Origin of the sequence: Methylotenera mobilis 13, assembly GCF_000384255.1 — a bacterium.
Lineage (GTDB): Bacteria > Pseudomonadota > Gammaproteobacteria > Burkholderiales > Methylophilaceae > Methylotenera > Methylotenera mobilis_B.
The window spans coordinates 1,569,975-1,800,660 of sequence record NZ_KB913035.1; the positions used below are offsets into that span (position 1 = coordinate 1,569,975).

The 230,686-nt window shown below is 43.2% G+C and carries 219 protein-coding genes, 4 tRNA genes and 2 pseudogenes (2 of these 225 only partly in view); 112 read left to right on the top strand and 113 right to left on the bottom strand.

Translation table 11 applies throughout. The features are described 5' to 3' along the window. The 9 genes from mltG to A391_RS0107480 form a co-directional block, all read left to right on the top strand. A protein-coding gene (gene mltG, locus A391_RS0107440) for an endolytic transglycosylase MltG (RefSeq protein ID WP_019898438.1) crosses the window boundary here: on the top strand, positions 1-333 show its 3' portion. The gene continues 663 nt to the left of window position 1, outside the view; 333 of the gene's 996 nt are visible here — the last part of the coding sequence; the start codon falls outside the window, past its left edge; it ends in the stop codon at positions 331-333. 4 nt (positions 334-337) lie between these two features. Next, entirely contained in the window at positions 338-943 is a 606-nt protein-coding gene (gene tmk / locus A391_RS0107445) for a dTMP kinase (protein ID WP_019898439.1), read from the top strand. After that, positions 940-1,938, top strand: a complete 999-nt coding sequence (gene holB, locus A391_RS0107450; RefSeq protein WP_019898440.1) for a DNA polymerase III subunit delta' — start codon at positions 940-942, stop codon at positions 1,936-1,938. Before tmk ends, holB begins: the two co-directional genes overlap by 4 nt. A gap of 66 nt (positions 1,939-2,004) precedes the next feature. After that, positions 2,005-2,388 carry a PilZ domain-containing protein gene (locus A391_RS0107455; protein ID WP_019898441.1) on the top strand — a complete coding sequence of 128 codons (384 nt, stop codon included), beginning with the start codon at positions 2,005-2,007 and terminating at the stop codon, positions 2,386-2,388. 9 nt (positions 2,389-2,397) lie between these two features. Then, positions 2,398-3,168 carry a TatD family hydrolase gene (locus tag A391_RS0107460; RefSeq protein ID WP_019898442.1) on the top strand — a complete coding sequence of 257 codons (771 nt, stop codon included), beginning with the start codon at positions 2,398-2,400 and terminating at the stop codon, positions 3,166-3,168. A 62-nt stretch (positions 3,169-3,230) separates the two neighbouring features. Beyond that, entirely contained in the window at positions 3,231-3,992 is a 762-nt protein-coding gene (locus tag A391_RS0107465; protein WP_019898444.1) for an MBL fold metallo-hydrolase, read from the top strand. A gap of 79 nt (positions 3,993-4,071) precedes the next feature. Then, positions 4,072-4,452, top strand: a complete 381-nt coding sequence (locus tag A391_RS0107470; RefSeq protein ID WP_029144059.1) for a hypothetical protein — start codon at positions 4,072-4,074, stop codon at positions 4,450-4,452. Between the two features lie 319 nt (positions 4,453-4,771). Continuing rightward, positions 4,772-5,551 (top strand): TIGR01458 family HAD-type hydrolase, encoded by a 780-nt coding sequence (locus tag A391_RS0107475; RefSeq protein WP_019898448.1) that lies wholly within the window; start codon positions 4,772-4,774, stop codon positions 5,549-5,551. Between the two features lie 69 nt (positions 5,552-5,620). Continuing rightward, on the top strand, positions 5,621-5,827 hold the full coding sequence (locus A391_RS0107480; RefSeq protein ID WP_029144060.1) for a DUF6494 family protein: 207 nt from the start codon (positions 5,621-5,623) through the stop codon (positions 5,825-5,827). A gap of 77 nt (positions 5,828-5,904) precedes the next feature. On the opposite strand, the gene A391_RS0107485 is transcribed toward A391_RS0107480, so the two are convergent. After that, a complete protein-coding gene (locus A391_RS0107485) occupies positions 5,905-6,258 on the bottom strand; it encodes a 4a-hydroxytetrahydrobiopterin dehydratase (protein ID WP_019898450.1) in 354 nt (117 codons plus the stop codon). A gap of 226 nt (positions 6,259-6,484) precedes the next feature. Here A391_RS0107485 and sufB point away from each other — a divergent pair, with 226 nt between their 5' ends. The 10 genes from sufB to A391_RS0107540 all read left to right on the top strand — a co-directional run bounded on the left by sufB (position 6,485) and on the right by A391_RS0107540 (position 15,281). After that, a complete protein-coding gene (gene sufB / locus A391_RS0107490) occupies positions 6,485-7,930 on the top strand; it encodes a Fe-S cluster assembly protein SufB (RefSeq protein ID WP_019898452.1) in 1,446 nt (481 codons plus the stop codon). 10 nt (positions 7,931-7,940) lie between these two features. Then, the gene (sufC, locus tag A391_RS0107495) at positions 7,941-8,705 is read left to right on the top strand and encodes a Fe-S cluster assembly ATPase SufC (protein ID WP_019898453.1); all 765 of its coding nucleotides are present in this window, start codon (positions 7,941-7,943) and stop codon (positions 8,703-8,705) included. A gap of 9 nt (positions 8,706-8,714) precedes the next feature. Then, positions 8,715-10,043 carry a Fe-S cluster assembly protein SufD gene (gene sufD / locus A391_RS0107500; protein ID WP_019898455.1) on the top strand — a complete coding sequence of 443 codons (1,329 nt, stop codon included), beginning with the start codon at positions 8,715-8,717 and terminating at the stop codon, positions 10,041-10,043. 17 nt (positions 10,044-10,060) lie between these two features. Beyond that, positions 10,061-11,323: an aminotransferase class V-fold PLP-dependent enzyme gene (locus tag A391_RS0107505; protein ID WP_019898456.1), complete on the top strand. Its 1,263-nt coding sequence runs from the start codon at positions 10,061-10,063 to the stop codon at positions 11,321-11,323. Beyond that, complete coding sequence (gene sufU, locus A391_RS0107510; protein ID WP_019898457.1) at positions 11,323-11,763, top strand: Fe-S cluster assembly sulfur transfer protein SufU; 441 nt, start codon at positions 11,323-11,325, stop codon at positions 11,761-11,763. Before A391_RS0107505 ends, sufU begins: the two co-directional genes overlap by 1 nt. A gap of 19 nt (positions 11,764-11,782) precedes the next feature. Then, on the top strand, positions 11,783-12,145 hold the full coding sequence (locus A391_RS0107515) for a DUF59 domain-containing protein (RefSeq protein WP_019898458.1): 363 nt from the start codon (positions 11,783-11,785) through the stop codon (positions 12,143-12,145). 10 nt (positions 12,146-12,155) lie between these two features. Further along, positions 12,156-12,485: a Rieske (2Fe-2S) protein gene (locus A391_RS0107520; RefSeq protein ID WP_019898459.1), complete on the top strand. Its 330-nt coding sequence runs from the start codon at positions 12,156-12,158 to the stop codon at positions 12,483-12,485. Positions 12,486-12,635: 150 nt separating this feature from the next. Further along, positions 12,636-13,217 (top strand): Yip1 family protein, encoded by a 582-nt coding sequence (locus A391_RS0107525; RefSeq protein WP_019898460.1) that lies wholly within the window; start codon positions 12,636-12,638, stop codon positions 13,215-13,217. A gap of 634 nt (positions 13,218-13,851) precedes the next feature. Next, positions 13,852-14,292 (top strand): DUF4398 domain-containing protein, encoded by a 441-nt coding sequence (locus A391_RS0107535; protein ID WP_198291927.1) that lies wholly within the window; start codon positions 13,852-13,854, stop codon positions 14,290-14,292. Next, entirely contained in the window at positions 14,292-15,281 is a 990-nt protein-coding gene (locus tag A391_RS0107540) for an OmpA family protein (protein ID WP_019898466.1), read from the top strand. Before A391_RS0107535 ends, A391_RS0107540 begins: the two co-directional genes overlap by 1 nt. A 475-nt stretch (positions 15,282-15,756) precedes the next feature. Here the strand turns inward: A391_RS0107540 and A391_RS0107545 are convergent, their stop codons facing one another. The 5 genes from A391_RS0107545 to A391_RS0107560 form a co-directional block, all read right to left on the bottom strand. Further along, positions 15,757-15,999 carry a hypothetical protein gene (locus A391_RS0107545; RefSeq protein WP_019898467.1) on the bottom strand — a complete coding sequence of 81 codons (243 nt, stop codon included), beginning with the start codon at positions 15,997-15,999 and terminating at the stop codon, positions 15,757-15,759. Then, the gene (locus A391_RS0107550; RefSeq protein WP_198291928.1) at positions 15,992-16,306 is read right to left on the bottom strand and encodes a hypothetical protein; all 315 of its coding nucleotides are present in this window, start codon (positions 16,304-16,306) and stop codon (positions 15,992-15,994) included. The genes A391_RS0107545 and A391_RS0107550 overlap by 8 nt, the downstream gene beginning before the upstream one ends. 121 nt (positions 16,307-16,427) lie before the next feature. Further along, positions 16,428-16,676, bottom strand: a complete 249-nt coding sequence (locus tag A391_RS14435; RefSeq protein ID WP_157261336.1) for a hypothetical protein — start codon at positions 16,674-16,676, stop codon at positions 16,428-16,430. Next, the gene (locus A391_RS13795; protein ID WP_336884722.1) at positions 16,669-17,103 is read right to left on the bottom strand and encodes a VC1465 family Xer recombination activation factor; all 435 of its coding nucleotides are present in this window, start codon (positions 17,101-17,103) and stop codon (positions 16,669-16,671) included. The genes A391_RS14435 and A391_RS13795 overlap by 8 nt, the downstream gene beginning before the upstream one ends. Then, positions 17,090-17,392 (bottom strand): hypothetical protein, encoded by a 303-nt coding sequence (locus A391_RS0107560; RefSeq protein WP_019898470.1) that lies wholly within the window; start codon positions 17,390-17,392, stop codon positions 17,090-17,092. Before A391_RS0107560 ends, A391_RS13795 begins: the two co-directional genes overlap by 14 nt. Positions 17,393-17,580: 188 nt before the next feature. Between A391_RS0107560 and A391_RS0107565 the strand changes: the two genes are divergently transcribed. The 4 genes from A391_RS0107565 (at position 17,581) to A391_RS0107580 (ending at position 22,945) form a co-directional block, all read left to right on the top strand. Continuing rightward, on the top strand, positions 17,581-18,285 hold the full coding sequence (locus A391_RS0107565) for a hypothetical protein (RefSeq protein WP_019898471.1): 705 nt from the start codon (positions 17,581-17,583) through the stop codon (positions 18,283-18,285). Next, complete coding sequence (locus A391_RS0107570) at positions 18,266-20,194, top strand: hypothetical protein (RefSeq protein ID WP_019898472.1); 1,929 nt, start codon at positions 18,266-18,268, stop codon at positions 20,192-20,194. The genes A391_RS0107565 and A391_RS0107570 overlap by 20 nt, the downstream gene beginning before the upstream one ends. Beyond that, positions 20,194-21,189, top strand: coding sequence for an ATP-binding protein (locus A391_RS14160; RefSeq protein ID WP_019898474.1), 996 nt, complete (start codon positions 20,194-20,196; stop codon positions 21,187-21,189). Before A391_RS0107570 ends, A391_RS14160 begins: the two co-directional genes overlap by 1 nt. An 88-nt stretch (positions 21,190-21,277) precedes the next feature. Continuing rightward, the gene (locus A391_RS0107580; protein WP_019898475.1) at positions 21,278-22,945 is read left to right on the top strand and encodes a hypothetical protein; all 1,668 of its coding nucleotides are present in this window, start codon (positions 21,278-21,280) and stop codon (positions 22,943-22,945) included. Between the two features lie 171 nt (positions 22,946-23,116). On the opposite strand, the gene A391_RS0107585 is transcribed toward A391_RS0107580, so the two are convergent. Both A391_RS0107585 and A391_RS0107590 read right to left on the bottom strand, forming a co-directional pair. Next, entirely contained in the window at positions 23,117-24,511 is a 1,395-nt protein-coding gene (locus A391_RS0107585; protein WP_019898477.1) for a heavy metal sensor histidine kinase, read from the bottom strand. After that, complete coding sequence (locus A391_RS0107590) at positions 24,511-25,188, bottom strand: heavy metal response regulator transcription factor (RefSeq protein WP_019898478.1); 678 nt, start codon at positions 25,186-25,188, stop codon at positions 24,511-24,513. Before A391_RS0107590 ends, A391_RS0107585 begins: the two co-directional genes overlap by 1 nt. Positions 25,189-25,622: 434 nt before the next feature. Between A391_RS0107590 and A391_RS14440 the strand changes: the two genes are divergently transcribed. The 20 genes and pseudogenes from A391_RS14440 to A391_RS0107690 all read left to right on the top strand — a co-directional run bounded on the left by A391_RS14440 (position 25,623) and on the right by A391_RS0107690 (position 46,212). Next, positions 25,623-26,087, top strand: coding sequence for a flagellar basal body rod protein FlgB (locus tag A391_RS14440; protein WP_232416155.1), 465 nt, complete (start codon positions 25,623-25,625; stop codon positions 26,085-26,087). A 221-nt stretch (positions 26,088-26,308) separates the two neighbouring features. Further along, positions 26,309-26,704 (top strand): hypothetical protein, encoded by a 396-nt coding sequence (locus A391_RS0107605; protein WP_019898481.1) that lies wholly within the window; start codon positions 26,309-26,311, stop codon positions 26,702-26,704. Between the two features lie 32 nt (positions 26,705-26,736). Continuing rightward, on the top strand, positions 26,737-27,129 hold the full coding sequence (locus A391_RS0107610) for a hypothetical protein (RefSeq protein WP_019898482.1): 393 nt from the start codon (positions 26,737-26,739) through the stop codon (positions 27,127-27,129). Between the two features lie 63 nt (positions 27,130-27,192). Next, positions 27,193-27,525, top strand: coding sequence for a copper-binding protein (locus A391_RS0107615; RefSeq protein WP_029144062.1), 333 nt, complete (start codon positions 27,193-27,195; stop codon positions 27,523-27,525). Between the two features lie 6 nt (positions 27,526-27,531). Continuing rightward, complete coding sequence (locus tag A391_RS0107620) at positions 27,532-28,884, top strand: TolC family protein (RefSeq protein WP_232416156.1); 1,353 nt, start codon at positions 27,532-27,534, stop codon at positions 28,882-28,884. Then, positions 28,881-30,377, top strand: a complete 1,497-nt coding sequence (locus A391_RS0107625; RefSeq protein WP_019898485.1) for an efflux RND transporter periplasmic adaptor subunit — start codon at positions 28,881-28,883, stop codon at positions 30,375-30,377. Before A391_RS0107620 ends, A391_RS0107625 begins: the two co-directional genes overlap by 4 nt. A 1-nt stretch (position 30,378) precedes the next feature. Then, the gene (locus A391_RS0107630) at positions 30,379-33,504 is read left to right on the top strand and encodes an efflux RND transporter permease subunit (RefSeq protein WP_019898487.1); all 3,126 of its coding nucleotides are present in this window, start codon (positions 30,379-30,381) and stop codon (positions 33,502-33,504) included. A 345-nt stretch (positions 33,505-33,849) separates the two neighbouring features. Further along, positions 33,850-34,335, top strand: coding sequence for a hypothetical protein (locus A391_RS0107635; protein WP_019898489.1), 486 nt, complete (start codon positions 33,850-33,852; stop codon positions 34,333-34,335). Between the two features lie 111 nt (positions 34,336-34,446). Then, positions 34,447-34,989 (top strand): DUF2231 domain-containing protein, encoded by a 543-nt coding sequence (locus A391_RS13805; RefSeq protein WP_336884728.1) that lies wholly within the window; start codon positions 34,447-34,449, stop codon positions 34,987-34,989. A gap of 125 nt (positions 34,990-35,114) precedes the next feature. Further along, entirely contained in the window at positions 35,115-36,473 is a 1,359-nt protein-coding gene (locus A391_RS0107645; RefSeq protein WP_019898491.1) for an MBL fold metallo-hydrolase, read from the top strand. Between the two features lie 58 nt (positions 36,474-36,531). Next, positions 36,532-36,963, top strand: a complete 432-nt coding sequence (locus tag A391_RS0107650; RefSeq protein WP_019898492.1) for a DUF411 domain-containing protein — start codon at positions 36,532-36,534, stop codon at positions 36,961-36,963. A gap of 25 nt (positions 36,964-36,988) precedes the next feature. Continuing rightward, complete coding sequence (locus A391_RS0107655) at positions 36,989-38,323, top strand: HD-GYP domain-containing protein (protein WP_423793886.1); 1,335 nt, start codon at positions 36,989-36,991, stop codon at positions 38,321-38,323. Then, positions 38,292-40,997 (top strand): cation-translocating P-type ATPase, encoded by a 2,706-nt coding sequence (locus tag A391_RS0107660; protein ID WP_019898494.1) that lies wholly within the window; start codon positions 38,292-38,294, stop codon positions 40,995-40,997. Before A391_RS0107655 ends, A391_RS0107660 begins: the two co-directional genes overlap by 32 nt. Before the next feature lie 73 nt (positions 40,998-41,070). Continuing rightward, a pseudogene (locus tag A391_RS14755) lies at positions 41,071-41,214 on the top strand (YHS domain-containing protein); the annotation flags it as partial. Between the two features lie 30 nt (positions 41,215-41,244). After that, on the top strand, positions 41,245-41,832 hold the full coding sequence (locus A391_RS13810; protein ID WP_232416157.1) for a protein containing YHS domain protein: 588 nt from the start codon (positions 41,245-41,247) through the stop codon (positions 41,830-41,832). A 60-nt stretch (positions 41,833-41,892) separates the two neighbouring features. Further along, positions 41,893-42,177 (top strand): DUF5676 family membrane protein, encoded by a 285-nt coding sequence (locus A391_RS0107670; RefSeq protein ID WP_019898496.1) that lies wholly within the window; start codon positions 41,893-41,895, stop codon positions 42,175-42,177. A 21-nt stretch (positions 42,178-42,198) separates the two neighbouring features. Beyond that, positions 42,199-44,529, top strand: a complete 2,331-nt coding sequence (locus A391_RS0107675; protein ID WP_019898497.1) for a heavy metal translocating P-type ATPase — start codon at positions 42,199-42,201, stop codon at positions 44,527-44,529. Positions 44,530-44,597: 68 nt separating this feature from the next. After that, entirely contained in the window at positions 44,598-45,227 is a 630-nt protein-coding gene (locus A391_RS0107680) for a methyltransferase family protein (RefSeq protein WP_019898498.1), read from the top strand. Positions 45,228-45,352: 125 nt separating this feature from the next. Continuing rightward, positions 45,353-45,577, top strand: coding sequence for a DUF2933 domain-containing protein (locus A391_RS0107685; RefSeq protein WP_019898499.1), 225 nt, complete (start codon positions 45,353-45,355; stop codon positions 45,575-45,577). Beyond that, a complete protein-coding gene (locus A391_RS0107690) occupies positions 45,574-46,212 on the top strand; it encodes a methyltransferase family protein (RefSeq protein WP_019898500.1) in 639 nt (212 codons plus the stop codon). The genes A391_RS0107685 and A391_RS0107690 overlap by 4 nt, the downstream gene beginning before the upstream one ends. A 115-nt stretch (positions 46,213-46,327) precedes the next feature. On the opposite strand, the gene A391_RS0107695 is transcribed toward A391_RS0107690, so the two are convergent. Both A391_RS0107695 and A391_RS0107700 read right to left on the bottom strand, forming a co-directional pair. Then, positions 46,328-46,897: a hypothetical protein gene (locus tag A391_RS0107695; protein WP_019898501.1), complete on the bottom strand. Its 570-nt coding sequence runs from the start codon at positions 46,895-46,897 to the stop codon at positions 46,328-46,330. 306 nt (positions 46,898-47,203) lie between these two features. Then, a complete protein-coding gene (locus A391_RS0107700; RefSeq protein WP_019898503.1) occupies positions 47,204-47,398 on the bottom strand; it encodes a heavy-metal-associated domain-containing protein in 195 nt (64 codons plus the stop codon). A gap of 152 nt (positions 47,399-47,550) precedes the next feature. Here A391_RS0107700 and A391_RS0107705 point away from each other — a divergent pair, with 152 nt between their 5' ends. From A391_RS0107705 to A391_RS0107785, 17 genes are all read left to right on the top strand, one after another. After that, positions 47,551-49,749 (top strand): heavy metal translocating P-type ATPase, encoded by a 2,199-nt coding sequence (locus A391_RS0107705; RefSeq protein WP_019898505.1) that lies wholly within the window; start codon positions 47,551-47,553, stop codon positions 49,747-49,749. After that, positions 49,750-50,157 (top strand): Cu(I)-responsive transcriptional regulator, encoded by a 408-nt coding sequence (cueR, locus tag A391_RS0107710; RefSeq protein ID WP_019898506.1) that lies wholly within the window; start codon positions 49,750-49,752, stop codon positions 50,155-50,157. Between the two features lie 155 nt (positions 50,158-50,312). Continuing rightward, the gene (locus A391_RS0107715) at positions 50,313-50,714 is read left to right on the top strand and encodes a hypothetical protein (protein WP_019898508.1); all 402 of its coding nucleotides are present in this window, start codon (positions 50,313-50,315) and stop codon (positions 50,712-50,714) included. A gap of 161 nt (positions 50,715-50,875) precedes the next feature. Beyond that, positions 50,876-51,112 (top strand): hypothetical protein, encoded by a 237-nt coding sequence (locus A391_RS0107720; RefSeq protein WP_019898510.1) that lies wholly within the window; start codon positions 50,876-50,878, stop codon positions 51,110-51,112. 88 nt (positions 51,113-51,200) lie between these two features. Next, the gene (locus A391_RS0107725) at positions 51,201-51,428 is read left to right on the top strand and encodes a hypothetical protein (RefSeq protein ID WP_019898511.1); all 228 of its coding nucleotides are present in this window, start codon (positions 51,201-51,203) and stop codon (positions 51,426-51,428) included. A gap of 94 nt (positions 51,429-51,522) precedes the next feature. Further along, entirely contained in the window at positions 51,523-51,858 is a 336-nt protein-coding gene (locus tag A391_RS0107730) for a copper-binding protein (protein WP_019898514.1), read from the top strand. A gap of 75 nt (positions 51,859-51,933) precedes the next feature. Continuing rightward, positions 51,934-52,314 (top strand): hypothetical protein, encoded by a 381-nt coding sequence (locus A391_RS0107735; protein WP_019898515.1) that lies wholly within the window; start codon positions 51,934-51,936, stop codon positions 52,312-52,314. A 183-nt stretch (positions 52,315-52,497) separates the two neighbouring features. Beyond that, entirely contained in the window at positions 52,498-53,745 is a 1,248-nt protein-coding gene (locus tag A391_RS0107740) for a hypothetical protein (protein ID WP_019898516.1), read from the top strand. A 77-nt stretch (positions 53,746-53,822) separates the two neighbouring features. Continuing rightward, positions 53,823-54,173, top strand: coding sequence for a DUF305 domain-containing protein (locus A391_RS0107745; protein ID WP_019898517.1), 351 nt, complete (start codon positions 53,823-53,825; stop codon positions 54,171-54,173). Between the two features lie 36 nt (positions 54,174-54,209). Then, entirely contained in the window at positions 54,210-54,659 is a 450-nt protein-coding gene (locus A391_RS0107750; protein WP_232416159.1) for a DUF305 domain-containing protein, read from the top strand. A gap of 40 nt (positions 54,660-54,699) precedes the next feature. Beyond that, positions 54,700-55,077, top strand: a complete 378-nt coding sequence (locus A391_RS0107755) for a hypothetical protein (RefSeq protein ID WP_019898519.1) — start codon at positions 54,700-54,702, stop codon at positions 55,075-55,077. An 80-nt stretch (positions 55,078-55,157) separates the two neighbouring features. Then, entirely contained in the window at positions 55,158-56,444 is a 1,287-nt protein-coding gene (locus tag A391_RS0107760) for a DUF2231 domain-containing protein (RefSeq protein ID WP_019898526.1), read from the top strand. Next, positions 56,434-57,822 (top strand): TolC family protein, encoded by a 1,389-nt coding sequence (locus tag A391_RS0107765; RefSeq protein ID WP_019898527.1) that lies wholly within the window; start codon positions 56,434-56,436, stop codon positions 57,820-57,822. Before A391_RS0107760 ends, A391_RS0107765 begins: the two co-directional genes overlap by 11 nt. 1 nt (position 57,823) lies before the next feature. Next, a complete protein-coding gene (locus A391_RS0107770; RefSeq protein ID WP_019898529.1) occupies positions 57,824-59,218 on the top strand; it encodes a multicopper oxidase family protein in 1,395 nt (464 codons plus the stop codon). A gap of 76 nt (positions 59,219-59,294) precedes the next feature. Then, positions 59,295-59,615, top strand: coding sequence for a hypothetical protein (locus A391_RS0107775; protein WP_157261339.1), 321 nt, complete (start codon positions 59,295-59,297; stop codon positions 59,613-59,615). Positions 59,616-59,815: 200 nt separating this feature from the next. Next, positions 59,816-60,067 carry a heavy-metal-associated domain-containing protein gene (locus tag A391_RS13815; protein ID WP_036317131.1) on the top strand — a complete coding sequence of 84 codons (252 nt, stop codon included), beginning with the start codon at positions 59,816-59,818 and terminating at the stop codon, positions 60,065-60,067. A 30-nt stretch (positions 60,068-60,097) separates the two neighbouring features. Then, positions 60,098-62,428, top strand: a complete 2,331-nt coding sequence (locus A391_RS0107785; RefSeq protein WP_019898533.1) for a heavy metal translocating P-type ATPase — start codon at positions 60,098-60,100, stop codon at positions 62,426-62,428. Between the two features lie 12 nt (positions 62,429-62,440). Here the strand turns inward: A391_RS0107785 and A391_RS0107790 are convergent, their stop codons facing one another. Then, positions 62,441-62,644 carry a hypothetical protein gene (locus A391_RS0107790; protein WP_019898534.1) on the bottom strand — a complete coding sequence of 68 codons (204 nt, stop codon included), beginning with the start codon at positions 62,642-62,644 and terminating at the stop codon, positions 62,441-62,443. Between the two features lie 571 nt (positions 62,645-63,215). Between A391_RS0107790 and A391_RS0107795 the strand changes: the two genes are divergently transcribed. Continuing rightward, a complete protein-coding gene (locus A391_RS0107795) occupies positions 63,216-63,605 on the top strand; it encodes a hypothetical protein (protein WP_157261340.1) in 390 nt (129 codons plus the stop codon). Between the two features lie 209 nt (positions 63,606-63,814). Here A391_RS0107795 and A391_RS14500 read toward each other — a convergent pair whose 3' ends face one another. Further along, entirely contained in the window at positions 63,815-64,045 is a 231-nt protein-coding gene (locus tag A391_RS14500) for a hypothetical protein (RefSeq protein WP_198291929.1), read from the bottom strand. Between A391_RS14500 and A391_RS13820 the strand changes: the two genes are divergently transcribed. The 8 genes and pseudogenes from A391_RS13820 to A391_RS14760 all read left to right on the top strand — a co-directional run. Next, positions 64,032-65,834, top strand: coding sequence for a 2Fe-2S iron-sulfur cluster-binding protein (locus tag A391_RS13820; protein ID WP_198291930.1), 1,803 nt, complete (start codon positions 64,032-64,034; stop codon positions 65,832-65,834). The genes A391_RS14500 and A391_RS13820 overlap by 14 nt on opposite strands. Positions 65,835-65,836: 2 nt before the next feature. Next, positions 65,837-66,583, top strand: a complete 747-nt coding sequence (locus tag A391_RS0107805) for a hypothetical protein (protein ID WP_019898537.1) — start codon at positions 65,837-65,839, stop codon at positions 66,581-66,583. A 4-nt stretch (positions 66,584-66,587) separates the two neighbouring features. Further along, complete coding sequence (locus A391_RS0107810) at positions 66,588-67,493, top strand: cytochrome c3 family protein (RefSeq protein WP_019898538.1); 906 nt, start codon at positions 66,588-66,590, stop codon at positions 67,491-67,493. A gap of 166 nt (positions 67,494-67,659) precedes the next feature. Then, on the top strand, positions 67,660-68,952 hold the full coding sequence (locus tag A391_RS0107815; RefSeq protein WP_019898539.1) for a glucoamylase family protein: 1,293 nt from the start codon (positions 67,660-67,662) through the stop codon (positions 68,950-68,952). A gap of 469 nt (positions 68,953-69,421) precedes the next feature. Then, positions 69,422-69,772 carry a BON domain-containing protein gene (locus tag A391_RS14165; RefSeq protein ID WP_019898540.1) on the top strand — a complete coding sequence of 117 codons (351 nt, stop codon included), beginning with the start codon at positions 69,422-69,424 and terminating at the stop codon, positions 69,770-69,772. A 160-nt stretch (positions 69,773-69,932) separates the two neighbouring features. Then, positions 69,933-71,891: a copper resistance system multicopper oxidase gene (locus A391_RS0107825; protein WP_019898543.1), complete on the top strand. Its 1,959-nt coding sequence runs from the start codon at positions 69,933-69,935 to the stop codon at positions 71,889-71,891. Beyond that, positions 71,888-72,688: a copper resistance protein B gene (locus tag A391_RS0107830; RefSeq protein WP_019898544.1), complete on the top strand. Its 801-nt coding sequence runs from the start codon at positions 71,888-71,890 to the stop codon at positions 72,686-72,688. The genes A391_RS0107825 and A391_RS0107830 overlap by 4 nt, the downstream gene beginning before the upstream one ends. A 271-nt stretch (positions 72,689-72,959) precedes the next feature. Further along, a pseudogene (locus A391_RS14760) lies at positions 72,960-73,097 on the top strand (hypothetical protein); the annotation flags it as partial. Here the strand turns inward: A391_RS14760 and A391_RS0107840 are convergent. Next, positions 73,079-73,288 carry an MbcA/ParS/Xre antitoxin family protein gene (locus tag A391_RS0107840; protein ID WP_019898546.1) on the bottom strand — a complete coding sequence of 70 codons (210 nt, stop codon included), beginning with the start codon at positions 73,286-73,288 and terminating at the stop codon, positions 73,079-73,081. The pseudogene A391_RS14760 and the gene A391_RS0107840 overlap by 19 nt on opposite strands. Before the next feature lie 207 nt (positions 73,289-73,495). Beyond that, positions 73,496-73,696 carry a hypothetical protein gene (locus A391_RS0107845; protein ID WP_232416160.1) on the bottom strand — a complete coding sequence of 67 codons (201 nt, stop codon included), beginning with the start codon at positions 73,694-73,696 and terminating at the stop codon, positions 73,496-73,498. Positions 73,697-73,939: 243 nt separating this feature from the next. Between A391_RS0107845 and A391_RS0107850 the strand changes: the two genes are divergently transcribed. Next, on the top strand, positions 73,940-74,467 hold the full coding sequence (locus tag A391_RS0107850; protein ID WP_019898548.1) for a 3'-5' exoribonuclease domain-containing protein: 528 nt from the start codon (positions 73,940-73,942) through the stop codon (positions 74,465-74,467). On the opposite strand, the gene A391_RS0107855 is transcribed toward A391_RS0107850, so the two are convergent. Next, positions 74,464-75,780, bottom strand: coding sequence for an SMODS domain-containing nucleotidyltransferase (locus A391_RS0107855; RefSeq protein WP_019898549.1), 1,317 nt, complete (start codon positions 75,778-75,780; stop codon positions 74,464-74,466). The genes A391_RS0107850 and A391_RS0107855 overlap by 4 nt on opposite strands. A gap of 9 nt (positions 75,781-75,789) precedes the next feature. After that, positions 75,790-76,392, bottom strand: coding sequence for an SLATT domain-containing protein (locus A391_RS0107860; protein ID WP_019898550.1), 603 nt, complete (start codon positions 76,390-76,392; stop codon positions 75,790-75,792). 144 nt (positions 76,393-76,536) lie between these two features. Between A391_RS0107860 and A391_RS0107865 the strand changes: the two genes are divergently transcribed. Beyond that, positions 76,537-77,664, top strand: a complete 1,128-nt coding sequence (locus tag A391_RS0107865) for an AAA family ATPase (RefSeq protein ID WP_019898551.1) — start codon at positions 76,537-76,539, stop codon at positions 77,662-77,664. Positions 77,665-77,668: 4 nt separating this feature from the next. After that, entirely contained in the window at positions 77,669-79,885 is a 2,217-nt protein-coding gene (locus tag A391_RS0107870) for a S8 family peptidase (RefSeq protein WP_019898552.1), read from the top strand. Here the strand turns inward: A391_RS0107870 and A391_RS14505 are convergent. The 5 genes from A391_RS14505 to merT form a co-directional block, all read right to left on the bottom strand. Further along, positions 79,865-80,161 (bottom strand): hypothetical protein, encoded by a 297-nt coding sequence (locus A391_RS14505; RefSeq protein WP_198291931.1) that lies wholly within the window; start codon positions 80,159-80,161, stop codon positions 79,865-79,867. The two genes, A391_RS0107870 and A391_RS14505, sit on opposite strands and share 21 nt — an antisense overlap. A 65-nt stretch (positions 80,162-80,226) precedes the next feature. Beyond that, entirely contained in the window at positions 80,227-81,912 is a 1,686-nt protein-coding gene (gene merA / locus A391_RS0107875; protein ID WP_019898554.1) for a mercury(II) reductase, read from the bottom strand. A 41-nt stretch (positions 81,913-81,953) separates the two neighbouring features. Beyond that, positions 81,954-82,376 carry an organomercurial transporter MerC gene (gene merC / locus A391_RS0107880; RefSeq protein ID WP_019898555.1) on the bottom strand — a complete coding sequence of 141 codons (423 nt, stop codon included), beginning with the start codon at positions 82,374-82,376 and terminating at the stop codon, positions 81,954-81,956. Positions 82,377-82,391: 15 nt separating this feature from the next. Then, positions 82,392-82,682, bottom strand: a complete 291-nt coding sequence (merP, locus tag A391_RS0107885; RefSeq protein WP_019898563.1) for a mercury resistance system periplasmic binding protein MerP — start codon at positions 82,680-82,682, stop codon at positions 82,392-82,394. 13 nt (positions 82,683-82,695) lie between these two features. Next, a complete protein-coding gene (gene merT / locus A391_RS0107890; protein WP_019898564.1) occupies positions 82,696-83,046 on the bottom strand; it encodes a mercuric ion transporter MerT in 351 nt (116 codons plus the stop codon). 71 nt (positions 83,047-83,117) lie between these two features. On the opposite strand from merT, the gene merR reads away from it, so the two are divergent. Next, positions 83,118-83,552 carry an Hg(II)-responsive transcriptional regulator gene (merR, locus tag A391_RS14315; protein WP_081621926.1) on the top strand — a complete coding sequence of 145 codons (435 nt, stop codon included), beginning with the start codon at positions 83,118-83,120 and terminating at the stop codon, positions 83,550-83,552. A 51-nt stretch (positions 83,553-83,603) separates the two neighbouring features. On the opposite strand, the gene A391_RS0107900 is transcribed toward merR, so the two are convergent. Next, a complete protein-coding gene (locus A391_RS0107900) occupies positions 83,604-84,788 on the bottom strand; it encodes a tyrosine-type recombinase/integrase (RefSeq protein WP_232416161.1) in 1,185 nt (394 codons plus the stop codon). Between the two features lie 144 nt (positions 84,789-84,932). On the opposite strand from A391_RS0107900, the gene A391_RS13830 reads away from it, so the two are divergent. After that, positions 84,933-85,859, top strand: a complete 927-nt coding sequence (locus tag A391_RS13830; RefSeq protein ID WP_019898569.1) for a DNA-binding protein — start codon at positions 84,933-84,935, stop codon at positions 85,857-85,859. A gap of 499 nt (positions 85,860-86,358) precedes the next feature. Here the strand turns inward: A391_RS13830 and A391_RS0107910 are convergent, their stop codons facing one another. After that, a complete protein-coding gene (locus A391_RS0107910; RefSeq protein WP_019898570.1) occupies positions 86,359-87,279 on the bottom strand; it encodes a DNA-binding protein in 921 nt (306 codons plus the stop codon). Positions 87,280-87,426: 147 nt separating this feature from the next. Between A391_RS0107910 and A391_RS0107915 the strand changes: the two genes are divergently transcribed. Continuing rightward, positions 87,427-88,611 (top strand): tyrosine-type recombinase/integrase, encoded by a 1,185-nt coding sequence (locus A391_RS0107915; RefSeq protein ID WP_232416162.1) that lies wholly within the window; start codon positions 87,427-87,429, stop codon positions 88,609-88,611. Between the two features lie 111 nt (positions 88,612-88,722). On the opposite strand, the gene A391_RS0107920 is transcribed toward A391_RS0107915, so the two are convergent. The 12 genes from A391_RS0107920 to A391_RS0107975 form a co-directional block, all read right to left on the bottom strand. Next, positions 88,723-89,190, bottom strand: a complete 468-nt coding sequence (locus A391_RS0107920) for a hypothetical protein (RefSeq protein WP_019898572.1) — start codon at positions 89,188-89,190, stop codon at positions 88,723-88,725. A gap of 42 nt (positions 89,191-89,232) precedes the next feature. Then, the gene (gene moaA / locus A391_RS0107925; RefSeq protein WP_019898573.1) at positions 89,233-90,231 is read right to left on the bottom strand and encodes a GTP 3',8-cyclase MoaA; all 999 of its coding nucleotides are present in this window, start codon (positions 90,229-90,231) and stop codon (positions 89,233-89,235) included. 12 nt (positions 90,232-90,243) lie between these two features. Continuing rightward, entirely contained in the window at positions 90,244-91,641 is a 1,398-nt protein-coding gene (locus A391_RS0107930; protein ID WP_029144070.1) for an alginate export family protein, read from the bottom strand. Positions 91,642-91,691: 50 nt separating this feature from the next. Further along, positions 91,692-92,360: a carbonic anhydrase gene (locus tag A391_RS0107935; RefSeq protein ID WP_019898576.1), complete on the bottom strand. Its 669-nt coding sequence runs from the start codon at positions 92,358-92,360 to the stop codon at positions 91,692-91,694. 15 nt (positions 92,361-92,375) lie between these two features. Next, positions 92,376-93,065, bottom strand: a complete 690-nt coding sequence (narI, locus tag A391_RS0107940) for a respiratory nitrate reductase subunit gamma (protein ID WP_019898578.1) — start codon at positions 93,063-93,065, stop codon at positions 92,376-92,378. 11 nt (positions 93,066-93,076) lie between these two features. Continuing rightward, positions 93,077-93,592 carry a nitrate reductase molybdenum cofactor assembly chaperone gene (narJ, locus tag A391_RS0107945; protein WP_019898579.1) on the bottom strand — a complete coding sequence of 172 codons (516 nt, stop codon included), beginning with the start codon at positions 93,590-93,592 and terminating at the stop codon, positions 93,077-93,079. An 11-nt stretch (positions 93,593-93,603) separates the two neighbouring features. After that, the gene (gene narH, locus A391_RS0107950) at positions 93,604-95,151 is read right to left on the bottom strand and encodes a nitrate reductase subunit beta (protein ID WP_019898580.1); all 1,548 of its coding nucleotides are present in this window, start codon (positions 95,149-95,151) and stop codon (positions 93,604-93,606) included. Between the two features lie 21 nt (positions 95,152-95,172). Next, positions 95,173-98,922, bottom strand: a complete 3,750-nt coding sequence (locus tag A391_RS0107955) for a nitrate reductase subunit alpha (protein ID WP_019898581.1) — start codon at positions 98,920-98,922, stop codon at positions 95,173-95,175. A 42-nt stretch (positions 98,923-98,964) separates the two neighbouring features. After that, positions 98,965-100,575 carry an antiporter gene (locus A391_RS0107960; RefSeq protein WP_019898582.1) on the bottom strand — a complete coding sequence of 537 codons (1,611 nt, stop codon included), beginning with the start codon at positions 100,573-100,575 and terminating at the stop codon, positions 98,965-98,967. A 10-nt stretch (positions 100,576-100,585) separates the two neighbouring features. Then, the gene (locus tag A391_RS0107965) at positions 100,586-101,854 is read right to left on the bottom strand and encodes an MFS transporter (RefSeq protein ID WP_019898584.1); all 1,269 of its coding nucleotides are present in this window, start codon (positions 101,852-101,854) and stop codon (positions 100,586-100,588) included. A 204-nt stretch (positions 101,855-102,058) separates the two neighbouring features. After that, on the bottom strand, positions 102,059-102,712 hold the full coding sequence (locus A391_RS0107970; protein WP_019898586.1) for a response regulator: 654 nt from the start codon (positions 102,710-102,712) through the stop codon (positions 102,059-102,061). A gap of 11 nt (positions 102,713-102,723) precedes the next feature. After that, positions 102,724-104,079 carry a type IV pili methyl-accepting chemotaxis transducer N-terminal domain-containing protein gene (locus tag A391_RS0107975; protein ID WP_019898588.1) on the bottom strand — a complete coding sequence of 452 codons (1,356 nt, stop codon included), beginning with the start codon at positions 104,077-104,079 and terminating at the stop codon, positions 102,724-102,726. Between the two features lie 590 nt (positions 104,080-104,669). Here A391_RS0107975 and A391_RS0107980 point away from each other — a divergent pair. Beyond that, a complete protein-coding gene (locus A391_RS0107980) occupies positions 104,670-105,053 on the top strand; it encodes a cupin domain-containing protein (protein ID WP_019898589.1) in 384 nt (127 codons plus the stop codon). 97 nt (positions 105,054-105,150) lie between these two features. Continuing rightward, positions 105,151-107,361 carry an FAD-dependent oxidoreductase gene (locus tag A391_RS0107985; RefSeq protein ID WP_019898590.1) on the top strand — a complete coding sequence of 737 codons (2,211 nt, stop codon included), beginning with the start codon at positions 105,151-105,153 and terminating at the stop codon, positions 107,359-107,361. A gap of 75 nt (positions 107,362-107,436) precedes the next feature. On the opposite strand, the gene A391_RS0107990 is transcribed toward A391_RS0107985, so the two are convergent. Then, a complete protein-coding gene (locus tag A391_RS0107990) occupies positions 107,437-107,766 on the bottom strand; it encodes a response regulator transcription factor (protein WP_019898593.1) in 330 nt (109 codons plus the stop codon). A 775-nt stretch (positions 107,767-108,541) separates the two neighbouring features. Here A391_RS0107990 and A391_RS0107995 point away from each other — a divergent pair. From A391_RS0107995 to A391_RS0108030, 8 genes are all read left to right on the top strand, one after another. Then, the gene (locus A391_RS0107995) at positions 108,542-109,495 is read left to right on the top strand and encodes a TIGR01212 family radical SAM protein (protein ID WP_019898594.1); all 954 of its coding nucleotides are present in this window, start codon (positions 108,542-108,544) and stop codon (positions 109,493-109,495) included. Continuing rightward, positions 109,485-110,486 (top strand): ubiquinone anaerobic biosynthesis protein UbiU, encoded by a 1,002-nt coding sequence (gene ubiU, locus A391_RS0108000; protein WP_019898596.1) that lies wholly within the window; start codon positions 109,485-109,487, stop codon positions 110,484-110,486. Before A391_RS0107995 ends, ubiU begins: the two co-directional genes overlap by 11 nt. Before the next feature lie 4 nt (positions 110,487-110,490). Then, on the top strand, positions 110,491-111,387 hold the full coding sequence (ubiV, locus tag A391_RS0108005) for a ubiquinone anaerobic biosynthesis protein UbiV (RefSeq protein WP_019898598.1): 897 nt from the start codon (positions 110,491-110,493) through the stop codon (positions 111,385-111,387). Next, positions 111,384-111,854, top strand: coding sequence for a ubiquinone anaerobic biosynthesis accessory factor UbiT (gene ubiT / locus A391_RS0108010; RefSeq protein ID WP_019898599.1), 471 nt, complete (start codon positions 111,384-111,386; stop codon positions 111,852-111,854). The genes ubiV and ubiT overlap by 4 nt, the downstream gene beginning before the upstream one ends. A gap of 52 nt (positions 111,855-111,906) precedes the next feature. After that, positions 111,907-112,320: a putative zinc-binding protein gene (locus A391_RS0108015; protein ID WP_019898600.1), complete on the top strand. Its 414-nt coding sequence runs from the start codon at positions 111,907-111,909 to the stop codon at positions 112,318-112,320. Continuing rightward, positions 112,296-112,898, top strand: a complete 603-nt coding sequence (locus A391_RS0108020) for a UbiX family flavin prenyltransferase (protein ID WP_019898601.1) — start codon at positions 112,296-112,298, stop codon at positions 112,896-112,898. Before A391_RS0108015 ends, A391_RS0108020 begins: the two co-directional genes overlap by 25 nt. Before the next feature lie 5 nt (positions 112,899-112,903). Continuing rightward, positions 112,904-114,388, top strand: a complete 1,485-nt coding sequence (gene ubiD, locus A391_RS0108025; protein WP_019898602.1) for a 4-hydroxy-3-polyprenylbenzoate decarboxylase — start codon at positions 112,904-112,906, stop codon at positions 114,386-114,388. Between the two features lie 100 nt (positions 114,389-114,488). Then, the gene (locus A391_RS0108030; protein WP_019898603.1) at positions 114,489-115,004 is read left to right on the top strand and encodes a hypothetical protein; all 516 of its coding nucleotides are present in this window, start codon (positions 114,489-114,491) and stop codon (positions 115,002-115,004) included. Here A391_RS0108030 and A391_RS0108035 read toward each other — a convergent pair. The 8 genes from A391_RS0108035 to A391_RS0108065 all read right to left on the bottom strand — a co-directional run bounded on the left by A391_RS0108035 (position 114,991) and on the right by A391_RS0108065 (position 120,985). Beyond that, positions 114,991-115,854: a hypothetical protein gene (locus A391_RS0108035; RefSeq protein ID WP_198291932.1), complete on the bottom strand. Its 864-nt coding sequence runs from the start codon at positions 115,852-115,854 to the stop codon at positions 114,991-114,993. The two genes, A391_RS0108030 and A391_RS0108035, sit on opposite strands and share 14 nt — an antisense overlap. Positions 115,855-115,885: 31 nt before the next feature. After that, the gene (serC, locus tag A391_RS0108040) at positions 115,886-116,974 is read right to left on the bottom strand and encodes a 3-phosphoserine/phosphohydroxythreonine transaminase (protein WP_019898606.1); all 1,089 of its coding nucleotides are present in this window, start codon (positions 116,972-116,974) and stop codon (positions 115,886-115,888) included. Further along, a complete protein-coding gene (locus A391_RS0108045; RefSeq protein WP_019898607.1) occupies positions 116,967-117,470 on the bottom strand; it encodes a urate hydroxylase PuuD in 504 nt (167 codons plus the stop codon). The genes serC and A391_RS0108045 overlap by 8 nt, the downstream gene beginning before the upstream one ends. A 104-nt stretch (positions 117,471-117,574) precedes the next feature. Next, the gene (gene pqqE / locus A391_RS0108050; RefSeq protein ID WP_019898608.1) at positions 117,575-118,723 is read right to left on the bottom strand and encodes a pyrroloquinoline quinone biosynthesis protein PqqE; all 1,149 of its coding nucleotides are present in this window, start codon (positions 118,721-118,723) and stop codon (positions 117,575-117,577) included. Continuing rightward, positions 118,698-118,982 carry a pyrroloquinoline quinone biosynthesis peptide chaperone PqqD gene (gene pqqD / locus A391_RS0108055; protein WP_019898609.1) on the bottom strand — a complete coding sequence of 95 codons (285 nt, stop codon included), beginning with the start codon at positions 118,980-118,982 and terminating at the stop codon, positions 118,698-118,700. Before pqqD ends, pqqE begins: the two co-directional genes overlap by 26 nt. 56 nt (positions 118,983-119,038) lie before the next feature. After that, positions 119,039-119,113 carry a pyrroloquinoline quinone precursor peptide PqqA gene (pqqA, locus tag A391_RS14765; protein WP_080656815.1) on the bottom strand — a complete coding sequence of 25 codons (75 nt, stop codon included), beginning with the start codon at positions 119,111-119,113 and terminating at the stop codon, positions 119,039-119,041. A gap of 470 nt (positions 119,114-119,583) precedes the next feature. Continuing rightward, positions 119,584-120,711: a hypothetical protein gene (locus A391_RS13835; RefSeq protein WP_019898610.1), complete on the bottom strand. Its 1,128-nt coding sequence runs from the start codon at positions 120,709-120,711 to the stop codon at positions 119,584-119,586. Between the two features lie 16 nt (positions 120,712-120,727). Next, positions 120,728-120,985 (bottom strand): DUF2249 domain-containing protein, encoded by a 258-nt coding sequence (locus A391_RS0108065; protein ID WP_019898611.1) that lies wholly within the window; start codon positions 120,983-120,985, stop codon positions 120,728-120,730. A 272-nt stretch (positions 120,986-121,257) separates the two neighbouring features. Between A391_RS0108065 and A391_RS0108070 the strand changes: the two genes are divergently transcribed. Continuing rightward, positions 121,258-121,707, top strand: coding sequence for an RrF2 family transcriptional regulator (locus tag A391_RS0108070; protein ID WP_019898612.1), 450 nt, complete (start codon positions 121,258-121,260; stop codon positions 121,705-121,707). Positions 121,708-121,834: 127 nt separating this feature from the next. Continuing rightward, on the top strand, positions 121,835-122,509 hold the full coding sequence (locus tag A391_RS0108075) for a Crp/Fnr family transcriptional regulator (RefSeq protein ID WP_019898614.1): 675 nt from the start codon (positions 121,835-121,837) through the stop codon (positions 122,507-122,509). A 167-nt stretch (positions 122,510-122,676) separates the two neighbouring features. On the opposite strand, the gene A391_RS0108080 is transcribed toward A391_RS0108075, so the two are convergent. The 3 genes from A391_RS0108080 to pdxS all read right to left on the bottom strand — a co-directional run bounded on the left by A391_RS0108080 (position 122,677) and on the right by pdxS (position 125,677). Next, a complete protein-coding gene (locus tag A391_RS0108080; RefSeq protein WP_019896657.1) occupies positions 122,677-123,837 on the bottom strand; it encodes an IS30 family transposase in 1,161 nt (386 codons plus the stop codon). Between the two features lie 311 nt (positions 123,838-124,148). Further along, on the bottom strand, positions 124,149-124,802 hold the full coding sequence (gene pdxT / locus A391_RS0108085; RefSeq protein WP_019898615.1) for a pyridoxal 5'-phosphate synthase glutaminase subunit PdxT: 654 nt from the start codon (positions 124,800-124,802) through the stop codon (positions 124,149-124,151). Further along, entirely contained in the window at positions 124,796-125,677 is an 882-nt protein-coding gene (pdxS, locus tag A391_RS0108090; protein ID WP_029144073.1) for a pyridoxal 5'-phosphate synthase lyase subunit PdxS, read from the bottom strand. The genes pdxT and pdxS overlap by 7 nt, the downstream gene beginning before the upstream one ends. Before the next feature lie 487 nt (positions 125,678-126,164). Here pdxS and A391_RS13840 point away from each other — a divergent pair, with 487 nt between their 5' ends. The 3 genes from A391_RS13840 (at position 126,165) to A391_RS14325 (ending at position 130,029) form a co-directional block, all read left to right on the top strand. Next, a complete protein-coding gene (locus tag A391_RS13840) occupies positions 126,165-128,456 on the top strand; it encodes a bacteriohemerythrin (protein WP_019898618.1) in 2,292 nt (763 codons plus the stop codon). 127 nt (positions 128,457-128,583) lie between these two features. Then, the gene (locus tag A391_RS0108100; protein WP_019896657.1) at positions 128,584-129,744 is read left to right on the top strand and encodes an IS30 family transposase; all 1,161 of its coding nucleotides are present in this window, start codon (positions 128,584-128,586) and stop codon (positions 129,742-129,744) included. Positions 129,745-129,903: 159 nt separating this feature from the next. Beyond that, positions 129,904-130,029 carry a helix-turn-helix domain-containing protein gene (locus A391_RS14325; protein ID WP_019898620.1) on the top strand — a complete coding sequence of 42 codons (126 nt, stop codon included), beginning with the start codon at positions 129,904-129,906 and terminating at the stop codon, positions 130,027-130,029. 40 nt (positions 130,030-130,069) lie between these two features. Here the strand turns inward: A391_RS14325 and A391_RS14170 are convergent, their stop codons facing one another. The 16 genes from A391_RS14170 to A391_RS0108190 all read right to left on the bottom strand — a co-directional run bounded on the left by A391_RS14170 (position 130,070) and on the right by A391_RS0108190 (position 150,824). Beyond that, positions 130,070-131,695, bottom strand: a complete 1,626-nt coding sequence (locus A391_RS14170; protein WP_051089073.1) for a diguanylate cyclase domain-containing protein — start codon at positions 131,693-131,695, stop codon at positions 130,070-130,072. 212 nt (positions 131,696-131,907) lie between these two features. Continuing rightward, entirely contained in the window at positions 131,908-132,423 is a 516-nt protein-coding gene (locus tag A391_RS0108115; protein WP_019898622.1) for a nitrous oxide reductase accessory protein NosL, read from the bottom strand. After that, positions 132,420-133,244, bottom strand: coding sequence for an ABC transporter permease (locus tag A391_RS0108120; RefSeq protein ID WP_232416163.1), 825 nt, complete (start codon positions 133,242-133,244; stop codon positions 132,420-132,422). The genes A391_RS0108115 and A391_RS0108120 overlap by 4 nt, the downstream gene beginning before the upstream one ends. A gap of 7 nt (positions 133,245-133,251) precedes the next feature. Continuing rightward, positions 133,252-134,160, bottom strand: a complete 909-nt coding sequence (locus tag A391_RS0108125) for an ABC transporter ATP-binding protein (RefSeq protein WP_019898626.1) — start codon at positions 134,158-134,160, stop codon at positions 133,252-133,254. Then, on the bottom strand, positions 134,141-135,415 hold the full coding sequence (locus A391_RS0108130; protein ID WP_019898628.1) for a nitrous oxide reductase family maturation protein NosD: 1,275 nt from the start codon (positions 135,413-135,415) through the stop codon (positions 134,141-134,143). Before A391_RS0108130 ends, A391_RS0108125 begins: the two co-directional genes overlap by 20 nt. Beyond that, positions 135,415-135,837, bottom strand: coding sequence for a hypothetical protein (locus A391_RS14625; RefSeq protein ID WP_019898630.1), 423 nt, complete (start codon positions 135,835-135,837; stop codon positions 135,415-135,417). The genes A391_RS0108130 and A391_RS14625 overlap by 1 nt, the downstream gene beginning before the upstream one ends. Continuing rightward, the gene (locus A391_RS13850; RefSeq protein ID WP_019898631.1) at positions 135,834-138,095 is read right to left on the bottom strand and encodes a 4Fe-4S binding protein; all 2,262 of its coding nucleotides are present in this window, start codon (positions 138,093-138,095) and stop codon (positions 135,834-135,836) included. Before A391_RS13850 ends, A391_RS14625 begins: the two co-directional genes overlap by 4 nt. Positions 138,096-138,219: 124 nt before the next feature. Then, positions 138,220-140,154 carry a TAT-dependent nitrous-oxide reductase gene (gene nosZ / locus A391_RS0108145; protein WP_019898632.1) on the bottom strand — a complete coding sequence of 645 codons (1,935 nt, stop codon included), beginning with the start codon at positions 140,152-140,154 and terminating at the stop codon, positions 138,220-138,222. A gap of 353 nt (positions 140,155-140,507) precedes the next feature. After that, a complete protein-coding gene (locus A391_RS13855) occupies positions 140,508-141,017 on the bottom strand; it encodes a PLP-dependent transferase (protein ID WP_081621927.1) in 510 nt (169 codons plus the stop codon). Positions 141,018-141,188: 171 nt separating this feature from the next. Further along, entirely contained in the window at positions 141,189-142,715 is a 1,527-nt protein-coding gene (locus tag A391_RS0108155) for a hypothetical protein (RefSeq protein ID WP_019898634.1), read from the bottom strand. Next, the gene (locus tag A391_RS0108160; RefSeq protein ID WP_019898635.1) at positions 142,708-143,664 is read right to left on the bottom strand and encodes an ATP-binding protein; all 957 of its coding nucleotides are present in this window, start codon (positions 143,662-143,664) and stop codon (positions 142,708-142,710) included. Before A391_RS0108160 ends, A391_RS0108155 begins: the two co-directional genes overlap by 8 nt. Positions 143,665-143,686: 22 nt before the next feature. Continuing rightward, the gene (locus tag A391_RS0108165) at positions 143,687-145,678 is read right to left on the bottom strand and encodes a hypothetical protein (RefSeq protein WP_019898636.1); all 1,992 of its coding nucleotides are present in this window, start codon (positions 145,676-145,678) and stop codon (positions 143,687-143,689) included. Further along, the gene (locus tag A391_RS0108170; RefSeq protein WP_019898637.1) at positions 145,671-146,363 is read right to left on the bottom strand and encodes a hypothetical protein; all 693 of its coding nucleotides are present in this window, start codon (positions 146,361-146,363) and stop codon (positions 145,671-145,673) included. Before A391_RS0108170 ends, A391_RS0108165 begins: the two co-directional genes overlap by 8 nt. A gap of 1,009 nt (positions 146,364-147,372) precedes the next feature. After that, entirely contained in the window at positions 147,373-149,718 is a 2,346-nt protein-coding gene (locus tag A391_RS0108180; protein WP_029144075.1) for a bifunctional diguanylate cyclase/phosphodiesterase, read from the bottom strand. Positions 149,719-149,739: 21 nt separating this feature from the next. Next, on the bottom strand, positions 149,740-150,348 hold the full coding sequence (locus tag A391_RS0108185) for a methylamine utilization protein (protein WP_019898640.1): 609 nt from the start codon (positions 150,346-150,348) through the stop codon (positions 149,740-149,742). A gap of 38 nt (positions 150,349-150,386) precedes the next feature. Beyond that, entirely contained in the window at positions 150,387-150,824 is a 438-nt protein-coding gene (locus A391_RS0108190) for a group I truncated hemoglobin (protein ID WP_019898642.1), read from the bottom strand. A 107-nt stretch (positions 150,825-150,931) separates the two neighbouring features. On the opposite strand from A391_RS0108190, the gene A391_RS0108195 reads away from it, so the two are divergent. Continuing rightward, positions 150,932-151,822 carry a DUF3034 family protein gene (locus tag A391_RS0108195; protein ID WP_019898644.1) on the top strand — a complete coding sequence of 297 codons (891 nt, stop codon included), beginning with the start codon at positions 150,932-150,934 and terminating at the stop codon, positions 151,820-151,822. Between the two features lie 58 nt (positions 151,823-151,880). Here the strand turns inward: A391_RS0108195 and A391_RS0108200 are convergent, their stop codons facing one another. The 8 genes from A391_RS0108200 to smc form a co-directional block, all read right to left on the bottom strand. Then, positions 151,881-152,417: a DoxX family protein gene (locus A391_RS0108200; RefSeq protein WP_019898645.1), complete on the bottom strand. Its 537-nt coding sequence runs from the start codon at positions 152,415-152,417 to the stop codon at positions 151,881-151,883. A gap of 80 nt (positions 152,418-152,497) precedes the next feature. Next, positions 152,498-153,163: a sulfite oxidase heme-binding subunit YedZ gene (locus A391_RS0108205; RefSeq protein WP_019898646.1), complete on the bottom strand. Its 666-nt coding sequence runs from the start codon at positions 153,161-153,163 to the stop codon at positions 152,498-152,500. A 17-nt stretch (positions 153,164-153,180) separates the two neighbouring features. Next, positions 153,181-154,179 carry a protein-methionine-sulfoxide reductase catalytic subunit MsrP gene (gene msrP / locus A391_RS0108210; protein WP_019898647.1) on the bottom strand — a complete coding sequence of 333 codons (999 nt, stop codon included), beginning with the start codon at positions 154,177-154,179 and terminating at the stop codon, positions 153,181-153,183. Between the two features lie 160 nt (positions 154,180-154,339). After that, positions 154,340-155,242, bottom strand: a complete 903-nt coding sequence (locus A391_RS0108215) for a tetratricopeptide repeat protein (protein ID WP_036316726.1) — start codon at positions 155,240-155,242, stop codon at positions 154,340-154,342. A 35-nt stretch (positions 155,243-155,277) separates the two neighbouring features. Next, positions 155,278-156,090 carry a 3'(2'),5'-bisphosphate nucleotidase CysQ gene (gene cysQ / locus A391_RS0108220; protein WP_019898649.1) on the bottom strand — a complete coding sequence of 271 codons (813 nt, stop codon included), beginning with the start codon at positions 156,088-156,090 and terminating at the stop codon, positions 155,278-155,280. Between the two features lie 3 nt (positions 156,091-156,093). Further along, entirely contained in the window at positions 156,094-158,121 is a 2,028-nt protein-coding gene (gene ligA, locus A391_RS0108225) for an NAD-dependent DNA ligase LigA (RefSeq protein WP_019898650.1), read from the bottom strand. An 18-nt stretch (positions 158,122-158,139) separates the two neighbouring features. Then, positions 158,140-159,699: a cell division protein ZipA C-terminal FtsZ-binding domain-containing protein gene (locus A391_RS0108230; protein WP_019898651.1), complete on the bottom strand. Its 1,560-nt coding sequence runs from the start codon at positions 159,697-159,699 to the stop codon at positions 158,140-158,142. 34 nt (positions 159,700-159,733) lie between these two features. After that, a complete protein-coding gene (gene smc, locus A391_RS0108235) occupies positions 159,734-163,285 on the bottom strand; it encodes a chromosome segregation protein SMC (RefSeq protein ID WP_019898654.1) in 3,552 nt (1,183 codons plus the stop codon). A gap of 76 nt (positions 163,286-163,361) precedes the next feature. Here smc and queF point away from each other — a divergent pair, with 76 nt between their 5' ends. The 4 genes from queF (at position 163,362) to A391_RS0108255 (ending at position 164,363) form a co-directional block, all read left to right on the top strand. Next, the gene (gene queF, locus A391_RS0108240; protein ID WP_019898656.1) at positions 163,362-163,808 is read left to right on the top strand and encodes a preQ(1) synthase; all 447 of its coding nucleotides are present in this window, start codon (positions 163,362-163,364) and stop codon (positions 163,806-163,808) included. A gap of 160 nt (positions 163,809-163,968) precedes the next feature. Further along, positions 163,969-164,044, top strand: a tRNA-Ala gene (locus A391_RS0108245). A 77-nt stretch (positions 164,045-164,121) separates the two neighbouring features. Beyond that, a tRNA-Glu gene (locus A391_RS0108250) sits at positions 164,122-164,197 on the top strand. 90 nt (positions 164,198-164,287) lie between these two features. After that, positions 164,288-164,363 (top strand) — tRNA-Glu (locus tag A391_RS0108255). Positions 164,364-164,410: 47 nt separating this feature from the next. Here the strand turns inward: A391_RS0108255 and A391_RS0108260 are convergent. After that, positions 164,411-164,812 (bottom strand): BON domain-containing protein, encoded by a 402-nt coding sequence (locus tag A391_RS0108260; protein WP_019898658.1) that lies wholly within the window; start codon positions 164,810-164,812, stop codon positions 164,411-164,413. A gap of 904 nt (positions 164,813-165,716) precedes the next feature. Between A391_RS0108260 and A391_RS0108265 the strand changes: the two genes are divergently transcribed. Next, on the top strand, positions 165,717-166,598 hold the full coding sequence (locus A391_RS0108265; RefSeq protein ID WP_019898660.1) for a hypothetical protein: 882 nt from the start codon (positions 165,717-165,719) through the stop codon (positions 166,596-166,598). A 469-nt stretch (positions 166,599-167,067) separates the two neighbouring features. On the opposite strand, the gene A391_RS0108270 is transcribed toward A391_RS0108265, so the two are convergent. The 3 genes from A391_RS0108270 to A391_RS0108280 all read right to left on the bottom strand — a co-directional run bounded on the left by A391_RS0108270 (position 167,068) and on the right by A391_RS0108280 (position 171,422). Beyond that, positions 167,068-169,476: an EAL domain-containing protein gene (locus tag A391_RS0108270; protein ID WP_019898661.1), complete on the bottom strand. Its 2,409-nt coding sequence runs from the start codon at positions 169,474-169,476 to the stop codon at positions 167,068-167,070. A 184-nt stretch (positions 169,477-169,660) separates the two neighbouring features. Further along, positions 169,661-170,860, bottom strand: coding sequence for an NO-inducible flavohemoprotein (gene hmpA / locus A391_RS0108275; RefSeq protein WP_019898662.1), 1,200 nt, complete (start codon positions 170,858-170,860; stop codon positions 169,661-169,663). A 121-nt stretch (positions 170,861-170,981) separates the two neighbouring features. Continuing rightward, entirely contained in the window at positions 170,982-171,422 is a 441-nt protein-coding gene (locus A391_RS0108280; RefSeq protein WP_019898663.1) for an Rrf2 family transcriptional regulator, read from the bottom strand. Positions 171,423-171,743: 321 nt separating this feature from the next. On the opposite strand from A391_RS0108280, the gene nirK reads away from it, so the two are divergent. The 6 genes from nirK to A391_RS0108310 all read left to right on the top strand — a co-directional run bounded on the left by nirK (position 171,744) and on the right by A391_RS0108310 (position 176,838). Next, on the top strand, positions 171,744-173,186 hold the full coding sequence (gene nirK, locus A391_RS0108285) for a copper-containing nitrite reductase (protein ID WP_019898664.1): 1,443 nt from the start codon (positions 171,744-171,746) through the stop codon (positions 173,184-173,186). 46 nt (positions 173,187-173,232) lie between these two features. Further along, entirely contained in the window at positions 173,233-173,985 is a 753-nt protein-coding gene (locus A391_RS0108290; protein WP_232416164.1) for a formylglycine-generating enzyme family protein, read from the top strand. Beyond that, positions 173,982-174,617: an SCO family protein gene (locus A391_RS0108295; protein ID WP_019898666.1), complete on the top strand. Its 636-nt coding sequence runs from the start codon at positions 173,982-173,984 to the stop codon at positions 174,615-174,617. The genes A391_RS0108290 and A391_RS0108295 overlap by 4 nt, the downstream gene beginning before the upstream one ends. A gap of 5 nt (positions 174,618-174,622) precedes the next feature. After that, entirely contained in the window at positions 174,623-174,952 is a 330-nt protein-coding gene (locus tag A391_RS0108300) for a metal-sulfur cluster assembly factor (protein WP_019898667.1), read from the top strand. A gap of 59 nt (positions 174,953-175,011) precedes the next feature. Beyond that, on the top strand, positions 175,012-176,091 hold the full coding sequence (locus A391_RS0108305) for a hypothetical protein (RefSeq protein WP_019898668.1): 1,080 nt from the start codon (positions 175,012-175,014) through the stop codon (positions 176,089-176,091). 63 nt (positions 176,092-176,154) lie between these two features. Further along, entirely contained in the window at positions 176,155-176,838 is a 684-nt protein-coding gene (locus A391_RS0108310; RefSeq protein ID WP_019898670.1) for a Crp/Fnr family transcriptional regulator, read from the top strand. Here A391_RS0108310 and A391_RS0108315 read toward each other — a convergent pair. The 6 genes from A391_RS0108315 to A391_RS0108340 are packed head-to-tail and all read right to left on the bottom strand — an operon-like array spanning position 176,835 to position 182,270. After that, a complete protein-coding gene (locus A391_RS0108315; RefSeq protein WP_019898671.1) occupies positions 176,835-178,667 on the bottom strand; it encodes a nitric oxide reductase activation protein NorD in 1,833 nt (610 codons plus the stop codon). The genes A391_RS0108310 and A391_RS0108315 overlap by 4 nt on opposite strands. After that, positions 178,667-179,461: a CbbQ/NirQ/NorQ/GpvN family protein gene (locus A391_RS0108320; RefSeq protein ID WP_019898673.1), complete on the bottom strand. Its 795-nt coding sequence runs from the start codon at positions 179,459-179,461 to the stop codon at positions 178,667-178,669. Before A391_RS0108320 ends, A391_RS0108315 begins: the two co-directional genes overlap by 1 nt. A 36-nt stretch (positions 179,462-179,497) precedes the next feature. After that, on the bottom strand, positions 179,498-179,758 hold the full coding sequence (locus A391_RS0108325; RefSeq protein WP_019898674.1) for a cytochrome C oxidase subunit IV family protein: 261 nt from the start codon (positions 179,756-179,758) through the stop codon (positions 179,498-179,500). A gap of 2 nt (positions 179,759-179,760) precedes the next feature. Then, entirely contained in the window at positions 179,761-180,408 is a 648-nt protein-coding gene (locus A391_RS0108330; RefSeq protein ID WP_019898676.1) for a cytochrome c oxidase subunit 3 family protein, read from the bottom strand. 38 nt (positions 180,409-180,446) lie between these two features. Then, positions 180,447-181,820 (bottom strand): cbb3-type cytochrome c oxidase subunit I, encoded by a 1,374-nt coding sequence (locus A391_RS0108335; RefSeq protein WP_019898678.1) that lies wholly within the window; start codon positions 181,818-181,820, stop codon positions 180,447-180,449. Between the two features lie 24 nt (positions 181,821-181,844). Further along, positions 181,845-182,270 carry a c-type cytochrome gene (locus A391_RS0108340; RefSeq protein ID WP_029144080.1) on the bottom strand — a complete coding sequence of 142 codons (426 nt, stop codon included), beginning with the start codon at positions 182,268-182,270 and terminating at the stop codon, positions 181,845-181,847. 262 nt (positions 182,271-182,532) lie between these two features. Here A391_RS0108340 and A391_RS14330 point away from each other — a divergent pair, with 262 nt between their 5' ends. The 8 genes from A391_RS14330 (at position 182,533) to A391_RS0108385 (ending at position 195,873) form a co-directional block, all read left to right on the top strand. Continuing rightward, positions 182,533-182,706 carry an EAL domain-containing protein gene (locus tag A391_RS14330; protein ID WP_019898681.1) on the top strand — a complete coding sequence of 58 codons (174 nt, stop codon included), beginning with the start codon at positions 182,533-182,535 and terminating at the stop codon, positions 182,704-182,706. 118 nt (positions 182,707-182,824) lie between these two features. After that, positions 182,825-186,790, top strand: coding sequence for an EAL domain-containing protein (locus A391_RS0108355; protein WP_019898683.1), 3,966 nt, complete (start codon positions 182,825-182,827; stop codon positions 186,788-186,790). 53 nt (positions 186,791-186,843) lie between these two features. After that, the gene (locus A391_RS0108360; protein ID WP_019898685.1) at positions 186,844-187,686 is read left to right on the top strand and encodes a sulfite exporter TauE/SafE family protein; all 843 of its coding nucleotides are present in this window, start codon (positions 186,844-186,846) and stop codon (positions 187,684-187,686) included. Positions 187,687-187,753: 67 nt separating this feature from the next. Next, positions 187,754-190,240, top strand: coding sequence for an FAD-dependent oxidoreductase (locus A391_RS13860; RefSeq protein ID WP_019898686.1), 2,487 nt, complete (start codon positions 187,754-187,756; stop codon positions 190,238-190,240). Positions 190,241-190,252: 12 nt separating this feature from the next. After that, positions 190,253-191,083: a hypothetical protein gene (locus A391_RS0108370; RefSeq protein WP_019898687.1), complete on the top strand. Its 831-nt coding sequence runs from the start codon at positions 190,253-190,255 to the stop codon at positions 191,081-191,083. A gap of 116 nt (positions 191,084-191,199) precedes the next feature. Continuing rightward, the gene (locus tag A391_RS0108375) at positions 191,200-192,846 is read left to right on the top strand and encodes a cytochrome c3 family protein (RefSeq protein ID WP_019898688.1); all 1,647 of its coding nucleotides are present in this window, start codon (positions 191,200-191,202) and stop codon (positions 192,844-192,846) included. Between the two features lie 44 nt (positions 192,847-192,890). After that, a complete protein-coding gene (gene mqo / locus A391_RS0108380) occupies positions 192,891-194,372 on the top strand; it encodes a malate dehydrogenase (quinone) (RefSeq protein ID WP_019898689.1) in 1,482 nt (493 codons plus the stop codon). A gap of 265 nt (positions 194,373-194,637) precedes the next feature. After that, on the top strand, positions 194,638-195,873 hold the full coding sequence (locus A391_RS0108385) for an RNA-guided endonuclease InsQ/TnpB family protein (protein WP_019898690.1): 1,236 nt from the start codon (positions 194,638-194,640) through the stop codon (positions 195,871-195,873). Positions 195,874-195,902: 29 nt separating this feature from the next. Here the strand turns inward: A391_RS0108385 and rlmB are convergent, their stop codons facing one another. Further along, positions 195,903-196,655 carry a 23S rRNA (guanosine(2251)-2'-O)-methyltransferase RlmB gene (rlmB, locus tag A391_RS0108390; RefSeq protein ID WP_019898691.1) on the bottom strand — a complete coding sequence of 251 codons (753 nt, stop codon included), beginning with the start codon at positions 196,653-196,655 and terminating at the stop codon, positions 195,903-195,905. Then, positions 196,652-199,159, bottom strand: a complete 2,508-nt coding sequence (rnr, locus tag A391_RS0108395; protein ID WP_019898692.1) for a ribonuclease R — start codon at positions 199,157-199,159, stop codon at positions 196,652-196,654. Before rnr ends, rlmB begins: the two co-directional genes overlap by 4 nt. A gap of 64 nt (positions 199,160-199,223) precedes the next feature. On the opposite strand from rnr, the gene A391_RS0108400 reads away from it, so the two are divergent. Next, a tRNA-Leu gene (locus A391_RS0108400) sits at positions 199,224-199,308 on the top strand. 171 nt (positions 199,309-199,479) lie between these two features. Here the strand turns inward: A391_RS0108400 and epsA are convergent. From epsA to A391_RS0108550, 30 genes are all read right to left on the bottom strand, one after another. Then, positions 199,480-200,301, bottom strand: coding sequence for an XrtB/PEP-CTERM-associated transcriptional regulator EpsA (epsA, locus tag A391_RS0108405; protein WP_019898694.1), 822 nt, complete (start codon positions 200,299-200,301; stop codon positions 199,480-199,482). Between the two features lie 216 nt (positions 200,302-200,517). Next, positions 200,518-201,060 carry a hypoxanthine-guanine phosphoribosyltransferase gene (locus tag A391_RS0108410; protein ID WP_019898696.1) on the bottom strand — a complete coding sequence of 181 codons (543 nt, stop codon included), beginning with the start codon at positions 201,058-201,060 and terminating at the stop codon, positions 200,518-200,520. Between the two features lie 151 nt (positions 201,061-201,211). Further along, positions 201,212-203,104, bottom strand: coding sequence for a polysaccharide biosynthesis protein (locus A391_RS0108415; protein ID WP_019898698.1), 1,893 nt, complete (start codon positions 203,102-203,104; stop codon positions 201,212-201,214). A gap of 2 nt (positions 203,105-203,106) precedes the next feature. Then, positions 203,107-204,318: a DegT/DnrJ/EryC1/StrS family aminotransferase gene (locus A391_RS0108420; RefSeq protein ID WP_019898700.1), complete on the bottom strand. Its 1,212-nt coding sequence runs from the start codon at positions 204,316-204,318 to the stop codon at positions 203,107-203,109. Between the two features lie 13 nt (positions 204,319-204,331). Beyond that, positions 204,332-204,934 (bottom strand): NeuD/PglB/VioB family sugar acetyltransferase, encoded by a 603-nt coding sequence (locus tag A391_RS0108425; protein ID WP_019898701.1) that lies wholly within the window; start codon positions 204,932-204,934, stop codon positions 204,332-204,334. Next, positions 204,935-205,528, bottom strand: coding sequence for a sugar transferase (locus tag A391_RS0108430; protein WP_019898703.1), 594 nt, complete (start codon positions 205,526-205,528; stop codon positions 204,935-204,937). Further along, on the bottom strand, positions 205,525-206,658 hold the full coding sequence (locus tag A391_RS0108435) for a glycosyltransferase (RefSeq protein ID WP_029144084.1): 1,134 nt from the start codon (positions 206,656-206,658) through the stop codon (positions 205,525-205,527). The genes A391_RS0108430 and A391_RS0108435 overlap by 4 nt, the downstream gene beginning before the upstream one ends. Positions 206,659-206,745: 87 nt before the next feature. Continuing rightward, on the bottom strand, positions 206,746-207,741 hold the full coding sequence (locus A391_RS0108440; RefSeq protein WP_019898705.1) for an NAD-dependent epimerase/dehydratase family protein: 996 nt from the start codon (positions 207,739-207,741) through the stop codon (positions 206,746-206,748). 117 nt (positions 207,742-207,858) lie between these two features. Then, positions 207,859-209,130 carry a glycosyltransferase gene (locus tag A391_RS0108445; protein ID WP_019898706.1) on the bottom strand — a complete coding sequence of 424 codons (1,272 nt, stop codon included), beginning with the start codon at positions 209,128-209,130 and terminating at the stop codon, positions 207,859-207,861. A 38-nt stretch (positions 209,131-209,168) separates the two neighbouring features. Continuing rightward, the gene (gene wecB, locus A391_RS0108450; protein WP_019898707.1) at positions 209,169-210,218 is read right to left on the bottom strand and encodes a non-hydrolyzing UDP-N-acetylglucosamine 2-epimerase; all 1,050 of its coding nucleotides are present in this window, start codon (positions 210,216-210,218) and stop codon (positions 209,169-209,171) included. After that, complete coding sequence (locus A391_RS0108455) at positions 210,215-211,528, bottom strand: oligosaccharide flippase family protein (RefSeq protein ID WP_019898708.1); 1,314 nt, start codon at positions 211,526-211,528, stop codon at positions 210,215-210,217. Before A391_RS0108455 ends, wecB begins: the two co-directional genes overlap by 4 nt. Beyond that, on the bottom strand, positions 211,525-212,805 hold the full coding sequence (locus tag A391_RS0108460) for a glycosyltransferase (protein WP_019898709.1): 1,281 nt from the start codon (positions 212,803-212,805) through the stop codon (positions 211,525-211,527). The genes A391_RS0108455 and A391_RS0108460 overlap by 4 nt, the downstream gene beginning before the upstream one ends. Position 212,806: 1 nt before the next feature. Then, positions 212,807-213,943, bottom strand: coding sequence for an N-acetyl sugar amidotransferase (locus A391_RS0108465; RefSeq protein ID WP_019898710.1), 1,137 nt, complete (start codon positions 213,941-213,943; stop codon positions 212,807-212,809). Between the two features lie 9 nt (positions 213,944-213,952). Beyond that, positions 213,953-214,714, bottom strand: coding sequence for an AglZ/HisF2 family acetamidino modification protein (locus A391_RS0108470; RefSeq protein ID WP_019898711.1), 762 nt, complete (start codon positions 214,712-214,714; stop codon positions 213,953-213,955). A 2-nt stretch (positions 214,715-214,716) separates the two neighbouring features. Beyond that, the gene (gene hisH / locus A391_RS0108475) at positions 214,717-215,328 is read right to left on the bottom strand and encodes an imidazole glycerol phosphate synthase subunit HisH (RefSeq protein WP_019898713.1); all 612 of its coding nucleotides are present in this window, start codon (positions 215,326-215,328) and stop codon (positions 214,717-214,719) included. A 51-nt stretch (positions 215,329-215,379) separates the two neighbouring features. After that, positions 215,380-215,988, bottom strand: a complete 609-nt coding sequence (locus A391_RS0108480) for an acyltransferase (protein WP_019898714.1) — start codon at positions 215,986-215,988, stop codon at positions 215,380-215,382. Beyond that, the gene (locus A391_RS0108485) at positions 215,985-217,076 is read right to left on the bottom strand and encodes a DegT/DnrJ/EryC1/StrS family aminotransferase (RefSeq protein ID WP_019898716.1); all 1,092 of its coding nucleotides are present in this window, start codon (positions 217,074-217,076) and stop codon (positions 215,985-215,987) included. The genes A391_RS0108480 and A391_RS0108485 overlap by 4 nt, the downstream gene beginning before the upstream one ends. Then, positions 217,073-218,053 carry a dTDP-glucose 4,6-dehydratase gene (locus A391_RS0108490; RefSeq protein ID WP_019898718.1) on the bottom strand — a complete coding sequence of 327 codons (981 nt, stop codon included), beginning with the start codon at positions 218,051-218,053 and terminating at the stop codon, positions 217,073-217,075. Before A391_RS0108490 ends, A391_RS0108485 begins: the two co-directional genes overlap by 4 nt. A gap of 13 nt (positions 218,054-218,066) precedes the next feature. Beyond that, on the bottom strand, positions 218,067-219,056 hold the full coding sequence (locus A391_RS0108495; RefSeq protein WP_019898719.1) for a Gfo/Idh/MocA family protein: 990 nt from the start codon (positions 219,054-219,056) through the stop codon (positions 218,067-218,069). Further along, positions 219,053-219,607, bottom strand: a complete 555-nt coding sequence (locus tag A391_RS0108500) for an acyltransferase (RefSeq protein WP_019898720.1) — start codon at positions 219,605-219,607, stop codon at positions 219,053-219,055. The genes A391_RS0108495 and A391_RS0108500 overlap by 4 nt, the downstream gene beginning before the upstream one ends. Next, positions 219,604-220,704 carry a DegT/DnrJ/EryC1/StrS family aminotransferase gene (locus A391_RS0108505; protein ID WP_019898721.1) on the bottom strand — a complete coding sequence of 367 codons (1,101 nt, stop codon included), beginning with the start codon at positions 220,702-220,704 and terminating at the stop codon, positions 219,604-219,606. Before A391_RS0108505 ends, A391_RS0108500 begins: the two co-directional genes overlap by 4 nt. A 3-nt stretch (positions 220,705-220,707) precedes the next feature. Continuing rightward, a complete protein-coding gene (locus tag A391_RS0108510) occupies positions 220,708-221,286 on the bottom strand; it encodes a DapH/DapD/GlmU-related protein (protein WP_019898722.1) in 579 nt (192 codons plus the stop codon). 2 nt (positions 221,287-221,288) lie between these two features. Continuing rightward, positions 221,289-222,350 (bottom strand): Gfo/Idh/MocA family protein, encoded by a 1,062-nt coding sequence (locus A391_RS0108515; RefSeq protein ID WP_019898723.1) that lies wholly within the window; start codon positions 222,348-222,350, stop codon positions 221,289-221,291. A 55-nt stretch (positions 222,351-222,405) separates the two neighbouring features. Beyond that, complete coding sequence (locus tag A391_RS0108520) at positions 222,406-223,701, bottom strand: nucleotide sugar dehydrogenase (protein WP_019898724.1); 1,296 nt, start codon at positions 223,699-223,701, stop codon at positions 222,406-222,408. A 108-nt stretch (positions 223,702-223,809) separates the two neighbouring features. Next, positions 223,810-224,157: a MarR family EPS-associated transcriptional regulator gene (locus A391_RS0108525; protein WP_019898725.1), complete on the bottom strand. Its 348-nt coding sequence runs from the start codon at positions 224,155-224,157 to the stop codon at positions 223,810-223,812. A 153-nt stretch (positions 224,158-224,310) separates the two neighbouring features. After that, entirely contained in the window at positions 224,311-224,709 is a 399-nt protein-coding gene (locus tag A391_RS0108530) for an RNA-binding S4 domain-containing protein (RefSeq protein ID WP_019898726.1), read from the bottom strand. A gap of 19 nt (positions 224,710-224,728) precedes the next feature. Next, positions 224,729-226,846, bottom strand: coding sequence for a Lon protease family protein (locus A391_RS0108535; protein ID WP_019898728.1), 2,118 nt, complete (start codon positions 226,844-226,846; stop codon positions 224,729-224,731). A gap of 1 nt (position 226,847) precedes the next feature. Then, complete coding sequence (gene moaE, locus A391_RS0108540; protein ID WP_019898729.1) at positions 226,848-227,306, bottom strand: molybdopterin synthase catalytic subunit MoaE; 459 nt, start codon at positions 227,304-227,306, stop codon at positions 226,848-226,850. Between the two features lie 32 nt (positions 227,307-227,338). Beyond that, positions 227,339-227,596 carry a molybdopterin converting factor subunit 1 gene (moaD, locus tag A391_RS0108545; RefSeq protein ID WP_019898730.1) on the bottom strand — a complete coding sequence of 86 codons (258 nt, stop codon included), beginning with the start codon at positions 227,594-227,596 and terminating at the stop codon, positions 227,339-227,341. Positions 227,597-227,613: 17 nt separating this feature from the next. Further along, positions 227,614-228,933, bottom strand: coding sequence for a DNA recombination protein RmuC (locus A391_RS0108550; RefSeq protein WP_019898732.1), 1,320 nt, complete (start codon positions 228,931-228,933; stop codon positions 227,614-227,616). A gap of 204 nt (positions 228,934-229,137) precedes the next feature. Here A391_RS0108550 and A391_RS0108555 point away from each other — a divergent pair, with 204 nt between their 5' ends. Next, positions 229,138-230,686, top strand: partial view of a CHASE2 domain-containing protein gene (locus A391_RS0108555; protein WP_019898733.1) — the 5' portion only. Its footprint extends 149 nt past the window's final position; the window shows 1,549 of its 1,698 coding nt (coding positions 1-1,549); it begins with the start codon at positions 229,138-229,140; its stop codon lies beyond the right edge, outside the window.

A 230,686-nucleotide genomic window follows, 5' to 3' on the forward strand; every position in this document is an offset into this window, starting at 1 on the left:
CGTCCAATGATTGCTGGTGTTTTTATCAACAGAATGCGTTTTGGCATGCGATTACAGACTGATCCAACGGTTATTTATGGAATGGGCTTACAATTTAACGGCAACATCAGAAAAAAAGATCTATTAACGGATACGCCCTATAACACTTATACAAGAAGCGGCTTACCACCAACACCAATCGCAATGCCTGGTATCGCTGCAATTGAAGCCGCTTTGCACCCAGCTAAAACCAAAGCACTTTATTTTGTAGGCAAAGGTGATGGTAGCCATGCTTTTTCTAATGACCTGAATGAACATAACCGTGCAGTAGTGCGTTATCAGTTGAAAAAATAAAAATATGAATGCTAAGTTTATTACCCTAGAAGGGATGGATGGTGCGGGTAAAAGCACACATATCTCTAGTATTATTGAGTTACTGAGTGCTCGTGGCGTAGAAGTTGTTTCAACGCGTGAGCCAGGCGGTACTGAGCTAGGTGAACGCCTGAGAGAGCTACTGCTGCATGAGGCTATGCATCCAGAAACTGAAACTTTGTTAATGTTTGCAGCTAGGCGTGAGCATATTGCTCAGGTGATTAAGCCTGCGTTAGCGCGCGGAGCTTGCGTACTGTCTGATCGCTTCACAGATGCAACCTATGCTTACCAGTGTGGCGCTAAAGGCGTAGACGCTTCAAAAATTGAGCTTTTGGAACACTGGGTGCAAGATAGCTTGCAACCTGATATGACATTGCTATTTGATGTACCTGTTGAAGTCAGCATGCAACGGTTGTCAGCTGCACGTACGCCAGATAAGTTTGAAAGAGAGTCAGCTGATTTCTTCACACGCATTCGCAATGCCTATTTGCAGCGCGCACAGCAAAACCCAGCAAGATTCAGAGTCATTGATAGTAATCAACCGCTAGCAGAAGTTGCGAAGTCTGTGGCGGAAGCGATAGCCTCTTTATGAATGATGCTCAGATCTTCCCATGGCAATCCCAGATATGGGAGCGTTTAGTACATGATAGTCAACGCTTGCCTCATGCTATTCTGCTACATGGGAGGGCAGGCATTGGTAAGTACAATTTCGCATGCAGTTTTAGTCAAGCGCTATTGTGTTTAAATAAAATGCCAAATGGAGGTGCATGTAAAACATGTGCTAGCTGTCACTGGTTTAATGATGATAGTCACCCTGACTTTCGTTTGCTGACCCCAGAACAAGATGCTGAATCTGATGATACCGTATCTAGTAAAAAAACTAAGAAAAAAACACAAATTTCCGTGTCGCAGATTCGAGATTTAAGTGATTTTTTAAGCTTATCAAGTCATCAAAGTAGTGGTATGCGTATTGTTTTAATCCATCCTGCTGAAGCATTAAATGTCGCCTCTGCAAATGCATTACTTAAAATGCTAGAAGAACCTGCCTCTGGTGTGATTTTTATTTTAGTAGCTCATCAATTGCAGCGACTATTACCGACCATTATTAGTCGGTGCCAGAAAATAAACATGCCTGTGCCAAATGAGGAGCAATCACTCGGGTGGTTGGAGGAGCAGGGCGTAAAAAATGCAAAACAACAATTAGCCTATCTAGAGGGATCACCAATTAAAGTACTTTCTGAACAAATGCAATTTGATCAACTGTCTGAAATTTGGAAGCATCTTGCGCTTGGCCCAAAACTGGAACCATATGTGCTAGCACCTTTGTTAATTGCCAATTCAGCTGAAACTGGTGTGATTGCGATTCAAAAATGGATATATGATATGGTTGCTATTAAGTTGGGACAGCAGGTTCGCTATCATTTGCAGTACATCAGCGCTTTGCAAGCTTTGGCGGACAAGGTAAACTTAAGCAGGTTATTCGATATGTATAAAAGAATGAACGAGTTAAGGAAATTAGCCTCACATCCATTGAATCATGAGTTACAGATGGAAGGCCTTCTACTTGAGTACACCAAAATTTTTTAGTTTCAATTTGTTTTGTTAGGTAAATAAAACAAATCATTAAGCAGAGTCCTTCAAAAGAGTTTAATTATGGCTGAAGATATACAAGACGAAATTAAAAATGCCAACACTGTTGCGCCTAAACCAGGTGTTTTGTCACTGGCAATCAAGGAAAAGGCGGCCCTATATGCAGCATACATGCCCTTCTTAGTGGGCGGCGGCTTGTTTATTCCAACAACGAAATCATTTCAAATGGGCGAAGAAGTATTTATGTTACTTAGCTTAATTGATGACCCTGTCAAACTGAAGGTGGTTGGCAACGTCGTTTGGATTACGCCTAATACTCAAGGAAATAAACCACAGGGTATTGGTGTGCAGTTTAATGAAAAAAGCGGTGGCTTAGAAGCTCGCACTAAAATAGAGGGACTTTTAGGTAACGCGCTTAAATCATTACGTGCTACTCATACGATTTAGTTGAAAACCATGCTTGTTGATTCTCATTGCCATCTTAATTTTCCAGAGCTACTAGCTAACCTCCCTGCCATTAAACAGGCTATGCAGGATAATCAGGTAGGGCATGCCTTATGTATTTCGGTGACTTTACCTGATTTTCCTCAAGTGTTGGCACTCGCTGAGGAAAATGAAAATTTTTATGCTTCTGTGGGTGTTCATCCCGATTATGAGGACATTCAGGAGCCTACCGTCGATGAGTTAATCAAACTTGCCAATCACCCTAAAGTGATTGCCATCGGTGAAACAGGTTTAGATTACTTTAGACTGACAGGTGACCTAGAATGGCAGCGTACACGTTTCCGTACGCATATACGCGCTGCGATTGCCACTGGTAAGCCGTTGGTGATTCATACACGAAACTCACCAGAAGATACCTTGCGTATTATGCGAGAAGAAAACGCACAGCAAGTGGGTGGCGTGATGCATTGTTTTACAGAAAGCTTGGACGTTGCATTAGAGGCGATTGCGTTAGGATTTTATATTTCATTCTCTGGCATCATCACCTTCAAAAATGCACAGACCATTAAAGAAGTGGCTAAGCATGTGCCATTAGATCGAATTCTGGTAGAAACTGACTCACCTTATTTAGCGCCAACGCCTTATCGTGGAAAGACAAACCAGCCGAGCTATGTCAAGCATGTGGCTGAGGAGGTTGCTAATCTACGAGGTATTTCTTTTGATGAACTTGCTGCAGCTACGACGGAGAATTTCTTCCGCTTGTTTAAGCATGCTAAGCACTAATTTGTCTAAATTTCTGTGCATAATGAAATTGTAGACGCAGACATCACAGATAAAGGTTGTCAATGCAATTAACAATGTTAGGGGTAGGTTCAAGTGCTGGTACGCCAATGATTGGCTGCCAATGCAATACTTGCGTCTCTACAGATAAACGTAACCATAGAACGCGTTGCTCAAGTGCTATCACGTTGGATAATGGCAACGTGATTCTTATCGATACAGGGCCAGATTTGCGTCATCAAGCTTTGAGAGAAGGTTTGATGAATGTGAATGCCGTGCTTTACACACATACACACGCTGATCATTTACATGGTATTGATGATTTGCGCGCTTACTGTCAAAAACAGCGCTGTCAAATTCCGCTATATGGCAGTCCTGATGCAATGCGACATATCGCAGATAAGTTTGGCTATACGTTGCGTGAAGCTGGTGATTTTTGGGATTTACCCATTCTGAAAGTAAATCCAGTTGTTGCACCTTTCACATTATTTAACCAAGTCATCACACCGATTCCAATCAAGCATGGACATAGTGATATATATGGCTACCGGATTGGTAACTTAGTATATTTAACCGATGTATCTGCTATACCTGATACATCGATGGCACTTTTGAAAGATGTTGATGTTTTGTTATTAGATTGTTTGCGTGTTACCCCACACTATAGCCACATCAATGTGGAACAAAGCCTTGCTTTCCTTAGTCAGATAGGGGCGAAAGCAACGTACTTGATTCATATGACGCATGAGTTGGAATACACTGCACTCAGTGCACAGCTTCCTGATAATGTGTTTGTTGGCTACGATGGATTAAAAATTACGATTTAGTAGTAAACCAATTAATCAGTGAGACGTTTGTTAAAGCACCGATAAATGAGATAATAAAGCGTTAATTATGGAGATAGATATGCAATTTAGTATTAAGAAATTATTGTTAACCGTCGCGATGGCTTCTTTTTTGGCCACCTCAATGTCAGTGACGCATGCTGCGCCTCCTAAAACATACACTGAGAATGAGTTTTTGAATACATTTAGCGGAAAAACTAAAAAAGTAATCACCGATAAGTTAGGCGTACCTTTTAAAAAGGAAATGTCAGTTAAGCCATCTGGTGCTAATACAGTAATGCTCAAGGCTGGTGCCGATGAAAGTAAATCTAAACCAGTTAAAGTTGAAATGTGGTACTACAAAAACATCGTGAAATATGACCCAAAACGTACTTACAAAGAAACTGAAATTACATTTGTAAATGACAGAGCAATGAACATTGCGTTCTTTAACAATCGTTAATTCCCAAATAGCTGATACCTAAATAGCTGATAGAAGCATAGCTTTGTAGATCGCATAAGTTATGCTTCTTGATGGCTATCCATTTAAAACCTTATTCTATTCTCACCATCCAACCATTAGTCTAGATGAGACTGTTGGTTTAAATTCTCTTTAGCTTAACGACAGTCTTTGGTTTAAAACTACACGACTTGGTTTAATAAGACACTTAATTTGCGTATTTTTGCGATATTATTGATGTGTGAATAGACTTTTATTGCTTCATGTTGTGTCTATCGTCATTGATATCATTTGCTAACCTAGTGTGGAGGTGAAGCCAAATATGAACAATTCGCTATCAATTAAAGGTATTTTATTTGATCTAGATGGTGTGCTTTATACTGGCACCAGCCCCATAGAAGGGGCAGTTGATACAATCAAAGCAATACGCACTAGTGGTATTCCTTGCCGTTTTGTTACTAACACCAGCACATTATCATTAGCTACGTTACACAAAAAAATCAATGCCTTGGGCTTTGATATCCCTGCAAATGAGCTCATCAGTGCGCCTCAGGCTACCTTGCTTTATTTAAGGAAGCAACATCACCCTGTATGCCGTTTATTATTAGCCGAAGATGTTAAACAAGACTTTAATGAGTTTCCACAATCAGAGGCTAACCCCGACTATATTGTGATTGGCGATATTGGTAATGCTTGGACTTATGCGTTACTGAATGACGTTTTTAATGCGCTGATGAATGGCGCTAAGTTAATCACCATTCATAAAAATAAATTTTGGCAAACCGAACAAGGGCTACAAATGGACATAGGTGGTTTTGTTAAGGCGCTGGAGTATGCAAGCGGAGTTAATTCAATGGTTATTGGTAAGCCATCTTCTGACTTTTTTCGAATTGCACTTGATGATATGGGTCTTATGCCTTCTGATGTGATGATGGTAGGTGATGATATTGATGTAGATGTGGGCGGTGGACAACAAGTTGGCCTAAAAGGGGTTTTAGTAAAAACAGGGAAATACCGCCAGAGTTATGCTGATGCATCGACCATTAAACCAGATCTCACCATAGATTCAATTGCAAACTTATTAGGAGTAATAGGGTTCTAAGATTGAGTATTTAAAGATTTTTCTATGTATGTGTCATCAATAATTCAACCATTCAATGTGGAGTTTAATATGAACAACGATACTTTCAATATGAGCATTCGCCAGTTTTTGAAAATGGTGGGTATTAATTCCCAGAGAGAAATTGAGCAGGCTGTGGCGCAAGCATGCGCCAAGCGTGAACTACATGGTAACGAGAAATTGCCAGTAAAAATGATCCTTGGAATAGGCGCGTTGAACCTTAATGTTAGCTTTGATGGTGTGGTTGAATTAGATTAATATAATCAATAAGATAATTGTTAAAGTTAAGTAATCACATTGAATTTTTTGCTTAATAATTTTAGCTAAGCGTTGGTTTATGTAGTGATCTGATTATCGACTAGGGTATTTACTTTAGATGCCATGATAAAGTCATTTTCATGCAGTCCGTTAATTTTATGAGTCTGGAAGACAACGCTACAATATCCCCAACCAATAGTAATGTCTGGGTGATGTCCTTCTTTTTCACAAAGATTTCCAACTTGCTGCGCTAGTGCTAAGGCATCAATAAAGTTTTTAAATTTAAATGTTTTCTTGATTTTTGTTGCATCGTCTCGTAGCTCCCACCCTGGCGCTAAAGGTAGGTACTTATTAGCAACTTCACTAGTCATTGGTGAAACCCCACCTTGGCATGGTGTACATTGCTTATTGGTCAAGTCTAGTTGGTTCATGAAAAAATTTCCTTTTCTTTTTTTAATTTGCACAGTGATATGACAATCATTAACTAAATTAGTTGTTTTATATTCGGAATAGCCAAATTGAACTTAAGTTGGATTTAATAAGTCACATTTTGTGTGGCAGTAATTTACAGTGTTGTTTATATCTGCTAAATCACCGCCAAATAGTTGATTTAGGCACTACTTAGAGCGGTCTAGACAATCAAGTGGTGGTATTTATATGACTACTACCCAACAGTTAAACGAGCTAATTAACCGTGAGTATCAACACGGTTTTTACACTCAGCTAGAGGCTGACACAATCCCCCTTGGTCTGAATGAAAGTACTATCAGGCTTATTTCTGCTAAAAAAAACGAACCAGCATTTATGCTGGAGTGGCGTTTAAAAGCTTATCAGCATTGGTTAACACTTTCTGAGCCACGATGGGCTAATCTGGATTGGTCACCTATTGATTATCAAAATGCTTACTATTATTCTGCACCTAAATCAGAGAAAAATGGTCCGCGCGATTTATCAGAGATTGATCCTGAACTATTACGCACATACGAAAAGTTAGGGATTCCATTAAAAGAGCAGAAAATGTTGGCTGGTGTGGCGGTTGATGCTGTATTTGATAGTGTTTCTGTTGCAACGACCTTTAAACAAAATCTATCCACGCTTGGTATTATTTTTTGTCCGTTTTCAGAGGCAGTACAAAAGTACCCTGACTTAGTAAAACAATATCTTGGCTCAGTGGTGCCATACACCGATAATTTCTTTGCAAGCCTCAACGCTGCTGTATTTAGTGATGGGTCATTTTGCTACATTCCGCCTGGTGTACATTGCCCAATGGAGCTTTCTACTTACTTTAGGATTAATGCAAAGAATACTGGTCAATTTGAGCGTACGCTTATTATTGCCGACAAAGATGCTTACGTGAGTTATTTAGAAGGCTGTACTGCGCCAATGAGAGATGAGCATCAATTACACGCAGCGGTGGTAGAGCTCATTGCATTGGAAGGGGCACGTATCAAATATGCGACTGTTCAAAACTGGTACCCTGGTGATAAAGAGGGTAAAGGCGGTATTTATAATTTTGTGACGAAGCGTGGTGATTGCCGAGGTGAAAAATCACATATTTCATGGACTCAGGTAGAGACTGGCTCGGCGATTACTTGGAAGTACCCAAGTGTAATTTTACGCGGCAATGGTTCAGTGGGTGAGTTTTACTCTGTTGCTTTAAGCAACAATCATCAGCAGGCTGATACAGGCACTAAGATGATTCATATTGGTCGCGATACTAAAAGCACGGTGCTTTCTAAAGGGATTAGTGCTGGTTATGGTCAAAATACATACCGAGGTCTGATTAAAGTATTATCAGGCGCAGAAAATGCACGTAACTATACGCAATGTGATTCGCTATTGTTAGGTGAGCATTGTGGTGCACATACATTTCCATATATTGAAGTAAAGAACCCAAGTGCAAAGGTTGAGCACGAGGCCTCAACCTCACGTATTGGCGAAGAGCAGTTGTTTTATTGCACACAACGCGGGATATCACCTGAAAATGCAGTATCCATGATTGTCAGCGGTTTCTGTAAGGCTGTGTTTCAAGAGCTGCCAATGGAGTTTTCTGTAGAAGCACAAAAATTGCTTGGGGTTAGCTTAGAAGGTAGTACAGGTTAGGAGAACCATCATGCTATCGATAAAGAATCTGCATGTGTGTATTGATGGCAAAGAAATATTGCGGGGCATTAACCTTGATGTAAAAGCAGGGGAAGTGCATGCCATCATGGGCCCTAATGCCTCTGGAAAAAGTACATTAGCTCAGCTTCTGGCTGGTAGAGAGATTTACAAGGTAACAGCTGGTAGTGTGCATTATCTTGGACGCGATTTATTAGCCATGTCACCAGAGCGCAGAGCATGCGAGGGTGTGTTCTTAGCTTTTCAGTATCCAGTTGAAATACCAGGCGTTAGCAATGCGCTGTTTCTTAAAACCGCATTAAACGCCATACGCAAATATCATCGCTTACCAGAACTTGATGCGATGGATTTTTTAACACTGGTCCGCGAGCGAATGAAACGGGTAGGCATGGATGAGGCTCTATTGTTACGTGCGGTGAATGAGGGCTTCTCTGGTGGTGAGAAGAAGCGTAACGAGATTTTACAGCTGAATATATTGCAGCCAAGGCTAGCTATTCTTGATGAAACAGACTCTGGACTTGATATCGACGCGCTAAAACTCGTTGCTGACGGTGTAAACGATATGCGAGGGGCTGATCGAGCCATTATCCTTGTGACTCATTACCAGCGTTTATTAGACTATATTGTGCCAGATGCTGTGCATGTACTATCACAGGGATGTATCGTCAAATCTGGCGGCGCTGATTTGGCTAAAGACTTAGAGCGCCATGGATACAATTGGCTTGAAACTGGAGATTTAATCAAACAAATCGCTTAGGGGGCATCAATGCATGTGCAACCACAATCTTGGCAGAATGTTGAGCTATCGCTAGTGCCAGATGCGTTAGCTGGGCATGACTCGCCTTGGATATTGGCAGCTAGGAAAACGGCATTCAAACGTTTTTCTGAGCATGGTTTCCCTACTAAACGCGAAGAAGAGTGGAAATACACGGATGTATCGTTGATTAGTAAGCGTGGCTCGCTAGCTCCCGACAATATTCCACCAGATGCACCTTCAGAGGCAAAGTTGCTGGCATGGGCATTGTCTGGTGAAGGGATGCATTTAATGGTGTTTGTGAATGGTCATTTTGATTCAGAACTATCTACGATTGATGATTTACCCGATGGTGTACAGTTAAGTAGCTTGGCTGACATGCTTGATGGTGATGCTAATCTACCTGAGTCACTGTTTAGTCAGCAGCATGAACATACCATTTTTGCAGCATTGAATAATGCTTTTGTCACTGACGGTGCCGTGCTGAAAATTGCGCCAGACACTGTGTTGGAAACGCCAATCTACCTTTTTCTGATTGCTAGTGGGCACGGCGTGGCGATTTATCCACACATTATCGTGATGGCAGGGGAAAACTCAAGTGCTACTGTCATTGAGCATTATATGGGCACACTTGATGCACATAACTTTACCAACGCAATCACACAAATCAACGTAGGCGCTGGTGCAAAAATTGAACATTGCAAACTTATTCAAGAAGGACCTGCGGCCTTGCATATTGCTGGGGTTCACGCAGAGCAATCAAAAGACAGCAGTTTTACTTCTAGATCATTTGTATTTAGTGGGCGCTCAGTTCGCAACGATATTACCTCTAGCCTGAATGAAACAGGATGTTTATGTACCTTTGATGGACTATACCTGTTAGATGATAAGCAGCATGTAGACCATCACACACGTATTGACCATATAGCACCATGCTGTACTAGCCGTGAATATTATCGAGGCATACTTGATGGAGAGTCTAGAGGCGTATTTAACGGTAAAGTCATCGTTCATCATGGCGCTAATCAAACGGATGCTCATCAGACTAACCATCATTTACTACTCTCTAAACAAGCTGAAATAGATACTAAGCCACAACTTGAGATTTTTGCAGATGACGTGAAATGCACGCATGGGGCTACAGTAGGTCAGCTAAGTGATGAAGGTTTATTTTATTTACGCTCCCGTGGCCTAGATGCCGATACGGCACGTTCAGTGCTTATTTATGGTTTTGCTAATGACATTATTAACAGAATAAACACCCCGTACTTACGTCAACGCATTGAGCATCTTCTGCTAGACCGTTTGCCTCAAGGGGACATGGTCAAGGAGTTACTATAAAAATAGGTGAGTTTAAAATGAACGCCCATACACATAGTTCGCTTGAGTCAGACATTAAAAATCACCTTAATGTACAGCGTTGGAGACATGATTTTCCAATACTGCAAACACGCCTGTATGGTAAAACACTCGTTTATTTGGATAACGCCGCCACCACACAAAAGCCTTATACAGTGATGGAGGCAGAAAATCACTATTATCGTTACGATAACGCAAATGTGCATCGTGGCATCCATACATTAAGTCAGCGTGCAACAGAGGCATTTGAGTATGCCCGAGTTGCACTACAACACTTAATTAATGCCCAATACGCACATGAAATAATATTTGTGCGGGGCACGACAGAAGCCATTAATTTAGTTGCACAAAGCTATGGTCGAAGTAGATTTAAAGCTGGTGACGAGATTATTGTCAGTGGCATGGAGCATCATTCTAATATTGTGCCTTGGCAGATGTTATGCAAGCAAGTTGGCGCCATTCTACGTGTGATACCAGTGGATGATGCAGGTGAGTTAGATCGTAACACTTATGATGCATTACTTTGCCAGCGTACTAAGCTAGTAGCAATCACGCATGTTTCCAATACGCTTGGGACGATTAATCCAGTAAAGAGAATGATTGATGCCGCACATGCTCACCATATTCCCGTATTGCTAGATGGCGCACAAGCCATAGCACATTTACCCGTCGATGTTCAAGATTTAGACTGCGACTTCTATGCCTTCTCTGGTCACAAACTATATGGCCCAACTGGAATCGGCGTATTGTATGGTAAATCTGCGCTCTTGGATGATATGCCACCATATCAAGGGGGAGGGGATATGATTAGCTCAGTCAGCTTTGAGGCTACTACTTACAATAAGCTACCCTATAAATTTGAAGCGGGTACGCCGAATATTGCAGGGGTTGTTGGTGTAGGTGCTGCGGCAAATTATCTGAACAGCATTGGTTTTGATGCAATCGTAGGGCATGAACAAGCACTATTACGCTATGCCACTGAATTAATCTCTGAAATTCCTGGGTTACGTATCATCGGTAATGCATCCAATAAAACAGGTATTCTGTCATTTGTATTGCAAGGACTTCATCCACACGATATTGGCACTTTTCTCGATAGACAAGGTATCGCAGTACGCACAGGCCATCATTGCACGATGCCACTGATGGAGCGGTTTGGTGTTCCTGCCACTGTAAGGGCATCATTCGCACTTTACAATACTATTAGTGAAGTTGATAAATTAGCAGAGGCTATTTATCAAGTGAAGGAGGTGTTCAAATAATGAATGATCTTCGAGAGCTTTATCAAGACCTAATATTTGATCATTATCGCCAACCGCGAAACTACGGGCCGTTAGAACACGCAAACCGAAAGGCCGAAGGCTACAATCCACTGTGTGGAGATAAAATATCACTCGCCATGATAGTGAAAGACGGCGTTATTAGTGATATTCGTTTTGAAGGCGTTGGTTGTGCGATATCTACAGCATCGGCGTCACTAATGACTGAGTCGCTAAAAGGGAAGGATGAAGGTGAGGCGCTTAATATGCTAAAAGACTTTCAAGCATTAGTGACTGGTGTTGCCGTACCAGATGCAATGGGAAAGTTAACTGTATTAGCTGGCGTGCAGGCTTTTCCTCAGCGTGTTAAATGTGCAACACTGGCTTGGCATACGATGCAAGCTGCATTAAAAAACACCACTGAGCCAGTCTCTACAGAATGAAATAGATTGTGAGTATCATATGATGTTTGACTGGAAAAAATTTGCAGATCAACAACAGCAAAGTAAGCCTCCAAGTAAACAGGAACTTGAGTTGCGACTCATTGAAATGTTGCGGACAATATACGACCCAGAACTTCCTGTGAATATATACGACCTTGGCTTAGTCTATAAGCTTGAGACAGAAGCATCAGGAAGGGTCAACGTTACCATGACGCTTACTACGCCCAACTGTCCAGTGGCGCAAAGCTTTCCAGAAACAGTCAGGGAAACACTGCTCTGTGTGCCTGGAGTTAACGCTGTAGAAGTGATGTTAGTGTGGGACCCACCTTGGAGCCGTGACAACATGTCTGAAGCGGCAAAACTGCAACTGGGCATGCTTTAGGAGATAAATCATGAGTGATTGGGTAGATGTAGCCGCAGTAGAAGACTTTCCATCAGGTACTTGCCGCACAATAGTGAGTGATGAGGTATCTATTGCAATTTTCAATATTAATGGTCGTTATTATGCGATTGAGAACAAATGTACCCATGAAGACGCTGAGCTTTCTAGCGGAAAATTAGAACAAGATGTGATTGTTTGTCCATTACATGGCGCTCGTTTTTCACTGCTCACTGGAGAAGCATTAACTGCCCCAGCTTATGAAAACCTACGTACATTTCCAGTAAGGATCAATAACAGTTGGATTGAAGTAGACACTGAAGCAGAGTGGAATGCTGCATAATTTTAAAATGTTAAATATTAAATTCAATATAATTATTTAACAGAAGTACTTGAATTATAATGAATTAGTGCGTAAATTACCGAAAGAAACACAAGATTTAGAGTTAATGATACATAAGCTAATGACCAATTTTTTTGGGAGGGTAGTTTCATGAGTCTTTTAAATTTATTCTGGATGTTCTTTGTACCAACTAAAGGTTGGCGTCATCTGGTACAGCGTAAATACTCTATGCACAGGCTATATCTATTGCATGTTGTGCCAATGTCATTAATACCCCCGCTTTTCATCTACTGTGCAGCAGGTAAATATGCTGGTGATTTGCTTCCCGTTTTATCGAACTCAAAACTATTACTTGTCGCTGTAATTCTGTTTATTATTGAACTAGCTGCCGTACCAGTGATGGCGTTAATTGTGAGACAACTAGCTGAGGTGGCAGAAATTCACCCAACCTATCATCAGGCATTCACCTTGGCAGCGGTCGCACCCACGCCATTATGGCTAGCCCCCGTCGTTTTTCTAATTCCTGATATGACATTTAACCTAATTGTATTAACGATGGCGCTAATGGCCACTGTAGGGTTTATCTATTATGGTGTTCCTGCGGTATTTCATATAAAAGAACGCGGCCATGCAATTCTTTTATTTGGCGCTGTCATGACTGCGGGCGTCATCGGCTGGGCACTTTTAATGATTGTCACCTTGGTAGTATTGGGTAGTGTGCAAAATCTATAACAAATACTGTTAAATGGATAGCGTAGGGTGGTTGTCGCTTCATTTGTAGGCGTCAATAGTTAGTTGCTGCTTATAACAAAAGTTAGTGGCTAATACCTTGCTATGTCAAAAGGTTTCCGTTTCTAATCGTTATGATGCTCACAACAACAGAGCTCTTTCACTTGTAGATATTTCAGCTTTTAGTATCAAAATATATCTTATTAGGCTCATTGATTAGTCTCTAGTTGAGTTTAGAGATTATTGAATATCCGTTAAACTCTATGGTAGCCAACATATGGTTAATCAGTAGATGATTGATCAAATTCAAAAAAGTAGAGTGCTCATCAACACCTCTAAAAACCCACCAAAATCAGGCTTTGCATCTAATTTTCAAGCTACTGAGTTTCATTGCAAGACTTGCTATTATTGAGCAAAGTTTATCGATCTTCTACAGTCTTCAACCTTAAGCATCGTGCAATACATGCCCCTCAAATAGCTAACTAAACCTTTAAAACAACAGCGTGTATATTTACTCTAGAGTAATAAACCACCCGACGGCCTATGTACGCCAGTGCACGGAGTAACGCACTGCAGTATGGGATACTTACTTCATTATCTAGGTAATAAGTGCCGCAACTCATACAAGGAGAAATACATGGCTAAGACAATACATTTACCAAAGGCAAAAGGAAGTAACTGTTTTCCGTTACGACTCTCAACCATTCCAGCAAGAAAGTCGATGGGAACCACATTCTTGGCATTGTTGATCCTTAGTGGTTGTGCATCAACGCCACAACCACCTACATCAGATTTACTAGCAGCTGAACAAGCGATTGCTAGTGCAGAACGAGCACGTGTCGCAGACTATGCGTCGGTTGAACTGAGTGATGCGCGCGATAAACTATCGGCCGCCCGTAGTGCAGTAAGAGAAGAAAAAATGGTTCAGGCTCAGCATCTTGCCCAACAGGCAAAAGCTGACGCTGAGCTAGCTTCTGCCAAATCTGAAGTAGCCAAGGCACGTATAGTTAACGAGCAGATGCAAAAAGGTACCGACACACTAAAGCAGGAAATGCAGCGTAAGACAGGAGATCAATAATGAACACACAAATTAGTAAAACCAAAACACTGATAGCTACCGCAGTAGCATCTGTAATTTTAGTGGCGTGCTCAGCTACACCAATTCAGCCAGTTCAGGTTAACAATGCTCGCAGTAAGTTGACACAGTTACAGTCTGATCAGCAGCTCGTAAAGCAAGCACCAGTTGCGATTAAGGAAGCGGAGGAGGCTGTGCGTGCCGCCGAGGAAATTCAGGGGGACAAAGAAAAAGGTGCACACTTGATGTATATTGCAGAACGCAAGGTTGACATCGCTCAGGCACTGGCAGAAAGCCGCCTGTTAGTAGACCAGCGTACAACCTTGAACCAGCAACGTGAGAGCGCACGTCTCGATTCACGCACGCAAGAAGTTGACATCGCACGCAGCAAGACCGAATCAGCACGCATGGAAGCACTTGCTGCAAAGCAAGAAGCTGATAGTGCTCGTAGCAATGCTGAATCAGCACGTATTGAGACACTAGCTGCGCAGAAGGAAATTGATAGCGCCCGGAGTAGCGCGGAGTCTGCACGTCTAAACACACTAGCTGCACAACAGGAGTCTGCCAATGCTCAACAAAAGACAGCTGACTTGCAGCGCCAGATTGCAGAACTTAATGCAAAACCCACTGAACGAGGTCTAGTTGTGACACTTGGAGATGTGTTATTTGACACTGGAAAGTCTGAACTTAAGAGTGGCGCAGCCACAAATCTCGCCAAACTAGCTAGCTTCCTCAATCAGTATATGGACCGCTCGGTGCTTATCGAAGGTCACACCGACAGCGTAGGCAACGAGGGCTACAATCAGGCTTTGTCACAACGTCGTGCAGATTCTGTAAAGGTCTGGTTGATGAAGCAGGGTGTAAATTCGGATCGCCTCGTCACATCTGGCAAGGGTGAAATCTCACCGGTCTCTGGCAACGATAGCGCATCTGGTCGCCAGATGAACCGACGCGTTGAAGTCATCATTGAAAATACTGATGCGACCCCTTAGTAAAAACCAGTTAGATTATTTAACCATTATTAATGATCTAATCATATTAAGATCTAATCTAGGTGTAAATTTTAAATTTCCTGATTCAAACATATAAAGCATAAAACACCTCGCAACAGTTTAATTGACTAACGACAGTTCGAGGTGTTTAGTTATATAAGCAATTAAACATGTTCTTTGTACATAAATTTTTCCTAGAGCATGAAATTTTTTGTGGATACAATACAGCTAGAAAATTCTCCAACAGTTGAATGACAATGCTTGTTCATGTGTTAATGAAAAGCCATATGAAGCCTCTGGAGGCCTTGTTGCGGTTGTGTGTGACATACTTGACTCCTTGCGTCACACACCAAGTAACTACATACTTCATTTCGTATAATGTATAGGAAATCTAATTCAGTTTTGTAGATTGAAACTTAGCTTTACGTTTTAATTTAATTTTGTTGGATACTGGATATCAACCAATGAAGGATTTTCAAACCTCGCTTTCATGTTTTATGAGTGCAGTTTTTTTAATATTCCCTGACTGGCTAAACTTACGCAAAGGCGCGCGCAAGCCAAATGTACATTGCAACGGCCATTGAATTTGCCACTCAGTGCCGACCTTTTCACCAGTAATACGACCTTGTGAGAGCAGGGCACGAACACGACGAGTTGAACAACCTAAGAAAGAGGCCGCGCGTTTAGTATCAACAAATTCAGGATTGCTTTTACTCATTAGGCACAAACCTACCATTAAGAACCAGCTTTCCATCAAGCATAGAAACAACACCACCATGCAAATTAACTGATTGTACAAAGTCAGTGATAAGCTCATAAGCCTGTTGGTATTCAGGATTCTGCATGGCGCGGAACGCTTCACCTCTATCAGTTGCTAAAGTAACGTGATACTCCCTGACAGTTTTACGAAGAGCATGACGCACAACTTGAGAGATAGTTGTTCCTAAATACTCACATGCAATATCAGCCTCCTTTTTCTCCTTAGGATGAATACGAACAGTTAAATTAATCAAATCAGACATCATTTTCCTCTCTGTGCATTGCACATAATTATTTTATTATCTTTACAATATAAAAAAATAATAAAGCCATATATAACGGGGTTTCCAATACCCTGTTACATAATTTTTGATTCCCCCCGTGTTACTAGGGGGGGTGACTCACTGAGCAGCTAGCTAATGCTAAGATGCTCAGTGAGTCAGCAACACAGTAAAAACCATTTAAAACCATGTCTACAGGGCGCGAAATCACCCTTAGTGAGCTATGAACATTAACATCACGCGATAGACGGCTTAGAAATGGGATAGGGTGCGTGTCTACATGGGGGAAGCGAGTTCCCCCATACCCCATAGAATGAGAAGAGGCGATTAAAGGCGTTTTTAGTGCATTAATCATGCTTACCCCCTGACACCAAGCGCAAAGTAGGTTTAATGCGGACTATTTGCGCCTCTTGTGTTGTTGCATTTCGGCGTTCATAATCAGCTTGCCAGTAACGTGCCATTGTGAAGTAGTGCGTTAGATATGTAAGTTCATGTTGTCGGAAGGGTCTGCCCACGGGTGACCAAAGGGTGTCGCCTTTGATTACCCAACCTTTCCAAGCCTCAGGCAACATTTCACCGTTGGCGAGGTAGCGCAGTAGCTTAAAAGCGGAATAGGGAATGCGGGTCACACCGCTTTCCCAATGCGCTACCGTTCTACTGGTGACCTGTAATAGCTTAGCCACCTGCTCAACGCTCAATCGGTTTATTTTCCTAAGTTCCACGAATTTTTCTCTATCAATAGGCTTGTATGGCTTGCGCTTGTATTTCTTAAGCCGTGGCACTTACAGACGTTGACAATATGGGCATATTGTCATTGGCAGAAAGATGTTCGTAATGAAGCATCAAGGCATCAATCAAAGGATTAAGTAAATCACCGCTGTATTGAGTTGGATCATTTACAAGCTGCCGCTTGTTTAATGGGTTATTAAAAGCGAAATGCTCAAAAGCATAATCAAAATCAACAATTGTTTTAGCAAGATTGTTAGAGCCAGAAAGCTCAAAACTGGCGAAAGCAATTGACGCCATTAAAAGTTCGAGTTGTTGCTTATTGAATTGCGGAAATTCTTTCATTTTTTGTCCTTTTAGCTAAGAGCCAGGGAGAGTACGCGCGTTCAGGAAATACTGACTACATGTATGGGGTAATAAGTTGCTGATAGTTAATGATAATGAATAATTTGTCAGTATTTATCATGAGGGATTTTAATATGATAATCCCTTTTATGATTGCAAATACAATAGATTAGGTTCACCATGGGCATATGGGTAATCTTGGCAATAATATTAGCCTTGAAGAACTACTAACACCTCAGCCATTTGAGCGGGAGAACTATTGTTCTCATCTTTATGCTCCGTACTCCGCAAAACTTCATCGTCGGGTGAATTTATATACACATGATAGTTATGATCTGTGGGTAAGGCTTGAGAGTGACCAAGACACCATCCAATTTAATGAAAGCGTTCCTGCCTTTCCAATAAGCCTTCAAGATGGTCGAGCAATTGCCACATCGCCCAAAGCAATTTCCGTAAAAGCAGATGGTGCTGTTCTCATTCATACCTTTAGCACTGCATATATTGACGACCAATCCAAAAAATCTGAGTCCAAAAATATTGCTTGGCAACAATGGTGTGATATTTATGGCTTTCAGCATAAAGAATGGACTACTGATTTACTAAAAGCCAATCCGATCGAACTGGCTAATTTGAAGCGGTTGCTGAGATTCGTGAGCGTTGCAGGATATATTCCTGATTACGCTATGGAGCGCTCGATCCTTGCTGAATTAGAAAATGTTCGCAAGATTACGTTTGTTAAGCTGGTTCAACAATTTCCTTTGTCAGATCCAGAAGAAGTACAGACGTCACTTGCGAGACTGATAATTAGCCGTAAAGTCTATTCTGACATTCACATCTCTCCGTTAAGCATGATTACCGAGATTTCTGCATATCATGAGTTATCTAAAAACTAATCGCAGAAATTATCCTGGACTCGAGAATATCGACGTCTGGAAAGTTCCAGAAATTCTAGGCCTGAACGATGAGACAAGACAGGACTACGAAAACAAGAAATCTGCGATTGATCAATTTAGCAATGGAACCCCTCTAAATGAAATTGAAAAAACAACGGGAATCTCAAGGCAATATTTACATTATTTGTTGAAACGTTGTACTTCACCAGATAAAAACGGTAACCCAATTGGATATTCCACTTTAATAAAAGGAAAACATACAGGCCTTCATCGGCGTAATTCGCTAGAAAAGTTAGATTCAGGACAAGCATTACCTGGATCTCTGCAAGCACTTTTTGTCAAATACCCAACATTATATAAGACGATGGACAAACTGATTGTGCATGGGATTTCTCCTGAGTCTAACCGAACCAATTCACGGCTGACTTGGCATCACATTCACGAAATTTTCTTAAGTCAATGTAATTCATTGGGAATATCCCCACCTTCATATCCTTTTTGTAGCAATTCAAACGGTAAATTTGCCCTAACTAGTTGGGGTAAGAAAATACTTGCAGAAAGTAAGATTCTAAATGTGGCATCGAGGGAGACTCTGGATCATTTACATGAAAACCTTAGGGCTCCACCTAGTCGATGCTATGAGCGAGTTGAGGCGGATGGACATTACGTAGATGTCAATTGGACGTTAGAGGTTTCAGGTCTGAATGGCGAGGGCGTTGTATATTGCAAGGTTGCTCGTCTGTGGTTGATCGCTTTGCTGGAAGTCAAAAGCACAGCTGTTATTGGATATAGCATTTCATTAGGTCGCAATTACAATGCTTCAGATGTAACCAGAGCCATTCGAAGTAGCCTAGTGCCATGGCAACCTCGAGAGTTAACTGTATCAACAATTTCATACAAACCTGGGGAATGTCTACCGAATGCGCTTATGTCAGAACTCAGTTATGTATGTTATGACGAATTATGGATCGACAATGCAAAAAGCCATTTAAGCAGCATATTTTTTACGATGCTAGAGCGCAGCGTAAATGCGGTTCCTGTTTTTGGTCCAAAAGAATCACCCAATGTTCGTCCGAGAATAGAGCTGTTATTTGATTTGCTTGAAGAAGCTGGAATTCATTGTTTAGAAGGAACAACCGGCTCCAACCCTAGAGATGTCAGAAAATCCATTAAAAAAAATGATCGTTTTATTCTCAAACTTGACACTCTGCTAGATCTCATAGACTTGCTAATTGTCCGGTACAACACAGGGATAGCACCAGGAACAACCATCAGCCGTAATGAAGTACTGAAACGAGCGGTGATGCGAGAAACTGGCATATTCAGACGGATCCCAAAGTGTAAACGTGATAACTGTATTAAGTATTCAATTTTTGATGAAGCTGTTATCGGGCAAGAACGTGGTCGGCCAATACTTCGTTGGAAAAATGCCAGATATGAAGGTACTGGGTTGTACACAGTTCCGAATGTGATTGGGCAAAAAGTATTGGTAATGGCAAATGAAGATGTCCGAGAGGTTGAGGTCGTGCTTTTGAAAGATGGAACTTCTTTAGGGCTATTCCAGGTAGAAAAACGGTGGCGAAATACCCCTCATTCTCTGTTCACAAGAACAGCAGTGAGGAGATTTATGACTAATAACAGCTTTATCAGCCATGCGGCTGATATCCCTCTAGCATTCAGAGCGCATGTTGAAAAAGAAGTCAGAGAAAAAGGACGGTCTCAAAGAACACTTGCACGATTATCTGAAGAACAAAAGTTCGATAACAAAAATGTCAATTTGAGGGAATCGGATATTGAGTCGAGTGACTCGATTCATCCTGATATATTAGTTGAAGTCCCAAAACATGAAGAGATCGCTGATGATGAGTTGGACGCACTTATAAGTAATCTGGGAACCACTTACAGATAATGGAAATCAGGACATCAATTCCGAATGAACCCTCGCTCATCGAACGCACCAAAATTTCCACGCGTGTAATGGCAGGACGTGCCTTCCTGATCAAAACCCCACCATGTACCACATATTTAAAAAATATGACCTCTTGGCTAATGACCGGTTCTCATGGAGCATTAATTTATGGCCGTCCGCGTCTTGGCAAAACATCAGCAACACGATGGGTATTGAAAATGTTGCCGAATGTTCTTGGGAATGTTCCTTCACTTGAGGTGCCAGTTAGAGGGCAAAAGATAGCCTCTGAAAGAGCTTTTTTTCAACACATGTTGCGATGTGCAAGACATCGACATGCTATGGGTGGTTCTGCCGGAGATAAACGAGATCGATTGACTGAATGGTTGGTGTCACGAGCCATGCGTTCTCCAGTAAACGCCGTGGTGATTTTTTTTGATGAAGCGCAACTTTTGACGGATGGTCATTACGACTGGTTGCTTAATATCAGTAATGAGCTTGATGCAAGGGGTTGCAGATTATTTTGCTTATTGGTAGGTCAGTCTGAATTGGCGGGAGTGAAAACGAAGCTTATTGATGGTGGGAAAGAACAAATTGTGGGCCGGTTCATGGTTCGTGAGATGGAGTTTTCAGGGATTAACTCGGAAAAGGATCTTGCTAATTGCTTTAAGGAATTCGACCAAACTTTTTACCCTTTGGAGAGTAAAATCTTATTTTCTGAAAATTTTGTACCTAAAGCTGTAAAAAATGGGTTCACATTGCAAAAAATTTGTCCAGGCGTTTGGGCAGAATTTAGAAATAAATGGATTGATGCAGGGTTGGAGCAAGAACCTGTTATTCCAATGCATTATCTTACGGCGACGATAATAGGGATCCTTAATTCTCTCGTTTCAAAAGATAACTATGATCTTGATGTTCCGCAGGATCTGATTCAGAAATCAATCGCCGCATCTGGTTACATAGAATCCTTGCGTGCATTGAAAGCAAGTATAAGATAGATCAACAGTTTTATAAAGCGCCATGAACATTAACCGAAATCAATCCACTACGTCATGGCGCAAAAATACCTTAAGGCCATTCGAATCAATGGCTTCATTAGGGGCAAAATACTGCCATTTAAATAGAGTATCCATCAAGGTGTTTGGAGAGGTGCTTGCCGAGTTTCTGCCTCCGGATGTATCTACCCCAGAAAGCACGTGTACCGTAGATACAGTCGGATTCAATATCAGCGGTTTCTCCAAAATGTTAGATGAGCCATTAGCACTGATTAGGTCTCAGTCAGCTCGACAAATTAGCTTGGGTGCCACTTTCCAAGAAGTTTGTTTAGTAGGCAATGTGAGTTTCAATGAATTGAGATCTTGTCCGGAATGCTTGGCAGATGGATACCACTCGACACTGCATCAATTAAGTTGGCTTAAAAAATGTTTTTTGCATTCTCTCCCATTGGTTGAACATAGAATTCGTCCAAAATCAATCCATCGCCATCTCAGCGGGGACACAAAACTTATCGGGGCGCTCTATCAGAGTTGGTTTGGAACTGAACGGGTTTGGCATGAAGCCTATAGCTCGACTTGGACGGTTTCCAACAATACATCTATATATCAATCAGCAAAAAATCTTGTTAAGCAGATCAGCGCTACGGAATCAGCGCTGATTGAGATACAACGGCATCACGATCAGCTACCGAGAGTCATCGGCAATTCTGCAAGTGCGCGCGTAATGATGACCATGAAGTCGGTAAATACGCCGAATAAAAAAGTCATTGAATTATTGATGCCTGTGAATTGCTCCATTAAAAGAACGCATTACTTTCAGTGCACCACGGAACAAGCCAACACAATTTTGCAACTGGATAAATATTACCTATCGGTTTTGATGCATGCGCGTCAGCTTATGTGTAATTCTTTGCAATTAACCCCCTTGTGGAAACAAACACTGAAGGGATTGGAAAAAAAGCTTATAAATGGACATGAAAAGTGCTTGCGTCATTTTCAGAAATTGCATTTGGTAGGAATGCTTATACGAGTTCCTGGCGCGCCTTACGACCTCCGTGCGCCTTTTGATCTCTCGTTATTTTCCAAAGTACCCTGTAAGCGCTTGGCCACAATTCGCTGCTTGGAAGAAATGATTGATATTGAGCAATTAAATCAAGCAAGCGGGCTTTCACTGTCAGATATTTCTTTTAGACAAAATACATGGGATCAAGCAGAGTTTTCAGACTTAATTTCTCAATACTCGGGCTTTATCAGCAGAAACGAGAACCGAATTATCCATATGCATTCGGAAAATAATGAAGTAGAACCTGTGCTTCAAGGACAGCCTGATCCTGATCGCAGGTTGGTCAATATATATGTCCCATCAGGACCCTTAGCCCAAATTATTGATGAGATGCTTCTATCTTATATATGGTCTTGGACATGGGCATTATTTTCTGTGGAAATGCAATCTAATCTTTTGGTGGATAGTGGGGCTGATCCAAAAAAGTTTTTGGCTAAAGAGCTGGAGAAATTGTCACCGATATTTGCGATACAAAAGAATTCAACGGGCCTAATGCTGAGGATTGGCTCTTTAGTTCCATATAGACACCCCTCATGGAAGGCAGGTTCAAAAATGGATTCGACCCATATTTTGGAGGTAGAACATAAAACAAAGATGATGGGAGCCTTTTTCCAAGCGAGACTTGCCAAGGTAAAGGAGGAATATGAACGTTATTTACCTAGGTTACCGTGGATCGATCAACGCCCATCGAAATGATACTGTTGCTGTCGTTAAAGCCTATAGTATCCTAGTCAATCACATGCTAGATGATAGCCTTATACTTGGGTTGCCTAGTAGATTGTCGTAGATATTTCGTCTCTATCCCTTCTTTCGCTGGGTGCCTCTATAACAATCACTAATACTGAGGTGTACTGCATTAGGGTCTGATTAGACGTTAGGAAAGGTAATTTTAAAACGGGTCGATCCATTTGATGATAAGACCTGAATCTTTCCTTGGTGTGCTTCAATAATCGATTTCGTAATGGCAAGCCCGAGTCCAGCGCCATCACTGGCTTTCTGGCGGGAAGGATCAACTCTATAAAAACGATCGAACAGTCTTGATAGATGCTCCGGCGCGATAGTCTCACCAACGTTCTCAATAGTAAGGTTCGTTTCTTCAGGCTTAGCATGATTGATGAATACCTTAATCGATCTACCGTGTGAAGTGTGCCTAATGGCATTTGAGAGTAAGTTGCTTAAAGCCCTGCGGAGCATTAGCCGGTCTCCTCTAACGGTGCCTTCTCCCGTGAGAAGCATGCTTACGCCTTGTTCATCAGCGATCGCTTCATAGAAACCAAACAGTTCTTGTACTTCCTTAGCCAAGTCCACTATTTCGCTACTTGGTATAATCAACCCATTGTCAGCTTTTGCCAGAAAAAGCATATCGGCAATCATGCGTGCTAACCACTCGTATTCCTCTAGGTTTGAATATAGCACTTCACTATACTCGTCTGCAGATCGTCCCTTGGATAAAGCTACCTGCGTCTGCGTCATCAAATTGCTGATAGGTGTCCTTAATTCATGAGCCAGGTCAGATGAGAAATCTGATAAGCGATGAAATGAGCCTTCCAGACGAGCCAGCATTTCATTGAAGGCAATCGCAAGATTGGCTAATTCGGGAGGGACAGAGTTTGATGATAGGCGATCACTCAAATGACTTGCTGAAATACCCTTTGCCACGTCTGCCATTTGACGTACCGGAGCCAACCCTCGGCGAGCGGCAACCCAGCCTAGCACTATGGTGAGTAGAATACCTGCGGTGATTGCCATCCACAAATTATTATGGAATGCTTTCATGAATGCCTGGTGATGCTCAATGTTAATTGCAAGCGCAACTGTGGCCGATGGCTGTCCAGCAATACCGGTGTCAGCATCAGCAGAGATGCCGCGATATATTTGTCCTTCTTGTTCCCACATCACAAGCCTTGCTTCACCAGATAAATCTTTACGACTTGGTTGTTCTAGAAGGTAGGTAGCAAATGCCGCACTTGGCGTAGTGAACAATATGCGATGATCTGGTCCAAGGATTGCAACTGAAAGATCTGGATGCCCAATCAGCGCGTCAGAAAGGCTCTGCGGAACGGTCGTGAGATCGGATAGAATGCGAACCTTAGCCAGCGCATGACGGACAAGTTCCAGTTTGCCGCGAAGCTCCATCAGGTCCTGTTCTTCGAAGTGCGATTCCACCAGAGAACCAACTAGTAACCCTACTACAAGCAGTACAAAAGTCGACACTGTTGAAAAAAACAGCGTTAGACGAAAAGTAATTGATTTTGGGTTCATTAAGACTCCGAGATTTCCAGTACGTATCCCATGCCCCTGATGGTCTGGATGAGCTTAGGCTCGAAATCGTCATCAATTTTCGCGCGTAAACGACGCATCGCAACTTCAATCACGTTGGTGTCACTATCGAAGTTCATGTCCCAGACCTGGGATGCAATCAGAGAGCGGGGCAGCACCTCTCCTTGGCGCCGCAGTAGTAATTCGAGCAGAGCAAATTCCTTGGCGGTGAGGTCGATGCGTTTTCTCGCTCGTGTTACTCTGCGTCGCAGAAGATCCAATTCCAGGTCGGCGACCTGCAGTAGTTCTGGTTCATTGCTCTTGCCTCGGCGCAACAAAGTACGTACCCGTGCCAACAGTTCTGAAAATGCAAACGGTTTGACGAGGTAATCGTCCGCTCCTAGTTCCAGTCCTTTTACCCTATCCTCAATCTGGTCGCGAGCGGTGAGGAACAGCACGGGCATATGTTTACCCGCTTGTCTGATCCGCTGAAGTACTTGCCAGCCATCAAGTTTAGGTAGCATGACATCAAGCACGATGAGATCGTAGTTGTCAGTTAATGCTTGATGCACGCCATCGAGACCGTCGCGTACTAGGTCAACTACAAAGCCAGTCTCGCACAAGCCTTGCTTCAAATAATCGCCAGTTTTCGGCTCATCTTCGACTATCAAGATTTTCATCTTATTCTCTTCAGGTATTAATCAACACCCTAATTGTTGCACGCATTTAGAACCAACTATCCAACATTACAAAATTGTAATGTTGCGGTCAGCTATTAGTAATATGCCTGCCATGATAATGGTATTCGTCAAAAGGGTGCAAGCAACCAGCAAGCATTGGCTTTGCAATTGCAGAAACAAACGGTGTGGTGTCGGAATATGCTGCTCACCTTTCCATGTAAGGTGGAACATTGATGCTAACCATGGGATCAAGTATTTCTGTACCGGATAGCGATCGGTCAATCAACTTGATCATCCTATTCATTCTTCATTAAATGGAGGTATACATGGCAAACATTTTAGGACTTTCTAATTTGCCTTTGAGCAATGTGGATTCGTCGGTGAAAAGGGAGGCAAAATCGTTAGTCCCCCTTGCCGGAACGTTTTCAGAGGCCTTGGCGCGCGTCAGGGATAGGGAGCCAGCCACCAACCCTGTCGACGGATATAAAAACTTTGCGCTAGTCGTTCCAGAGCCACCCCCATCGACTAACGTGACAACTGGTCATTTTCAATTACCCAGTGCGCGAGCGGCTGAGGAAGGTAGTCTTAACGAGCGTGCATTGGGACTTCGCGCATATCGCCAGGAATTGCTTGCGTCAAATATAGCGAATGCCGACACACCAGATTACAAGGCGGTTGACTTCGATATTCAGGAAGCGCTTCGCACAGGAAAGACGGCAAAAACAGTGGAAGTGAAATACGTCATCCCTAGTCAGGGTAGTGTTGACGGCAACACAGTTGAGATGGATGTCGAGCGGGTCAAGTTCGCAGAAAATGCACTGATGTATGAGTACCACGTAGACCGCGTACGTGGACACTACAAAGACATGGAAGATCTGCTCAAAAATACGCCGTATTGACTAAAGCACGATATTACCTTGACTGATTATACATGGTTTAACTCTCAGCCTCGTGTACCAAACATTACAAAATTGTAATGTTGCGGTCAGCTATTAGTAATATGCCTACCATGATAATGGTAATGGTAATGGTCAAAAGGGTGCAAGCAACAAGCAAGTATTACCTTCTGGCTGACATTTGTCTGTTTTCTTTTTTTTAATTTCGTTAGGAGTTTTTTATTATGAATAAGCACACCATCCACAAAATGATCGCTATCGTCGCCGTTAGCTGTATTGGCTTTATTTCCGCATCGGCCTTCGCTGGACAGGATAGTTTTCAACGGGAAATGACTCAGCGTGTTATACAAGCCAAGCAGAAACTGCAACAAGCCGAGGCCGCGAAGGGCGCTGAGCGTCAGAAGCTCATGGGGGAGCACATGAAAATGATGCAAAGCAATATGAAGAAAATGCAGGCCATGAAACCTAAAGCTGGCATGACCATGCAGGAGCATGAGGACTATATTAACGAACATCAGAAACTGATGGAACAGATGATGGAGCAGATGATGGGTGAACATAAACTGATGATGGACATGGGTGACATGCCTATGGACATGGGCGATATGCACAAGCAATAAATTAAACTTTATCTCAATACGGAGTATCAATCATGGAAAAAAGAATCCTCAATAAATTAATCGCTACTGCATTTATTGCCAGTCTCGGCTTAACGGTTACATCGGCTATGGCTGGCCCTGATCTCATTCAGCAGCAACTTAACCGACAGTTTTCAGAGTCACAGCAGAAGCTGAAGGAAGCTGAAGCCGCAAAAGGGGCTGAGCGTCAGAAGCTCATGAGTGAGCACATGAAAATGATGCATGAAGCAATGACTAAAATGCAAGAAATGACTAAAATGCAAGAAATGAAACCTAAAGCTGGCATGACCATGCAGGAGCATGAGGACTGGATCAAGGAGCACCAGAAGCTCATGGATCAGGTGATGGGGCAAATGATAGAAGAGCATCACATGCTCATGGGTTCAGGTGATAAACACAAGCACTAATGAGTACGCTGGGCGGACTAGGTTCGCCCAGATTAATCTTGTCTAAGAAAGGACGATACAGAAATGAAACGATTTTTGATAATGACACTTGCATGCATTACATTTGGCGGTTCAGCTATACCAGTTTATGCAAATGACGCGCACCATCCCAAGGCTAATGTGCAAAAAAGCTACGTTGTGAAAGGGGAAGTTGTGACCATTGATAAGCCCGCAGACAAGGTAAAGCTGAAACATGAACCTATCCCAGAACTTGATTGGCCCGCCATGACTATGTTTTTTGCGATTGCTGACAAATCGCAATTAGATGTCTTGAAAGTTGGCGATAAGGTCGAATTTGAGTTCGTTAGGAAAGAAGGCGGCGCGCCGTTGATAACGCAAATCAAGACGGTGAAATAAGCAAGTATGGTCGGCCAGGTCGATTCCGGATCGATCTGGCAAAAAATAAAGGTGGAAGAAAAAATGAACAAACCACTGCGCTGGGTGCTGGCCTCGATGGTCACAATAGCACTGTTGCCTGAGTTGGGGTGGGCCGATGATCTGCCCGGTACGTCGCAGACTTCCGTTGCTACGGATACTGGTTTGCAGGAATTGTTGCAATGGGCCGATGCCCACAATCCAGATATTGCTGTTATGAATTATGAGATTGAGGCAGCTGAGGGCCGCATTGTTCCGGCAGGCGCACTGCCAGATCCGGTGCTGCGCGTTGAGTTGATGGATTTTGCCGGTCCAGCCTCGCCGAATGGTTTCAATGTGTTGCCGAATCGGGTTGGTGGAACCAAGTACACCGTGATGCAGAACTTTCCGCTATGGGGTAAGCGTGACATGCGCACTGAAATTGCAACGGCAGGCGTGAGTGAGGCAAAGTCCCGCAGAATTGCTTTGCTTGCCGAGATTCACTCCAAGATAAAAATTGCCTACGCACAGTTATATCAGCCGTTCAATCTAAAAAAACTGAATGAAGAAATTCTGGCATTGTTGCAGGACATCGAGGCTATCACTCGGGTTCGTTATTCTAATGGATTGGTGCCGCAGCAGGACGTGATTCGTGCGCAAGTCGAGAAAACCACATTGCGCTCCGAAATCATTACGCTGGAAGCTGAGCAGAAACAGGCTAGAGCCAGACTGAATGCGATGGCTGGGCGGCCGCAGCATGATATGGTGGCCGAACCTCGGATGCTACGCCGCCTACCACCAGAAAAGTTTGATGCTGCTATGTTGCCAGAGAAAGCGCAGCGCAACAATCCGTTGCTGCGCACTCTGGATGCGCAAATCACAGCGGCCGAAGCCAACCAGCGTTTAGTAAATAAAAACCGCTACCCCGATGTGACGCTGGGAATCGCACCTACCCAGCGTGGCGGCGGTATCGATGGTTGGGAGGCGATGGTTGAAGTCAACATCCCGATCCGCCTCGACACACGCCGCGCCCAAGAATTGGAGGCCAGCGCCATGCTCGGCGCAGCCAAGGAACGACAGCAGTCTTTAGCCAATAATGTAATGGGTGAGCTGCAAGAAACTATTGCGGCATATGAGGCGGCCAGAGAACAAGAGTTATTGGTTACGAATACATTGTTGCCACAGGCGGAGTTGACCTTCCGCTCTGCGCTGGCGGGATACGAAAATAGTAAGGTGGATTTCGCTACACTGCTCGATGCGCAACGTGCGATTAGGCTTGCAAGGCAGGACAAGATCAGGGCGCAAGTGGAGCAAGAAATTCGCCTAGCAGAAATCGAAAGAATGATTGGGGAAGAGTTATGAAGCGTTCGGGAATCTGGGTTGTGCTGGCGCTGGTCGGTATCGCCGTTGCTTCAGGGAGTGGCTACTGGTGGGGTTTGAAGCAGGCAGGCTCGCTGTCGGCAAAAATGTCAGACGCCAGTTCTGTGCCAGCTGAGAGGAAAGTGCTTTACTACCGTAATCCCATGGGCTTACCAGATACTTCGTCAGAACCGAAAAAAGACAGCATGGGCATGGATTACACCCCGGTCTATGCGGATGAAGTGCCAGCCAATTCCACCATAGATAATGGCAAAGCGGATCGAAAAGTATTGTACTACCGCAACCCGATGGGTTTACCCGACACATCTCCCATCCCCAAGCAAGATTCAATGGGCATGGATTACACCCCAGTTTATGCCGATGAGCAATCTTCTTCTGGTCAGGTCAAGATCAGTCCGGACAAGGTGCAGAAACTTGGGGTCAAGACTGAGCAAACTGCATTGCGAGATTTGACCAGAACGGTGCGTGCCGTCGGTCAGTTTCAGTTGGACGAGCGCCGTCTGTCCAGCGTTACAACCAAGTTCGAAGGCTATATTGAGAGGCTTTACGTCAACGCCACTGGTCAACCCGTAAAACGCGGGCAGCCGCTAATGGATGTCTACAGTCCTGAACTGGTTTCCGCTCAAGAGGAGTACTTGGTTGCTTGGAGTGGCCGCAAGTTTCTCAAGAATGGCACAGAGGAGTCGCTGGTTGGCGTTGGCCAGTTGGCAGAAGGTGCCCTCAAGCGCCTGCGCAACTGGGATATTTCCGATGCCCAATTACGGCAACTGCAACAGAACGGCAAAGCCAATCGTACGCTGACTTTGTATGCACCAGCCAATGGTGTAGTGTTAGAGAAAATAGCCGTGGCGGGTATGCGCTTTATGCCGGGCGAGCCGCTGTTCAAGATTGCTGACTTGTCGGCTATCTGGCTACTAGCCGATGTGTTCGAGCAGGATCTTGCACTGGTGCATATTGGGCAGTTGGTGAAAATCAGCGTTGATGCCTACCCTGATAAAGAACTGGTTGGAAAAATTGCCTATATTTACCCAACCGTGACCCCCGAAACCCGCACTGCCAAAGTTCGGATAGAACTGACCAATCCAGGCGGGATGTTAAGACCTGATATGTATGCCAGTGTGCAACTGATTTCTGGCCACAGCAAGGCGCGTGCATTGACGGTGCCGGATTCAGCAGTGATTGATAGTGGTACTAGGCAGATTGTATTAGTGCAACTCGCCGATGGCCTATTCGAGCCGCGAGAAGTCAAGCTCGGTATGCGTAGTGATGGTTACGCCGAAGTACTGCAAGGTCTGAGTGAAGGCGAAAACGTGGTGGTGCGCGCCAACTTCCTGATTGATGCAGAAAGCAACCTGAAAGCGGCGCTGGGTAGCTTCGGCGGGCACAGCGCACACGGCAGCACAAAGCCTGCTGTTGCCGAACCCACTCCGGCACTAGCCATTCCAATACCAGCCACCGGCCACGAGGGACACTGACATGCTTGAACGCATTATCAATTGGTCAGTACGCAACGTATTTCTGGTGCTGCTGGCAACGTTATTCGTGGTCGGTGCTGGCATTTATTCCTTGCTGAAAACACCGCTGGACGCCATTCCGGATTTATCCGACGTGCAGGTGATTGTGTATACCGAATATCCGGGGCAAGCGCCACAAGTGGTGGAAGATCAGGTCACCTACCCGCTGACTACGTCCATGTTATCCGTGCCAAAATCCAAGGTGGTACGTGGCTTCTCGTTCTTCGGCGCCAGTTTTGTTTACGTGATCTTCGAAGATGGCACCGATATTTACTGGGCGCGTTCGCGCGTGCTGGAATACTTGAATAGCGTAACGGGACGTCTGCCGCGCGGTGTATCGCCGACATTGGGTCCAGACGCTACCGGGGTGGGCTGGGTTTACCAGTATGCAGTGTTGGCGAAAAATCGTTCGCTGGAGGAGCTGAGAACCATTCAAGACTGGTACTTGCGTTATCAGCTGACCAAAGCACATGGCGTGGCAGAAGTGGCCAGCGTAGGTGGTTTTGTTAAACAGTACCAGGTCGTACTCGATCCACGCAAATTACAGGCTTATGGTATCTCACCAGCGCGTATTACGCAGGTAATCCGCGACAGCAATCGCGATGTCGGCGGGCGTGTGGTGGAATTGACCGAAACCGAGTACATGGTACGCGGCAAGGGCTATCTGCGTGGCATCGGCGATCTGGAAACATTGGTGGTCAAGGCAGATAAAGGCACACCAGTATTGCTACGCGATGTAGCTAGAGTAGAGCTGACAGCAGACGAGCGACGCGGCTTTACCGAGTTAAACGGTGAAGGTGAAGTAGTTGCTGGTATTGCTATGGCACGCTATGGTCAAAATGCGCTAGAAGTCATCCATAACATTAAAGAAAAGCTCACCGAAATTGCACCTGGCTTGCCGCAAGGCGTCACGGTAGAGACGGTGTATGACCGTTCCGACCTGATTCACCGAGCTATCGACAATCTGAAAACCACGCTGTTTGAGGAAAGCATTGTTGTTGCATTGGTTTGCGTACTGTTCCTGATGCATGTGCGCAGTGCTTTAGTGGCAATCCTGATGCTGCCGGTTGGGGTGTTAATCGCCTTTACGCTAATGCACTGGCTAGGGCTCAATTCCAATATCATGAGCCTGGGCGGCATTGCGATTGCCATCGGCGCCATGATAGATGCCGCCATCGTCATGATCGAAAACGCCCACAAACATATTGAGCGAGCGCCGCCGGACACGCCTCGATTACAACTCATTATCGACGCCTGTAAGGAAGTCGGCCCTGCATTATTTTTCAGCCTGCTGATTATCACCGTTTCTTTCCTGCCGGTATTTACCTTAGAAGCGCAGGAAGGCCGCCTATTTCAGCCTCTGGCCTACACCAAGACCTTTTCCATGGCAGGTGCAGCGTTGCTGTCAATCACATTGGTGCCAGTATTGATGCTGCTGTTTGTGCGCGGCAAGATCATGCCAGAACGCAAAAACCCGGTGAACCGCTTCCTGATCTGGATTTATCGGCCAGTCATTGCCGGGGTCATGCAATGGAAGAAGATCACCATCCTGGCCGCACTATTGGTGCTGGGAGTAACTGTTTTCCCACTAAGCAAACTCGGCAGCGAATTCATGCCGACCCTGAACGAAGGCACGCTACTCTATATGCCGGCCACATTGCCGGGGCTATCCGTCACCAAGGCGGCGGAGATCATGCAGACGCAGGACAAGATCATCAAAAGCTTTCCTGAAGTAGCCTCCGTATTCGGCAAGGCAGGCCGTGCCAATACCGCCACTGACCCGGCGCCAATTGAAATGTTCGAGACGGTGATCAACCTCAAGCCGGAAAGCGAATGGCGCACTGGCATGACCATCGACAAGCTGGTCGCCGAACTGGACAAGGCGGTGCAATTGCCCGGCGTGAGCAACGCATGGACGATGCCGATCAAGGCGCGCACTGATATGCTTTCCACAGGCATCCGTACACCAATCGGTATCAAGGTATTCGGTAAGGACTTAGGCGAAATGGAAAAACTCGCCAAAGATATTGAAGCGGTGGTCAAGACCGTGCCAGGCACTACCAGTGCTTATGCCGAGCGCATCACTGGCGGCTATTACCTCAATATCGAACCTGACCGGCAAGCATTAGCCAGATATGGACTGGCGATTGGCGATTTGCAGGAGGTCATCGGCAGTGCCCTCGGCGGCGAAATGATTACCACTACAGTAGAGGGGCGAGAACGCTTTGGTGTCATCACGCGCTATCCACGCGAACTGCGCTCCGACCCGGATAGTATTGCCCGTCAGGTGCTGGTGCCGACTATGGGTGGGGCACTCATCCCGCTTGGTCAACTGGCGCACATATCCCTTGATAAAGGTCCGCCTAGCATCCGTACTGAGAATGCGCTGCTGTCGGCCTATATCTTCGTCGATATCCGCGGACGCGACATCGGCGGTTATGTGGCAGATGCGCAAAAGGCGGTGCGCGAACAGGTGAAATTTCAGCCAGGTTACTACGCCACTTGGAGCGGTCAGTTCGAGTACATGCAGCGTGCCCAGGCGAAGATGAAAATAGTGATTCCGCTGACGCTGCTGATCATCTTCGTGCTGCTCTATCTCAATTTCCGCCGGTTGACCGAAACACTGATCGTCATGCTATCGGTACCATTCTCGCTGGTAGGCGGCGTCTGGCTGATGTACTGGCTGGGCTACAACATGAGCGTAGCGGTAGCGGTCGGCTTCATTGCCTTGGCCGGGGTGGCGGCAGAAACCGGCGTGATCATGCTGATCTATCTTGATCACGCCTATCAGTCACTCAAGGCGCAACGAGATGCTGAGGGTAAGCCGTTCGCCGTAGCCGATCTTTATGCAGCGGTGATGGAAGGTGCAGTAGAGCGCGTCCGCCCAAAAATGATGACCGTGGTGGCTATCATGGCGGGCCTGTTGCCCATCATGTGGGGTAGCGGCACAGGTTCAGAAGTGATGCGGCGCATCGCCGCGCCCATGGTGGGTGGCATGGTGTCCTCCACCCTGCTGACCTTGATCGTGATCCCGGCTATTTATGCGCTGGTGAAGGAATGGAGCCTTCGAAGGCAGAAGGAAAAATGAGGTGCCGGACGTGCATGCGTTTTACAATCTTATTGAAGCGATAGAAGGCATGTAATGCTTGACCTGTGTGTTGCATGCAGGCTTTAGGATAAAAATTATAGGCTATTGGGTGATTTGGAGATAAAAAATGTACGTGAAAGTTCTGATAGCTGTATTGCTGGTTATTTCTGCATTAGCAGGTTGTGCTTCGACTGATGATTCTTATTCTGGGCGTTCATCCGGTGATAGTAGCTCCGGTCACTCCCATTGACATGAATGCTTGGGATATTCATTAAGAAGTGTGGCAAACGCGGTAGTGTTAGACACCATTTCTGATAGTGGAATATTTAAAAAAGTGGGATAGCTATGCAACATTTGGATAATGATGTTAGGGAGCTTTCTGTGGCCGAACATCAGCTGATTGAGGATGGGCATACTCATCTGGATCAGTTTTTGCGAGAATTGCGTGAGACCTGTTGCGAGTTTTATAGCCTGGAAGGATGTCAGGGGTGTGACAGGGGAAAAGTTGCTTCGTGCCAAGGGCGACTGAACTCATTTGAACATGTTTTTCTTGATTTCGTCATTGAGCACTTCAAAAACGAAGAAAAAATCATGTCCAAAATTTTTAGCAACCAAGATACCAATGAGTGTTTTCGTTTGCATCAGCAAGAGCATGACAAATTGTTGCGAGAGATGCAGAGCCTGATGCATAAGTTGTCCACCGAAAGTGATCGAGGCCATACAGCGGTAGCGATTAGAGAGTTTCACTATCGGGTTACGGAACTGTTTGGTAAGCATGCGCGCATGTTCGACGATCCCTTCATACGTCAACTAAAGGGCGGTAAAAAGTAATTGGTGTGCAAAGCGCAAGATGACATGTATAGATAGATATTTTTTTAACCAATTTTTTTGAGAAAACAGAGATAACCAATGCCTGAAATTATTCCTAATCTGCATCCATTAATGGTGCATTTTCCCGTTGCGCTGATTAGCATTTCTGCAATCTTTCACGTGGCGGCAATCGTAACGCGGGGTAAAGCCTGTGCCACGCATTGCGCCGTTCTTGCCCATACCACGCTGTGGCTGGGCGCGCTGGCGGCGCTGCCAACGGTCTTTTTCGGTTGGCAGGCATTCAATAGCGTGAATCACGATGAGGTCAGTCACCTCGCCATGCTGCTACACCGCACTTGGGCGCTGTCTACGTTGGCGGTACTTGTGGTTTTGGCAGGCTGGGATGCCTGGCGCAGTAAGTTGGATGCAATGCCTGCCTGGTGGTTCGCTGGCGCCGTGATTGGCGCATGGGGCATGGTCGCTACCACTGCCTGGCATGGCGGGGAACTGGTTTATCGGCACGGGCTGGGAGTGATGTCGTTGCCTGTCGCGGAAACTGGGCATGCACAAGGCCAAGAACATGGCTCTATGTCGCCCGGCGAGAAAAATACGCATACGAATGCAATGCCCGAAGGCAAGGCTCAAGAGCATTCCCAGCATGAGCATATGCACTAAACTTGAACAGGGTAAAACTATGAAGCTATTGGCACGAATTTGCACTGCGACGATGTTATTCAATTCTGCCGGCACTACAATCCAATTGGAATAGTGACGAAACCACAAATTAAGGAGAATCTAAAATGAAACTAACATTTCTTGGTGCAACAGGGACTGTGACGGGCTCTAAATATCTACTCAATTGTGGTTCAAAACGCATATTGATTGATTGCGGACTATTCCAGGGCCTTAAGCAATTGCGATTGAAAAACTGGGATAAATTGTCAATTAACCCAAAAGATGTAGATATAGTGGTATTAACGCATGCCCATATCGATCACACTGGGTATCTACCATTGTTTGTTAAAAATGGATTTTCTGGCAAGGTCTATTGTAGCGAGGCAACACGTGATTTATGCAAAATTCTGTTACCTGATTCTGCGCATCTACAAGAAGAAGAAGCGGAGTATGCTAACAAGCACGGGTTTTCCAAGCACCATCCAGCGTTACCGCTCTATACAAAAGAAGATGCACAAAGAGCACTTGAACTACTGACGCCCGTTGATTTTGAGCAGGACGTTGATCTAGGGGATGGCCTGACAGTAAGATTTTCGCCCAATGCACATATTCTGGGGTCTGCTTTTGTGCGCATTCATGACCAGAAAACGTCTGTTCTATTTTCAGGGGACATTGGACGTCCTCATGACATTTTGATGAAAGCCCCCGTGCGTATCAAGCAGGCTGATTACCTAGTGCTTGAATCTACTTATGGCAATCGATTGCACGATACCAGTGACCCGCAAATTAAGCTAGCTGCAATTATCAACCAAACAGTAAAACGCAAAGGCGTTGTAGTTATACCGGTATTTGCAGTGGGTAGAGCGCAAGAGTTGCTTTATTACATTCATCTACTCAAATCATCAGGTGTTATACCTGATATCCCAGTATATTTAAATAGCCCAATGGCGGTAGATGCCACCGCGATATTTCATAACCATCGTGGCGAGCATCGCCTGACGCCAGAACAATGTGATGCACTATGCCACACAGCTCACATGGTGAATAGCGTCGAAGAGTCTAAACGGCTTAATGAAACCCAAGGCCCGATGATTATCCTTTCAGCAAGTGGGATGGCTACTGGCGGGCGAGTTGTACATCATTTGAAGGCTTTTGCACCTAACCCCAACAATACCATCCTGTTTGTTGGCTTCCAGGCGGCGGGTACGCGTGGGGCTGCAATGCTGGACGGAGCTGAAAGCATCAAGATACATGGCGAATATGTGCCGGTACGTGCTGATGTTGAGTATGTTTCCAACCTTTCCGCACATGCTGATTATTCAGAAATCCTGGATTGGCTAGGTGGTTTCGAAGTTCCGCCAAAGAAGACATTCATCACCCACGGTGAGCCGATTGCGGCAGATGCAATGCGGATTCATATTGAAGAAAAACTGCATTGGCAGGTAGTGGTGCCGGATTATCTTGAAACAGTAACTTTAAATTAAGCCTTTATATTTCCCCATGATAGGCATACCTACTGAAATTTTTAACAGGAGAAACCCCATGAAACTATGGATACGCATTTGTGCTGTCGCGCTAACATTAAACTCAGCTGTTGCCCTCGCCGGACAGGCTATCACCGTTTACAAAAGTCCGACCTGCGGTTGTTGCGAAAAATATGTCAGCTACTTGAAAGAGAACGGCTTTGCAGTCAAGGCCATCAACCAAAGCGATATGGATAGTGTCAAGAAACGTTACGGCGTGACGCGCGTCGCCAGTTGTCATACTGCGCTGATCAATGGCTATGTGGTTGAGGGCCACGTACCGGTGAGCGCCATTAACAAACTGCTCAAGGAGAAACCCGCTATTACCGGCATTAGCGTGCCCGGCATGCCTATGAACTCACCGGGGATGGGGGAAATGAAGAAAGGGACATTAACGGTTTATCGGATCCCGAGAAACGAAGAGGCTCTTAAAGTTTATTCTGTTGAATGAGAATCTAATTGATGACTTTTGGAGAATGTTTTTGAGACTTACCCCTTACGAATTGAAGAAATCTATTGCAACTCGCTTGCTGGCTGCATGGGTGGTTCTCTCAATAGTGTTGGGAATAGGTTCCTATTATTTTGAATCCAAACAAATTGATGCTTTTGTTTTCAGTCTGGCAGCCCAGGCTGCAAAACATTTTAACAATCCCGAAAACGAAGCAGCTTTTTTAGGGAATCTGAATCAGCATCGTTCAGTGGTCGAGAGGTTTCTCAAAGACTCCAGATTTGCCGGTATTCGTCTGTTTGGGAGTAACAAGAAACTTGAACTTGAAACGTGGAAAACAGATGAAAGCAGATTGCTGAGTCGAATAGAAAAGCATCGCCATACCTTCCCTAATGAAGGTGACAGTCATTACAACAAGATTATAGACGGTGGAAATCTTTACGTTCAGATTGTTATTCCCCTAACGTCATCAGATAAGAGAATCTATGGCTATTTTGAAGGGATATATGAGATTGATTCAATCACTGTCGCTACACTTGAGCAACGCATCATAACTTCTTTATTGATTATTGTGATGGTCATTGGGATAACAAGTCTCGTGTTATATCCGTTCATTCTGTCCCTCAACCGGGAAGCCACTAATCTTTCTGATGAATTGCTGCAATCAAATCTGGAGCTATTGCAGTCGCTAGGCAGCGCGATTGCTAAGCGCGATTCTGATACGGATGCTCATAATTATAGGGTAACTCTTTATGCAATCAGGCTTGCTAAAACCATGGGTAGGAGTAATGCAGAGATTGAATCGCTGATTGTTGGCGCCTTTCTGCATGATGTAGGCAAAATCGGTATTTCCGACCAGATTTTATTAAACCCAGGAAAATTGACTCATGATGAATTTGAAATCATGAAGACCCATGTCATCCATGGCAAGGAAATTATCCAGCACTCAAAATGGCTTAAATGTGCCCATGATGTTGTACTTTTTCACCATGAAAGATTTGATGGTACTGGGTATCCCCAAGGCCTCAAGGGCAAGGATATACCGATAAATGCTCGGTTGTTTGCTGTTGTTGATGTATTTGATGCATTAACTTCCAAACGACCTTACAAAAATTCTTTGTCATTCTCCGAATCAATGAACATATTGCATGCAGGATCAGGCAGTCTTTTTGATCCTGGAATTCTCGTAGTATTTGAGCGCATTGCACCTTTTCTCTATGAAGAGTTTTGTCATGCAGATTTAAGTTATTTGCAGCGCATATTGAAAGACTCTTTAACAAAATACTTTCATCGAGATTACTCAAAAAAACTAAAACAAGGGGGACTTCAAAATGAGTTCATGGCATCAACAATCGATTCCTGAAGTTGTGAGTCAGCTTGCGACTGATATAGAGCAAGGTCTTACCGATGAAGCTGTTACCACAAGGCTCGCAAGTTATGGAGCCAATAAATTACGAAAAGGTAAGCGATTCTCGGCATTCTCCATTTTTATAAGCCAGTTTAAAAGTCTGGTTATTTGGGTTCTTATAGGCGCTGCTGCTGTTTCTGCGTTATTAGGGGAAACTACTGACGGAATAGCGATTATTGCTATTGTAATTTTGAATGCAGTGATTGGCTTTTTCCAGGAGTATCGTGCTGAAAAAGCTGCTGCTGCACTAGCTAATCTTACAGCACCTCATTGTCGCGTAGTACGAAATGGTCATAGTAATGTGATTGCCTCTACTGAGGTCGTACCGGGTGATATCTTACTACTTGAGGGTGGAGATCTGGTTGCTGCGGACGCACGTTTGATAGAAACGTCTGTACTTCATGTTAACGAAGCTCCGCTAACAGGTGAATCGCAAGCAGTTGGAAAATCTACAGACATCTTAGCTCCAGCAACGCCGTTAGCTGATCGAAAAAATATGGTTTTTCTTGGCACCAGTGTAACAGCCGGAACTGGTCTTGCTCTGGTGGTCAATACTGGCATGGAGACGGAGCTAGGTCATATCGCAAAACTTCTTGAAACAGCCGAAAGCGGCAAGACTCCATTGCAACATCGACTCGACCGAGTGGGACGCGCACTGTTATGGGCTTGTTTGGGCATTGTTATATTGATTTTTGGGCTTGGATTATTAAGAGGTATCGAGCCATTTGAGCTTTTCCTGAGCGCTGTGAGTCTTGCAGTAGCAGCTATTCCTGAAGGATTACCAGCTGTAGTGACAGTAGCTCTAGCTCTAGGTGTGCAACGCATGATACGACGCAATGCATTAGTTCGTCATTTGCCGTCTGTAGAAACGCTGGGGTGCGCTGAGGTTATTTGTACAGACAAAACCGGCACATTAACCTTAGGGGAAATGACTGCCCGTAAACTCATTACTTCGGAGAGTCTGTATCGTCTGAGCGGTGAAGGCTATTCTACTGAAGGCGCATTTTTTGTAGGTAACACAGAAACTCTATCAACGGATAGCCCTGAGCTTTTTGCCCTACTACGCGCTTCGGCAGCCTGTAATGATGCTGAGTTGACTCTCATAGATAACCAGCCTGGAGTGATTGGCGATCCTACTGAAGGGGCGCTACTGGTTGCAGCCGCAAAAGGCAATATTACCCGTGAGTCTATCGAGGCTGATATGCCACGAATTGCTACCGTGCCTTTTGACTCTGACCGTAAACGTATGACTATCATACGTCTAGTGGATAATCAGTCCTGGGCATTCGTCAAAGGCGCACCTGAAGTTATTCTTAGTCGTTGCACAATGATACGCACTAGTCATGGCGTGAGGGAGTTGACCGAAGATGACCGTATCAGGCTAACTGAGGCCAATACCTTGCTCGCGAATGATGCTTTACGTGTCCTTGCAGTTGCTGAACGCTCATTGGATGGTATCGATTTTGACAGGAGTGCGTCTCTGAATGATACAGAGATTGAAGCCGAGTTAGTGCTTTTAGGGCTGGTGGGTTTGCAAGATCCTCCGCGTGCTGAGGCAAAAGAGGCGGTAGCCAAGTGTATACGCGCTGGCATCAAGACGGTGATGATCACCGGCGATCATCCAGATACGGCAAGAGCCATTGCTAATGAACTGGGTATTTTGAATAAAGGCGATACAGTTCTAGTAGGTGTCGAACTTGATTCTCTAGATGACGAGGCACTCAAGGAGCGTGTCTCTCAAGTCTCAGTTTATGCGCGTGTGACAGCCGAACATAAACTTCGTATTGTGCGTGCCTGGAAAGCTCGGGGAGTCGTTGTCGCGATGACCGGGGATGTGGTTAACGACGCTCCCGCAATCAAGGAGGCCTCTATTGGCATAGCGATGGGTATTACCGGTACAGAAGTGACTAAAGGTGCCGCCTCTATCATCGTCACAGATGACAACTTTGCATCAATTGTCGCTGCTGTTGAAGAAGGCCGTGGCATCTATGACAATATCGTTAAGACCCTAGAGTATTTGCTGGCAGGTAATGCCGGCGAACTTATTGTGATGTTGACGGCAATTATTTTGGGTTGGCCACTGCCGTTACTACCTCTACATCTCCTTTGGATTAATCTGGTGACTGATGGTTTACCAGCGCTTGCCTTGGCTACCGATCCAATTGATCGAGGTGTGCTAAACCGCCCGCCAAGACGCTCACAGTCCGAGCTGCTTAACCTTGACTTCCTGAAAAGAACGCTCTTTGCAGGGTTTCTGACAGCCGCAGTTACCCTTGGAGTGTTCTTTTATGAGTTCAAGATCGTTGGTAGCGGTCTTGATCAGGCGCGAGATGCTGCTTTTACTGCGCTTGTGATTACCGAATTACTGCGCGCGTTCGGGGCTCGGAGTGAAGAGCGGACTGTCTGGCAGATGGGGCTGTTCTCCAATATGCGGTTATTCTTAATAGTAGCAGTAAGCTTTGGATTGCAGCTTGCGATACACCATGTGCCTACCTTTCAAACCTTGTTCCAGATTGAACCTGTTACTTTGCATCAATGTGTTTCCTGGTTTGCAGTTGGATTCATACCCTTGATCATTCTGGAATTGAAAAAAGTGATTCGTATGCGAGCATCTGAAATTCGTTCATGATGAGTTTCTGTGCGCTATATGTTTTATTAGCTGTAAGTGATTTTTGACAGAGTTAACCATTAATGAGATTGCTATGAATAAACAAAAATACGATGTAACTCGCGACCCCGTTTGCCTGATGACAATTAATCCCCGCCATGCAGAAGCAATGACCGAATACAAGGGGCAAGCTTATTATTTCTGTTCGGAAGGCTGCCGCCAGAAGTTTTTATCCCATCCTGATATTTTCATTGATAAAGCACCTGGTATGAGATTAACAGTGGGAGTGATGGGCTCTGCGAGCGGGGAATTTGCGGCTGATATCAAAGTGCTGGTCTATGCCTTGGGTCAGGATATTGCAGATCGAGGATTCGTATTGATCACTGGCGCTTGTCCCGGGCTCCCTTACGAATGCGCTCGTGGCACAAGAAGTAAGGGTGGATTATCCATGGGAATATCACCGGCACTTAGCCTTGATGAGCATGTACATAAATATTCCTCGCCAGCAGATGTCTTTGATGTGATTATCTACACAGGTAGTGGGCTAATGGGACGAGAAGTCATCAATATTCGTTCAAGTGACATGGTTGTAATCGTGGGTGGAAGCTCCGGAACGTTAGGTGAGTTCGCAATCGCCTATGACGAGGGAAAGATAATAGGTGTGCTTGAAGGCAGTGGTGGTATCACGACACAATTGCCCCAATTGGTCACCAGTTTTGGCAAGAACACAGGTGCTCAAGTGATTTATGAGTCTGATCCCCATCTGCTTATTAGTAAGCTGGCTGAGGCATATACAGCGCATCACTATAAGCATCCATCCTGTTTTTGCGATGGGACGCATGCCAGCGTTGGCTAAGCTTTTAAGTTATGCACGACTGAAGCTATTAGATGTCGAACTAATTAAAGGAGTGTAAACATGGACAAATTAAATCCTTGGCGAGTTGGTAGCGCGACTGGATTATCAGCGGCTATGATCAATTTGATATGTGCGGCCGCAGTTTATTTGTTTCCAGTTGCAACGATCAATTTTGTTAGCTCGTGGGCACATGGCTTCGATTTAAATATACTCCTCAGTAAGACTCAATTAACCTTTGATGGAATTGCTGATGGCATATTCAATGTAACACTGACAGGATTTCTGATCGGCGTGTTGTTCGCCTTATTTTATAACTTAGTGGGATTCTGCCCAAAATGCCGTTAGCAATTTTTGAAGGGAACTATCATGGCAATTGATCCAGTATGTGGAATGAACGTAGAAGAAAAATCAGCAGCAGGCAATGCTGTACATTCGGGGACGACATATTATTTCTGCTCTCCCAAATGCCAGCATGAGTTTGAAGCTGATCCAGCCAAGTATGCAGGGATCGGCAAGACAGCTCACACCCATGATCACGCTCAACACCATGACCATGGCATGGCCGAGACAAAAACATCAACAGCAGCTGGAGAAAAGGCAAAAGACCCTATCTGCGGCATGATGGTAGACAAATCCACAGCGCTAAAAACAGAGCGTGCCGGAAGAGCCTACTACTTTTGCAGCGTAGGTTGCCAGCGCACCTTTGAGTCACCGGAGCAGGAACTTAAATCCATGCGTACCCGAGTCATGATTGCAATGTCCGGAGTGCTGGTGTTGGCTGTCATGCGTGCTGCTGTATTTCTTGGGCTTGCCGGTGGTGCGATGACCTTGAGTTGGGTGCCTGTTGACGCACTGCCGTGGTTTACCTGGGGAGTGTGGATGATGATACTGGTCACACCGGTACAATTCATCGGTGGTTGGGGCTTCTACAAAGGAGCATGGAACGCAGTTCGCGCCCGCAACATCAATATGGATTTCCTGATTGCGCTCGGTACCTCGGTCGCGTACTTCTATAGCGTCGCGGTAGTGTTCTTCCCTAATGTGTTGCCAGTGGCGGTAGATCAGCGGCAATCTTACTTTGAAGTGTCGGCAGTCATCATCGCCTTCGTGCTGCTCGGAAAGTACATGGAGGAAATTATCAAAAAACGTTCTTCAGCAGCAGTGCGCAAACTGCTGGATCTCAAACCTGCGACCGCACATGTCATCCGCGATGGTCAGGAGATGGAAGTGCCCGCAGAAAGTGTAATGTTAGATGAAATTATCGTGGTGCGCCCCGGTGAGAAGGTTCCCGCTGATGGTGTAGTGTTTGAAGGCAGCTCCTCAGTCGATGAAGCTATGCTCACCGGCGAATCAATGCCGGTGGAAAAATCACCAGGCAGCGCAGTAATCGGAGGAACCATCAATCGTACCGGTTTGTTCCGCTTTAAGACGACGCGAGTTGGCGCAGAGACCGCGCTCGCACAAATCATCAAACTGGTGGAAGAAGCGCAGGCTTCCAGCGCGCCTATCCAACGTCTCGCCGACCAAGTGGCCAGTTATTTTGTTCCAACAGTAGTGCTGGTCGCGTTTTCCGCTTTTGTGGGTTGGTGGTTGATGGGTAATTTCCCACAGAGCCTGATGGCTTTTATCGCGGTACTGATTATTGCCTGCCCATGCGCTCTCGGCATTGCCACCCCGGCGGCGCTGATGGTTGGCGTAGGCAAGGGAGCTGAAGCCGGTATCCTGATTCGTGGCGCAGAAGTCTTGGAGCGCGCAGAAAAGCTCACCACAGTGGTGTTCGATAAGACCGGGACGCTCACCCGTGGTGAGCCTAATGTCACAGATATCATAGCTATTGGCAGTCAGCCGGAGGAAAATATTCTGCGCGCCGCCGCCGCGGTAGAGGTCGGCTCGGAGCATCCTCTTGGCGAAGCAATCGTGCGTGCTGCGAAACACCGCGAACTCGTGTTACCTAAGGTGGAGAACTTCGAAGCCATTCCCGGCCATGGCATCCGCGGCAGCGTAAATGGCATGGTCACGTTTCTCGGCAACCGAAGGCTGTTCGAACGAGAAGGTATTGATACCAAGGCTGCGGAAGAAATCATGGCAAAGCTGGAAGCTCAGGGGAAGACTGCGATGCTGGTCGGTCTTGAGGGCGCTCTTGCCGGTGTCTTAGCTGTAGCTGACACCCTCAAGCCAGAGGCCAAAGATGCTATCGCTGAGCTTATGAAAGAAAATGTGGAAGTCATCATGCTGACTGGTGACAATCGTCGCACCGCCGAAGCTATTGCTAAAGAACTAGGTATTAAGCACGTCATTGCTGAAGTGCTACCCTCAGATAAGGCTAAAGTCATTCAGGATTTACAGAAACAAGGTAAATCAGTCGCCATGGTTGGCGATGGCGTCAACGACGCGCCTGCGCTGGCAGTTGCCGAAATCGGTATCGCACTTGGTTCCGGATCTGATGTAGCTAAGGAAACCGGCGGCATCGTTCTCATCAAGAATGATGTGCGCGACGTAGTAGCGAGCATACGTCTGTCACGCGCCACCATGCGCAAGATTAAGCAGAACTTGTTCTGGGCTTTTATCTACAACGCTATTGGTGTGCCAATTGCGGCATTCGGCTTTCTTAACCCCATTATCGCGGCAGCAGCGATGGCGTTGAGTTCATTGTCAGTGATTGTGAATTCAGCGTTACTTAAACGAGCCAAGCTTTGAATCTATGATTAATTAAAAGTTAATGATAGGTGTTGTTGATTCCGCTTACATCATGAAAGGAGACTGAGATGTACTATTTTTTGATTCCACTCCTAATAGGCTTTGTGTTTGCAGGCTATAGCGCGTTTACAGCTGCCTTTTCTCGTTCGTGGGGTGTAAATGGTGGTCGGCTGGTTACCAGCCTGTTGCGTAATATGTTAGGTATACCGCTCTACGGTTATGGCCTTGTGCTTGCCTGGTGTGAAACTTCAACCTTGATATTCAATTTGGGTGCTATAGGGCAAGGATTAGGCTGGCTTTTGGTAATCGCAGGTGCCGTACCAATCATTGTAGGTCATTTGCAGCTTGGATGGCGTACACATATGCCTTCTATAAATGATTCACTGATGGATAAAGGACTTTACGCTTATGTTCGGCATCCTATATATGCCGGCGGTCTGATTGTTTTTATTGGACTTGCATTAGTGCATTTCACCGCACCATGGTTAATGGCATCTATCCTGTCCATCATGTTTTTTACAGTGATGGCTAAGTTAGAAGAAGTTGATTTGTTGCAGCGGATGCCAAAATATAGTGATTACATGATTCGAGTGCCAGGTTTTCTGCCGATCTTTGCGAATGATACCCTCAGCCGATGGGTGTGGATATGTCCAGCATTAGGATTGATATTAGCAACGTTGGTATTTTATATGTGGTGATTTACCTTATGGACATCATTTGTCGGCGCACTGATGCTTGTATGTCCAAGCATCATTTTATGGGGATTGGCAACCTTACGAAACTAACAACTATTACACCTAACTGCATATGAAGGGGTAGCATCATGAACGACGAGCATGAAACGAAACATCTTTCCAGAGGGCAATGGGTATTCTATGGATTTCTGATATTTGCCGGATTGCTACTCTTCACAGAACACCGCGCCCATGTTCTTGGTTTTCTGCCTTACTTGATTTTGCTTGCTTGCCCTTTGATGCATTTATTCATGCACCATGGGCATGGTGGCCACAATCATCATCATGAAACAAAAGAGGGAGAACAAAAATGAATGCACCATCTTCTGATTATGGCTTGTGGCCACTGGTCATCATTAACTCTCTAGTATTCATCATCTTCGCTTTTAGTTTTGCCAAACCACAGAGTAAGCGTGACTGGCGAACATTCAGTGCGTTTTCAGCATTCCTGGTAGCGTTATTTGTTGAGATGTACGGCTTCCCACTAACCATCTATCTTTTGTCTGGCTGGCTTACAAGTCATATTCCTGGAATCGACCCATATTCACATAATGCAGGACATTTACTAGAAGATCTGTTTGGCTGGGGCGGCAATCCGCACTTTGGCCCATTCCACTTACTCAGCAACGCCCTGATTATTGCTGGTTTCTTTTTGCTCTCTGGTGCTTGGCGCGTGTTGTACAATGCTCAACGCAAACATAGGCTAGCTACGACTGGACCATATGCACGTATTCGTCATCCACAATATGCTGCGTTCGTGATGATCATGTTTGGATTCTTACTACAATGGCCAACGATAGTAACATTGCTAATGTTCCCGATTTTGACCTACATGTACACCCGGCTGGCTAGAATCGAAGAGAAAGAAGCTTATGCTGAGTTTGCCGAGGAGTATTCGAAATATGCTGCTAATACACCAGCATTCTTTCCGCGGCTCCGGCAAGGTTGAATCTCCACTAGTTTACTAAACGCCTTTGAGAGCTGTAATTCCTATTAGCAAGCTTAATGATATGTGAGAATTAAAAAAATTAATGCCATAGGTAAAACTATTGATTAATCTACTATTACACAATTTTTATCTGAGACACATGATCGATAGCATGCAAAGCTCCAGTTAGCAGGGCTTGTTCGCTTTTTAACATATTTTCCCATGCTGCATTCCCATCTTTTGCAGCCTTGTGAAGATGAACAAAATTGCGTACTTCATGCATCGCTTTTACAGCGAGCCAAATATCGGCAACCTCAGGTCTTGGAGCACCATTTTGTTCCCAAGCTTTAATAACATTTCCAAATGTTCTTCGACGTGGTTCATCATTCAAAGGATAAGCTTTTGCTTCTGCAAGTACACGAAGTGCAGCTTCAATAATTGATGCTGCAATTAGAACAGCTGCTTTAACTGCAGCGGCTCGTACTGACAAGCCAAGCTCATATACGTAAGTTGGATTAGCGAGCCGACCGGCTTCAGTATGACGAAGATTTTCAAGCATATAAAGGTGAAAGTTTAAATATTGTTCTTCAGCAGCAATCGAATATCTAATGTCTTCATCAGGAATGTGTTGCCACTTAAATGTAGCAACTGGTTTCAATGACGGGATTGTGAAGGTTGGATTAATAAAGTAAAAATCTGCTGCCATGGTTAGTGCCTAATAGATATTAATAATGTGTATTTGTATACTAATGCTTGGCATTATAAATTGATGACGATTTAACAATTTATTTAATAAGGACGGCAATAAAATGGTTCATGAAACTGACGAATTAAGAAACCCCAATAATATCCATGATCCTGTCCCCAGAACTGAAAACCTCGTTATGGACTACCCACACTCACTGACACTGACATTATATCGGTGCTAACTTATATCAATAGTAAGTGGTCTACTGAGAAGAGGGCAATCCAGAAACGCATACAGTAAGAACTCAGTTCCAACCACAGTAATTTATAACGCTGGTTGATAGCCACCATCGGTCATGGCCTTGATAATAGTAGCTTCAGGAATTGCTGTTTCTACTCTAACCATTTTGGTAGATATGTCAGCATCTATCGTGGCTGCATCATCAACTTTTTTGATTGCGTTCGTAATATTTCTTACACAACCACCGCAACTCATTTTGGGAATATGAAATTGATACATAGCAAGCGTCCTTTTAAAAATGATAGAAGCCTTAACAATAAAACTTCCAACTGTTGGAAGGTCAAATAAAAAATTAATTCATTATGGGCTTTACCTTACCATCATTGGAATCTTTACCATGGGATCTCATCATTCAATAAAAGAGGTGATTCATGTCATCCCATAATCATTCTGTCGATATCGCCGTAACAGGGATGAGTTGCGCTTCGTGCGTCTCTACGGTGGAAAATGCATTACGGAAATTGACGGATGTCGAGTCTGCTAGCGTTAATCTTGCCACCGAGCGTGCACATATTGAATTGGCAAATGACATCCCACATCAAAACATTGTAAAAGCGGTTGTGGATGCAGGGTATGGGGCATCTATAATTTTATCTGAACAAGGTCATGCGCATCCTCATGAAGAAGACTCCGCGACTGGCATAAAAATTCTCATCGCTGCAATCCTTAGTTTTCCGCTAATTACACCTATGTTACTTAGGCTTGCAGGTATTGATTGGAATCTGCCTGTATGGTTTCAATGGTTACTTGCAACACCTGTTCAATTTTATTTTGGCGCAGGATTCTACAAATCTGCCTGGCGAGCTGTATTAAATAAATCCGGCAATATGGATTTGCTGGTGGCAATAGGCACAACAGCTGCCTATGCTTTATCAGTCTATATGCTGCTACAAGGACATCAACACCTCTATTTCGAAGCGTCCAGCGTAGTCATTACACTCGTGCTGTTAGGTAAATGGTTAGAGAGACGTGCCAAGCATCAAACCACCGAAGCCATTAGGGCATTACAACAGTTACGTCCCGAAACAGCCCGAATAAAACGGGAAGGTGAAGAACTGGAAATACCGCTTGCTCAAGTGTCTTTGAATGATGTCGTCGTCGTTCGACCTTGGGAGCGTATACCGGTCGATGCCATTATCCTGGAAGGTCATAGTCACGTGGATGAATCGCTGATGACGGGTGAAAGTGCTCCTGTCCATAAAAAAGTCGGTGACAAAGTGATAGGGGGCTCAGTCAATAGCGATGGATTGCTCGTCATTCAAACAATCGCAATCGGCGCTGAAACGGCACTGTCACGCATTATACGATTGGTAGAAGACGCTCAAGCAGCTAAACCGGAGATTCAACGTCTAGTCGATAAAGTAAGTGCTGTGTTCGTACCCATCGTCATCATGATTGCTCTCGGCACATTTCTGGCTTGGGGGCTTTACACAGGCAATTGGGAACAGGCCATATTGAATGCCGTCGCTGTGTTGGTGATCGCCTGTCCTTGTGCGCTTGGCTTAGCAACTCCTACAGCCATCATGGCAGGGACCGGCGTTGCCGCACAACATGGCATTCTCATCAAGGACGCCAATGCTTTAGAACTTGCACACAGCATCACCCAGGTAGTATTCGACAAAACCGGTACGCTCACAGCAGGTAAACCTGTTCTATTGTCTGCAAAAGCCATCAATGGCCAAGATGACAGGATGCTGGAACTTGCAGCTGCAATCGAGCAAAATAGTTCGCACCCACTCGCCAAGGCGGTTGTGGATCAGCTTGCAATGAGGGGCAAAACACCATCCTTATCAACCTCGGTGAAAGAGCTGCCTGGGCGGGGGTTGCAGGGGCAAGTGGATAGTAAAATGATCTATGTAGGTAATGAACGTTGGATGACAGAGCTTGGGATTGATATGGGCACACTGACTGATATTTCTATGGAATTTCAGAATACTGGAAAAACCATCTCATGTGTTGCGGTGCGTGAGGGTGCTGCAGAACCATCATTACTTGGGATGCTTGTATTTGGTGATGAAATCAAGCATTCGTCAAAACAAGCTATTTCTGGCTTACGCCTCAAAAACATCAAAACATTGCTACTTACCGGAGACAATCGTATCAGCGCAGAGCATGTCGCTCAAGAGCTTGGCATCGATATGGCGTTAGCTGAGCAAACGCCAGAATCCAAAGCCAGCACGATTGCATCTATGCGCCAAAAAGACCAGGTGATTGCGATGGTAGGCGATGGTGTTAATGATGCACCTGCGCTAGCTGCCGCTGACGTAAGCTTCGCCATGTCTACAGGAACAGATGTTGCGATGCATACTGCAGATATCACCCTGATGCGCTCAGACCCTAGCTTGGTGGTGGATACCATTGATATATCCCGCAGAACTTATAGCAAAATAAAGCAAAATTTATTCTGGGCCTCAATCTATAACCTTATTGGAATACCGCTAGCGGCATTAGGATTATTGAGTCCAGTCATCGCTGGCGCCGCGATGGCGTTCAGTTCAGTGAGTGTAGTAACCAATGCCTTAATGTTGAAACGCTGGCAGCCATCACGTCATCAGAAAAAGGATAGCTAAATGAATGCTGATATATTGAATATCGGACAGGCTGCAGAAGCTTCAGGTATCTCCGCCAAAATGATTCGTCATTATGAAGACGTTGGTCTTGTACCACCCGCATCAAGAACATTCTCCGGGTATAGAACCTACAATCATCGTGATGTGCATATGCTGAGGTTTATCAAACATTCGCGTGACTTAGGATTTTCGATTAAACAGATTGGCGATTTGTTGAGTTTATGGCGTGATCAAAACCGCCCAAGCAGCAAAGTCAAATCGATGGCGACCGAGCATATTGAAATGCTCGACCGGAAGATACGAGAATTGAGTGCGATGAAGTCGGAACTGACACGTCTAGTGAGCTGTTGTCATGGTGACACACGGCCTGATTGCCCAATTTTAGATAAACTGGCTCAAAATAAATAATCGCTGTTAATTGGAAAAAATATTAATAAATTATATTGATAAAAACGCTTGACCTTACCACTGTGGAAAGCTTCAAGATACGAACTATGTCCTGATAAATTTAGTCAGACATATATAGAAACATGAATTGATCAAAACCAAGTAAACAATACAAAATGAAATACTGGCTTAAATTATTTGTGATCATAGCACTTGCTATCACAATCCCTTTACAAGCGGTTGCAGGTCTGACTATGCCGTCTTGCAATATGTCCAAAGATACCATGGCAGCCAGCATGGCTATGAATGCGGGCCATAATAATGTGACTATGAGTCAGTCAGATGCAAAAGCCGCTAGCAGTGACATGATTGATAAAAACTGTTGTGATATGAGTGGAAACAAAATATGCTCAGATCAAAAATGCGCTATCTGCCATTTAAGCATCTTACAATTACCTGATACAGACTTGCTCACAGTACCTGAAATTTTAGCGACTACTTACTTCGATTTGATTAACGACAATTATCAAACTTTCCCCTCTGGCTTGTTTCATCCCCCCAAACATCTCTTCTCATAGCACAGCGCGACTATAGCTGATTCATATCAGCAGTCCCAAGTGCCAAACCATTGCTTGGCAGTGAAATTACTGACTAGTGGTATCTGCTCGTCCCTGACTGCCAAGCATGAACATATGAATACGATCATCTAAAGGATGACGTCAATTTGAGGAGAATTACCATGAACACCCTATATTTAAAAAAGTTATCAGTAACCTTGTTAATGGCTAGTTTAGGATTTTTATCCCTATCAGCTATAGCAGGACAGGATAGTAATCAACGCTTGATGATAGAGCAGACAATCAAACAACAGCAGCAATCTAAAGCCACGGAAGCAGCAAGGCAACATGCTGCTGCTATCAAAGCAGAGGAGTGCAAAAAACAGACGGAACACGGCAAAGATGCTGGCGGCAATTAACACTATGTGTCGGGGTGGAGTTTTTTTAATCGCCCCGGATTAGATACGACCACCTTGATAAGGTGACGTCAAATTGAGGAGAATTATCATGAAAAACACATACACAAACAAACTCACACTAACCGTAGTACTTGCAAGCTTTGCGTTTCTATCCTTACCAGCCTCTGCCGGGAAGGACGATATACAAAGTCGTATGACGCTGCAGGTATATCAGCTACAACAGCAAGCTAAGGTTGCACAAGCTAGTAAGCAAGATTCTGCAACTAACAAGGTGGTGGAATGCAAAAGACTGTTAGCGCAAGGTAAAAAATGCTAACCGTTCTTAATCGCTATGGATGGAGCAGTAAGTTTAGCTGTTCCGTCTATAGCTCATTTGGCTTTAAATATTACTCACTTAAGGATTAAGTTATATGAAAACATCAATATTCGTATTAGCTGCAATTGCAACATTAAGCCTGTCATCTATTGCTAGTTATGCCAAAGATGAAATGGCGATGCCTATGCCAACTTCTAAAGCTACTGCCCAGAAAGACATTGTTGGGAAAGGCACTGTTGTTTTTGAGAATAAGGCTGTAGGAAATGTCACGTTGAAACATGAAGCGATTCCAGCCATTGGTTGGGGGGCGATGACCATGGAATTTAAAGTTAAAGACAAGATGTTGCTAGATAAAGTGAAAAAAGGTGACAAGGTGCAATTCACCTTGGAGCCACAAGGTCAGGACTACGTCATTACAAGTATTAAATAAGAGCAACTGCACAGACTGATAATTGGCCTGTGCTTACTAACAGATTTTAAACATTAATTTTAAGGAATATTCACCATGAAAAAATCAATTATTAACACATTGATCGCTACGGCATTCATAGCCAGCCTAAGCCTTGCCTCAACTGGCGCCATGGCAGGCCGTGACTTCTTTCAAGAACAGTTGATCCAGAATATGCAAGTGACTAAACAGAAATTGGAAAAAGCTAAGACTTCTCAAGGTGCTGAACAGCAGAAACTCCTGGGTGAACATATGCGGATGTTGCATGACAACATGAATGCTTGTCGTGAGATGAAGCCTAAGGCAGGCATGACTGAGAAAGAACGGGATGAGTGGTATGCAGAACACCAAAAAATCATGGATGACTTGATGAGTCAAATGATGGAAGAGCATAAAGTTAAGATGGCATCTGCACCATGCGAGACTGGCAAGAAGTAAGTAAGTAAGTAAGTAAGTAAGTAAGTAAGTAAGTAATAGTTTATTTGCTTTGACCTAATGGGCGGTGCATTTCCGCCCATTTTTTAAACCATTTTTACTTTTTATTCAACTAACAATCGCGATGCGCTATGATGGCTACATAGCATTTCCTTATTTAATAACGATAAAATTGGATGCAATGTCGTGACAGTAAACTTGATATCCCACTACAAAATTGATCCTGAATCAGTCTATAACACCTGGTTTATTGGCAATGAAGCACGCTTAAAAGCTTTTCGTTCAATTCGTAGGGGGGTTAAAGATACCGTTGATGCCATCGCTAGCAATACTTTTGGAAATGACTTTCGGGGATCGCCATTAGAAGTGGTGTTAAATGCTATTACCGAACAAAAGCAAGTGTTTGAAGGTGCCGCACATCCATTCTATTGGAAACCAAAACTCCGCATTCCTGATATCTATGAAGATGACAATAATAAGAAATTTTTTGGCGCTTTCTTAAATAGTTGCCTAATTGCAACACGTGAAACGCAAGTGCTGGATGAGATGAGTCGTTTAGCAAATGCAAAGATCAAAGGGCTTGGTCCTTCAGTAGCGAGCATCGTATATTTTTTACACCCTACCTTTGTACCACCATTTAACACCGCGATATTAAATGGTTTCAATGCCATGTTTGGCACCAAGCTCAAATTAGGTTGTTGGCAAAGCTATCTTGCCATGAGAGAAACCATAGTTGAGACCAATAAAACGCATCAAACAATTTTGTCCAACGACCTAGGTGCTTTTGCAGGATTGCTATTTGAGATTGGTAGCGGCAGATTGGCAGTTAATGGTAATGGGGGTGAAGCGCTAATACTATTACGGGAAAAAGCCGCAAAGCTTGCTGAAAAGCGTCATAAAGAAGTGATTGAAGAGCAACGTGAAGAGTCTGAACATACACAAGTTCAACACATGCTGATTCGAATTGGACGTGCGCTAAATTACCAAGTATTTGTCGCCCGTAATGACCGCAATCGATCTTGTCATGGCGAATCTTTTGCGCAACTCACAACACCACATTTGCCCGATATTGGCGCTAGCAGTGATGTAATGGATACTGTTAGCCTGATTGATGTGATTTGGATTGATACTAAAACCAATAAAATCATATGTGCGTTTGAGGTAGAGAAAAGCACCTCAATCTACTCCGGTATGCTGCGCATGAAAGATTTGGCACGATCTTTATCAGAGCAAGACTGTCAGTTTTACCTTGTCGCCCCCGATAAAAGAGAGCGTGAGGTCATCGCACAAATTAACCGTCCAGCGTTCAAAGGTGATCTTGATTTTGCTATCGGTTATCTACCATTCAACATACTTAAGCAGCATTGTGATGGTCTGTGTACATTGGCAGATAACCATGAAGTGATGAAAAAAATAGCAAGATTCGATTTTTGATTTTGTGTGTTTGGTAGCGTACAGACCCAGATGTTTAGTGTCTTTAATGTGAATACCTAATTTAACGGAGAAACGTCATGAAAATTACTCCAATCCATTTTCTTAAAGTTTGTATAACTGCAGTGCTATTCACATCACTACTAGGCATAGCCAACGCGGATGAGCGAAAAAATATGAAAGGCTCTGACAGCATTATGCATACCATGCAGGACGGTATGAAGAAAATGGAGTCGATGAAAATGTCAGGTGATGTTGATAAAGATTTCGCCATGATAATGAAAATGCATCATCAGCAAGCATTGGACATGGCGCAAATTGAAATTGACCAAGGCAAATCATCAGAAATGAAAGCAATGGCCAAAAAAATCGTTTCGGCTCAAAAAAAGGAAATTGCTGAATTCGATACCTGGCTATCGAAACAAAAGTAATTCATTGTCATAGAGCTGGTAATACCAATGAAAGAAATGATGCATAAGCAAGCTTATTTAAAGCTTTTGTACATGGTGCTATTGTCTTTTGCTTCCATGTATATCCTTATGTATGCCATGGTCAACCAGCTCAACAATGTGATTCCCAACATCAACCAATTTTATATGGCAGGCTTAATGACCATGCCCATGGTATTGATTGAGATGATAGTCATGAGCGCCATGTATATGGATAAAAACAGGAACAAACTCATCATCATCCTGTCTTTCGTAGGACTAGTGGGTTTTTTCTTATTGATTCGATTTCAGGGTGCGGTATCTGAGAAACAGTTTTTGAAATCGATGATCCCGCATCATGCCTCTGCTATTTTGATGTGTAAAGAAACCAAAATCAGTGACCCGGAAATTCAAGTATTATGCAGTAACATTGTTTCTGGCCAACAGCAGGAAATTGCCCAAATGAAAACATTGTTAGATAAACAGTAATGTAGGTTGAAATTTACTTTGATTGATATAAACTAGAGTTATGCAATTCAAACAGCTACGATCATTGCGTGTATTCATCTTCTTGCTATTGACAATATTCTTTACAGATACTGTTTATGCTAGCGGCATGATGGTGGCTGACCAACTGTCTGGCAATCACACAGTAAGTACTGAAAGCCATAACCATGATGATCATGACATGATTCAACATGAACACCATCAACACGATGCAGGGCAGAAACAGTCAACTAATGACCATTGTTCAAAATGCGGTCACTGCATGGCTTGCTTTACCATTTTACCCCCTAGCCAATTAGACAAAATGCAATCTCAGATTCAAGCGACTACTATCAGCTTGTTTGAACCTAGCTATCTCTCGCACATCAGTGCCCAGCCTCAAAGACCTCCCATTTCTTAAATAAACCGATGGATTCAGTTCAGTAGCAGGCTATTCGCCTGCTACTGATTCACCACATTTATTTTTGAAATGAGATTTCGATGAAACTATTCAACTTATCGTTGTTTATTCTTTCTCTTGGTATAGGAGCATCTACGCCCCTATGGGCCGCAGATGCGCCTCAAGAGACTAATACCTACCAATCATCCTTTGATGATTACAAACCCCTATCCGAAGACAACTTGTCAGATTGGAAATCTATAAACGTGCCTTCAAATGGCGGCGGTCATGCCGGACACTCCGTGGCTGGCATGCAACATGAAATGACACCAGAACAGATGGCTAATATGCCGTCCGACAGCAAGGAAATGCCTGCAATGGAGGGTATGGACCATAGCAGCATGGAAGGCATGGAAAAAGCCGCGCCAGACAATATGAAAGGCATGGATCACAGCCAAATGAAGCATGATCATGCCATGGCGCCAATGGCTGGGATGGACCATTCTAAAATGGCTGGAATGGACATGGATCATGGCAACATGAAGTCCATGCCTGACAGCAAATCAGCAATGCAGCCTATGAAAAAAGATGATATGCCGGAGATGAAACATGAAGAAATGGCTGGGCATGATCACAGTGGGTCTGATATGAAGGCGATGGACCATTCAAAAATGAGTGAGTCAAAGCCGAATGATGTGCAACCAGGTCATGAAGGTGCCGCGCAAGATGAATCTCAACCTCACGAGCACGCATCTTCACAAGCGTCTGAACATGCAGGGATGTCTATGCCCTCAATGGCTGGACCTGCAACACAAGCTACACCCTGGCAGATAATCCCTAATTTTCATCCGATTGTGGTGCATTTCCCCATTGCTTTAACCATCATTGCCTTTCTGTTGAGTATCGCTGCTTACGCACGGCGCAGCCATCCTGTCTCTGCGCAACTGGCTGCCGCCGGTCACTTTACCCTGTGGCTCGCGGCAATAGGGGCTGCTGCGGCTGTATTATTTGGCTGGCTCGCATTTAACTCGGTCAATCATGATGATGCAGGACATGCGGCTATGTTGTTACACCGTTCATGGGCCATACCAACGGCTATAGGCTTGATCTTGCTCGCTAGCTGGGATGCATGGAAATACCGTATCAATGAATTGATATCGGTGCCAATGCTGTTTTTACTTTTCCTGCTTTCTCAAGCAATCGCAGTGACAGGATGGCTGGGAGGAGAAGTGGTCTACCGTCATGGCATAGGCGTGTTATCACTGCCAGCCAGCGAAGGCACCGGCCATGGTCACCATAATAGTACAAAAGGCACCGCCGCTAAAATAGGTTCTGATAAACCTACAGAACAGCATGATGATGAAAAAGGAGAATCTCATGAACACTAATACACCACATGCAGCTTTCAAATCTCGTACTGTAATCGTCCTTATCAGTGCCAGTATTGCGCTAGGCGGTTGTGCTACTTTTTCAAAAGATGGTGGTTTTGGCGCTGTGCAAGAAACTGCTAAAAAACACATCAAGCAAGAAGTGGTATGGCCAAAAACTGAAAGTGAAAAGAATAAAGTCACAGAACGCGTAAACGAATTATTATCAAAACGTTTAGATGTAGAGCAAGCCGTACAAATTGCTATCCTCAATAACAAAGGGTTGCAGGCGGATTTTTATAATCTTGGTATATCGGAAGCCGATTTGGTGCAGGCTGGTCGTTTGCCTAACCCTAAGTTTTCTATGCTTTATACACGTAATGACGGTGATTATAAGATCGAACAAATTCTGACTTTTAATATTTTCTCGCTGATAACCATGCCAAAAATGCAAGAAATCGAACGTCAGAGATTTGTGCAAACTCAGAAAAAAACCGCTTTTGAAGTGATTAAAATCGCCAATCACACACGTATAGCCTATTTCAATGCAGTCGCGGCAACAGAACAGGTGCGCTATAGCGAGCAAGTAAAGGAATCTGCAGAAGCCAGTGCTGAATTAGCAAGAAGCATGGTTAAGGCAGGTAACTTTAACAAGCTGCAGCAAGCACGTGAACAGAACTTTTATGCAGATGCAGCACTAGATTATGCAAATGCTAAAAATAAGCAAGTATCCGCATATGAAGCGCTATCACGCTTACTAGGCGTATCAATTGATCAGCTGATTTTGGAAGAACGGCTACCTGACCTACCTAAGTCACTCACTGAGTTGCAGCCATTTGAGAAAGCAGCTTTTGAACAGCGCCTGGATTTACAGGCCATCCGACTGGAAACTGATGCATTAGCTAAACAATTAGGGCTCACCAAGACGACACGTTTCATCAATGTGCTAGAAATTGGTCCTGCAAGAGTATTAGAAGGTCCTCGTAGCGAACCTTATAAAAAAGGGGTAGAGCTCTCATTCGAGTTACCAATATTTGACTGGGGCACTGCACGCGTCGCACTGGCTGAATCCATTTACATGCAATCAGTGAATCGGGCCGCACAATTAGCAATCAATGCTCAGTCTGAAATACGCGAGGCCTACAACACCTATCGTACCAATTACGATATGACAAAGCATATACGGGATGAAATTGTGCCGCTTCGCAAAAAAATTCTGCAAGAAAATCAACTTCGTTACAACGGTATGCTGATAAGTCCATTTGAACTATTTGGTGACGCACGCGCACAAGTTACCAGTGTGCAAAGCTATATCGAGTCATTACGTGAATTCTGGGTGGCCGATAGTGCATTACAAATGACGCTGATTGGTAACGAAAATATGATGGAAGGAAATTAAAATGGATTTTTCTAAATTTAGTAGGCGTGACTTTTTTAAATTAGCAGGTGCTGGCATCGCCGCATCTACTGTAAGCAAAGTCGCGATGGCCGCATTGCCAGAAATTGTTTCAACTGAACAAGCGAATACTCAGGCACCATTACACCCCAATACTGGTAGACCATATAACCCTGTTGTCACACTCAATGGCTGGAGTCTTCCTTGGCGTATGAATAAAGGCGTAAAAGAATTCCACCTAGTAGCCGAACCAGTACTGCGTGAAATGGCGCCAGGTATGAAGGCTCATTTATGGGGTTATAACGGGCAAAGTCCAGGTCCTACGATTGAAGTGGTTGAAGGGGATAAAGTAAGGATTTATGTGACGAACCGATTGCCTGAAATTACCAGTATTCACTGGCATGGCCAGCGATTACCTAATGGCATGGATGGCGTAAGCGGGCTGAATCAGCCGCCCATACCGCCTGGTAAGACTTTTATGTATGAATTTGAGGCAAAGCGTGCGGGCACGTTTATGTATCATCCCCATGCTGATGAAATGCTGCAAATGGCGATGGGTATGATGGGGAGCTGGGTCACACATCCTAAAAACCCAAAATTCATGCCTGTGGATCGTGATTTTGTCTTTCTGCTGAATGCATATGATATTGATCCTGGCAGCTACACACCTAAAGTTAACACCATGTTGGATTTCAATCTATGGACATTTAACAGTCGAGTTTTCCCTGGGATCGAACCTATTGTCGTCAAAAAGAATGATCGTGTTCGTATTCGCGTTGGCAATCTCACGATGACGAATCATCCGATTCATTTACACGGACACGAGTTTCAAGTCACCGGTACTGATGGTGGATGGGTTCCAGCTTCTGCTCGCTGGCCTGAAGTAACAACGGATATCGCTGTAGGACAGATGCGTGCTATAGAGTTTATTGCAAATGAGCCTGGTGATTGGGCATTTCACTGTCATAAAAGTCATCACACCATGAATGCAATGGGGCATGACGTGCCTACATTACTTGGCGTTAAACAAGGGGACTTGATGAAAAAGATTGGAAATTTAGTACCTGAGTATATGCCGATGGGTGAAACAGGCATGTCTGAGATGACAGAAATGGCTGAGATGATGGATATGCCGCTTCCTGAAAACACTTTGCCTATGATGACTGGTAAGGCTCAGTTTGGTGCTGTTGAAATGGGCGGCATGTTCACTACAGTCAAAGTCAGGGAAGGGCTTGCCCGTAATGATTACAAAGATCCTGGTTACTTTAAACATCCTAAAGACACTGTGGCAGGCGAGGTTGCAAATGATTTACCTCCAGTAGAACGCTCAGATATGACGGTTCCTGAAAGTGGGGTGGAAATGAAAGTACGCAAACCGATGGGTCATACGGGGCATTGAGTTAAAGTGGTTGACACCAGCTATACTAATAACTTAAAAACTTAGTATAGCTGGTAATTAAAACTCTGTATTTAGAATGGAAATTAGGCTAAAAACAACTGAACGAGAGCCTGCCGCAAGGTCATCAACATTAAGGATATTTATCATGATTAACATCTGTAAATTACATGCATTTTCTTTGGCTACAACTCTGGGTGTGGCATATATTTTATGCGCCATTTACGATACGCTGTTCCCACCTTACGGGCTGCTCGCAGCACTTGCGTCAGCCAGTCCATGGCCGATATATGGCAGTCCAATAGGTTTCCTGACAGGATTCCTGATGTTCATAGCCGCTGGTTTTGTGCTCGGCGCGTTCTACGGAATCGCTTGGGGGTTCTGGAGCAAAAAACTGTAATGGGATGAGGTCAAAACTCAGAATCTAGGTAATTCATTCCGTAACTACAAGGATTTTAACTCTGCAGCAGTATCACCATGACCTTATTATGTCGCCACATCATACGCATCAGGCACCTTGCTTGTCCTAGGCGAGGAAACAACAACTTGAAGGCATATTACCCTGTAGGTTTATTCAACACCATTAAAAGGATTAACACCATGCGAACTGAACAAATAAAAGTAACGGGTATGACCTGTGGCGGCTGTAGTAGCAATGTTACAAAAGCATTGAGGGCTGTAAATGGAGTAGATAATGTCATAGTTTCATTATCAGATGCTAACGCAACCGTGCAATACGATGAGAAGCTTACTTCTCCTGAACAATTAAAATCAGCAGTAATAGATGCTGGTTATGGCGTGGATGCATCAAATACTGCACAGAAAGCTCAAGGCAAGGGCTGTTGCGGATAAGTACTTTTAAATTATTAGGAGTGATTCGTCATGAGCCTGGATAGCCCTGTATCGTCATTATTAAAAGATCCAGTCTGCGGTATGACGGTGACGGGAAAGTCGCCTCATATTTTCAACTATAAGGGTGAGCCAGTTTACTTTTGTAGCGCAGGTTGTAAAGCAAAATTTGCTGCCGACCCAGCCAAGTATTTGGCTAAAGTTACAATCCCTGAAACCACAATATTAGCAACAAAATCTACGCTCTCAGCAGTCATCCCCACTGGTACGATCTACACCTGCCCGATGCACCCAGAAGTACGACAAGACCATGCTGGCGTTTGTCCTAAATGTGGCATGGCATTAGAACCAGAAATGCCTAGTTTAGAAGATGATGAGAGCCCTGAATTGGTAGATTTCAAACGGCGTTTTATATGGACGCTGCCACTGACTATCAGCGTTACTACTCTGGCGATGGTAGGCCACAGGCTGCAATGGTTTGAAATGGCCACCCAAAGCTGGATTGAGCTCATACTTTCATTACCTATCGTGCTGTGGGCTGGTTGGCCGTTCTTTGTACGTGGCTTTCAATCCGTCACCAATCGCAGCCCGAATATGTGGACATTGATAGGCTTAGGCACTGCTGCAGCATTTATTTACAGCGTTGTGGCCACGGTTATACCAAATGTGTTCCCAGCATCTTTCATGGCAATGGGGCGCGTAGCTGTCTACTTTGAAGCCGCAGCAGTGATTATTTCGTTAACATTACTTGGCCAAATCTTAGAACTTAAGGCACGTTCACAAACTTCTGCTGCGATTAGATCTTTACTTGGCTTATCGCCTAAAACAGCCCGTAGGATTAATACGGATGGCACAGAAGAAGATGTACCCCTAACCCACGTGCATGTAGGTGATATGTTACGCATACGCCCAGGTGAAAAAGTACCAGCGGATGGTGTCGTCACAGAAGGTGCAAGCGCTGTGGATGAGTCCATGCTCACTGGTGAGCCTATGCCCGTGACTAAAAGTATTGGTGATAAGCTCATTGGCGCAACGCTTAATACCAACGGCGCATTAATTATGCGCTCAGAAAAAGTAGGTTCGCAAACGGTGTTGGCCAGTATTGTACAAATGGTCATCCAAGCCCAACGCTCTAAAGCGCCAATGCAACGCATGGCCGACCAAGTGGCAGGCTATTTTGTAGTGACGGTTGTTGGTATTGCGCTGCTAACATTTGTAGTCTGGGGAATATTTGGGCCAGAGCCAAGCTGGGTATATGGCTTAATCAACGCGGTTGCGGTACTTATCATTGCTTGTCCTTGTGCTTTAGGCTTAGCAACGCCTATGTCAATCATGGTTGCTACTGGAAAGGCTGCAACTCAGGGCGTGCTATTTCGTGACGCAGCTGCCATTGAAAATTTCCGCAAAGTTGACACTTTAATTGTAGACAAGACTGGCACATTAACCGAAGGTAAACCCCGCTTTAATCAAGCTTTAGCAATATCTGGTTATACCGAAGATGAGGTGTTGCGCCTAGCAGCAAGTCTTGACCAAGGTAGTGAACACCCATTAGCGGATGCCATTGTGAAAGCCGCGCGTGAAAAGAGTTTAGCTATCAATAAAGTAGAGAATTTCGAATCCAGTACAGGCATTGGTGTGCAAGGTCGTTTGAATGGTAAACAATTGGCATTAGGTAATACAGCGCTAATGACACAGCTTAATATTCAAATAGAATCATTAAAAGCACAAGCAGAAGAATTACGTGCTACAGGTGCTAGCGTCATATATCTAGCAGTTGATGGTCAGCTTGCGGGATTGCTATCAGTATCAGACCCAATCAAAGAAAGCACAGTCGAAGCATTAGCCACACTAAAAGCGTCTGGCATGCGTGTCGTTATGGCGACAGGTGATGGCATTGTGACAGCAAAATCAGTGGCTGCGAAATTAGGAATTGAAGAATTCTACGGAGAAGTCAAACCAGCCGACAAACTTGCATTGGTCGATAAGTTACAACGTGAAGGGCGTGTGGTGGCAATGGCGGGAGATGGTATCAACGATGCGCCTGCGTTAGCCAAGGCCGATGTAGGTGTGGCAATGGGCACAGGGACTGATGTAGCAATGAATAGTGCACAAGTCACACTCGTTAAAGGGGACTTGCGTGGTATTGCGCAAGCGCGTGCCATCTCTGAACAGACCATTGCAAACATGAAACAGAATTTAGGTTTTGCTTTCGTCTATAACGCTTTGGGTGTGCCATTAGCCGCAGGTGTACTTTACCCATTTACAGGTTGGTTACTCTCGCCGATGATTGCAGCATTGGCTATGAGTTTGAGTTCAGTTTCTGTGATTACTAACGCATTACGTTTGAGAAGATCTAGCCACTAAATTACTTGCCAGTTACTTTATAAAATCAGATTTTCTTTTGGCTTTTCGCTTGGCCAATGTATCAACCATCCTACGCTTAGAGTCTTCTTGATACTTTGCCGCCAGATCGGGAGGAAAACCAAGATCAAGAAATATGTTGGTGCCCGGTTTAGTGATATGTGATGAACCATGGAACTGTGAATCAATTTTAGGTAATTCTTTTTTCAATTTGCTCATTCTCCATACCTCATATAGAAAAGGCCACAAACCTTACACGGCATTATCCGACTCTCAAGACCGGGTGCGGAACGTAAAGTTGATGAGCATATATCAATTGTATAACTCTTAATTAAAAAGAGAAATTGCTTTGATGGAAGCATATCTGTGCCGCCCGAAAAAGAACCATCTAAGTGTGTTAGCGCACAGACTGTCATTATTGATAAGCAGATTATCCGAAGGGTTAAACTTTTTCTCGTCAGGCATTCATTAACATAATAATTGTTTCAGATAAGTTAAGCATTTATGCATCCCTTGACATAGATCAAAGAAGGAAGAAATAAGCTTTGATAATACTTGTTTAGCAGAGTATATTTTTAACGACACAACACTTATGGAGACTGAAAATGAAAACACATTTGTATGTTGCTAGCACTTTAGTTTGGTCTTTTAACACTCAATGCTTATGCGACAGATAGCAACCTAGATGAAGCTTCTACGAAGACCAAACCTCATTCTCGCCCAATTAATATCTGATAGTTTCTATTTTTTAATCTACTAGGAGTTTTTTATTATGAGAAGGACTGACACAATGAAAACCTCAATACTGATTTCTTCGCTCGTTTCAATTATCTTCGCTGCTCCTATCGTATCAGCGAATGAGATGACCTTAGGCACGGTCCCGCATTCAATACGGATTAGTGCTAATGCACACGAGTTGCTGAGTGTGCAGCCCTCATCACAAGTAATTGTCTCTGATTTTCATCTGGCCATGATGGATGAAATGGAAGATATGGATAAAATGAACGATAAGGGCAAAATGAAAAATAAAGATGGTAAGGCTAAAAAGGGAGTTGGGAAAAAGGGCACAGCACAGCCTTCAGGCAAAAAATCAGCACCAGTTGATAGCAATCCTCCATCCACTGAAATGTCTAATACGCCCGCTCCAATGACTGAGTCTCCTCCAATGTCTGATATGTAATTCAACTTCAAGGTGCTTGCAGATACTTTTTGAAAGATGGTAACTACTTTAATGAGACCTTTTTTTACGAAAACTCGTTTTTTTTCAAAACTTTCAGTGTTTCAGTGGATCAGTCAAATCATACGAATTTTTGACTTGGTAGTGCTGGTGGTTTTATTGGGGCAATCACCAGCATTCGCGCAACCAGAGCAGAGTGATCATGAGTCTCATCATCCCGTTGCTGCGCCTAGTACCACTCCATCTAGTAGTATGCCATCAAGTAACCCACCAATTAGCAATACACCAAATAACCCAACTCTGGATGCCGCTAGTCCCGATGCCGCTCTGATGGGTAGCCCAGGACCTGAACAAAATTCTCTGCAAAGCTCCCCGTCAATGCCAGGCTCTACAACTAGTGGAGCGGGAATGATGGAGGGCATGCAGAAAATGATGAAAGACATGATGGCTCCCAGCAAGCAAGATGGCGTCGAAGGCTGCTGCGGGGCAGGGGGATTGCGCAAAGAGCTTTACCCTTACCTGATGAGCCTACCCGCATGGACACGTGAGGGTAGGCTTGATGTAGAGCGTCTTGCTCAAGAGCGCGTACGCGAAAGCACGAGTATTCTCCAGACTTCACACACAAGCTTATTGAAAGCACTGCAAACAAGCGACATCAAGGCAGCCGAGCGAGCACTACAGCAATCTCGCGATAGTTTGGGCCTGATAGCAAGTGGTGTCGCCGCGCATCGACTCCTTATCGAAGGCGCGCCGCCGCAGGATGTTGCCGCACAATGGTTTAAGCTAGAGATGAACCTTGCGCCTACTAGTATGGCTGGCGATTCTGATGTATTGCATGGTGTGACGCCTTTACACCTATTTGCGATGGGTCTGCTCATAGCTTTTGCACTGGCGATGGTCGTCATGTATTTCTTCAAGATGCGCCGCGCAGCAAAGCTCTTTGGGCGTATTAAGTCTGACTCTGGATCACCGCCACCTGGAGCGGCACCACCACTTAGCGGAGCACCCAGCCCGCCTTCGCGAGTGACTCCGCCAGATGCAAACTTAGCATCACCTAAAGTTTTACCGCCCTCCACAGTATCCGATCCAAAGTCGCCCGCTGCTGAAAAGCCTCAGGCGACTGACTCATTGCCTAAAGAGTCCTTTACCGCCTTAAACGCGGTAAAGGACTTAGCGTCGCCACTAACTGCTAATTGGCGAGGTCGGCTGCGTGTGGGGAGTATTATTAGGGAAACGCCGAACGTCAAAACCCTGCGTCTGCTACCTGTATCTAGCGCTAGCCTCATGCCTTTTACCTTTGTTCCCGGTCAGTTCCTCAACCTCTCGTTTTCGATTGGCGGGGCGAGAATGAATCGCTCCTACTCTATCTCATCTTCCCCAATGCGGCGGGAATACGTAGACTTGACAGTGAAACGAGAGCCACGAGGTGCAGTCTCTCGGCATATCGATGATCTGCTCAAGGTTGGCAACGAGATCGAGGTGGGTGGTCCCGTCGGGCGGTTTACGTTTACTGGCGCAGAGGCACAGAGTATTGTACTGATCTCTGGCGGCGTGGGAATCACCCCTATGATGAGCATCGCGCGCTATCTGACGGAGCAGTCGTGGCCTGGCGACATCTATTTTATCTATGGGTGTAGTACTCCGGCAGAATTAATTTTTGCCAAAGACATTGCAGAGCTTCAGGCTGCGAATCCAAAGCTGAACGTCACAGTCACGATGTCGCGTCCAGAAGGCACTGACTGGAAAGGTTCGCAGGGACGCATCACCAAAGAATTGTTAGCGCAGGCGGTACCTGACATTGCTTCGCGCAGGATCCATCTCTGTGGGCCGCAGGTGATGATGGAAGCGGTCAAGGCGTTACTTGCTGAGTTAAAGGTTCCCCCAGAACAGGTGAAGACCGAGAGTTTTGGTACAGCGGCACCCACCCCCGCAACCGACGGTACAGCCGCAAAACCCACCACTCCTGCGACTGGTCCATTGGTCACTTTTTCTAAGAACAACAAATCAGCCAAAATTCATGTTGATCAGACTATTTTAGAGCTCTCCGAAGAATTAGCTATCGGTATAGAGTTCTCTTGTCGCGTAGGAACTTGCGGCATTTGCAAGGTAAAGATGACTTCTGGTGAAGTCGAGATGGCGGTAGAGGATGGACTCGATGCAGACGACAAGGCCAATAATATCATTTTGGCCTGTCAGGCAAAGCCAAAGGGTCCTGTCGAGGTCGAGGCGTAGCCATGAATGAGCGAGAGCGAGAAGGTATCGTCGTTACTGGCGTAATCAGCATTCTGCTTTTGACTTGGCTCGGCTTTTTCCTGCATCGCTCACCACTTTTTCCGGGCAGTGGAATTGGGGCAGTATTCGGCATAGTGGGGGCAGTACTCATGCTGCTGCCCCTTGTTTACACGGTCGCAAAGCGTATTCCTTTCTTCAACGCCCGAATAACACCGCTCATTTCGATGCAATCTTTGATGACCATGCACGTTTACGCTGGTATCGTTGGCCCGCTGCTCGCGATTATTCATACTGGTCACAAATTCGATAGCTGGCTGGGAATTGCCCTGACGACAGTGATGCTGCTGGTTGTTGTGAGCGGATTTGTGGTTCGGTATCTGCTCACTTTTGTCGCCAATGACATGAAAGAAAAATTGGCCCTGCTACAAACGGCTAGGGGTGATCTTGACGCTGCTTGGGGGGTGATCGAGAACGCTCAAGCCGAAACGAGCGCTCTTCGGAAAGCGCCTAGATTCATGGCCAGTCTCGCGTCATTGGTAAACATGCGTCCTGCTAGTGAACCCGCAGCTGAGGTGACGCGTATCGCCGATTCAGTGGCAGACCTGGAGTACTCGGTGCGCATGCATGAAATCTTCAAGTTTTGGTTCGGCTGGTCTCTAAAGCTGCATATCGTTCTCTCCGTCTTTCTGTATCTTCTTCTCACTTTGCACATCTGGGCTGGCGTGCAATACGGGCTTAGGTGGATTTGAACGCATGAGCAAAATAAAATTCTTTGTTGTAGCTTTTGCCGTGGTCGCCCTCGGGATTACCATCGGCATTGAGTGGGAAACGAGCGACTCACGCACACGCAATTTTTGGCAACAAGCTGTAGCCCCGGGAGCACTGTCACAGTCACATGCATCGCTCTCAAACAATTGTGTTGCTTGTCACACGCAAGTGAAAGGTGTCGAAGCTGGGAAATGCATCGCCTGCCACGCCGACAACTCAGTACTTTTACAACGTCAGCCAACGGCGTTTCATGCAAACATTCAAACCTGTACAGGCTGTCATGTAGAGCACCAAGGGACGGTGCGCATGCCGACAACCATGGATCATGCATTGCTAGCGCAAGTTGGTCATAAGCAATTAAAGGCTGCATCGGAGGAAGGGTTAAGTCTTGAAGACATCGAAGTAGCGGTTAAATTATTAGACAGGACGCCTCGCTCTGTTACACAGAAACCGCTAGCAAACACCCGCAGTAGTGATACGCAGATGAGTGACGATTCAAATATGAGCGCTGAAACCAAAATCGCCGTTGAACCACCAAGCGCGCCTAAGTTGCCGGTCAACCACCCAGGCTTAAGCGCGAATGAATCGATGCTCAACTGCGTGAGCTGTCACGCGACTAAGGATCGCCATCAGGGCTTGTTAGGTAAAAATTGTGTTCAGTGTCACGCCACAACTCAGTGGACGGTTTCTGAGTTTCGCCATCCATCTTCGCGCTCGACCAATTGTGCGCAATGTCATTTAGCACCACCTAGTCACAACATGATGCACTTTTCAATGATGTCAGCCCCGATTGCGCGTCAACCGAATGCTAAAGTGAATCAGTGCTATCTTTGCCACCAGACGACTTCGTGGAACGACATCAAAGGCGTGGGTTTGATTAAGCATCATTAAATATGTTTAAACACAGAAAGAATTTATACAAGAAAAATATATATTTGAATTGACTCAAATAACAAATGATAAATCCTAACTTTAGACCTTATGAAACGTATGCTATTGACTATATTGTAATCAAGTCATACCTAAAAACGGCAAATCGGGTGGATACAGGAGTAGCATGGAAATGACAGTCGACTTTGAGTTGGAAAATTTACAGCGCCAAACATTCGATTATTTTCTGTATGAAACGAATCCCGATAATGGTTTGGTGATTGACAAGACTTCTGCAGATTGGCCTGCCAGTATTGCCGCTACAGGTCTTGCGTTGGCCTGCTATCCTGTAAGTGTCGAACGCGGATTTATGTCGCGCGCAGCGGCGATAGAACGCACGCTTGCGACGTTGCGTTTTTTCTGGAACAGTCCCCAAGGGGCCGAGTCCGACGCGACGGGCTACAAGGGTTTTTACTATCATTTTCTCGACATGCAGACTGGTCGACGCGCTTGGCAATGCGAACTTTCAACAGTGGATAGCGCTTTTTTGTTGGTCGGCGCATTGACGGCCGCTATTTATTTCGACGCCAGTACAAACGAAGAGAATGAAATTCGCACCCTTAGTGACGCAATTTATCGCCGTGCCGATTGGCAATGGGCACAAGACCAGGGCGCAACGGTAACGCACGGCTGGAAACCAGAAAGTGGTTTCCTTAAATATCGATGGGAAGGCTACGATGAGGCGCTGCTGCTATATATCCTAGGGCTGGGCTCGCCGACGTATCCTTTGCCAGAACATAGCTATGCTGCATGGGCATCCACTTACCAGTGGGAAAGCTGTTATGGACAGGAATATCTTTACGGCGGCTCTCTATTTATCCATCAGCTCTCGCATGTCTGGATAGACTTTCGTGGTATCCAGGACGCATTCATGCATGATAAAGGCATCGACTATTTTGAGAACAGCCGTCGTGCAACTTATGTGCAACAGCAGTACGCGATCAACAACCCACTCAAGTTTGAAGGCTATGCCGCATGCTGCTGGGGTATTACTGCAAGTGAAGGCCCCGGCCCCAACACCATCAAAATAAACGGCATTGACCGACAGTTTTTCGATTACGTGGCACGGGGCGTACCATATGGACCAGACGACGGCACTCTTTCACCTTGGGCGTTGGTCGCGTCGTTGCCGTTCGCTCCCGAAATAGTTCTGCCCGCGCTTCATCATTGCATTCATCAAGCCAAGTTGACAGAGTTCAATTCTTACGGGTTCAAAGCATCTTTCAATCCCACGCACCCGGGAATACCTGGCAACCCTTATGGTTGGTGGGTCTCACCGTGGCATTTCGGGCTCAATCAAGGACCGATCATTTTGATGATCGAAAATTACCGTACTGGCCTGTTGTGGAAATTAATGCGAAACTGCCCATACATCGTTAAAGGCTTGCTACGCGCCGGGTTCAATGGCGGTTGGTTGTGAAAGCCTCGCTTCCCTGTGCAGGTAAGCTGGCACCAGCATTATTATGGGCAAATATGTCGCGCCTGCACCAACTGGCTCGAACCTGCTATATCCCAATTATGCAGAGTTTGCTAAAGCAGAGGGGGAGATTAATTCCTTGCGCCGACCGATGCGAGTGTCTTAACAATAAAAAAGCTCTCCACCATCTTGCTAAGTTCGACAACGTACAGACAAAGATTCTAATAGTGGGCATGTTGAATATTATGGGGATTGCTCTAAATTCAAAACAGTCGCCTTTAATAAACCACCCCCGTCTTCCATTAGCGTGGCGAATAATTTCAATCTCGACTACATTTTATGGATCTAGTCCTTCGTGAATACCACTAATACTTGGTTGTCGTTAATGGTTTTTTCAACCAAATTTTGGCTCTACCGAGCTGATTTACAACGTAGCAAAAAATTGACAATAGTCACCTTAGGAGAATAAATCATGTATCACCATCTCAGAATGCTCTTAAATGTATTAGCAGTATCGCTTATTACCGTCGCCTGCGGTCAGACCGATGCTGGAATCAGTACAAAAGTCAAAACGAACCTTACAGCGGATGAAATAGTGAAGGCCGCTCTGATTAATGTTGACGTACAGGATAAAATCGCCACCTTGTCAGGATCTGTCGATACCCAAGCAGTTAAGGAACGAGCCGTCTCAGTGGCGCGCGCTACCGACGGCGTCACCGACGTCATTGACAAGATTACAATTCAGGAACAGGGCTATGGATCAGGTTCTGAGCACGGTCGCGAAATGATGGGAAGGGAAAATAGGGAAGGTAGAGATCATTAACTTGAAGGAAAGTACGCATAGCCAGGGCAGATAGATGATGATGACAAGGTCAGTGGGTAGCGTATAGGTTGTGTAGATATAATTTTGTGTCCTCAACTGCCCTTTAAAGACTGCTCATATTGTCGGCTCAGATAGTGATGTAAAAACAGAAAGGCTGAATATGAAAAACAGCTCGCCAAACAAAACTCGTGGGATAAAATCATCGCAGCAATATCAGCGACGACATTTCCTGAAAACTACCGTTGCAGTGGGAGCAGGGTTGGTGCTTCACAGGTTGTCCCCAGCTTACGCAATTGACACAGAATCTACTTTGATTAGCTCCGCCTCAAATAACTCTACTACGGCCACTGATCTCGTCATCGCCAAGCATAAGCTCAACATTGCAGGGCGCGTGGCAATGCCAACCGTAGTAAATGGTTTGCTACCAGGCCCTATATTGAGGTATCGCGAAGGTGAGACCGTGACAATTCGCGTGACCAACCAACTGCAAGAAACAAGCTCTATCCATTGGCATGGATTGATCGTTCCCGAGAACATGGATGGCGTTCCAGGGGTAAGTTTCGCCGGTATTCGACCCGGCGAGACCTTCACCTATCAATTCAAGCTTCACCAAAGTGGCACTTACTGGTACCACAGTCATTCTGGCAATCAAGAACAGGCGGGGCTATACGGCCCATTGATTATCGACCCAATCACACCCGACCCATACTCCTACGATAGCGAATGCATAGTGATGCTGTCGGATTGGACCTTCGAGGATCCTGCGCGCGTGCTGGCGAAGATGAAGAAATTCGGTTCGTACTACAACTTCAACCGGCGAACGATGGGCGATGTTTTTCGCGATGCAAACCTCAACGGCTGGCGCTCAATGATTAAGGACCGAATGGAGTGGGCAAAGATGCGCATGGATCCTACAGACATTGCCGACGTGACTGGTTTCACCTATACCTATTTTCTTAACGGCCAATCGGCTGATCAGAATTGGACTACGCTATTTAAGCCAGGTGAGCGAATCCGTATACGCTTTATTAATGCCGGTGCGATGACGCATTTTGATGTTCGCATCCCAGGGCTAAAGATGACGCTGGTGCAAGCCGATGGTCAGAATGTCGAGCCGGTTACCGTTGATGAGTTCCGTATCGCTCCGGCTGAAACTTACGACATGATTGTACAACCACAAACCGAAGAGGCATACACTATCTTTGCCGAAACGATGGATCGTAGTGGTTACGCAGCTGGTACGTTGGCACTACGTTCTGGACTAAGCGCGCCGATCCCGGCGCGTCGTGTACGTCCACTTCGGACCATGGCCGACATGGGTATGTCCGGCGATGCGATGGGCAATATGGCAATGCCATCTAAAGACGGCATACCAAGTGCAGACGGGATGTCCGAGATGGAAATGCCATTGGACGCTACGCCTACGATGTCTGGTATGGAATCGCCAGCGAGTAAAGGTGATGCTGGGATGGATGGAATGGCAGGTATGGAAATGCCATCAGATGACATGCCCGCAATGCCAGTCATGGAAAATGGATTGAGCACAGTACCCGAAAAAGCTGAAACTATACCAGCTAAACCGCATGGGCCAGATCGACATGGCCCTGGAAATTCCACGGTCGCGGAGATGCCCGTCAGTCGAATTAACGAACCCGGTAGCGGGCTAGGGGATGCTGGCCGCCGAGTGCTGGCGTATGGTGACTTGCGGCGATTGTCCGCAGACGGGCCGGAAGGTACACCCGAACGTGAGATTGAACTCCATATTACTGGCAATATGGAGCGGCAGATATGGGGGTTCGATGGGAAGAAATATTCCGAGGCCAAAGAACCTATCCCTTTTGAATATGGCAAATGGCTTCGAATCACCTTCGTCAACGATACGATGATGGATCACCCGATGCATTTGCATGGCATGTGGATGGTGTTGAACAACGGCACAGGGGTAAAGCGTCCTCGGAAACACACAATCAACGTCAAGCCAGGCGAACGGCTGTCATTCGATGTGAAACCTGACGAGATTGGCAAGTGGGCGTTCCATTGTCATTTGCTTTTTCATATGGAGCTCGGCATGTTGCGCGTGGTCTCAGTGACCGATCAGAAAGGTAAGGTGCAGTCATGATTACTTCGTCAAATAAAAAATACCGAGCATGCCATGCTACTTTCTTGCTGGCCTGCAAGCTATTGGCTTCAATGGCATTGATGACTTCATTGGTCAAAGCTGAAGTAACCCCTGAAGAGTTACCTTCTCCCGTGGAGGATAGTGCGGTTCGCAGTTTCTTACTGATCGATCAGCTTGAACACACCACAACGCGTTACACGGGCGGTGATAAAGATGGCGATGCGGTGCGTTTCAATACGTCCGGATGGATCGGCGGCGACTACAACCGGCTCTGGTTATACACTGAAGGCACGAAAGTCTATGACGGCAAGCTGGAGGATGCAGATGTGCAGCTTCTATATGGTCGCCTCATTGCTCCATTTTGGGATTTGCAAGCGGGCCTGCGCTATGCCAAGCCGCTATCGGATGGGCCATCGCGCAGCTACGCAGTGTTCGGTGTCCAAGGACTTGCGCCTTATCGATTTGGGGTGCAGGCCGCGACTTTCTTAAGCGAGCGAGGCGATATTTCCGCGCGGGCTGAGTTGGAATATGAGCTGCTGCTAACCCAGCGCTGGATTTTACAGCCGCGCTTAGCTGTCAATTACGCTCTTCAAGAAGTAAGAGATCAAGGCATAGGTCGCGGCTTGAACGACATCGAACTCGGATTACGCTTACGTTATGAGATCAAGCGCGAATTTGCCCCCTATGTTGGTGTGTCATGGCAGTCTAGCTACGGCGGAACAGCTGATTTTGCGCGCGACCGAGGTGAAGATGTGAATGAATGGAGCTTGGTCACTGGGGTTCGATTATGGTTTTAACTTGGATTGAAAGGCATCACACTCGTTTAACTGCAAATCAAGTGTCATTTTTTCAAAAGTCGCTAAAGTGCCTTGGGCTTGATGTTTTAAAAGGAGAATTTCTTGCTTCCTATTGTTAGTAGTGGAATGCTTTACCTTGTTAGTGCAATTGAGATTATTGCAGCCATATTGATCGGGTTAGCAAGTCTACAATGCGCTGTAACCGTAGCAGGCCTATTTTTTCGGCGTAGCCCCTCTACCGCAGAGAAGGAGGATGTCAGACTAATTTGGGTTATGGCTTTCGCTTGCAATCGAATTTGAGTTAGCAGCTGATATTTTGCGAACAGTTTTTAGTGTGTTGCAGCGATCGGTTGAATTCAAGGCCGTTAACGGACAATTAAAAGCTAAAAGTCACACTACACCACCATAACTGATAGAACTTAATATTTTCTTTACTTCCATAAGTCCGGCATCAGTTTCAGCCATGGATATTGGTGTTGCCCCTAAAGCAAAGTTTTCTCTATTTAGCCATTCGTCGGCCATAGTTTTAGAGCCAAACGTTTCAATAGCAAGTGCTAGCATTTCGTCAATTCGAAGTTGTACCTCTGATTTTGTTGTCATCTGCAATCTCCTTAGAAATCAATCAACCTATCTGATTTTGTTTTGCTATGTGCATCATATAAATGATGTACTTTGCTTGTTAATAAAAAAGGCTCCCATTCCAATAGACATACCAAAGTCGAGCACGTTTTCAGTAGGTATACCCAAAAGTAGATTTTCTAATTTGAAACCGTTGGCTTTGGGCCGTAAGAGGCCGGTAAGAATAATTTATTTAGTTGTAACGAAGCGACCATTTGGCGCACGAGCAACGATTCTACCTTTATATAAATAGTAGTGAGGAAGACCTATCGCTTTTTGCCTATCAATTGCTACACGGATTGCTTCTTTAGCAATTTGCTCAAATGCTACAAATATAGGGTTTCGTGGGAAGTCGTTCGAGGCTTTAAATACTCTGGTTCGTATCATCATTACTCCAACTGGTTTTAAAACCATGGCCACTAGCTTCCTTTTGTAGGATGAATTATTTTAATTGTAAACGAAAAATACATTAAAGAAACTTAGCACTGCATAAATGACTTCTTGGCCGACATAAGCTTAATGGGTAGTTACAATTCCAATGATGATTTCGGTTGTTGTATATGATTGCACGGCACTCATGCGATTGCATTAGAATGCAATCATTATCCTTTATTGCGCCTTCTAACTTTGGTCATGACAATTCATGTATTTTTGGACACTGAGTTTACTGCTCTAGCTGAATCAGCCTCTTTAATATCCATAGGTTTAATCACCGCAGAAGGAGATAGGTCTTTCTATGCGGAACTATCTGATACCTATACTCATAAAGAATGCTCAGACTTCGTACTACAAGAAGTATTACCTCTTTTAGATGCTAAACGAATTACTGACCCGATTAATTACAAGCATGTTTATGCGCGCATGACCCTGGCAGAAACAAGCCTGCATCTTAATTATTGGTTTGCAGCACTGATTGATCCAGTACAAGTATGGAGTGATGCACCAAACTACGATTGGCGCTATATCCAGCAAATATTTAGCGCCACAGGACTGCCTTATAATCTGTTGGCAACACCTAATGCAATATTAGGTGAAGATACTTCAGCCAATGCTAGCTATCAAAACACAGTAGAGCGTGAGTACAGTCAAAAAGCATTAAGGCGACACCATGCCTTGGATGATGCAAAGGCAATGAGGTTGGGCTGGTTAGCAGTATACTAACTAACTTGAATGTTTTCACTAATTGGTACGTCAATCAAATCGCGAGCTACACAAACACCTTCCTTAATAACATAGGCTTCTACAAAATGTTCGCCGTGAAAAGTAGTCTTTTCGATGCGCTGACTTTTTCCTTCATCTAAAAAGATATCACCTCTAATCATTCTGCGCCGCTCTGCTTCAGCACCAACATTTCTAACCTTCCATAAGAGAGTGTAGGGTGTTGGGACGTCACAAGATTCGACAAAAAATCTAAGCCCTTGTCCCACCGGCAACCACTGCTTTAATAAAGCGCGGAGGAGACCAGTGTGCTGACCATTCGTTGAAACCTCACTGTTAATTTCAAGATCAAACTGAATATCAACTGGGTATTGATCTTCAATAAATTGCTCAGTCGTACTTCTGTAATTAACTGATTCGTAAACAGCAGCAGCTTTTTCAAGTTTTAGGACTTCACCTGGGAATGAACGTCCGAATACATCCCGCCAAATCTTGATTTTTTTCTTTTCAGTATCAGCATCTAGCGCTTCTTGGCATTTTACAGCCGCCTTTTTTGCTTTAGATTGAAACTTGCCTTTATTATTGACACGTTGCCCACTGCCGGGTGCTAGCCAAAAGTCTTGATGTTCGAGGTTGCCGATATAGCTAAATAGTGAGACAAGCAGTCGATCATAGCTGCTATACGACGCTGTATCGTATTCATTCGTCTGCCCAAAAAAGTTATAAACCAAAGTATCAATAAGCATACCGCTGATATTTACACCGTTAGAATTTTTCCAAGCTCGAATCATCTTGCATACATGCTTGAGGTTGCGATTTGTTTCTTTGTTTCTTTGGTTGACAGCATTAATCTCTTGAATTGGCTTACAAACTTTCCAAGTGCCTCCATCATGAGTGTCGCCAAAACGATACCCATCCGCGTCTTTATCCCAAAAAGCTGGCAGGACTTCAACCCTGAATTTTCCGAACTCGATGCAGACAACCTGGCCATCCCCTTTGATAGTGGTATTAGGATACCGGGTTAAAAGCGAGTTACGTACAGCTTGTAATAGCTGCGATGGGCCATTATTTGTATAAGCTTTGTATTTCTCATAAGTAGACCAAGGTAACTCAAACACCATATCCAGATCACTAATGCCATGTACAGCGGTATTTCTTCCGTAAGAACCTACTTGCCGGCAGTGCGCTATATCTGACTCGATATTCCAGAAATCCAGATTAAGCCGTTTAGTAATTTCAGTATATGAGGTTGAGATATCAGCTGCATTCTGTACGGCAATATTATCTCGAAACAATTTAAATAGTGGCGCGCTCATACCTAACCTTTAGCAGATGTGAATTAAATTAATCAATAGCAAGGTAGCTTTAAAAATTAGTCCAACGACTATTAATAAAACAATGATGGTGAAGCTCAGTGGCCACTTATCTCTTAAAAGGCTGAACTTCAGTTGTTCGTCCATCCACTCGGTTTGGGACTGCCAGAAAAATTTGTAATGCGCGTACCAATCACTTAAAAATATCTGCTTATTAATACGTAGACTAAAAACCTCTTTTTGAATACGTTTTAAGTCTTCCGCGTGTTGAGTGAGATCATCACCTGTATTCGTTGATTTAACGGTTTGGTACAGAATTCTTAACTCATGAAACTTGTCAGTAAGGGCACTGCCTGCTACTTGGTATTTATCCTTAACATCCGTATAAAAATTGATGAAGAGGGATGCAATCCCAATCACGATAAATGCTGCCGAAATCGTGTTTTGTGCCAAATCAGGTATTAGCAAGGCATATACACCAACAACCAGTGAAATAAAACCAATCCATCCAGGGATCTTTTCGACCATATCATAAGTGGCTAAGTGTTTTTTAGCCCCGTAGCCAATGTTATATCCGCTTTCAGCAATCAGTTTTAATAGGTTGTCTTTAGTCATCGTTTTACTTTCTCTAGATTTAATTTGTACAAAATTACAAACAGGGCTTCACAAAGCATATCAAACATGAGAAAATAAATCTAGTCCAATTTATACAAATATAAATATGATTATTATCAATAACTTAAATATTAAGTGGGCGAAATGAAAGAAATTAAAGATGATTTAGTCCAGTTAATCAGACTGGCATTGGCAGAGCAAACAGACGATGTGAGATTGTTTGTGGCTAGACTTGTTCGAAAATATCGCGATGGCGATCCTGAGCTTGTAGAGCAGATTAATCTCTACCTGAAGTCTAAACCGACCAGGAAAAGCACGGCGTTACGGAAGACCACGATTGCGTCTAAAGAAACAGTATTGCCTAGAGATGATGAATCTCGCTTATCTTTACTTAAGGTATTTAAAGACAAGCCTGACGATGTACATCCGTTACTCTCTACAGAGTTAGAAGACACTTTAGGGCAGTTGATTCAAGAGCGAAAACAAGTTGCGAAATTAGCATCACTGGGGCTTGATCCTACTAGGTCTGCCATTTTCGTAGGTAAGCCTGGGGTTGGGAAGACACTAACTTCAAGATGGCTTGCTGCACAGTTGAATCTACCACTTTATGTACTTGACCTTACTGCAGTAATGAGCAGTCTACTGGGCCGCAGCGGAAGCAATATAAGAGCTGCATTAGACTTTGCTAAAAGTAGTCCTTGTATTTTGCTATTAGATGAAATTGATTCGATTGCCAAGCGCAGAAGTGATGACTCTGACATAGGCGAGCTTAAAAGACTCGTAACAGTGATACTGCAAGAGCTAGATGAATGGCCAGCTGAAGGGCTACTGTTAGCCGCAACTAATCACCCAGAATTAATTGATCCAGCATTGTGGCGACGATTTGATCTTAAGGTTGAGTTTGAGCTGCCTGATAGAAAGTCAATCAAGGAAGCTATCCAGCATTTTTCTGGGCAGGATTATGCTTTGCTTAGCCGCTGGGCAGACGTCCTTGCATTTGCATTTGAAGGTGAATCTTTCAGTGATATTGAACGGGCGATACAAAGGTTTAGGCGTGCATTGGCTCTTGGAACAGACTCAGATGCCGATATGGTGGAGGATTTCATAAAAACGCGAGCTATAAACTTAGATAGGCAGAAAAAAATCGAGTTTTCAGTATTATTGGCAAAACAAACACGATTCTCTCAGCATGCTATCTCAGATATCACCGGCGTAAGCAGAGACACGATTCGTAAACATTTGAAAGATGATAAACCTACAGAAGGGGACTAAGCGTATGAGTCAAACAAACTTTTTGATTGGGCGTGGTGAACTATTAACCCATGATATTAAAGCGCCAAAACGAATGCCCGGGAAGGCTCAGGCATATACTTTCGATCAGGCTGTTGAGAGACTAGCCCCTCAACTAAAGTCTACAGCCACAGAATTGGATAAATTATCGTCAGATGCTTGTCCTGACGATTTCGGTGTTGCGCTTCTTACGCTTAATCCAAGTTTTATAGCGAAGTCCTATTTTCCAACTGCGTTATTGCGTTCAGCTGGAGTTGAATCAATAGGAAGTCGCACCGTTTCAGTAACACCTGAAAATTGGACAAAAAAATCTGCACCCAAAGAATGCACTACGACAGAGATTTTTATTGCCGCTAAACGTGATGTTTTTAGACACTTGAGTGATTGGGTACAAAACATCAATCCAATTTCTCATGAAGCAGAAGATCTAACCCATATTGAAAAATTCTCAAGTTTTGTGCCTGGGGGTCGATTTGCTACCAAAATCGACGGGGATGAGAAATTCTTTGAAGTTGGCCTCCATTTTTTACCAGAAGAAGGGCGAGTGCCACAGCAACAGGCATTTCTAACTTATGCTAAACGTAATGGATTAAAAGTGCATGTGGATTTGGGCTTTAGGGTAGGAAGCTTATGGTTTATACCAGTAGAGGGGGATGCGAAACATCTTAAAAAGCTGTCTGAATTTGTGTTTGTACGGGTTATACGTGCCATGCCTAAACTAAGAGGTATGCGACCTGTTCAACGGTCAGGCGGTCCTGCTTTGGGATGTCAACTGCCTACTTCACAACCATTATCTGCAGGACCTAAAGTCGCAATACTTGACGGAGGTTTACCTGATAAACATGTCATCTCAACTTGGTTACGTTCATATAGACAGATGGATCCAGTTGCCGGTGATGATCCTGAAGGCCCAGATCATGGCTTGGCTGTGACTTCAGCGTTTTTATTTGGCCCAATCATACATAATCAGCAAGCTGCACAACCATATTCTTTTGTAGACCACCTTAGAGTTTTGGATCGTAAAACTGAAGATGAAGATCCTTTAGAACTATACAGAACATTGGGCTTTGTAGAAGAAGCATTGCTGTCTCGTCAGTATGAGTTTATCAACCTTAGCCTTGGCCCTGATTTACCAATAGAAGACACGGAAATCCATGCTTGGACGTCTGTAATCGATGACATACTCAGTGACGGTGATACTTTTATGACTGTTTCGGTAGGGAACAATGGTGAAATGGATCACGCATCTGGGAATGCTAGAGTTCAAGTACCCTCTGACTGTGTTAATGCTATTGCTGTTGGCGCTGCTGATAATACTGATGGCACATGGGCGCGCGCCTCTTATAGCGCAGTAGGTCCAGGTCGTAGCCCTGGCGTTGTAAAACCCGATTTAATGGCTTTTGGTGGCGATCCAAATAAATACTTTCATGTACTTACGCCAAGTAGTAAACCAGAAATTACACCAACTCTAGGCACCAGCTTTGCCGCACCATATTTGCTTAGGAATGCTGTAGGTGTTAGAGCTATTCTAGGGAGAGAACTTTCCCCATTAGCAATTAAAGCATTACTAGTACATAGCGCAGACCCGTTACATCACAATAAAAATGAAGTGGGTTGGGGGAAAATACAAGAAGATTTAATCGACATTATTACTTGTCCATCTGGGGTTGCTAGGGTCGTATACCAAGGTGAACTTAAGCCTGGTAAATATCTACGCGCAACTTTGCCACTTCCAGAAGGGGGTTTAACTGGCAATATTACGTTAAAGGCAACTTTTTGTTATGCCTCCCCAACGGATCCACAAGATTCTGCTGCATATACACGTGCTGGGCTAGAGGTAACCTTTCGACCGGATGAAAATAACGTCAAAACTGGCAAGGCAAACGCTGAAACTAAAGGTTTCTTCGATATGAAAAAATACTCTACAGAAGCCGAGCGCAGATCGGATATGGGTAAATGGGAAACAGTGCTGCATGGTGAAAAGAATATGCGTGGAACTACCTTAAATGGCCCCGTATTCGATATTCATTACAATGCTAGGGCTGGAGGTGCAGCCAATACGCGTGCCGAGAAGATTCGATATGCGCTCATTATCTCAGTCGAAGCACCAAAACATGAGAATTTATATAATGATATCTTACGTGCCTATCAAAATATTTTGGTACCTCTGCAGCCGCAAGTATCAATTCCGATTAGAATATAGAGGATTATCTAGTGGCAGTTGTGGTATTAAGACGTATTTGCGAAGTCGATAGATAACGTAGAAACATCCTACGAAACATTCGAGAAATAAAAAATAAAGCGCCAGATCGCGTTGATTCGGACAGTCGATCTTCGGATGATAAACCTCGGTCAACACCCCGTAGGCGACGGTGAACCAGACGCGGGAGCGTTCGCTCAAGGCGGTGCCGACCACTTGCTTGCGGGCACTGGCCCAAGCGCTGTGGAGGCCGGGCTGGCCGAACGGAAGTTCACTCATCGGGCAGGTCTCCATGGCCAATCATCGAGTTTGGTGGCAAATACCAGCTTGTTTGTCGATCCGTCTCAACCCGCACAGCAGGAAAGCTGCTTCACGTCCTTGCTGAAGGTCTGCGCACATAGCTTCAGCCCCTCGACCATCGTCAGGTAGGGGAACAACTGGTCGGCCAGTTCTTGCACCGTCATGCGGTTGTGGATCGCCAGCGCCGCCGTCTGGATCAACTCGCCCGCTTCCGGCGTAACCGCCTGCACGCCGATCAGCCGGCCGCTGCCTTCTTCAACCACCAGCTTGATGAAGCCGCGTGTGTCGAAATTGGCGAGCGCGCGCGGCACGTTGTCGAGCGTCAACAGGCGGCTGTCGGTCTCGATGCCGTCGTGATGCGCTTCCGCCTCGCTGTAGCCGACCGTGGCGACCTGCGGATCGGTGAACACCACGGCCGGCATCGCGGTCAGATCGATGGCGGCGTCACCGCCGGTCATGTTGATCGCCGCGCGGGTACCGGCCGCTGCTGCCACGTAGACGAATTGCGGTTGGTCGGTACAGTCACCGGCCGCATAGATGTGTTCCACGCTGGACCGCATGCCGGGGTCGATGACGATCGCGCCTTGCAGATTGACCGTAATGCCCGCCGCGTCCAACGCCAGGTTGCGTGTGTTCGGCGAGCGGCCGGTGGCGACCAGCAGCCGGTCGGCGCGCAGTTCGCCGTGCGCCGTGGTGAGCACGAATTCGCCGTCCGCATGGGCAACCTGGCTGGCCTGCGTGTGTTCCAGCACTTCGATCTCTTCGGCGCGAAACGCCGCCGTGATTGCCTCGCCGATAGCCGGGTCTTCACGGAAGAACAGTGTGCTGCGCGCCAGGATCGTCACCTCGCTGCCGAGTCGGGCGAACGCCTGCGCCAGCTCCAGCGCGACGACAGACGAACCGATCACGGCCAGCCGCTCAGGGATAGCCTCGCTGACCAGCGCCTCGGTGGAAGTCCAATAAGGCGTGTCCTTCAAGCCAGGAATTGGCGGCACGGCCGGACTCGCGCCGGTGGCGATCAGGCAACGGTCGAACGCCACCATGCGCTCGCCGCCGCTGTTGAGTTGCACGACCAGGTTGCGACTGTCTTTGAAGCGGGCTTCGCCATGCAGCACAGTGATGGCGGGATTGCCGTCCAGAATGCCTTCGTATTTGGCGTGGCGCAGCTCATCGACGCGTGCCTGCTGCTGGGTCAGCAGATTGCTGCGCTGAATCGCCGGTTCAGTCGCTGCAATGCCGCCGTCGAAAGGGCTTTCCCGTCGCAAGTGGGCAATATGGGCGGCGCGGATCATAATCTTGGACGGTACGCAGCCGACATTGACGCAGGTGCCGCCGATGGTGCCGCGCTCAATTAGCGTGACGTGCGCACCTTGCTCAACGGCCTTCAGTGCCGCTGCCATCGCGGCTCCGCCGCTGCCGATAACGGCGACATGCAGTGTACCGCCATCACTGCCCGCCTTGTCGCTATTGCCTAGCCATTCACGCATTTTTCCGAGCAATCCGACGCCCGGCTGAGTCACGGGAGCATCGGCGAGCGTGGCCCGATAACCGAGTCCGGCCACGGCGGCGGTCAGCGCTTCCGGTGACGTACCCGGTTCGGCGGTGAGTTGTGCCGTACCTTTCGCATAGGACACGTCCGCTGACTGTACGCCCGGCACTTTCTCTAGCGCTTCCTTGACGTGCGTCGCGCACGAATCGCAGGTCATTCCGGTGATCTTCAAGTTGGTCATGAAACAGTTCCTTTCTTTCATTTAGGCAACGGCCAATGCCGTCAGCCTCGTTTGGTCGGAAGTTCGCAGCTATCCGACCCGCAACGGCGGTTTGCCGGCGAAATAAAATCCCAGATCGATATTCCGATCATGAAGGCCAGGCCGACATAGAGTAGGCTCTCCGCCCACCTGTTGCCGAGAAACACGAGCGTGGCCAACAGCACGATGGTCGGCCCGACCATGCCGAGCAGGCTGCGGTGCCATTGGCGGTGACTTAGCCAGCCCAGCGCGTTCGCCAGCAAAGCCAAGACTGCAAACAAGGGTAGCAGCCGGGTGATGAACAGGCCCTCGTACTGGCTCAGAAAGCCCAGCCCGATGGCCGCGCCAAAACTGGCAAGCGCGGGAAAGCAGGACGCGCAGCCCATCGCGGAAACGACGCTGCCGAGCGCGCCGGTTTTATCGGCTATGCGTGTGATCAGTCTCATGACCTTGCTCCCGGTTCAGTGGCTCACTGCTTGACGCTGGACGCTGGACGGGTACCCGGCGTCTTCGGTGGCACGGGTCAGCTTCTGCACGCTGGTCTTGGCATCGTCAAAAGTGACGACGGTCTCGCGTTTCTCGAAGCCCACATCGACCTTGCTCACGCCCTCGACCTTGGAGAGCGCTTTTTTGACGGTGATCGGGCAGGCGGCGCAGGTCATGCCCGGCACCGCCAGCGTGACGGTCTGGGTGGCTGCCCACACCGGGGCAGCGACAGCGGCGAGTACGAGGGAGGCAAATAGCTTGTTCATGGGGAACTCCTGGTTAATAGAAAAAGGGAACGACATAGGGAAATCCAAGCGCGACTAAAACCAGCACGGCCACGATCCAGAAAATCAGCTTGTAGGTGGCGCGTATCTGCGGCATCGCGCAGACCTCGCCAGGCTTGCAGGCAGCTGCCGGCCGGAAAATGCGCCGCCAGGCGAAGAATAGAGCCACCAGCGCCGCGCCGATGAACAGCGGACGGTATGGTTCCAGCACCGTCAGGTTGCCAATCCAGGCACCGGAAAAGCCCAAGGCGACTAGGACCAGCGGCCCGAGGCAGCAGGTCGAGGCGAGGATGGCGGCCAGCCCGCCAGCGAAGAGCGCGCCGCGCCCGGTTTGTGGTTCAGACATGCGCTTGTCCTTTTGAATTTGAATTGGATAGTGTAAGCTTACTTCCGTAGTCATGTACGGAGTCAAGTGATATGGAAAATAATTTGGAGAACCTGACCATTGGCATTTTTGCCAAGGCGGCCGGGGTCAATGTGGAGACGATCCGCTTTTATCAGCGCAAGGGCTTGTTGCCAGAGCCGGACAAGCCTTACGGCAGCATTCGCCGCTATGGCGGCGCAGATGTAGTTCGGGTGAAATTCGTGAAGTCGGCCCAGCGGCTGGGTTTCAGCCTGGACGAGATTGCTGAGCTGTTGCGGCTCGACGATGGCACCCATTGCGAGGAAGCCAGCAGCCTGGCCGAGCACAAGCTCAAGGACGTGCGCGAAAAAATGGCCAACTTGGCGCGCATGGAAACCGTGCTGTCTGAACTGGTGTGCGCCTGCCACGCGCGGCAAGGGAATGTTTCCTGCCCGCTAATAACGTCGCTACAGGGCGAAGCAAGTCTGGCATGGTCGGCTACGCCTTAGCGTGCTTTAATTTCCGTTTTCTGAGGCGATCCCAATTAATGAGGGTTAGAATTACCAACTCAATTTGTGACGCTCTTCAGTATCTTGATGACGCTTATCATCTTCAGAATGTAGGTAATTATTGGTTGTAGAAATCGACTCGTGACCCAAGTTATCTCTGACATGTCTTATATCCATATCGCTTGAAGTCATGTTTGATCCAGCTGTATGTCGCATCCAATGCGCTGATGCAGCTTCCAATCTTGTCGCTAGAATTAAAGAGTCTGCACCTCTTTCCCGCAGACGCTTAGCGGTGATGTTAAAAATCTGTTTAAGTATTAAATGGACTGCACTTCTGGTCATTGCCCTTAGCTTGCCTCCGATAGGTAAAAATAGGGGAGTGGATTCGCCTTCAATAGGCGTCAAATGCAGACCCATCTCACGACGGTAACGACTCAACTCAAGCATCAACTCATTCGTAGCCGGAACAATGCGGGTTTTATCACCCTTACCTGTAATTTCCAGCCACCACCTTGATTCACTGCTTTTATCTTTACGATTGAAGAATCCGCCCATTGTATTTTGCGTGACCTCCGATACACGGAGTCCTGTGATATACAGTAACGAAAATAGCCAGCGTACCCGTTGGTAATGTTCGCGCTCGCGATTAGTTTCCCGGGGCATACTTTCAATAGTGAGCTTTACTTCTTTCCATAGATCCTCATCTAAAAAGCGCGTAACTCTAGGCTTGGCTTTACGCTGACGGTTCCTGGATAAAGACAATGGGTTGCCAGCTAGGTAGCCTGCGTTCACCAACCATGAAAACATCCCATTCAGGATAACTATAGCTTGTCGCTGACTGGTGGGGGAGAGGGGACCTGCAAACGGACGCCATTTAGAATCGTCTCTGGCCACTTTACGTTGGCTCATAATCCAGCGTTCAGCTGGTAATGGATTGGCCAGAAAGCGCTGGTATACCAAGAAATCCTCATGGCTTAATGATGACAACGGTTTGCCTAACTCTACGACTGACCACAGCAACAGCCTTTCTGCCTCTTTACGATAACTGTCGAATGTGGTCTTAGTATCAAAATAACGAGCGAGCCATATTTTAATGGCATCGGCATCAGTGTTGACAGTAATCTGGGGACGGTTGCCGATTGCGCGGTTGGCACCATTGCTACCATCCAGCTCAGGCGAGAGTTTAACCAAATCAATCGTCGCAATTGCAGGGATAACAGTTAATTTAGTCTGCAAAGCCAATTTTTAGGTCTCAATACTTTTAAAATCGTAAGTTTATATATTATTTGACATTAGAGTAATAATGTCAAATTTCAGTCACAAATAATTGTATTTACAACATAATACGTTATATTATTTAATAATATTGAGGTAAAAGCCATGAATGCCATCATTGTTAATGAACAGCAGCTTCAAATTGAAATTGAAAAGCTGAAAATTCAATTTCCTGATACCAAGGATATATATCGTGAGGTATGTATCTTGTTATTCTTTAGATATGGAATTACACCAACGGCCAACAAGCTATATCAATATGTTCGTAGGGGCAGTATGTCTGCTCCAGCAGAGGCGTTGAATAAATTTTGGTTAGAGTTGCGTGATAAAAGTCGTATACGCATAGAGCGTAACGATATACCTGAAACAATTAGTTTAGCGGCCGGAGACTTTGTTGCCACGCTATGGAGTGAAGCTCAAAAGGCAGCACAAGCAGGATTCACTGACTTAATTGAGAATGCAACAGCTGAAATTCTCAAATTTAAACTTGAATCGCAACTTGCTAGGCAGGATGCTACAAAGCTACAGGTTCAGCTTGATGAAAGTAATCTGGAGCTAAAAAAAGCAAAAAAACTAACGTCTGAGGCTGATTATTTATTACAAGTTAATACTACCGCCTTAGTTCATCAAGAAAAATCGCTTACAGAGCTGAAAATTGAACGTGATAATTTTCAACAATTGCTTATCGACTCGAAGTTGTCATTCAGCAAGGATTTGGAAGGAGTTAATTTGTCACTTTATAAGGCTGAGGAGAGATATGTGGCTTTAGAGAAAAAATCATTGCTAGAGGTCGATCGAGCTCGACAGCAAATTAAATCATTAGAAAAAGAAATGCTTACGCTAAGGCAAACGGGGAAAAAGGAACAATCTTCATACATAAATGAATTGGATAAAAAAATGAATGCTATTGCTGTACTCAATAATAAAGTAGGTATGCTTAATGGAAAGCTTATTGAAATTGCTAAACAAAACAAGAAAATTACGGCTAAATTAGCTTTAGCCGAAAAGAAATCCATAACAGTGAAAACATAATACTTAATCACGAACAAAAATCTCGGAAAATCTACGAAAAACTTATTTACACTTTATTATCTAATTTCAATATATATCTAGAAACTTTTTCAAGAAATTATTTCTTATCAATCAAATTAAGCCTGAATCTCAAGAGCAGTGGTGTAGTAGACTTGCGAACTAAGTTTTTAGAATATCTACGCAACGCCTAATTCATTCGTTTTAGACTAGTTTTTACCTAGAAATTAGTTCGGCAGACTATTCTTGATTACCAATGTTGATTGAACTTTTAACTTGTTTACTTAATTTTACATAATATACATTATACGAAGCGAAATTTATATTATCATTGCCGCACTTTGAACCCTCAGAAAGCGCGCGCGTACGATAAGTCTTTGACATTTAGTATGATAAGTACTGACATTTGATACGATAAGTACTGACATGTTTGTAAAATCGATACCATAAGTACTGACATGTTTGCATTACTAACTTTTACAGATTATTAATACATGCCTTATTACTTATTCGATGTAAGTTTTTTCTTGCTTATCGCTGACCTTCTTTCAATCTTAAGTTGATTTTTAAGTTCGCTCAAAATTCCACTTAAATTTCCTGTCTTATGATTCAGGCCTGCTATAACAGTCTGAAGCTTTGCTATATCTTTAGTATATTGAGATTGCTCGTTTGCAGATTTAAGCCTTAGGTTGTTTATTTCTTTTTCAAGTTTTTTTATTTGTTGCCTGGACCGATCCAATTCCAATAATGACTTTTCTTCCAAACCTCTGTATTGCTGTTCGGCTTTATTAAGAGCAAGACCAATATTGGCTAAATCTGTACTGAAAGACGCTTTCAAATCAATAATTGTAGCGGATAAGTTATCTCGCTCAATTTTGAGCGCGTTAAACGCATTTTCTTGTTTGGCTAAGGCATTAGTATTGGCTGACAATAAATAATCAGTCTCAGATAAGCGTTTTTGTGTACTTTTAAGCTCAGTTTGTGTTTGGTCTAACAAGGCCTTTACTTTTTCAGTATTTTCGTTCGCTTTCTCTGCCTGCAACTTGAATAGCAAGATTTCTGAGGTTGCATTATCGACTAAGTTAGAAAATCCAGCCTGGGCAGCTTTTTGAGCCTCATTCCATAAGTTGGCTATAAGATCTCCGGCTAGAGCAGAAATATTCTCAGGGATGTCTGGGCGCTCAATACGTATACGGCTTTTTTCCCGGAGTTCCAGCCAGAATTTATTCAAAGCATCAGCCGGTGCTGACATGCTACCTCTACGTACATATTGGTATAGCTTATTTGCAGTGGGCGTAATGCCATAGCGAAAAAATAACAACACACAGACTTCGCGGTAGATATCTTTAGTTTCTGGGAATTCTGCTTTTAGCGCGTCAATCTCAATTTGAAGCTGCTGTTCGTTAATGATTACTGTATTCATGATGTTTACTCAAATTTTAGTAATAAATAATACAACGTATAACATTGATAATACAATTATTTATGATTAACTTTTGACATTATTACTCTAATGTCAAATAATATATAAACTTACGATTTTAAAAGTATTGAGACCTAAAAATTGGCTTTGCAGACTAAATTAACTGTTATCCCTGCAATTGCGACGATTGATTTGGTTAAACTCTCGCCTGAGCTGGATGGTAGCAATGGTGCCAACCGCGCAATCGGCAACCGTCCCCAGATTACTGTCAACACTGATGCCGATGCCATTAAAATATGGCTCGCTCGTTATTTTGATACTAAGACCACATTCGACAGTTATCGTAAAGAGGCAGAAAGGCTGTTGCTGTGGTCAGTCGTAGAGTTAGGCAAACCGTTGTCATCATTAAGCCATGAGGATTTCTTGGTATACCAGCGCTTTCTGGCCAATCCATTACCAGCTGAACGCTGGATTATGAGCCAACGTAAAGTGGCCAGAGACGATTCTAAATGGCGTCCGTTTGCAGGTCCCCTCTCCCCCACCAGTCAGCGACAAGCTATAGTTATCCTGAATGGGATGTTTTCATGGTTGGTGAACGCAGGCTACCTAGCTGGCAACCCATTGTCTTTATCCAGGAACCGTCAGCGTAAAGCCAAGCCTAGAGTTACGCGCTTTTTAGATGAGGATCTATGGAAAGAAGTAAAGCTCACGATTGAAAGTATGCCCCGGGAAACTAATCGCGAGCGCGAACATTACCAACGGGTACGCTGGCTATTTTCATTACTGTATATAACAGGTGTGCGTGTGTCTGAAGTCACCCAAAATACCATGGGTGGATTTTTCAGTCGTAAAGACAAAAGCAGTGAATCAAGGTGGTGGTTGGAGATTACAGGCAAAGGTGACAAAACTCGCATAGTGCCGGCCACCAATGAACTCATGGTTGAACTGGGTCGTTACCGTCGTGAAATGGGTTTGAGTTTAAGCCCAATTGAAGGTGAAACAACACCACTACTATTGCCCATTGGTGGAAAGCAACGTGCAATGACTAGAAGCGCAGTTCATTTGATACTTAAACAAATTTTTAATATCACAGCTAAGCGTCTACAAGAGCGGGGGCCTGATTTTATAGCGCAAGCCGCTAGGCTAGAAGCTGCTTCTGCACATTGGATGAGACATACTGCAGGTTCAAACATGACATCTGGCGATATGGACATCAGGCATGTTAGAGATAATTTAGGGCATGAGTCTATTGCTACAACGAATAATTATCTACATTCAGAAGATAATAAACGTCATCAGGATACAGAAGAAAAACATAAATTAAACTGGTGAAAATCAGTCGTTAATTAGGTGTTAATGACAACTAAGGTGACCTGCCCCCGTTTGCAATACCAATTAAAAGTTATTAAAATTCACTTACTGATAAAATAGCCCCCACATCTACTAGCTTACTTCCTCTATGATTTTAAAGCTGGAATGGCAGGCAATACAATTCTTCATCAACTGATCTAATTGGCGGCGGCTATGAACAGGGATTTTTAATTCTGCAGCGTCCGCCGCAATCTGATCGAATTTTTTTCTTGTATCAAAGCCCAGTGTTTTCATGGATAAAGGTATTTTTGCCAGCAATGAGCCCGGCGTATTTGCTTCCGCTGCCATCCCTGCCGATTTAGCGAGCATTGCAACAAGCTCCATGTCATCATTGGTAATCGCCTCACTGATTTTTTGTGTACTGATCAGAAAATTACGCATCTCACTAAGGATAAGGTTGCGCTCATCTTTACTCAGCACCACCGCCACACGCTCATCATCAGAAACAGCAACACTGCCTTGAACAAATTTATAGGCAACGGCAATTAAAACTATCAGCAGCGTACAGATAATAGCCCACAGAATTTTGAAGTTTTTCATGATTTTCCTTAAGCCTGCTTTTATCATTAACGAGGCCAGATATTAACCGCCAGTATGCGACATAAATCTTATGACTGCGGGTTCAGCCCTTTTTAGATTGAAATCATGACCTTTTGGTTTGGCCTGCATACTGCTGACTATAGCCTGTTTTAATGGCTCATCATCATGTGGAAACTGTCTCAACAGAGGTGCTAAATCGACCTTATTTTCTTGGCCCAGGCACAAATATAGCTCACCCTTGCTGCTGATTCGCACTCGATTGCATGATTCACAGAAATTATGGCTATTTGGCGAAATAAAGCCAACCCTTGTATTGGTGTTAGGGACATACCAGTAACGAGCAGGGCCACCCGTAGACTCAACACTTGCGATCAGATCATAACGAGAACGCAGTAGTTTCAAAGTTTCTTCATTACTGACATAGGTCGAATCACGGGCGTGGCTTACCTGGCCGAGCGGCATTTCTTCAATAAAAGAAATATCGATTCCCTGCCCTATTGCGAACGCAACCATCGCTATCGCTTCATCATCATTGATGCCGCGCATCAGCAATGTGTTGAGCTTGATATTATCAAAACCGGCCTGCTTGGCGGCGGCTATGCCGCGCAGCACTTTATCAAGTTCACCAACGCGGGTGATTTGGCGGAAGCGTCTTTCATCCAGACTATCGAGGCTGATATTAACGCGGCGCACGCCTGCTCGCCTCAAGTCATGCGCCTGATGCTCCAGCTGCGAACCATTGGTAGTGACTACCAATTCATTCAGGCCCGGCAGATGGCCTATTTCATTAAAAAGCCACAGCGCATTTTTGCGTACCAACGGCTCCCCGCCGGTAATGCGGACTTTTTTTACGCCCAGCGAGACAAACGCTTTCACTAATCGCGAACACTCTTCCAGCGACAGCACTTCCTCTCGCGGCAAAAACTGCATATCTTCAGACATACAGTACACACAGCGAAAGTCGCAGCGGTCGGTAATCGACAGGCGAATGTAATCTACCTTGCGGCCAAAACCATCGATCAATACAGGGGAAGAGTTCATGTTGGCGTTCTGCTAAAACGTATACATGCCAGTCACCCAGACGACTTCTTTGTCGCCTTTGCGCGCAGCATTTTGTAGAGTAGTACCGTAGATATCGGATTCATTGAATTTTGCGTATTCAAGTTTGCCGCTGATTTTGTCAGTGAACGGATACATCACACTCAGATCCAGCTCGGTACCGTATTTATCGCCGAACTTGCCGTTGAGCGACTGGTATTTTTCGTCTGATTTGAACACATGGTATTCCGCCTGTAGCTTAGCTTTGCCAATGCTACCGGCAACCGTGACGAATGTATCTTCAATACCCTGGCGCGGTGTAGCCAGAAACTGGTCAGCCCAACCCTGAAACAGGTGGTTGGTGCCCAGTGGTGTCTGGAAAGCATATTTACCATCGTTGCTGGCGAGCTTCTCATGGTCAATTCTGACTGACCAAGTGTTATACATCGCGCCGCCGCCCAGTTTAAAGTAGTGTGCGTCAATCAGTTCGCTGCCGTCTTTATAGTCAGACTGTTTCGCATATTCAGCGGTGTAAAGTACTTTCCAGGTCGGGTCGATTGCGCGCACGCCATCCAGACGCAGGCCGAATGTTTTTGAGCTGGCATCCGTGGTTGCCGTTTTAACCAGATCCTGGCTGGCACCCAGACCGTTACCACCTTGCGCAGCTGTACTATCGGCGAGTGGGTTGCCGTTGTTCTGACCCAGGTTTGCAACGTCGACCAGATAACCGTAGCCCACTACTGACTCGCTAGGAGAAATGCGATACTTGGCATTCACAATTTCGATATCGCCTTGACGCAGTTCGGTATTAATCTGGCGTACCTGATCAAAGTGTGCCACGAATATTTCTGTATCCGGAATGCTTTTGTTGAGTACAGATACACCGTCAAATACCTGCATATTCTGGCGGAAGCCGATGTCGCCGATGAAGCGAACATTGTCTAGATTCACCTGTTGGCGGCCAAGACGCACTCTGGTGTTCTTGATGCCGGTCCAGTCTACAAACAGCTGATTCACATCTGTAAAGCTCGGGTCAACGATATTGGCGTAGTTGGCCTTGCCTGGCTCACTCAGGTTCTCGCGTCTGTCGTTAAAGTTGTGGTTAAACTCGTGGACGTCGGTCAGTTGTGCGGCAAAACTGAAATTCTTATACGGTGCCGTTTGCCAGCCGATCAAGCTGCGCAGTGTGAAAGCATGAGCACTGTCCAGTTTTTGGGTTGCATTAGGTGCCGGCTGAAATGCCTCCTGGTCTACTGATTCGTAGCGCAAGCGGAAATTGGTCATAGATTTGCCTTGTATGATCGCATCAAGCAGCTTTTCAGGCGCAGCTACGACAGCTTCCTCTGCCAAAACCGGGATAGCCCACATCGCCAATAAGGCAGAAAATACAGAAATACTTAATCGACGATTCATCACAATATCCTTAATTTCAATCATTAATTTATTACTATCTGGCAGCCAACTTATATCTGGTAGGTCGCAACCTCAAGATTATCGACCAGCACTTCAAACACGCCGCTTTCGGGACGGTACTCATATAATTCGCCGTGGCGCATATCAAAATACCAGCCATGCAGCGTCAGCTTGTCCTCTTGCACACGACTGCTGATCCACGGATACGACATCAGGTTCTCCAAAGACACCAGAATGGCAGATTGCTCACAGACATTTGCTTGCATTTGTATCGGCTTATCATTAAACTCCCGCAGCACCTGCTGGCGGGCTTCTTCAGCTATACCCAGCCACTTGGCGATCAGCTCTTCTTCGTTACAGTCAGGCGTTTTATGTTCCATCAAAGCACGAATGCCGCCGCATTGCGCATGCCCCATCACGATAATGTGTTCGACTTCCAGATTATGGACAGCAAACGCAATCGCTGAAGTCGTTGCTGCAAAGTACGTTGCCTGTACATGCGGCGGCACCAGATTTGCAACATTACGCACCACAAACATATCGCCGGGGTCGCAATCAGTCAGCAATGCCGGATCACAGCGCGAATCGCAGCAGGCAATGACCAGCGCACGCGGGCGCTGACCTTGCTGGACAAGCTGCTCAAATAACACGCGCTGCTCACCCAGATAGTTTTGCTGGAAGCGACGAAAACCACTCAGAAATTTTGAAACATCGCGCATCGTATTGAATGCCAGTTAACGGAATCGTTTACTGCGCACAATCTGGTAAGGTCTGTTGATATATCCGAAAGGTGCACTCCATACATGCACCATCCGTGTAAACGGAAACACCAGAAATACCGTCATGCCAAAGAACAGATGTACTTTGAAAATAGTGTCTACGCCGTTTAGCAATGATGGATCAGGGTGCAGGTAAATAATGCTTTGCACCCACTCTGCCAGTGCGATCATCACACCCGGATTATTGTGATTGGCATGGCTGATAGATACCGGGATGGTAGATAAGCCGATAATCAAGGTGATCAGCAGCCATGTCAGTATGAACTTATCTGAACCACGGCTGGTAGCTGATACGCGACGGTTAAATATGCGGCGCAGCCAAAGAATCGCACCGCCAACCAGACACATACCGCCGAATATAGAACCCGCCCAGATAGCTATCATCTGGTGAGCCATATCTGATACCCCCAGTGCTTTGAATACACTGTGCGGGGTAAGCAAACCCACGGCATGCCCGAAAAAGATCGCAATAATACCGATATGGAACAGATTACTGCCAAGCCGCATATTGGCTTTTGAAAGTAATTGGCTGGAGTCACTCTTCCATGTGTATTGCTCCCTGTCAAAACGTAACCAGCTGCCGAGTAAAAATACCGTCAGTGCGATATAAGGGTAAATACCGTATAGAAAATTATGTAAACTCATTTTGCTCTCCTTTATGCAGCCAACTTGCTAAGCGTTGCCCGATTTTCAATAATCGACAGCAGTGCCGCGTAAGGGCTTTCAACTTTAGTTAAATTCTCGGTCAATACGGCTAAGACTTTCTTAGCATCCGCAAGAAAAACAGTTGCTTCGCTATCGTCCATATAGGCAGTGAACTCAAGTATCAGCGGCAGATAATCTGGCAACTCATTAGTCACCACTTCTACGCCGTAATCCTTATATAACTCACCTAAGTCAATTAATGCGGGACCACGATTTTTATCATCCCCGAACAAATGATGCGTGAGATGCAGGCTGTGTTCAGGAACCATATCAAAGGTTTTTACATAGTCAGACTGCAATTCTGTCAATGGCAAACTTTGCAGATGATTGATAAAGTTCAGCAAAGCATCACGCTCAATATTGTCTGCATCCAGCTGCGGAAAAATCTCAAGCAATTCTGGAATATGTTCAATTAACTCTTGGTCTGGATACTCCAGCAACACTGATAATAATTTATAGATTTTCATGATGCATTTCCTTAGTTTTTGTCACTCAATGGTGCCAGATCTTTAGGTTCAACCGTGTCTTTGCGACGACGTGGGAACAAGGTAATTTTAGAAACGCCGTGTGAACTGTCATTGCCAAAAGTGAAACCATTTTGCCCTTGGAAGCCGAACGCATCATCCAGTGTTTCTTCGGTATGGCCGGTAGGAATCACAAATCGATCTTCATAATTAGCGATAGCCAGATAGCGATACATCTCTTTGGCCTGATCTTCAGTTATGCCGGCTGCGTCAAGTGCGCGCGTATCTGCTATGCCTTCCACATGCACTGAGCGCTGATAACTGCGCATTGCAATCAAACGGTTCAAGGCACTCTCGATCGGTTCAGTTTTACCCGCCGTTAACAGATTCGCCAGATACTGTACCGGCAGGCGCATGGTGCCTGCCACCGGAATGGCACCATCCGGGCCCACCGGTAAATTGCCCTGATCGATCTGTGATTGCACTGGAGAAAGCGGCGGCACGTACCAGACCATCGGCAATGTGCGGAACTCCGGGTGCATCGGGAACGCGATTTTCCAATCCATCGCCATCTTCCAGATCGGGGATTTACGCGCAGCTTCCAGCCAGTCTTCGTTAATACCTTCTTTGCGCGCTGCAGCAATCACTTCCGGATCATTCGGGTCGAGGAAAATCTTGCATTGCGCTTCATACAGATCCTGCTCATCTTCCATGCTGGCAAGCTCTTCAATACGATCAGCGTCGTACAGCATGATACCGTTGTAACGAATACGGCCAACGCAGGATTCTGAACATACCGTCGGCATGCCGGATTCCACACGTGGGTAGCAGCCTACGCACTTCTCGGCTTTGCCTGACTCCCAGTTGTAGAACACTTTTTTATACGGGCATGAGCTTACGCACATGCGCCAGCCACGGCATTTGTCCTGATCTACCAGCACAATACCGTCTTCTTCGCGTTTGTAGATAGAGCCTGACGGGCAAGCTGCCACACATGATGCATTCAGGCAGTGATTGCAGATACGTGGCAAGTACATATGGAAAGTATTTTCAAACTGACCATACATTTCTTTCTGGATATTCTCCAGATTCTTGTCTTTGCTGCGCTTATGGAACTCACCGGCCAGGTCGTCTTCCCAGTTAGGACCCCATTTGATTTTTTCCATGCTCTCGCCGGTAATCGCCGATATCGGGCGTGCCGTTGGCGTAGCTTCTGACAGCGGTGCATTTTGCAAATGCGCGTAGTTGTAGGTAAACGGCTCGTAGTAGTCGTCTATTTCCGGCATATCCGGGTTAGCAAAAATGTTAAGCAGCTTGGAAGCGCGGCTGCCGGACTTAAGCTCCAGCTTGCCGTCCTTAAGCTCCCAGCCACCGTTCCATATTTCCTGGTTTTCCCACTGTTTTGGGTAGCCGACACCGGGTTTTGATTCAACGTTGTTGAACCATGCATATTCAACACCTTTTCTATTCGTCCACACGTTCTTACAGGTAACAGAGCAGGTGTGACAGCCGATACATTTGTCCAGATTAAAGACAAAGGCGAATTGGGCGCGTACTTTCATAATAATCTCCTTATGCCTTATTTATTTGGCACCAATGCCAATGGGGTTGAGTTGCGCTTCACGTTCAGGCGTAAGTGGACGTTCCAGCCAATCAATGTCTTTATCTGCGATCTTATGCAGGGCTACCATCGTGTCGCGCTGGCAGCCGACCGTGCCGTAATAATTGAAACCGTAAGAAAGCTGTGCATAGCCACCGATCATATTGGTCGGCTTCATGATGACGCGCGTTACCGCATTCAAAATGCCACCGCGTTTACCGGTAGTCGGCGAGCCCGGCACGTTCACATTTTTTTCCTGCGCGTGATACATCATGGCCATGCCGCGCGGTATGCGCTGCGATACTACGGCTCGCGCCACGGTAGCGCCGTTATGGTTCAAGGCTTCTACCCAGTCGTTATCTTCAATGCCTACAGATTTGGCATCATCTTCTGAGAGCCAGACATACGGGCCGCCACGGAACAATGTCAGCATACGCAGCGTGTCCTGATAAGAAGAGTGAATGCCCCATTTACTGTGTGGTGTAATCCAGTTCAGTTCCAGATGCGGCTTAGATGTAACGCTCTTAGGCAACGCATTCAGCTCACCAAGATCCACCATCGGTTTATAGGTACAGAAGCCTTCACCGAAATCCAGCATCCATTCATGGTCCTGATAAAAATGTGCACGACCGGTCAGGGTACGGAACGGGATATGCTCATGAATATTGGTATAGCCTGCGGTGTAAGACACATGCTCAGACTCAATACCGGACCAGGTTGGCGCGGTGATGATCTTACGAGGCTGTGCCTGAATATCCTTGAATGTGAACTTGTCTTCATGGCGGCCAGCATACAGATGGTGATGATCAATGCCGGTTTTCTGTGACAAAGAAGTCCATGATTTATGCGCTACTTCACCATTGGTTTCGGGCGCCATACGCATGACTGAATCACAAACTTCAATATCTTCCGCCAGTGAAGGCATGCCGAAAGAAACGCCGGGTTCTGTCACGGTACTGTTATGTTTCTTGAGTTCTTCGTACTCTCTGTCTGTATTCCAGTCGATGCCCTTGATGTTGTTGCCAAGCTTGGTCATCAGTGGGCCTAGCGCAATAAACTTGCGATAAGTATCACCATAGGTGCGCTCAACCAGCTTGATGATCGCCATGGTTTTACCCGGAATCGGCTCACAATCGCCTTCTTTCCAGTTTTTCACCTCACCGAAAGGCTGCGCCAGTTCTGCGGCTGAGTCATGCTGCATCGGCAAAGCCACCACTTCTTTCTTGGTTCCGAGGTGTTTTTCAGCCAGTGGTGAGAATGTCTTGGCAATGGTCTTGAAAATCTGCCAGTCAGACTTGGATTCCCAGCCTGGTGATACCGCTTCTGACAGCGGATGAATGAACGGATGCATGTCTGTGGTATTAAGATCGTTCTTTTCATACCAGGTTGCAGTTGGCAGAATAATGTCTGAATAAGCGCCGGTAGAATTGAGGCGGAAATTGATATCCACCATCAGATCCAATTTGCCGATAGGCGCATCCTCATGCCATTTCACTTCTTTATTATCACGACCGGCGCCTGACTCCTGCAATACGCCGTTTTGCGCACCTAATAGATGCTTGAGGAAATACTCATGGCCTTTTGCAGAAGATCCGATCAGATTAGCACGCCATACAAACAAGTTGCGCGGCCAGTTAACCGGATTATCCGGGTCGGCATAAGCTACATCCAGCTCACCGGATTTCAATTTATCTGCAACATACTTGGCTACAGCAGCTTCATCGGTAGCGCCACTGTTAATCGCCTCTTCAGCCAGATCGATCGGGTTGACATTAAAGTTTGGCATAGATGGCAACCAACCCATACGCGCCGCTTTTACGTTGTAATCCGCAATTGAATTACCCTTGTTTTTACCTTTACCGGCCGGTGACAGCAGGCTGTCTGCAGTCAGCGTTTCATAACGCCATTGGTCGGTATGGAAATACCAGTAAGAAGTAGAATTAGCGTGACGGGGCGGACGGTGCCAGTCAGTGGCAAAAGCTATCGGAGCCCAACCGGCCTGCGGACGCAGCTTTTCCTGGCCCACATAGTGCGCCCAGCCGCCACCGCTCTGGCCCACACAGCCGCACATGTGCAGCAGGTTCATAATCGCACGGTAGGCTAAATCATTGTGGTACCAGTGGTTAATCGCCGCACCCATAATCACCATAGATTTTCCCTTGGTTTTAGAGGCGTTATAAGCAAACTCACGTCCGGTGCGCTCAATATCGGCCGCTTTCACGCCGGTAACTTTTTCTGCCCAAGCCGGGGTGTAGGCAACATTCGCATCATCATAGCTTGTTGCAACGTTTTCGCCGCCAAGGCCGCGATCAATGCCATATTGTGCGACCTGCATATCAAATACTGTTGCTACCAGAGCTTCTTCACCGTTCGCGAGTTTGACCCTGCGTACCGGTACATTGCGATATAACAAGGCACTCTCGCCCTGCGTAAAATGCGGGAAGCCGACAGACACAACATCATCCCTATCATCAATACAGGTGAGTTCAGCCGCAATCTCGTGACTGTCAGCCTGCTCCAGCAGGTTCCATTTGCCATCTTCACCCCAGCGGAAGCCGATACTGCCGTTAGGCGCCACAAATGCACATGATTTGCGGTCAAAAACTGTGGTTTTCCAGTCAGGATTGTTGGTTTCACCCAGTGCGCCATCAAAATCAGAAGCGCGCAGGAATCTGTCAGAAACATAAGCATCATCATGTTTGCGCAGCATCACCTGCATCGGCAAGTCAGTATATTTACGTGCATATTCCTGGAAATATGGGTCTTGGCTATTGATGTAGAACTCTTTCAGCGCTACATGGCCCATAGCTAGAAACGCAGCAGCATCCGTACCCTGTTTGATTGGCATCCACAGATCAGAGAACTTGCAGAACTCGGCATAATCCGGTGCCATCGCCACGATTTTTGCACCTTTATAACGGACTTCTGAGGCAAAGTGCGCATCCGGCGTACGCGTCATCGGCAGATTGGCACCGGTAATGATGATATAAGTTGAGTTGTACCAGTCTGCCGCCTCAGGCACATCAGTCTGCTCACCCCAGGTTTGTGGGCTGGCAGCAGGTAAATCACAGTACCAATCGTAAAATGAACCGCAGGCCGCACCGATCAATGACAGGTAACGCGAACCGGCAGCGTAGGAAATCATGGACATGGCAGGAATGGGTGAAAAACCGAATATGCGGTCTGGGCCCCATTTTTTTATCGTATAAACGTTGGCTGCTGCGATGATTTCATTGACTTCATCCCATGAAGTGCGAACAAAACCACCTAAACCGCGCACCGCAGTGTACGACTTACGTTTCTGTTCATCAGACTGAATCGCTGCCCATGCTTCCACCGGATCTTTACCGGTTTTGCGCTCGGCGCGATAAAGGTCAATCAAACGGCCGCGAATCAAAGGATGTTTGATCCGGTGCGGACTATACAGATACCATGAAAATGAAGCACCACGTTGGCAGCCACGCGGTTCATGGTCAGGCAGATCGTCACGTGTGCGTGGATAATCTGTCTGCTGCATCTCGAACGATACCAGCCCGTTCTTGACAAAAATCTTCCAGGAACAGCCGCCAGTACAATTCACACCATGCGTTGAACGCACCACTTTGTCGTGCTGCCAGCGATGGCGGTAAGCATCCTCCCACTGACGGTCTTCATTGGTGACAATACCGTGATCATTGGAAAAGGTGGCTTTAACCTTATCAAAAAATTTCAGTCTATCCAGAAAGTGACTCATAGCAACTTACTCCTTAATAATTCTTAACTTAGTATTCAAAGTTTATGGGTTTTTAATCTCGCTACCTGCACGCAGATAGAACCACCAGTTCAATATCAGGCACAGGGCATAAAACACGGCAAAGCCATACATCGCCATCTCAGGTGTGCCTGCCTTGATTTGGCCTTTAATCACTTCCGGCGCAATGAATGAGCCATAAGCAGCAACAGCAGAAGTCCAGCCGAGCACCGGGCCGGCCTGTACACGATCGAATATCACACCTACTGTTCTAAAGGTTGAGCCGTTACCTAAACCGGTAGCCGCAAACAGCACAACAAACACCACTAAAAATTGGGTAAAGAAAATCTCAGGTGTAGCTGAATGGTAAGCCTGCATCATGATGTAACCGGCATAAGCAGAAGCCAGCACCATCACGGCAGAAATAATCTGCGTAACGATGGAGCCACCTACCTTATCTGAAACCCAACCGCCGACCGGGCGAATCAACGCCCCCACAAATGGCCCGATCCAGGCATAAGTAAGCGCAGAAGGTGCTGCCGGGTTTTTTACATGTGACCAGGTCTGGGTGGCTGCATCAAATATATGCTGCTCACCAAATATGACGGTAATTGAAAGTGGTAACGCCATAGAAAAGCCGATAAAGGAACCGAAAGTCACCAGATATAGCGCTGTCATCGACCATGTGTGTTTATTTTTGAAAATCGAAAACTGTTTGGCGATGTTTTCTTTCATGGTGCCAAAAGCCGCCAGTTTCATAATAAGCAAGGTCGACCCGATGATGAGCGGCATGGCTACCCACATATTCAGCAGACCTAAACCTGAAGGTGCTGGTAAATACAAATACAAGCCGGCAATGGCAGGTACAAATGCCAGGGTATACAGCCAGGTAATTTTGATGAACGCCAGCAAGGTACTACGTGCGTCCGCTGAAATTGGCAGCAGATTATTCATGCCCCAGAAACATAAGATTGCCAGCGGTACTAAAGATATTACCCAGGCAAAACCGGCATTCTGAATAAAGGTTGGTGTGCCTGCAGGAATTTTGCCGAAAATCCAGCCGCTATCTTTAACCAGCACTGTAGCATCGCCGCCTAGTGCGCCGAATACGCCGACAGTCATCACCAGCGGAATCAGAATCTGCATGGTAGTTACACCGAAGTTACCCAAGCCTGCGTTAAGGCCAAGTGCCGTACCCTGCAAACGTTTAGGAAAAAACGTACTGATATTACTCATGGAGCTGGCAAAGTTACCGCCGCCCACACCGGACCACAACGCCATCAACTGAAACACCCACAAAGGCCATTCAGGATGCTGCAGCGCAATGCCGGTCCCAATTGCCGGACTCAGCAACATGGCGGTGGTCAGAAAAATTGTATTGCGTCCGCCGGCAAGTCGAATAAAAAATGATGACGGAATACGCATGGTGGCACCAGCTAAACCTGAAATCGCAGTGAGGGTGAAAAGTTCATCCTTACTAAACGGAAAGCCCAGATTACTCATTTGCACTGTAATGATTCCCCACATAAGCCATACTGCAAAACCGCAGAGTAGAGCCGGCACTGAAATCCACAAGTTACGGTAGGCAGCGCGCTTACCGGTTGTCTCCCAGAAACTGTTGTCTTCGACGTTCCATACTTCTATGTTGGTTGACATAGTGTTTCCCCTAAATTGATGCAGCTTGTTTTGATGCCTGACGTTCATAGTGACGACCGATTTTCACCGGGCGCACTTCTGTCCAGTACATCCAGATAAGCGATACCCAGACAATGCCGAACATGAGCATAAAGGCTGAAGAACGTACTCCGGTGAAATCCAGCAGTGCGCCGAACATGATAGGCATCAGAAAACCGCCCAAGCCTCCGGCAAGGCCTACCACACCTGAAATAACACCAATGTTATGCGGGTAATCATCTGAAATATATTTAAAGACTGAGGCTTTACCGATCGCAAAAGCAATACCCATGGTGAACATAATGACAGTGAACCAAGTCGCGTTCAGGCCAAGATGGAAAGCCTGTGGACCTTTGACTGTGACGATAGAAATCTGAGTTTGCGGATATGACAGGAAAAACAGGCACACCAGAGAAACCCAGAGCACCCACCATGTCACGGTATGTGCGCCGAACTTATCTGAGAAATGACCGCCTACCGCACGTAGCACGCCGCCCGGGATGCTGAACGCCGCTGCCATCAGCGCAGCTGTTTTAAGATCAAAACCGTACTCGCCAATGTAATATTTAGTCATCCACAAGGCCAGCGCAACATAGCCGCCGAACACGATTGAATAATATTGGCTGTACTTCCAGACTTTCGGGTCTTTCAAAACCACCAGTTGCTCGCGGACAGTGATGCTCTTGCCTGACTTATGCGCAGGATCTGAAAATGTGAAAAACCAGAATAGAATAGCCGTCACCAGCATCATTACCGCATACACTTGCGGTACCATGGCCCAGCCAAAACCTACTACTATGATAGGTGCAACCAGCTTGGTGACTGCCGCACCGGTATTGCCAGCGCCAAAAATCCCCATGGCCAGGCCTTGTCTGCTTTTTGGAAACCAACGCGCGCAATAAGCGATACCAACCGTGAACGATCCACCGGCAACACCAACAAATAAGCCTGTCACCAAGAACTGCCAGTACTCAGTACAAAAGGAAATCAGGTAAATAGGAATAACGGTAGAAAGCATCAGAATAAAAAATACGATGCGACCGCCGAATTTGTCGGTCCACATGCCAAGCGGCAGGCGAATTAGAGATCCGGTTAATACCGGAGTGGAGATCAGAACGCCGAACTGAGTTTCGCTCAACCCTAGCGTTTCTTTAATCGGAATACCGATGACCGCAAACATCATCCAGATCATGAAGCACACGGTAAAAGACAGCGTACTCGCAATTACTACCGACCATGCTTTATATTGTTGCGTCGCCATCAATCACTCCTCCACATTGATAATCATCATCAGTTTGTGCTGATGTATTACCTGAGTGAGTTTACGGATTGAATGGCAAAATGATTTGATTTACATCAATGTCTTAAATTCCAAAAGGATTAGAAACGTGAAGCAAAAGAACTAGTTCTTTTGGCTAATCGAGAAAGTTTATGGATGGTATTACCTGTGGCCTGATTTACAGCTTTAATCTACTAAACCATGCTCAACTGCATATACCGCAGCCTGGACCCGGCTTGATAAATTGAGCTTGCGAAGTATGCTCTGTACATGAATCTTAACTGTAGATTCCGCCATATTTAGTGCGCGCGCAATATCTTTATTACTGCCTCCGCGCGCTAACTTGATGATGACTTCACGCTCACGCGGGGAAAGCTCTACTGAAAAAGAAGTTGCATTTAAATTGTTATTTTGCGGTTTACGTATGGCATCAGCTACTCTGACTGCCATCTGTGGTGACATCACAGACTCTCCATTTGCGGCACGCCTTATTGAGTCTAATAGAAAATCCGTATCTATATTCTTCAACAAATAACCACAGGCTCCAGCGCGCATAGCATCTATTAGGTCTTCGGCATCTTCAGACACTGTCAGCATGACAATTTGTGCTTGTGGCGCTTCTTCCAGCAGTAACGGAATTGCTGCCAAACCACTAGTGCCGGGCATATGCAAATCCAGCAAAACAACATCCGGCTTGAGCGTTTTAGCGCGCTTCGCGCCATCTAAACCATCACCGGCCTCGCCTACAACTTCAAAACCTTCCAGACGTTCCAGTAATAACCTGATACCGCTGCGAAATAGCGTATGGTCATCAATAATCAAAACACGAATTACATTCATAGGGACGATCTCTATCCACAATTTTCCGAAAGTATAAGGCTAATGTGCGTTCCCCTACCCTTGTCGGATTCAAAGATTAATTCAGCACCAATTTTCTGCGCACGCTCACGCATAATACGCAAACCAACATGGTTATCTCCGGCATCGACTGTCACGTCAAAACCTACGCCATTATCATATATATCTATCACACACCGATCTCCACAATTTAATACTATCTTAATCTGACTGGCTTTCGCATGTTTACGCACATTAGAGAGTGACTCCTGCACAATATGCATAATCTGCAACACCTGCTCCGGCAATAAATCAGGCGCATTGCCATGTATGTCGAAACTCGCGTTAATACCGGTTTGTCCTTGAAACTTTTCCAAGGCGCTACTAATAGCCGTTTGCAGATCAGCGCTATTAATACGGGTACGAAAATGCAGCAGCAGTTCACGCACATCATCATAGCTTTCCTGCACGCCCTCACGAATCTGCGCTAAACCCTTTAATGCTTCTGCAATGCGATCCTTCTGCAAATCTTCCTGCAGCATCTGAATCTGGATATTGAGAAAGGCCAGGGACTGCGCGATGCTATCATGCAGCTCCTGTGCAAAAAGATTGCGCTCTTCCGATATTGCCATAGCTTTATCCAGTGCGGCCAGCTTTCGATTCTTGGCTTCGATGCTGCGCGTTTTCTCCTCCACTCGATGCTCAAGCGTGGCATACATATCACGCAACTCATCCGCCATACGATTAAACCCAACAGCCAACTCACCAAATTCATCTTGACTTGTTACAGGCACTCGTACATCAAAATCAGCTGCTGCCATTCTGCTAATACCATGCCGAAGCTGCCATATGGGGCGTACCACCATATGCGAAAAAAGATAGAGCAACGAAACTGTCCCGATCATCGCGAGAATAACTAAAGCGATCTGTATATAACGCAATAACGCAGCGGCATGGGCGTTATTATTCTCAACCATAATCACCAAATCATTAATTCCAGCTACATATTGCTCTAGTAATGGTCGAAAGCGCTTTAATTCCGCTTGCTGATTAGCTGCATCCGAAGTGCTAAGGACTCTTTCAATATGGGTCTTGATGTCGGCCTGCCAAGAATGAATTAAGTGGATCATTTGCGCATTAACATACTGATCCTTAGGTAAATATAATGGACGTTGAGGATTACCGTGTGCCAGCTCTTTTAAAGTCATTTCAAACAATGCCATTTCATGCCTGATATCACCTAGCAACTGTGCAGAGGGATTGTCTACTTGCTGTTGCAGCAGGTATGCAATGCGATATGAGCGCATACGCTCACTGCCGGCATCATTAATTGCCGCAGCGCCACCTTCTAAACGTAATGAAACCAGCAAGGTTGTGCCTATTGCAATTAATGCAACAAAAAAATAAAACAGCAGTAACCCAGTGATTTTTTGACGGATTTTTAACTGAGTAATGATAAATCAATCCTTATTAGATGGAATTTTCATAAAATTGCGTTACTGAGTACTAGCGTCCGCATTCTCTATTGGACTTAAATCGCTTAAATGAACATATCATAATGTTTATTTAAACAAAAACTCTTATCTTTGCAGCATTAATTTTAGGCTTTGCATTAAGTAACCAATCATCTATGTTTGATATTAATGCTCAAACAATTCCTATTTTGATGCAAGCTCTTTGGTTAAGGCCACTTCAATGCGCCTTCATTACGTGACACGTACTTGCTAATTTAAACATCGTAATGATGTTGATTCAAAAATGTAAACTTCACTCAATATATTTTACGGTTTTCCCACCCTAGCCTACTTCGCATATCGTTTTAAGCTTAGTTCATAAGGACTAAGTCTTAGTTAGTATTGTCTGGAATATTCATTAAGAGCAATGTGTTTGTTAAGTTTTTTTATGAAAAACTAACTCAATAACTTTTTGATTTTTAATTAATAATTCTTGGAGATACTAAATGAAAATAATTTCGTTTGGAAAGTTTGATGCCCCAAACTCTGCACCTATCACGACTGATTTGGGAGGTTGGAAACCAGTTGAAGGGAAGCCTACTATGAAAACTTGGATAGAGCATGCACCAGCTGATGGAAAGTTTCTTACAGGCTTCTGGGAAGCGACTCCGGGCACCTACCAAGTTACTTATAACGCAGATGAAATGGTACACATGTTCAAGGGTAAGGCTACCCTTACTAATGACAATGGTGAATCAAAAACTTATGTTGGTGGCGACAGTTTTCTTGTTGAAGCAGGATTTAAGGGCACTTGGAAAACTTTAGAAACTGTTCAAAAGATTTTTGCAATCAGAATAGGACAGGATGTTGCTACTCCATTTGGAAATTGAGCTACTTCGTAAAACAACTCATGGAAGCAAGCTATTTAGTGAGTCAGGCTTCTTTGTACTCCACCTAGTTTCAATAATTTAATATTGGAGATATATTATGGCAAGAGATCCAAAATTTGATATTTTATTTACCCCCGTTAAAATTGGCTCTAAAACTATTCGCAACCGTTTTTACCAGGTCCCTCATTGCAATGGCGCAGGTACAAACTCCCCTGGAATGAACATGGCTCATCGCGGCATTAAAGCTGAAGGTGGATGGGGAGCAGTTAACACGGAGCAGTGCTCTATTCACCCAGAGTGCGATGATACGTTAAGGATTACGGCTCGCATTTGGGATCAAGGCGATATGCGTAACCTTAGAGCAATGGTAGATCACGTTCATAGCCATGGCTCACTTGCTGGATGTGAGCTGTTTTATGGCGGCCCTCATGCCCCTGGTCTTGAATCAAGAACAATTTCAAGAGGGCCAAGCCAGTACAACTCAGACTTTGCCACGGTTCCCAATTGTCCAGGTTTTACATATAACCATGCCGCAGACAAAGACGAGCTTCACCGACTACAACAACAGTATGTTGATGCTGCACTTAGAGCTCGTGATACAGGCTTTGACCTAGTCAACGTTTATGGAGCACACGCGTATGGCCCTATGCAATGGCTCAACCCATACTACAACCGCCGTACTGATGAATATGGTGGAAGCTTTGCGAATCGCGCGCGATTCTGGGTAGAAACACTCGAGAAAATTCGTCGAGCATGTGGGGACGATATTGGCTTAGTAACGCGCTGTGCTGTTGATACACTATATGGTGGTAAAGGTGTAGAAATTGGTGAAGATGGTCTGAAATTTATTGAGTTAGCATCACCTTATTTAGATTTGTGGGATGTAAATATTGGTGATATTACAGAATGGGGTGAAGATGCAGGCCCTTCACGTTTCTACCAAATCGGTCATGAAAATGACTGGATCCGCCATATTAAACAAGCCACAAATAAACCAGTAGTAGGTGTTGGTAGATATTATGATCCAGAAAAAATGTTACAAGTTATTAATTCTGGAATCGTAGATATTATTGGAGCAGCAAGACCCTCAATTGCCGACCCATGGTTACCTCACAAGATTGATGAAGGGCGTATTGACGATATTCGCACTTGTATTGGCTGTAATGTATGTATCTCACGCTGGGAAATGGGTGGGGTGCCATTCATCTGTACTCAAAATGCTACAGCAGGTGAAGAATATCGACGTGGTTGGCATCCGGAGAAATTTGAACCAGCCAAATCTAATCATGATGTTTTAGTTATTGGTGCGGGGCCTTCTGGCTCAGAGTGTGCACGTGTCCTGATGGAACGAGGTTATACGGTTCACTTAGTCGATTCTAGAGAAAAGATCGGTGGATATGTCAATGAAGTAGCCACACTGCCTGGACTTGGTGAGTGGAGTTATCACCGTGATTACCGAGAAACTCAACTTAACAAATTAATCAAAAAGAACAAGCAATGTCAGCTTGCATTAGGCATTAAGCCAATGACCGCAGATGACATTTTAGCTTATGGTGCATCACGCGTTGTAATCGCCACAGGTGCCAAATGGAGCACTACAGGTGTCAATCATCGTACACACGAGCCAATTCCTGGTGCTGACGCCAGCCTTCCACATGTTTTAACTCCTGAACAAGTTTTTGAAGGTAAAAAGACTGTTGGAAAACGAGTGATGATTATCAATTACGATGCTTATTACATGGCGCCGAGTTTAGCTGAGAAATTTGCGCGCGCTGGCCATGATGTAACTGTTGCTACAGTGAGTCCATTAGGTGCTTATATGGACTTCACTTTAGAAGGAGCTAACATGCAACGCCTAATTCATGAGTTGGGAATTAAGGTGCTGGGGGAGACTGGATGTTCTAAAGTTGAGAATGGTCGAGTTGAACTATTTAATATCTGGGGCGAAGGTTATAAGCGCGAATATAAAGGTGCTGGTATATTGCCACGTAAAGAAAATAATTCACATGAGTGGCATGAATGCGATACGGTAATTTTAGTAACCTCCCGAGTTTCAGAAGATAAACTTTATCGTGAGCTAAAAGCGCGTAAAGATGAATGGGAAAAGAACGGAATCACAGATGTTTTTGTTATTGGTGATGCCGAAGCGCCTAGAATTATTGCAGACACTACTTTCGATGGCCATCGACTTGCACGTGAAATTGAAGATGCCGATCCTCAGCATCAGAAACCTTACAAGCGAGAACAACGTGCGTGGGGTACTGCATACAATCCTGACGAAAATCCAGATTTGGAATGGCGATTGTAAATAGGTTTTAAATTAACTAGGTTTTAAATTAACCTTAAAAAAGCAACGTGGTGGCGTAAACCCACCGCGTTGCTTTTATTTATTTGAAGTTTGTGAACTCAGTACCCGGTCTAGACCATACTTCACTACAAAAACAGCCGCCTGTAACCTACTTGTGAGTCGAAGTTTACGCAGAATGCCGTGAATATGAATCTTTACAGTTGATTCAGCCAATTCTAATTCTTTTGCAATCTCTTTATTACTTAAGCCACGGGCCAGGATAATAATAACATCACGCTCACGATCAGTAAGCTTATGCAACCTAAGTGAAGATGGGGAGTTTTTAGGCATGTTGCGTACAAAATTAAGATAACAGTCTAAACAGCCGGAAGTTGTGGAGGATTGATCTTCAGGTGTTTCCAACATGGCGTTAACTGATTCCTATTAGAAAATTTAAATTAACATTTAGAGTATATTAACTTAATAAAACATTTAGATTGAAAGTATGTATCTTCACATTCATTAACGGCTGAGCAAAGTATATTCATATACACTCAATATTTAATTGATATGTATCAATATGCTAAAAATATTAATCTTTCTCTAATATCAGTTGGTTATTTACTTTTTTGGCAGATACATCTTCCATTAACGATGAAGGTATTGTCTCAATTACATCTGCGATTTACAGCAGATTCAGAATTTCGATGTTTTGCTCCACTCTCTCAGCCTCTGCCATAAATGTACGCTCAATGCTCACTATCTCAGCTCAAGCTTCTTGAAAAAGACCTTTTGATTTCCTTGCTTCACTTATAGTCGTACCCAAAGCAGCAAGAGCAGAATTTACGCAAAATAATGGTAATTTCTTAGCCTTAGATGAATGCTAAAAGTTAATTTTTCATTCTTGAGCCAGATCAAGGTATATCAAGTAAATACATACTAAAGTTTTCAAATTGAAAACAGACTAGCCATGTCTTTGACGTTATATACACCAACATTGATTTACATAATTTCGTCATTTACTTCCCTCTAATCGTCGGTTATCAGAGTTGTTTAGCTGGTTAAACTAAAAGCGCAAGAAAAAAATTGGATCTTAAATGAAAGAGTATTTGCAGATTTCTCAAAGAAACAGCATACGCTGCATTCCAGTCTACGGTACAAGGTACTTAGTCGCAGATATGCTTTTTGCATGGAGTCATTCATGATTCTATCTAACAGAGTAAATACTTATGGCCAGTTTCTATTAAAACGCTATGGCCAACGTATCCATAAAGTGGCGCTTGATGCAGGTTTTACTTGTCCCAATCGTGATGGTACCAAAGGCACTGGAGGGTGTACGTTCTGTAATAATGTTTCGTTCAGTCCGGCTACTGGATCTCGTCTTGATGTCCCAGGTCAAATTGCCAAGGCAAGAACCGCAATAGCTAAACGTACGCGGGCTCGTCAGTTTATCGCTTATTTTCAGGCATACACTAACACTTATGCAGACATCGCGGAACTTGAAACTCTCTATCGCGAAGCTTTAGCGCAACCAGATGTGATTGGAATTTCAGTTGGCACCCGACCAGACTGTGTATCACCAGCGGTACTTGACCTGCTGGAGACTCTACGTGATGAAGGACTGGAAGTATGGCTGGAGCTTGGGCTGCAATCGGCGTTCGATGATACGCTGGCTAGGGTCAACCGTGGCCATACATTAGCAGAATATCGCGAGACTGCATTGGCAACGCGTGCCCGAGGCATTCCGCTATGCACTCATTTGATTATAGGTCTGCCAGGTGAAAATGAACGCCATTATCATTCTACGCTCGATACCGTTCTGGAAATCGGTGTGGATGGACTTAAGCTCCATCCCCTGCACGTGGTTAAGCGCACTATATTGGCTTATCAGTGGCGTCGTGGCGGTTATGAGCCACTTAATCAAGTTGACTATATACGCATCGCCGCGGATCTGATTGAGCGCACCCCCCAACACATCATTTTTCACCGTGTGACTGCAACAGCATCGAAAGATATTTTACTAGCACCTGAATGGTGTTCACAGAAATGGAACATATTAAATGGTATTGAGAAAGAGTTGCGCCAACGCGGTACACGTCAGAGTAGTCGCGCTGGCGTACATCACATAATAAAGGATATGAAATATGTCTCTTGAACTAGTTTGCCCAGCAGGTAATCTGCCAGCACTCAAGGCGGCTGTGGATAACGGGGCCGACTGTGTTTATATGGGCTTTCGTAACAGCACCAACGCACGTGCCTTTGCCGGTTTGAATTTCGATAACGAAACCGCCAAACAAGGGATTCGCTACGCTCATGAACGTAGCAGCAAAGTACTACTGGCACTTAATACCTATCCGCAAACTGCACAATCTCATATGTGGAAGCAGGCGGTGGATGATGCGGCTGAACTAGGCATCGATGCATTGATTTTGGCTGATCTTGGCTTGATGCGCTATGCCAGCCGCACTTATCCTAATTTGCGGCTGCATCTCTCAGTACAAGGCTCTGCGACTAATTACGAGGCGATCAATTTCTACTACGAGCACTTTGGCATTCAACGCGCTGTACTTCCACGCGTGCTATCGCTGGCACAGGTCGAGAACGTCGTAAAAAACACGTCGGTTGAAATTGAGTTGTTCGGCTTCGGCGGATTATGCGTGATGGTGGAGGGTCGCTGCATACTATCGTCCTATGCCACTGGCGAATCTCCTAACACTGCAGGCGTATGCTCTCCGGCTAAAGCAGTACGCTGGCAACAGACGCCAAATGGACTGGAATCACGCTTGAATGGCGTGTTACTGGATCAATACAGTGCTAACGAGAATGCAGGCTATCCAACCTTGTGCAAAGGTCGTTTCGAAGTTGAAGATGAAACATATTACGCTTTGGAAGAACCAACCAGCCTCAACACACTGGAATTGATTCCAGACATGTTGCGCATGGGAATCAGCGCCATCAAGATTGAAGGTCGTCAGCGTAGCCCAGTCTATGTTGAACAAGTGACGCGTGTATGGCGAGCAGCTATTGATGCAGCGAAACAAGATGCAGCGCATTATGTAGCTAAAGAAGACTGGATGACACAGCTCGGCAAACTTTCGGAGGGGCAGCAGCATACGCTTGGCGCCTATTATCGTCCATGGAAATAATATTATGAAAATCTCACTGGGGCCTATTCTTTATTACTGGGCTCGTCAAAACGTGCTGGATTTCTACGAGCAGGTTATCAGTTGGCCAGTAGATATTGTCTATTTAGGCGAGGTGGTTTGTTCACGTCGCCATGAGATGCGCTTCGATGACTGGTTAGACGTGGCCAGTAAATTGTCTGCCGCTGGTAAAGAAGTGATCTTGTCCACGCAGGCACTGCTAGAGTCTGAATCCGACCTTAAAATGTTACGTCGCCTTACTGGTAATGGCCAGTTCTGCATAGAAGCTAACGATATAGGGGCTATTCGCCTAGCCACAGGTAAGCCCTTTGTCGTTGGAACTCACATTAACACTTACAACGGTGAGACGCTCGCAATACTTGCAGAGCAAGGGGCAACCCGCTGGGTCATGCCAGTAGAACTGTCGCGTTATATGCTGACTGAGCTACTAGTGAAAAAACCTCAAGGTATGGAGACTGAGGTATTTGCTTATGGTCGTTTGCCATTGGCTTTTTCTTCACGTTGCTTTACTGCCAGGCGCCATAATCTGCCTAAAGATGATTGTCATTTTAAGTGTCTGGAGCATCCTTGCGGCATGACACTTAAAACGCGTGAGGGGCAATCTTTTCTAGCATTAAATGGAACGCAGACTCAATCTGCCAGCATTCATAATTTGATCAGCGAGATCGACGACATGCGTCAATTGGGTGTCGACGTTGTGCGTATCAGCCCGCAACCGGAGCATACTGGTGAAGTAGTCGCAGCATTCAGGGCTGCGATTGATAATGTAGTGAGCAGCAGCGAAGCGCAGACTGCGCTTGCACCACTCCTGTTTGATGATCCATGTGATGGGTATTGGCATGGACGATCTGGTATTGAACAATCAATTAAGATGCTGTCATGAGCCAAAAAACCTACACATTCCCATCTCAGCTAGGTAGATTAATTGAACATCTGCCAACATGGCCTTCATCTTTTACCTTTGCCTGTGTGCTTGATCTGGCGCTAGGTCAAGTTATCCGTCGAGGTGACCTGCAAGCACTGTATGGAAAACGGATTGCCATACACGTTACAGATGCCGGGTTACGTTTGCATTTCACTGTGCTGAGCAGTGGCTTTTCAGCCGCTAAGGGCAATATAGTGCCAGACCTCATAATTAGTGCTAGTGCCTATGATTTTTATCAGCTGGCTATGCGCAAGGAGGATCCTGACACCCTGTTTTTTAATCGAAGACTGGTGGTGGAAGGCGATACAGAACTGGGATTGATCGCTAAGAATACGCTGGATGCCATTGAGTATCCCTTACTCAAGCTGGAATGCGTATCCCCATTACACTTGTTGAAAACGATGAAAAAAAGACTGTGGATATGATCGCTACCATGCACTTTAGTTTTGACCTACTTAGATGAAAGGAGCTATTCGTATGAGCAAAAAAAATGTAAATTTGCCTATAGTATATTCCTGTTCCGGCTGCTCCAGTGTGGCGCAAATGGCAAATTATATTGCGTTAGAACTCGATAAACTGGGTTTAGCAGAAATGTCCTGCATTGCAGGAGTAGGTGGAAACGTGCCTCACTTGGTGAAAATTGCACATTCTGGCCGTCCTATTATTGCACTTGACGGTTGCCCCCTCGCTTGCACTAAAGCTTGTCTGGCTCAACATGACATAGAACCGGATAGCTATCATCTGCTAAACCAGTATGGTGTGAAAAAAATCTACCATACGGGCTTCGATTCCGATATGGCGCAAGCTGTACTTGAGCTTGTAATTGCAAAAATGGATGAAGAATTGCCTTCTCTACCCTCTACCCCATGCTCACTAAACCCAAACGACTGATCGTTGCCATTACAGGCGCCTCTGGGGCTACTTATGGCGTACGTCTGCTGCAAGTACTCAGCAATATACCTGAGATTGAAACACATCTGGTGGTGTCAGAATCCGGGCTACTTAATATACAGCACGAACTTGATATGAGTCTCACGCAGCTTGAAGCATTGGTAGAAGTGACGCATCATATCAACAATATTGGTGCAACTATTGCCAGCGGCTCATTTCAGACTGATGGTATGGTGGTGGCGCCGTGCTCAATGAGAACATTAGCTGCAGTGGCGCATGGCTTATCGGATAATTTAATTACGCGGGCTGCCGATGTCATACTCAAGGAGCGTCGCCGACTGATTTTAATGGTTCGTGAAACCCCCTTCAATCTTGCTCATTTACGCAACATGACCAGTGTCACCGAAATGGGTGGCATCATCTACCCGCCGTTGCCCTGCTTTTACCATCGTCCACAAACTATAATCGACATAATTGACCAAACTGTCAGCCGAGTTATCGATTTGCTGGGCGTACCGCATACGCTGGCACCTCGCTGGGAAGGTCTAACTGCAGCCACCCCTAACAACTTGGAGTAGCTGATTTGGCCTACCGTGATTTGCGTGATTTCATAATCCAACTGGAACAAATGGGTGAGCTTAAGCGTATTAAATCACCAGTCTCAACATATTTAGAGATGACTGAGCTGTGTGACCGCACCCTGCGTGCTGGCGGCCCTGCTCTGTTGTTTGAAAACCCAGTAGGCCACAGCATACCCGTGCTTGCTAACCTTTTTGGTACTCCGCGACGCGTTGCGCTAGGCATGGGTGCTGCGGATGTAAGCGAGCTACGCAACTATGGTCATGTGTTGGCCATGCTGAAAGACCCTGAGCCGCCTAACGGGTTCAGGGATATGCTAGGTCTGCGCTCGCAGGTCAAATCATTATGGAACATGAGCCCCAAGGTATTACGCTCTGCACCGTGTCAGGATATCGTGTGGGAAGGCAATGATGTCGATTTGGCAAGACTGCCAATTCAGCATTGCTGGCCGGGAGATATTTCACCTCTGATCACCTGGGGACTGGTAATCACAAAAGGGCCAAATAAAGAGCGTCAGAATCTTGGAGTCTATCGCCAGCAAGTGCTGAAGCGTAATAAAGTGATCATGCGATGGTTAGCTCAGCGTGGCGGTGCCCTCGATTTTCGTGATCATTGTGAGCGCAACCGAGGCCGTCCCTATCCGGTGGCTGTTGCTTTGGGCGCTGATCCTGCAACCATACTTGGAGCAGTTACACCAGTTCCCGATAGCCTTTCTGAATATCAATTTGCTGGCTTATTGCGTGGAAGCCGCACTGAACTGATCAAGGCTATAGGTAGCGACTTGCTTGTTCCCGCTTCAGCCGAAATTGTACTTGAAGGGCATATCTACCCAGATGAATCACACGCAACTGGTTATGAGCATTCGCTAGAGGGACCATTTGGTGACCATACTGGTTATTACAACGAACAAGACTGGTTTCCAGTTTTTACTATTGATCGCATTACTATGCGACATAACCCGATTTACCACTCTACCTATACTGGGAAACCGCCTGACGAGCCTGCCATTTTGGGATTAGCCCTTAATGAATTATTCGTTCCGTTACTACAAAAACAGTTTCCAGAAATCACCGACTTTTATCTGCCTCCTGAGGCTTGCAGCTACCGTATGGCGGTGGTGCAGATTAAAAAATCTTACCCTGGTCATGCTAAACCTGTCATGTTTGGCATCTGGAGCTTTCTACGCCAGTTCACGTACACTAAATTCATCGTAGTAGTGGACGATGATGTGAATATCCGAAACTGGCAGGAGGTGATTTGGGCTATCACGACTCGTGTTGATCCTATACGTGACACCTTGCTGGTAAATAACACCCCGATTGACTATCTTGATTTTGCTTCGCCAGTGAGTGGTCTCGGCAGTAAAATGGGCATAGATGCAACCAATAAATGGCCAGGCGAAACAAGCCGTGAGTGGGGTAGCCCAATTACTATGCCCGCCGAAGTGAAAACTAAAGTTGACGAGATCTGGAAATCACTCGGGCTTTGATCATTCTTAATACATAACTTGTATATTTTAAGAATACTTTAAGTTGTTTTAGTAAAAATTATCAGTAAATGTAAGTACTATTTAAAAGGATAAATTGAATATGCTGACTGCAGCTTTTTTATGGAGAGGCATTAACTTATTAAGCGCTCTATGTCTGATATTGGTTACCACACCTGCCTATGCGGATGAACACCAACACCTACATCAAAGTCAATCAAACGCAGAGTCATCTATGCACGTTTTGAAACCAGGTGAAAAATGGAAAACCGATGAAGTAGTGAAGCTAGGAATGGACAATATTCGCCAAGCCATTTCTGTTAGGCAAGATGATATTATTAAGGGACGCCTTAGCGCTCATGACTATCACCGAATAGCAATTGTGATAGAGAGAAATGCTGCTGAGATTGTGAGAAATTGCAAATTAGCTAAAGATGCAGATCGCGCGTTTCATAGGGTTGTCTTGGTCGACTTGCTAGATGGTGTGACGCTAATGCGAACATCTAAGAACATTCAAGCGCAACGAGTTGGAGCACTAGGCGTGTTGCAGTCTTTACGCAATTACGGTAAGTATTTTCAGCACGATGGATGGAGTTTAGATGCTGTTAAATCTGATTGACAACTCCAAAATTTGACAGGTAAGCATTAATTCGCCTTGGCAATAAAGGCCCTGCCTCTACGAGTCCACTATAAATCTGCACAAGTGAGACACCAGTTGATAAGCGGTCAACAACATCCTGCGGGGTACGAACTCCTCCCACTGAAATAACTGGCATGCTGTCACGCATCTTATTTAACACGCGTTGCAAATTGGCAAGCACTTCTTTTTTATCATGGATATGCTCATCACCACTCAGAATCAATCCATTAAATGCATAATCACGCACACAGGATAATAGATTATTTGTATCTCCACGATTCTGATCAATTTTTACAACAACAGGACAAACCCGACCACTCTCAGCCGCCATCAGTACTTGCTTATCCTTGGCCGCTGCCAGTAAGGTCAACAATGTGGCACGAAACTCTGGTTGATGAAGATCGGGTCCGGCTCGTACACCTAAATTAAGAGTTATGTAGTCAGCAAATTCCCAGAGTTTTTCCATGCATATCATATAATCGTTGACCATCTTTTCAGGATGGGTTGTGCGGTTCATGCTGATGCTCACCCCAAGTGGAATTGAATGCGGTCTGATATTTTTAGATAAATGGGAAACTACCCTATCGAGTCCCAGGCTACGCTGCTGCTCTGGCAGCGGAATAACCGAACCAATTTCTGCAAAACCAAAACCAAGCGGTGCTAAGCAGCTAAAGAGCGTGCCATGTTTATCAAATCCCGCTGCCAGCCCAAGTGGACCTGGGAAAGATAATCCCATGACATTTCGCCGCAAGGTTTGCGGCGTTTCTACTCTTGAGGAGATCGCGGTTAGCCAAATTGAATGTGCAGCCAGTTTGCGAGCGTTTGGCATACCCAATTTAGATGCGACTGAAAATAGACACTTATACATGATGCCAATGCATATCTGCAAAATGCTGCATAAAGCTGATGAGTGCTATTACACCAGCGTTTGGCATTGCATTATAGATGCTGGCGCGAATGCCACCAGCCATGGGATGACCCTTCAGATTCAACAATCCTTCTTCAGCGGCTAAGGACAGAAACAATGGCGTGAGCGCATCATTAGCGAGCGTAAAGCAAACATTCATACATGATCGGTGGGCTGGTTGCACTGAACATTGATAAAAACCTTTGCTGGCATCAATGACTTGATACAATTGCGCGCTTCGCTGCGCACTGTTTTTCGCCATAGCCACGACACCACCCATGTCGGTAATCCAGCGTAGTACCAATCCAGTTAAATAGATAGAAAAGGTCAACGGCGTATTAAGCATAGAACCTGCTTCAGCCTGATTCTTATAATTGAATACCGCTGGCGTTGCTGGATGGGCCCGCCCCAGCAGGTCATCGCGCACAATGACAATGGTAAGACCAGTTGGACCGATGTTTTTTTGCGCTCCTGCGTAAATTACACCATAGCGCTGCACACCAATCGGCCGGCTGAGAAAGTCAGATGTCATATCTGCCACTAGTGGCAAATCACCGGTATCCGGAATGTCAAAGAATTGCACGCCGTTGGCGGTTTCATTGCTGGTAATGTGGCAATAGGCTGCGCTCGAGTCGAGGTGCCATGCTTCGGGCATTCGGTCGAATCCGGTGGCACAACTACTGGCTGCAACATTGACATTACAGTAGCGTCTGGCTTCGCGCATAGTTTTGCATGACCAGTAGCCAGTCTCCACATAATCAGCTCGCCCTGCCCTACCCAATAAATTGAGTGGTACCAGCGAGAATTGTGCCGACGCACCGCCATGCATAAATAAAATATGATAATTGTCTGGAATATTTAGCAGTAATCGAAGATTGTCGCGCACATGATTATGTATTTTCTTGTAAGCATCACCGGTAAAAGGCGTCTCTAACATAGAAAAACCACTGCCGTTCCAGTTCAAAAACTCCTGCTGCGCTTGCGCCAGCACAGTAACTGGCATAACGGCTGGGCCCGCAGAGAAATTAAAAAACTCAGGCAAACAGCGCTACTCCATGCTGGCTGGCTGCCATGAAAAACAACAATGGGATGGAGAGCATGGTATTGGTACGAGAAGAAAGAAATGTAATTCGAGCACAACGCACACGCTCGTCCAGCGGTGCATAAATGAAACCAAGCACTTTCTTCTGGTTTGGCCATAATATAAACCATAGGTTAGCCAGCATCAGCGTGCCTAGCCAAAACCCCATGCCGATAACGGCAAGATAGCCTTTCATCGTTATTGCATCAATCAGCAGTCCACGTTGCCACAACATACCAACACCAGCCAACCAAGTTACGATAGCCGCGTATCTGAAAGTACCGTGTTCACGTCCGAGCAAAGCCATGTAAACTGAGCTTTGCTCGTCGCCCAAATCTTCTTTCCCAGGTGGTCGGAAGTTTGGTCGCTGAATCACGCTGGCATAGTTATGCCCAACCCAAATTATGCCGGCAAAAAGATGTATCCAGCGAAGTAAAAAGTCTACAATCTGATCCATCGTGCATCAACCTCCCAACACTAACCAGCGGACGATGAGGAATAATCCCAGTGTTAGCAACAGACCGAGCGCGATAGTACCGGTTGCAGTATCGTAAGGTGTTTTCATTTCTGCGCCATAAACATCGTAGTGACTGCTCCAATTTGCCGCCTGACCAGGGGGCGCGGCTCGTGATGTTTCTGTCGTGTCTTGCTGATTGCCATTTCAATCACATGGTGATGTGGTGATTTGGCGCATGCAGGATCGGTATTCGTTGCATCGCCGGTCAGCAGAAATGCCTGGCAGCGACAGCCACCAAAGTCTTTTTCTTTTTCGTCACAGGTGCGGCAAGGCTCCTTCATCCACTCATCACCTCGGAATTTCTTGAACAGTGGTGAGTCATTCCACAACCAGTCCAGGCTATGCTCACGCACAGTAGGAAATTCCAGCCCTTCGATTACACGAACTTCCTGGCAAGGCAAAGCAGCACCGTCTGGTGCAATGGTGAGATGAATGGTGCCCCAGCCATTCATGCATGCCTTAGGGCGTGTTTCGTAATAATCCGGAATAACAAAATAAATGGTCATCTTCTGCCCTGACCGTTGACGCGCAGCGTTAACAGCAGCTTCGGCACGCTCAATCTGCTCACGCGTCGGCAGCAGCTCATCTCGATTGAGCAGCGCCCAGTTGTAATACTGAATATTGGCAAGTTCAAGGTAATCTACGCCGATGTCTTCAGCTAATGCCAGGATTTCATCCACCTGGTCAATGTTCTGCCTGAATATCGGCACATTGAGTACCATCGGGAACCCTTCGGCTTTGATCATGCGCGCTACGTGAACTTTCAGATCATGCGCCCTCGCTCCTACCAGCTCATCGGTTAAGTCACGATTTGCAGATTGCAAGCTCAATTGAATCTGCTTGAGACCTGCTTGTTTCAGTGCTTTGAGTCGTTCAGGTGTGAGCCCAACACCGGAAGTAATCAGATTAGTGTAATAGCCTAGGCGCTCCGCCTCTGCCACCAACTCTTCGATATCATCGCGTAACATGGGTTCGCCACCAGAAAACCCAAGTTGCAGGGCACCGAGTTCGCGCCCTTCACGAAGTACCCGCTTCCACTCCTCGGTACTCAATTCTTTCTTACCATACTGGTCAAAATCCAGTGGATTATTACACCACACACACTTGAGCGGGCAACGGTAGGTAAGTTCTAGTACAAGCCACATTGGCTTACCTTGCCCATCCAGACTAACTGCGGATCCATCCTTTGCCATGTGTTATCTCCAAAAATTTATAAATACTGTTTTCTATATCAGCGTTATAGACAAATAGCGCCTTGAGTTCGGTAGCGATATTAGCGGCCGTAGCTTCGCCCGTGCAGCGCTTAAGGATTTCCGCAGCTGTAGTATTGAGCTTGATAACGCCCTCAGGGTAGAGCAGTACATAGGCATCCTGTGACTTCTCCCAACGCAGTAGATACTTGGAATCCAGTCGCGGGCGGTCTTCTGGCTGAAAATGAAAATGCTCAGACATATAAAGACTTCCTTATTTTAATTATGGACGCGGCAAAATGCCGCGCCCTGTTCTACCTAGCGCACGTACACGTAGGCGGTTACTTCAAAGCCAAGACGTAGATCACAAAAATCTGGTTCGATCCATTGCATTTTTATCTCCTAAAACGTTAGTTGAAGTTGGTGCCGCAAGCGATGGGAGAAGCTAAAATTAAAACCACCATTGCAATTAGCGTTGCATATGTAATAGTTACAATGCGACACTGAATATACGTTATGGATAACAGAAGGGCTTGCTCAAATTACTGGTCATTGCATGCTTAATATGATTAAAAACATGTCATGATTTTCTGTCATTTTCTGTTAATCCGAACAATTTGATTTTGGTCAAGGTGTTTGTGCGAGCAATGGTGCTTAGAACTAGGAATAACTGTTCCAAACACCCATTAAATGCTGCTTTAATGGCTTAGTGACTTTTGGAAATTGCTTTTTGGTGCGCTGGGATTGGTTGTTGGATGAATGATTGTGAATGTAACGTCACCATGCATTGCAACATGCCTTTGTGTCAAATGGCAAATTACACAGAGGTGATTGTTTTAAAGCTTGAACAAGTATTAAGACTATTACTCAGGAATCTTAGTATGCTGTACAAATAAAGCAAACGTCTGAAAAACAAATATACCTGTAGTAAACACTGCCAAATACCAGCCAATTTCATAGCCAAATCCAGCCATTACCCCTCCTGTCAATAACAGCAATGCTCGTATGCCACCCCCAAATCCCAATCGCTTCCTGGCTGCCTGATGCCAGGCCGTTTGTTGCCCTGGACGCATCCATAATGGCAGCAAATAACTGACAGCACCCGTCACGAGCGGCATTAGAAAGGCGATAATGAAAGTCGCAACCGGGCTAAAGCTTTGTTGATGATAGGCGTGAGTTAATCCGATAATTAAGGTTATTGAATATCCACACAGGGCTGCTACAAGTAATGGGACAGCGCCATGTACCTTGAATATGGCATTCGAATAAAGTTTTAGCCATGCCTTTAATATATCGAATAACGGGATAGCCAGCAATATCAGTCCAATCCATGCAAAATTGCGGTGCCATGCGGAACCACAGGCCGTGATCACAATTCCGGCGACTACCCATTTCAGATGTTTACGCATGCGTGCAGCCACTTCAGGATCAGAGCGTTGCGTGGCTGTGGGCAGCAGCACTTGCAGTGTGCCGAGTGCTGTGATGCCAATAAATCCCAAGGTGTTGAAGTGGATGTGCAGCATACGCAATGCAGTGCGCTGTTCGGGAATAAGATATCCCATGATTATGCAACCAACTGCTATAAATAGGCATAACATGGCTGCCAGATACCAATCAAGACAAGGGTGTGGGTTACCAATCGCATTTACTTTTAGGCGATATGCCCAAATCCCAAGAATTGACACTGCAATAATGATAGTAGTAGCACCGACATAGCGACCAGCTGACAATACTTGTGGATAAGCAAAATAACTGGTGACTAAGAAACCTCCGAACAGTGCTATAACAGGCAACAACCTAATAAATTTACCTGGATTTTTACTGCGCGATAACACAGGTAAGAAATGCACCATCGCTCCTAATATCAAAGGTACGATGCCTATAGCGAAAATAATGTGGTAACTGACAATCGCCGCACCGCTCTTTGACAAAACAAAGGTAGATGCAGCGATAAACGCCAGTAGAGTAATTGCTACTTGAAATTGCAGCAAAGTTGATTCCTAGAGCTTATGTGCGAACGAAATCAATCACAATCGTCCCAGGTTCACGTTGCTTATAAACAATACTGACAGTTGCACCATATCGCTGCTCAAGCTGGTTCAGTAGCGGCAATGGGTCGTGATCATTGACGAAACGCATAATTTCACCGCTATGCAACGAGTCTAACGCACCGAAGATAGCAGCATGTCGAAATCGCTTGGCTATGCCGCGCGCATCGAATGGATAAATCTGATCTGGAAGTAGATGAAGATGTGGCTGTGACATGTGTTTACCTTTCAAGGAATAAGCGCAACGTCTGCGCAAAAGTTCTAATAATGATGTTCATCATCAATTGAATTCACATAAAAATATTGCTCGCTATGGGCTTATCAATCACTTGCAAAATAACCTTTCAATACATCTATTCATTTGAAAAAAGCAGCTAGTTGTAAGTTTTAATGGACATTCTATAAGGTGTATGTAAAATACATCTTTAATTTACCATGATATTTATTCATAAGCAATATTATTAATACATCTTTTAACGGACTGAAATTATGCACCTTACAAATTTCTCTGATTACTCAATTCGAGTAATGATTTACTTAGGTCTCCAGAAATCTAAGTTGGCAACAATTTCTGATATAGCAAGAGCATATGAAATTTCTGAAAACCACTTAACCAAGGTAGTGCATCAATTGGCACAGCGCGGATATATAGAAACTGTTCGCGGTAAGGGCGGCGGTTTACGTCTGGTACGAAAACCAGATACGGTGAATATTGGTGAAATGATTCGATATTCTGAAGGTAACACAGCGTTGTTACCATGTATGGATAATGAGGAAAGCTGTTGTATACGACCTAATTGCAAATTGATGGGGATTTTGCGAGAAGCGCAGGTTGCGCTATTTACTGTGCTGGATAAGTATACCTTGGCGGATTTGCTACAGCAGGAAGCGCCGTTGACCCACATCCTTATGCAACCAAAGACTTTAAAATCAGTTTAAAAATGTATCTAAACTATCAACAGTTAATATCAATTAATTTATATTTTTGGTTATATTTTACATATCCAATTCCAGCAAAGATAAAGATCAAATCTGGACTAAAGCAAGCTAAGATAAGGATGTTTCAATGACTAAGACACAGATGGCTGAGCGGTTATCAGAGTTTCACTTATTTTCTGATCTTTTCCCCACACAAATTGATTTATTGACAAACAAGACTAAATTTTTAGATGTTTCGCGTGATGCTATTCTGTTTAGCCAGAACAAACAAGCGCATGGATTCTACTTGCTGCTTAAAGGACAAGTTAAGCTAGGGGTAGCGTCTTTAGATGGATCTGAGAAGGTAATCAGATTAATTCAATCAGGACAAAGCTTTGGCGAGGAGTCTATATTTTCTGATCATACTTTTTCAATGTACGCATATACAGTGAAAGACTCACAGGCTTTGTTAATTTCCAAGGAAGCAATTCTGGATATTATAGATACAGATGTAAAACTTGCAGGTCGTATGTTGTCAGTATTCTCTACACGAAATTACCAACTGGTTAAGGATATAAAATCTATTTGCTTGCAGAATAGCACAAAGCGAATAACAGACTATTTATTACAAATTAGCAAAACTTTCAGAGGTTCAGATTGTTTTAGACTACCTACAAATAAGACAATAATTGCATCTATGCTTAACATTACCCCAGAAACTTTTTCACGTGTCATGCAAAAGCTACAAAATGCGGGACTTATTACAGTTAATGGTAAAGATATAGTAATTAACAATATATCGGGATTACATGATTTCAAATAATTCAGGGTAAACAGTAAATATTTAATTTGCTTAACTTAACTCAATTCACCCCATGTTGTAGTAAGTATTCAGCTAATGGTTTGAATCGCCACTAGTTTATTAGAAGCCTTTGATCTGAAGGTAGTCGATTGCCTGTTAAAGTTGACTGTCTACTTTGCGTTGTGAGTTCAACCGGTCGATGCAACACACGTTTTGAATCTTTCTGCTGGGGTCTCGTAATTTAATGTTTTACGAGGTCTGTCATTTAGCTGTCTAGCCACTGCACTTAGTTTAGCTTGTGAGTGTACCGATAAGTCAGTGCCTTTTGGAAAGTACTGCCTTAACAAGCGGTTTGTATTTTCATTACTGCCACGCTGCCATGGACTGTTTGGATCGCAAAAGTACACATCAATATTCGTCTCCACTTTAAACCGTCGATGATCTGCAAACTCCGTACCTCTATCCAGAGTTAATGATTTATATAACTCATTTGGGAGTTTCTTTGCTTGCTTAATTAAAGCAGATACAACGCTTTCGGATTTTCTGTCTTTAATTTTAGCTAACATTACAAATCGTGAATGACGCTCAACCAATGTAACGATGTAGCTGTTTTTAGACCCTGCTATCAAGTCACCCTCCCAATGTCCTGGTATAGCACGATCCTCTATAGAGGCTGGACGTTCACTAATCGAAACTGTATCAGTAATTTGCCCAAGTCCATTTCCTTTTAAGCTCGAATGCTTGGACCTACGCATAATACGTTTCGTCCTCAGGTATTGAATTAACTCCTTCTTCAATACACCGCGAGTCTGAACATACAAGCTACGATAGATGGTTTCATGTGACACTTGGTTATGCTCTTCTGTAGGAAACTCTCTTTTCAACCAACCAGCAATCTGCTGCGGTGACCAGTTTAATTGTAGCTTACATGTGATGGCTTTTATTAAACCTTGATTACATGATAGTTTGCAAAGCTTTGGACGTTTCGCACGATCCCAGGCAGCTTGATCTGCATGTGTTGCGCGATATTGCTGACAACCTTCATTTCGCTTTATTTCACGGCTAATGGTAGATGGAGAGCGTCCAAGTCGATGGGCAATCGAACGAAACGATTCTTGAATTGCCACACCTCTGGAAATTTCCTCGCGCTCTGAAAGCGATAATGCTAGATGTGATCTTACTCTTTGAGGGGGTCTAATCCCGCCCGTCACAGATAATATACCAGCTATTGAAGAGTGATTTCTGTCAAATATCCGCGCTATATCGTGTAATGAGTCACCTTTTTTCCACCGATCCCACATGATGGCTTTTTGTTCATCACTGTAATAAATTCTTGGTCTCTGTTTCATTTTTCAACACCTCATTCTTTTGTATAAGAATAACGTGTTGCATCGACCGGTTGAACTCACAGTATGTTGCAGACTGACGCGCCTAATTGGTGAATGACTGATGTATCGACTACAACTCCATATCAAACCTAAATTTTACTAATCCCCAACGTCCGCGCTAAGTAATATGGGTGGCTTTTTGCGACTGTTTTAGGTGGCCTTTTTGAGGCTATCATGAGTGGATCTTTTAGGTAAGAACACGCATTAGGGTTATTGTAGAGGTTCATGTAGCGCTCCTCAGACTCAAAATGCTAATCTATTTGGTAGCGTGGTTAAGTAGCACGAGACTCATGTACCATGTTGAGAAATAACTGATGCCAGCGTAAATCATCCGTAAGTTCAGGATGAAATGCAGTAACCATCATTAATTTCTGCCGTGCTGCAACAATAAGCTTACCATCTAAACCGTTCGTGAGACTAGCCAGTATCTTCACCCCATCGCTCACTTCAGTAATGATGGGAGCTCGAATAAAAACTGCTTGATATGGTTTTTCAGACTCATAAAAATCATCAATATTTAACATAGTCTCAAAACTATTAATTTGTCGCCCAAAATAGTTTCGATTTACCTCTATGTCCATTCCTCCAATAGATGGCTGCCCCCCTTGTTTCTGGTCTTCTATTCTCTCTGCCAGCAGAATCATACCTGCGCAAATTCCCCATGTAGGTCTGCCAGATTGGACCCAAGAGCGCAACGGTTCTATCAGCCCCCAACGTTCAGCTATCAGTCCCATTGAAGTGCTTTCTCCACCAGGAATAATTAACCCATCAAGTAATTTAAGATGCTCAGGAAGTCGCACCTCCACTACAATGACGCCAAGACTTTCAAGCATACGGCAATGCTCAACAACAGCGCCTTGCAACGCTAATACACCTATTTTAAGCCGCTGACCATGCTGCCCTTTCAATTCTTCTCCCCCTACCATCCTCGCTGAGAAAACCTATCTTGATTGGTCAATACATCAATATTAATGCCCACCATAGGGTCACCCAATTCAGCACTTACCTCAGCTAATAATTTAGCATCATTAAAATGCGTGGTTGCTTGTACGATAGCTTTCGCTCTTTTGGCTGGATCACCACTTTTAAATATACCTGAACCTACAAATACACCATCCATGCCAAGTTGCATCATGAGTGCCGCATCTGCTGGTATTGCGATACCTCCAGCAGCAAAATTCACCACTGGCAGACGCCCTAGCTTTGCCGTTTGCTGTACAAGTTCATATGGCGCACGACACTCCTTGGCAAAAGCAAACAGCTCATTTTCATCCATTGATTGCAGTTGACGTATCGATGCATTAATTGCGCGAGCATGACGAACAGCTTCTATAATATTCCCGGTACCCGCCTCACCTTTTGTACGAATCATCACTGCACCTTCGGCTAGACGTCGTAAAGCCTCGCCTAAATTGCATGCGCCACAGACAAATGGCACGTCAAATTTACTTTTATTTATATGATGTACTTCATCAGCAGGTGTGAGCACTTCACTTTCATCAATACAATCTACACCTAATGACTGCAATATTTGCGCCTCTACAAAATGACCAATACGCGCTTTTGCCATTACTGGAATACTCACTGCATTAATAATTTTTTTTATCATGCTCGGATCGCTCATGCGTGCTACCCCACCGTCTTTACGAATATCTGCTGGCACGCGCTCCAAGGCCATTACCGCACATGCCCCAGCCTCTTCAGCGATCTGCGCCTGCTCAACGTTAACAACATCCATGATGACACCACCTTTGAGCATTTGTGCAAAGCCAGATTTCACTTGGCAAGTCCCACTTTTAATCTGATCAGAATCGTTCTTTGTTATCTCTACACACATTCGTACTTGCTCCTCTTTAGACATCACAGCGCATTGCTAATTGTAAAAAATAAGTTATTTCCATCTACTAATTGACGATCGAATACAAAAATTCAAAATTCAAGTAACTTGATGCACATGATGCGCTATTACTATAAAAACACATTGATAAAGGTCAATTTACAAAATTAAATGATGTGCTGTCCTACATTAGCTTGACACTTTTTGAATTAAATCAAGGAGCGTCAAATGAATGTTTGTATTAAAGAGAATGGGGGTAAGTAACTTTGTGTAAGGCGCAACGCGGGACAAAGCAGCCAGTCATAGTCGCTTCAAACTAAACATCAAACACCCCTGCGATTAAGGCTAGATATTATGTTTAAGAATGTTATAGTTTACGGGTTAGCGTGATTGATCTAACTTTACGAACTTAAGTTTTGCCGCCATTTGTGGAGGCTTATATAGGTAGCTTATGAATTCTATTGATATTTTTCCATGGAATGAAGGTTTCAGTACTGGCGTCTCGATAATTGATGATCAACACAAACAGCTAATTCAGCTATTGAATTTACTCGCGAGTCATGTTGCCTACAAAACTGACATCCCTGCATTAAATATCATTTTTAAAGAGTTGGCAGATTACGCTATTTATCACTTTGAAACTGAAGAAGCTATATGGCTTGAGTACTTTCCAGAAGACTCTTTGGAAAAAAATCACAAAGAAACACATAACAACTTTATAGCAACAGTTAGCAGTCTCAAAAACAACGAAAATGCTGAACCGATCAATGTCGTTATCGAAAAGCTTCTTTTCTTTTTAAGTAGTTGGCTGGCTTCTCATATTCTTGAATCTGATATGTTTATGGCACTCACGATGCTTGGACTGAAGTCTGGAATGCCGATGGAATCAGCAAAAAAACAGGCCTCAGAAAGAATGAGTGGAACAATGCGAACGTTGATAGATATCGTTCTATCAACATATGGCAACCGTGTTACTAATACATTGCATTTGATGCGTGAGATTAAAGGTCATCAAAAAACTGAAAGTGATTTAATACAAGCGCTTAAAGAGCAAAAGGAAAGTGCAGCGCGTATACAGTCATTAATGGATTCCGCGTTGGATGCCGTAGTGGGCATGGATGAAAATGGCAAAGTCATCGCATGGAATCCTCAAGCCGAAGTTATTTTCGGATATTCGCGGGAGGAGTCGATTGGAAGAGATGTTGCCGACCTGATTGTGCCTCCTATACACCGAGAGGCGCACCGACAGGGCATGGCGCGATTCATTACCACTAACGAACCATCTATTATAGGCAAGCGTGTCGAAATCACCGGTATGCGCTCAGATGGAACGGCGTTCCCGGTAGAATTAACGATTTCAGGTTTGCTACAAAATAATAAGCATATTTTTAATGCCTACATTCGAGATATTACTGACAGGAAGAAACATGAAGAAGCTATCTACGACCTGGCATTTTATGATCCGCTGACGCATTTACCCAATAGGCGTTTAATGCTTGATCGGCTAGAACAAAAGCTACGTTCCAGCGATCGATTGAATCTCAGTAGTGCCATATTTTTCATTAGTATTAACGATTTCAAAATTCTGAATACTACTCACGGACATAATGCTGCTGATTCATTGTTAATTGAAATTGCTAAACGACTGCAAGACAATCTGTATAAAAATGACACTGTTGCAAGGCTTGATGGCGGAGAATTCGCAATAGTGCTGGACCTGCTTAATAATGAAATAGAGATGGCCGCGACCATGGCCACAAAAGTGGCTAAGAAGCTATTAACTGCAATTGGGCTACCTCTAACCTTACAAGATAGCGACTATCATTGCTCAGCCAGCATTGGAATTACTTTATTCATTAATAACGTAATTGCTTCAGACGAGTTATTAAAGCATGCAGAAGCCGCAATGCAACAGGCCGAACACCATGGTCGTAACGAGATTAAGTTCTATGACCCTGAAACTCAATCAGCGTTAGAAACACGTGCAAAATTAGAGACTTTGTTGCATAAAGCGATTCCTGATGAATTGCAGCTTTATTATCAAATGCAAGTAGATCGAAATGGCTTAATTAATTGCGCCGAAGTTCTTGTTAGATGGATACACCCAAAAAATGGCATTATAAGCCCTGCAAATTTTATCCCCCTCGCTGAAGAAACCGGATTGATTTTGCCATTAGGTCTTTGGGTTCTAGAGACAGCTTGTAAGCAATTAAAAGATTGGGAGCAAATTGATAATGCCAGACACTTAAGTCTCGCAGTCAATGTGAGCGCTAAGCAATTTCATCAACCAGACTTCGTCGATCAAGTGCTAAAGATATTTAAAAGTACTGATGTTGACCCAAGTAAACTCAAATTGGAACTCACTGAAAGCCTACTTATAAATAATGTAGAAGACATCATACTTAAGATGACAATATTGGGAGCCAAAGGGGTTAAGTTCTCACTAGATGATTTTGGAACTGGATTCTCTTCTCTTTCTTATTTAAAACGATTACCATTAAATCAGCTCAAAATTGACCAATCGTTTGTGCGTGATGCTCTGATTGATCCAAACGATGCCGCTATCGTTCGTACGATAATTGCGCTAGGACAAAGTATGGGTTTGGATGTTATTGCTGAGGGCGTTGAAATTGAAGATCAGCGAAAATTTCTTGAAATTCATGGGTGTAATCACTTTCAAGGCTACTTGTTTAGCAAGCCAGTGCCATTACATGAATTTGAAGCTTTATTAGAAATTAATTAGATTGGTTGCAATTATTAACTAAAAGACGTCTAAGCGAACCAAAGCAGACATGTAACTATTAAATTCTGTGAGTTCAACCGGTCGATGCAACACGTTATTCTTATACAAAAGAATGAGGTGTTGAAAAATGAAACAGAGACCAAGAATTTATTACAGTGATGAACAAAAAGCCATCATGTGGGATCGGTGGAAAAAAGGTGACTCATTACACGATATAGCGCGGATATTTGACAGAAATCACTCTTCAATAGCTGGTATATTATCTGTGACGGGCGGGATTAGACCCCCTCAAAGAGTAAGATCACATCTAGCATTATCGCTTTCAGAGCGCGAGGAAATTTCCAGAGGTGTGGCAATTCAAGAATCGTTTCGTTCGATTGCCCATCGACTTGGACGCTCTCCATCTACCATTAGCCGTGAAATAAAGCGAAATGAAGGTTGTCAGCAATATCGCGCAACACATGCAGATCAAGCTGCCTGGGATCGTGCGAAACGTCCAAAGCTTTGCAAACTATCATGTAATCAAGGTTTAATAAAAGCCATCACATGTAAGCTACAATTAAACTGGTCACCGCAGCAGATTGCTGGTTGGTTGAAAAGAGAGTTTCCTACAGAAGAGCATAACCAAGTGTCACATGAAACCATCTATCGTAGCTTGTATGTTCAGACTCGCGGTGTATTGAAGAAGGAGTTAATTCAATACCTGAGGACGAAACGTATTATGCGTAGGTCCAAGCATTCGAGCTTAAAAGGAAATGGACTTGGGCAAATTACTGATACAGTTTCGATTAGTGAACGTCCAGCCTCTATAGAGGATCGTGCTATACCAGGACATTGGGAGGGTGACTTGATAGCAGGGTCTAAAAACAGCTACATCGTTACATTGGTTGAGCGTCATTCACGATTTGTAATGTTAGCTAAAATTAAAGACAGAAAATCCGAAAGCGTTGTATCTGCTTTAATTAAGCAAGCAAAGAAACTCCCAAATGAGTTATATAAATCATTAACTCTGGATAGAGGTACGGAGTTTGCAGATCATCGACGGTTTAAAGTGGAGACGAATATTGATGTGTACTTTTGCGATCCAAACAGTCCATGGCAGCGTGGCAGTAATGAAAATACAAACCGCTTGTTAAGGCAGTACTTTCCAAAAGGCACTGACTTATCGGTACACTCACAAGCTAAACTAAGTGCAGTGGCTAGACAGCTAAATGACAGACCTCGTAAAACATTAAATTACGAGACCCCAGCAGAAAGATTCAAAACGTGTGTTGCATCGACCGGTTGAACTCACATCCTTTAGAAGTTACATGCTTCCTTTTTGGATATATTAGGATATTTAAGCGATAAAAGACAATTTTATTTTTTAGCAGACTGCCTTCATGGAAGGCAGTCTCTATGGATTATTTAATCCCAGCTTAGAGCGCCACCGGTTTGATATGCATCTATGCTTAACATTACCCCAGAAACTTTTTCACGTGACATGCAAAAGCTACAAAATGCGGGACTTATTACAGTTAATGGTAAAGATATTGTAATTAACAATGTATCGGGATTACATGATTTCAAATAATTCAGAGCAAACAGTTAATTTTTAATTTACCCTAGTTAACTCAATTCACCCCATGCTGCAGTAAGTATTCAGCTAATGGTTTGTCTGAATATTCGATATGCTTAAGAAGCCAATCCTTGATTGTATCTAATTGTGGGGTTTCGTCATTATCACTCAAACGTTCAAGCATATTTTTTGCTTCACTTAACAAGTGGACATGTTGTTTAAAATGCAAAGACCTTTTAGGATAACTGTAGAGACTCATATAGCGCTCCTCAGACTCAAAATGCTTAACCGTCTCTTCAATTAATTTATTGAAAAGATTAAGTATATCCTCCTTGGGAATTTGATATAGGATAGCTGAATTTAACCGATTCATAATGCGACTTAGATTATAATGCTGTTGATCAATATCATGAATCCCGACATGATGCGATTCACGGAATTTAATCCACTCTTCAACCTTTTTCAAAGGTGCATCAGAGAAAAATGTATATCGGTTATTACCACTATTTTTACTCTCATACATCGCCATGTCGGCATTATTCAACAAATCATTCTCAGTTACTTGGTCATCTGAATTATAAGCAACACCTATGCTGACACCAATCTGCACTTGATTACCTTCAAGATCAAATGTAGTCCTTATGGAGTTGATGATTTTCAAAGCAATCTCAGAAACACATTCATGACTATCAGCATCATTCAATAAGACAGTAAATTCATCTCCGCCCATTCGCCCCACTGTATCGGACTCACGCACACAACTTACAATTCTTTGCGCTACCTGTTTAAGCAGAATGTCTCCAGAGCGATGCCCTAATGAGTCGTTCACACTCTTGAAACCATCTAAATCCAAGAAAAGCAAAAACACATTAGTTTTATTTCGTTTTGCAATCGCTAATGACTGCTTCAACCTATCATAAAAAAGAGCTCGGTTCGGCAAACCGGTAAGTTCGTCATAATGGGCCATATATGCGATACTTTCTTGCTCCAGCGCAATTCTAGTATCACGGCGCTGGATCTGGGTGATTACTATAATGACAATTACGCCGCCAGATATCGCAGTGAATACCCACATAACTGTGACTACTAAAATAAATTTTCGAATAATTCGACGCGACTCTTGTTCGCCTTCTAACGCAAGTTTAGCTGCATTACTTGTAGAGTATTCCCGGATGTAATTTAATCGCTGATTCAGTGCAGAATGAGTTGAACTTACTTCATTTTTGAGATAATTCAGGGCTTCTTTTTCTTTTCCGCTGTCTAGTAGATCATACATCAAGCCTCTCTTAGACCTCCAATCAAGGGCTAATTCTCTAGCCTCCTTAACTTTTAATATGTCCCCCAGAAAAGCAGATTCAATAATATCAATATCCTTAAATATTTTATCTTCATATCCAATAGAAAGTTTTTCGAGAGATTCGCGACTGGCATCTGAGTTAACTTTTGAAATGGCCTCAAGAGAGCAGATACGAATCTTGGCAATGTAAAGACTAGCATCATATGCGGCCGAATTCACCTTAAAAGGATACGTGTATAGTTCGTGAATTTTGGCCGCCTGATACTCAACCTCCTTGACAATTTGACTGCCAAGAAACGCAAGGGCAACCAGCAGGGTTAGATACCCTATAGTGATAACCGCCCATATAGTGCGATAAGTATTGATTAAAGAAAAAATCGACATGTTTGTGATAAATACTTTCTCGAACCGAGGTGTCATTGAAATGAGAACGTTAATAGAAATGAGTACAAATTTTGTACCAAGACAGATTAATTACCTAAGCTGAGACCGGATAAGATCTTGCTTAAAATTTGCTGCCTAGTGCATCCCACCTAGCTTGCTACCTTACATACCTAGCCGATTAGCTGCTGCGCTCTTTTTTCAAATATCACAAACTACATATGTTGGTCATGGGCTGCACCGCCTGACAGATCCACCATATCCAATGTCACTTGATCAAAACCTAGAACTTTCCCACCAAACTCTTCGGCAAATTTATTAGCATCTTGTTCTATTGAAAATGCAGCGAGCGTTGGCCCCATTGACCCCATTTTTTTACTACCCAATACATAGAATGCCTGTTTGGCATCTACCCAATTCCCTTTGGGAGATTCCCAATCACTTTTACCCATATCCTGCGTAAAAATTCCTGTAATACGCTTTTTTTGCTCTGGTTTTAGATATATTGAGAACATTTCCACTGTATCGCAAAAATAATCTGGTTCACCCATGGCATAGTGAATTTGTGCTTTAGGGCCTGGGAAATCTGCCAAGGTCATACCATCCAACGAGCATGAGGTTCCCGCAGTAATTTCCTGTGGGGCTACAGGTGCAGCAGTCTTACCGCAAGCAACAAGTGCTATCATTAAAACAAGTGGCAAAAAATAACGGTGAACTAGAGTCTGATTCATTTAAATCTCCAAAAAGCAACAGTTAACGGCATGATAATCCACGCCAGCATCATAGAACTGAGCAGCCAAGGATTGGATAAGCTGGCTGGAAACACTGTGGCTAATCCATAAAACACTTTAATATCTTCCATACTAAAAATGTTGAGTATTCGAAAGATATCGGCAGGATTAAGTAACAATAATAACGGAAAGAATTCCTCACCAAAGCTTCCGCCAGAAAGGACCAGTAGACCGAGTAGAATTAAGTCATAGACTAGCACAAACAGAAACCATACTGAAATGGCGCCGCCACTGGCACGAGCGCGATCTTTAGCTATCACAGATACCATCACAGCCAAACTCAGAAACACCATACCCAGTAAAATGGTACTCACCATAAAACCTATATAGTGATATAGCGCATTGAGGTCTATCTGATAAGCCAGTAGCAAACCCACCAGCCCAAACCCCACCAGCGTTGCACACGCTAGAGCAGCAGACAGCCCTAAAAATTTGCCAAGGATCAGTTCCAAGCGTGTAAGAGGCATGGACAATAGCAGGTCAAGGGAGCCGCGTTCACGTTCGCCTACAATAGCATCATAGCCAAGAATAAGAGCAATAAGCGGGATTAAATAAATTACCAGGCTGACAAGGCTTGCAATAGTGACTTCAATATTACGAAGCCCAACCTCTCCTTGCTGCGCAGAACCAAAGTAGGCTATCGCTAGTGCAAATGCAGTAAAAATAAGGGACACTGCAATCACCCAGCGGTTGCGGATGCGATCACGAAACTCTTTAGCGGCAATGATTTTAATCTGTGAAATTTCAATGTTTAACATCATCTAACCTTTAGGCCGCATATCCGAGAAATACATCTTCCAACGTAGGCTCTTTAACCACCACATCTAATAGAGCATCACCTAACGACCCTAATCTACGAAGCACTTCCATTTTATGGTTACGCTGACAGTGAATCACCACTGAATTGCCTGTTAAGATTAGCGCTTCGAGTGCAACACCCTGCAGAATGGCCTCTACCGCATCAGTTGAACAACTTGTCTGCACATGTATCGCAAGTGGTAAATCTACGGCCTCTCGCAGTTCCTGCACCGTACCCAGTGCATGTAGCTTACCTGATTTCAAAACGGCCAAGCGCTGAACACGCTCTTGAATTTCTGACAAAATGTGTGAGGTAATGACAACAGTAACACCTTGTGCATTAAGTTCTTGCAGAATTGTATAAAACTCGCGTATTGCCTCTGGATCTAGGCCTGTAGTTGGCTCATCCAAAAAAAGAATCCGCGGCTTGCCTAGCAATGCCTGCGCAAATCCTAGTCGTTGGCGCATGCCTTTAGAATATCCATCCACACGTCGATGGGCAGCATGTGCCAGGCCTAATTTTTCGAGAAGCGGCAAGCATGTATTAAGGATGCAACCCTTGAGTGATGCAAAAAACTGTAACGTTTCCAACCCGGTCAAGTTTTCATAAAACACAACATTTTCCGGCAGATAACCAATGGAGCGACGTAACTCACGAAACGCTCCCCCATTTACTGAGGTGCCATTGATATTAATCTCGCCAGAAGTTTGCGGAATGAGGCCCAGCATCATTTTAAATAAAGTGCTTTTCCCTGCACCATTATGGCCTATCAGGCCTAGTGTTTCACCTTTATGTATGGTCAGTGTCATGCCATCTACGGCAAGCACTTCACCGTAGTACTTAAATACGTTTTTGACCTCAATGACGTTGTTTTTCAAGCCAGATACTCCAATTTTTGTTAAATGGCGTCATGCGCGGATTCTGGTCGACAATGCTGGTGGCGCGCAATAGTGGAAATTGCCTGGAAACTAATCGTAGTGTCTGTACAGCTGGACTATTCAGTAACAATTTAGCTGCGGGGTATTTCCAAGTAAGGTGATCGACTAAGTCATTGGCTTCATAAGGCACATCGCCAACACCGTTTCCATCGCTGTCCCAACCTACATAATTGCTCCAATAATTGCCCGTCTTCACGCCCCAGTATTCATCCTTGCTGGCTACATATTTGATCTGCTCAGAATTGTTAATTAAGTCATTCCCTTCAACATCATTGTGGATAGAGCCTGCCCAAAGGTGAACGCCAACACGGTTAGCAATAATTAAATTGTTATGTAACGTGTTGTATTCTGCATCATAAATGAAAAAGCCACGACCATTGCCAGCCACTACATTATGTTCAACAACTGAGTCTACAATGGTGCGCAGCATGATTCCGTGATCAGAGTTACCCCAAGCGCGATTGTTGCGAACGGTTTGATTCCTCACCTCCATCAGCGCTAGTCCGCCGCGGTTGAGGTAAGAATCATTATTTTCCCAAACATTAAAGTTTGAATTCATATAATGGCTACCGTAACGCAGATGATGCAAGCGATTACCTTGAAACAGCGCATGATCGGATACGTCGACATAGATGCCATCACGAGTAAAGCTCACATGATTGTTGATTATCTTTGCACCACGACTGTTATAAAGCTGAATGCCGTTACCACGCTGCGCTGAGGCTAAGTCTCGTTTCCCGGTAATGTTATTAGCGATAACCTGAATATCTTTTACCTTCTCGATCCATAAACCAAATAAGGTGTAATTGATGGTGTTGTTGTGAACAATAGCGCGGTCGCTACCTGGCTCAAGATAAATGCCGGCATTCTGCGCAGTAAGGTCTGCACCGCTATTACTGATAATAAAACCTTCAATGGTGACATCGGGAGATTTGATGCGAATCACATCTCCAATATTTCCACCATCTAGCGTTGGACGATTTAATCCTTTTAAGTGCAATGGCTTGGTAATAACCAGATGCACAGGATAAACACCACGTGCAACCACTACCATATCACCTGCTTTAGCTCGGTCGATTGCCTCACTAATTGATTGGCCTGGCACAACCTTATGCTCTGCCGCCTGCGCTTGCAAGCAAAACAACACTAAGACAATGCTAAAAATCAGCATGGCAAAATCAATCGCCTGTCGCATCAACTCACCATCTGTAGCAAGCCTAGATTACGCAATGTAATAAAAAGCAATGCGCCTATCAGCAAGTTCTTGAACAAGACATAGCAAATCATATCCATTCGTCCAGCGGGACGATAACGATGCCCCCACCAAGGTCCATCTTTAATGTAGGGTTTACATTGCATGCGAATGATTATTTCGTAGATACTCCAGCCTAGCCACCAGCCAATCAAAGCATCTGCTCCAAGCCGCCCATTAGCAGCTAACGCCCAAGCTACAGTTACCGCAACTGCAAATGCCAGCCCTGCCGTCTGAATAGCTTTATGCTGAAGCCAGCCTTGTTTGCTCCAGGGCCATAAATGGTCAAATAGTTCATAAAGCAACCATTTAACTCCTTTAGTTTCTGCATAGGATGGAAGGCGGTTTTCTGCATTAGGCTTCACTCCTCTGCTCCTTTCATTGGCACAGGATGAATGGGAATATAATAGCCCTCGGCATTAATACGCGTTAGAGGTAAACCAGATTTCTCACGCAACTTTCGCTCCTTGGATAGCGGCGGGCATGCATGGTCATCATAATAAAGGATCATACAATCTAGACATAACATACATTCACGATGATCAATGACACCTAAACTATCAATCGCCTGTGAACCGCAGCCCGCAGCACAAGCGGAACAAGTGGTGCATTCCTGCTTGCGTTTTAAGCCAAACCAGCGAAAAGTCGTCGGCATCGCCAATGCCGCGCCCAATGGACATAAATATTTACAGAACGGGCGCTCAGTAAAGAGCGATAAACCAAGCAGACTAGCGGTAAATAAAGTGTATGGCCAGCTGCGGTTGAACAAGCCCACTAAAAAGGTTGTTTTGAACGGCTCGACTTCTGCCAGCTTTTCCGCTAATCCCATAGAAAAGAATGAGACTGCCAGCAGCACCCAGAAAATACCATATTTGATCCACTTCAGCCGATTATGCAACGCCATGCTCGGCTTAAACTGGAAGCGTTTAAGACCAACTTTTCCCGCTATTTTATAGATTATTTCAGACAAAGAGCCGAACGGGCACATCCATCCACAAAATAAGCCACGCCCCCATATAAACACCGTGATGATGATAAACAGCCAGAAAATAAAGATAAATGGATCAGATAAAAATAGCTCCCACTTCCAGTGAAATAGTAATGAGTGAAACCACGTCAGCACCTGTGTAATAGACGGCTGCGCCATCAAACCAAAGCCTATAAAACCAATGCTGACTAACCAAATTGCATATTTAGGAGCTGAAACCCAGCGTTTATCTTTACGACTGGATCGACGCACAAGCCAATCACGATTTGCATAGACTACTGCAGTAAAAAGTAAAATCACAATAAAAGCTGTAATTTCCCAAATGCGAGATTTCCATATTTTTAGCCAAGTGGGATCGGCCTTTACCACTATTGGTCGTCCACCTTGCAGATATTTTGCATCCAGCCAGAACTCACGATCAAAATTGGCAAAGGTTCTAGCCCCAGTCTGCTTGTTAACTTTGTTACCTAAAAATACCAAACTCCACGGATAAGCCGCACTAAAGCTCGTACTGCGTATGATAAATATAGCCGATTCGTTAAACTCTGGCGCTCCTGTAGCCCGAATACCGTACAGATTGCGGTAATCAGTATCACGGAACGTAAAACTATCCATGTCTTGCGAAACTTGGACGCGATCATAAATGCCTCCGCGTACAAATCCAGAACCCTTGAATGACGCTGAACCATTTGCAACGATAAAAATAGCATGTTCATTAGGCTTAAGTTCGGCCATCAACCCTTCGTAATTGCGCTCCCCCAAAATACTACGACCGATAGTCGGCGCATTAAGGTAGCCAAAGTAAAGATCAATGTATGGTTGTCCAGTATTATCCAAACCAACTTGAGAGGGTGATACAGTGAGGTGCTGTATGCTGCCTTCCGAAAGTAGCGTATCCCAAGACTGCTCTTCAGTAATGTTGCTAAAACTGGCTTGAGGTCTAGGAACTGCTTTAATAATGCCGACTTGCTTGGCAATTTCATAGGCACTTCGCATCACAACCTGATTTGCAGAAATGACCGTCACGGTAGCGCCGCTAATCGCGTCAATACCAATGTATCCACCTTCAGCACGCGCCTTACCAATCTCCAGCTTGTCCCAAGCATTCTTACCAACAAACTGCTTGATGAACTTGGTCAATGCTATTTCCGGAATACCTACCAATAGAATCGGCTCGCTGTGTCGCAAAACTTTAACACCTATAATCTTGCCTGTGACGTCCATGCCAATAAGCGTGACGACCGGCTTTCCTGAGTAGGCTGGAATATCAACAATGTCAGTAGAAAGAAATGCGTAGCCTAGTAATTTTTGTTGACCATGTTCCTCATGATAAGCCTCAACGTAGGCTGGGCGCCCTTTTCTGGGAGAGAAGCGATCTGCATATGGAAAGATATCATGACAAGGCACATAAGCGCACAGGTCTGGGTCGGTTGTAAGTTGGACCGGCAGAGGTGCTTCATAGGAGCCAGAATGGCTCTTTTCGGCATGGCGCTCTTGTTCTGTATGGTCGTTTTTTTTGTCGCTATCGGCTAATGTTATTGCTGAGAAACACAAACTTAAATAGCAGCATATTAAAACTGAAAAGCGAGTAATTTGACGTAACAAATAGAGTGGGCGTAATGATCGAGTTTTCATCTGATTCCAGACCTACTACTTAGAATGCGTTACAAATGTAAATTTAGCTGATCTAGATTGAAGTGAATTAAAGTGGAGTGAGCCTATCATTGACTCACTCCAACTGAGCTTTCAATTGTAAAACTTATGCTTCAACAATAAACCTCATGCGCATTTCCAAATGCAATGCATGACAGAAGTGTGTACAGTAAATCCAAAATACCCCCGCTTTATTAGCCTTAAAACTTACAGAATGGGTTTCTTGTGGATTAACGATGAAGTTTACATTGTAGTTCTCAATACCAAACCCATGGGTTAAATCTTCCACTTTATCGTGGTTGGTGAGCGTAATAGTGACATCGTCACCATGTTTCACCTTGATTTCTGATAAACCAAAATTAGGTGCTTGAGACGTCATGTAAACCATGACTTTTTTACCTTTACGTTCTATACGGTTATCTGACATAGACTTCACCGCATTTGGGTAGTCATTCATATCGGACACTTGTTTAGTTTTAACTAGGTCTGCCCGAACAATAATAGCGTCATGCGGCTCTGGATAAGCCGTATGATCATGAATCAGTTGCATTTTTTCGCCGCTGATATCGATTAACTGCTCAGTTTCCACATGCAATGGACCCACAGGTAAGAAGCGATCTTTAGAAAACTTGTTTCCTGAGTTATAGAATTTTCCGTCGGCCTCTTTGGTTTCACCCATGGATGTATAACCATGCCCTGGCTGATAATGCACATCGATACGATCTAGCACTGGTTGCGCTGACTTGTCGCCTTTGAATTGTGCAATGGCTTTATCCACGTTCCATTTAACGATTTGACTGTCGAGGAAAAGGGTTGTAAAAGCATTACCTTTACCATCAAAACCAGTATGTAGTGGGCCCAGACCGATTTCTGGCTCTGCTACAACAGCATCGCGTTCAGTCTTGAGTTCACCAGCAAACCACTTATGCACTAACTCAGTTTCAATCACTGTCGCTGTAGGTGACAATTTACCTGAACATACAAAGTATTTACCATCAGGTGAAATATTAACGCCATGCGGGTTTTTAGGTACAGGTACATAACAAACAAGTGCGGTCTTGGGATCTTTATTGGCATCAATCGTACCATCCACCACTGGTACCTTAGTGTTGCCTATAGTGAAAGATTTTCCAGCTTTGATTGCTGCTTCAATACGTTCAATATTAAAAAATACGCAAGCATCCCTCTCTACAGACATCATGTCAGCCAATACTGCGCCATTTTCCGTGTTGTACTGGTTACTTGCGGCCAGTTTGCCATCGTAGGATGTTGCGACTAAGTCATTGTTACCATTGATTCTGACCTGCCAGCGCACTTCCATGCTCTCTGCGTCAACGCAAGTAAAAAGCGAAAACCATTTAGTCGGATCAGAGGTATCACGCCCATCATTAGGTTTTGGTGAGGCAAATTCTGAGCCGCAGAATACGCGAGTTGTAAAGTTAACATTTGCGTCTACTGGATCACGCTTGTCTGGAAATATGCCATGAAAGCCTTGAACATTAGGTATATCAGTGATCGCATCGCACTCCATTCTATCCATTCGGATTCGGGCAAGTCGATTATTTAATTTGTCGTTAGTCCACAAATATTTACCGTTATAGGTGCCATCCGTGTATGAGCCATGCACATGATGGGTATCACCAGTCATGTACTTCAAGCTGCCATCTGCATTAGTACCCATGATGGCTTTTGATTCATTTGTAATTCCCCAACCCACCATTGGATCCACATTAAAAACTGGAATACGCTTAAGGGTGCGACCAGAAGGTATGCCATATATACGCATTTCTCCATTATGCCCTGCGCTTGAGAAACTATAGTATGAATCAAGCTTGCCTGGTTGCACTTCAAACTTGCTTGAGCCTTCCAAGTGACCAGCAGCTTTGCCTGCAACGCCATCTTCAGATTGTTTGCAAGCTGACAAGCCCATTACCAATCCGGCTCCAGCTAGCGACGCTACTGCAGTTGTGCCGAAAAACTTTCTGCGGCCCTCATCTTCTAGTACATCATTATTGACTTGTTCTTTACTGAGATCACTCATGTTCTTCTCCTTTAACTTGGGTGATTAAAACACCCAGTAAATTCTGCGACATTTTGTCGCACTAAGTGACAAAGGCTACCACGTCTGTTATAGATTAACTTGACAAAGATCAATTTGATAAAATTAATTACTTATGGCTATAAACAATGAACTCCAAATTTCAGTAATATCTACAACTGATTTTGGATTAACTGCTGATTGATAAATTATAAATTTAGAGCTTATTGCTGATAGGTAACTGAAATATGGTTACCTAACACGAACGACCGATTTGCGGCTTAGCAGTCGTTAATTTAAATATAGTTGAAAGCATTAGCTCCAACTTGACACTTGGCTAAGTGACTATTGAATGTTTAATTTCTCGAACACTCGGAAAGTGACTGTATCAAATCATTTTCCAGATCCTCTGGGGTTTCAAGGCCAATAGACAGTCTTATTAAACTATCCGTGATACCACGCGATTGCCGCATTGCTGGGCTAAGATCACGATGTGAAGTAAGCGCCGGTTGGGAAACTAAACTCTCTACCCCGCCAAGACTTGCAGCTAAAGTAAACAATTGCAACCCATCAACCATTTTTGTAGCAGCAGTTCCATCGCCTTTGATTACTATCGAAATCATCCCACTATATCCATTCATTTGTCGCTTTGCGATTTCATGCCCGATGAAATTTTCAAGTCCAGGGTAGTAAACTTTTTGTACCAAAGGATGCTGCTGCAATACGTTTGCCAAGTGTAAAGCTGTCGAATTTTGCCGTAAAACTCGCACCTCCAGCGTTGCCAAACTACGCGCAAGCAAGTGTGCCGAATCTGGCGCCAGAATTTGGCCTAAGTTCTTTCTCCAGATATGCATCGGTTCCAGCATGTCATCTGACGCAGCGACTAACTACTTGATGAACCGAGGCAGTAAAGACTTAAGTGATGATTCTTATATGTTCTAATTTGAACAGGGCAAAGAATTGCAATCATCTGATTAAGAAATATAGAAATCACTGATTAAATTTATGAGATTTAGCGCTTACGGTAAGAATACATGTTACCTTCGAGATTTACGTTCTTTCGCTATATTTATTACTCTAAATATAATGTATCTACCTACTAAGTAATTGAATAATGACGTGCCATTTATTGTATAAAGTTTAGGGTCTAATGTTGATTTTTTAATCTTAGCCACGCATCTAACTTCTGCGCGATGAATTAAATATTTGGGATTGGTATAAATAATCAATTTGCTACCGAATAATTTCTGTCCGCCTCTAAATTCATCTTCATTTATAAAATTATGGAAAATACCGCTATTAAACTCATTCTGTTCTATGCTTAGCGCCCATTGGGGAATTTCAAAGCTTTTTATGTCTACAATTCTTTCTATTTTATCTAATATCATAAAAAATCTAGCCAAGCAACAATGAGCAAATGTAGCTATATCAACTTGATCAGAAGGTCCATGAGTTTTGCCAATGAGGAACATATTCAAATCTAAACGGCAATTAGAGCTTTCATTATTTGTGAAGTACTCTAACCTTCTAAATCTCTCCATATACATGCGCCATGTGATGTATGCGATAACTACGCTGCATATTGAGGAAGAACTTAAATACTGTTCTTGATATTGACCTAAGTGTAAAACATCATTCAGGCAACCTTTATGTTGTCGTATATACTGATTGTAAATATACCTTCGTACTGATTTATATACGTGAGTGCATAGGCTACCTCTAAACCCTGATCGCTCGTAATCCTCAGTGACGTTTGATATCCAATATGCGCAATGAAATGATGCCGGTTCAACTTGAAGTTCCCATGGACATGGCCCGGCAATCGTATTTGCAATTGATAGATATTTTTCAAGTTTTAATACTGGTATATGTTTAGAAAATATTTGTTTCGCAAAAAATGCCAAATGATGATTGCTTTTATTTATTTCATACCACCAGAGCAGAAATTGATTGCATCTAAATTCAATTTCATTTTTTTCTGAATCATTGACAAAGACCAGATTCTTTAGAAGTTTCTCTGAAAAGACTATATGTCCACAAAGTGATTCATAAGTTAGATTAATGCCGTTTTCATCAAACTCATCATTAAAGTTTTCACTGTAAATAATGTCTTGAGGTGACAGCCCTTTAACAAATACAGTTTCTGCACATGTTTTACATGGAAATCCAAGTTTGCATCCATGCCAGGGACATGACTTGATTAAGGGTAAACAAAAAAGCGTACAGTGATAACCTTTAGCTAGGCATTCATTGCATACGCGAATGTCTTTTACATATGCTATATCTTTTAGAGAGAAACCAAGTTGATCAAGAAAGCATGTTTTAAGTTGATTAGCTTTAACATTCAATGCGTGAGAAAATCGATCAAAGTCTACCCAGCTACTATCAAGAGTTGAAAGCACTTTTTTTGATTCTTTGCTTTGGTTATTGCAAATAACATCAAAAATTACCCTGGGTTTGGTATGGTTTAATGCCAAAATTTTAGCAAATACTGACCATGCCGATTCAAATGGAGCCGGTGAATGTTTATGCCAAGTAAATCGGCGATTAAATTCACTATCCACTAGACCCCAGAATCCCGCAGTATTCTTTTAAATTGCTTGCTTCAATTGCTTCATCTATATCTTTTTCACTTATTTTATAGTTTTCACTATCTTTTACTCTGCCAGCTAAAAGTAAATATTCAACTGTTCGAAAAAGATGTTGTACTGGCACAGATTGCTCCTCTAGTGGTTTCGATGCCTTTTTAAGTGCAGTCCATATAGGAGCAGCATATTCATTCATTCGAAACCCATTGCTGTATGCTATGGGAAGAAAAAATCTTGTATACGTGAATTCCGTGTCGTCAGGATAAATCAATGAGTAATCATATTCATTCAATATTTCTTCTAAATCTTTTTTATTTGCGCATCCATCGAATGGTATAGGTTCACTTAAAAATCGGGCGAGTAAGTTCAGTGCTTTTGTTGCATGTAATGCACTTCTTAAATGTTGAATATCTGATTGAGCAAAACCAATCGTTGTCATTTTAATTTTATCTAGCTCTAATCTATTATGAAGAACCAATAAAACATTTAAATCTAATTCAGACAAGAGCTGCATTTCATCAATAAGCAAAATAAATTGTGCTCCACCCCGCTCAGAAATGTTCACTTTAATATGAGTTATTAAATGATTAAACAAGTCCTTATAGGGTGTTCTTGAATGAACCGGCAATTTATCGGCCCTCAAGATATCGATCAACAAGCCAGAGTCCGATTGCTTTCGCTTTTCCGCTGTAAAAAGTATAGTAAAGATTTTGGGGAATTCTGCTTCCAGGATATCTTGCACAGCTTCGGCACAGGTACTTTTACCCATTCGTGGCATTGCAAATAGGAATGTTCCTGTTCTTCGCATCCAAACTCGCTCTCTAATCAGAGAATAGACTCGTTTAATTGTAGGAGTTACCACCAAGTATTTTTTTGTGACTATGGGGTGGTCATCAAGCAGCAATTCCCGCTCTTCATAGTTCATACCGCCTCCTTTAACCAGAGTTTTAGCGCTTGTCTTTTAATACTTTGGCTATATCTGGCATAGGTTTATTCATTAAGGATGGCTTCGTGTCATCATATTTAGCCAAAGTACTTGCTGATGGCAATTTACTAAAATCTGGCAGCATGATCTTAGGTAATCCCGATTCTTTTGAAACTCGGGTCGCCTCTGTAGCATTACTTGGTAAAATCGGTTTTTGTTTTTTACTTTTTGATTTGTTTTGCGTAGATAGATAATTCATATATATTTGAATGGGGTCGTCGAATTTGCTAAGTACAAGTATTTTTTTTGTAATCAGACTATTTATAATTTTTCTTGTTTTTCGACTGTGTTTTGTTAAGCCCCATCTTGAGCCGGCTTTCAAGAACCCTAGTTCTGCGCCATTATTTAAATACGCATTAACGAAGCGCATATCTTCTTCGTTAATCTCCACTATTAGCTTCTGACCCACTAAAGCACTGCATTGGGCTAGTACAGAGTTTGTATACCTAGCCCCATCGATCTCAACATAAGGGCGCCTGCCCGAGCGTCTACCTCCTCGAATAATACATTCTTTACGTAAAGGAATAATGATCGAATTCGAACCTAATTTCGCCGGCAAATGTCTGAGTAAAAAATGATTTGATTTGTCATTAATATAATAATTTAGTACTTGCAAAGGTGAGTTGTATGAGGTGCCTTCATTAGGCGTGCCATTATGCTGTGCTGTATAAACTGCTATAAGTTGCTCTGCCTCATCTGCTAAAAGTCTGTAAATAACGGCATTCTCTTCTGCATTCTTAGCGCGCCCATTACCGGGATTAGATCCTGTAGTAGATGGATATCGCATAAAAACATCATCTGATATTTTTTTAAAATATCGTTCTATATTAGGACGTCTTTCAAAATGCCCTACTGGCCCCCAATTAATGATAAAACCAAGTTCATTTCTAGCTCTTTCACGAACAGCATTTGATAAGTGAACTAGCGCGCCATCTAGCAGCATGGCACTCCATAAGGCTCCTTTACATTGAGGAAAAACTTCATGTGGGAACCCCATATTTTCTGGATACTTAAGCCCATGTATCGTTAGTGGTATTGGCGATGCTGGATTTAATGCCTTTCTAATGACACCCAGTACGTCATCTGCTCCAACTTCGCTTCTGTAGACAATTGAGTATGAAAGAATTGCTGACGAGATTTGTTCAATGAGAGCAATTAACCAAAGTCGATCTAGTTGAACATGCACAGTAGTGCCTTCAACAGTTTCAAACTCTGCTGAAAAAAATGCATTTATTGAATATGCATCAAGTTGCACAGCATCATATGGCTCTTCGAACGTTAAGAATTTCTCATGCCCCGTCCCCACAGCCATATGAGCAGCTGCGTCACTCTCGTCCAAATTTTTTACGGATTTACTGTAATTCTCATTTAACAAATCAACCATATATTTTTCGATTGTTCGTAAACCAAGATGCTTAGTATTAAAAGGCCACTCATTTTCTTGAACACCAACTTTCTTTAAACTAGCTAAAAAGAAAGCATGTAAGTCTCTAGGCCTTATCTTTTTTTCGTGTACATTATAATTAGCTGAATTTATTTTATTAATAAGCTGATCCATGCCCTGCTTAATTTTTGGATACTTTTGTAGAACATTACGGAACAGCCCTGATTGACCACCTTGAGCTTCCTGAAACTTCTCCTTAACTTCTGCTGTGCGCTCATATTCTTTTTTACGAATATACGGGATTAAAGCTCTATAGCCATAAACATTGCCATCGTTAGCTATATCCAAACACTTTTGTGTTAAAAGTTGAACTGATTTACATTTAACCCCAGTAGCTTTTTCAATATCCTTTAGTGAATATTGATCTAAATACATTTCTACAGCTTTGCACTGATTCTGAAATGATTCACGAAAACATTCATCAATTTGCGTATCAAGAACTTTTGGCCATAAAGAAATTGGCGGTTTGCCATTTATAACTTCCTTTCGGCTCCAACGTTGTTTATCCATGATATTTCCATGGCGACAATAGTCCGAAAGTACATTTATTCAAGTCAACGTTGAGAATACCTTCGATTGCTAAACGTGAGATTAGTCCAATAACAACATCTGAATCATATTCAGTCATTAAATCTAAAATTTGTCGAATATTTCCAGATTTGAGATTTTTCAGATGCATTACAAGTACTGTACGACATTGAAGATGCTCCTGTCCTTTTATGACACTAGCAAATGATATTGGCTTTAGCCATCTCATAGAAACTTTTACTTTTGATTTTAAATCATCGTCATCAAATCTAAGATATGAGGCTTGATTCTTTGATGAGGCAGCTGCTTGAGCCAGGAATTGTGATCTATTAGTAGCGCCATCCTTTCCCTTACCTGCTTTAACTTCGTGCCATTCTTGATGTTTATTTTTTAAGTTAACAATAGCATCGAGTTCTGTAGAACGGACTTCGTTATCGTCATGAGACAGAATCGGCTCTGGTGCAAGATCAAAATCGATTACATCTTGATTTGTTTCTAAATAATAGATCCAGTGTACAAGTTGGCGGTCACTTGGAAGTATCCAATCCTGGTTAGTTTTTATGCTAGTTACCAGCCAAAGATTGCTCTTCCCTTTGCCTCGGGCTCTATAAGCTCCGATGACTGTTTTTCGGAGGCTAGATTTTAATGATGCTTTAGGTTTGGTCATACCATACCTCAAAACATTTTAGATAAGACAATGTTTACAGCAGAGTTCGTCTCTATTCGCAGATATTAGTTCGAAAAACAGAAAAGTCAATGAATTAGTTCGTATTTTACGAACTAATTCATTGACTTAACATCATCATTTACCTTAAATTTAATATTTAATTAATTGATAATTTTTAACTAATTTAATTATATTAATACCTAAGATTCAATTCGCCGCACTAGAATTGGGGCTCTACACTTATGTAAACTAAATCTGATTAATCACCCACTAGCATGCATACAAATAAACTGCTTAGTTTGAACTTAGATTTGGAAACTAAAAACACTCATTAGATATGCGGACAACAAAATTGATTTATAACTTTTGGCTGAATGCAATTATTTTAATTAAAGCTCAAGCATGATTTTGAAGCTGAGATGATTCACGCTGAGCTTTATTTTTTAAATAATTTTTTAGCTCACTATTTTCTTTATGTATTCTATAAACAATAAATGCACAAATGACTAATAGCAGAAAGCTGGATGATAAATAAAAGAAAGCCCAGAATTTGGTGCAACCACCCAAGTAATGGTGCTGAGATGCACAGTGATATGAGTAATCGAATATACTTTTTAGTTGGTTGATCAGCGCTGTAAACTTCATTTTTATAGATATTATTATATTTTGTTACATATTATTTACAATTCTTAACAATATTATATGAAAATCTCTGCAGGACAAAGCGTTTAAGTACTAATTTTTGGTGTGGAAGTTTAAAAAATAGAGGTAAGCATATGAGGTAAGCATGTTAAGTCGATTGCTGCTAAAAGAATTAATGCTGTCAGTTATTCATCGATAGCAACTTAAGTATCGAAGAAGCAAATCTATTGATAATATTTGTAGCATCGATAAAGTAGATGATTAATGCCAATCAATAGATTTAAGTGCCAATTAATCTTTGTAATTAAATAAGCTATTTAATTAGGCTGACCAATAGATTGAAATATCTATTGAATTTGAATGGTGATTATGTCCACTGCTGGTGCCAAGCCTCGAAGTCACTGACTGGAATTGGCTTAGACATATAATATCCCTGACCATAGTCGCAATTCATTTCTTGTAAAAACTTCCAGACTTTAATGTTTTCAATACCTTCAGCAACGACATGCAAGCCCATGTTATGCGCAAGCTCAATAGTTGAACTGACGATAATTCGATCATTTAAATTGTCTTCAATATGCATCACAAATGATTTATCAATTTTAAGCTCGCTAACCGGCAGTTCTTTTAAATATGATAAGGATGAGTAACCTGTACCAAAATCATCAATTGCTAGCTTGATACCCATTTCAGACAAATGTAGTAAAGTTTGTTTTGCACGATGTGGATCATCCATGATGCTGCTTTCAGTCACCTCAAGAGAAATGAGTGAGGTATTTGAGCCCATGGATTTTAGAATTTCACTGACTTTATTCGGAAAATCAGAGTCGATTAAATCTCTTGCAGAAATATTCACTGCAATTGGGATTGAAATCCCCTTCTCTAACCATTGAGCACTCACGTTAGATGCCTCAGCAATCATCCAAAGTGTTATCTCTCTAATTAGCCCAGTTTGCTCTGCAAACGGGATAAACTGATCAGGAAAAACCATTCCCCTCGTGGGGTGCTTCCATCTAATTAGTGCTTCGACCGAAGTGACCACCCTACTTTTGAGGTCAATTTTTGGTTGGACAAATAACATTAGTTCATTATTTTGTATCGAATTTTTCAGCTCAGAGGCTAACGTTAAGTTAACATTACTGCCAGCATCGAAACTCGGATCAAATACCACAGGTCCACACTTCTTTGCTTTTGAAACTTGCATAGCAATCTCAGCAAAGCTCAATAGTTGCTCTATTTGGTTACTATGAGCTGGATAATTGGCGATACCGATGCCTGCAGTAATGTCAACAAAGTTATCGTCTAATTGAATGGGCTTTTCAAAGGCCTGCAAGAGCTTTTGTGCAATATTCATTGCCACGTCGGCATTCGTTGCTGGGAGTAATACGGCAAACTCATCCCCAGAAATCCTTGCAACAACATCATTGTCTTTACGAAACACTTGTGAAATTCGAATAGATACTGCGTGCAGTAACTCATTACCAAAATCATGTCCAAGCACATTGTTAATTTGTTTAAATCGATCTAGATTCATCACTAGAACAGAAAGTGGCTCTCGATTGGTTTCAGATTGATATATGGCGCTATTAAGCTCTTTCATGAATGAGGCGCGGTTAGGTAGTCCCGTCATCTCATCGAGGTAAGCTAATTTAAGAATACTTTTCTCTCTATCAGCAATTGCAGTACGCATGCTACTGAATGCACTACTGAGCTTCCCTAACTCATCTTTCCTGGAGGTATCAACTTTAAACGTATAGTCGCCCTCCTCTAACTTTTTAGCAGTATCGGCTAGTTCTACTATTGGCTGAGCAACTATTCTTGAAACATACAAGATACTGACAATAAAAATCAGCATTCCAACAATACTTAAAATTAAAAGATTGAGTAAGAGCACCTTAAATGGCGCGGTTGCTTCATCAATGGAGCGCTGCAACACAACATATAGAGAATCGTTAATGTTTTTGAATATCGTCACATAGCGAGTACCAAAAGCGACGTCTCCAATGGTGAGCTCCAAATTACGGTTAGTACTCAAAGCTGGTTGTATAGAAGTATATTTCACAATCTGATCACTTGAGCTCATACTCATGGTTCCCGCCGTGGAGCGCCAAGGACTAGCGCCAGATTGACTGATGAAAGTCACCTCTAGGTTACTTAGTTTATGGAGTGTATTTGCCAAACTGTTATTAATTTCAAACCCCATCACTACCCAGCCAATCGTCAAAGGAGCTTTTACTGGCACAGCGACTAGTTGATAGGGTTGATTATTGAAAATAGTAAAATTATTCTTCTGAATATCATTTTTTGCCGCGTAAATAACTTCAGCTATTTTTTCACTGACCTCTGTTTCGGATAAGTTTTCAGATATCACTAAACTGTTTTGATCTGCAGAGTAAAATATGGCGATATCTGCATTAATCCTAGACTGGTGGTTAACTAGGGCTGAAAGTATCGTCTCATGATCATTACTTGCAATGGCTGCTTTAAAGCCGAAGTCTGCGGCCAAAATGCGGGCACCAACACTTAAGCTATCACCGTTGTGTTGTAGTAGATTTAGAAATACACGTTCACCCACTTCAAGTTGCTGATTCACAGAACGTCTAGCGTTTTTATCAATACTTAACTTAATGGCAATTGAGCTTAAAACCTGGATGACCAATATCAATGATAGAAAAATAACTGAAATTCGACTTTTTAAGCTTGTAAATTGCATATTGATCATGGGGCTTAGTAATTAATTGTGTGTTTCTAGCTTGATTGAAACGGTGTCATTGCTTTTTACTGTTACTTTTTGTTCAGAAACAAAATTCTCTTTTACCGTTGCGTAATGCCATGCCTTAAGAGTGTGTTGCCCTGTTGGTAAGTCAGTCAATTTAACCATGCCATTCACATCAGTTTTCCCAAAATAAGGCGTGTCTACAATGTGAATATAAGCCAGCATATTATCGTGAATATTACAGCCAAGTATCACCGTGCCTGGCTTATCAAATACAACTGGCTTCGCAGGAACGCCAGAGTAAAGCTTTAATTCAAACGTTTTAGCAGGTGAAAACGAATAAACGTGATGTCGCACTGAATCTTTGTTTGGAAAATTAACACTAGTGCCTACTTGTACGACGCTGACTATCGGTGAAAATTGTTTATTCTTTTGATCAACATTCGCCTCTGTCGTTGATTTAACGGCTGATTTAACACTGGTTTCTAAGTAAACAACAGCATTACTAAGCGGGTTGCCAGCTTGATCTAATACTTGAACCGACAGATCTGCAGCTTGAGCGTGAAGCGATGTTACAAGTAATAATGCACTTAGGATGATGGTATTGCTCAGGATTTTGCTATTCATTAGTCGGCTCTAAAAAAGTTAACTCTAAAAATTAAAAGTTAGTTAGTCACAATATCACGCTTCATAGGCGCTAATATTTTTAAGAGCTCATTTTTCTCTCGTTCACCAACGTGCTTGTTGAGTGATGTTCTAAAAGCCTCTACAAACAGTTCAAATTCAGCAGTCGTTATTTTAAGATCTCGATGAGAGTTTTGCATGGTTTCACCCTCATAAACACAGCTCCCACCAGTTAAGACACAAAGTTGGTCAACTACACTTTGTTTTAATGTACTTAATTTAATACCATCGAACGAACGTTTAATTTTAGGGTCATTAACGGACTGATCTATCGTTTCAGAAACAACAATATTCAGTACAGGTAGCCCACCAATTCGTTCAAAAAGAGTTGGAGCCACCGCTACTTTTGTGGAAGAGGATTGCATTTGAACACAAGAGCAAAGTAACAACATTAGCGCAATTAATACATGCTTATTCATAAATATTTCTCGGTTTTAATCTATCCTTACTTTAATATAACTGATGTGATTAATCTACGTAATTTAATTGTTTATTATTCTTTTAATAGTAAATATGAAAGACAAATATGAGTTTTACGCACCCCCCAAAAAAACAGCTAGCGATATGGACATTAAATACTGTAGCCATATTAATGTTAAGCCACTCCAACGGGCTATTTGCGGGTGATCGTTTATTAGCAACAGGTGGAGTGATGCAAATTGAAGGATCTGGTGGTGGTGGATTAACTCCTTGGGCTTTAATTTCAGGCTATGGCACTGACAAACAAATTGGTGGCTCGGCTTTTTATACAGAAGCACGGACAAATGGTGATTTTGAGATCAGCTCTGGTGGAGTCAGTATTGGCTTGCATAATCGCTTAGAAATTTCACTCAGTCAGCAAAAATTGGGCTTAAGTGACACTGTACCTGGCGAAAGTATTCGAGTGAATACGATGGGGGTTAAGTTGCGTTTATTTGGTGATGCCATTTATGAGCAAGATACATGGCTGCCACAGGTGTCACTAGGTGTTCAAATTAAACATAATGAGGACTTCCACAACGTGCCAAAAGCACTAGGTGCAAAGCATCAAACAGGTGTAGATGTCTATTTAGCAGCCACAAAACTGTACTTAGGGGCTGTTTTTGGTAGGAACCTATTGATTAACGGCACACTACAAGCAACAAAAGCGAACCAATTTGGATTTTTAGGCTTTGGTGGCGATAATCGAGATAATTACCAAATCAAACCAGCAGCTTCAGTTGCCGTGATGCTAACAGATCAGGTGCTATTGGGCACTGAGTACCGTTACAAACCAGATAATTTGAGTGTTTTTAAAGAAGAAAACGCGCATGATGTATTTTTAGCATGGTTCCCTACTAAAAATATATCACTGACTGCCGCCTACTTGGATTTAGGCAATATTGCGAATAAAAGCAATCAATCTGGCTGGTATTTGTCAGGGCAAATTGCTTACTAGGCAGTGCTATTTGCTAGGTTAAAAGCCTAGTAGGCGTTATGTTTATCATTTTTATCATTTAATGATTTGTGTAACGACTAGCGCATTTTCGTTTAATTAAATCATCTAAACTAAATTTACCGGCGCCACCAAATAGCAGTGGTAAAAACATCACGATATAAATTAAAGGTAATTTGTAATTGCCAAACCCATCACCTTTTTCATCGATAATACGATAACCAGTCCATAAGTCACTTAAACTATCCCATTGGTTTGGCCAATGCACAGTGGCTATTGCCACAATCGTAAGAATGATAAGTGAAACAGAAAAAAACCTAGTGGCAAGCCCTAGAATTAACGCAACAGCTCCAAGTATTTCAAAATAGGTCGCTATTTGCCAGTTAATTTCTGGTGAAATTAAGCTAAACGGAAATGGGAAAGTAATATCAGCAAACCAATTTACCCCATGCAACTTTTCGTAACCAGCCTCCCCGAACTCATAGGCCAGTATAAGTCTTAGAAAAAGTGGAGGCACACTTTCAGAAATTTTGTTCAAATGGCAAATAACGCTGGTATAAATGTCGTTAACACAAGCTGCTAATTTATTGTAATACATAGACTTCTCCCTAAAAGTTATTAACTATTAATCTTATAGGATTAGTCGAAAAATGTTTTAAAAACTTACATAAATGATTTCTAAACGGATAAGGAAAGCTTCATTTTTCTTATTTTTTCTGATTTTGATTTTATCTGGCGTAGTTTGTAAAACAAACGCACACCTAAAAGTAAGCCCAAGACAACCGCATAGAATAAGGGCTCACGAATATCCTTCTTGACCAACCACCAAAAATGTACGACTCCTAAAATTGCAATAAGGTAAACTGTTAGATGTAGCTGCTTCCAACGCTCACGCAACTTTTGCACCATGTATTGATTAGAAGTAAGTGCTAATGGCACAGTTAATAAGTACGCTAAAGCGCCGACCAACACATAGGGATGCTTGATAATATCTTTAAGAATATCATTCCAATCAAAGCCATAATCAAGCCATAAGTAAATGGTGATATGTAGACTGGCATAAAAAAACATCATTAATCCCAGCATACGCCTAAATTGAAGTGGCCAAACATAACCGAACAGCAGTCTGATTGGGCTTAAGCTTAATGTGAGCAGCAAAATAAATAAAGCCCAAAAGCCAGTTGAACGTTCAACAAACTCGATAGGATTTGCTGACAAACCATCATTGATGCCAAGCCATATTAAGCGCATAAAGGGCACCAAGCAAAGCACAAACAAAACGAACTTAATTCTGCCAATTTGTTTTTTATTGGGTGTGCGCCGCAGAAGTTGTTTAATTTGCATGCCAAAAGACCTGTTATTTAAAAGTATTTACGTAAATCTAAACCTGCATACATCTGTCCTACTTGCTCGGTATATCCGTTAAACATCTGTGTTTTAATGCGGCCAGCAAATAAACCAGCACCAATTCTTTTTTCTGAAGATTGTGTCCAGCGCGGATGCTCCACCTGTGGATTTACATTGGCGTAAAAGCCATATTCTTTAGGCCCTGCTTTCATCCAAGTAGTGATTGGCATTTTTTCAGTAAAACGAATCTTGACGATTGATTTAGCCCCCTTGAAGCCATACTTCCAAGGCACTACTAAGCGCATTGGCGCACCATTCTGATTTGGTAGTTTTTCACCGTATAAACCAACAGCCATTAGTGTCAGTGGATTCATTGCTTCATCCATTCGAAGGCCTTCTGTATACGGCCAGTCTAATATCGGCAAATTAACCCCTGGCATTTGTTGTGTGTCAGCCAGAGATACAAACTCAATATATTTGGCATTAGTATTGGGTTCTGCCCACTTTATTAGCTGCGCAAGGGGAAATCCTACCCATGGAATCACCATAGACCATCCTTCCACACAACGCATACGATAAATACGCTCCTCTAATGGCGCTAGCTTGACTATATCTTCAATGCTAATGGTTTTATTTTTCTTCACTTCACCCTCAATGCTGATTGTCCATGGATGGGGCTTAAACAACTTAGCATTGGTCGCTGGTTCACCTTTACCCGTGCCAAATTCGTAAAAATTATTGTAAGTTGTGACATCCTCGTAAGAGGTTAACTTTTCATCTTTACCGTAAGCTGTTTTAGTAAAGTTTGGTAGTGATAATAAGGACTTGGAAGTCTTGCCAATCGGTGCATTCGAGCGTGTAGCATCTGCTGCAAACAATAGATTGGTTTGTGCGAGCGCCGTGGTGGCAAGCAAGCCAAAACCTGCTTGCTTAATAAAATGTCGCCGATTTTCAAACACCTCTTTTGGTGTGATTTCTGAGGGGAGAATGTCGGTTTTTTGTTGAATAATCATGGGGTACCAATCAGCAAAGTATATATAAACATATTAAAACATCGTGCTTGATGCGTGATCTATCACTTAGCTGTGACCATGCAATTCACAATGAGTTTAATGAACAACACTTAGTCTGATTGCGTTACCTATCCTTACAAAAATAATACCAAGGGCGTGGCTAAATCAAACCCTGCGTTTCTTTCTCAATTTCTTCAGCCAGCCCCTGGTCATTAGTGTTTTTAGCGATGACCTTTGCTTGATTGATGAGTGTTTTTGCTGTTGCTAAGTCACCGTTAGCAGCTTTCACTTGGGCCAATATGCAGTAACCATAAGCTTCGTAATAAGCACCGCCTTGGTCTTTCGCAAATTTAATAATCTTATTAAGTGTTCTTTCTGCATTAGCATAGTTCTTAACAGCGGCATAATAACGGCCTAACTCAATACTTGAGTGCGCATATTGGTCTAATGTGCCTGACTTCTCATGCATTAAAAATGCCTTGATTTGATACTCTAGCGCAGCATCATGCTGATTCAACATGTGATACGCTAACGCAACAGACTCATAACTCTCACCTCGCTCATTATCATTTGCGACAAGCGTATTTGCAGTTAAATACGATTCAAGTGCTGATTGGTAACGCTTAGTAATAAGATGCACATTACCAATGCTTTGGTGCGCAACGCGCTCGAAAGCTTTACTGTTTGTTATTTTGGCTTGTTTCAAGCTTTCTTCGTAGCTCAAAACTGCCTGTTCATATTGATGTGCATCCTTGTAAGCGTGACCAGTCACCAGTGCAACGATTGTTTTATCAAATGCATCTTGAGATTGCTTATCTGCTAATTTAAACGCAGACAAGGCATCTTCTAACTTACCTTGTGCACTGTATACACGACCTTGGCATATCAAAGCTTCCTTATCATTTTTATCTGCACTAAGTGCTTTAGATGCAAACGCCAAAGCTGTGGGTAAATCCATTTGATCGTAAGCTTTGTTGCATGAAAATGCATCGTCACTCGCAGCGTAAACCGTATTAAAAAACAAAGAAGTAAATAATATTGTTAAAGTTTTTTGTAGTTTCATTTTTGACAGATACTCATGGATGATATAGACGTAAATTATAAGAAAGTTGCCCATTGCTGGGACTTATCAGCGGTCGCAAAAAAATGTGGGTTCAGTAACGATGGTTTATTGTTGTAACTAAGTGTTACGGCATGCTCATCTACAATATCACCACCAGCCTCCTGCAAAACGCAATGCGCAGCAGCCGTATCCCATTCGTAAGTTGGGCCTAAGCGCGGATATACGTCGGCCCCGCCCTCCGCTACGAGACAAATTTTTAGAGAGCTGCCTAAACGAATAAGTTCAGGTTTCACTAAAGTTGTAGCTTCTACGCTATGCATAAATTTCTGAAACTTTTCATCTGAATGTGATCGACTGCCTGCTACCGTAATCTGTTGCAGATTCAAGTTTTTTGTATGGATTCTTTGTATCGGTGCTGTACCGATTTTTTTATACGCACCCTGCCCCTTGCTTGCGTAATAAGTTAAGCCTGGCACAGGTGCATACACCACGCCCATAATCGACTGATGTTGGCTAACCAACGCGATATTAACGGTGAACTCACCGTTGCGTTTAAGAAACTCGCGCGTGCCGTCTAAGGGGTCGATTAGCCAGTATTTTTGCCAACTCAAACGTAAGCCAATATCTATTGCATCAGACTCTTCAGATAACACTGGAATATCAGGCGTAAGTTGGTGAAGCCTTGCAACGATAATGTCGTGTGCAGCAATATCAGCTTCAGTAAGTGGTGAGTTATCAGACTTCATCTCAAAACCAAAATCAGTAGAATATATTTGCATAATCGCCTCGCCTGCTTCTTTTGCGATTGCAATCACCTCATCTTGAAATTGATAGCCTTCATTTACCATTTATTATTCGCTTTCAGCTAATACTGCTAATAAATCTGCCTCATCTAGAATCGTAATGCCCAATAATTGTGCTTTCTCGAGCTTGCTCCCAGCGTCTGCACCAGCAACAACAAAGTCTGTTTTTTTTGAAACACTGCCTGCTACTTTACCACCAGCCACTTCTATTAACGCTTTGGCGTCATCACGTGACATGGTTGGTAAAGTACCTGTTAATACAAATGTTTTTCCACTCAGCTTACCTGTTGATTGCTGCCTGCCATCAGTTTCTGGCCAATGCAATCCAGCTACCAATAATGCATCTATGACATCTTTATTATGGTCTTCTGAGAAGAAGTTCTTGATTGACTCAGCAACAATTGGGCCAACATCGTTGACCTCCAATAAGTCTTCAATGGTGGCATCCATCAAAGTTTTTAAGTTGCCAAAATGCTTTGCTAAGTCTTTTGCCGTAGCTTCACCAACGTTGCGCATACCTAAAGCATAAATAAAGCGAGCAAGCGTAGTTTCCTTGCTAGCATTAAGTGCATCTAATATATTTTGGGCTGACTTTTTAGCCATACGTTCGAGATTGCTGAGTGTTGCAATATCAAGTTTATAGATGTCGGCAAGTGTGTGCACTACATTAGCCTCAACCAGTTGATCAACCAGTTTTTCACCCAAACCCTCAATATCCATTGCTCGACGAGAGGCATAATGCGTAATCGCCTGTTTGCGTTGTGCTGGGCAGAACAACCCTCCAGAACAACGCGCAACTGCTTCATCTTCTTGTTTGAGTATATGCGAGCCACATTCAGGACATAGGGTTGGCATTACAAAACGGCGCGCATTAGATGGCCTTCTCTCAAGCACAACGCTCACCACTTCAGGAATAACGTCTCCAGCCCTGCGCACACTGACTGTGTCACCGATTAAAATATCTTTACGGCGAATTTCGTCTTCATTATGTAGCGTTGCATTGGTCACTGTTACGCCGCCTACAAACACTGGCCTCAATCTCGCAACTGGCGTAATTGCACCAGTACGCCCTACCTGCACCGTGATATCCTCAACTTCAGTCAGCGCCTCTTGCGCAGGAAATTTATGCGCAATGGCCCAGCGAGGTGCTCTAGAGACAAAGCCCAGCTCATTCTGTTGATTAAATTGATTAACTTTATAGACGACACCATCAATATCAAAAGGTAATTGCTGACGTAACTGGCCTACTCTTTCGTAGTAGCCACGAAGCCCCTCTACACCATAGACCACATCGCGAACATGACTGACTGGGAAATGTAAGCTAGCCAAGTAGTCCATTGCGGCACGATGACTGGTTAGCGTTGGAACACCCTCCGCCACACCCAAGCCATAAGCAAAAAATGTAAGTGGTCGCGTGGCTGTAATTTTTGCATCCAATTGCCTTAAACTACCGGCAGCAGCATTACGTGGGTTAGCAAATAGTTTTTCACCTTTTGCCAACTGTGTTTGGTTGAGTTTATCAAAGTCACGTTTTAACATAAGTACTTCACCACGGACTTCTAGCAATTGTGGTGGATTAGCTACATTTAAACGCATGGGTATTGCACGCAATGTACGCAGGTTATGCGTCACATCTTCCCCAGTGTATCCATCACCACGCGTAGCACCTTGGGTGAAAATACCATGTTCGTAGGTGAGCGTAATGGCTAAGCCATCAAATTTAGGCTCTACAGCGTATTCAACTTGTGCAACCCCTAATGCATCGCGAATACGCTTATCAAAAGCCTCTAACTCGTTAAACTCAAAAGCATTATTGAGTGACAACATTGCTTGACGATGTGCAATGCTGTTAAAAGCATTAGCAGAAGAGCCGCTGACACGCTGGGTTGGCGAGTCGGAAGTGATTAACCCTGGATTTTGATTCTCTAGTGTTTGTAGTTCACGGTAAACGTTATCGTACTCACTATCAGGAACAGATGGCGCATCTAGACCATAATACTCATAGTCATAACGCGCAATCAACTCACGTAACGCTAAAATGCGCTGTTCAGCGCTACTCAACTTCGAATCCGACATTCAATCTAACCTTGAAACTTATGAAAATAACCTACGTGCACTATCTGACCCAGGTACGATACCTCGCACCAACATCGTGGCGTAAATTACTTTGAGCTGCTGCCGAATTTTTTCGATTTGCATATCACCTAATGGCCTATTGTTATCATCAACCAGCACCGCATTTAAACCAATTTCCATTTGTCTTGCCACTTGTACCATTTGGTTAAATGCCTCAGTGCAATGCATGACATGTGGGATATCTAGCTGAAAAGTCACGGCTTTTACTACGCTTGTCCGTAACATTTCTGGATTAAATAAATAGTTATCCCGATTAAACATGACAAAAGAAACAGACGGTGAAGCTATCGCCTGTGCTGATTGGTCATCAGTGTTTTGATAATATTTGAATGTGCCGTCTGTATCCAGCACCATTCCTTGCGCCTCGCTTAAGCCTCTTAATTTAGTACCAGTAAAAGCACCGTTATCACCATGAACTAAATGAAAACCCATCGTTTTATCTACATCAATACAAAAGGCATCTAATGCTGAAGCAGCCAATAATGGGTCACCATTACTTTGCCACTCAACATGCCCATCAATATCAAGGCCCAGTGTTTCCACAGCCAATTGAAAGCGATTTAATATGCTACGAGTTACAGCCCCTGCTCTATCCGCTAACTGTAAACTACAGGTGATCTTACTTGTGCTTTGGTGCACTATATCAGGCTGTGCTTCCAAAGCTGTTAGCGAAATCCATTCACTTTCATTGACTAATGCATGCAAATGAATTGGCTTATCGTAATCTTCGAAAAACCCACCAATGCTAGCGGTGATGTTTGAAATGCTAGTTTCGTTTGCCAAGTAAATAACAGCTATTAAATCCATTTGTGATTGCAGCATTGGTGGCAAACTTGATCTCATTACATCATTAGCAATACCTGATTTTGATTGATCCGCAGGTTTCGTTTCTGCAGGCATAGTTTCTAAGGAACTGATATGACGAACATTAACGTTCTCTTCTACATGATTGATAGCATCATTGACAACAGGTGCTGCACTTAATGAACTACTAGCTTGGTTACTTGCTTGATTAAAAGCATCATTAAAGATTGCTTTAATTTCCTCATGCTGCGCTGGTTTTGTGTTCGAATTAACCGCACTCTGAATATTGGCATTTGTAGTATTTAATGCTGTATCAACTTGGTCGCCAAAATCATCAGCAGGCAGTTGCGCGTGCTCATGCTCATGTCTTTCTACTAAAGTTGAATACGTCTCATCAATATCATCTAAAACATCTTCTTCAATTTCAACGTGAATCGTATTAAGCGCCACAAATCGATCGTCACCTCGATCTAGATCAAAATGCTCTTTTAAGCGTGCAGTATCAATAGAAAAGTTATCTTCTTCTAAGTCATTATCAAACTCATTGAGAGCATTCGTCTGCGAATCATTATTTAGTAGCGCGTCATTTTGTGGCTTTGAAAAGCCACTTTCTATTTGCTGGTTAAACTTTCGCTCCTGCCACCAATTAAATAAAAGTACGGCAGCAATGATTAAAGCACCAATAATGATTAATATTATTTGCAAATCGTTCATTTACATTAAACTCTCAACTAAATTACAACAGCTTTTAAGATGCCGTTTCAACCATTTTTACAGCTGCTTCCATGTCTACATCCACTATGCGTGAAACACCTGATTCCTGCATAGTAACACCGATTAATTGCTGCGCCATTTCCATCGTAATTTTATTATGACTCACGTATAAAAACTGTGTCCTTTCCGACATTTTTTTTACCATGGCACAGAATCTCTCAGTATTACTATCATCAAGCGGTGCGTCTACCTCATCCATCAAACAAAAAGGCGCAGGATTTAACCTAAATAGCGCAAACACCAATGCCAATGCTGTCAGCGCTTTTTCGCCCCCTGACAACAAGTGAATCGTGCTATTTCTCTTACCAGGAGGTTGTGCAAACACCTGCATTCCTGTGTCAAGAATTTCGTCCCCTAATAACTCTAATCTCGCCTGCCCACCACCAAACAATGTGGTAAACAATTCATTAAAGTGTTTATTTGCCTCATCATAAGTATGTTGCAGACGACTGCGGGTTTCACGGTCAATTTTAAGAATGGCATCTTCTAATGTTTTACTCGCGTCAGTTAAATCGCGGCACTGGCTATCTATATATTGCTTACGTGTTTGCTCTGATGCTAATTCTTCTATTGCAGCCAAGTTTACAGCACCTAAAACCTCAATATCTGCGACTAACTGGGCTTTGTACTTTTCAAGATCACTCACCTTGACCTCTAGGCTAGCATGTTGTTTTAAATGATTATCCAGTACGGCTTCTTCAATATTTAATGACGTAAGCTCAGTTTGACATTGTTCAAAATAGATACGTGCTTGCTGCTCACTTAAACGGCTAGCCTCTAACTTATCTCTCAGCGGGTGTAACTGCTGCTCTAACTGCATCCTTAAACGCTCTTGTTGTTGTAACACAGCCTCACTTTCAATCATGGCATTGCGGGCATTTACCAATACAAACTCTCGCTGGATTTTAGTGGTTAACGCCATCTCCAAGTTAGCTTTCAACGTCTCCATTTTGGTTGCAGTCAACGTAGCTTCAACGTCCTCAATACGTAGCTTTAACGAAAGCTCATCCTCATGTAATAACTCAATTTTAGCGTTTAATTCATTGATATTATTATTAATTAATTTTACATTGAAACTCTTTTCCTGATGCAATCGTTCAGCTGTTTGTAACTGCGAACGTGCTTCATTTAACAGACTTTCCGCAGCCCGCCTCTTTACTTCCATCGTTTGCTTTTCAGACTGGAGCAATACAAGAGTATCCGAAACCTCAGTTAATAGCGCTTGTTTTTGAGCGCATTCAGATTGAAGATTGTTCAACTTTTCCTCAGCTTGTCCGCAATCAGATTGCAACATTTTTTGTCGCTGTATTGCGTTAGCTTGCTGCTGTTTAAGCTGTTGTAAATTTAGATTTAACTGGTGCGCCTGTTGAGTCACCAGCTTCAATTGCTGTTGCTGTGCATGCTGCATCGTGCGTAATTGCTGCAATTTAGTTTCCAGCATTGTTACTTGGTTGTTTTTTAACGACAACCTCTCCTGAGCTGCTGGCAACTCTGCTTCAAGGTTAGTTAAACGAGATTGTCGTTCAAGTACCCCATGCAATAACGATTGCTCACCAAAGTAAGTCACGCTATGTCGAGTATAGGTATCGCCATATTGATTTACTAAACACTCACCATGATTTAGCATGCGTGCTGCCTGCACTATATCCATATCATTATTGTGATGGATATAGACACCAGTAAGCCAATCTTGTAACACAGCTACATAATTAGGCTCCACATACTCGATTAGCGAGAACATCTCAGTGTAAAGATGTGGTGTTTTGACTTGGGTATCAGCATCGGAAGTAACAGCCAACGTCAATGCTAAAGGCGCTCTATTAAGCAAGCTGGCGTTAATGTTTGAGTAATTACATGAGATGGCATTGAGCTTTGCTCCTAAACAGGCCTCAAATGCAGTCTCCCAGCCAGTCTTAATACGAACAGCCTGCCATAGTCGAAGATTTTCATCTAGCTTATCACTGAGCCCAACGCTGCTAAGCCATACACCCAAGGCAGATGCATTATCTACCTGCCGCATGGACTTTTGTAGCTTTGTCAACGAGCTAATTTCAGCTTCTAGCACATGTAATGCTCGCTGATATTGATGTGCTTCATCTCGATTAGCTTTAATTTCGGCATGCAATGCCTGCTCTTGTTTCACTGCACTGGCATTTTTCTGCTCAAGTTCAGTCATTTCCAATTCTAGAGCGCTCAACTGAGATTGCTTTTCAAGCACTAAACTATCAGCAGGGATTTGCAACGAATCATAACTCTGTTGTAAGCGTGTTAACTGTTCGCGAGTTTCCAAAACTGCGCGAGATAAATGCGTCATATTCGCCTGCTCTAAACGCAAACGTTGCTCTGCATTTAGCCATGCTGACTGACTAGCATTAAAAGCTGAAAGTACCGCCTGATATTCGTGTGATTTGAGCGGCACAGCCTCGTTAGCGGATTTCACAGCACTATCAGTATCAAAAAAATCGGCATCAGCTTTGATTAAATCAGCCTGTGCTAATGCACGTGCCTCTTCTACTAAATGATGCTGATGAGTGTTCTTTTCTAGCTGAGCAAGTAATTGTTGCAGTTGCAGTTGCAACCGATCTCTAGCATCGGTGGTATTTTTGACTTGATTCTCAAGATTAGAAACATCTGCATTTGCTTCATAATATGCAGACTGCGCTATATTCACTGCCTCACTAGACGCACTGTGTTGCCGCCTCAATGTTTCCAATGTGCTTTCACTGCTTCGCAACCCTGCCATTTGTGCCTCGAGCTCATTTACGAGCTTTTCAACCATGCGCTGTGATTTTTCCCATTGCGCGCTTGCATCACGCTTTTTCAATAACCAAATTTGTGCTTTGGTAATATTTAAAGCCTCTTGCATTTGATTATATTGTGCAGCAACAACGGCTTGCGATTGTAAACGTAAAATCTGCGAGTCAAGCTCACGCACAATGTCTTCTACACGCAATAGGTTTTCACGGGTATCTCGGAGTCGCTGCTCGGTTTCTTTACGCCGCTCTTTATACTTACTAACCCCAGCAGCCTCCTCAAGAAAAATACGCATTTCTTCAGGACGAGCTTCAACAATACGGTTGATTGTGTTTTGACCAATAATTGCATAAGCACGACCACCTAAGCCTGTACCTAAGAACAAATCGGCCACGTCTCTGCGGCGCACAACGGTATTATTAATATAGTAAGTAGAACCCTTATCTCGCTCGATTACGCGCTTAACTGAAATTTCCGCATATTGGGACCAAGCCCCAGACGCACCGCCAAGGCTGTTATCAAACACCAGTTCGACACTAGCTCTTGAGATAGGCTTTCGGTTGCCAGAGCCGTTAAAAATAACTGCGTCCATCGCATCTGCACGCATCTCTTTTGCTGAAGATTCACCCAGCACCCAGCGCACAGACTCCATCACATTGGATTTACCGCAACCGTTAGGGCCAACCACGCCAACACGCTGCCCATGAATGTGCAATGTTGTCGGATCAACAAAAGATTTAAAACCAGAGAGTTTTAGGTGAGTTAAACGCAAAATGAACTTTTACTAATTAGGTTTGACTTAGAACGTTATAATAACGTTTTTTAAGCTAAAAGCTCTACTATCTATCATGACCGAACACTCACTAGGTGCAAAACCAACCGCACAACCCTCTAAAACATTAGAGACATTTGAAAACCCGAACACGAAACGTGATTTTCATATTCATATGGAAATTCCAGAGTTTACTTGTTTATGTCCAAAAACTGGCCAGCCAGATTTTGCTATTATTTATTTAGATTACATTCCTGATCAACTTTGTGTAGAACTTAAAAGCCTAAAACTTTACATGTGGTCATTCCGCGATGAAGGATGTTTCCATGAAGCTGTCACCAATAGCATTCTTGATGATTTAGTTGAAGCTACCCAACCTAAATTCATGAGAGTAACCGCCAAGTTCTATGTAAGAGGCGGAGTATTTACCAATGTGATCGCTGAACACCGTAAACAAGGCTGGCAGCCTCAACCTCGCGTGGAGTTAACGCAATTTGAAAGCCAATCTAACATTCGAGGTTAATAGCAAAAATTAAGATGCACATCGTCAATCTGGCACATGTATTAATTTTTTGAGATTTTAAGCAAATTAGGATGAAAGTGATTGACAATGCCCGCGCCCATCTTTAATATTGCGCCTCGCTAACACTGCAACGCTTTGAAAGCAAAAGTACGTAGGTTTTGGGGGTATAGCTCAGCTGGGAGAGCGCTTGCATGGCATGCAAGAGGTCAGCGGTTCGATCCCGCTTACCTCCACCAAAATGTGAAAAATCACTTCGATTTATTAGCAAATTGTAGTAAAATGCGGCACTTGTAGTAAAGCGGTAAATTCTTAGGTCCCCATCGTCTAGAGGCCTAGGACACCTCCCTTTCACGGAGGCGACCGGGGTTCGAATCCCCGTGGGGACGCCAATATAGATAGTTTTATTATATCTTAGTGGCAAAAATAAAAATTGCGTGTTAGAAATTTTGCGCACTGTTTTAAATAGTAATATTTCTTAGGTCCCCATCGTCTAGAGGCCTAGGACACCTCCCTTTCACGGAGGCGACCGGGGTTCGAATCCCCGTGGGGACGCCAATATATATAAAGGCTTACAGTAGTATTAAAGTAGGCCTTTTGTGTTTTTAGCGCTTGACAATAAGCTGGTTTTCTACCTTTTTAACTTCTGATATTAGCATTGCAACATCAGTGGCTTTTTGGCTACTTTCCAACGAGTCTGCAATCCCTGTAAGCGTTACTACTCCATCCGTTGTGCTTACATTGATATCTAGACTTTTAATTGTAGATTCAGCAATAAAAGCGGCTTTTATCTTAGCTGTTATCGTAGCATCCTCTACCTCCACCACAGCCTGATCACTAGACTCTCCCATTTTTTCACTCGCCTGGTCTATCTTCTTTTCAGCTTTTTCAACAGCTATATCTATTTCTTTTCCTGCATTTTCTGCTGTATTTGGGTTGTCGCAAGCTGTTAGGCCAGCTAAACAAGCAATCATAAATGCTGATAATTTAATTGATGTTACTTTCATACGTGACTCCTTTGTAAAACATAATGAATGGTGACTACTTCAAGTTAAATTCACATCTTGATAGTTATTAAAGATTGTTTATTACTTTTATAATATGCTATTCCTATCGTCATAAGCTCTTTTAGCAGTTCAAGCTACTACTCTTTAAGCCACTCTAAGATAAATACTAAGTGCATAGTCAATTAGCTACGTAACAAATGTTGGTTTAACCAATTTCATTAGTAACACATAAGATTAAAATGGTGTGTGCGGTATCGCACAGATTGCCTTTACAAACATCTGCGAATATAGAACTCACCTAAAGCATCAAAATTTTAATCAAAACAAACAGGGGTGTGAATATGATTGAGGTGAATCGACTAGTCCTCATCAATACAGCCTATTAATAATGAAAATCACTCTATGCTAAGAGCACGAATGTCTCAAAATAGAGCGAAGAGTTTAAGTACTTAAAACTAAGCAAAATAGTGCGGTGTCATTTTAATAAATAATAAGCTAGGTTAGTTCAACTAATTAGGTCATGATAGGTAACATCTTACCCACCAACATCACATCATTTCGCCGTGAGTTTTAACAACAGCATGCTTTTGTCGATTATAGTAAAGCTTAACTACACGCTAAAACATCAGTCATGAATCATGTATGGCCAACTATAGGCTCGGTCGACTAATCTTGACTAGCTTACCCTTCCTCAATCATCAATAAATTAATACCGTCATCTTAGGCTAGAAATTCAGTTCATAAATGCTGGTCTTACTCTAACACCCTAACAATGGGCACTCCATGGTGTGGAGAAAACGCTGGCTCAGTAAACGCATCAAAGGAAGCGAGATTCGATGATGACCTCACTTGTCACTACTAGCACTAGAAGTTAATTGATAAGACATACTTTTTAAGGATAAATATGTATTGGATATCTGTATTAATGATTGTCAGCTTTTTCCTTGGTGCTCAAAGCTCTTTCGCAGCCGAGTCAGCTACACAGAACACGCGATTGAGAGACAAGTATACGGAGTTATCAAAACAGCTGAATAACAATCAATTTAAACGCCCTCTCCATATGAGCTCTATGGAGTCATCAGATAACTTGAAAGGTGAAATCTTTGCTGTGGTCAGTTATCCATTTGCTACAGTCAACAAAGCACTTACCAACCCTGAGAATTGGTGCGATTTGCTAATACTCCACATTAATGTCAAATATTGTCATGCTGCCAACAAACAAGAAAAGACAGTACTGAGTGTATATATCGGTAAAAAAGATGAACAGCCATTAGCTGACGCGCATCAAGTGGAGTTTAACTATCAAGAGATTAACTCCACACCTAATCACTTTGCCATAGAGCTTAATGCTGAAAAGGGCCCTTTAAGCACAAGTGATTACCGCATCTTAGTAGAAGCCATACCAATCAAAGGTGGACTCACTTTTTTGCATTTCACCTATGCGTATAAGTTTGGTTTAAGAGGTAACTTAGCCATGCAAGGTTATTTGGCAACCATTGGCAGGAATAAAATTGGATTCACCATCATAGGTAAGTCAGCAGACGGGAAGCCTGAGTATATTAAGGGCGTACGTGGTGTCATTGAACGTAATACTATGCGCTACTACCTAGCGATTGATGCTTACCTGGCGGAGTTAAACACACCAGAGCAAGACATTTTGGAGCAACGTTTACTACGCTGGTATAACTCAACTGACCAGTATGCGATCCAACTACAAGAAGTGGAAAAAGAAGACTATCTGGTAATGAAACATAAGGAGTATAAACGTCAGCAGGTAGCTCAATAAGGGAAAAAAAACTTGCTAGAAATTGAAGTCTGTCAAAATAATCGGCTATTACTGGCAAGGTGGAAGTGCAATACTAAACGCATAAGGTCATCAACATGATGACCTTATGCGTTAATAAAAGATACTAATCACCGATATATGGTTTAGTCAAATTAGCTAAGCACACATTTAAGGACAGGCAGTTTAGTTAGGCTAAATCTGTCAGTGAACGTTAAAAAAATGGTTTCAAATGAGTTGCGACTTATCTTTCAATGCGTAAGATAAAAAATCTTTAAATCGCCCCCCATTGACATATCACACTGACCAACTTAACGAAACAAGATAAATTTTAGAATGCGATACATAGCTCAAGCTTAATTGGCTGAAGCTATCGCCCGTGCAGCACACTACGGCAATGGCTGATGCAATCAAAGCAAGAAATTTCTCACTTAATTGAGTCTAGGCATGATGCATAGGATATCAACTTTCATCAACTCTTCTTATCTGTAGCTACAATGTTGCTACTCAGCATCGCCATTGCAGCAATACTGATGTCAGCAACAAGTATTGATTCCAACCCACCCATCTGATTTAGAATAGGTAACGATACCGTCAAACAAAAATCCTCAGTCGCTGTTGATAGGTAAATGTTAGAGATATACGGTTGTAACGCTTTATGCGCTTCGTTGTAATAAGCTTGAAGGCTACGATCAACCCCTGCCCCACCTGCTTTAATCTTGCCGTACATGTTTGGATTAATCCAATTTGGATATCTCTGCATCCCGTTGGAATTAAGCTCAAATACCACCTCAAAGAACGGATAATCAGTGAAACAACCATCCATGCAGTGTGAATCTTCCGAGCGACGATATTTAAGTAAAGATTGCAACGCTTCTAGCGCACGTGCCTGCCAATCGGAATGTACCTCATGTTCTGGCACCACAAGTCTAGGCGTAATATCTTCAACAACAATGATGCTACCTATGTTGGACTTACCAATTTTTTTCAGGTAAGCCGCACGCTCTGCAGCAGCTACACTATTGGACAGCACACCTTGACTACCATTGACGATGGCGATTGAGATGCTGGCAACTGGATGCTCACTACCATCCTCAGTAGTAAAAAAACCACGCTCTAGGTCTGATGTGTCATATAAATGGCTGGCGAGGTCTTGGAAATGGTAGATTACATCCAGCAACTTGTCTTCAAGTTTTGTGTTGATATGATCTAGAATCAACACAAAGTCATCACCACCAATATGACCGACCAACGTCCCTGTAGCGCCAAGAAATTCCTGCCGAACAATTTCTGACAATAGGCGAATCATGGCATCGCCACGTATAAACCCATATCTGTCGTTGTAGGCCTTAAAGTGATCAAGATCAATATAGACTAATACCGTATTGGGATTATTGCGTATGCTGACATCAAGTGATTGCCGTAATGTTGGTCCCGTGGTGAGCTGACTAAGTGGGTGTAGACTGCCAGTGCTCATCTTACGACTGATCAACTGTGCCATAATTTCTAGCGGCTGTAGAATGCCGATGTAGACGCCATCATCGCCCACCATAATCCAGGGCTCGGCATCTCCACGCTCTAGATAGAGTCCTCGTGCTAATAATGATGAAGGAGTGCGACTGGTAATCAATTTTGGCAATGCATCACAATAAGCACCTAATGAACTGCTACGCTGAGTAAATACCTTTCCTCTCTTGAGCAAACCGATAGGCCGCAAATTATCCAACACCACAGCAATTTCAGTATCAGGGTTATCCCGGAAAATTTCTCTCGCCTTTTCAATGGAAGTATTCACCTCTATCGTTAACCCGCGCATCACAAACTCTCCAATCCGGAACTCATCTGGAATATGAGAGCGATGAGCTTCATCCTGCTTAGGTAAAGCCGCTACTGACTGGGTAGGCTTACTTTCTGGTTTTGCAAAATAGTATCCCTGCGCATAAGCAAGCCCAAGATCCAGGCAGAAGTTAATGTCTTCCACGCGTTCTAAGCCTTCTGCCACAACAGTGCAGCCTAGTCTTTGCGCCATTGAGATAATAGCCTCCAACAATACAGTACGCACACGACTGCCTTGTGCTTCATGAACAATCGCTCTATCAATTTTAATATAGTCCGCACGAACAGCAGCCAGTGTACGCAAGCCATTAAAGCCTGACCCCATATCGTCAAGTGCAATACGAAGGCCATGAGCACGAATCTCATCACAACACTCTGATAAAAGCTCTGGGGATACTTTTTCACTTTCAACAATTTCAATCACAATTTCACGCTGCTCAATGCCATATTTGCTCAGTGCTTCCATCATTAAGGTCAGCCAGCGCTTTTTCATAATGGTTTGTGGCAGCACATTAATGAAGATAGGCGTACCTGGTGCAATTAAATTTGCTTTACCAACCAATGCGCTTTGTTGGCAAGCAATATCCAATTCTTCGCTACATTTAAGCTGGCTCGCCAACTTAAATGACTCCTCACCATTCAACAACTCTCCAGAGGGATCCTTGATGCGACACAGGGCCTCATAGGCAAAAATTTTTCCGTTCTGGGTAAAATCAACAATAGGCTGAAAATAAATCTGCACATGCAAACTAATATCATCTAGCAACCATGAATGCAGACGCCTAGTATAAAAAATATTAAATGGGACAATGCCTGCAATCGTCTCTGCTGGATCCGTTGGATTAGCATCTTTTGCGATCATCACGTAGGAGTTTTCAAGGACCTGTTCTGGTAGCTTGTCCGCAAGCTGATTGAGGATATCTGTTAATGATTTCTCATCATCAAAGTCAAAAATAAACACTGACTTTTCTGAATGGTGTATATGAGGTAGATCAATATCGGCAAAATCAAAAGTCTGATTTGAGGTATTCAAATATAATTTCATATGCTGGTTTTTCTTTTCTATGATCAAATAGTCTAAGAATGACCAAGCAATAACTACGCCAACACTAGCAACATAAAAGTCAAAAAAAATTATTCATCTAAGTGAATGGATTATTTAAATAATCCATTCAAAATCGGCAAGACATTTTTTTAATATCTCACCGAATTAATGCATTAACGCACCATTAAATGATGTGGTTAAGACTTTCAGGGCCAAATACTTCTCTGTGAATATTGTTTGGATTTACACCAAGCGCTAACAACGCATCTCGCTGATCATCCATAAATGTTTGTGGTCCACAGATGTAATAGAAACCATCTTTAAACTCATTTGAAATATAATCAGTCAAATCCATACGCCCTTCTCGTTCATCTATATTTTCTTTTTTCGACTCATTCAAAAAGAAAACGGCTTTTAGATGATTCAACACACATTTAGCCTGCTGGACCTCGTCTATATGCGCAATGCTAGCTCTGTTTCTAGCAGCATGTGCAAACAACACTTTACGAGTAGGATTATTAGCAGAAATTTCTTTGATGATTGAAATCATTGGCGTGATACCAACACCAGCTGAGATTAACCCGATGGGTTGCTCATTTAAGATATCAGGAGTGAAGTTTCCACATGGATAACTAACGTCAATCACACTCCCCACTCTCACATGATGATGCAGCCAGTTTGATACGTTACCACGTGGCTTATACTCATCGCCCTTTTCACGTTTTACTGTAATTCTGTATGTATGATGTTGATTAGCGTCAGACAAGCTATATTGCCTAATCTGCCTTAAATTCAAGTCATCTAGATGCACAGCCACACTGATGTATTGTCCAGGTTTGAATTTTGGTAAGGGTGACTGATCGTTCGCTTGTAATGTATAGGTCACCACATCATCTGATTGATGCGTTTTTTCTGATACTTTCAATTTTAGCCACTCATCTGGAAGTTGATTATTATCTTGATATAATCTATTTTCGGCATCAATGAGTGCCTCAGCCAAAAGACCATATGCCTCTTCCCAAGCTGCGAGTAACTCAGGCGTTGCTGCGTCACCCAACACACCTTTAATCGCACCAATTAAGTGATTACCAACAATTGGGTAATGCGCAGGTTTAATACCAACAGAAACATGCTTATGTACGATGCGCTCTATTACCGGTGCAAGTGCTGCGCTATTTTCAATATTTGCAGCATAAGCAAACACTGCTGCGGCTAAAGATTGCTGTTGCGACCCATTTGCCTGATTACCCATATTAAATAGATTTTTTAGTTCCGGATGTGATTCAAACATGTTTTTATAAAACATGGTGGTGATGGCTAAGCCATGCTGCCTTAAGACTGGAACACTTGCATCTATATATGGTTTTGCTTGCACTGATAACATCCCATCTCCTTTAACTTGCATTTTAAATGCAACATTTATGTTCAAAAAAAACACTCGCGTGAGTGTTTGGTAAAACTGATTTACAAATTTAATTAACTATTGATCTCAATACACTTAAACACTATCCCACATAGCGCTGATGTAACTTAATAACCGCTTGTTGAGTTTTATGATCAACAATACTTTGCAAGCTGTACTTATTCATCTCTTCATAAAAGCTATTTAAGCCATGATCTAGTATTTCCTTTAAATTACATTGTCCACTCAAAACGCAAAGCGGCTCAGCGCAATTAATAAGCGAGGTTTTATTCTCAAGCTCACGTAACACATTTCCTAACTTTAATTCGGATGGCAATACCCCAAGTTTCAAACCACCTGCTCTCCCACGCGTTGCAATTACCCAATTTAATTTATTTAATCTAGACACTACTTTAATCAGATGATTTCTAGGGACATCAAACTGTTTTGCAATTTCATTGATCGTCACAGTAGATGGATTAACCTCTTGCGTGAGATACATCAGCACTCTTAAACCTAGATCAGTGAATTTTGTAATTTGCATAATAGTGATAGATTTTATATATGTTGCATATAATATGCAACATATAATTCATTGATGAATATATAAAATTAAATGATGTATGAATCATCTACCACTAGGATAAGATGAACCAAGTGGGTTATCACTTAAAAATTGATTGTATTGTGATGCATATTCAAACACAGTCACTTTAAAAATTATAATTTCTAGATATTGATATGCATCAATTTATATTCTAAGTAACTTCAATAAGATGAGTAGCTAGAAGTCTTAATTCATCAATTTATCCCGTTCATCGATCTTTTGTTTGGATGTTGTAAATTAAAAGGGGAAGAGGAAGCCATGAAAAAGATTCAATTATTCATATTAGGCGTAGCATTATGTTTAGCCAATATAACAAATGCAGCGCAAATCGTAAAAAAATCAGACAATAAAGTCATCGGTAGTGAGGTTGCGACACTGACTGATGCCCCTGAAGTGCCACCACGCATCACAAGAAAGCACGCCACAAAAGTAATTGTTAACTTAGAGGTTAAAGAGCTAGAAGGCAAGTTGGCTGATGGCGTGAGTTACACGTTTTGGACCTTTGGCGGCAAAGTTCCAGGCAAATTTATCCGCATCCGCGAGGGCGATGAGGTTGAGTTCCATCTCAATAACCACCCGGATAACAAAATGCCACACAATATTGATCTGCATGCGGTCACAGGCCCTGGCGGCGGCGCAGCAGCTTCATTGACGGCACCAGGCCATAGCTCGGTATTTTCTTTTAAAGCTCTCAATTCAGGCCTATATGTTTACCATTGTGCAACAGCACCAGTAGCCATGCACGTAGCCAACGGCATGTACGGTCTAATTTTAGTAGAGCCTAAAGAAGGTATGTCTAAAGTTGACCATGAGTTCTATGTGATGCAGGGCGATTTTTACACTCAGGGTAAAAACGGTGAGCAAGGTTTACAAGCTTTCAGCATGACCAAAGCAATCGACGAGAAGCCAGATTATGTAGTTTTCAATGGCTCGGCAGGCTCATTGACCGGTGATAATGCGCTGAAAGCTAAGAAAGGCGACACCGTCAGATTATATGTTGGCGTTGGAGGCCCTAATCTGACTTCATCATTCCACGTCATTGGCGAAATTTTTGATAAAGTTAATCACGAAGGCAGTACTACCAATCCTGACAAAAACGTACAAACCACTATGATTCCTGCTGGTGGCGCGGCTTATATGGAGTTTAAAGTCAATGTACCTGGCACATACATTATGGTGGACCACTCACTAACTAGGGCATTCAACAAAGGTGCGCTAGGTATGCTTAAAGTATCTGGTGATGAGGACAAAACGCTATACTCTGGGAAGATGACAGATGAAGTATATCTACCAGAAGGCACTAGCATGAGAAACACAGTTGCCACACAGTCACAGGCACCTACTGCTAAAACCAAAGCGGACCGTATCAAACTGGGTGAAGGCATTTATAACACGAACTGTGCGGCCTGCCACCAAACCACTGGTGTAGGCGTACCGCAGGCATTTCCTCCTTTAGCTAAAGCTGATTATCTTAAAGGTGCAAAACCAGCCGCAATCAAGGCTGTTACCGGTGGTCTGCAAGGTAAGCTGATTGTCAATGGCAGTGAATACAATGGTGTGATGCCTTCATGGAGCTTAAGTGATGAAGAAGTCGCTAATGTGCTAACTTATATCTACAACAGTTGGGATAATGACGGTGATGAAGTAACCCCTGATGATGTAAAAACACACCGCATCACCCCAGTAAAACATGAAGAGTAATCAACTAACTTTCATATCAATACTGGTACTGTCTAACTGCTTATTCTTGGCAGCGTCAGTATCAGCAGAGGATATGGTGCGGGTTGACGATATGGTACTAGTGCCAAAAGGCGGCTTCACGCCGTTTTTTTTGAAGAAAGATGATACAAATAATAGCTCAGTACTAGCGACATCTCCAGCAACATCTGTAGATGCGTTCTGGCTAGATGCAACTCCGGTCACATACCGCAAGTTTTTGGCGTTTGTAAACAAACATCCAGAATGGCATCAATCGAATATCAAGAAGATATTCACTGATTCACACTATCTAGAACATTGGAAAAATGCGCAAGGTTCAGCCGACTCCGCAGACCTTGATAAACCGGTAGTCAATGTGTCGTGGTTTGCGGCGGTGGCTTATTGTGAAGCGCAGGATAAACGTCTGCCTTCAACCGATGAATGGGAATACACGCTGACCGATAATGACCGCGATACAGACAATCTGCAAAAACAGATTATGGCCTGGTACTCGGTGCCTAATAAAGCATTACCTGTCGTCGGATCTAAACCAGCGAATGGCTTTGGCATCTTAGACATGGCCGGGCTCATATGGGAATGGACTGAAGACTTTAACAGTTACATGGCGCCACCTGACTCAAGAAACTCTGGGGACAAAACTCTGTTTTGCGGAAGTGGCAGTCTAAATGCCAGTAACCTTGGCGACTATGCGGCATTTATGAGGTATTCATACCGTGAAAGTTTAAGAGGTAATTTTACGGGTAAAAATTTAGGGTTCCGCTGTGCAAAGGATACAAAATGAAAAACCATGTAATGAAAAAGCCTTTAAAAATTAATCTACTGCTTTCTCTCTTGTTCACATACACATTACCAGCTATCGCTGAAAATCATGAACATGAGCATCACCATCAAAACAAGCAAGACAGCGTAATTTTCGCCCCAAGTTCGGATTCAGTATTCAATATCACAGACCAGTGGGTTTCAGCGGATGTCAAACCCTTTCAACTTAGTCATCTAAGCGGCAAGCCCACTGTCGTCGCAATGGTTTACACTTCTTGCCAATATGTTTGCCCGCTCACCGTGCAAAACATTAAACGCATAGAGCGTGCGCTGCCCGCTAATCAGGTAGACAAAGTTAACTTTGCTATATTTTCATTTGATTCAGAACGGGATACCCCCGCAAAACTTGCTGAGTTTGCCAAGAAACATTCAATCACATCGTCGTCTTGGGTGTTAGCACAAGGTCATGCGAGCGCAGTTAGAAAGCTGGCTGTCACATTGGGAATCAAATACAAAAAAGTAAAGTCTGGCGATTATGAGCACGATGCCACAATTTCAATTTTAGATAGTCACGGTATTATCAAATATCAGAGTGATGCCATGAATAAAAATATAGACGGTGCAACTGGTGCGCTAAAGACACTTTTACATTAAAGACCATGTCACTTATTTTCAATCAACTAAATACAAAAGAACAAGTTATTTATCAGGCACTACAGTCTGTGATTGATCCAGAAATCGGTGAAAATCTAATAGATCTTGGTTTGATTTACGATATTAACGTCAATAACAGCATCGCTAAGGTAGCGTTCACCATGACCTCTCATGCTTGCCCTATGTCAGAAATTGTCATGGAAAGCATTCATGATGCAGTGAACAACACACTGGATAAAGACACTGCACTGGAGTTAGACCTCGTCTGGGAACCAGCATGGGATCCATCTATGATGTGCGAACAAGCAAAAAATAGACTGGGATGGGATGAATAGAATGGGATTCTATTCATCCCTGTAACAGTAATCGCAATCCTCTGGCTGAAACGCTTATTATGATTAAAAATAACTTGGCTATAAGCTACCGCATCCCAATGTTAGTAGCAGGGCTTATCAGCCTGATATTTGGGATGTATCTAGGTCTGACGCTACTTGGCTTAAATCTTCCATTTCAGTTAGAAACACAGACTCATCTTCATGGGCCGCTGATGGTATGTGGCTTTCTAGGCACTATCATCTGTCTAGAGCGTGCCGTTGCCATTGGTGAGCGATGGGCATATATTGCTCCACTAGCATCAGCGACAGGAGCACTGTTGTTAATTGCAGGGCTAGATGCATCCATAGGCGCTACATTCACCACAATCGCCAGCCTCATACTATGCTCTGCCTCACTTAAGATATATTTCGTGCAACGTGAGTTATTCACCTTTGCATTAATAGTTGCGGCCATTTGCTGGCTAATCGGCTGTATTCTTTGGGTATTAGGATTTAATCTGCCACAGGTCACACCCTGGTGGATGGGATTTCTGATTATTACCATCGTAGGCGAGCGGTTGGAGCTATCCAGATTCATACGCCCTATTCATCGTAGCAAAGTTCTTTTTATATTGGCGTTAATCATGTTTTTAGCAGGTGCTGGTGTTGCATCGCTTAACAACTGGCCAGACGTTCGTCTACTTTCGGCTTCATTGATCGTCATGACAGTATGGCTGATGAGAAACGACATCGTACGATACACCATAAAACAGACGGGTTTAACACGCTATATTGCCATCGCGTTGATTTGCGGTTATGGCTGGCTATTACTAGCCGGCTTCATTGGCCTGTGTTTACCTCAACTTAAGCCAGGGGCAAGTTATGACGCATTTACACATGCAATTTTTCTTGGGTTTGTCTTCTCAATGATATTTGGTCATGCTCCGATAATTTTTCCAGCTATCACCAAAGTAAAAATCCCTTATCACCCCAGCTTATATCTGTCGCTTATTTTGTTGCAAATATCCCTTATGCTGAGATTAAGTGGTGATTTCTTAACCATATTCACCCTACGTAAAGCTGGTGGCGTCATGCATGCCGTGACTATTATTATTTTTATATCAATTCTTGTAATGAGTGTTGTACGTGATAAAAAATAAATCGATGTAACTCATCGCAATTTCATTGCATAATCAAGCTCTCGAATTTTATGAGATATTAAAATGAATAAAAACCTCATCTCACAAACACTTTCAAACTTCTTTATGTTCAAAGAGCTAGCCTCTGAACAAATTGAGACAATCGCCTTACACTCGCAGCTTATCCAATTTCCTAAAGGAACCTCCGTATTCAATCGGGGTGATGCAGCTGTTGGTCTTTATATTTTACTAGATGGTCAACTAAAACTAGGCGTCACCTCGCCACAGGGTAGTGAAAAAATCATCAGCATTGTCACGCCAGGAGAAAGTTTTGGCGAAGCTATTTTGTTCTTGGAGCGGCAGTTTCCTGTGTACGCGCAAGCCACATTAGATTCTGATGTATTACTTGTTCCTAAGAGCCTGATATTTTCTATGTTGGACAATGATCCCCTATTTTCACGCAAGATGCTGGCCGGCTTATCGATTAGAATGCATCAGCTGGTGCAAGATATAGAAATGCTGTCATTGCAGTCATGCACTCAGCGCTTTATCGGCTATCTATTACAAATCAGTGCAGATGCGCCCGATGCCAGCAACATTACACTACCTGCAAGCAAAAGCACCATCGCATCATTGTTGAACCTAACACCAGAAACACTTTCACGCACATTAGCAAAACTTCAGCAACTAGGTTTAATTGCAGTGAACGGTAAAGATGTGATGATTACCGATGTTAAAAAGCTACATAGCTACGAGCTAAGCATTTAGCGCGTCATTTGCGCATATAGTAGCGGCAGTTCTTTAGGTAAGTCTTCAGGATTACGGATCACCACATAGCCGCCGGCGCCGAATAAATGCGGCAGGTAATCACTGGCTTCGGTATCAATTGTCACACAGAATGGCCGCAGCCCCAGTTTTTTAGCCTCCAGTAATGCCACGCGCGTATCTTCGATACCGTAGCGTCCTTCGTACTGGTCAAGGTCATTCGGCTTGCCGTCTGTCAGTATCAATAACAAGCGCTGGCGCTTTTTCTGCTGCACCAATAAACTTGACGCCTGCCGGATAGCAGCGCCCATCCGTGTGTAATAGCCGGGCTTGATTGCTGTAATGCGACCACGCACTAAACCGCTATATTTTTCTTCAAAACCTTTAATGTAATGAAAACGCACATTGCTGCGCTTGAGCGATGAAAAGCCATACAGGGCAAAACTATCGCCGGTTGCAGTCAGCGCTTCTGAAAACAATAACAGGCTATCGCGAATCACATCAATGATACGGGTGTGGTTTGAAACATAAGCATCGGTAGACAGCGACAGATCCGCCAATAGCAGACACGCCAGATCGCGCTCCTGATTGACCTGTGCGCGATAGAGCCCATGCTCCGAAGTTGGCATCGTACTGTTTCTTTCAGAAACCAGCTGCACCCATGCATCCATATCCAGCTCATCACCATCCTGCTGGCCTTTGAGCCAATGCCGTGTTGGCGTGAGTGCCTGAAACTGGCGTCGCAGCTGGTTAGCAGTATTTTTTAAGGATTGCGGCAGCTCGCACGGTTTTGCATCCGCCGCAATCAACTGCTGCAAACTACAATAGTCCGGTTGCATCACCTGTTTTTTCCAGTTCCATTCCGGCAATAAAACACCTTCACCCAGCGGGGTATCATCAGCAGCACCGGACGGCAGGTCAAGATCAAACCTGACATTGGCAGCACTAGTTTTACCATCACTCGCAATCGTAAGATTATCCATATCTTCAGCCGCCAGCTGCGCAGTTTCCGCATCGTCTTCCTCATCCTGCGGACGGTTCACTTTCACGAACTCAGACCATGAAAACAGGCTCTCGGCACGAAACATCATGAGAAAGCCGTTTTTATCTTCTTTCACATCAGTGCGTTGTGCCAGATGTTTACGCCGACTTTTTTTAGTGGCGGCCCTACCAGCTTGCTCAGGAGAACCAGCACCTGTGGCACCAGATACCGCAGCGCTCACAGGTGGGTGCGGATGCGGCCACAGCGGAACTGGCTGGAATGGTCGCGCTGCCAGCGTCATGGCATCCACGGTACCGGGGTGTTGCAAGGCCTGACGGATTGTATTTTCTTGCGCACCTTCATCTGCCGGCAGTTTTTCCGGCGGAATACGCAGCGCTATGACAGCCTCTACCAACCTGTCATAGCGGCTCTGCAAGCCGGGGAAGCGCTCAAGCGTGGCTAAGGTGGCTAACTGGTTTCTGATAATCCATGGCTGACTATTATCTGACGCTACTGCGGCTAAAGCCACCAGCCAAAAATACAGATCGCGGTTCAGTGCCTGCTCTGCAAACAGGTCTATCTGTGACGGCAGGCGCAACACTTCGCCATCACGCCATGACAGCTCTACTTTTTCACCACTACCTGCCACGCGCTGCAGCAAACGCCGGCGCGCACCATGACGTACTGCCGGCGCTGCCGAAATACCCAGCCCCGGGTCACCGCCTAATGCTCTGAAAAATATCGCCGCGGATTTGGCAATATCATCCAGCTTAACGGCAACTGCGGCATGACGCTTCTCTGCCGCACCGGTAATCAGCCGATCCCACAGCTCTCCGACGTATTCTTCCATTAGCGTCCGAAGGTGGCGCTGACCACCTCATTCAAAGCAACGGCTGTTTCTGCATCATCAGTCAGGGTTTCCACCAACGCCGCACGGCAAGCGCGTACCGGATCATAACCATCTTTAATCAAGGTAGCCGCATAGACCAGCAGACGGGTACTGGCGACCTCTTCCAAATCATGGTCACGCAAGGCACGGAATGCGCCGGCGATAGAAACCAGACGCTTGGCTGTCATCGTATCAATGCCGGTTTCACCGATCAGCACTGCTTCCTCCTGCGCAGCAGTCGGGAAATCAAACGTCAGTGACACAAAACGCTGCCGCGTAGAAGGTTTCATACCTTTTAAAAAGTTCTGATAGCCCGGGTTGTAAGAAACTACCAGCATGAAAGACGGCGGCGCCTGCAGCAACTCACCGGTACGGTCAATCGGCAGCATGCGCCTGTCATCTGCCAGCGGGTGCAGCACTACGGTGGTATCTTTACGTGCTTCAACCACTTCATCCAGATAGCAAATGCCGCCTTCACGCACTGCACGTGTCAGCGGGCCATCGTTCCAGATGGTTTCGCCGTCGCCAATCAGATGGCGCCCAACCAAGTCCGCTGCAGTCAAGTCATCATGGCAGGCCACGGTATGCAACGGCAAGTTCAAACGTGCTGCCATATGTGACACAAAACGCGTTTTTCCGCAGCCGGTAGGACCTTTTATCAGCAGTGGCAGGCGATTTTTCCAAGCGCGCTCGAACAATTCGCACTCATCACCGCTAGGTTCATAAAACGGGGTATTACTTGTTTTTGTATCCATATAAATACTTTCAATTCAGCCTGCAAACAGGCGATGCTAGTTCAGGTAAGCAATGGCAATCATGCCGCCAACAATCACAAAATAACCGAGAATAATGCCGCGCCATAACCAGCTGACGTGGCGCAAGCCCATAAAATAATTAGCAATGAGCTGCCCTTTAATCAGGGAAATCAACAGCACACTCAGCATCACGGTTTTTCCGGCGGTCACCTCCTCGCCGATTAAAAATGTACCAATGGTGAGTATCACTAGCGCCAGCCAGATGATTGTAGCAAAACGGTTTAATTGTTTATTCATCGTTAGCGAATAATATAAATGAGAGGGAACAGGATAATCCACAGCAGGTCTACCATGTGCCAGAAGGAGGCACCAGTCTCGACACCAAAATGCTCTTTTGCACTGTAGTCGCCGTTTTTTAATTTGTACACGATACAGGCCAGAATAATCATGCCCATCAGCACATGCATGAGGTGGAAAAAAGTGAGTGTCAGGTAGAACATGTAAAAATCATTGGTCTCGAGTGTAATGCCGGCTGAGAATTTCTCGTTGAATTCCCATAACTTTACCGCTACGAACATGCCACCTAGAAAAATCGTACCGAGTAGCCAATGTGCAGATTGCCTCGAATTGCCGGATTTGATCGCAGACACTGCACGCACCACAAAATAACTGCTGGTAATCAAAATAATCGTATTGAGCGTGCCCATGGCACGGCTCAAGGTCAGTTGTGATTCATTAAACACTTCAATCTGGTTGGATCGTGCAAAGGCGTACACGATAAACATCACGCCAAACACTAGCATCTCTGCCAGAATAAATATCCAGATGGCAAAGTCACCTGGTAGATCTTCTGTTTCATTCACCAACATTGTCTTTGTATTCATTAAATTACCTAAAATGCCAGCTTCATCACAAGATTCATCAATTGAAACAAAAGAAGGAGGCAAGCCTCCTTCTTTTGCTTTGCATGCACTATTACAAGAAATTAACTCGCTTTAGTTTCGCCTTTTATAAAGAAGCTAGTGATGTAAACAATCAAACCAATCAAAAACACCACGCCAGAAACCTCGCGCATCCAGTAGAAGATTGCAACAGAATCTTGAGTCGCCATAAAGCTCATTGGCGTGGTTGAGATACGTTGTAACCAAGTTTGTAGTACACCGGCCGCGGTCAGGAACAATGTAATAAATACCATTGCTACTGTCATCAGCCAGAATGACCACATCTCAACCACTTGCGCTTTATTACTATTGGCAGCACGCCCACGCAGTATAGGCATTGCGTATGAAATAATCGTCAGCACCACCATAGCATAAGCACCATAGAACGCCATATGTCCGTGCGCTGCAGTTAGTTGCGTACCATGTGTGTAGTAGTTAACCGGTGCTAATGTATGCATAAAGCCCCATACCCCAGCGCCTAAGAATGCCATCACGCCAGTGCCTAATGCCCACAATGTCGCAGCCTTGTTAGGATGCTCACGGCGGCGTTTATTCACCATATTGAAAGCAAAGATAGTCAACATAAAGAACGGTATGGGCTCCAGTGCAGAGAATACACTACCCCAGACTTGCCAGTAAGCGGGCGCACCTATCCAGTAGTAATGGTGACCAGTACCGATAATGCCGGTAATTAATGTCATGGTAATAATAACGTACAACCATTTTTCAACGACTTCACGGTCAACACCAGTTACTTTAATCAAAACAAAAGCAAGGATTGCACCTAAAATCAACTCCCAAACACCCTCAACCCATAGATGCACTACCCACCACCAGTAATACTTATCTTTAACCAGATTGTGCGGGTTATAGAACGAGAACAGGAAAAACACAGCCAAACCTACAAGACCAAGCACCAACACTAAACTAATGGCTGTTTTACGGCCTTTCAACATGGTCATGACTACGTTGAAAATAAATGACAGCACGACAACAACGATACCAACCTTAGTTGGTAAAGGCTGTTCTAAGAACTCACGCCCCATGGTTGCTAGCAAATCATTACCGGTGAACTTTGCTAGGGACGCATATGGTACCAATAGGTAGCCAAGCACAGTTGCAACACCTGCGGCCAGGAAAACCCAGAACGTGATGATGGCCAGCTTGGGGCTGAACAGTTCAGTCTCGGATTCTTCCGGTATCAGATAATACGTTGCGCCCATGAAGCCAAACAGTAGCCACACGATCAACAAATTGGTATGCACCATACGTGCTACATTAAATGGAATTTCAGGGAATAAGAAATCCCCCATGACATACTGCAAGCCCATAATCAGGCCAAATATAATCTGGCCAACAAACAGTGCAATTGCGGCGATAAAGTAAGGCTTCGCCACAGCCTGAGATTGATATTGCATAATAACTCCTGGTAATTGTGACGGTTAACCTTCGATGTTAGGCGGCCAGTTGTTGGTGTTAATCTCTGAAGTGTATTTCAAGAACTCCACCAGATCATTCAACTCTTGCTCGGTAAAATTGAATTGCGGCATTTGTCTTCTGCCAGGTACTCCAGTAGGCTGCGACTTAATCCATGCTTTAATAAAATCTGGGCCGCGGCGTTTATATACATTACCTAACTCCGGTGCGAAATAAGCCCCCTCACCCAGCAAAGTATGGCAACCGATACAGTTATTGGTCTCCCACAGCTTTTTGCCATGAATCACCGAAGCTGTTAGGTTTTGACTATTATCTCGTTTAGGCAGCTTCTGATTGGTATCAAAAGTCAGCGCAAGAAAAAGCAGGAAAAAGAACAGTGACCCGCCGAAGAATATATTACGCGCCATGGATTTAGTAAATCTCGTAGCCATTGCGACCTCCCCATTAATGTTAACGACCTGCAGAATGTACAGTATCGTAGATACCATCTCCTTGACGTGGGTCAATTTTAAAAATTGACCCAGTCATAAAACCATGTTCAATCATGCATTAATCAAACTACTGGCTAGTGTTGTTCAATGGTAACGTTGACTATTGATTTATAAGTAGTTTGAACATAGAGGTTTAAGAGTTTCATGTAGAACCATAACAATAAAAAGCAAAAAACTCATTCAGCAATGCATAAATGCATATATGTTGACTATTGAATCAATTATTCAAATGGGACAAAGTTTAAACATGATATTACTTGCTGAGGGAGTAGAAACTAGCGCAAAGCAAGATGCCACCATGATTCAGTCAGGTTGTACGCGTTTTCAAGGATATTTATTGAGCAAGCCAAAACCAATCGATGAAAAAGATGACTAACGGCAGAAGATTAACTAATTTTTTTTAAATGCACATCAAGAAATATCTATTCATCACATTGACCAATGTTTCATGTACACTTAGATAAAAATAAATGAATTGGCACTTAATCACTTAAATGCAAGTTAAAATTAAACCAACCAATTTAATCACATACAAAGTTATCCTGTGGTTGCTCACCGGCTCTATTCTGCTAACCGGTTTTTACATCACACATAAGCTATGGTCTAACGCACAGCAAGACAACATAGCAAAACTACACGCAGCTCTGGAAGATTCGGCAGACGTCACTGTTAGCAATTTACGTGCTCGATTCAATGCTATTCTGGTCATTATGCGTGGTGTTAAAGGCTTCATTGACGCATCTGATGCGATAGAACCAGATGAATTTCATACTTATATAAAATCCCTTAACTTAGGTGATAAATTTGGCGTTAGAGGCATTGCACTTGTAGAGTTGATTGATGATGTCGACAAAAAAAGCCATATCAGCCATATCAGTAAAAGAGACCTTTCTGATTTTCAGATAAAACCAGCAGGCAAAAGAACTCTTTATGCCCCAATAACGTTAATCGAACCCTTAGATGAACCGAATATTCGTGCACTAGGATTAGATGTACTTACTTTACCGACTGCACTCACAGCGCTTGAGCAAGCAAGAGATACCAACGAAGCACGCATTTCTTCACGTTTAACGCTTGCACAAGATTTAGACAAGAAAGATCAGCATGCTTTTGTCATGTATCTGCCGATCTATAAAAAAAATACATTAGTCAATAGCCTAGAAGCCAGACGTAACGCCATTATTGGCTGGGTTGATGTACCCTTCCGCATGACAGACCTGATGAATGGGTTTAAAGGCGAAATAGATAATGATGTGGCAATAAAAATCCACCAAGGGCTTGAGGCAACTGCTGATTCTTTTTTATACAGTTCTTCACATACACAATTTTCAGAACAAAGTGTTTCAACAAAAAGAGTCATAGAAATAGGCAGTAGCAAATGGAGCCTATTCTTCCGCACAACCCCAGCATTTGAAGCCAAAACACTTCCTTATGGCAAACCAATGCTTGTTGGTCTACTTGGCTCCACACTGACAATCTTATCAGCATTTTTAGCATGGTTTCTATTCAGCAGTCGCCAACGTGCTGAAAATCGCTATCAAAAACTTTTTGACCAAGCAACTGATGGTGTTTTAGTTTTAAATTATCAGCATCGTTTCATTTCAGCCAATTTGGCGGCCATGAACATGCTGGGGTACCAACGTAAATCGCTATTATCGATGAGACTAAAAGATATATTAGTCAGCAACATTACAGATCGATCAGAGTTTATTACTCAATTAATGTCTGACAAATCAATCAAAGATGAATGGCAATGCCTACGCAATGATGGCTCTCAGTTCATTGCCGAAGTGAGTTGCCGTAAGCTAGACAACAACTACTATTTTGCTATTTTCAGGGACCTCACTGAAAGAAAGAAAGCGGAATATCGCATCAGTCATCTCACCCAACTTTACCAAGCATTAAGTGAGGTAAATCAGGCTATTGTACGTATGGGTGATGACAATGACTTATTTTCAGTTGTTTGCCGATGTTCTGTGAATTTTGGCGGTATGAAAATGGCATGGGTAGGACAACTTGATGAAGATAGTCAACAAATTTTGCCTGTAGCAGTTTATGGAGACGGTATTGATTATGTTGATGGTTTAGTAGTATCAGCAGACGCAAGGCTACCTGAAGGCCTAGGACCCACTGGCAGAGCCCTAAGGGATAATCAGACAATCATTATCAACGATTTCTCAACTGACCCCATTACATCATTATGGCATGACAAGGCGAAAGCATTTGGGTGGGGCTCATCTGTTTCCATCCCCATTCAGCGCGATAAAAAACCCTTTGCTGTACTCAATGTGTACCACGAAAAAACTAATGCTTTTGATGAAGAAGCCATTGCATTACTCCTAGAAATGTCAGGAGATATCAGCTTTGCGCTAGATAATTTCGACAGAGAGTCAAAAAAACAAAAGCTTGCTTCAGCACTGGATCACGCACACAAACATATTAGTCAAATCATCAATCTCAGCCCTGCCGTTATTTACACACTAAAAGCCAATAAAAACGATGGATTTACCATTGATTTCATTAGTGAAAACGTCTACAAGATGACAGGTTACCCAAAAGAGGATTGGGTTGAGCACGACTTTTGGATCAACCATATTGATGCGGAAGACCTAGCAAAGGTAGTAGCAGCACAAGAGACCTTGTTCGAAACTGGCACATTAAACCATCATTATCGCTTTAATCATGCTAACGGTAATCGCATATGGATTGAAGATCAGGTCATGTTGATTCGTGATGATCACGGCAAGCCAGTGGAGATTATAGGTGCATGGCTTGATATTACAGAACGACTAGATGCTGAAGAAAAGTTACGCATTAACGCTAAAGTATTCGAATCCAGCCGTGAAGGTATTCTGATTACCAATGAAAAAAATGAAATTATCTCAGTCAATAGAGCCTTTACTACGATTACAGGTCATGAGCCTGATGATGTGATTGGAAAAACACCCAACATTATTATTTCAGGAAATATCACACCAGCCTTTAGCGACGCGATGTGGGAAAACATCAGCAGATTTGGCTATTGGCAAGGTGAAATTGCAAGCCGTAGAAAAAATGGCGAGCTATACCCTCAGTGGCTTTCTATTAGTACAATTAAAGGCTTGAATGGAAAAGTTTCTCAACATATCTGTATTATCACAGACATTTCAGAGCGCAAAATAGCTGAAGAACGCATACAGTTCTTAAGTAACTTTGACCCACTGACTAACCTGCCTAACCGAACGCTACTGAATGATAGAACGACGCTTGCCCTCGCCTCCGCTAAGCGGACAAAAAGTACCGCTGCATTAATGTACCTTGATCTTGACCGTTTCAAATTCATTAATGAGTCTTTAGGTCCAACTGCTGGTGACCGAGTGCTAAAAGAACTCGCAGAGCGTTTAGTCGCCAGCCTTTATCCAGAAGATACCGTATGTCGCCAAGGTGGTGATGAGTTTATTATTTTACTGCCCAATACCGACGCTGAAGGTGCTGCACATGTGGCTAAAAAACTACTAGATGTCATTGCACAACCTTTCAACTTTAATGGGCAGCGAATCGTTTTAACAACTAGCATTGGTATAGCAGCCTATCCGCAAGATGGTCTTAACTTTGAGCAGTTGGCACAGTCTGCAGATGCTGCATTTTACCGCGCAAAACATGAGGGGCGTAATAATTTCCAATTTTTTGCTCGCCAAATGCATGAACAAGCCAACGATGTTCTGCAACTCGAAAATGAACTACGCAACGCCATAGAGCATGAACAGTTTTTGTTACATTACCAACCACAATATGACAGTAAAACATCAAAAATTGTTGGTTTAGAAGCACTCATTCGCTGGCAACATCCAGAAAAAGGATTGGTTTCACCTGCCTTATTTATTCCAATTGCTGAAGAAAGTGGTCTCATTACCGAAATTGGTGATTGGGTCTTACGTACAGCGGTTCAGCAAATCGCCACTTGGCAAAGTGCCGGCTTAAAAGCTGTGCCTGTTGCCGTTAACTTATCTGTGGTTCAGTTCCATCAAGACACCCTCTATGGGAGTGTTTGCCAGATTCTAAGAGACACCAAAGTTGACCCCAATATGCTGGAGCTAGAACTCACTGAAGGCATTGCCATGGAAGACTCTGAACGCACACTGAATGTGTTGAACCAGTTAAATACACTAGGCGTCAGACTCTCTATCGATGACTTCGGCACCGGCTACTCTTCACTTAGTTATTTAAAGAAATTTAAGATTGATAAACTAAAAATTGATCAATCTTTTGTAAGAGGCTTAGGCAGTCATCCTCAAGATGCAGCAATTATCACCGCCATTATCAGCATGGCAAAAAGCTTGGGATTTAAAACCATTGCAGAAGGTGTTGAAACACTAGAACAATTAAACTTTTTAATTCAACATGAATGTGATGAAATTCAAGGATACTATTTCAGCAAACCACTTCCTAGCAACGAGGTTGCTAATCTACTGACTCATTAAACTCTACTGATTCATTAAACCAACGCCTTATTAGCACTATTAACAAACAGCACATGAACTTTGATTTAATTTTAACTTTTTTAGCACTTGGTGCTTTTGTTGGTTTAGCAGCAGGTCTACTGGGTATTGGCGGTGGTGGGGTATTAGTACCGATGCTGACAGCAATATTCTTAAGCCAAAACATCGCAGCCGACCAAGTCGTGCATTTAGCATTAGGTACATCAATGGCTTGTATTATGGTGACTTCACTCTCTAGCTTACGAGCTCACCATGCAAATGGTGCTGTGGTTTGGCCGCTAGTCAAGCTAATGGTCTTAGGGGTTGTTCTTGGTACCTTCTCAGCAACGTTTATTGCTTCAATGATCAGTTCAAAAGCGCTAGCCATATTCTTTGCATGCTTTATGGCTTACGTGGCGATTCAAATGTTCTTTAACTCAACATCAAAAAGCCTCCAGAACAATCAGCCCAGCACTCATCATGAGATTAACCGAGTTGAGCTCATGTTAGCGTCAATCGGAATAGGCTCAATTTCTGCCATCGTTTCCATCGGTGGTGGCTCAATTACCGTACCCTATTTAACTTGGCGCAAGATTGACATTAGAAAAGCGATCGGTACTTCTGCAGCGATTGGCTTTCCATTATCAGTTGCCGGCAGTCTTGGCTATTTATTAAGCGGCTGGTCACATACTCCACCAACTCCTTACACCTATGGATTTATTAACTTACCCGCTGTATTGGTCATTTCAATCACCAGCTTTTTGGCCGCACCGCTTGGGGCAAATCTTACGCAAAAGCTCCCTGTTGGTACACTTAAAAAGATATTCGCAATACTACTCGCGCTATTAAGTCTAAAAATGCTTTGGAACCTGCAATTATTGCCTTGCTGCAACTTTTAACGTCAATCTAAGCGCATGTTTTGGCATATAATCTAATTCTTACATAATCGCTTTTTCTAACGTTTTCATGCGCAATCACTTTGATGTCATTATTATTGGTGCGGGGCCTAGCGGCTTATCAGCAGCCGCACGTGCATCTGAGCAAAAGCTTTCTTATCTGGTCTTAGAGGCTGCAGAAGCTGCTGCTAATACCATTCGTAACTATCAACGCCGCAAACTGGTGATGGCGGAGCCTCGCGGCTTACCGTTAAGAAGCCCTCTACCCTTTGCTGCCTCACTCCGTGAATCTGTATTAGATGCTTGGGAAAGCTTGATTGAAAAATATCAAATTAATATACGATACCAAGCAAAAGTGGTTGCAATCTCGCGTAAGGGTGGTTCAGATAGTAAAACTGAGCCTTTAAAAGTAGAGTTAAGTGATGGTGACGCGTTCACTGCAGATAACGTGATATTAGCCATTGGCGTGCAAGGTAATTTGCGTAAACTAGAAATTCCTGGCGGTGACTTACCTCAAATCCAGTACCAATTAGATGATCCAGAAGCTTACCAAAATGAAACCATCGTAGTCATTGGTGGTGGTGATACTGGTGTTGAAAATGCGCTGGCTCTCACTGGCCGTAATCAGGTCATTGTGTTAAACCGTGCCGAAGACTTTAGTAATTGTAAGGAAAGCAACCTTACTCAATTAACAGAAGCGAGACAAAGAGGCGCCCTAGACTGGTTGTTAGAAACACGTCCACAGTCTATTGAGCAAAACAGTAAAGGTGAGTTTCCAATCACATTGTTCGCTGATACCCCCAAAGGGGTTGAACGCATTCCATGCCATCGGATTATTGCACGTCTAGGTGCACTACCTTCTAGGCCTTTACTTGAAAGCTTCGGCGTAGCTTTTCCTACCGCAGACTTAGCTGCCCTGCCAGTGCTTTCATCCCGCTACGAATCTAACGTACCTGGCTTATATATTATTGGTGCACTTGCTGGTTACCCACTAATAAAACAAGGGATTAACCAAGGTTACGAAGTCATTGAGCATATTCTTGGTAACCCAGTTGAAGCCGCTGATACAGCATTACTAAGAGAAAAGTTTGCAACTTTTTGTTCTGACCGTGGCATTGAAGACGTACTTGATAAGATTCAGCGTAGCGTTCCATTGTTACGCCTGCTCAACTCGCTACAACTGAGAGAGTTAATTCTAGAAAGTAATATTTTACTACCAGCACCAGGCGACACCATCTTTGAACGTAATGACTATAGCACTTCGTTCTTTTTTGTGATCGAAGGTGAATTGGAAATGCTCATTGATGAAGATGACATTCCTGATGACACCTTCAAAAGTGGCGAGTTCTTTGGTGAAATGGGCTTATTATCGGGTCGCCGCAGAATTGCAACAGTAAGAGCTAAAACACATTGTGCGCTGATTGAAACACCACGTCGTGTCATATTAAAACTCATTAATTCAGTGCAAGCCATGCGCAGAACACTGGATGAAGTCGCCATTAAACGGATTGTACATGCATGCATTGGCCTCACTTTAAGTGAAGATGACCTCAATGACCTAGCATCACATGCTGTTATTAAGCAATATGCTGCTGGTGAAGAGCTGTTTCATGAAGGCGACGAAGCGGATGGTCTTTACTTAATCAGGCGTGGCTCTGTCACGGTTTCACGCATGATGACAGGTCGAGAGGTTGTTCTATTTTATGTGGCCGCAGGTAATTACGTTGGTGAAATGTCTTTAATTTCTGGCGAACCCCGCTACGCCACAGTACGCGCAGCAATTGCGACTGAAGCTATTTTAATTGATGTGGCACGGATGCAAGGTATCATTGCGCGCAACCCTGAAGTTCGCGCATCACTAGATGCTCGTTATTTACAACATTTACAAGAACAAGAAAAAAGACAGCAATCAGAAACCTCATCAGAAGGCGGTAGCAGTTTTTCCAGTCAAACCACTCAATCCAGCCTAATTTCCTTTTTAATACAACAAGGTGTAGGTGAAGCTACTGACGTTTTACTGATTGACGAGTCGTTATGTGTACGCTGTAACCATTGCGAACAAGCTTGTGCTGATACGCATGGCGGCGCTACACGGCTAGATCGCGATACTGGCCCCATATATGCCAACATTCGTGTACCTACGTCTTGCCGCCACTGTGAACACCCTCATTGCATGAAGGACTGCCCACCGGATGCCATCCATCGAGCACCGCATGGCGAAGTCTACATTGATGACAGTTGCATTGGCTGTGGTAATTGCCAACAAAACTGCCCATACGATGTGATTCAAATGGCAGTGATTCAGGATCAACCAGAACAAAGTTTATGGCAAATGCTTCTCGGTATTCAACCTAAACAAGTGGCATCGACTAACAATACAAAAGTTGCCGTCAAATGTGACATGTGTAAAGACATTGCCGATGGTCCAGTATGTGTTCGCGCTTGTCCAGTTGGTGCGGCTTTGCGGGTCAATCCTGAAGAACTTTTAGGCTATGCAAGCAATAATGCCGCGAATAGTGCTGATGAACACAATCTACTCGGAATAGATGATGCTTAAAGGGAATATTTAATGCAACAAAGCAATATGTTCGACTATAAAAACTATCGCTATTTCAAAATAGCGGTTGTGATTATTTTAATTGCATTCGCTGCTTTTTTGTTTTTTGAGCCTGCTGTGGGTCATTATGGTGGTAGCTGGCTTGGTTATACACTAGGCACAATATCAGCACTCATGGTGCTCTGGATGACTTGGTATGGCATCAGAAAACGTCGCTATCGTGGCACAGGCGCAACGCAAGGTTGGTTATCCGCCCATATTTACTTAGGCACAGCACTTACAGTTTTTGTCACATTACATAGCGGCTTTCATTTTGGGCTTAACATTCACACCCTAGCCTATGCTTTATTGTTGATTGTCGTCATCAGTGGATTTTTTGGTAATTACACCTACATGATTTATCCACGTAAAATGACAGAAAACATGGGGGAAGATAGCCTGGATGGTCTTTTATTAAGAATTGCTGAGGCAGACAAACTGGCTCGCAAAATTGCTCTACTCATGCCAGATGAGATCAACAATACTGTGTTACGCGCATGCCGTGAAACTTCGATTGGCTTAAGCTTAATTGACCAATTAAGTGGCTTTCAACCTAACTGTCCTTCAGCAAAAGCAGTGCAAGAGCTCACCGTACTTGGTCAAAACTTGGCCGTGGATCAACGCAAAGTGTATCGTGAGCTATATTCAATTATGGTGCGCCGAGAGTCTTTAGTTAAACGCGCTCGACAAGACCTGATGTACCGTGCAAGACTTGGCATCTGGCTATACTTACATGTGCCGTTTACCGTGGGCTTATTAGTAGCAATGCTGGCACATATTGTTGCCGTATTTGTTTATTGGTAATGGCAAACTTAATTATTTATGTGTGAATAAAGCCAACACGCAGCATCTAATGCATTTGAAATAAAAACAACAATGCCAAATAAAGCACAAGCAAAAGCAGATGAATAGAACTTTTTATGATTAATTGTTTGTTAATAAAAATCACGAATAACTCACGCGGACTTCCTGTTCGCAACTACCGCACACTCAACGCCACAGAATTAATGATTGGCCGCAGTGCAGAGTGCAATATTCATTTGGCTGACCCTCGTATTGCGATGCATCATGCAGTCATTAAAGAGTTAGAAGACGGCCATCTCTACGTTGTTAGTATAAACGGCGAAATTGAAGTCGATGGTGCAATGTTGCAAAACATTAAGCTGATTCCTGGCAAGCAAATCATGATTGGCCCCTATCAGCTCAATGTCGAGCCTGCTCCGCCCGATGTCAACCTATCCGTTTCACTGACGCTAGTGAATCCACTTTCTGATGACTATCAAGATCTTAAAGCGCGCACACATGAACCACTGCCAAACGCCTTTAAGTTTAAATGGCGTTTATCAATGTGGCTAATTGCCTTTATCTCACTTGTGTTTTTGGTGTTGCCATTAGCCCAAAATCTAATTCCGCAACTACAGTCATCAATGTCAGAGCTACCTTTTGGTTTCGACCGTGTGTGGAGCTCTGGCCGAATGTCCACGGCTCACCGCCATTTCGGCTCTCAATGTTTCAACTGTCATCAAGCGCCACTAAAAAAAGTATCAGACAAAGCCTGTGTGAACTGCCATCAAGATACAGCACCTCACATTGCTGATCCAGAACTACAAAAACGATCATTAAAAGCCGCACACCGTTTTATTGGCAGTATGCGCTGTGCAGAGTGCCATCAAGAACACAAGGCTCCGCACCCACTTGCCCGTCAAGATAACAATATGTGCATTAAATGTCACGGCGCAATTAGAACGATAGATCCAGAAACAAAGCTTCCCAATATCCGTGATTTTGAGAAAAAACACCCAGATTTTGAGTTAAGTTTTAAAACTGGACCTGGGCCTAAAGATATAGAGCGTATTCCTCAATCAAACCAATCCAAACTGATTGAAAAATCAGGTTTAAAATTCCCACATGATCAACATATTGGTAAAGTACAAGGGCCTAATGGCATTTGGGATGTGCGCGAGCTTGCATGCACTAGCTGCCACCAAGCTGAAGGAAAAGAAATGCGTTTTAAAGCGCTTTCTTACAAAAACAACTGTAGCACTTGCCATACAAGCGAACTTCAAATTGGTGCTAAAGATAATAAACTCACCTTACCGCATGGTGAAGAGCAAAACATGTTCAATGCTTTAAAGCTTTACGCGCCTAAAGAATTTGATCGTTACTCAGACCAGCTAAAAAATAATGGTTGCGCATATTGCCACGAAGTACAGCCAGCAAAAACCGGAGATAAATTACCTTGGAGTGTAATGCCATTGCGCCTAAACAATGATTGGCTGGCTAAGGCTCAATTTAACCATGCAGCACACCGTACACAGCAATGTACTTCATGCCATAAGGTAGAAGCTTCGAAAAGCAGTGCTGATGTTGCAATCCCTAATCGACAATCATGTTTATTATGTCACTCTGGCAACACACCAAAGCATAAACGCATTGCAAGCAGTTGTATGTCTTGCCATACCTTCCATAATGCACATCAAGGCTATGATCTAATTACTGGTGCAAAAGTAGAGACTAAAGATGTAGATATATTAAGCACATTACCAACGGTTACTGAGAAAAAGTAATTGTAAATATTTAATAAAATTCAAACATATCACCCTGAAACAATATGACCGTTAAAAAAGTAGATGTACTCTTAGTAGGCAGTGGCGTGATGAGCACCACATTAGCAACCCTGTTAAATGAACTCGATCATTCAATGAGTATGATGATGGTAGAACGCCTACCCTCTATTGCCTCAGAAAGTACAGATGCTTGGAACAACGCAGGCACTGGGCATGCAGGCTACTGTGAATTAAATTACACGCCTGTCGATCATGCTGGTAACGTCAATATTAGTCGTGCCTTAGCAATCAATGCTTCTTTTGAAGTATCCTTGCAGTTATGGTCCAGCTTAGTCGAAAAAAAATCACTGCCAGCGCCTACAAAATTTATCAATCAAACACCACACCTGAGTTTTGTATGGGGCGAAGATAATGTTGAGTTCTTACGTCAACGCTATCACTTACTAAAAGCACACCCATTGTTCAAAGACATGGAGTTCTCTGATGATGTCACGCAACTAACACAGTGGATGCCACTCATCATGGCACAGCGAGATACTAATGAAAAAGTAGCAGCAACGCGTGTCAGTTATGGCACTGACATTGATTTTGGCTCACTCACACGTGAGCTGATTAAACATTTAACTCACTCCGAAAACTTCACGTTAAATGTAAGCACTGAAGTCACTAGCCTGAAGCAGTTGGACAATGGTCACTGGCGAGTCAATATCAAAGACCTTAACACTAAAAAACACACTAAAGTTGAAGCTAAATTTGTTTTCTTAGGTGCAGGTGGCGGCGCACTTAAATTACTTCAAAAATCAGGTATTCCAGAAAGCCAAGGTTATGGTGGTTTTCCTGTCAGTGGTCAATGGTTGGTATGCAACAATCCTGAGGTCGTTAAACAGCACAACAGTAAAGTCTACGGTAAAGCTGCGATTGGCGCACCACCGATGTCCGTCCCTCACTTAGATACGCGTATTATCAACGGTAAACCAGCACTATTATTTGGACCATATGCAGGATTTACTACCAAATTTCTTAAAAAAGGTTCATATCTAGACTTATTTAAGTCCGTTAAACCAAGCAATCTAAAGTCTTTATTAGGTGCAGGTCGCCACAATATGGATTTAACTCGCTACCTAATTGGTGAGGCATTACAAAAACATGCTACTCGCGTCACGACGCTACGAGAATTTTACCCTCAGGCAACTGATGCTGACTGGCATTTAGAAAGTGCTGGAAAACGAGTACAAATCATTAAACAGTGCGATGAAAAAGGCGGAAAACTAGAATTCGGAACAGAAATCGTTGCTGCAAAAGATGGCAGCATTGCCGCATTACTGGGAGCATCCCCTGGCGCATCAGTTTCGGTACAAGCAATGATCAACGTTATTGAGCGTTGCTTTTCGAATCAAATTAAAACCGAACAATGGCACCGCAGAATCAAGTCACTCATCCCTAGTTATGGAGAGTCACTTGTGGATGATAGCCAGTTACTAGAACAAGTAAGAAGCCGAACCTTACAAGTATTGAATCTAAGATAATTTGAAAACGAACCGATGGAAATATGATTGTAAAATCACTGCGACACTGTATGACGACAATGCTCGCAGGACCTAACCATCGTTTCCAGCTTTATATAACGATGAAAAACATAGTGCCGCAACTAATAAAGAGCATTAGCAATCCTCTTTATCGGTTAGCACGTAAAACCTCGTCCTTCAGGGCGAGGATGTAAGCGTAACGGCGAAGACGTTTAGGTTGAATAAAGCAAAAATTTGACAACCAAACATTCCATGCTAACTTGTAATGATGAAACGCCTGCAAGCCTACCAATTTGAACTCATGCCAAATGGTGAACAATCCCGCGCCATGCGTCAATATGCTGGCTGTTGTCGTGTGGTCTATAACAAGGCTTTGGTATGGCAGAACGAACAATATCAGGCTGACAATACTTTCAAGTTTGGTTATACCAAAATTGCTAATCTATTGCCTCTTTGGAAAAGTGAACTAGCTTGGCTAAAAGACGCACCTAGTCAAGCCCTGCAACAAACTCTCAAGAACCTTGAAACTAGTTTCAGAAACTTCTTTGCCAGACGCGCTGACTTTCCCAAGTTCAAGAAGAAAGGCGTAAGCGACAGTTTTCGATTCCCGCAAGGCTTCAAGATTGAGCAGCACAACAACCGTCTCTTTCTACCCAAGCTAGGCTGGATACGTTACCGCAACAGCCGTGAAATGTTGGGCGTAGCGAAAAACATCACCGTTTCACAAAAATGCGGTAAGTGGTATGCGTCCATACAAACCGAACGAGAAGTAGCACAACCAGAACACGCCGCAACCAGTATCGTTGGTGTGGACGTAGGCATCGCCCGCTTTGCCACACTCAGCAATGGACAAGTGTTTGAGTCCGTGAATAGCTTCAAACAAAAACAAACAAGGTTGGCGCGGTATCAACGTGCGTTAAGCCGCAAAGTTAAATTCAGTAGTCATTGGAAAAAGCAGAAAGGCAAAATCACCCGGCTCCACAGCACCATTGCAAATATCAGAAAAGACTACCTGCACAAAACGACATCTACCATCAGCCAAAACCACGCCATGATAGTGATAGAAGATTTGCAGATTAGTCATATGAGCAAGAGTGCCAAAGGCACGATTGAAACTAAAGGACGGAACGTTAAGCAGAAATCAGGTTTGAATCGTTCCATCCTAGACCAAGGCTGGTTTGAATTCAGGCGGCAGCTTGAATACAAGCAAGCATGGGCAGGCGGTCAGGTGTTAGCTGTGAATCCGCGCAACACCAGCCGCACCTGCCCGTGTTGTAAACACGTCGCCAAAGAAAACCGCCAAACACAAGCCAAGTTTGAATGTGTGGCATGCGGCTATGCAGAAAATGCCGATTTGGTCGGTGCAATCAATATATTAGCGGCAGGACATGCCGTCTTAGCGTGTGGAGTGACGGTGCAACAAGACCGAACAGTGAAGCATGAACCCGCCGAAGGTATCCGCAAGTCATCGCGTGAGCCCGTAGGAATCCCCGCTCTTTAGGGCGGGGAGGATGTCAATAATCAACCTGGCTATACTGTTAAACTTCTTTGACGCCTTACTTCATATAAGCAAATACCACTCGCCACACTCACGTTCAAACTCTCTACAGAGCCAAACATGGGAATCGTCATCAGCGCATCACAAGTTTCAGCCGTCAAACGACGCATTCCATCTCCCTCTGCACCTAAAACAATCGCAATTGGGCCACTAAGCTTTGTGTTTAACAATGTACTTGGCGCATCCATCGTCGTACCGACTACAAAGACACCAGCCTCTTTTAGTTCGCGAATCGTTCTAGCTAAGTTTGTCACAGCAATAAACGGTACTGTTTCTGCCGCACCGCAAGCTACTTTACGCACTGTGGCATTAAGTCCTGCTGCCCTATCTTTAGGTGCAATCACCGCATGCACACCCATTGCATCTGCGACACGTAAACAAGCACCTAGATTATGTGGATCTTCTACGCCATCTAAAATTAAAAAGAATGCTGGTTCAGTTAAGTCTGACTCTAAAATATCATGAATATCTTTGTACGGAATAGGTGTATCCACCACGCGCGCAATCACACCTTGGTGGCGACCGTTCATACCAGCCATACCATCTAAACGGCTACGCTCAACCTGCATAGTCCGCACACCGGATACTTCTGCCATATTAAGCAAATCTTTCATACGCGCATCAACACGGTCACGGTCAATTAAAATCTCTTGCACGCTAGCGCTGTGCTGGCGTAAACGGCTTAATACTGCATGAAAGCCAAATAAAATACGGGCGTCACTCATTTTTTTACCTTACGTTTTGTGGTTACTTTACCTGTGGTTGCTTTACTGACCACTTTTTTGGATTTACTGGTTTTAGTCTTATTTTTTGATTTAGGTGCGGCTTTAGATCCATTCGCTGGTTTATCACCAAAGCTAGCATGAGACCCACGTTTTGGCTTTTTACCAAACGGCTCACCAAATTTCACATTATCTGCTTTTGTGCTTTGCGCACCTACCCCTTCGAATTTAGGGGTGGATTTTACAGCAGTTTGATCTTTAGCACTTGATTTATTAGCACCAAACGCCTTTACTGAGCTTACATTAGGTTCTGCACCTAACTCATTGCTTTTATTTGCTAAAGTAAAGTCAATTTTGGTTGTTTCTAGATCAACACGTACTAATTTAACGGTTAATCGATCACCAAGACGGTAACGTACTCCGGTGCGCTCACCAGCCATTTCATGGCGCGCCTTGTCATAAATGAAGTAATCATTGCCTAACTCAGTCACGTGTAATAAACCTTCAACATACACACCATCTAATGCCACAAACAAACCAAAACTAGTCACGCCGGCGACAGTACCTTCAAATACTTCGCCAATTTTATCCTGCATATAAAAACATTTCAGCCAATTGGTCACATCACGTGTCGCATCGTCTGCACGTCGCTCAGTCATCGAGCACTGCTCACCTAAGCTATTCCAATCCCCTGCCTTGTATCGCTCACCATTGAGTACCGCTTTAATGGCACGATGAATCAACAAATCAGGATAACGACGGATCGGCGAAGTAAAGTGCGCATAAGCCTCATAAGCTAAACCAAAGTGACCAACATTATCTGGACTATATACAGCTTGCTGCATTGAGCGTAACAGCACAGTTTGTAAAAGTTGAGCATCTGGACGGTCTTTAATACGCGCTAGCAACTTACCATAGTCTTTAGCATGTGGTGAATCACCACCACCCACACCAAAGCCAAACTCGCCCATAAATGTGCGTAAAAGCTCTAATTTTTCAGGGGTTGGACCTTCGTGTATACGATATAACGCTGGATGCTCATGTTTCTTAAGAAACTCAGCAGCACACACGTTTGCTGCTAGCATGCACTCTTCAATCAGCTTATGGGCTTCATTACGCGTACTTGGCTCAATGCGCTCAATTTTACCTTGATCATTAAAGATCATAATGGTTTCAGAGGACTCAAACTCAATCGCACCACGCTTTTCACGCTGCGTTTGTGATAGCTGATACACACTGTATAAATGTTGCAAATGGGGTACTAACCAAGCATATTCTTTGGCTAGCTCTCCTTCTGGGTTTTGCAATATTTCAAATACTTGGTTGTAAGTCATGCGTGCTTTTGAACGCATGACAGACGGGTAGAATTTATACTGTTTTACAATACCAGCCCCATCCAACTGCATATCACAGATCATACAAAGTCGCTCTACATCAGGATTAAGTGAACATAATCCATTCGATAGCGCCTCTGGTAACATAGGAATCACACGACGAGGGAAGTAAACAGAGTTACCACGCTCTAGCGCACCTTTATCTAATGCGTCATGTGGCTTCACATAGAAGCTCACATCGGCAATCGCCACTACTAAACGCCAACCTTTACCTTGTGGCTCAGCGTAAACCGCATCATCAAAGTCACGCGCTGTTTCGCCATCAATGGTAATTAATGGCATTTCACGACAGTCAACACGACCTTTGTAATCCTCAGGTTGCACTAGCTTAGGATAAGACTCAGCCAACTTTACTGCTTCAGCGGTAAACTGGTGTGGTAGATTATGCTTACGCAAAGCAATTTCAATTTCCATTCCACTATCAGCGTAGTTACCTAAAATCTCAACCACTTTACCCATCGGCTGCGCATGAGACGAAGGCTGCTCAGTGAGTTCCACCATCACTACTTGGCCTGGCTTAGCTTGCATATCTAAATGATATGGAATCAAAATATCTAGATTAATGCGCTTATCTTCTGCAGCCACAATGGTCACACCAGCTGTGCGAATAACGCGACCAACCAAGCGCTGTGTTCTACGCTCCAGCACTTCTACAATCTTACCTTCAGGACGGCCTCTTCTATCTAATCCACTCATGCGCACCATAGCACGGTCACCGTGCATCACTTGCGACATCTCTTTGGGACTCAAAAACAAGTCCTCACTCTTTGTTTTATCATCTGGAATCAAAAAGCCGAAACCGTCAGGATGACCTTGGATAACACCTGCGATTAAATCAAGCTTATCTGCAATACAAAGCGCACCTTTTCTGTTTTTAATAACCTGACCTTCTCGCTCCATGGCGTTAAGGCGCTTATTAAAAACCTCTCGCTCACTATCACTAATATCTAGGAGCAAATACAGTTGCTCAATACTTAATGGCACACCCTGATCACTCATCGTAGTCAGAATTAGTTCACGGCTTGGTAATGGGGTTTCATATCGGCTTGCCTCACGCGCTGCATGAGGGTCATTACTTCTTTTACTTTTGTGAGTATTTTTATGGTTTGTCATTGACAAAGCTTACCTTTAATATAAAATTCAACGCCTTGATTTGCTGAGCTTTATTGTAGCAAATGCCCAGATGGCGGAATTGGTAGACGCGCTAGTTTCAGGTACTAGTATCGAAAGATGTGGAGGTTCGAGTCCTCTTCCGGGCACCATCATGTTTATCCGGCTACAAAGCAAATGTCGATTATGCAATCAGATGATTGCATTCAAACCACATTGTAACGCTAACAATGGCGATTAGGTGTGTGATCTCAATACACAATATCAATATAATCTATAAAGTCGCAAAAAGATTAAATCAATTTCGCTTGGATTGTGCTCTTTTAACTAAAAACTGAATGCTCTGCCTGTGGTAATTGTAGTTGCTTCAGTTTTACTGATGGTACATTTGCTAACAAAGCAACTGCTTGAGCTCTGCGCCCAATATTAAGTTTCTGAAAAATTCTCTTAAGGTGACTTTTGACTGTGTTTTGGCTAATACTTAATATCATACCAATTTCTTGATTAGTTTTGCCCGCTTTAATCCAGCTAATTACTTCTATCTCGCGTTCACTTAATACTGACAAACTTAGCGCACTGTCAACAGTGTCAATCACATCTGACTGTAATGGTTTAATTTTTCTTAGCACATGGTCTATATGCGGCATGATGAAATCCATCATTTGCTTTTTCATTTCCAAGGCATGCTCTTTGCTGAAAAATATGTACAAACACTCATCGCCACTTCGTTCGTCTGTCATTCCATAAACAAGCAATGAGTTAATCTCAATTAGTTGCTCAGGGAATATTGCCTTCACTCTTTGGCACATTTCAGTGTGTTGTAATTCATCAACCACAAAACAAGGGTTGCGACAGGCTACCCACATTTCATATAAGTCATTTAAAAAGTGGCTTGTCTTATCTGAGGTGCTAATGATTAAAGAGGTTGTAAGGCCTTTTAAATTTGAGGCGGCATCATATTTTAATTGACCATCCTGCTGCTGCCTAAGATCACCCCAGACGGCTAGCAGCATATCGTGCGGAATTAACTCAGCAACACTATTTTGTAACCATACAAAATAATCTAAATGCGTTTTAATTTGGTACGACCGCTCGATAATAGCGCTCGCTGTATTCAAATATTGATTTGTAGATTCTTTTTTCATCTCTATGCACCTAATCCATGAACACTCTTGCTCATGTCTTAATACGTGCAAATTAGATGCCAAATATAAGTTATATATAAATCAATAGGTTAGAATGAAAATATAACAAAATGTAGGAGAAATTGTTATAGCGCCAACTGTAGTGTCAGAATTACGACATATTCTGAATAGTAAACCACTACATCATTTTAGAACGCATGTGTTTAAAATGTGACACTAAGCTTGTAAAGCATAAATTGCAGGTAAATTTCGCCACCACCCATAAACATCCATACCATAGCCAAAAACATACTCATTCGGCACTTCAAGACCAACGAAATCTGCTTTTATTGGTTTATCGTGACTCAGTTTCTTTTCTATCAGTACTGCCGTCAGTACCTTGACTGCACCCAATGACAGACACTTTTCTTGAATCTCTTTTAACGTAATACCTTCATCAAGAATATCATCCAGCAACAGCACAGTACGGCCAGTCAAATCTGATTTTGGCAATGCTTTCCACTCTAGCGTTTTTCCTATGGTCTTATTCTGATACCTACTAGCATGCACATAATCAAGTTCTAGAGGGAAGTGCAGCTGGGTCAGCAACTGTCCGGAGAAAACGACACCACCACCCATGACACAGATCACAACAGGTGATGTGGTTTCTAATGTGTTAGTAATTTCAGTGGCCATCTTTGAAATTGCACTAACCACCACTTCTGCTTGGTGAATGATATAGGATTGCTCAAGGAGCTTTTGTGGGGACGAAGTGTTCAATTATTACCAATCCATTAAGTAAATCATGAAAAAAAGAAAAACTGATACCTTACTATGCTCATATACCAACATAGCAACATGCCTTCATATCAATCAGAGTGCTACGTCTAACGACCCACACAAGCCTTGAGCTTACAATACTCTAAACCGGTTAGTGTAATGTTATATGTTGCTGCGAAATGCTCTGAGCATGACCATCAGTTACGTTTAGGATTTGTGGGCTATACTCCTCCACCCAGCTAGATAGTTCTAACTTCATTTGGGTCTCGTGAGTTCCATGCAAACCTTCTATCCATAATAAAAGACTGTTTACCCAGCTAATATCTGCAGTTCTGGCCTGCGCAATGCGTAACTTTTCATGTGGTGTTGGCATGGTATGTTCATCATCTGCAAGTAACTCTTCATAAAGCTTTTCTCCAGGACGCAATCCAACGTACTCAATTTTAATTTCATCTGTACTAAAACCAGACAATCGAACCATGTCAGCTGCCAAATCAGCAATCTTTACAGGTTCCCCCATATCGAGCACAAAAATCTCGCCACCCTTGCCCATCAACCCCGCTTGCATCACTAACTGCGCAGCCTCTGGAATCGACATAAAGTAGCGTGTAATTTCAGGATGGGTAATCGTAATGGGGCCGCCTTTAGCAATTTGTTCGCGGAATTTCGGAATCACGCTACCACTGCTACCCAGCACGTTACCAAAACGTACAATCACGAAACGTGTACCATTATCGCTCTGCAAGCCTTGACACACCATTTCTGCCAAACGCTTACTTGCACCCATCACATTAGTTGGGTTCACCGCTTTATCTGTAGAAATTAATACAAACTTGCTCACGCCATTACTCTTACAAGCCTGTGCTAGCGTGTGGGTACCAATCACATTGTTAGAGAGCGCTTCCCACACATTACCGTTTTCCATCATCGGCACATGTTTGTAGGCTGCAGCATGAAACACCACAGATGGCTGATACTGCGCCAATATGTGATTAATCCGTACTTTATTTTTTACATCACAAGTAAAATAGACTAGTTTGGTTTCTAAATTCATCCCAGTTAACTCTTGCTCTAGTTGATAAAGAGAAAACTCAGAAATATCTAAACAAATCAAAGTGTCAGGGTGATATTTAACAATCTGCCGACACAGCTCAGAACCAATAGAGCCACCTGCCCCACTCACAAGTACGGTCTGATGATCAATCAACATTTGCAAACCAGAGCTATCAAGCTTCACGGCATCACGCCCTAGCAAATCCTCCACATCTACCTTACGAATTTGGGAAACACTCACCTTACCACTCATCAAATCGTCAATCGCCGGCACAGTCATCACTTCAAGATTTAGCTGAGTCGCAAGATCAATTGCTTGCTTACGCTTTTGGTGATGTGCAGATGGCATAGCAACAATCACATAAGTAACACTTAGTCGATTTGATATTATCTCTAACTGATTAATTGCCCCTAATATCTTAACGCCAAAAATCTCACGTCCATGCATAGAAACATCATCATCCACCAACCCCACAACTCGCCACTGAGCACTTAGTGCTAAGTCTTTTACCAATGCAACTGCAGCTTCCCCAGCGCCCAGTATAATCACAGGATTACCTTGCTTGAGCGTCACTCCATATAGTTGATGGTCTTTCCAAGCCCGATAAACAAATCGACTACCTCCCATCATCATTAGCAGCAAAATGGGATCTAGAATCAGCACGGATCTAGGAATAACTATCCCAGACTGCAACATAAATAACACCAAAGTTGCTAACGCGGTAGCAGATATCACTGCAAACATAATTCGCTTTAAATCATTAACACTCGCAAAACGCCAAACACCTCTATATAACCCAAAAAATACAAACAAACAGGCTTGTAGTGGAACCACTAGAATCAATGACTGTAGCATTTGATCCATATGCTCAGTAGAAAGTGAGAAATTAAAGCGCAATAGGTATGCAAAGCACCATGCTAAAGAAGCTACAACGATATCGTGTAGCAAAGCAACTGATGTTATTAAATTTATTTGGTTAATTTTCCGCATTATTATTTTGTATCTATTAAACTCTTTATTCTTGAAAGAACCACATTCATTTTACTAACAATAACAGTCATCTCTTGATCAGTAATCGTGTGATGCACTAAAAAACAAAGCGCTTGGTCAGTGTAGTAGCTTGCATTTGGCAAGCGTTGCTCTGGGGCCAACCCCTGCTCTTCAAATAATTTTTCTTTGTATATTTCTGAGCATGCTCCAGAGAAGCATGGTACTCCGTCTTCTTCCATCTGGCTTATAACAAAATCTCTTAATGACTTATTGTTAAACACAAGCTGATTAAACCCAGACTTTATTTTAATGTAAACCCGATAATATGCATTTAAATTACCTTCAACATCATCAAACGCTGGTACATCTAGAAATTTAAACTGACTTAAAACGCTAATCAGAACATTCGCATGATGATTTCGTTTTGATATCCAATCAGGCAACTTTGCAAGTTGCTTTAAACCAATAGCAGCCTGAAACTCTGTCATTCTGAAATTTGAGCCGGCACTTTCGGTTAACCATCTAAACCCCGCTGGGTGATCTTTCTGAAACACAGCATCGTAGCTGCGTCCAATGTCTTTATACGCCCATGCACTTTTGTAGGCATCTGTGTCCTCTAATAGGAGCATGCCACCTTCGCCACCTGTGGAAATTATCTTATCCTGACAGAAACTGAATATTGATGCATGTCCCCATGCACCAACCGGCTTGCCAGCAACAACAGCACCATGCGCTTGCGCGCAATCTTCAATCACCTTCAAATGATGTTGATTAGCAAGCGCCATAATTGCCACCATATCGCAAGGACGTCCGCCAATATGTACCGGAATAATCGCTTTTGTTTTATCGGTAATTAATGACGCTATGGATTCAACAGATATATTCCCACTATCAAAATCTACGTCGGCAAAAACCGGAGTTGCGCCAACGAGTAACACACAACTGGCAGAAGCTACATAACTCCGGCTGGTAACAATCACTTCATCACCGGCTTTTATATCCAACACTCGCAAGGCAAGCTCTAAAGCCACGGTGCCGTTTGAAAGTGCAATACCATGCTTTTTACCCACGGATTTTGCATATTCAACTTCAAACAACTTACCTAACTCACCGGTCCAATAGTTAACTCTTCCAGAGATTAAAGTCTGTGTCGCTGCGGCTACTTCGTCAGCCTCGTAAAATGGCCATGGTGATAATAAAGGGTGGTTTAACACGTAAATTCAACTCTTATAATTTATTTAAAATTCTTGCAGGATTACCGACAACGGTTGTACGAGCAGAAACACTTTTGGTCACTACAGCACCTGCACCTACGATAGCATAATCGCCAATCTCCAACCCGGGCAATACAACGGCACCGGACCCAATTAGCACACCTTTCCCTACCCTTACTCCACCACCCAAGACAGCATGGGGCGCAATATGTACAAAATCTGCGACCAGACAATCATGATCAACCACAGCTGCATGATTAATAATACAGTGGGAGCCTACAGAAGCATCTGGAGCCACAATAGATAGCGCTGCTAAAAAAGTACCCTGGCGAATTTCAGATGTCTTGGCCACTACGGCTGCAGGATGGATTACACTAAAAAAACCAAACTTATCCAGAGAATTAGCCAAATGTTCTCTTGTTTTGCAATTACCTATCGCAAAATGTAGACTAACGCCGACCTTATCAGGAATATCGGACGTACTGTAAATCTGCAAACCCGAGTTCACTCCAGCTGCCCTATCATCAACAAAACCTGAGCAATCCATCATGGCGCCTTGCATTGCATCCAATACAACTTTACCATGACCGCCAGCACCATAAATATATCGGTTCATCTATGTGTTGTTTCCTGTAAATCGTGACATAGTCGCCTCACCTTCAGCACTAATACCTTCACTTAAAAAAACCTTCTTAACAGTCAGTAGCAGTATTTTAACATCAAGCCAAAAGGACTGATGATCAACGTACCACACGTCTAATTTAAACTTATCTTCCCAACTAATAGCATTACGTCCATTTACCTGAGCCAGTCCTGTCACACCAGGACGTACTTGATGCCGTCTAGCTTGCTCAACTGAATATAAAGGCAAATACTCCATCAATAGCGGTCTTGGGCCAACTAAACTCAAATCACCTTTGAGCACATTAAATAACTGAGGGAGCTCATCTAAACTATATTTTCTTAAGAAATTACCAAGTGAAGTCATCCTATATTCATCAGCAAGCAACTGATTACTGTTATCTCTAGTGGATAACATAGTTCTAAATTTATAGATATAAAATGGCTTTGCATTTAAGCCAGGACGTTGCTGTACAAATAAAACCGGCTTACCCATTCTAATTAATACCAATACATAAGTGGCAGCGATCAAAGGCCACAAAATTAGCAAACAGGAAAATGCAACAATAAAGTCAAACAAACGCTTCAAGATAACTCCTGATAATATCTCAACCAAGCCTCACTCAACTTTTGGCTTGAAAAATACTCACATACTCTTTTATGTGCTGCCACACCCAAATCAATCCGCAATTGTTTATTTATCAAAGTATTTTCCAAACACAACTCAATCGCTGCAATATTTCTAGCATCAAACAGCAATCCAGTCTCACCATCTACCACAGCGTCATTAATACCATAAATTCTTGAACCAATTGTAGGGATACCTACTGCGGCCGCCTCAACAATCACGTTGCCAAAGCCTTCACGATAACTTGGTAAGCAAAGTACATCCGATGCTGCCATATATTCTTCTGGCACTGGTGTGAAGTCAACAAAGTTCACTTGTTTTTCTATACCACTAATAATTCCCCGTATTTCAACAAGTAGATTTTCTTCATCCACACCTACTATTAGCAGTCTGGCATTTTTATGTTTACGCGCAACATTTGCAAAAGCCACAGCCAAATCCAAAATGCCTTTATCGCGATTTAATCTACCAATAAACAAAAAAACAACATCATTATCGCTGATTGAACAAGCTTCTCTTATACGCGCCCTAGCGCTATCATTAATTTTGAATTTACTCAAATCAACGCCAGATATAGAACCTTTAAGCAGCACATTAGATTTTTCTGACCTAACCACTCCCTCGTTCAATAAAAATTGACGCTGAGAAGGGCTATCTACCAAAATATGAGTGCTAAAACTGACGATTAGCTTATCAAAACCTTTGAGTATCATCCTTGCTAGGCCAGTTTTTGTAGCCCAAACTTGACCGGTGAAGGTGTGTATTCTGACATTAACTCCTGTAATCAATGCTGCCAACATTGCAAGCAATCCAGCCTTAGGTGTTACTGAGTGAACAATATTAAAATCATACTGATTAAACAACCTTATTAATTGCCAAAGTGCTATCAAATCTCTCCATAAAGATATTTTTCTTTTTATTCCAACGGGGATAACTGTGATGAACGACTCCAGGCCACGCAAGTTATCACCTTCATTAATGTCTAATGCGACATAAATATCATAATACTCGCTCAGTCGCTCAATTGGTTGCCTCAAGAAAGCATTAATTGTCATGTGAGACGACACAACAAAGCAGATTTTTTGTTTCAATTAAATACCTTTAACTTATCATAAGTTATGAGTCATAGATTTTTCTGTTTGAAGTAAATGCCTAAAATTTATTGCTAATATATGAGTTTACATCCTGTCTACTTTTGGACCTAACTTATAAACTCTCACCAACTCTTTTAAACCATCTTCAATCGAGGTTACTTTATTAAAACCCAACTCCGATTCAATCTTATCTTGAGAGTATATAGTGGTATTAATAAGAGCATCGACTCTAGTTCTAGTAAGTGGAAATTTTGGAATATTGCCCAACGTATTACTTATAAAACTAGCAATTAATTTAGGCACTCTCATTTTAGGTGCACTGCGATTCAATTCTGTAACAATTGCATTAACAAAGGTTTCTATAGAGCAATTACAAGAAACATTAAAAACTTTATTTTTGGCAAGTTCATTAAATCCACACTCAATCAATGCACTTGCTACATTATTCACATGCGTATAATTTACTACAGCACCAGGCTTGCCTATGTAAAAGAATAATCCTCTATCAATAACAGAAACCATATTAAATAAAGATTGATTTGGCATATTGCCACCAAAAACATTTGATGGCCTTAAAATACAACTGGTAATAAGGCCCTTATTAGTAGCATCAGTAATAAGCTTGTCAGCAATCGTTTTAGTAACCTCATATGTACCAAGTGGAGCAAGTGGGGTATCTTCTGTAACTATTTGAACCTTATCTTGTGATGAATGAATACGCCCATATGCCCCTACACTACTTAATTGAACCCAATGAATCTTCTTACCTGTTATAACTGTGCTTTTAGAAACTGCAACCAATAAGCGCTTTGTAGCCTCAACATGTAGACTATACATCGCTAATTCGTTATGAATTTCTCCAGCACAATTAAAAAATACGTCACAACCCGATACAAAGCTATCCAAAGAAAAATCTAACGAACTAAGATCTCCAAATATAACTTCAACGCCTTTAGGAAAGGTACTATTTACATTACGGGTTAAAACCCTGACTGAGCATCCCCTATCAATTAACATATTCAGTAAAGCCCGACCAATAAAACCATTGGCACCTGTGACACAAATATTAATAGCCTGCATCGAAAAAACTTTCTTCACAATCTAACGGTTTAATATTTAAAGGAATAATAAATAGTTACTAGAACTAACAAATGACTCTAACACTTATAAAAAGTTAGAATAAAAGCAACGTTATCCTCAAGCCGAAAGTAAATTATTATGAATTAGAAAAGAGTCTAATCGCGAAAACTGCTCTTTCCGCGTAAGTCCATCACTTGCCTCTTTAGGCAAGATCAGAGCATCTTTTTTTCCGTTGATCTTAAGCTCAATCCACTTCTCTAGTTGATTAGCAATTACCTCAGGATCATTACTAACCATACCAGCTTTCCGCTCTTTAATAAGCTCAGCAGCTACGCCATTCTCTGCGCCAATCGATAAAATAGGATGGCGTGCACCAAAGTACTCGAATAATTTACCGGTATATACTCCACGTTCACTTTCATGATTCCAAAGTAACAGTAATAAAATATCGCTTTCCACCTGAATCTGTAACGATTGTTGATATGAAACAGGGTCTGATATTGACACCATACTTTCAACATTGCATTTCACTATCATTTCTTTTAAGTCTGATAAATATCGACCGTAAAAATGTATATGCACGCGATCAGAATTTTTTAATAATTTTAGGGCAAGAAATAGAGGAGATGGATCACGTTTTCCAGAATAGATCATTCCCGTATACACTATATTTAGTTTATTTTTTGAGAAAATACTATTTGTTGAATCAAAAATGTTTTCTTGATCAAATCCATTTAATATACTTGCCACTGGTAGCCCAGTCTTAATGCGCAAGATCTCAGCTAAATGGTCGGAAACGGTAACAACAGCAGATGCTGTTTTCAACACACGAGTTTCAATCTTCCTCTCAAACCTCTTTCGCCATTCGGGAAATTGATAATAAGGGTTATCTGTCCATAAATCTCTAAACTCAGCCACCCAAGGCACATTAAACTTAGCGGCTAATTCTTTAGCGACCAATAATGAAGTAAGAGGATGTGCGCTTGCGTAAATCAAGTCTGGAGCCCAGCCACCTCGAATCAACTCCCCTCCTGCTTTTACGGCAAGCGGATACCAACCGATTTGCCCATCTGGAAAATTTAACAATGTTTTATAGAGTCTGCCTAAACGATTTAGAATTGAACTGCCACTAGAAAAACCTTGCTTAGATACCTTTGCTCTTCCCCCTAGAACTACTTCAGGTAACGCGTTAACATTTACCCATTTTGTATAAATAGTTCTAGAAACTGGAAAAGTTGTAACTAGTGAAGGTGAAAAAGGCTGATCATTAGCAGAGATAACTCTAACATCGTAACCTTTACTTAACCAATACTCAGCTAACTTCCCTGTACGTACAGCGCCAATATTATTATATGGAGGAAAAAAGTATGAGATTAATAATATTTTCATATTTATATATTGACTTGAGTGCAAACTGAGCTAGGAAATTACTTTGTTAAAGAAGCAGATATAAGCGCACCTGCATCTGCATTCCCATAGAGACTTTTAGTCGAAATAATACTGCTTTGCATTTTAGTTACAGCCAAATAAATCAACTCTTTATCAGCTCCAACTAGGACGTTTGCACCACATTCAGTTAACTCGACCCATTCCGTTTCATTTCTTGTGGTAATACATGGCTTACCAAAAAAGTAAGCTTCTTTTTGTAAACCACCGCTATCTGTTACTACTAGTTTGCAATGATTTAAGAGCCAGATCATTTCCAAATAACCAACAGGGTCAAGTAATTTAATCTTTCCGATATTATAATTACCATTTAGGAGAATTTTTTTTGTACGTGGATGTATAGGCAGTACTACGGGTATATCCTCTGCTATATTCCTCAAAGCTTCGATAATATTAGTCAAGCGCTCTGGGCTATCAGTATTTTCTGCTCGATGAATAGTACTAAGAATAAAATTATTACTTTCTATGCCCAATGGTTGTCTAGCTTTATTTTGATAATATAAAGCTGCGTCATACATGACATCGCCAACTTGGTGAACAATTTCTCCAGAAATTCCCTCTTGAGCTAGATTATTAGTAGCAATATGAGTCGGAGTAAATAACAAAGAACTAGAATGATCGGTAAGAATACGATTGAGTTCTTCTGGCATCTGCCTATTAAAGCTACGTAAACCTGCCTCTACATGAGCTACTGGAACATGCAATTTAGCAGCAGCTAAGGCGCCGGCAAGAGTTGAATCAGTGTCTCCATAGACTAAAACCTTATCAGGCTTCTCTGTTATTAAAACAGACTCAATAGCTTCCAGCATCCTTCCAGTATTTTGCCCATGCGTCCCGCCTCCCACACCTAAATTATATGCAGGCTTAGGAATATCCAGTTCACTAAAGAAAATATCAGACATATTGGAATCATAATGTTGTCCTGTATGTAAAATGATTTCATTCACACTATCTATTTCAAGCAATTTACGCGAAACTACAGCCGCCTTAACAAACTGAGGCCTAGCACCTACAACAGTAATGATTTTCATGTTTTAAGTAAAATATTAATGATTATTAAAAATATTATAGCCAAACTAAAGTGCCATAAAAATACAGGTACCTTATAGAGACGCTGACTAAAAAATACATATCCAGATATACGAAGACTATTGGACAATAAAGTGGATGCAATTGCACCCCATACACCAAAAACCGGAACCAGCGCTACGCACATCACACTACCCAAAACCCCAGATATTATGTTTATCTTGCTAAGTATTGTTGTTTTCTTGTAAATATCCATGCCTAAGAAAAACATATATGAACCAGCAATGACAGCTGACAGCATTAAATAAAAAAGATATTTTGACGCAGCAGTAAACTGAACACCTGCGAATAAAGTGATGATCAACTCAGAATAAAATGTCACTATTATCAATAGTGCAATCGAAGAGTAGCCAGTTATTTGGAATACTTTGGCTATAAGAACTCTCGTTTCAGGTTTTTCATGCTCACCGTAAACCATTGGTGTCATTGCTGAGCTAATCACATAAAATCCCAGACTAACAATAGTGCTTAACCTCACGGCTGCACCATAATAGCCGAGCTCCACCAACCCAATATTGCTACCTATCATTAATCTATCAATGCTGGCTGTTAGAGCGACGCCTATTGAAGACAGCACTAATGGCAAAGAATATTTAAGCAACTCCCTTAACACTTGAACATCAATATTTTTAAATAAAGGTAAAGTTCGATATTGTTTTATTAGAACTCCTAAGCCAATCAATATCCCTACTACCCCGCTCAGAATTTGTGACAAGAAATACTGCTCAACTCCCAATCTATTAACACTTGTGAAATATAAAACTAACGCTAGATTGCTAACTACTATCGCCATATTAATGGTGACTGAATATTTTGCTTGGCTAGTAAAGCGGAATTTAACTTGTAACAGGTTAACAATTGCGAGTATTAAAAAATGAAAACAAATTAATGCAGTATATTGTGCGTAGGAGGATGAGAGGTTTAAGATTTCTAACCACTGAAATCTGCTTAGATAAACTAAAACGCCAAAACTTCCAAACACGGCCAAAGTGAACCATAACGCAGTTGTGATTATTTTATATTTTCTACGGTCATTTTCAGCCTCAGGCAACAACCGACCAACGGCTTGATTGATCTCTAATGGCAATACTAACAATAGAATTGTAGATGTAGCAGCGATAAACTCAACAAAACCAAAATCTGCCGGGCCTAGCTGTCTTGTATAAATAGGCAGCAATAAAAGCCCAGCAGCCCTAGCCAAAAACATAGGTAATGCATAAATGACTACATCTTTAAAAAAACGTTGAATCATATAGGGCTGTTTCTTACTTCACTTAAAACTCTTTGTTTTAAGTGAACGTTGTGTTCAAGCTGTAGAGCTTTACTACCACACTTAGCAACATAACTTCCCACTTGATGCCTCCAATTATCTTGAGATAAACCCCATCCCCAATAATACGAAAGGCTCAAGGGATTGCATTCCCATGCCCTGACAGCATCCCCTCCTTCTAGGAGACGCATATAATTTTCAGCAACAGTACGAGTACTCCAATGCTTACTAACAAAATCGAAAGCGCGCCTCCCAATATCTAATCTATAACTTTCATCGTCAATCAGTTTACGAATAGCCTCCTTGACCTCAGAAGGTAATACATAAAGTGTAGGGGGAACCTCACAAGCGGGATTGTCTATTTTGTACTGCTCTGCATAATAGCCCCCTACAATAACGGGCTTTGCATATATCGCTGCCTCTGTTGCAAGCATTGCCATAGGTACATCCGAATACAGTTCATCCAGCACAAAATCACAATTCGAAAGCTCTTTTAGAACAACACTATTAGGCACATTCACCAGCTCTATCAAATCTATTTCATAGCCTTCTGCACGTAATTCCTCCACAGCATTTTTAAATATCATGCTGCCTTTAGCTAAAGGCCTTGATGGGGCATGAACAATACGCACTGCTCGCGTGGCCTCACGCGATTTTGGTTTGTCATGAGGTTTATTCACGGGCATACCAAGCATATGAAGACGGATAAAATTACGCGTGAAAAACTGACCGGTAGCGGTATGGTTAACAATGACATCCGCATACTTTTCTACTTTACAAATCCGTCGAGATTGCGTAGATACTTCTCTTTCCGCCTTTAAATGATCAAAGGGCTTGCCTAAATCATCTAGATGTTTTCCACTAAGATAGGCAGGCCTTGCATCACTACCTAAATAAACTACTATTATTTTCTTTTTTAGCAGTTTGAGGATAAATAAATCATTGAATTTAAAGAAGGATCCAGAGCCAGGAAATACAAACACATCACAACGAAATATTGCATACAAAAATACACATAAACGCAAGAATGCCTCTAGGAAATACCCAATACTCCTAATCAATGAAAACCTAGCACCACGTAGCTGTGCAAGTTGCAAATAGGTGCTTTTAAGGAAGTAATCAGATTCCTGATAACCGAATTTATTTGGCATTAGCACAAAATGCTCACACGGCACATTCAACTCATCTAGCCCTGCTTTTAACCCAGCAAAATAACCAGCTACTTCACCAGGCCCAATACATACTCGTGAAACATTCACCCTAAGCCTTTACCGTGTATTTCATATAAAAACTCTTAGGAACCAACTCTAATTTGTACATCAACCAAAAGAATGGTCTTAAAAGCTCAAAAGTCTTTTTGTATGTTTTGTAGTCTTTGTATGTTTTCTTAGGTAATGTCATTAAGCGTTCGAACTCGTCATCTGAGAATCCTAAACGTTTCTTAACATATTCAACTAGATCATCCTCAATATGAGGTGCCTCTTGCATTAAACCTAGCGCCTCTTCACGAGACATCCAACCATTGCGGCAATATGCCGAATATCCAGCAATGCGGAAATCTATTCCCCAGCGCGTAGGAAGGAAATGGCTGTGATAAAAGGCTGTGAATCGGTTTTCTAAATGATGACCGCCGTACCATTGCCAGCCATATTTTTCTGCCAGCAATTTCTTAGCAGCTTCTTTATCGTAGTCCATATAATAAAGAGGACGTACTTTTTTAATCCTGCCCAAAATCATCCAACGGAGAAAATCTTTGAACCATAAATTAGGGAAAGTTTTTAGTTTATAAGTACCAAACTGTTTTTGTACAGATTCAATATATTTACCATCCATATAAATCCAGCCCAAAGGTGCAACGCCTTCGGTACGGAACGAGTGACCTTCAATCATGTATTTAATACCAAATTTCTCGGCAGCCTTGTATAGCGTGGTAGCCAATGCGATATCTGTAGGCGTTTCCAGGTCTTTAACACCAGCTTTAAAGAAAGATCGATAAATATCGTCATATTCTTTGTTATCTACAACGATAGTGAATAAATCAACACCTAGCTTTTCTAATACATTATGGATGTTCTCTGTCGCGATTGTTGAATTCCAAGTGTTATCAAAATGAGCAGCTAAAACTCTAAGTCCATATTTAGTGACCATTTCATGAACGAGGTAAGATGAGTCACAGCCGCCACTCACACCAATAATGGCATCATACTTTTTACCCTTACCGGCAGCTTTGATTTCCTCAATCATTTTGTCTAATCGAGCTTGTCCTTCTTTACCAGTAGGATACTCAGACTCTAAGGACTCAATTTGATGGCAATAATTACATACGCCTGCATCATCAAAAGAGATATTAGGCACTGCCTCATCATATATACAACGCGAACAAATTTGTTTACTCATTACACTCTCTTAAGCAAAAATTGCATCTTGATCTTTTCGGCTTGGGAACTTAATCAACACGCCCAAATCTTTACCTTGAAATACAGCCATGCTACCTACAGCAACCGCGGATGCTCCCGACTGCTGCACTACAGCCTTAATGTCATCGAGCGAACCGGCCCCGCCACTCGCGACCACAGGTATGCGTACAGCATTAACTACATCTTGAACTAACTTCAAATCAAATCCACTCCATGTACCATCACGGTCAATGGAGTATAAAAGGATCTCGCCAGCGCCCATTTCTTCAACAAATTTTGCTGCGGCTACAGGAGTCATTCGAGTATCTTTTGTTCCCTGATGGGTGCGTGCCGAATAGCCGCCTAACAAGCCTTTTTTAATGTCTATGGATACTACAATCGCTTGATTGCCAAATTCGGCCGCGGCTTGGCGAATTAAATCAGAACCTTCAAATGCTGCTGCTCCCAAACAGACCTTTTCAACACCTAAATTAAATAAACGACGCATATCGTCCAAAGTATTTACGCCTCCGCCATAGCAGATAGGCATAAAACATTCACTCACAACCTTCTCTAGGGTTTCATAATCAATTCCCAGACCATGTGTGGTTGCTTCTATGTCTAAGAGAATTAACTCATCAACCTCTTTTTGATTAAATATACGAACCGCATTGACAGGATCTCCCACATAAGTAGGATTTTTAAACTTAACCGTTTTTACAAGCGCACCATTACTCATTAAGAGGCAGGGCATTAATCTGGTAGCAAGCATCGTTACATACCTATGAAATTTTTAAAAAGCTGCATACCGTACCGATGGCTTTTTTCTGGATGGAATTGCACACCCATCACGTTCCCTCGCTGTACACCCGAAGTAAAGTCGTATCCATAGTGCGTTCTAAATAGCTCATCATTAGTATCTTCACACTCATAATGGTAAGAGTGTACAAAGTAAAATCTGGCGTCATTTTCTAATTGATTCATTAATGCATGCTGCTTTGAAGCAACAACCCGATTCCACCCCATATGAGGTACTCGTAGTAACGAATCTTGAGCGTCAAATTTAAAACGCTTTACCTTACCAGGTATTAGACCAAGCCCTGACTTCAACCCCTCTTCGCTTCCACTAGAAAGTAGTTGCATACCCAAGCAGATACCTAACATAGGTATACCTTCTTCAGCCTTGTCTCTAATCGGCTGAACCAGTCCTAATTTCTCAAGCTTGTCCATTGCGTTATCAAAACTACCAACTCCAGGAAGTAATAGTTTCGAGGCATTTTGTATATCGTTAATGTTTGCAGATGCCATAGCCTGGCCACCTGCTTTTTTTATCATATTAAGCACTGAACCTATATTGCCAGCGCCATAATCTAATACCAATATCACGTTATACCTTCTAAAAAGTCATTATTTGAGTTAACTAACTTGATCGCTTTTTTATAAACCATTTTGTAAGCGGTAATTAGCTATCCACTCATCATTAATGGTACGTAGAACTTTTGCAGGGCTTCCGCCAATCATTACATTATCTGGCACATCTTCAGTTACAACAGTCATTGGTAACACTATCACTTGATTACCAATAGTTACTCCTGGGTATATCGATGATGGTCCTCCAATATAACAACCACTACCAATTTTAGTTGGCTTGCGCACAATCCATGGATTACCACTTCGATTATCCATCATGATGTTGGATAAGGATGAGCTATGAGACCAAACAAGAGCTCCAACCGCAAAAGTGGTATGTGAACCGACTATTAAGCCACCTGATGCATCAAGAACTACATTTTCGCCAACCCAGACATGTTCACCACAAACTAGACTATCTGGTGAAATTATTTTTGCTGACTCTCTTACTCTACATCCATGAGGCAATCCAAGCATCGCAGCACGCTCATCATCAGTCATGGCCAATGCAAGTAATTTTCGTAGAATATCTTCTCTTAAAGCTTGTGTACGCTCAGTGTCTACAAAGCTAAGGTCATCAGATGCCCATAAAGCTTGAGCTAATCTGATAATACCCTCTTTGACAGCGTCACTCATTTAGTTGCATTCATAATCGCATCCACAACAGTATCCACCTCAACCCCACCAAAACAAGGTAGTGTAATTGTCGTTTGTTCTAACAGAGTTGCATTCTTTTGTGGGTCAGCATACTTACTCATGAAATATGTACCGCTACTCATTGCATAGGTACCAATAGTTGTTTCAACTCCTACTTTTCGCAAAGCCAACACTAGAGCATCACGATTACAGTTTTCTGGTACTTTAAAGACAAGTGACTGAATATTAGAGCGCGCCCCAGCAGTGATTTCCTGAGGTACGAATCCTAATGGCTCAAGTTTCGAAATGTAAGCATTGCGAACGTTATTGCGCTCATCAACGATATATTCAATTCTTGCAAGTTGTTTGCTTGCCATAATCGCTTGAAGTTCTGGCAGCCTAAAGTTGTATCCATAATCAACAAAATCCATGGCTATACCTTTTAAGCCTTTAGCGCCATGCATAAGTTTTACGTCTAGCCAGTCTGCCCAATCATCACGATTAGTGGTGATTGCACCACCTTCACCGCTACTGATTAGTTTACGTGGATGAAAGCTGAAACATGTTAGATCGGCAATAGAACCACAGCGCTGTCCATTTTCAGCGCTGCCTATGCCACAAGCTGCATCCTCAATTAATGGCAAACCATGCTTCTCACAAATTGCTTTGATCTTAGTAATACCTGCTGGACTACCTAGGGCATCTACAAAAATCACGGCTTTAGTACGCGCATTGATTTTTTTCTCAAGCTCTTCTGGCAACATATTAAAAGTTTGGGTATCGACATCAGCAAATACAGGCGTTGCGCCCAAGTCCTCTACAACATTAGCTGTTGCAGGAAACGAAAAGTCAGACACAATAACCTCATCACCTTTGCCTATATTTAACAGTTTGAGGCACACCCATAATGCAGTGGTTGCTGACGTCATTAAAAAGGCATGCTTAGCACCGGTATATTCTGCCAGCTGCTTACGCAATAGCTCTACATTATGACCACGTGTAAATATACCACTCTCAAAAACCGCTTTAAATTCTGCTTCAACCTCATCGTAGGCAATGTAAGGTTTCATTAAACGGATGTTATTCATACTAACCCCTTAATATTATTCTTATACCACTCGAGGGTTTCACGTAAGCCTTGTTCAAAATCTGTTAATGAGTAATCAATCATTTGGTTTACTTTTTCATTACTTGCATTGTGGCATAGCACATCAGATTTACGTTCAGGTTTATTAACAACATCCCCACTGTATTGCATTTCTGCACATATCTTGAGCAATAAATCTTTAATTGAGATTTGATTGTCTGTGGAAATATTTACTGACTCCCCTTTAGGCATTACATCATAAAGCTTAACAACAGCATCAACTGTATCGTGCACGTAAATAAAGTCACGGCTTTGCGTACCAGCACCATGCAATTCAGGTGCGATATTGCTTAAAATTCTCCAAGCAGTGATAGGAATTATCCCAGCCAAATATCCTTTGTAATTTTGCCTAGGCCCATAATTATTAAATGGTCTAACAATAAAGGCATCAAGGTCAAACATCTTGACGTAGCTCTCCACTGCATGGTCAGCTGCTGCCTTTCCTGCTGCATAAGTCGTAGTAGGGTTTTTAGGATGAGCCTCATCCATAGGCTCGTACACCGCGCTACCATACACTTCAGAAGTAGAAAAATGACAGAGCGTTTTAAATAACCCACGGCGTTGAAGCTCTAACAAATTAAGCACTACATTAACATTGGTAGAAAATGCATTAGCTGGATTTAAAAAGGAATAATTTAATGCTTTAGTTGCACAATTAAATACCGAATCGATTTTATGATTTACAAAGATATACTCTAAACTAGTCGCCAACTCTGCATCATCACGATACAAGGTCACTAAACCTGTGCTTAATGCATCTTTTAGGTTATCTTCATCCCCAGTGAATAGATTGTCTATAACAACGACTTCTATTGCGCCATCCTTTAAAAGACGATCAACAAGATGGCTACCTATAAAGCCAGCACCTCCAGTAACTAAAACTCGGCTGCCAGAAATTTTTGGTCTATTTGTTATCAAGCCTGATTCCTTCTTAAGCGTTCATTGTGTTATCAGCGTGTTCAAGAATTTTTAATACTCGAATCGCCTGCTCTGGACCAGAGTCCGATTGCTTATTAGTACGAATACAATTAGCAAAATGTTCTAAGCTGTTATATAGAGCATCTTGCTCAGGTATATAAGGTATCCAAATGTCACCCACACGTGTTTTAACTGCGTAGTCTTCATACTCCACATCACTACCTGCCAACACATCAACACCCTTGTCATAGATGGTCAACTTTTCGGTAGATGGCTTAATGTCATCAAAAACTACCATTTTCTTAGTGCCTGCAACAATCAGCTTTCTCTCTTTTAATGGCGAAATCCAGCTAGATTGAATATGTGCAATGAAGTCGTGATATCTCAGCATTAGAAACGTCAGACTTTCTTTAGGATTGTACTTTTTCTCACCTACGGCTTTGATATAAAAAGGTTCTTTACCATCTGACAGATAATCAATAATTGATAAATCATGCACAGCCAAATCAGCCATTGCACTTACATCTTTCTTAATCTGCCCTAGATTCATGCGCATTGCTTCTATGTAAAGCAACTCTCCTAAATCACCAGAAGTGATTAACTCCCGTATTTTCTGTATACAGGGGTGATACATCATGATGTGATCGACATGAATAATCAAACCTTTACTCGAAGCCAATGCTGTCAACTCTTCAGCTTCCTTTACGGTAGCTGTAAATGGTTTTTCCACGTAGACATGTTTACCCGCATTCAGAGCATCTTTTACTATTTGAAAGTGTGCAGAGGTTTCAACAGCTACAGCTATAGCCTGAATTTCAGGCTTAGCTAATAGCTTTTTATAGTCGACTTCATAGTTCGAATGTTCAACATACAGATTTTTAGCTTTTTCAAGCCGTGATTCTTTCAAGTCACAAATGGTATGCAGCTTAAGTTGCTTATTTGCATAGATATTTTTTGCAACATTTGGTCCCCAATAACCATATCCTATTAGTGCAACATTCATACAGCCTCACTAGCATTTTTTATATTAGCAACCTGCCCACATACACTACACTTATGATGGCTATCTAAGCGATTGCCACATTCGCATACATAAGCAACAACTTTAGCTGGATTGCCCATCACTAAAGCATGATCTGGCATGCTCTTAGTCACCACACTGCCTGCAGCAACCATTGCATACTGCCCAATAGTAATTCCGCAAACTATTGTGGCATTAGCACCCAGGCTTGCTCCCTTTTTAACTAAAGTAGGAGTGATTTTCCAATTTGAATTAAATGCACGTGGTACTTTATCATTAGTAAACGACACATTAGGTCCGACAAACACATCGTCCTCAATAGTAACGCCACTATACACAGATACACTGTTCTGAACTTTGCAGTTGTTGCCTATGCTTACACCATGGTCTATATAAACATCTTTGGAAATGATGCAATTAGAACCTATCGTGACATTTTCACGGATCTGCACATTTATCCAAACTTTTGTGCCGTTACCAATGTTGGCCTGATTAGAAACATTAGCGCTTGAATGAATAAACACATCACTCATAGAGACTCCAGTACCGCCGCAGCTACTCTGTGAATCAAAGCATCACTCAAGTAGGGACTCATTGGTAAGCTCATAACGCGCTTTGCTATTGACTCAGAAATTGGGAATGAACCTTCAGATTGATTCATGTGTGCAAATACAGGCTGCAGGTTGAGCGGAATCGGATAATGAACTGCTGTAGGCACGCCAAGATCTTTTAATTTTTGCTGAACAGCACTACGGCCATCAACCAATATCGTATATTGTGCATATACCGACGCGTTAAAGGATTCGACATAAGGTGTCGTAACGTGATTTTTTAACAATTCATTATACTTTCCTGCAATCGTATTACGCGCGATAACTTCTTCTGGAAATATATCCATCTTGGCTAACAATACTGCTGCTTGAATAGTATCTAATCTGCCATTTACCCCGAGTCTTGCATGATAATAATGCTTCTCTTGCCCATGCGCTCGAATTTCCCGCATCACTTTAGCAAGCGCATCATCATTGGTAAATAACGCACCACCATCACCATAGGCACCTAAGGGCTTGCTCGGAAAAAAGCTAGTTGAGCCTATAGTACTTAAGGCACATGACTTTTTACCTTTGTAAGTTGCGCCAAATGATTGTGCTGCATCCTCAATCACGGGTAGTCCATGCTTATCTGCTATTGCGTTAATCGCATCAAAATCAGCACATTGGCCATATAAACTAACAGGCATAATTGCCTTAGTTTTCGGTGTAATTGCGGCCTCGATCTTTGCAGGATCAATGTTGTATGTTTGGGGGTCAATATCCACAAAAACCGGCTTTGCACCTAACAAAGCAATCATTTCCCCTGTTGCAATAAAAGTAAATGGTGAGGTAATCACTTCATCACCAGCCCCTATACCTAACGCCATCATTGCAATCATCAACGTATCTGTACCACTACTAGCACCGATACAATGCTTCACACCCACATATTCAGCTAATTTAGATTCAAGTTCTGCAACCTCTGGCCCCATAACATATTGACCATGCTCCAACACTTTGTTAATTCGAGCCTTGACGTTATCTTCTATATTTTTGTACTGGCTTTTTAAATCTATAAATGGAATTGTTTCGTTCATAACTTATCCGATAAAAACACAATTGTTATCTACTAGTTTGTAGTGCTGACCAGTTTCAGAGCAGGTTGTTTCAACCTCGTTTCCCATTGGGAATTGGAGCCTTGCCCCGTGTCGACTAATCCAACCAATTTGTTTTGCTGGTACACCAGCCATTAACGCATAGGCTGCAACATCTCTGTTTACAACAGCGCCTGCCCCAATAAATGCATATTCACCAATAGTTACACCACAAACGATTGTGCAATTAGCGCCAAGCGTTACACCGCGTTTCACTAAAGTATTACGATATTCGTTTTTTCGTGAAACAGCAGAGCGTGGATTATAAACATTAGTAAAAACCATGCTTGGACCACAAAAAACATCATCTTCCAAGGTCACATTGTCATACACAGACACATTATTTTGAATTTTGACGTTCGTACCTATTGTGACATTGTTACCCACAAAAACATTTTGCCCCAATGAACAATCACTACCTATTTTTGCGCCAGCACAAACATGTACCCAATGCCAAATACGAGTATTGTCTCCAATCTGAGCGCCTTCATCCACAATTGCGCTTGGATGTATTGTTACAGTCATGCTTAGTAATCCAAAGGTAACGCCACACGCTTACCATCTCTAGCTGATAAATATGTTGCGACAATTACTTCTAATGATTTCAACCCTTCACGACCATCAGTTTCAGGCTCAGCTTCGCCACGCATCACTTTAATGACATTATCGTAGTAAAGTGGGTGCCCAAAACCATACACGGATGTTGTTTCATAGCTAGCTTCTTTTACCTGCGCATCTTCAGGCTGCTCATCAGCAAACTCCCAGTGCTGCACCTCGTTGACAGCCATTCCACCGATTCTAACCGTGCCTTTTTCACCCAAAATAGTAATGCTACCCTCAAGATTTTTAGGATAAGTCAACATAGTGACATTCATAGAGCCTAAAGCCCCACTACGCCAACGTAAGCTAATCACTCCTGTATCTTCTGCTTCGATATCTCGCTCTAAAGTTGCGGTATAAGCTTGTAAACTTTCCAAGGGTCCAATTAGCCACTCAATTAAATCAACATAATGGCTAGCTTGGTTCATGAATGCACCGCCATCATATTCCCATTTACCACGCCACTCGCCTTGATCATAATAAGACTGTGGGCGCGTCCAGAACACATTCAGATTAACCATGTAGATTTTACCAAAACGCTTTTGCTCTATTGCTTTTTTAAGCATTTGCAACGTTGCGTTACGTCTGTTTTGCTTAACAACAAACAGTCTGACACCAGCTTGATCACAAGCTTTTACCATGCGTTTTCCATCTTCCCAGCGTGTTGCCATGGGTTTTTCGGTCATGACACTACGGCCGGCTTGAGCAATTTCTATTGCTTGATCTGGATGCAGACCAGAGGGTGTGGTTAAAATAAAAACATCAGCATCAGAGCCTGCCAACATTTCCGTCAACGATCCAAATGCTTTAGCGCTAGTAGTTTTAACTGCCTCAGCCAATGCTGTAGGGTTAATATCACATACAGCAACTAGATCAGCATAAGCCTCGTGCTGTTTAATTGCAGCGAAGTGATTTTGTGCAATTCGACCACAGCCAACAAGGGCAAAGCGGATTTTTCTATCGGCAATTGGAGCTGGAAATTTGTACATTATTAGCTTCTCTTAAATTATTATTTCTTAAAATCCAGGCTTAGAAATCTAAGCCTTAAAATCTAAATACGGTTAATCCTAGCGCTGCAGCCTCATGCCTGTTATATAAGGCTTTAATATCAGCAAGCACTGGTTTATCTGATTTCATCATAGCTTTTAGCTGAGCAATATCCATTTCACGATAAGCCTTGTGTCCAACAGCAACGACAAGTGCATCTACACCAGATAAGTCTTCGATGGTGTTCAATTCTAGTCCATATTCATGAAAAACTTCGTCTGCATCCGCATAGGGATCAGCTACGACTATATTCACGCCCCAGGCCTTAAATTCTTTAATCAAATCAACCACTTTGCTGTTACGAATGTCAGGGCAATTTTCTTTGAAAGTAATACCCATTACACCTACTTTACTTTTTGATACATCAATTCCATTTTTCAGCATCAGTTTGATAACATTTCTGGCAGCATAGCGTGCCATGTTATCGTTCATTCTTCGCCCTGATGCAATAATTTGGGGGTGGTAGCCTACCTCTTCAGCTTTATGAGTTAGATAATATGGATCCACACCAATACAATGCCCACCAACCATACCAGGTCTGAATGGCAAGAAATTCCATTTTGTTCCCGCCGCCTCTAACACCTCAATGGTATCTATGTTTAAACGCTCAAATAATACTGATAGCTCATTTACCAAAGCAATGTTTAGATCCCGCTGGGTATTTTCTATAACTTTTGCCGCTTCAGCAACTTTAATGTTGGAAGCTTTATGTGTTCCTGCGATAATGATGGATGCGTATAAAGCGTCTACTTCATCAGCAATCTCCGGCGTTGAACCACTGGTGATTTTTTTTATTTTAGTTAATGTATTTATCTTATCACCTGGATTAATGCGTTCTGGACTATAGCCACAATAAAAATCAACGTTAAATTTTAAACCAGAGTGTTTTTCCAAGGTTGGCACGCAAACCTCCTCTGTACATCCTGGATAAACAGTTGATTCATATATAACAATGTCACCTTTTTTAAGCACTTTACCGACTGTTTCGCTAGCTTTTACTAAGGGTGTTAAATCAGGTCGATTGGCTTTATCGATTGGTGTAGGAACCGTAACAATAAATATATTTGCCACTCTTAATTTGTCAATATCTGATGAGTACTCCAAAAATGCTGCGTGCCTCAATTCTTCAGATGTCACCTCTAGCGTATGATCTTGACCGCCTACCAACTCTTGAATGCGCTTTTCATTGATATCAAAACCAATTACGGCTCTAGTTTTTCCAAACTCAACAGCTAAAGGCAATCCAACATAACCCAAACCGATTATAGCTATTGTTTTGTTTTTAAAATCCATAGAAAATGCTCTTTCAATTTTAAGATATCTTTAAACTAACACTTAGAAATTCAATATTGTGTTTATTAAGAAGTTAAAGCGATTAATTTGAAACAACCTGAATCCGGTCTAGTCCCTAAAAAGTTTGCTTTGTGAATCTGTAGCTATTTCATTACTTAAAATACGAATTTCTGATTCCAACACTTCATATTCTTTCATTTTATTTTTTAAAAATCTTAGTGTAATTTTCGCTTTTTCCTCTATGCCTACTGGCGTAAGCAAATACATATAAGCTAACTTATTTTTACTATTACGAAAATTTGTTACTTTCAGCAAACCAACTTTAATCAGCGCGTTAAGACAAAAGTTCACTTTACCCAAGCTAACGCCCAACTCTTTAGCTAACTCTCGCTGGCTAATCTCAGGGTTGCTTTGAACTAATTTTAGAATTTTATAACGATATTCATCTGTCAACATTGGCTAGCTCGTTCATTAATTGAACACACTAATGTTCGAGTTTATAACACAGGTTAAAAGTTGTATAGGGTTTTAATCAAAATATAAAATCAACTATTTACTTTTAATAACTTCCCAAGCAATTTGTATTAACTAACGTATCAGCGTAAAGAGCTAGTAAGCCCCACCCGTAAACTTTTTAATATCCCGTAATTGCCTTTTTGTGGGCCGCCCTGCCCCACGGTCTCGCTGGGCAAAGTCATGCTCACCAGTGAGTTTTGCATTTTCACGTTTAGCAATGCTTTCTGTGGTTTCAGAATACAGCAGTGCGGCTTCTGGTGCGCCTTTGCGTATATTAGATAGCGCTTGAACATTGACTTCAATTTCAAAATCTCGGTTACGAATGTGAATTACTTGACCGATATGTACCTCTTTTGCTGGTTTTACACGATCTCCATCCACGTGCACTTTGCCTGTATCTATCGCAGTAGTCGCTAGGCTACGGGTTTTAAAGAAACGCGCAGCCCATAACCATTTATCCAGCCTGCATTTGCTATCAATTTCATTTGCCATTTTAATTATTAAGTATTTGTTAGAAACTGGAAACAGACCTTTTAGGTAGATTAGTTTCTAATATCTTTTTAAAGTCATTGAGTGCTACTTCAGCTAGGTCATTGATTTCTGGCAGGCTACGATTTGTGAGATACAAAATACCATCAGCGACATTATTCATCGTTGCAATATGAAATTGACCATTTTCGACTGCTTTAATCACTTCATCACTTAGCATCAGATGACGCATGTTGCGCTCAGGCATGAGCACACCTTGTTTACCATCTAGGCCTATTTCTTTACACACTCTAAAATAGCCTTCAATCTTCTCATTTAGGCCACCGACTGGTAGTACTTCGCCATGCTGATTAAGTGCGCCAGTGACGGCAATGCCTTGTTTAATGGGTACTTGTGCCAGTGATGAGAGTAACGCGAAAAGCTCCGCGCAAGAAGCTGAGTCACCATCCACACCGCTGTATTCTTGCTCAAACACAAGCGAGGCTGTGAGGTTAAGTGGATTTAATAGCGCAAAGTTAGTATGTAGCCAGCTTTGTAAGATCATCACGCCTTTATCGTGGGTTGGGCCGCTCATGCTCACTTCACGATCAATCGTTAGCACTCCGCGACTACCTGGGTAGCAATTCGCAGAAATGCGAACAGGTGACCCAAAACTTGCTTCAGATAAATCAATATGCGTGAGACCATTAATCTGGCCGATACACTCTCCATGCACGCTGATAATGAGCTCTTTATCTACGATAGAATCTCGCATATGCGCCTCAATATAACTGTGGCGTGCATATTTGCGTTGTATTGCTGACTTTACATCTTCAATACCTACTAATAGGGCACCACGCAAATTAGCGGCGGCGGCACTTTCTAAAAGTAATTTTTCCAGTACTGCAAACTTAGTGCTCAGTCTTGTTTGATCTTCAATTAAGCGATGCATTGCTTGTAACAAAATAGCAACGGCTTCTGCAGTAAAGTGTCGGCAATGATGTTGACGACACTTGTGAGCAATAAAAGAGGCATAAGCCGCATAGTTTTCTGGCGTTGCTTTTACTTGATCAGCAAATTCTATTTTGATAGGGAAGTAATCAAAGAAATCTGGTTTAACACTTAATAACTCGTAATAGTCTTCACGGGTGGCAATCAACACAATTTTGACTGAAACCGGTATTGCTGCTTGTGCGCTAATCAAGCTGCTACCTTGATTGCTACTGCTACTTAAGTCTTCAATCTGCAAAGTGCCATTACGTAAGAAACGATGCAATTTCTCAAGAATATGTGTTCCATTTTGCTCATCAGCAAGAATGTCGCGTAAATGTAGCAATAATGTACCGCCATCAGCACGCATCAGGTTGCCAGCACGTAAGCGCAAAAAGTCTGGAATATTACTCGCTTCGCCGGCACCTTCTATACCGCCAAACAAGGATTGTAAGCTAGGGTCATTATCGTAAAGCACTGGCGCATGCTGTGTTGCATGATGCTCTACTAACACGTTGGCACGATAGCGTCCAAAAAAACTCTCAGAGATGAGTGCTTCAAGGTTACTTTCGCCATCTGGGCTGGTTGTTGGCTGCCAATTCTCTAACGACTCTAAAATATCTTTTTTCAGCGTATTGAAGTAATGCGTCGGCATTTTGTCTGGCTCTATGAGCGTAAGACTGGCTTTTATGACACTTAACTGGCCATCAACAAATATCTGCAATGGTGAAATGGAGTTTTGCTGCACTTTGGCTTCTAATAAACTTGCAAGGTCTTTTGCGAAGACGCGCACAAAACTATCTAACGCTTGCTTTAATTGCACACCGGCACCAGCCGGCAATTTCATGAACAGAGGCTTTCCGTTGCCTTCGAACTGATAAAGCGCCACCAAGTCACTTGCTGCTGGCCACTTTTTAGCTGCATCGTGCATCACACTGGTCATCAGCGTAGTTCTACCTGACCCTGGCTCACCTAAAGCAAGCAAATTAAAACCAGACTGCTGAATACTTAATCCAAACTCTGCAGCTTTTTTAGCCTCTGCTTGCGCAACCCATGCTTGATATTGAGCATTATCCTGCGTTTCAACAAGCAGGGCTGAAGTATCAACAAAGCTGAATTGACCCAATGACACATTCAGGGTTAGCTCTTGAGGTGTTAATGTTTTTTGCATATTATTTTTCTATCTTCCAACGGTCACGCGCCATATCGTCTGCTGATTTTGCCTCTATCCAATGCTCACCTTTTGAATTCGCTTCTTTTTTCCAGAACGGCGCCTCTGTTTTAAGATAATCCATCATAAACTCGCAAGCTGAGAATGCGTCTCCACGATGTGCGCTACTCACTACGACAAGCACAATTTGATCGCTAGGTTGCAATGTGCCAACGCGATGCACAATTAAAGCATCGAGGATATTCCAACGTGTTTTTGCTTGATTAATAATCGAGCTTAAAGACTTTTCCGTCATGCCTGGATAATGCTCAAGGGTAAGTTGAGTCACGTCATCACCCTCATTCAAATCGCGCACTAATCCTACAAAGCTAACAACCGCACCAATATCCTTACGTGCTTGGCGCAGTTGATTAATTTCTAGACCAACATCAAAATCTTCTGTTTGCACTCTAACTGTCATACTTTTACCGATACGCCACAAAGCATTATCATTTAACCACCAGTGACAGGAGGGAAGAACGCAACCTCATCACCATCGTTGATTACCGCTTTATCATCAACAAGCTCGTGATTAATTGCTGCTCTTACCTTAAGTTTTCCCATCAGCATCTGCCCCCAAACATCACCGCGTTTGGCGAGAAAAGCTTTTAATTTAAGAATAGTAAAAGACTCATCTGGTAACTCTAAATCTTCTGTAGAGTACTTTAATGTTTCCTTGAGTCTTGCAAAGTAAAATAATTTAATTTTCATTGGGTTACTTAACTAAGTTAATCTGTTTTATCATCAATAATGTCTAACAAATCGGGTGTGTTTTTGGTTAACTCAACACGTTCGATTTGCGCAAATCTTTGTGAAATCTTCTGGCTAGAAATATGCACGTCCTGTGCATTTTCATGCGCCTGCCTAATGTTGTCAGCAAGTTTTTTCATACGTAAATCAAAACGTCCGAAATCTTTACTAAGCTTGCCTAACTCTTCTTTAATGACGTGTACTTGCTTACGCGTTTCTACATCTTTCAGCACTGCTCTGGCAGTGTTCAAAACGGCCATCAAGGTGGTAGGCGAAACCACCCAAACACGTTTGTTCATCGCATATTCAATGACATCTGCATGATAGGCATGCAACTCTGCAAACACTGCCTCCGCAGGAATAAACATCACTGCACCATCGGAAGTGACATTCGAAATAATGTATTTAGTGGCTATGTCATCGACATGCTTCTTAACGTCTAATTTAAATTGCTTTTCTGCAAGTAGCTTTTCTGCATCACTAAGCTTGTTATCCAGCATGCGGTGATAGTTTTCAAGCGGAAATTTACTATCCACGGCAACCACGCCAGTAGGTTCAGGTAAAAACAATGCACAGTCAGCACGTGTGCCGTTTTCAAACGTGTGTTGCATCGCAAAAGAATTTACTGGTAACACATTGCGTACTAACGCCTCTAACTGCACCTCTCCAAAGGCACCACGCGAGCGCTTATCACCCAACAACTCTTGCAGACTCACCACATTGGTGGTTAAGCCATCAATTTTCTTTTGTGCTTCATCAATCGTTGCGAGGCGCGCCATTACATCTATAAAGGTTTGGTTGGTTTTCTTAAAGCCCTCATCCAAACGCTCGGACACTTTACCGCCAATCAACTCAAGTCGACCATCTACTGACTTAGTCAGCGCCTCAATACTTGCAGTCAACTGCAGTGTTGCATTACGCATGGTTGACTGGATTAACTCTTGCTCTGCTTTACCCTGCTCGGCTAATGTCGTGTGTAGTTTTTCCAACACGGTTTCACGTGTTTGAGAAAGGCTGTTGTTTTGTGCAAGTTGCAATGTCTGCATCGCATCACGCGTTGCTTGCAACTCTGTAGCCACGCTAGCACGCAAACGCTCACTAGTTTCATTAGTGGCATTACTCAAGCGATCACCTAGCTTATTCAGCCCATCGTTAAAGTCTAACAACATAGCGCGATGCTTTTCTTCTAACTGCTGGAGTATAAGAATATTGCGATCTACTTTGCTTTCACGCCACATCTGCAATAGAAGTAACAAAAGAATAACAAATGAAATAATTAATATAATGATTTGTACCATAAGCTAAATTATACCCGATGCTTGTTTAGCAACTCTATAAATTCATGGTTTAAATAGATGGGATGAGATAGATTGCATCCGCAACAGACAAGCGTTTGATGTTTATTGAGTAAGATGTAATTCACAAAAGTTTAAAAAGACCATTTTTAAAATACTTCAGACTGTGCCAAACTTAAAATTATTATTAATCTTGTTAGGCTTATCGTGCTTAAACTCAAACTACTCATCAATCAGTGGCTAGCCAACGTTACACGCAGGCTTCATAACAGCTTTTATTTATATCTAAGCGCGTTGCTCACAGTGTTGGTTTTATTAGATGCCAGCGTGTTTCATGTTGGTGAAAACATGCGAGATCGCGCGTTTGATATGATGGTGAAAAATCGGATTGTCGTACCAAAAGCAGATGCTGATATTGTGATTATTGATATCAATGAAGCATCGTTAAGTGCAATGTCTGCAGAGTATGGTCGCTGGCCTTGGCCTAGACAAGTATTGGGTGAATTTTTAGAAAACATTGAAGCACAGCAGCCTAAAGCAGTGGTGTTTGACATACTATTTAGTGACCCTGATGTTTACAACCCAGATAGTGATGCATATTTCAATGAGGTGATTGCCAGTACTCAAAATACGTTCTTTCCAATGCTACGGCTTTCTGAAGCGAGTGATGAGTTAAGTCAAGTCACACCAGACATGATTCCCGGCATTAAGCGTGCTGGGCTAGCTGCAGATGAAAATTCCACAACCAAACCGATTGCAATCGTTCTGCCACATTTTGAAGCGGCCCTGAACTCGCAACACCTAGGCACTCATAACATATATCCAGATAAAGACGGCATTGTGCGTGAGTACAGACTTTGGCACGATGAAAATGGTTGGGTGTTACCTTCTCTACCCTTAGCTGTAGGTAAGTTTGTAGGAAAAAGCTCAGATACGCTTCCACAAAATATGTTGATCAATTGGCGAGGAAAACCCTTCACCTACCAATTTGCATCATTTAGCGATGTTTACGCAGATATGGCAAACAAGATAAAAAAACGCCCTCCAAATGAGTTTAAAGACAAGATAGTCATTATCGGCTCAACTGCACCTTCATTGTTTGACCTTAAAGCAACTGCGATGGCAAAAGCCCACCCAGGGGTAGAAATTCTTGCCACGGCGATTGATAACGTTAAACATGATGATTATTTAAAAGTGTGGCGCGGAAAAACGCCTTATATTTTAGTAAGCTTGGCATTAATCTGGCTCACGGCGATGGCATTTTTCCGCAATGTGGACCGAGACAAAGTAACGACAATTTTTAGTAGTAGCCAAATTATCCTGATTACTTTGTCTTATCTTGCCATTAACTTTACAAACACCTACTTAGATCTGACAGGCCCAATTGCTTGGGCAATTATGTATTTTAGTGTGGCTAAAATATATGCACTAGCTAATGACCGTGCAATGCAGCGGCTTTTAGCAAATGACGTAGAATCAGGTAAAAAAGGTGCAGCGATTCTACTGATGCCAATTATGTTTGAAACGCGCGAACCACTGAGCGATAGCATACTCAAAAAATTACAACATAAAATTGAACAGGAAATTCAGCAACAGGGTACAGTAGAAATTTTAAAGGGTACACAAAGTGGTATATGGGGTTTGTTTAGCGATATGATCATTGTGAGCTGGGCATATCGACATGATGATGAAGCAACAGCGACAAAAACTGAACAAGCCGCTAAGCAACTAGGCGAACAACTTAGCAGATTAATTC

Excerpts from the sequence above, each read along its gene's own strand:
- rlmB (WP_019898691.1), bottom strand. The coding sequence starts at position 196,655 with ATGAGTGACGCCCGTATTTTATTTGGCTTTCATGCAGTATTAAGCCGT.
- A391_RS0107505 (WP_019898456.1), top strand. The coding sequence starts at position 10,061 with ATGAACGCCCATACACATAGTTCGCTTGAGTCAGACATTAAAAATCAC.
- cueR (WP_019898506.1), top strand. The coding sequence starts at position 49,750 with ATGAATGCTGATATATTGAATATCGGACAGGCTGCAGAAGCTTCAGGT.
- A391_RS0107590 (WP_019898478.1), bottom strand. The coding sequence starts at position 25,188 with ATGAAAATCTTGATAGTCGAAGATGAGCCGAAAACTGGCGATTATTTG.
- A391_RS0107785 (WP_019898533.1), top strand. The coding sequence starts at position 60,098 with ATGAGCCTGGATAGCCCTGTATCGTCATTATTAAAAGATCCAGTCTGC.
- A391_RS14160 (WP_019898474.1), top strand. The coding sequence starts at position 20,194 with ATGGAAATCAGGACATCAATTCCGAATGAACCCTCGCTCATCGAACGC.
- A391_RS0107855 (WP_019898549.1), bottom strand. The coding sequence starts at position 75,780 with ATGAGCGCGCCACTATTTAAATTGTTTCGAGATAATATTGCCGTACAG.
- sufU (WP_019898457.1), top strand. The coding sequence starts at position 11,323 with ATGAATGATCTTCGAGAGCTTTATCAAGACCTAATATTTGATCATTAT.
- A391_RS0107935 (WP_019898576.1), bottom strand. The coding sequence starts at position 92,360 with ATGCGCGATGTTTCAAAATTTCTGAGTGGTTTTCGTCGCTTCCAGCAA.
- A391_RS0107750 (WP_232416159.1), top strand. The coding sequence starts at position 54,210 with ATGATGCATAAGCAAGCTTATTTAAAGCTTTTGTACATGGTGCTATTG.
- A391_RS0107735 (WP_019898515.1), top strand. The coding sequence starts at position 51,934 with ATGAAAAAATCAATTATTAACACATTGATCGCTACGGCATTCATAGCC.
- A391_RS0108535 (WP_019898728.1), bottom strand. The coding sequence starts at position 226,846 with ATGCAAAAAACATTAACACCTCAAGAGCTAACCCTGAATGTGTCATTG.
- A391_RS0108030 (WP_019898603.1), top strand. The coding sequence starts at position 114,489 with ATGCTGACTGCAGCTTTTTTATGGAGAGGCATTAACTTATTAAGCGCT.
- A391_RS0107670 (WP_019898496.1), top strand. The coding sequence starts at position 41,893 with ATGGACAAATTAAATCCTTGGCGAGTTGGTAGCGCGACTGGATTATCA.
- A391_RS14500 (WP_198291929.1), bottom strand. The coding sequence starts at position 64,045 with ATGTCTTTCATCATTTTCTGCATGCCCTCCATCATTCCCGCTCCACTA.
- A391_RS0108310 (WP_019898670.1), top strand. The coding sequence starts at position 176,155 with ATGAATAAAAACCTCATCTCACAAACACTTTCAAACTTCTTTATGTTC.
- queF (WP_019898656.1), top strand. The coding sequence starts at position 163,362 with ATGACCGAACACTCACTAGGTGCAAAACCAACCGCACAACCCTCTAAA.
- A391_RS0107520 (WP_019898459.1), top strand. The coding sequence starts at position 12,156 with ATGAGTGATTGGGTAGATGTAGCCGCAGTAGAAGACTTTCCATCAGGT.
- A391_RS0108100 (WP_019896657.1), top strand. The coding sequence starts at position 128,584 with ATGAAACAGAGACCAAGAATTTATTACAGTGATGAACAAAAAGCCATC.
- A391_RS0108465 (WP_019898710.1), bottom strand. The coding sequence starts at position 213,943 with ATGAGTAAACAAATTTGTTCGCGTTGTATATATGATGAGGCAGTGCCT.
- A391_RS14505 (WP_198291931.1), bottom strand. The coding sequence starts at position 80,161 with ATGAGTGAACTTCCGTTCGGCCAGCCCGGCCTCCACAGCGCTTGGGCC.
- A391_RS0108355 (WP_019898683.1), top strand. The coding sequence starts at position 182,825 with ATGCAAGTTAAAATTAAACCAACCAATTTAATCACATACAAAGTTATC.
- mqo (WP_019898689.1), top strand. The coding sequence starts at position 192,891 with ATGACCGTTAAAAAAGTAGATGTACTCTTAGTAGGCAGTGGCGTGATG.
- A391_RS0108440 (WP_019898705.1), bottom strand. The coding sequence starts at position 207,741 with ATGCAGGCTATTAATATTTGTGTCACAGGTGCCAATGGTTTTATTGGT.
- A391_RS0107825 (WP_019898543.1), top strand. The coding sequence starts at position 69,933 with ATGAAAAACAGCTCGCCAAACAAAACTCGTGGGATAAAATCATCGCAG.
- A391_RS0108170 (WP_019898637.1), bottom strand. The coding sequence starts at position 146,363 with ATGACCAAACCTAAAGCATCATTAAAATCTAGCCTCCGAAAAACAGTC.
- A391_RS0107990 (WP_019898593.1), bottom strand. The coding sequence starts at position 107,766 with ATGTTGGAAACACCTGAAGATCAATCCTCCACAACTTCCGGCTGTTTA.
- A391_RS0107970 (WP_019898586.1), bottom strand. The coding sequence starts at position 102,712 with ATGAATGTAATTCGTGTTTTGATTATTGATGACCATACGCTATTTCGC.
- A391_RS0107690 (WP_019898500.1), top strand. The coding sequence starts at position 45,574 with ATGAATGCACCATCTTCTGATTATGGCTTGTGGCCACTGGTCATCATT.
- A391_RS0107705 (WP_019898505.1), top strand. The coding sequence starts at position 47,551 with ATGTCATCCCATAATCATTCTGTCGATATCGCCGTAACAGGGATGAGT.
- pqqD (WP_019898609.1), bottom strand. The coding sequence starts at position 118,982 with ATGTCTGAGCATTTTCATTTTCAGCCAGAAGACCGCCCGCGACTGGAT.
- A391_RS0107695 (WP_019898501.1), bottom strand. The coding sequence starts at position 46,897 with ATGGCAGCAGATTTTTACTTTATTAATCCAACCTTCACAATCCCGTCA.
- A391_RS0107580 (WP_019898475.1), top strand. The coding sequence starts at position 21,278 with ATGGCTTCATTAGGGGCAAAATACTGCCATTTAAATAGAGTATCCATC.
- A391_RS13860 (WP_019898686.1), top strand. The coding sequence starts at position 187,754 with ATGCGCAATCACTTTGATGTCATTATTATTGGTGCGGGGCCTAGCGGC.
- A391_RS0107725 (WP_019898511.1), top strand. The coding sequence starts at position 51,201 with ATGAAAAACACATACACAAACAAACTCACACTAACCGTAGTACTTGCA.
- A391_RS0107535 (WP_198291927.1), top strand. The coding sequence starts at position 13,852 with ATGGCTAAGACAATACATTTACCAAAGGCAAAAGGAAGTAACTGTTTT.
- A391_RS0107860 (WP_019898550.1), bottom strand. The coding sequence starts at position 76,392 with ATGACTAAAGACAACCTATTAAAACTGATTGCTGAAAGCGGATATAAC.
- A391_RS0108455 (WP_019898708.1), bottom strand. The coding sequence starts at position 211,528 with ATGATTCAACGTTTTTTTAAAGATGTAGTCATTTATGCATTACCTATG.
- A391_RS0107680 (WP_019898498.1), top strand. The coding sequence starts at position 44,598 with ATGTACTATTTTTTGATTCCACTCCTAATAGGCTTTGTGTTTGCAGGC.
- A391_RS0107920 (WP_019898572.1), bottom strand. The coding sequence starts at position 89,190 with ATGAAAAACTTCAAAATTCTGTGGGCTATTATCTGTACGCTGCTGATA.
- A391_RS0108320 (WP_019898673.1), bottom strand. The coding sequence starts at position 179,461 with ATGGATACAAAAACAAGTAATACCCCGTTTTATGAACCTAGCGGTGAT.
- A391_RS0107465 (WP_019898444.1), top strand. The coding sequence starts at position 3,231 with ATGCAATTAACAATGTTAGGGGTAGGTTCAAGTGCTGGTACGCCAATG.
- A391_RS13815 (WP_036317131.1), top strand. The coding sequence starts at position 59,816 with ATGCGAACTGAACAAATAAAAGTAACGGGTATGACCTGTGGCGGCTGT.
- A391_RS0108500 (WP_019898720.1), bottom strand. The coding sequence starts at position 219,607 with ATGAGTGATGTGTTTATTCATTCAAGCGCTAATGTTTCTAATCAGGCC.
- A391_RS0107585 (WP_019898477.1), bottom strand. The coding sequence starts at position 24,511 with ATGAACCCAAAATCAATTACTTTTCGTCTAACGCTGTTTTTTTCAACA.
- sufB (WP_019898452.1), top strand. The coding sequence starts at position 6,485 with ATGACTACTACCCAACAGTTAAACGAGCTAATTAACCGTGAGTATCAA.
- A391_RS0108325 (WP_019898674.1), bottom strand. The coding sequence starts at position 179,758 with ATGAATAAACAATTAAACCGTTTTGCTACAATCATCTGGCTGGCGCTA.
- A391_RS0108020 (WP_019898601.1), top strand. The coding sequence starts at position 112,296 with ATGCTCACTAAACCCAAACGACTGATCGTTGCCATTACAGGCGCCTCT.
- ubiU (WP_019898596.1), top strand. The coding sequence starts at position 109,485 with ATGTCTCTTGAACTAGTTTGCCCAGCAGGTAATCTGCCAGCACTCAAG.
- A391_RS0108515 (WP_019898723.1), bottom strand. The coding sequence starts at position 222,350 with ATGTACAAATTTCCAGCTCCAATTGCCGATAGAAAAATCCGCTTTGCC.
- ubiV (WP_019898598.1), top strand. The coding sequence starts at position 110,491 with ATGAAAATCTCACTGGGGCCTATTCTTTATTACTGGGCTCGTCAAAAC.
- A391_RS0107475 (WP_019898448.1), top strand. The coding sequence starts at position 4,772 with ATGAACAATTCGCTATCAATTAAAGGTATTTTATTTGATCTAGATGGT.
- A391_RS0107655 (WP_423793886.1), top strand. The coding sequence starts at position 36,989 with ATGTTTTTGAGACTTACCCCTTACGAATTGAAGAAATCTATTGCAACT.
- pdxT (WP_019898615.1), bottom strand. The coding sequence starts at position 124,802 with ATGGTAGGGGGAGAAGAATTGAAAGGGCAGCATGGTCAGCGGCTTAAA.
- A391_RS0108305 (WP_019898668.1), top strand. The coding sequence starts at position 175,012 with ATGATTAAAAATAACTTGGCTATAAGCTACCGCATCCCAATGTTAGTA.
- A391_RS0108070 (WP_019898612.1), top strand. The coding sequence starts at position 121,258 with ATGCACCTTACAAATTTCTCTGATTACTCAATTCGAGTAATGATTTAC.
- A391_RS0107455 (WP_019898441.1), top strand. The coding sequence starts at position 2,005 with ATGGCTGAAGATATACAAGACGAAATTAAAAATGCCAACACTGTTGCG.
- A391_RS0108115 (WP_019898622.1), bottom strand. The coding sequence starts at position 132,423 with ATGAATCAGACTCTAGTTCACCGTTATTTTTTGCCACTTGTTTTAATG.
- A391_RS0108510 (WP_019898722.1), bottom strand. The coding sequence starts at position 221,286 with ATGACTGTAACAATACATCCAAGCGCAATTGTGGATGAAGGCGCTCAG.
- A391_RS0108550 (WP_019898732.1), bottom strand. The coding sequence starts at position 228,933 with ATGGTACAAATCATTATATTAATTATTTCATTTGTTATTCTTTTGTTA.
- A391_RS0108360 (WP_019898685.1), top strand. The coding sequence starts at position 186,844 with ATGAACTTTGATTTAATTTTAACTTTTTTAGCACTTGGTGCTTTTGTT.
- A391_RS0107625 (WP_019898485.1), top strand. The coding sequence starts at position 28,881 with ATGAAGCGTTCGGGAATCTGGGTTGTGCTGGCGCTGGTCGGTATCGCC.
- A391_RS0108200 (WP_019898645.1), bottom strand. The coding sequence starts at position 152,417 with ATGTATTACAATAAATTAGCAGCTTGTGTTAACGACATTTATACCAGC.
- A391_RS0108065 (WP_019898611.1), bottom strand. The coding sequence starts at position 120,985 with ATGTCACAGCCACATCTTCATCTACTTCCAGATCAGATTTATCCATTC.
- A391_RS0107830 (WP_019898544.1), top strand. The coding sequence starts at position 71,888 with ATGATTACTTCGTCAAATAAAAAATACCGAGCATGCCATGCTACTTTC.
- pqqE (WP_019898608.1), bottom strand. The coding sequence starts at position 118,723 with ATGGCAAAGGATGGATCCGCAGTTAGTCTGGATGGGCAAGGTAAGCCA.
- A391_RS0107745 (WP_019898517.1), top strand. The coding sequence starts at position 53,823 with ATGAAAATTACTCCAATCCATTTTCTTAAAGTTTGTATAACTGCAGTG.
- A391_RS0107560 (WP_019898470.1), bottom strand. The coding sequence starts at position 17,392 with ATGAAAGAATTTCCGCAATTCAATAAGCAACAACTCGAACTTTTAATG.
- A391_RS0108485 (WP_019898716.1), bottom strand. The coding sequence starts at position 217,076 with ATGAATAACATCCGTTTAATGAAACCTTACATTGCCTACGATGAGGTT.
- A391_RS0108505 (WP_019898721.1), bottom strand. The coding sequence starts at position 220,704 with ATGAACGAAACAATTCCATTTATAGATTTAAAAAGCCAGTACAAAAAT.
- A391_RS0108315 (WP_019898671.1), bottom strand. The coding sequence starts at position 178,667 with ATGGAAGAATACGTCGGAGAGCTGTGGGATCGGCTGATTACCGGTGCG.
- A391_RS13810 (WP_232416157.1), top strand. The coding sequence starts at position 41,245 with ATGAGATTAACAGTGGGAGTGATGGGCTCTGCGAGCGGGGAATTTGCG.
- A391_RS13850 (WP_019898631.1), bottom strand. The coding sequence starts at position 138,095 with ATGAAAACTCGATCATTACGCCCACTCTATTTGTTACGTCAAATTACT.
- A391_RS0107620 (WP_232416156.1), top strand. The coding sequence starts at position 27,532 with ATGGTCGGCCAGGTCGATTCCGGATCGATCTGGCAAAAAATAAAGGTG.
- A391_RS0107565 (WP_019898471.1), top strand. The coding sequence starts at position 17,581 with ATGGGTAATCTTGGCAATAATATTAGCCTTGAAGAACTACTAACACCT.
- A391_RS0108415 (WP_019898698.1), bottom strand. The coding sequence starts at position 203,104 with ATGCGGAAAATTAACCAAATAAATTTAATAACATCAGTTGCTTTGCTA.
- A391_RS0107700 (WP_019898503.1), bottom strand. The coding sequence starts at position 47,398 with ATGTATCAATTTCATATTCCCAAAATGAGTTGCGGTGGTTGTGTAAGA.
- A391_RS0108215 (WP_036316726.1), bottom strand. The coding sequence starts at position 155,242 with ATGAAACTACAAAAAACTTTAACAATATTATTTACTTCTTTGTTTTTT.
- A391_RS13840 (WP_019898618.1), top strand. The coding sequence starts at position 126,165 with ATGAATTCTATTGATATTTTTCCATGGAATGAAGGTTTCAGTACTGGC.
- A391_RS0107610 (WP_019898482.1), top strand. The coding sequence starts at position 26,737 with ATGGAAAAAAGAATCCTCAATAAATTAATCGCTACTGCATTTATTGCC.
- tmk (WP_019898439.1), top strand. The coding sequence starts at position 338 with ATGAATGCTAAGTTTATTACCCTAGAAGGGATGGATGGTGCGGGTAAA.
- A391_RS0107615 (WP_029144062.1), top strand. The coding sequence starts at position 27,193 with ATGAAACGATTTTTGATAATGACACTTGCATGCATTACATTTGGCGGT.
- narH (WP_019898580.1), bottom strand. The coding sequence starts at position 95,151 with ATGAAAGTACGCGCCCAATTCGCCTTTGTCTTTAATCTGGACAAATGT.
- moaA (WP_019898573.1), bottom strand. The coding sequence starts at position 90,231 with ATGAACTCTTCCCCTGTATTGATCGATGGTTTTGGCCGCAAGGTAGAT.
- A391_RS0107570 (WP_019898472.1), top strand. The coding sequence starts at position 18,266 with ATGAGTTATCTAAAAACTAATCGCAGAAATTATCCTGGACTCGAGAAT.
- A391_RS0108270 (WP_019898661.1), bottom strand. The coding sequence starts at position 169,476 with ATGAAATTATATTTGAATACCTCAAATCAGACTTTTGATTTTGCCGAT.
- A391_RS0107540 (WP_019898466.1), top strand. The coding sequence starts at position 14,292 with ATGAACACACAAATTAGTAAAACCAAAACACTGATAGCTACCGCAGTA.
- A391_RS0107955 (WP_019898581.1), bottom strand. The coding sequence starts at position 98,922 with ATGAGTCACTTTCTGGATAGACTGAAATTTTTTGATAAGGTTAAAGCC.
- A391_RS13805 (WP_336884728.1), top strand. The coding sequence starts at position 34,447 with ATGGTGCATTTTCCCGTTGCGCTGATTAGCATTTCTGCAATCTTTCAC.
- A391_RS0108525 (WP_019898725.1), bottom strand. The coding sequence starts at position 224,157 with ATGTTGACAGATGAATATCGTTATAAAATTCTAAAATTAGTTCAAAGC.
- A391_RS0108165 (WP_019898636.1), bottom strand. The coding sequence starts at position 145,678 with ATGGATAAACAACGTTGGAGCCGAAAGGAAGTTATAAATGGCAAACCG.
- rnr (WP_019898692.1), bottom strand. The coding sequence starts at position 199,159 with ATGACAAACCATAAAAATACTCACAAAAGTAAAAGAAGTAATGACCCT.
- A391_RS0107730 (WP_019898514.1), top strand. The coding sequence starts at position 51,523 with ATGAAAACATCAATATTCGTATTAGCTGCAATTGCAACATTAAGCCTG.
- A391_RS0107965 (WP_019898584.1), bottom strand. The coding sequence starts at position 101,854 with ATGGCGACGCAACAATATAAAGCATGGTCGGTAGTAATTGCGAGTACG.
- ligA (WP_019898650.1), bottom strand. The coding sequence starts at position 158,121 with ATGTCGGATTCGAAGTTGAGTAGCGCTGAACAGCGCATTTTAGCGTTA.
- A391_RS14330 (WP_019898681.1), top strand. The coding sequence starts at position 182,533 with ATGTTGACTATTGAATCAATTATTCAAATGGGACAAAGTTTAAACATG.
- A391_RS0107545 (WP_019898467.1), bottom strand. The coding sequence starts at position 15,999 with ATGAGTAAAAGCAATCCTGAATTTGTTGATACTAAACGCGCGGCCTCT.
- A391_RS0108530 (WP_019898726.1), bottom strand. The coding sequence starts at position 224,709 with ATGGCAAATGAAATTGATAGCAAATGCAGGCTGGATAAATGGTTATGG.
- A391_RS0108425 (WP_019898701.1), bottom strand. The coding sequence starts at position 204,934 with ATGAACCGATATATTTATGGTGCTGGCGGTCATGGTAAAGTTGTATTG.
- A391_RS0107985 (WP_019898590.1), top strand. The coding sequence starts at position 105,151 with ATGGCAAGAGATCCAAAATTTGATATTTTATTTACCCCCGTTAAAATT.
- A391_RS0108180 (WP_029144075.1), bottom strand. The coding sequence starts at position 149,718 with ATGCAATTTACAAGCTTAAAAAGTCGAATTTCAGTTATTTTTCTATCA.
- merT (WP_019898564.1), bottom strand. The coding sequence starts at position 83,046 with ATGTCTGAACCACAAACCGGGCGCGGCGCGCTCTTCGCTGGCGGGCTG.
- moaD (WP_019898730.1), bottom strand. The coding sequence starts at position 227,596 with ATGAAAATTAAATTATTTTACTTTGCAAGACTCAAGGAAACATTAAAG.
- A391_RS0107865 (WP_019898551.1), top strand. The coding sequence starts at position 76,537 with ATGAAAGAAATTAAAGATGATTTAGTCCAGTTAATCAGACTGGCATTG.
- A391_RS0108370 (WP_019898687.1), top strand. The coding sequence starts at position 190,253 with ATGCAACAAAGCAATATGTTCGACTATAAAAACTATCGCTATTTCAAA.
- A391_RS0108230 (WP_019898651.1), bottom strand. The coding sequence starts at position 159,699 with ATGAACGATTTGCAAATAATATTAATCATTATTGGTGCTTTAATCATT.
- A391_RS0107550 (WP_198291928.1), bottom strand. The coding sequence starts at position 16,306 with ATGATGTCTGATTTGATTAATTTAACTGTTCGTATTCATCCTAAGGAG.
- A391_RS0108300 (WP_019898667.1), top strand. The coding sequence starts at position 174,623 with ATGTCACTTATTTTCAATCAACTAAATACAAAAGAACAAGTTATTTAT.
- holB (WP_019898440.1), top strand. The coding sequence starts at position 940 with ATGAATGATGCTCAGATCTTCCCATGGCAATCCCAGATATGGGAGCGT.
- A391_RS0107515 (WP_019898458.1), top strand. The coding sequence starts at position 11,783 with ATGATGTTTGACTGGAAAAAATTTGCAGATCAACAACAGCAAAGTAAG.
- A391_RS0107805 (WP_019898537.1), top strand. The coding sequence starts at position 65,837 with ATGAATGAGCGAGAGCGAGAAGGTATCGTCGTTACTGGCGTAATCAGC.
- A391_RS0107630 (WP_019898487.1), top strand. The coding sequence starts at position 30,379 with ATGCTTGAACGCATTATCAATTGGTCAGTACGCAACGTATTTCTGGTG.
- A391_RS0107775 (WP_157261339.1), top strand. The coding sequence starts at position 59,295 with ATGGAAATTAGGCTAAAAACAACTGAACGAGAGCCTGCCGCAAGGTCA.
- merP (WP_019898563.1), bottom strand. The coding sequence starts at position 82,682 with ATGAACAAGCTATTTGCCTCCCTCGTACTCGCCGCTGTCGCTGCCCCG.
- A391_RS0107840 (WP_019898546.1), bottom strand. The coding sequence starts at position 73,288 with ATGACAACAAAATCAGAGGTACAACTTCGAATTGACGAAATGCTAGCA.
- A391_RS0107760 (WP_019898526.1), top strand. The coding sequence starts at position 55,158 with ATGAAACTATTCAACTTATCGTTGTTTATTCTTTCTCTTGGTATAGGA.
- A391_RS0108160 (WP_019898635.1), bottom strand. The coding sequence starts at position 143,664 with ATGAACTATGAAGAGCGGGAATTGCTGCTTGATGACCACCCCATAGTC.
- A391_RS14325 (WP_019898620.1), top strand. The coding sequence starts at position 129,904 with ATGCTTAACATTACCCCAGAAACTTTTTCACGTGACATGCAAAAGCTA.
- merA (WP_019898554.1), bottom strand. The coding sequence starts at position 81,912 with ATGACCAACTTGAAGATCACCGGAATGACCTGCGATTCGTGCGCGACG.
- A391_RS0108480 (WP_019898714.1), bottom strand. The coding sequence starts at position 215,988 with ATGAGTGACGCTGTCAAAGAGGGTATTATCAGATTAGCTCAAGCTTTA.
- A391_RS0107850 (WP_019898548.1), top strand. The coding sequence starts at position 73,940 with ATGACAATTCATGTATTTTTGGACACTGAGTTTACTGCTCTAGCTGAA.
- msrP (WP_019898647.1), bottom strand. The coding sequence starts at position 154,179 with ATGATTATTCAACAAAAAACCGACATTCTCCCCTCAGAAATCACACCA.
- A391_RS0107930 (WP_029144070.1), bottom strand. The coding sequence starts at position 91,641 with ATGAATCGTCGATTAAGTATTTCTGTATTTTCTGCCTTATTGGCGATG.
- A391_RS14170 (WP_051089073.1), bottom strand. The coding sequence starts at position 131,695 with ATGTCGATTTTTTCTTTAATCAATACTTATCGCACTATATGGGCGGTT.
- A391_RS0108520 (WP_019898724.1), bottom strand. The coding sequence starts at position 223,701 with ATGGATTTTAAAAACAAAACAATAGCTATAATCGGTTTGGGTTATGTT.
- narI (WP_019898578.1), bottom strand. The coding sequence starts at position 93,065 with ATGAGTTTACATAATTTTCTATACGGTATTTACCCTTATATCGCACTG.
- A391_RS0108495 (WP_019898719.1), bottom strand. The coding sequence starts at position 219,056 with ATGAATGTTGCACTAATAGGATATGGTTATTGGGGACCAAATGTTGCA.
- A391_RS0108260 (WP_019898658.1), bottom strand. The coding sequence starts at position 164,812 with ATGAAAGTAACATCAATTAAATTATCAGCATTTATGATTGCTTGTTTA.
- A391_RS0108470 (WP_019898711.1), bottom strand. The coding sequence starts at position 214,714 with ATGCTTGCTACCAGATTAATGCCCTGCCTCTTAATGAGTAATGGTGCG.
- A391_RS0107815 (WP_019898539.1), top strand. The coding sequence starts at position 67,660 with ATGGAAATGACAGTCGACTTTGAGTTGGAAAATTTACAGCGCCAAACA.
- A391_RS0107645 (WP_019898491.1), top strand. The coding sequence starts at position 35,115 with ATGAAACTAACATTTCTTGGTGCAACAGGGACTGTGACGGGCTCTAAA.
- A391_RS0107635 (WP_019898489.1), top strand. The coding sequence starts at position 33,850 with ATGCAACATTTGGATAATGATGTTAGGGAGCTTTCTGTGGCCGAACAT.
- A391_RS0108445 (WP_019898706.1), bottom strand. The coding sequence starts at position 209,130 with ATGAAAATATTATTAATCTCATACTTTTTTCCTCCATATAATAATATT.
- merR (WP_081621926.1), top strand. The coding sequence starts at position 83,118 with ATGGAAAATAATTTGGAGAACCTGACCATTGGCATTTTTGCCAAGGCG.
- A391_RS0107660 (WP_019898494.1), top strand. The coding sequence starts at position 38,292 with ATGAGTTCATGGCATCAACAATCGATTCCTGAAGTTGTGAGTCAGCTT.
- A391_RS13855 (WP_081621927.1), bottom strand. The coding sequence starts at position 141,017 with ATGCTGGAACCGATGCATATCTGGAGAAAGAACTTAGGCCAAATTCTG.
- A391_RS0108335 (WP_019898678.1), bottom strand. The coding sequence starts at position 181,820 with ATGCAATATCAATCTCAGGCTGTGGCGAAGCCTTACTTTATCGCCGCA.
- A391_RS0107810 (WP_019898538.1), top strand. The coding sequence starts at position 66,588 with ATGAGCAAAATAAAATTCTTTGTTGTAGCTTTTGCCGTGGTCGCCCTC.
- A391_RS0108280 (WP_019898663.1), bottom strand. The coding sequence starts at position 171,422 with ATGCAAATTACAAAATTCACTGATCTAGGTTTAAGAGTGCTGATGTAT.
- hmpA (WP_019898662.1), bottom strand. The coding sequence starts at position 170,860 with ATGTTATCAGTGCAAGCAAAACCATATATAGATGCAAGTGTTCCAGTC.
- A391_RS14165 (WP_019898540.1), top strand. The coding sequence starts at position 69,422 with ATGTATCACCATCTCAGAATGCTCTTAAATGTATTAGCAGTATCGCTT.
- merC (WP_019898555.1), bottom strand. The coding sequence starts at position 82,376 with ATGAGACTGATCACACGCATAGCCGATAAAACCGGCGCGCTCGGCAGC.
- A391_RS0107910 (WP_019898570.1), bottom strand. The coding sequence starts at position 87,279 with ATGAATACAGTAATCATTAACGAACAGCAGCTTCAAATTGAGATTGAC.
- A391_RS0108265 (WP_019898660.1), top strand. The coding sequence starts at position 165,717 with ATGTATTGGATATCTGTATTAATGATTGTCAGCTTTTTCCTTGGTGCT.
- A391_RS0108295 (WP_019898666.1), top strand. The coding sequence starts at position 173,982 with ATGAAAAACCATGTAATGAAAAAGCCTTTAAAAATTAATCTACTGCTT.
- A391_RS13830 (WP_019898569.1), top strand. The coding sequence starts at position 84,933 with ATGAATGCCATCATTGTTAATGAACAGCAGCTTCAAATTGAAATTGAA.
- wecB (WP_019898707.1), bottom strand. The coding sequence starts at position 210,218 with ATGAAAATCATTACTGTTGTAGGTGCTAGGCCTCAGTTTGTTAAGGCG.
- A391_RS0107980 (WP_019898589.1), top strand. The coding sequence starts at position 104,670 with ATGAAAATAATTTCGTTTGGAAAGTTTGATGCCCCAAACTCTGCACCT.
- A391_RS0107685 (WP_019898499.1), top strand. The coding sequence starts at position 45,353 with ATGAACGACGAGCATGAAACGAAACATCTTTCCAGAGGGCAATGGGTA.
- A391_RS0107470 (WP_029144059.1), top strand. The coding sequence starts at position 4,072 with ATGCAATTTAGTATTAAGAAATTATTGTTAACCGTCGCGATGGCTTCT.
- A391_RS13820 (WP_198291930.1), top strand. The coding sequence starts at position 64,032 with ATGATGAAAGACATGATGGCTCCCAGCAAGCAAGATGGCGTCGAAGGC.
- A391_RS0107675 (WP_019898497.1), top strand. The coding sequence starts at position 42,199 with ATGGCAATTGATCCAGTATGTGGAATGAACGTAGAAGAAAAATCAGCA.
- A391_RS0108045 (WP_019898607.1), bottom strand. The coding sequence starts at position 117,470 with ATGGATCAGATTGTAGACTTTTTACTTCGCTGGATACATCTTTTTGCC.
- ubiT (WP_019898599.1), top strand. The coding sequence starts at position 111,384 with ATGAGCCAAAAAACCTACACATTCCCATCTCAGCTAGGTAGATTAATT.
- moaE (WP_019898729.1), bottom strand. The coding sequence starts at position 227,306 with ATGACAGTTAGAGTGCAAACAGAAGATTTTGATGTTGGTCTAGAAATT.
- A391_RS0107995 (WP_019898594.1), top strand. The coding sequence starts at position 108,542 with ATGATTCTATCTAACAGAGTAAATACTTATGGCCAGTTTCTATTAAAA.
- nirK (WP_019898664.1), top strand. The coding sequence starts at position 171,744 with ATGAAAAAGATTCAATTATTCATATTAGGCGTAGCATTATGTTTAGCC.
- A391_RS0108080 (WP_019896657.1), bottom strand. The coding sequence starts at position 123,837 with ATGAAACAGAGACCAAGAATTTATTACAGTGATGAACAAAAAGCCATC.
- A391_RS0108120 (WP_232416163.1), bottom strand. The coding sequence starts at position 133,244 with ATGATGTTAAACATTGAAATTTCACAGATTAAAATCATTGCCGCTAAA.
- A391_RS0107770 (WP_019898529.1), top strand. The coding sequence starts at position 57,824 with ATGGATTTTTCTAAATTTAGTAGGCGTGACTTTTTTAAATTAGCAGGT.
- A391_RS0108375 (WP_019898688.1), top strand. The coding sequence starts at position 191,200 with ATGATTAATTGTTTGTTAATAAAAATCACGAATAACTCACGCGGACTT.
- sufC (WP_019898453.1), top strand. The coding sequence starts at position 7,941 with ATGCTATCGATAAAGAATCTGCATGTGTGTATTGATGGCAAAGAAATA.
- A391_RS0107485 (WP_019898450.1), bottom strand. The coding sequence starts at position 6,258 with ATGAACCAACTAGACTTGACCAATAAGCAATGTACACCATGCCAAGGT.
- A391_RS0107650 (WP_019898492.1), top strand. The coding sequence starts at position 36,532 with ATGAAACTATGGATACGCATTTGTGCTGTCGCGCTAACATTAAACTCA.
- A391_RS0108340 (WP_029144080.1), bottom strand. The coding sequence starts at position 182,270 with ATGGCTACGAGATTTACTAAATCCATGGCGCGTAATATATTCTTCGGC.
- A391_RS0108015 (WP_019898600.1), top strand. The coding sequence starts at position 111,907 with ATGAGCAAAAAAAATGTAAATTTGCCTATAGTATATTCCTGTTCCGGC.
- A391_RS0107715 (WP_019898508.1), top strand. The coding sequence starts at position 50,313 with ATGAAATACTGGCTTAAATTATTTGTGATCATAGCACTTGCTATCACA.
- A391_RS0107720 (WP_019898510.1), top strand. The coding sequence starts at position 50,876 with ATGAACACCCTATATTTAAAAAAGTTATCAGTAACCTTGTTAATGGCT.
- A391_RS0107870 (WP_019898552.1), top strand. The coding sequence starts at position 77,669 with ATGAGTCAAACAAACTTTTTGATTGGGCGTGGTGAACTATTAACCCAT.
- A391_RS0108075 (WP_019898614.1), top strand. The coding sequence starts at position 121,835 with ATGACTAAGACACAGATGGCTGAGCGGTTATCAGAGTTTCACTTATTT.
- A391_RS0107845 (WP_232416160.1), bottom strand. The coding sequence starts at position 73,696 with ATGATGATACGAACCAGAGTATTTAAAGCCTCGAACGACTTCCCACGA.
- narJ (WP_019898579.1), bottom strand. The coding sequence starts at position 93,592 with ATGAAAATCTATAAATTATTATCAGTGTTGCTGGAGTATCCAGACCAA.
- A391_RS0107795 (WP_157261340.1), top strand. The coding sequence starts at position 63,216 with ATGAAAACCTCAATACTGATTTCTTCGCTCGTTTCAATTATCTTCGCT.
- epsA (WP_019898694.1), bottom strand. The coding sequence starts at position 200,301 with ATGAAAAAAGAATCTACAAATCAATATTTGAATACAGCGAGCGCTATT.
- A391_RS0107755 (WP_019898519.1), top strand. The coding sequence starts at position 54,700 with ATGCAATTCAAACAGCTACGATCATTGCGTGTATTCATCTTCTTGCTA.
- A391_RS0108130 (WP_019898628.1), bottom strand. The coding sequence starts at position 135,415 with ATGCGACAGGCGATTGATTTTGCCATGCTGATTTTTAGCATTGTCTTA.
- A391_RS0107765 (WP_019898527.1), top strand. The coding sequence starts at position 56,434 with ATGAACACTAATACACCACATGCAGCTTTCAAATCTCGTACTGTAATC.
- A391_RS0107460 (WP_019898442.1), top strand. The coding sequence starts at position 2,398 with ATGCTTGTTGATTCTCATTGCCATCTTAATTTTCCAGAGCTACTAGCT.
- A391_RS0107790 (WP_019898534.1), bottom strand. The coding sequence starts at position 62,644 with ATGAGCAAATTGAAAAAAGAATTACCTAAAATTGATTCACAGTTCCAT.
- A391_RS0107605 (WP_019898481.1), top strand. The coding sequence starts at position 26,309 with ATGAATAAGCACACCATCCACAAAATGATCGCTATCGTCGCCGTTAGC.
- A391_RS0107480 (WP_029144060.1), top strand. The coding sequence starts at position 5,621 with ATGAACAACGATACTTTCAATATGAGCATTCGCCAGTTTTTGAAAATG.
- A391_RS0107960 (WP_019898582.1), bottom strand. The coding sequence starts at position 100,575 with ATGTCAACCAACATAGAAGTATGGAACGTCGAAGACAACAGTTTCTGG.
- A391_RS0108195 (WP_019898644.1), top strand. The coding sequence starts at position 150,932 with ATGAGTTTTACGCACCCCCCAAAAAAACAGCTAGCGATATGGACATTA.
- cysQ (WP_019898649.1), bottom strand. The coding sequence starts at position 156,090 with ATGGTAAATGAAGGCTATCAATTTCAAGATGAGGTGATTGCAATCGCA.
- nosZ (WP_019898632.1), bottom strand. The coding sequence starts at position 140,154 with ATGAGTGATCTCAGTAAAGAACAAGTCAATAATGATGTACTAGAAGAT.
- sufD (WP_019898455.1), top strand. The coding sequence starts at position 8,715 with ATGCATGTGCAACCACAATCTTGGCAGAATGTTGAGCTATCGCTAGTG.
- A391_RS0107525 (WP_019898460.1), top strand. The coding sequence starts at position 12,636 with ATGAGTCTTTTAAATTTATTCTGGATGTTCTTTGTACCAACTAAAGGT.
- A391_RS0108185 (WP_019898640.1), bottom strand. The coding sequence starts at position 150,348 with ATGAATAGCAAAATCCTGAGCAATACCATCATCCTAAGTGCATTATTA.
- A391_RS0108035 (WP_198291932.1), bottom strand. The coding sequence starts at position 115,854 with ATGCCAAACGCTCGCAAACTGGCTGCACATTCAATTTGGCTAACCGCG.
- A391_RS14435 (WP_157261336.1), bottom strand. The coding sequence starts at position 16,676 with ATGATTAATGCACTAAAAACGCCTTTAATCGCCTCTTCTCATTCTATG.
- A391_RS0108385 (WP_019898690.1), top strand. The coding sequence starts at position 194,638 with ATGATGAAACGCCTGCAAGCCTACCAATTTGAACTCATGCCAAATGGT.
- A391_RS0108190 (WP_019898642.1), bottom strand. The coding sequence starts at position 150,824 with ATGAATAAGCATGTATTAATTGCGCTAATGTTGTTACTTTGCTCTTGT.
- A391_RS0108205 (WP_019898646.1), bottom strand. The coding sequence starts at position 153,163 with ATGCAAATTAAACAACTTCTGCGGCGCACACCCAATAAAAAACAAATT.